The sequence below is a fragment of the Vibrio sp. J502 genome, from assembly GCF_025397955.1.
In the GTDB taxonomy this organism is placed as follows: domain Bacteria; phylum Pseudomonadota; class Gammaproteobacteria; order Enterobacterales; family Vibrionaceae; genus Vibrio; species Vibrio anguillarum.
Map to the genome: position 1 here is coordinate 3,114,261 of NZ_CP104554.1, position 230,686 is coordinate 3,344,946.

Consider the following 230,686-nt stretch of genomic DNA (forward strand, 5'->3'; position numbering starts at 1 on the left):
GTCTATATATCTTTGCTTGTGGCGGTAAATCCCGCTAAAATCCAACTTTCAAATTTTTAACGACCAATTACGATAACGAAGGTGCGCAATGGCAGACTGGAATGGGGAATACATTAGCCCATATGCTGAACATGGGAAGAAGAGTGAGCAAGTCAAAAAAATCACCGTTTCAATCCCATTGAAAGTGTTGAAAGTATTAACTGATGAGCGCACTCGCCGTCAAATCAATAACTTACGCCACGCAACGAACAGTGAGCTGCTGTGTGAAGCCTTCTTGCATGCTTATACTGGTCAACCTTTACCGACCGACGAAGATTTGAGAAAAGATCGTCCAGACGATATTCCGACGGAAGCAAAAGCATTAATGACCGCCATGGGCATTGAATTTGAAGCGTATGATGATGAAGAAGTGTAGCGCGTAATTGCGGTACAACGAGATAAAATAGAGAGGATACTGGGTAAGTTGCCATTGTGACTTTGGCTCTGTGTCTCAGAATATAAAAAAACCGCTGAAAGTCAGCGGTTTTTTTTCGAGCGAGGCATTTAGCCGCTCAAGCTTGTGATTATTCTTGCATGTAATTGACAGGCATCTCGATTCGAGCGACGCCAGAGTCAACCGCTGCTTGAGCAACCGCTTTAGCAACACGAGGCAGTAGGCGTGGGTCCATCGGTTTTGGAATGATGTATTCAGGGCCGAAACTTAACGCTTTTACGCCTGCAGCTTTCAACACTTCAGCCGGCACTTCTTCTTTAGCCAGTTCACGTATCGCCTCAACGGCGGCTAGCTTCATTTGGTCATTAATTTCACTAGCACGGACATCCAAAGCGCCACGGAAAATAAATGGGAAGCACAACACATTGTTGACTTGGTTTGGATAATCGCTACGACCTGTGCCGAGAATTAAATCGTCACGTACCGCGCGTGCGAGTTCCGGTTTAATTTCCGGATCCGGGTTTGAGCAAGCAAATACGATCGGTTTATCGGCCATTAATTTTAGCGCTTCGGCAGGCAGCAGGTTGGGGCCTGACACACCTAGGAATAAGTCAGCGCCTTCAATCACATCTTCCAGTGTGCGTTTGTCGGTGTTATTAGCGAACAACTGCTTATATTCATTAATGTCATCGCGACGAGTATGAATCACACCTTTGCGATCAAGCATGTAGATTTTTTCACGCATTGCGCCGCACTTAATCAGTAGTTCCATGCAAGCGGTGGCTGCTGCGCCAGCGCCAAGACAGACGATAGTGCATTCGTTGAGTTTCTTGCCTTGCAGTTCAATCGCATTGAGCATGCCAGCGGCGGTAACAATCGCAGTGCCGTGTTGATCGTCATGGAAAACAGGCACATTACAGCGCTCGATCAAGCGGCGTTCAATCTCAAAGCAATCTGGTGCTTTGATATCTTCTAAGTTGATGCCGCCAAAGGTGTCGGCGATGTTGGCAACCGTATCGACAAATTCATCGATTGTGCGGTGTTTTACTTCAATATCAATTGAATCAAGCCCAGCAAAGCGTTTAAACAGTAGCGCTTTTCCTTCCATGACGGGCTTGGAAGCCATCGGACCTAAGTTACCTAAACCAAGAATAGCCGTGCCGTTTGAGATCACAGCGACGGTGTTGCCTTTCGCAGTGTATTTATAAACGTTGTCGATGTTCTGTGCGATTTCACGAACCGGTTCAGCAACGCCCGGGCTGTAAGCTAAAGCAAGGTCTTCAGCCGAGTCGGCAGGCTTAGTTAGTGAAATGGCAATTTTACCCGCGGTTGGGTAAGCATGGTAATCGAGTGCGCGTTGGCGAAATTGTTCTTCTGCCGTTAATTCTTGGTGAGTGTCATCAGACATAGGTATAAGTGCTCGTGTTGGATTGGAAAAGGTCCATAATTCTAATGGATGTCGCTCAAACTTCCTAGGCGGGAACCTGACGTGCTTCATCAAAAAATGGAGAAAATGTCGCAGATAAGACCAGTGCGTACTGACAACTATACAAAAAATGCCAACAAAAAAGGATGCCGAAGCATCCTTTTTTAATTTTCTAGCAAAAAAGAGATTATTTGCTAGAAAGAGCACCGAAACGCTTGTTGAAGCGATCTACACGGCCGCCAGTATCAACGATACGTTGCTTACCAGTGTAGAATGGGTGACATTTGTCACACACGTCTAGGTGGATAGAATCTTTGCCTAGCGTTGAGCTGAACTCGAAAGAGTTGCCGCAAGAACAAGTCGCGCTAACTGCTTTGTACTCTGGATGGATACCAGCTTTCATGGGATAACCTCAAATTGGGCCGCGTCGCTATCCGAATCTATGCCGGACACCACACGTAGTTAATAAAAAAATGTTGATACCGCTGACTGCTTAACATCAAGCAAGAAGCCATATCATCAAGGCGCGATATATTAATGAATCCTCTTCAGTGGATCAAGCCATTTCGCCGCTATTTTCGCCACATTTTTGTCCAATGACGAAGCTCGAATTTCGGTGACGCATCCAGTAGACTGTCTTTTCACATTTTTTGTAGAACGAACGGTCGATTATGCGCCCCACCATTGCACGCGTTGCCTTACCTGTCCCATTGGATAAGCAGTTTGATTATCAGATCCCAAGTCATCTGTTTCCGATTGTTGGTGGACGAGTGTCGGTGCCATTTGGTCGGCAAACGCTGGTGGGTATCGTCACCGCTATAGTCAGTGAGTCTGAGTTTTCAGTCGATCAATTAAAGCCGCTAAAAGCGGTGCTCGATAGCCAGCCAGTCTGGCCAGAGAAACTCTATCAATTGCTGTTGTGGTGTAGCCAGTTTTATCAATACCCATTAGGCGACACGCTATTTAATGCATTGCCTGGCGCATTACGTAAAGGGAAAGCGGCCGATTTTTCGACTTTAGTGGAGTGGCAACTGACGCCCAGTGGGCGCGATCAACTCATGCAAGGATTCGGGCGAGCGGTAAAGCAAGCCAAAGTGATGGCGATGCTTGAGTCTGGCGCTGTGCCCCATCAACTGTTTATTGATGAAGAGGTAGGTAGCAGCGTACTCAAAACCTTACAAGAGAAAGGCTGGATAGAATCACTGGAAAAACGGCCGACACTGACGGCTTGGCCGCAAAATGTTGAAGCGGATGTGGAAAAGCCCAAGCTCAACCAAGAACAAGCGATCGCGATTGCTTCAATTAATAGCCATCACCATTTCGCATGCTATTTACTTGAAGGGGTCACCGGTTCAGGGAAAACCGAAGTTTATCTAAACTTAATCAAGCCCGTTTTAGAAAAAGGACGTCAGGCATTGGTACTGGTGCCTGAGATTGGTCTAACACCACAAACCATTAACCGCTTTCGTAAGCGATTTAATGTGCCAGTTGCCGTGGTCCACTCGGGGCTCAATGAAACCGAGCGCCTCAACGCGTGGTTAGCGGCGCGTGATAATATCGCGGGCATTATTATTGGTACTCGCTCAGCGCTGCTAACGCCTTTTGCAGACCTAGGTATCATCATTGTTGATGAAGAGCACGACGCTTCGTATAAACAGCAAGATAGCCTACGCTACCATGCAAGAGATGTCGCGGTAATGCGTGCAAACCTTGAGCAGATCCCGATTGTGCTCGGTTCCGCCACTCCAGCATTAGAAACGTTGCATAATGCATTGAGCGGCAAATATCATCACTTAAGCTTAACTCAGCGTGCGGGCGTAGCGGTTCCCACTAAAAACAAAGTGTTGGATGTGAAAGGCCTGTTTTTAGAGAGTGGGTTATCAGCGCCGCTGATTGCTGAGATGAGAAAACACCTCAGCGCAGGTAACCAAGTGATGCTGTTTCTCAATCGGCGCGGCTTCTCGCCCGCGCTGATGTGCCATGAATGCGGTTGGATTGCCGAGTGCAAACGTTGCGATGCGTACTATACCTTTCACCAATACAGCAGTGACATGCGTTGTCACCATTGCGGCTCGCAACGTCCGGTGGTTCATCAGTGTCAAGGTTGTGGTTCAACTCAGTTGGTCACGGTTGGGGTAGGTACCGAGCAACTTGAAGCGCAACTGGCGCAGCTTTTCCCCGAATATAAAACGGTGCGTATTGATCGCGATAGTACGCGTCGTAAAGGCAGTTTAGAAAGTACGTTATCATCGATTCGACAAGGTGAGTATCAGATTTTAATTGGCACGCAGATGCTTGCTAAAGGGCACCATTTTCCCGATGTGACTTTAGTGGCGTTATTGGATGTGGATGGTTCGCTATACAGCAGTGATTTTCGCGCCGCCGAACGCTTGGCGCAGCTATTTACTCAAGTGGCAGGTCGAGCAGGGCGCGCTAGTAAACCCGGCGAAGTCATTTTACAAACGCATCACCCAGAACACAGTTTGCTGCAAGCACTGTTGCAAAAGGATTATCGTCATTTTGCAGAAACCGCGTTAGAAGAGCGGAAAATAGCGATGTTGCCGCCTTACACCTATCTCACACTGTTTAAAGCGGAATCCAATCAAGCTTCGATGGTGGAAGAGTTTTTACGCCAAATTAGGCATACGTTAGAAGCGCATCCGTTATTTGATGATTCGTGCTTAGTCTTAGGGCCAACCCCAGCACCATTAGCGAAAAGAGCGGGCAAATATCGCTGGCAGTTATTACTGCAAACTCAACATCGCTCCAAAATGCAAAAACTATTGATGAGTGCTAAGCCTGCGATTGGACTGTTACCATTAGCCAAGAAAATTCGCTGGTCGTTAGATATTGAACCGCAAGATCTCAGTTAAACCTCAGTAGCGTTTTCGATGAAATGAGATGTAACATATTGAAGCAATCGAATGCTAAAAAGGTTACTGTTACTTTTGTCAGCCAATTTAATTCTCTCTAATGTGAGTGGCTTCACGCTTATTATGTAAAATTTGTTAATCTGACCGTAACTTTCTGGGTGGAAATGAATAGACTATCACTCATATATCCGCTGTGAATAACAGCTCAGCGTTCAAAATGGATAACCAGATTTTACAACCGGATTTTATAAACATAACAACGGGTGATTTCAGCCCAGTAACAACTTTTAAAGAGGTTAATTTCTATGGCGACAATGAAGGATGTTGCCCAGCTTGCAGGTGTATCAACCGCCACGGTATCTAGGGCGTTGATGAACCCTGAAAAAGTATCATCTTCAACGCGAAAGCGTGTCGAAGATGCTGTTTTGGAAGCTGGTTACTCACCAAATTCTCTCGCTCGCAACTTACGCCGTAATGAATCTAAAACCATTGTCGCTATCGTGCCTGATATTTGTGACCCTTACTTCACAGAGATCATTCGTGGTATCGAAGATGCGGCGATGGAACATGGTTATTTAGTACTGTTGGGTGATAGTGGTCAGCAGAAAAAGCGAGAAAGTTCGTTAGTTAACCTCGTATTTACTAAGCAGGCCGATGGCATGTTGTTGCTGGGAACGGATTTGCCGTTTGATGTTAGTAAGCCGGAGCAAAAAAACCTGCCACCTATGGTCATGGCATGTGAATTTGCGCCAGAACTTGAGTTGCCGACGGTACATATTGATAACCTTACTTCAGCGTTTGAAGCGGTGAACTATTTGACGCAGCTCGGGCACAAACGCATCGCGCAAATATCGGGGCCAGCAGAGGCCACGCTGTGTAAGTTCCGCCATCAAGGTTATCAACAAGCTTTACGCCGCGCAGGAATTACCATGAACCCTAATTATTGCACTTATGGTGATTTTACTTTTGAAGCTGGGGCTAAAGCACTGCGCCAATTATTGGCGTTATCTGAGCCACCCACAGCCATTTTTAGTCATAATGACAGTATGGCGATCGGTGTCATTAAGGAAGCCAAAAAATTGGGCTTGCGCGTTCCACAAGATATTTCAGTGGTGGGATTTGATGATATTCAATTTGCGCTCTACTGCGATCCACCGTTAACGACCATCTCACAGCCGCGCTATGAGATAGGGCGTCAAGCGATGCTCATGATGCTCGATCTTCTTCGCGGTCAAGAGGTTGGCGCAGGTTCTCGACTATTAGAAACCAAGTTAGTGATTCGAGAAAGCGCAGCGCCTCCTCGCTTGAGCTAACCACATGCAGCGCATTTTTGATGCGCTGCAACTCTTTCAGCACTATTAAGTCGTTGGAAACTGCATTAACATTGGCACAAACCATCAACTTTTGAATTCTCTGTGGCTAATAAAGATTATGTAAGGCGCGGTCGTAGTCCGAAAAAGCCGACCCCGAAAAAAACAGCTCCACGTCGTAAACCTTGGCGTAGTGGCTTATTGGCACTGTTGCTCGTTTCCGGTTTTGGTTATGGGCTGTTCTTACTCAGCCGTGATCCTGAGCCGCCTCAAGCGGTTGTGGTTCCTACAAAACCAGTCGCAAAGCCTAAGCCAGAGAAAGTGATCCCACCGCCCCCAGAGGAAAAATGGGATTACGTGGATAGCTTGCCGAAACGTGAAGTGGAAGTGGTAGCCAAAGAACAGAAAGTGTCTGAAATCCCTTACATTATGCAGTGTGGGGCGTACAAAACTTCGGCACAAGCTGAAAGCCGTAAACTTGATATCGCGTTTCAGGGTTTAAAAAGTGAAATCCGAAAAACGGAAGGCAGCAGTTGGTATCGCGTGGTATTAGGGCCATACAAATATAAGCGTGATGCGCAGCGTGACGAGCATAAATTACAACGCGCTAAAATTGAGCCGTGCGCCATTTGGACTGAACCACAATAAGAGCGATCACTCACCGCATCCAATCGATTCGCGGTGAGTGTTTTTTGTGACTTGAAATCTTCCCCAACCATCCTCATATATTTGCTAACTCCATCGTGAAAACAAATAAGAGGTCCTGTCGTGACTACCATCGTCTCTGTACGTCGTAATAATAAAGTTGTCATCGCCGGTGACGGACAAGTATCGCTCGGTAATACCGTAATGAAAGGCAACGCGCGCAAGGTTCGCCGTCTGTACAATAATCAAGTCTTGGCAGGGTTTGCAGGTGGCACAGCCGATGCGTTTACCTTGTTTGAGCGCTTTGAAAGTAAGCTGCAAATGCATCAAGGTCATCTTACTAAGGCCGCGGTTGAGCTGGCAAAAGATTGGCGTAGTGACCGAGCACTGCGTAAGCTAGAAGCGATTTTAGCGGTGGCTGATGAAACGGCATCGCTCATTATTACGGGCAATGGTGACGTCGTTCAACCAGAAAACGACCTGATTGCTATCGGTTCGGGTGGTAATTTTGCTCAAGCTGCGGCGACTGCATTATTAGAAAATACCGATTTAGATGCACGTGAAATCGCTGAAAAAGCACTGAAAATTGCGGGCGACATTTGCGTGTTTACCAACCATTTCCACACTATCGAAGAACTAGAAATACCGGCGGAATTGCTACTGCAACAAACAGTGATCACCGAAAAATAAAGACAGTGTTAGGGTAAAGAATTAAGGAAAATCTGATGTCTGAAATGACTCCACGTGAAATTGTTCACGAATTAAATCGCCATATTATTGGTCAAGATAAAGCCAAACGTTCGGTAGCGATTGCGCTGCGTAACCGCTGGCGTCGCATGCAGCTCGAAGAGAGTTTGCGCGCCGAAGTAACGCCGAAAAACATTTTGATGATTGGTCCAACTGGGGTGGGAAAAACAGAAATTGCTCGTCGTCTCGCCAAGCTTGCCAACGCACCATTTATTAAAGTGGAAGCGACCAAATTTACCGAAGTGGGTTATGTTGGTAAAGAAGTGGAAACCATTATTCGCGATTTAACCGATGTCGCGGTAAAAATGACTCACCAGCAAGCGATGGAAAAAGTGCAATTTCGCGCGCAAGAGCAAGCAGAAGAGCGTATTTTAGATGCTTTATTGCCGCCAGCTCGTGATGCTTGGGGAGAGAATGAAAAGGGCGAAGAGAGCTCGAACACTCGCCAAATCTTCCGTAAAAAGTTGCGTGAAGGAAAGCTCGACGACAAAGAGATTGAAATCAATGTCGCTGTCCCTCAAATGGGGGTTGAAATTATGGCACCTCCGGGCATGGAAGAGATGACCAATCAGCTGCAAGGTTTGTTTCAGAACCTTGCAGGGGATACCAAGAAAAAACGCAAACTCAAAATCAAAGAGGCCTTCAAAGCTTTGACTGAGGAAGAAGCGGCAAAATTGGTCAATCAGGAAGAGCTGAAAGATCAAGCTATTTTTAATGTTGAAAATAACGGCATTGTCTTTATTGATGAGATTGACAAAATCTGTAAACGCGGCGAAAGCTCAGGTCCAGATGTGTCGCGTGAAGGGGTACAACGTGATTTGCTACCTTTGATTGAGGGCAGTACTGTCTCGACTAAGCACGGCATGGTTAAAACTGATCATATCCTCTTTATTACGTCGGGTGCATTCCAAGTGGCGAAGCCCTCTGATTTAATCCCCGAGTTGCAAGGCCGCTTGCCGATTCGCGTCGAACTTGAAGCATTATCGAGCCATGACTTTAAACGTATTTTGACTGAGCCGAAAGCCTCTCTGACCGAGCAGTATATTGCGCTGATGAAGACGGAAGAGGTGCACATTGAATTCACTGAAGATGGCATCACTCAAATTGCGGAAGCCGCGTGGAAAGTGAATGAAACCACGGAAAATATCGGCGCACGTCGCCTGCATACCGTGATGGAGCGTTTGATGGATGAAATCTCATTTGATGCAACAGAAAAGCCTGGCTCCTCAATGATTATCGATGCCGCCTACGTCAAGCAGCGCCTAGGTGAGTTAGTCGAGAATGAAGATTTGAGCCGCTTTATTCTTTAGCGGATCGAATGGCCAGTACACTGTTTGTAGCCCGTCCAAAGTGACGGGCTTTTTATTGCCGTGTTATACTCGCCAGCAGAACAGTATATACTGACCCCTTTTTTGAACGGCAGTGACCTTGCATGAAGAATTCGCTCCATATCTGGCTTGATGCGGCCAGGCCTAAAACGCTCCCTCTCGCGCTAGTTTCTATTTTAACGGGCAGCGCGTTAGCTTTCTCATCGGGCCATTTTTCGTTGCCAGTAGCGCTGCTTGCTCTGCTTACCGCAACTTTATTACAAATCTTATCCAACCTTGCAAATGATTATGGTGATGCGGTCAAGGGTACGGATAATGAGGCTCGCTTAGGGCCAATCAGAGCGATTCAATCCGGTGCGGTGACGCTCGATGATATGAAGCAAGCGATGTTGATTAACATCACATTGACGGTTATCTCGGGTTTGGTGTTGATTTTTTATGCACTGGATAGCGTGCAAAGTATTCTGGCTTTTGTCGGGTTGGGCGTGCTCGCCATTGTGGCCGCGATTGCTTACACGGTCGGTAACAAACCCTACGGCTATGTCGGCTTAGGTGATTTATCCGTATTCATTTTCTTTGGTTTACTTGGGGTGTCTGGAACCTATTTCTTGCATACCGGCCATGTGGAACCGAGCCTGTTCTTACCCGCGTTAGGCTGTGGCTTATTGGCGGTCGCTGTGCTCAATGTCAACAATATGCGTGATATTGAAAATGATGCAGTTTGCGGAAAAAAAACCGTTGCCGTACGTCTTGGGCAAACGCGCGCCAAGCAATATCACTTTATGCTATTGGCGGGTGCGGTGGTCGCTTTTGCTTGGTATTTAGTGATGCAAAGCAGCCCAGCGTGGATAAGTTTGCCCTTTTTGTTGAGCATTGTGGTAGTGGTAAAACACAGTAAAGCGGTGTGGGTGAGTGATCAACCTGCGCAGATAGCACCTATGATGCCCGCTATCGTCAAATGTTCACTGATCACCAACTTGTTGTTTGTTGGAATTGTTATAGCTCAAACTCTGACGAGTTAATTGTCGCTTGTCATTGCAATGACTTAATGACCCTATATACTCGGTGAAGATAATTTTCGGCAAGAGAAGAACCATTATGGAATACAACACCTCTGCGTTATGTGATATTTATCTCGACCAAGTCGATGTGGTGGAGCCAATGTTTAGTAACTTTGGTGGAAGCGCATCCTTTGCTGGCCAGCTTACGACGATTAAATGTTTTGAAGATAATGGCTTAATCCGTGAAGTATTAGAGCAAGATGGGCTAGGACGGGTGCTGTTAATTGATGGTGGTGGTTCACTGCGCCGTGCGCTGATTGATGCAGAATTGGCCGCTCTTGCTGAAGAAAATGAGTGGGAAGGCATCGTTGTTTACGGTTGTGTCCGTGAAGTGGATGAACTCGAAGAGATGAGCATCGGCATTCAAGCGCTCGCCTCTATTCCTGTTGGAGCATCCAATCAAGGTATCGGTGAAGTGGATGTGCCTGTCAATTTTGGTGGCGTCACTTTCCTACCTGAAGATTATTTGTACGCTGATAATACGGGTATTATTTTATCTCCTGAGCCTTTAAATGTGGATATGGACTTAGATGATGACCTTGACGAGATTGAAGAGTAGTTTCTCGCGCTGAAAGGCGATGTTTCTAAGTGATAAAGCCAGCATGAATGCTGGCTTTTATACAGAAATCCCTCACATGATGTGAGGGATTTTTTGTATCGAGAAAACCCCCAGCTAGGCTAGGGGTTCCGTAAAGCTTACAGCTATAAGTCAGTTATATAACCCCTTTCAATTTGATAAAAACGTCTTGTGGTCAGGCAACTGCAAGAGTTAATTAAGAATTGAAAGGGGGTCTGTAGTGGTATAGTGAATTTGGTCACTTAGTTAGAGGTGATATCATCACCTCATAAGTTAACAGGTGACACTATGACAAAACGTACAAGACGACTATTTAGCGCAGAATTTAAGTTAGAAGCAGCGCAACCAGTCTTAGACCAAAATTACTCAGTGACTGAAGCAGCCCAAGCCATGAATGTGGGCAAGTCCACGATGGATAAATGGGTTCGCCAGCTTAGAGAAGAACGCCAAGGGAAAACACCGAAAGCTTCACCTATGACCCCTGAGCAAATAGAAATTCGGGAATTGAAAAAGAAGCTGGCTCGCCTTGAAGAGCATAATGAAATACTAAAAAAAGCCACGGCTCTCTTGATGTCGGACTCACTGAACAATTCTTGACAATCAAGAAACTCAAGCAGAGCCACAGCGTAAAAATATTATGCGAAGTCTTCAATGTTCATCGAAGTAGTTATCACTATTGGCTTAAACGCCCAGCGTTAATTAATGCGGAAACAATAAAACTGCGCAGCTTGGTCAGTGAGGCTCATGCCGCAAGCAATGGCTCTGCGGGAGCGAGAACCATTGCAGATATAGTCACAAATCAGGGTGTAAAGCTGAGCCGATACCGAGCAACAAAGCTTATGAGAACGCTTGGTTTAGTGAGCTGCCAAGAGCCAAAGCATCGCTACAGAAAGGCTTCACAAGAACATATTGACGTTCCAAATCACTTAGGTCGTCAGTTTGCGGTTACCGCCCCAAATGAGGTCTGGGCTGGTGATGTTACGTATATTTGGACAGGTAATCGGTGGATGTATTTAGCAGTTGTTATCGATCTTTTTGCCCGAAAAGTGATTGGTTGGTCGATGTCTTTGTCGCCTGATAGTCAGTTGACAGGCAAAGCTCTTTCGATGGCTTATGAGTCTCGTGGTAAGCCTAAAGGTGTTATGTTCCATAGCGATCAAGGCAGTCATTATACTAGCCGTAAATACCGTCAATTGCTGTGGCGTTTTCAAATAAAACAGAGTTTATCTCGCCGAGGAAATTGTTGGGATAATGCGCCGATGGAGCGCTTCTTTAGAAGTCTGAAAACGGAATGGGTGCCAACTGTGGGTTACCGTAGCTTCGCTGAGGCTCAACAAGAGGTTACCCGTTACATTATCGGATATTACTGCCAACTCAGACCACATCAGTATAACGGTGGTTTAACTCCCAATGAATCAGAACGATTATATTGGGAAAACTCTAAAACCGTGGCCAATTTTAGTTGACCACTACAAGTACACCTAAGCACAGCGACACTCCATAAAGTTTTGTCCGAAGCATCAGTCAAACCCATCGTAACTTACCGACGCAGAAAAGATTTCCAAAGATACGAACGCCCAATCCCTGGTGATAGAGTCCAGATGGACACCTGTAAAATAGCACCTGGAGTCTACCAGTACACAGCTATCGATGACTGCTCTCGCTATCGGGTGAGCTTAAATGTAGCAATTTTTTCTAGTTCAAAAAACTGTTCAATACCAATATCTAGGTCTTCTAACTTGTTCAAAAGCTGAGAGATCGTAAGAGACTGGTTTTACAATAAATATCACAAATCCAACAAATTTGTTATACGACCTTCCCCAGCCACTAGGAAGCAGCTTTATAACCTTATATAGATAAGCTTCCCAATTTTCTGGGAAAGCCTCGATGAGTTTTTCGATTCTGGTCTCAATGCTTTCTATCTATTTTTTGATCATTGTCAGTAGGGAGTTAATTGATGAAGTAATAAATTCGGGCATGATTTGACAACGACTTTCCCCTACAGAATGCAATCGATTGATTATAGGCGATAAGAACTACATCTAAGCGATCGTTTTTAGCTCTATGGCCAAGAGCGCCGAAGAACTTTTTGATGTGCAATGAATTGATTTTGCTGTGAAGCGACTTTGGCTATGGCGACGTCGTATAGGATGTATCACCTGAATTCCAATGCAACATATTGCCATTTGAGCAAGTTTTTGCCCCTGATTTTAGTGTGTTATCATTGCCAGAATCCGCGCCATACCTTTAATCGGATAGGGGAGGTATGGCCTTCCTTTTCCTGAACTACTTATGGAAGCGGACGATTTCAACGCTTTCTAACTGCATGAATTTAGTCAATATTGCCACTATGAAATGGCAAAACGAGAATAAGCGAGCAAAAAATGAACACAAGAATGTTTGGCATACTAATGAGCCTTATCCTGTCGACGAGTACGGTGGCGGCCGAAACTGAGCCTTCGATTAACGCTTTGGTGGGGATAAAACAAGCGCCTAAACTGGGTGAGCGCTTCCGTGTGGATACGGCCGGTTATAATGCGGCTCCTGTGACGCTTGTTTGTATGGAAGCAAGCCCTTACACGGCATTTTCATATTGTGAGCTCAATTCGAATGCACGTGGGTTATATCTCGAAATTGGTGAGACTAACTTTACGGGAAAAAATGTTTCTGGGGAGTTAATTGAGTTTATTGGTATCCAGCACGGTCAGTTATTTTTCAAATTAGTGAAAGAGTGATCGACAGTGTGAAACGAATCCACCGTTTGGAGCCTAAGGTCGGTCTCATTTCACAACCTATTAAATACTTATTACATAGAGCACATACATATTTCAGGAATAACGATGATTAAAGAACAAGCAAAAGAATACATAGAAGAAAAAATGAATAAAGATGATCAATTAATTGGCTTTTTTCAGGCCGTTAGTCCTCCCCAATTCTGGTTGTTTCTTCTAGTGGGACCACTTTTTGTTCTTAGTATGAGAACATACTTCCTAGCTGTTACCGAAAAAGGTATCTCTTTTCACAAACTCAGTTTGCTCGGAAAATTTAAAGAACATGATTTCTTTGAATTTTCCGAAATTGAGAGCGTAAAAATAGGGAAGGGACTGTTACAAAGACCAATGAAGTTTACTTTTCAAAATAACCGAAAAATAACGGTGAGAGCGCAGTTAAAAGGCGTTGGTAAGGTTGCGAAACTACTGCCAGAAGTACAGCAATATATTGAAAGTAGAATGACCTTGTCCCAATGATTCTATTTTTTATTGCCGTTACGGCGTATGTTGGTTCATTGATTCTTGTTAAGCCTGCACCAAGCAGCCTGAAATCAGCATCAATTAGTTATATTGAAAATTTAAAGCTTGTTTGGGCGTCGATATGCTCAGGGGTGTTCATCCTTTTCATTTTTCTGTTCATCACAAACTTTAGTTTCGTTAATGTCGATGAAAGCCTGTACAGAACTTTTGTCCTGAGTAATGACGGTGAGAAGGTTATGAGCAGGCCATTACAGCTTGTCTCCCATCTGTTTGTCCATGGTAATCTGCTGCATCTTGCCACGAACGTTATTGGCTTAGGTATAGCTTCTACTTATGAACGTAGAGTTGGGGCTAAGAGATATCTATCAGTGCTTGTTGTGGGAGCGTTGTCCTCGATACCTTCGGTATTATTCTATTCCGACAACACTACAGTTTGTGGAATATCTGGTGGGGTTTTCGGACTGGCTGCAGCCTATTTTACCGATGAAAAAGAGTTAACGACTAAGGAGTGCTTTGATCCGCACCACCAGTTTTGGACACCTAATTAAGTGAGTACAATCACTAATGAGGTGAACCATGACAAACAAGAAAAAACGTATTCTCCATTCTGCTGAATTTAAAGCAGAAGCACTGAAGCTAGCAGAAAAGCTGGGAGTAGCTACGGCAGCGCAGCATCTCTCGTTACACGAATCCCAGATCTACGGTTGGCGTAAAGCAGCCAAGAAAGATACTAGCACCAGTCAGCGGGAAAAAGATCTAGCCGCTGAAGTCGCAAAGCTCAAAAGGCAATTGGCCGAGCAAGCTGAAGAGCTAGATATCGTAAAAAAGGCCGCCACCTACTTCGCGAAAAATCTAAAGTAGATAGCTACGAATTTATGCTCGAACACCTGCTGTGCTTCAGTGCTGTCCGCATGGCTAAGGTGTTCGGGGTTTCACGAAGTGGGTTTTATTACTGGATTAAGCATCGCCACAAGGCCACTCAGCGCGAGGTAACTCGCCAAGAGCTTGATACGAAGGTCAAAAAGGCTTTTGACAACAGCAAAGGCCGTGATGGTTCAAGGCGTATCCAGAAAGAGCTGGCAGAGAACGGTGATAGCCGTAATGTTAAAACCATTGCCGCTAGTATGAAGCGTCAGGATTTAACGCCGAAAGCGGCACGTAAGTTTAGGTGCACTACGGATAGCAAACATAAAATGCCAGTTGCTCCGAACCTGCTAGCTCAGGATTTTAACGCGGAGGCTCCGAATCAAAAGTGGGCGGGAGACATCACCTATGTTGCGACAAGTGAAGGCTGGCTGTATTTGGCGGTAATTATTGACCTTTATTCAAGGCAAGTAGTCGGCTGGTCTATGGATACCAGAATGACCGCAACACTGGTCTGCGATGCATTATCAATGGCCTTGTTCCGTCGTGGGTTCCCTGAGCAGGTGATCGTTCATAGTGACCGAGGTAGTCAGTACTGCTCAAAAGATTATCGAGACATCATAACCGCTTATAATCTAAAGCAAAGTATGAGTAGGAAAGGAAACTGCTGGGATAATGCTTGTGTTGAGAGCTTCTTCCATTCAATGAAGGTTGAAGCGATCCAATATGAGCCGATCATGACGCGAGACGAGATGCGTCAAACGCTCTTTGAATACATCGAGGTTGATTATAATCGGACAAGAAGGCACAGTGCTCTTGGGTATCTAAGTCCAGTTAACTTTGAAAATAAAAATGTCGCTTAATGAAGTGTCCAGTCTGGCTGGAGCAGATCAGTTAACTGCCATTTTTCTATTCACGTTTTTAGTAATACTGCTAATACTAGAAGGGGAAATCAGGGGACAAGATGACTATATGTTTGATATTAAAGTTGACCATATTGGCCACTTTTTAGGAGCACTTGGCGTAATTCTTTACTGTCGTTTAATTCCTCAGCGTTGTAACAGTGATCATTATCTAAATGCTAGAACATGAAGAAAATTATGAATAAAACAATATTCGAATGTGCAGTACTCAATCGTTTCTTAGTCGAGAAGAATTTTTCCTTGTTGATCGATGCAGATCAGAATGACTTGGATCTACCCAATGAAGAGGATTGGCAGCGCCGCCTTGAACAAAGTGAACCGGATAGTTGGGAGCCGAATTTTTTGGCCTATCTTAATGAGCGAGAACAGCATCTTGAAAGTCTTCCTATTGTGGGTGGCGAGTTAACACAGTCAGTGATTCAGCGTGGGGAAGAGATCATTTGGTCACCGGATAAAATCGCTATTCCAGCACTGCGAGAACTACAGCAATACGCTAAACGTATATTGGTCAAAATTGACGGATTAAACACCCAAATTATACTAATCACCGACGCGAATTATCCACGGCCCAATAAAGTATTACTGATCCAGTATGCGAACGCCGTAAGACAAAAAGTCGTCGCAAGTTTTGAGTTAGGTAAAAACAACTTGCACAGTGTGAGCATCACCGTACTTATGCTCGGTGAAACCGACAATGATGTGCGCCATTTTGCTAAACAAAACACTAAGCGTATGGGTATGGATAGGAATTTCATTCATTACGTCTGCGTTGACGCTCTGCATGAGCATATCTGGACTCCGACTCCTATTCGAAGTAGCAGTATAAAGCAGGTTATTAAAGCGACATTTTCTTCACTCGATCATCGCTTAGAAACGTTATTTAATCACTATAATGCTGTGACTGTGACTGTGACTGTGAGTTGGCCAAGAATCGTATTGTCCGGTCTTGGTGCATTTCTTATCACTACCGCCATGAATGTCATGGTGGCGAGTTTCGATATTGGATTTCTCTCGATGTTGAGCCGCATTTTAGTCCCGACATTGGTGTTCGTTATTGCTTTTGCTACGATGAAGAATCGCACTCAAGCTTACAAGCAGATTATGTTTTCCTTGTTAATATACCTCACTTTGTTGCTTGCAATGTTGTTCTATTTCAGTCCACCAGGCAATTTTGGCGAATGGTTAAATTTGGCACAGTTGCTATTCTTGACCAGTATGCCAGCGTTAATCATCGGGCGGGTGTTGGAGATTACTCGCTAAGAGGGTCATATACCGTCGCAACAGTGCTGCAACGCCAAGTTGTTTCGGTATATATGCCGGTTTTCCAGTCTAACAGCGAAGTTAGAGACAGATTACATAGTTACTCGCAATACACTTATTGGCTAACGTTTTTGCTTGGTTTAATTGTGATGGAGTTAAAACCGTATCAGGAATTATTAAGTAGTTGAACCGTTCTAATCCAGGACGAACCCTGATGTGACCGATGATGGTCAGAAACGAGCTGCAACATTTTTCCCGTAACCAAATTTTTCTCGACGTTTTCGCCCAGAGCATAATTTAACTACAGATTCCACATTGCGGGGCCAAAGCCTTGTTGAGCGGCTTTGGTGTACCACTCGAATGATAGCTCTGGATCACTGGAAGAATAATGAAAACCGAGTTGATTTTGAGCCGGTGCATAACCTTGAAGTGCCGATTTTTCATACCATGTAAAAGGCTGAAAGATATCTGGCATGGTTTGGCCACTACGGGTTCGTTGTCGCAAGGTTTTGTTAAGTTGCTGGCCATAATAGAATTGATTTTCCGCGTCTCCTTGCTCAGCAAGTAGCTGCACTAGATAATTTTTAGCTGTCTGATGTCCCAAACGCGTACCTTCTCGCAGATGAAATTCCGCTTGTTTGATGTCTTTATCGATACCGGTTCCATTAAAATAGATAAAGCCAAGTTTTGCATGTGCGGACGCAAATTGTTGTTCCGCTGACCTTTGGTAGTAGTTTATCGCCTCTTGTATTTGTCCCGACTGCTCAGCGTAAGACCCAAGAACGAACTCCGCATAGGCATGTTTTTGCTGCGCTGCTTTTTGCATCCATTCCAAGGCGTCGTCGTGATTTTTCATGACCCCCTTGCCTTCAAAGTACAAACGCCCAAGCTGATATTGTGCATCGGCATTGCCCGCTTGTCGATAGAGATCAGCCCGTTTGTCACCCTTTTGAACTAGGTTAGGATTCGCTTCTAGCAAACGTGCCAGTTCATAACGTGCATCGTTATTGTCTTGCTCAATGGCTTGTCGAAATAGTTGTTCAGCGGCTTCAACATCAACCCACACAATCCAATCTTCTGTATATAGGCCATTGATATACCAGCGTCCCAATTCTGTTTGTGCTGCGCTACTGCCACCATTCGCTGCCTTTTTGAGCCATTGTAAGGCCGGCTTGGCGTCCGCCACCATCTGAGTGGACTCATAGTCGCGTTGGAATTGTCGTGCTATCTGATATTGTGCTTGCGGATCTCCCTGTTGTGCAGCCTGATGAAACCAGCCCAATGCTTTGGTTGGAGCGGCTTCAACTCCTTGTCCCTCAAGCAACATGAGACCTAGTTGATATTGCGCGTTTCGATCGCCTTGCTCAGCGTTGCGCTTGACTTGCTGATAGTCTAAAGGCGCATCCTCTGGGACAGATACCTGCGAGTAGATAAGACAGGATAGGCTGAATATGATGTCAATAAGGAGCAAGGAGCAAAATTCGAGTTATCATAACAAGATTAAAAATAAAGGCGTCGTGGATGCTATCGCAGTTGAGTAGAGCACCGTAGATAATCAGTAGGAGCTCGTACACATATCACTTATTTTGGCTCTTGAAAAGCCTTTTCCGCTAGAAAATGCTCACCTTACGTAAACCGTAAACACGTCATAAACCCCGCATTCTAATCAACCTCAGCACGCAATACGATCAAATCTCCAATCTCAAGGAGATTTGAAATGGCAAAACGACGCACCAACCAAGAATGGCAAAACCTGTTTGAAAAATACCAATCTAGTCATCTATCCCAGCGGGTCTTTGGTGAACGTAACGGGCTAAGTATGTCTACCTTTTATACCAAACGCCAGCAGTTACAGACTACTGAGTCAGCCAATATCGGCGGCTTTGTTAAAACAGAAGTTATCGAAAAAACGACTCGCTACCAAGTAGCTCAAGCGCCCGTCGCCAACATAACATTATTTATTAATGATGTTGAACTCAGTACTCCATAAGGTACACCTGCCTCGTATCTGGCAGAGTTAATCGGAGCACTATCATGAAACGAATGTTGAGCGCCCCTAATGTTTATCTGTATCGGGAGTACGTGGATGTTAGAAAGTCTATCAATGCCCTGGCGGCGATTGTCGAGTCCGAAACCGATTTGCCGCTCGGCACGGGCGCACTGTTCCTGTTTAGCAATAAACAACGCGACAAAGTCAAAGTGTTGTACTGGGATAAAACGGGCTTCGCCCTGTGGTACAAACGGTTGGAAAAAGCCAAATTTAAATTGCCCAATCAAGAGAAAAAACAGGTGTACACCCTGACTCAATTTGACTTGGATAGACTATTATCTGGCTTCACGACAATCAGCTATAAACCGATAAAAATAGACAGCGTTACAATGAGTTAATGACGATAAAAATCAGTTATACCAAGCCTTGGTGTGGTGTTTTTAGTATAATCAATGCCATGAAAAAGGCGCCCAATAATTAACCCTGACAGCCAAGACATCGCCGAGCTTCAAACTATGGTGACAGCGTTGATGTCGGAGAAAAATGAGCTGCAAAAGAAGGAAGCGCAATGGCAGCAAGAGCGCCAATCCTTAATCGAACAGTTCCAACTCGCCCTTGACCGCCAGTTAGCCAAACGCTCGGAAGCGTTAAAGCATTATAATGGAGCACTGGGCGACCTCTTTAATGAGGTGGAATGTGAAGCGGCGAAGACCGCAGTGAAAAGCTGGAGTTCACGCCCGCCGTCTTAAAAGTATGGGAATATGTTAGCCCCAAATACGCGTGTCGTCGATGTGAACAGCATGCTGAAAAAAGCCACATTTACCAACAACCCACACCAGAAAGAATCATTCCCAAAAGCTTCGCTACCGAAAGTCTGCTTGCCAACATTATTTTAGGCAAATATCAGCATGAGCCAAAATCCAAAAGCTGTATTCACTGGAATCGCGATTAAAACTCGCTTCGACTGGAGAGTGTTGATCTGAAAGACAATCCCGTGCCAAACCCTTGCTGGATGACCTCTATGACTGGTTAACGTCGCAGAAAGTCATTGAATCGAGTCCTCTTGGAGAAGCCATTAAGTACACCTTTAGTCAGTGGTCTAAGCTGATACGCTATGTGGAAGATGGGCATTTATCTACCGGCAACAACCGAGCGGAACGCGCAATCAAATCGCTGGTCATTGGCTGAAAAAAATTGGTTATTCTCGACGAATCCACTTGGTGCTGATGCGAGTGCTTTGCTGTAGCATCATCTAGACGGCGAAAGTGAACGGACTGATACTTTACGATTACATGGTCAAATTGTGTGATTCATAGAGATGGTTTCAATTTTCTTAGCTGGAGATCGAGCTTGTAATTCTGCTCTTGAAACCTCTCTTTTCTGATCTGGTAGTGCTGAGATACCTCTTCAGACAGAGGTGTTTGATCAGAGGTCTCAGTAATCCTGTCTATCGGTGTTAGACCCTTTAACGAGCTGCGAGGCCGTTCCCTGTTGTAGTAGTGTTAGTAGCAGATCCAGCTCTTCCAGCCCCACAGAAACATCTATAGTTGGATAGAACTCACTTTTATCTGTTTTCTGTGAGCGTTCAACTTTGCCATTCAAGTGAGGCGAACCAGGCTTGTTGGGGTGAAACTTGATTCCAGTTGAAGAGCTTCGAGTACAGAGTAAAGACGACTTAGATAGATTGACGACCATTTATGCTTTTTAGCCGTAAGGATCTTCCAGTTGAAACTTGCCAATGAGCAAGTTGAAGATATTAGTTGTGAGGAAATCCTGTCCCCAAGAGCTTGGAAGTTGCTTTGGGTGAAGAGAATCAAGACACCGCTCCCAGAGGGAATACCTACTGCAAAATGGGCTTATGCACATCTCGCACGATTTGGAGGCTGGAAAGAAAGATAGCAAAAGAAATGGAAGAGCGTCAGTTAAGACGCTCTGGGAAGGATGGCTTAAATTATAAGCTATCCTCGAAGGCTACGAACTCGCCCTGTCTCTTGAACAAGACTTGTGATCAAGAGACAGGCATGAATGCTGGCTTTTTTATATTTAGTTCACCACGACGTGCTTAACCAGATAAATGGTAGCATTAGCGAAACAGGTAAGTTCGTTTTAGACACAGGGCGTAGTAATAACCCAGCAGCCCACCTAAGGTATTGCCTGCGGCAATCCCGATAAACAGCCCTTCGACATCATAGAGATACGAACCTAACCACGCGGCAGGAAGAGTGAACACAAACAGCCGCATAACGCTCCACTGAAAGGCGCGCATGGGTTGATGCAATGCATTCAATCCAGAGACAAGCATCATCACAATGCCTTGAAAGCCATAGCTCAGTGGCACCACCAGCAAATAGTGCCACAATAGATCGCGCACCGAGGGCTCTTGAGAAAATAGGGCTGACAAAGGGATGCTCAGCGGTACCATCATCGCAAAAATCATCAATTGAAATACGATAGAAAAACGCATGCTGAGGAACAGGCCAGCAAAGCTACGCTCAATATTTTTTGCGCCGATGTTTTGTGCCATAAAGGGAGTCAGTGCTGAGGTTAGTGACATCAAGACCAAAATGAGTATCGACTCAATACGCTGCGCGGCGCCGTAAGCGGCCACGGCAGCCGTGCCATGGCTTGCCAGCATTATCATTAATAGCGCGCCAGAGAGTGGATTCATTGCATTGGAGAGTGCCGCTGGTGTGCCCACTTTTAAGATCTGCTGCCAATCATGCCATAAAGTAGGAAAATACGGCCATGCCAATAATTTTTCTCTTTTGATTAAGACATATAGTGATCCACACAGTGCACCTAACCAACTGAATGCACTGGCAATAGCAGCACCTTGGATTCCTAATTCAGGGAAAGGGCCATAACCAAAAATCAGCAGCGGATCGAGCAGACCGTTAATACAACCTGCGAGCATCATAATTTTAGCCGGCGTTTTAGTATCACCTGTGGCTCGAATTGCGCTGTTACCAGCCATGGGAATAACGAGCAAAGGAATGGTCAAATACCAAACCTGCATGTATTGCTCAATCAAAGGGATTAAATCGTCAGTGGCACCAAGCAGTAGGAAGAGTGGCTTAATGGTCAGTAAACCCAGAATTGAAGCGAATGTCACCAGCACCACAGCCAGCAACACGCCGTGACTAGAAAAACGCGCCGCATTTTTAGCGTCACCTTGAGCGAGTAAGCGGCCAATACTCGTCGAAAGTCCAATACCAATTCCCATGGTAATGCAGTTGACCGCAAAGGTGACGGGAAAGGTAAAACTGATGGCGGCAAGAGATTCGGTGCCCAGTAGTGAGATAAAAAAGGTGTCGACCAAGTTAAACATCAAAATCGCGATCAAACCAAAAATCATTGGGATCGTCATTTGACTGAGCACATTTGGAATTGGGGCGGTTAATAGGCCGTGTTTATCGTGCATTACTGGCAACGTAGGTTAAGCAAAACGTTAGGATACTTGATTCTGGCGATCGCGACTATAGCTGCTAGGATGGGAAGTGTGACGAGAGTGAAGAAACAAAAAAGGCCAGCAAATGCTGACCTTCTTAACGATAATTAGTGTGAATAATTACGCTTTTTTCGCTTCAGCTGCTGCTTTTGCGATAGCTGCAAAGCTTTTCGCATCAAGTGCCGCGCCGCCAACTAGAGCACCATCAATGTCTGGTTGTGCGAAGTAAGCTGCTGCATTTTCAGGTTTTACAGAACCGCCGTATTGGATAACGACATTCTTCGCGACTGCTTCTGATTTTGCAGCAATGTGCGCGCGAATGGCAGCGTGAATACGTTGAGCATCATCTGCTGTTGCTGCTTTACCTGTGCCGATCGCCCAGATTGGTTCGTAAGCGATGATCGCACCTTCTAGCGCTTCAACACCTTGAGTGTTGATCACAGCGTCAAGTTGACGTGCACATACGGCTACTGTTTCGCCAGCTTCGTTTTGTGCTTCAGATTCACCGATACAAAGTACTGGTGTTAGGCCATTTTCTTTTAGGAATGCAAATTTTTGCGCCACAAATTCATCGGATTCATTGTGGTATTCACGACGCTCTGAGTGACCAATGATGATGTGTGTTGCACCGAATTCTTTCAGCATTGCTGGAGACATATCGCCAGTGAATGCGCCACTGTTGTGTACGTCGCTGTTTTGGGCACCCAGAATGATCGCGCTACCCGCATCGGTCAGAGTGCGCTCTGCTAGGTCAATAAAAAGTGCTGGTGGAGCAACGGCTACGTCAACACCCGTTACGCCTTCAAGCTCTGCATTCAGACCATTTAGCAGCTCAACAACCATCTCTTTGCTGCCGTTTAGTTTCCAGTTACCCATAACTACAGGATGACGCATAGGAATATCTCCATTATCTATCAAAGTTAAAATGAATGAATGTCAAAAATAAACGTGATTGCGAAAGAATATAACAGATAAAATCGGTCAGATCATGATTCGAGTCATGACTTTATGGGATCTTAAGCAATGCGTGACACCCCTTATCAGTGATCAGATAGACAGAATAGTCGATAATGGCTCGGATTTTACGAGATTAATTGCTATTAGTGGCTGTTAAAAGAAAAGCTAGTGATACCAATAAGACTCACCAGTGTTGAAATTTGATCATGAATGAAGAAAAGGAATTCGTATGCCCAACCTTGTTATGGAATACTCGAACTCTGTGGATGAACGTGTGAATGTTCAAGGGTTATTGGAAGATCTTCACCAAGTCGCACTTCGCTGCGGATTATTTGACGCTGACTCAGTGAAATCACGGGCGCTACGCTGCCACCATTGGTGTATTGGTGAAGAGGGCGACAGTGTTGATTTTATTCACCTCAGCTTTGATTTGCTGTCAGGGCGGACACCTGAACAAAAAAGAGAGTTGTCACGTCAATTAATGGCGGTATTGCAACAGCAAGCTAGTCAAGTCAGGAGTCTGACCGTGAATGTGCGTGATATGGATAAAGATTGCTTCCAAAAGGTTGTAAATTAACCATTTTAGGTAACAAGATGTCAATTAAAGAACTGCTATTTTCATTTCAAGGACGCATCGGGCGCAAAGTATTTTGGATGTGGAATCTCTGTTATTACGCGTCCATTATGGGCTTCGCACTCGCTGCAAACCAAATGTTTCCTGCCTATACGCACCTGATCTTGCCGCTGTTTTTGCTAGTGGTGTTACTGCCTGATTTGGCCATCACGGTAAAACGTTGGCATGACAGAGATAAGTCTGCTTGGTGGTTATTGCTTAATGTCCCTTTGGTGATAGGCCGTATGAGTATGCCTTTTGCCAGTGCCGAGATTGCCACTCAAGCCAGTATGACAGAGTCATTGGTATCGCTGGTCGCACTGGTTTGTGGCTCATGGATTTTAGTCGAATGTGGTTTTATGAAGGGAACGCAAAGCCGCAACCGCTACGGACCTGAACCTGAGTAAACTTGATAGAAAACAAATTGATAAAACAACAGGAGGCCAATGCCTCCTGTTGTTTTAAAAAGCTTCAAATAGCGAGGTTAACGCCAGTCGCTGTGGCGCGGCACAAATGGAATGATGGTCGCGCTCGGTTGAGTGCGCGCCGATTCGCCATCTAAGGCATTTCTAAATTTCATCATCTGTTCGCCGAGCTCACGCATCAGCATAACATTAGCATGGACAGGGTTTTTGCATTGGCTCACCACCAAGTCAATGTGACTTTGCTGAGCCCATAACCTGTCTTGCATGTTGTTGGAAGAGGAGAGGATCATCTCTTCACAGATATCTTTTTTCAGTTGCGTAAAGGCATCTGGATTATGTTTGGCAAGTTCAACCAACTCATCAAAAGAAGGTAAGGCCTGTTTTTGAGGGGGCTCCATATCTTTCTCCTTTACACTATTTCTCTGTTGATTATTTTATCAACACAATGAAAGCATAACCGATCAATGAGGTAGGAGTTGGAACGAAATCGCCATTTCTTACTAATGAGACGATCTTAGCGTGGTGTGATTTGATAACGGCAGCGACGCTCACCCATAATGATGTGTTCGCTCCGCTCAACTACATATTGCTCACCGATCAACGTTTGGAAAATATTAAGTTCAGATTGGCACAGATTAGGGCAGCGTGCCGCAGCTTTACAGATAGGGCAATGGTTCTCAATTAAAGTGTAACCGTTCGTTGATGGTATGAGCTCTGCCATATAGCCTTCTTGCTCACGAAGCGTCACTAGCTTAGCTAGTTTTTCTTCTAAACTGTGGCAATCAATTAATGCTTGTTGATACTGTGCTAATGTGTGAGCTTCACGCTCTGCCGCCACTTTGGCTAGTCCTTCTTTACCAAAAAGGTGCTCAACAGCATCAATCACTTGGATGATTAACTCGCCATGCCGATCAGCAAATTGGTCGTGGCCTTGTTGTGTCAAAGACCAGTGTCGAGTAGGGCGTCCGACTTTTACTTTGACATCATGAAACGCCACAATGCCATCATCTTCCAAACTTTGTAGGTGCTGGCGAGCCCCCATGGTGGTAATACCTAGGTCGTCGGCCAGTCGTTTAGCGGTTACCGCTCCATCGCGTTTGATGGTTTGAAGTATTCGGTCAATGGTTTTCATCGCATTCCTCTGTTTGCCTTATCTATTATGAAGAAGCAGCTTAATAAAGCAAATTATTGACTATACAGGATGAGCCGCTAGTAACTTTTGTCAGCACAGAACCAAGATTCGCTATCAATTCGTTAAATAGATCACAAAATTTTCGCTTTCCCCCCTTGGGATCCCTTGCTTGCTCCCCCACATATCACTCACGAGCTGAGTAATCAGCCTTTTCATAAACCTAACGGAAAATCTAATCAGGAGAGACGACCGATGAACATTCGTCCATTACACGACCGAGTTATCGTTGAACGCCAAGAAGTTGAATCTAAATCTGCTGGTGGCATTGTTCTAACAGGTTCCGCTGCAGAGAAATCGACTCGCGGCGTCATCTTAGCAGTAGGCAAAGGCCGAATCCTTGAAAATGGTTCGGTACAACCGCTGGATGTCAAAGTAGGTGATACGGTTATTTTTGCAGAAAGCTACGGTACTAAAACGGAAAAGATCGACGGTAAAGAAGTGCTCATTATGTCTGAAAACGACATCATGGCGATTGTCGAGTAAGCATTGAGTAATTTTTGCTCTGATTCAAAAACGATTGATTAAAACAGAATTTAGAAAAGGAAATTAAAGATGGCTGCTAAAGACGTTAAATTTGGTAACGATGCACGTATTAAAATGCTAGAAGGCGTTAATATTCTAGCCGATGCAGTAAAAGTCACCCTTGGCCCTAAAGGCCGTAACGTTGTGATAGATAAATCGTTTGGTTCACCTATTATCACCAAAGATGGTGTCACTGTTGCGCGTGAAATTGAACTGGAAGACAAATTCCAGAACATGGGTGCACAAATGGTGAAAGAAGTTGCTTCTCAAGCTAACGATGCAGCGGGTGACGGAACGACAACCGCAACGGTATTAGCGCAAGCGATCATCACTGAAGGCTTGAAAGCTGTAGCAGCGGGTATGAACCCAATGGATCTTAAGCGTGGCATCGACAAAGCTGTCGTGGCGGCGGTTGAAGCGTTGAAAGAGCTTTCAGTACCTTGTTCAGACACTAAAGCGATTGCGCAAGTGGGTACTATTTCTGCGAACTCGGATTCAAGCGTGGGTAACATCATTGCTGAAGCGATGGAAAAAGTGGGCCGAGATGGCGTTATCACTGTTGAAGAAGGCCAAGCACTGCAAGATGAACTCGATGTAGTGGAAGGCATGCAGTTTGATCGTGGTTACCTATCTCCTTACTTCATTAATAACCAAGAAGCGGGCAGTGTTGATCTAGATAGCCCATTCATCCTATTGGTTGATAAGAAAATTTCTAACATTCGCGAACTGCTTCCTGCACTTGAAGCGGTAGCAAAAGCTTCTCGTCCACTACTGATTGTGGCGGAAGATGTTGAAGGTGAAGCATTGGCGACGCTAGTTGTGAACAATATGCGTGGTATTGTAAAAGTTGCTGCCGTGAAAGCACCTGGTTTTGGTGATCGCCGTAAAGCGATGCTACAAGACATTGCTACCCTAACGGGCGGTACTGTGATTTCTGAAGAGATCGGTCTTGAGCTTGAAAAAGTGACCTTGGAAGATCTAGGCCAAGCGAAGCGCATCTCTATCACTAAAGAAAACACCACCATCATTGATGGTGCAGGTGAAGAGCAAGCCATTAAAGGTCGCGTTGCACAAATTCGTCAACAAATTGAAGACGCAACTTCAGATTACGACAAAGAAAAACTACAAGAACGCGTGGCCAAACTGGCAGGTGGCGTTGCAGTGATCAAAGTCGGTGCAACCACTGAAGTTGAAATGAAAGAGAAGAAAGATCGCGTAGAAGATGCACTGCATGCAACTCGCGCAGCCGTTGAAGAAGGCGTGGTTGCGGGTGGTGGTGTTGCACTGATCCGTGCGGCTGCTAAAGTTGCGGGCCTTGAAGGTGACAACGAAGAGCAAAACGTAGGTATTCGTGTTGCACTACGTGCGATGGAAGCACCAATTCGTCAAATCGTGAAAAACGCGGGCGAAGAGGATTCTGTTGTAGCTAACAATGTTCGCGCTGGTGAAGGTAACTATGGTTACAACGCTGCGACGGGTGAATATGGCGATATGATCGACATGGGTATTTTGGATCCAACCAAAGTGACTCGTAGTGCTCTACAGTTCGCAGCTTCAGTCGCGGGCCTCATGATCACCACAGAAGCTATGGTGACTGAGCTACCGAAGAAAGAAGCGGCAATGCCTGATATGGGCGGCATGGGCGGTATGGGAGGGATGATGTAGTGCGACGAGAGTCGCGTAGGTAGCTAGCCGAGCGGGCTACGTCCATAGTAACCACTAACTTTATGTTGTGGTTACTATCCCACCCGCCAAAATAGCAAATAAATAAAACCCGATATTCGGGCTTAACCCAAGCCCGAATATCGGTCCTCGTAAGAGGTCCGATTTTAGGCATGGGCGAAAGTTTGTGTCCCTCGCTTTAGGCGAATGATATACGTTGAAGCAGCGCTATCAGTGTCTGTGAAGTAACAGGAATATTCGTGTCTTATTTAAGCTTGAGCCACCTGCACGGTGCGAAGCTGTTTTCATTATTGTCTTAGCCAATTTCTTACTCGGACGGGTAGGTTATTGGATAGTAAGACCTGTTGTTCAGCCAATAGTAGCCTAGGGATAGTGCATCTGCGGTAACGCGGTGTGCGGAGCTTCCTGATAATGTACCCCCACGCAAGTGGTTAACCCTTGCTGCGAAGTGAAGGTTAAGACAATCGCTAATAGCAGGCGGTTTAGGGGCTAGGCTGGGTTATATGGTTAACGTAAGTGAACTACTGATAAACACCGTCAGCCTCGACGAGCGTAACGCTATTGTCGTGTCGATTAATTATCCCTTTGGGAAGATTAGTCGTCACTAACGCTCCGACCAAAAGGTATATGGCCGGTTATCTCTTTTACATCTGGGGATACGCTGACTCATGCGCCATCGGTGGATAGGTAGAACCTAAGTAACTTATGTAATGAAAACGGAACTCGGAAACCCCGTATCCTCGCCTATCAATAGGCAGGTAACTCACAAGAGAAACTGTCGAGGGTGCGGGCATAGGAGAGCAGAAAAAGCGAAAGCCAGGTTGTAATGAGCTGGATAGAAAGACAACGTGCTTTCACCGGAAACGGAGCCCACGTCTGCTTGGTCTTTAATTGTGTGAAAATCAGTAAAGCCGTTAAGTTCTACGGTAATTGAAACTGTCAGAGTCCAATCGTGGACATTACCTTTCCTATTTGAGGATTTCGAGTACTGACAGCAACAAACTCAAGCCTCATAGGGTAAATCTCTGCCCTATAGGGTACAGATGCGCCTTGTGTTGTTTGATTAACTTATCGTTAATGGAGGAAAGCAAGGTGCATACATCAATGCAAATTGACGTATCTGCATCCTCCCACCAGACACAGCAATGGCACAGCATCGACTGGTCACTAATGTATCGTACGGTGAGAGGGCTACAGGTCCGGATCGCAAAAGCAACGAAAAAATCTGACTGGCGACAAGTCAAACGACTGCAACGCATGTTAACTCGTTCGTTTGCTGCCAAGGTGATAGCCATTCGGCGTGTCACCGAAAACAGAGGGAAAAACACTCCGGGTGTTGATGGAGAAATTTGGAACACTCCGGTTTTGAAGTGGGGAGGCATAGATCAGCTGACGCGTAAAGGTTATAAGCCTAGGCCGTTGAGGCGAGTCTATATTCCTAAAGCTAATGGCAAGCGTAGGCCGCTGGGAATACCAACCATGCGTGATAGAGCAATGCAGGCACTATACCTGTTAGCTCTTGAACCCATATCGGAAACCACGGCGGATCGAAACAGCTATGGCTTTCGCCCGAATCGCTCGTGTGCTGATGCTATCGAACAATGCTTCGTGAATCTCAGTCGCAAGGCTAGTGCTCGTTGGGTGCTGGAGGGTGATATCAAAGGGTGTTTTGACTTTATCAGCCATGATTGGCTTATCACCAATATTCCTATTGATAAGGTGATACTCAAGAAGTGGCTGAAAGCCGGATTCATGGAATCTGGGACGTTTTACTCGACGGAGGCGGGTACACCGCAAGGTGGGATTATCTCACCTGTACTCGCTAATATGGCCCTAGATGGACTGGAAACGGTGCTTGAAACCCACTTCGGGAAGAAGAACACAAAAGCCAGCTACAAAACTAAGGTCAACTATGTGCGTTATGCAGATGACTTTATCATCACTGGGATCTCGAAAGAGCTACTAGAAGATAAGGTCTTACCAATAGTTGAAGCCTTTATGGCAGAACGTGGGTTGCAATTGTCAGCAGAAAAAACGCTGATCACGCACATAGACGACGGGTTCGACTTTCTCGGGCAGAATTTGCGTAAATACGATGGCAAGATGTTGATTAAGCCGTCAAAGAAAAACGTGAAGAATTTTCTGCGCGGTATACGAGATTATCTCAACAGCCATAAAACGGTGCCAGCTTCAGCGGTGATAGCGAAGTTAAATCCGATGATCAGAGGATGGTGCGATTATCACCGCTGGGTATGTGCGAGTGAGACATTCAAGTATACCGATTACCGGATCTGGAAAATGTTGTGGCAGTGGTGCCGCCGAATACATTTGAATCGCCGTAAGCGCTGGATTAAAGACAAATACTTTAAAACAGTGGGTGATAGAAACTGGGTATTCAGTGCACCGAAACCGAAAGGGGAAGACGGTCACTACCGCTTGCTGAGTGCAGCGAGAGTGAAAGTCGATAAACATGTGAAAATTCGGGCAACAGCGAATTGTTACCTACCAGAGGACGAACAATACTTTGAACGTCTGAAGATGCAAAGATTAAAGAAATCTTTGTCGGGTAACTGGAAGCTGTGGAAGATTGTCGAGAGGCAAGATTACAAATGTGTTGTATGTAATCAGCAATTTCACTCGGAGGACGAATGGGATATTCACCATATCGTCAGAAGAGTGGATGGCGGCTCGGACATCAGCTCGAATTTGATGATGTTGCATATTAACTGTCATAAACAAATTCACAGCAAAGAGTGAACTTTGTGAGCCATTAGGTTGCATCTGATTTATAGATTTCGTATAAGAAAGTGTTTTGTATAAAACAAGTTGCAATTTGCTTTCACTAACTATTTTGGATACTAAAATGGATAAATGGGAATTTTATAAAGACGGTTCAGACCTATGGCGTTGGAGACGTACTGCTTCTAATGGTCGTATTGTCGGAGCCTCAAGTCAGGGCTATGTAAATAAATCTGATTGCGAAGACAATGCACGTCGCAACGGTTGGAATGGTTAAGTTGCTGACCTACGTCTAGATGTAGGTTTATAAAGGCTTGAGCCGTATGCGGGGAAACTCGCACGTACGGTTCTTAGGGGGCGGTGGCGCAGTAATGTGTCGCTGCTACCCGACATCATCCTCTCTCAATAAGAAACCGGAGCTTGCCTCCGGTTTTTTTCGCATAATTAGCTCAATCCTGACGTTTGAGTGATCCGACTCTTCTAGACTTCGTCTCTTCACTGATCACAATTTGGTGATGATGTGAGTGAAATAGCGTGAACAAACCAAATATTAACGGTTTCATTGGTCAATGGAGATCTTTATGAAAAAAGTACTTTCAGCACTAGCCGTAGTGGCTGCGTTATCTTCTTCTGTTGCGATGGCTGGCACTCCAGTTATGTTTTCTTCCATCAATAACTTCAATGCGCCGGATGAAAATGCGGTATCAGGCGTTCGTGTTGCGGCTCTTTACGGTAAAGTGAATGAGGTTAAAGGCTTAGATCTCGCCGTTGTTGGATTATCTGAAACTGACTCTACGACGGGTGTAAATTTAGGTCTTTTAGGGGCATCGAAAGTCAATCAAGAGATGACCGGTGCTTCACTCGGTTTGTTAAACTGGAATACAGGGCAAACCGTGGGTGCTAACGTGGGTATAGTGAATCTGACCAACAATGTACAAGGTGCTAACGTCAGTCTAGTGAACTACTCTGAAGGTAATACCATGGTTGATGTTGGTGCAGCAAACTTCTCAGATACATCGAAAGTGCAAGTGGGTTTGTTCAACAAAACCACAGAAATTGAAGGTATTCAGGTTGGTCTAATTAACTGTGCGGATAATGGTTTCTTTAAGTGTTTTCCTATCATCAACTTTGCTAAATAGCCGATGAATTGAAATCGAAAGAGCAGCATCAAGCTGCTCTTTTTTTCACCTTATGTACGACGACGAAAGCGTTGATGAACACCACGGCGCAAACTTTGAAAGCTATTTTCTACCTTATCCACGCCATACAACACACACAATGCCAATACCGTGATAATGATGGATTGCTGTAAGTAACCAAGACCGATCATCAATCCCAGTGATGCCAGTACCCAAATAACAGCGGCTGAGGTGACGCCATGGATTTTCCCATCTTGAGTCATCATCACGCCTGCGCCTAAAAAACCAACCCCAGTAATAATTTGTCCAAGCACGCGAGCTTGATCTAAGGTGTTAGGGGACAGTGATACGGCCATCGCTAGAAAGAGATAAGTCCCTGAGATGATTAATATTGATGTGCGAATGCCCACAGGTTTACCACGGGTTTGGCGTTCAACACCAATCAGTAACCCATTGATAGCACAGCACAATAATGCAGACCAACTGAATGGACTAAGATCAAGAAATTGTCCGAGAGATTGCATGATGGTTTTCCCAAAAGTATGAAGGTAAGAGTTCGTTGATTGACACCGAACCGCTCTTTTGAAGTTCTGTAATTACTCAAGATGCAGATCGAGTGGCGTTTTACTGGCTCTGCCACCGATTTCTCGAGTTAGCTTAGCAACAAGATAGCCCGAGACTCGCTCAATGACACCTGCCATTATTTCTTTTGCTTTTTGATCACTAACAAAAAAGTGCGCTGCGCCTTGCACTTTATCCAGCACATGCAAGTAGTAAGGCAAAATTCCTGCATCAAATAAGGTTTCGCTGAGCGCGACTTGCGCGTCAACGCTATCATTGACACCTTTTAACAATACACCTTGGTTGAGTAAGGTAACATTGATGGCGCGCAGACGACTCATCTGCTGTTTGAATTCTAGATTGATTTCATTGGCATGGTTAATGTGCGTCACCAAAATGACTTGTAAGCGAGTTTCACGCAGCAGATCACACAATGCATCGGTGATTCGAGCGGGGATCACCACGGGCAAGCGCGAGTGAATACGCAATCGTTTAATATGAGGCACGCTGCTGATTGCATCGATGAGCCAACGCAGTTCTTCATCTTTCGCCATTAACGGATCACCGCCCGATAAAATGACCTCATTGAGCTCGGGATGCGCGGCAATATAGTCGACGCTTTGCTGCCACACCTGCTTTGAGCCTTTATTCTCTTGGTAGGGAAAATGACGACGAAAGCAATAACGGCAGTTAATCGCACAACCACCTTTGACTATCATTAGCACTCGGTTGCGGTATTTATGCAGCAATCCCGGAATGGCATTGTTTTGCTCATCAAGCGGGTCATTTGAGTACCCATCATGCCATTCAAACTCTTCATTGAGTGGCAAAACTTGACGCAACAGGGGATCGTAAGGGTTTCCTTTCTCCATGCGATCGACAAAACTTTGTGGCACCCGTAGTGCGAAGAGTTTGCGTGCGGCAAACCCGTTTTGCCAAAGGGCAGGATCAATCTCTAACTGCTGGAGAAGCTCGGCAGGGTTTGAGATCGCATTCGTTAATTGTTGAAGCCAGTTTTGCTCAACAGAATCAAGTTTTCGGGTTATTATATGCGGCATTGAATTTAACTCGAAGAATGGTAAGAGGAAAAAATGGCTACTGTTAGCACGAATGAATTTAAAGGCGGTCTCAAAATTATGCTTGATAATGAGCCTTGTGTCATTCTCGAAAATGAATATGTGAAACCAGGTAAAGGCCAAGCCTTCAACCGTGTCAAAATCCGTAAACTTCTTTCTGGCAAAGTGTTGGAAAAAACATTTAAGTCAGGTGATTCAGTAGAAACGGCTGACGTAATGGATATCGACCTTGATTATCTCTATAACGACGGCGAATTCTACCACTTTATGAATAATGAAACATTCGAGCAAATTGCGGCGGATAATAAAGCGGTGGGTGAAAGCGCAAAATGGCTAGTGGAAAACAACACTTGCATGTTGACGCTTTGGAACGGCAACCCAATTGCGGTAACGCCACCAAACTTTGTTGAACTTGAAGTGGCTGAAACGGATCCAGGCTTGAAAGGCGATACGCAAGGTACGGGTGGTAAACCCGCTACGTTGGTCACAGGTGCTGTGGTACGTGTGCCACTGTTCATCTCTATCGGTGAAGTGATCAAAGTGGATACCCGCTCTGGTGAATACGTAGGTCGAGTCAAATAATCACCTAAAAGTAAGTAAGACGGTCGCTCGGTAAGCGGCCTTTTTTATTGCTCCAAAGCTGAGTGAGTGCCGTAATAAAAAAGAGCTGCCGAGGCAGCTCTTTGATGTCATCACTTTTCTATCTTTAAATCATAAAGATAAAAACGACTGCGAGCGCGGAAATCAGCCCAGCAAACGCATAACAAGCGATTTTACCCACTAAACCGGTGTGGAATTTTAGGTCATGCATACCGTGATGGACACGGTGCATGGCATGCCACATCGGTAAGGCTAATGTGCCAATGATAAACAGTGCGCCGATGATGCTAGTCGCAAAACTCGAAACGCGTTCATAACTCATTGCTTCAGCATCGATAATGCCTAATGGTGCTAAAATACCCAACACGAGAATGGTGATCGGGGTAATCATCGCAAACCATGTTCCACCGGCACCAAACAGCCCCCACCAGATAGGTTCATCAGAACGTTTTGGCGTGCGATTTACCTTATAATTGTTGTTCATGACTATAAGCTCCTACACCACGATGAGAACAATCAGTGAGATAAACGCAACCGCTGCCCACTGAGTTAAGACGATGATTTTCTTGTCGATTAGCTTACCTTTCAAGCGGATTGGCATCACTTGCGGCATCATGCTAAAGAAGGTTTGTGCATGCAGCAAACTCCCCGCTAACGCGACAATATTGATTGCGACCACAATTGGGTTTGCCATAAAGCTTAGCCAGCCTTCCCATGCTTCAGGGCCTTTAACCAAGCAGCCCAAGCCAAAGGTAAGGAATAAGGTAAAGAATATCAGTGGCAGTACCGTGGCTTCACGCAACATGTAGAAGCGGTAGAATGGGTGATCTTTCCACCAAGTACGTGTCATTTCACGAACGTAAGGTTTACGGTTACTCATCCTTATCCCTCCACTTTCTTTGGTGAACCGTCAGGTTTTAGCATGGCAATCACGAAGTCCATTGAAGACTCAACTTTGCCTTGGTTGACGGCTGCTGCTGGATCAACGTGTTTTGGACACACTTCAGAGCAGTAACCAACAAAGGTACAACCCCAAGCACCGTTATCACCATTGATAAGCTTCATACGCTCGGCTTTACCATGGTCACGGCTATCTAAGTTGTAGCGATGAGCAAGGGTTAATGCTGCGGGGCCAATAAACTCAGGGTTCAAACCGAACTGAGGGCAGGCCGCGTAGCAAAGACCGCAGTTAATACAACCAGCAAATTGTTTGTATTTGGCCATTTGCTCTGGCGTCTGTAAGTTGGTGCCATCTTCAGGTTTGCGATCGTTGCCAATGATGTAGGGTTTAATGGCTTCAAGACGCTCGATAAACGAAGTCATATCCACGATCAAATCTTTTTCAATTGGGAAGTTGGCTAAAGGTTCAATCTTCACGCCATTGGGGTAATCGCGCAGGAAGCTTTTACAAGCCAATTTAGGTACGCCATTGACCATCACACCACACGAACCGCAGATCGCCATACGGCAAGACCAGCGATAAGAGAGATCCTTATCGAGGTTATCTTTGATGTAGCCAATCGCGTCGAGCACTGACATGGTGTCATCAAAGGGAACTTCAAAAGCTTGCAGGCGTGGCTTAGCATCTTTTTCTGGGTCGTAGCGCAAAATGTCTACTTTTTGAATGCGATTTGCTGACATTATTTTTGCTCCTCTGCGCTTTTCTCTTCTGCCGCTTTTTCCGCGGCGGCAGCCTGTTCTGCCGCTTCACCATAGAGACGAGCTTTCGGCTGAGATTTCGTGATCTTAACCGCACTATAGTCGATACTTGGAGCGGCATCAGGTTGATAGAAAGCTAAAGAGTGCTTGAGGTAGTTCACATCATCACGCTCAGTACAACCTTCGTCTAAACGCTGATGCGCACCGCGAGATTCTTTACGCAAGATAGCTGAGTGAACCATAGCTTCAGCCACTTCAAGGCCATAACCGACTTCGATAGCGTACAGAAGGTCGGTGTTGAACACTTTGCCTTTATCTTTAATGCTAATGTTCTTGTAGCGTGCTTTTAGCTCGGTGATTTTATCAATCGTCGCTTGCATTAAATCTTCTTGGCGGTAGATACCACAACCCGCTTCCATGGTGTGACCCATCTCAGTGCGAATGGTGGCCCAGTTTTCATCACCTTCTTGGTTCATTAACGCTGCAATACGCTCTTCTACGGCTTTGACTTGTTTGGCGATAGATTCATCGTTCCAACCTTTGAATTCCGCTGCGCGTTTCACTGCACTTTCACCCGCAACGCGGCCAAAGACCACAAATTCAGCTAACGAGTTAGAACCCAAACGGTTTGCACCATGCAAGCCAACCGAGGCACATTCGCCGACAGCAAACAGACCTTTGATGCGCGTTTCACACTGACCGTCCGTTTCGATACCACCCATGGTGTAGTGTACGGTTGGGCGAATTGGGATCGGCTCTTTTGCTGGATCAACGTTGACGTAAGCTTTCGCTAGTTCACATATGAACGGCAAACGCTCTTGTAAGTACTCTTCACCGAGGTGGCGAAGATCAAGCAGCACCACATCACCAAGCGGATGTTTGATGGTGTTGCCTTTCTGTTGTTCATGCCAGAAAGCTTGAGAAACTTTGTCGCGAGGACCGAGTTCCATGTATTTGTTTTTAGGCTGACCCACTGGAGTTTCTGGGCCCATACCGTAATCTTGCAGATAACGATAGCCATTTTTATTGACGATGATACCACCTTCACCGCGGCAGCCTTCCGTCATCAAAATACCCGTGCCAGGTAGGCCAGTTGGGTGGTATTGCACGAACTCCATATCGCGTAGAGGGACGCCATGACGATAAGCCATCGCCATACCATCGCCAGTTACAATGCCGCCGTTGGTGTTGCAGTGGTACACACGGCCCGCGCCACCAGTGGCTAATACCACAGATTTTGCTTTGATGGTTACTAGCTCACCTTCGGACATATGAATCGCGATAAGCCCTTGAACTTCGCCATCTTCAACAAGTAGATCCACCACGAAATACTCATCAAATCGATTGATTTGTGGGTACTTCATTGAAGTTTGGAAGAGGGTGTGCAGCATGTGGAAGCCTGTTTTGTCAGCCGCAAACCAAGTACGCTCGACTTTCATGCCACCAAAACGGCGTACGTTGACTTCGCCATTTTCTTTACGGCTCCATGGGCAACCCCACTGTTCCATTTGCACCATCTCGCGGGTCGAGTTGGCCACAAAATATTCAACAACATCCTGTTCACATAGCCAATCTCCACCACCAACGGTATCGTTGAAGTGGTTGTCAAGGCTATCTTCTTCCTTGATAACTGCTGCTGAGCCTCCTTCCGCTGCAACCGTATGAGATCGCATAGGATAAACTTTAGAAATCAGAGCAACTTCTAAATCAGGGTTTGCTTCAGCGGCTGCAATTGCAGTGCGAAGACCAGCGCCGCCTGCGCCGATGACTGCGATATCTGTGGTGATAATTTGCACAGTTATCCTCCGGTGTGTGATGCGGAAAATCCGCTTGTTATAGTTAAAGGTTCGTAAGCCTTAAGTGGTACGGGTAGTGTAGAAGAGCTGTGTAAGGAAAAAATTGATTCTGTTAGGTTTTTGCTTCGGAAGTGCAAGCGCGAGCATACTTATTTTTCTTTGTGTGATAATAATCACGTTAGAATTTGGAATTGCGCTTTAAGTCAGTAAAATTCATATCATCCAAACTTATGTGTGCCAGAACATGAATAGAAAAAACTGGATGCCAACCGCATCAATACCACAACTCAAACAGCGTGCTCAGTTACTCAAGCAGATCCGCCATTTCTTTGAACTACGAGATGTATTGGAAGTCGATACACCAGCCATGAGTCATGCCACGGTAACCGACATTCATTTGCAAACCTTCCAAACCCAATTTGTTGGCCCAGGGTATGCTGATGGCCGTCAACTCTATTTAATGACCAGCCCAGAGTTTCATATGAAACGACTTTTGGCGGCGGGGAGTGGTTCGATTTATCAGATCAATAAAGCGTTTCGCAACGAGGAAAATGGCCGCTATCACAACCCAGAATTTACGATGTTAGAGTGGTATCGGGTTGGTTTTACTCACCATGATTTAATGGATGAGATGGATCAATTGCTGCAACTTATTTTGCAGTGTGGAGCGGCGCAGAAAATGAGCTACCAACAAGCATTTTTGCAGGTACTTGGGGTTTGTCCGTTAGAAGGCTCAATGGACGAGTTAAAAGCGGCTGCGAGCCGATTAGGTCTAAGTGACATTGCTGAGCCAGAAGAGGATAGAGATATCTTACTGCAACTGCTATTTAGTGTCGGTGTTGAGGCGGAAATTGGTCAACAGGTACCCGTTTTTGTTTACGATTTTCCTGCATCACAAGCGGCACTAGCTAAGATTAACCCGCAAGATCATCGTGTTGCGGATCGCTTTGAGGTCTATTTCAAAGGGATTGAACTTGCGAATGGTTTTCATGAGCTGGACAACCCACAAGAGCAACTGGCTCGTTTTGAAGCGGATAACCAAAAGCGTAAAACGATGGGGCTGGTCGAACAGCCGATTGACTACCACTTGATAGCGGCGTTAGAGGCTGGCTTACCTGAATGTTCAGGAGTGGCGCTTGGTATTGATCGCTTGATTATGCTGGCGTTAGGCCAAGATCATATTGATAACGTGATGGCTTTTCCTTTTCCGATAGCTTAAGCTTTTAAGCTGATGTGGATTGCGCGCTTGTAGTGCGATGAGCGCGCTGAAAAACGGCAACAGTTTCTTATTATGCAATGTAAGCCCTCGCGTCTGGCTGACAACCTCGTTATACTCCTTGTTTGATTTTAAGCCCACATTGCAAGAGCACAGAATATGCAAGAGTACATCGAATTTTTCCAACACAATATGATTCTATCTTTGGCATGGGTAGGTATTCTCGTCGCCTTAATCATGAGCATCGTGAAATCAACCACGGCAGCCTATAAAGAGATCACCGCTTCACAAACGACGCTTTTAATGAATCGTGAAAACGGTGTTGTTGTCGATATCCGCACGAAAGATGAATTTAAAAAAGGCCATATTACCGATGCGGTTCACATTTTACCGTCAGATATTAAATCCGGTAACTTGGCTAGCCTTGAAAAGCACAAGTCTGACCCAATCATTGTGGTATGTAAAACGGGTCAAACCGCGCAAGAGAGTGCCAACCTGCTTGCTAAAGCTGGGTTTGAGAATGTGAATTTACTGAAAAATGGTCTTGTAGCTTGGAATGAAGCGAACTTGCCATTGGTTCGTGGCAATAAATAATTCACTGATCGCGGTTATCTTGAACTGAGTGTGCTGGCTGAAAAGCCAGCATTTGATGCTAAGAGTTGTGATGTTTTCCACGTAATCGTGAGCTCATCTAGTCATTCGAAATCAGCTCGGTTAGTCTAAAAGCAACACTGAATTTGTAAGTATTTAAGGATTTAATCATGGCTGAAGCCGCACAACAAACAGCACAACAAAATTTCGCAATTCAACGTATCTTTCTAAAAGATGTCTCTTTTGAAGCGCCAAACTCACCTGTTATGTTCCAAAAAGAGTGGAATCCAGATGTGAAGTTGGATCTTGACACTCAAAGTCGTGATCTGGGTGAAGGTGTGTATGAAGTCGTATTACGCCTAACGGTGACAGTGAAAAACGCGGAAGAAATCGCGTTCTTATGCGAAGTGCAACAAGGTGGTATTTTTACTGCTGAAAAAATGGAAGCGGGTCAACTTGCTCATTGTTTAGGTGCATTCTGCCCGAACATTCTGTTCCCATATGCACGTGAAACAATTTCTAGCTTAGTTGTTAAAGGGACATTCCCACAACTTAACCTTGCACCAGTGAACTTTGATGCATTGTTTATGAACTACCTACAACAACAAGCGACTCAAGGCGAGCAAGCAGAAGCTTAATCGTTAATGACGTGAGATCATTAACGTTGGCGTTCCATGTCAGACTTTGATGATAAAAAATGCACAAAGCATCCCAGATAATGATGGTGCGTTGTGCATTTTTTGTTTATTTCGAATGCCAATACCTCCGTTCCTTGCTACTCCGTATTGAAAGCTGTATCGGAAGGAATTTAGGTATAACATGACAACACGAATAGCAATGGACGAAACAATGACAGATCCTAACAGTATTTACGGTAAAGCGATCACCATGACAGTAGTTGGTGCGGGTTCTTACGGCACATCTCTGGCGATTTCTTTAGCACGTAACGGTGCTAATGTTGTCCTTTGGGGACACGATGCTAAGCATATGGCTCGTCTTGACGCTGATCGTGCTAACCAAGAATTTTTACCCGGTATTGATTTTCCCGATTCGCTGATTGTGGAAACCGATTTGAAAAAAGCGGTACAAGCGAGCCGCGATTTGTTGGTTGTAGTTCCGAGCCACGTATTTGGCCTTGTTATGAAGAGTTTAAAGCCTCACTTACGTGATGATTCCCGTATTTGTTGGGCAACCAAAGGGCTTGAACCTGAAACGGGCCGGTTACTGATGGATGTGGCCTATGACACCATTGGCGAGCGCTATTCATTGGCAGTGTTATCTGGGCCGACTTTTGCTAAAGAGTTGGCGATGGGAATGCCTACCGCAATTTCTGTTGCTTCGCCTGACGCGCAGTTTGTCGAAGATCTGCAAGGCAAAATTCACTGCAGCAAAACTTTCCGCGTTTACGCCAATAGTGATTTTATTGGCATGCAGCTAGGTGGTGCGGTTAAAAACGTGATTGCGATTGGCGCTGGCATGTCCGATGGGATTGGCTTTGGTGCGAATGCGCGTACTGCATTGATTACGCGCGGTCTGGCCGAAATGTGCCGTTTGGGTGCAGCGTTAGGTGCTCAGCCTGAAACCTTTATGGGGATGGCCGGATTGGGTGACTTAGTACTCACTTGCACCGATAACCAATCACGTAACCGCCGCTTTGGTTTGGCGCTGGGACAAGGAAAAGATGTGGATACGGCGCAGCAAGAAATTGGCCAAGTGGTTGAAGGTTATCGCAACACCAAAGAGGTGTGGTTATTAGCGGCGCGCATGGAGGTTGAAATGCCAATAGTTGATCAAATCTATCAAGTGCTGTATCAAGGAAAAGATGCGCGTGTTGCAGCACAAGATTTGCTGGCTCGTGATAAAAAAGCAGAACGCTAATTCATTGCTCATGATTAGGCACAAAGCCTATTAGCAATCTACATTGACGCTCTAGAGATTGGATGAGGAAGGGTGATCAACCAACGATGAAACATTGCGAAAAACTCAAAGTGTGGCAAGCCATAGTCAAAGAGGCGCGCGAGCAGTCAGAGCAAGAACCGATGCTGGCTAGTTTTTATCATGCCACTATTATTAAGCATGATAGTTTAAGCTCGGCCTTGAGCTACATTCTTGCCAATAAGCTGAATACGGCCTCAATGCCAGCGATGGCGGTGCGTGAAGTGGTCGAAGAGGCATTTGCCGCAGACCCCAGCATTATGGAAGCGGCGGCGTGTGACATCTGCGCGACTGTCAATCGTGACCCCGCGGTATCTATGTTTTCAATGCCTCTACTTTATCTCAAGGGCTACCATGCCTTACAAGGCTATCGCGTCGCGAACTGGTTATGGAAGCAAGGTCGAGTGGCGTTGGCTACCTATTTTCAAAACCAAATCTCGGTAGCTTGCCAAGTGGACATCCATCCTGCAGCACGTATTGGTCGCGGCATCATGCTTGACCATGCTACGGGCATTGTGATCGGTGAAACCGCGGTGGTGGAGAATGATGTCTCTATTTTACAAGATGTAACGCTAGGCGGAACGGGTAAAGAGTGCGGCGATCGCCACCCGAAAATTCGTGAAGGCGTGATGATTGGCGCGGGTGCCAAAATTCTCGGTAATATTGAAGTGGGCGAAGGGGCGAAAATTGGTTCTTGTTCGGTGGTATTGCAAGCGGTGCCTCCGCACACTACCGTCGCTGGAGTGCCAGCCAAAATTGTCGGTCGTCCGCAAACCGATAAGCCTTCGTTAGATATGGACCAACAATTTAATGGCCGTTCTCAAAGTTTCATTGCCGGTGATGGTATTTGATTTGGTCGCGGAAAACAAAAAGGGTGATGCTCACAGAGCATCACCCTTTTTTATGGTTGGCATTAAGCCATTGCATCGAGTTCAGCAAGCACCTCTTCAGCCCAATCAACCCACGCTTGGCGAACCAGTAGGTTGCGGCGTAGTGTTAGACGCTCAAGGCGCTGTAGCTTATCGAGGGTAGCTGGTGTTGCATAGTACGCAGACTCAATCTCTTTGTAGTGAGCAACCAGTTTTTTCGATTCTTCAACCAATTCACCCAGTTGAATTCGGTAAGGTGTTGCTGGTTGTACCGCGCAAGCGATCAATTTAGCGCTAAATTCATCACGTACGGTTGGGTGAGCTGTAGGTTGGTCAAACCATTCACCTAAAGCGCTGCGACCTGCATCGGTGATGGAGTAAACTTTACGATCTGGCTTGCCATCTTGCGGTTCTAATACACAAGTGACTAGGCCTTGTTGACCCATTTTATTCAGTTCGCGGTAAACTTGTTGGTGGCTGGCTTTCCAAAAATAGCCAATGCTTGAAGAGAACTCTTTTGTGATGTCGTACCCTGTGGCATCGCGAGTGCTCAAAACAGTGAGGATAACGTGTGGTAATGACATGTCTTTAATCCAAATGGTTAATAAACTCAAAAACAACTTGCTCAAACTCGTGTTGTGCTTCTGATGGCATCAATCATGAATGAGTTTAAGCAACACCCACCGTTCTATTGACGGAGTGGGTTGTGTCACCTTAAAAAGCCGTTTATCACCTAGGATTATATGCGTGACGCATATCGACCTGCGATTTGTTATGTTTGTATGCTACCGCAGAGGAGCAGTAGTATATCTAAATAATAAGCATAAAGTAGAATACTTTGTTAGTTTAGCTTAAAAAAACTGATAATATGCTCAATAATTTTTGTGATTTAAAATAAAAAGCCGCACAGAGGCGGCCTTTTAGCTAGTTTGTGAAATAAAATGCTGTTACTTAGCCTGTGTTACGCATTCCTGCTGCAATACCCGCGATAGTCACCATTAAGGCTTCTTCTAACTCTGCTGGTGCGGTTTCGGTTTGGCGGGTGCGGTACAACAGCTCTGCTTGCAGCATATTTAATGGCTCAACATAGATATTGCGCAAACGGATTGACTCTTGACCCCAAGGATCGCTTTGCATCAAGTTCTCATTGTTTTCTACATTTAACACCGCTTTGATGTCTTTCTGTAATTGAGAACGCAAACGCTCACCGAGCGGGCGTAACGATTCATCGACTAAGCGTTCATCGTAATAGCGTGAGATTTCAATGTTGCACTTGGAGTAAACCATCTCTAGCATGCCTAAACGCGTTGAGAAAAATGGCCATTCACGGCACATCTCTTCCAGCAGTGCTTGGTGTCCTTTATCGATAGAAAACTGAATTGCTTCTCCCGCACCTAGCCAGGCTGGTAGCACGAGGCGGTTTTGGCTCCAAGAGAAGATCCACGGGATTGCACGTAAGCTTTCGACCCCACCATTAGGGTTGCGTTTAGCCGGACGTGAACCGAGCGGCAATTTACCCAGCTCTAGCTCTGGCGTTGCTTGGCGGAAGTACGGGACAAAGTCCGGCTCGCCGCGAACAATATGGCGATACGCTTCGCAAGAGACTTCAGACAATACCTCCATTAAGTCGCGCCAATCTTGTTTTGGCTCTGGTGGTGGCAGCAGGTTCGCTTCTAAAATGGCGCTGGCGTACATCGTAAAACTATTGACCGCTACTTCTGGTAGACCAAGTTTAAAACGGATCATTTCGCCTTGCTCCGTCACACGCAAGCCACCTTTTAAGCTTTTGGGTGGTTGTGAAAGCAGTGCCGCATGTGCTGGAGCGCCCCCGCGACCAATGGTGCCGCCGCGTCCATGGAATAGTGTCAGTTCAATTCCGGCCTTTTCACTGACATTAACCAAAGCTTCCATCGCGCTGTATTGCGCCCAACCAGCGGACATTACACCTGCATCTTTAGCGGAATCAGAGTAACCAATCATCACCATCTGGTGGTTTTGAATAAAGCCCCGATAGAGATCAATGCCCATTAGCTGGCGGATCACCGTTTCTGCGTTGTTTAAATCATCCAAAGTTTCGAACAGTGGACAAACGTCCATGCGATAAGGGCAGCCACACTCTTGCAACAATAGATGTACGGCAAGTACATCTGATGCGGTACGAGCCATCGAAATCACATAAGCACCAAAGGCTTCGCGAGGCTGAGAAGCAACGATTTTACAGGTGTCGATCACCTCTTGCACCGCTTCTGAAGGCTGCCAGTCACGAGGTAACAAAGGACGTTTTGAACTCAACTCATTGGTGAGAAACGCAATTTTGTCTTGCTCGCTCCACTGGTCATAATCACCAATGCCTAAATAACGGGTGAGCTCGGAGATCACATCAGAGTGACGAGTGCTCTCTTGGCGAATATCCAAACGTACAAGATGCACACCAAACGCTTTAATCCGGCGCAGAGTATCAAGCAGCGAGCCATCGGCAATTACGCCCATGCCGCATTGATGTAAAGATTGGTAGCAGGCATAAAGCGGTTCCCACAACTGTGCGATATTTTGCAGTGGTGCTTTGCGTGCCAGTTGTTGGCCATTGATCTTGGCATCCAACACTTCCAGTGTTTCGCTGAGCAGTTCACGCAGTCGTTTGAGAATGGCGCGATAAGGTTCGTGTTCATCTATGCCAGCCAGATCGCGTAGCGCGTCACTGCATTTGGTCATCGACAGTTCGCTGACCAGCTCATTGATATCACCTAGGTAGAGATCGGCCGCTTTCCATCGAGAAAGCAGCATTACTTCACGGGTGATTTTATGAGTCACAAAGGGGTTACCATCACGGTCGCCGCCCATCCACGAAGAGAAATGCACAGGGTGTGCATCAATTGGTAGCCCTTCACCTAAGTAGTTGGTGAGGTGCTCATCAAATTCACGAAGAAAATCAGGCACGGCTTGCCATAGAGAATTTTCCACCACCGCAAAGCCCCATTTTGCTTCATCCAGTGGCGTAGGGCGCTGCTTACGAATCACATCTGAATGCCAGCTTTGCGCGATCAACTGTTCTAAACGGCGTTCGGTTTTTTGGCGCTCTTTAAATGAAAGGTCACTGAGTTCAAGCTTGGAGAGACACTCGTTAATTTTCACCAGCTTGTTGATCATCGTGCGGCGTGTAATTTCGGTTGGGTGAGCCGTTAGCACTAACTCGATATTGAGATCGCGTACCGCTTGAGCAGCATCCAATTTACTGATTTTATTTTGATTCAGTTTAGTAAACAGTAAATTAATCGCATCAGGCTCACACACATGTTCTTCACAGTGACGTGAAATGGTGTGGTACTGCTCGGCCATGTTGGTTAAGTTAAGAAATTGGTTGAATGCCCGCGCTACTGGGGTGAGCTGTTCATTGGGAAGGTTTTTGATCTCTTCAACCAAGCTGTCTCGGTCGGCTTGATTGCCATTACGGGCTGATTTTGAAAGTTTTCGGATGGTTTCCACTTTCTCTAAGATAACGTCACCATGGGCGTCCTGAATGGTGTTGCCCAGCAAACGGCCAAGCATGCTCACGTTACTTTTGAGCGCAGCGTATTTTTCGTTCATTGTCATCCTGCCTTGTAAAAAAATTACATCCATTGTTCCTTGCTAAGTACACAATCTAGCGAAAAGATCCCTGTAGAGTCAAATAAAGCCGACTATTTTTACGATTATTGCTGAATGTTATTGAACGTGATCATTTGGTGAATAATTGGCGTAAATTACTGAAATTTTATTACAAAAATGCCCGACCGTAGAAACCCTGTCAGGCATTTATCGCTTGAGTAAGCTTGGTAGGCTAGAAGCAGTATTTATACATTGCTTTGGACAAAATCGAGATGGTTGGATCAATAAATTCAAACGCTAGGAATTCATCCGGTTGATGCGCTTGATCGATCGAACCTGGGCCGAGTACCAGTGTTGGGCATAATTGTTGTAAGAACGGTGCTTCAGTACAGTAATTCACGGTTTGTGAAGCGGTATTGCAAATCTCTTCAATGTTGCCAATAAAGGGGTGATCATGCTGACATTCATAACCCGGAATCGCATCATGCAGCGCGGTAATCTCAATGCGGCCGGGCCATTTTGCACTGACTTCATTCAGTGCATTGCGCAGCAAGTTATCGAGCCCATCTAGACTCATGCCGGGCAGCGGGCGCACATCGTAATGCAATTCGCAGCAGCCACAAATGCGGTTTGGACTATCGCCACCGTGGATATGGCCGAGGTTCAAAGTGGGGTGAGGAATGGCAAAGCCTGGGTGATGGTACTCTTTGATCAATTTGTCGCGCAGTTGCATTAACGCGAACAGCACTTCATGCATGATTTCGATGGCATTTACGCCCAGAGCAGGATCAGACGAGTGGCCCGATTTTCCTGTCACTCGAATAGCGTTGGCTACGTGGCCTTTATGGCCGCGGATGGGCACAAGGCTAGTCGGCTCACCAATAATGCAGTAATCCGGTTGAAATGGTGCATGTTCAGTGAAATGACGCGCGCCGAGCATAGTGGTTTCTTCATCACAGGTAGCCAACACATACAGCGGTTTACTCTGTTTACTCCAATCGACTTTTTTCACCGCTTCGTAGATAAAAGCAAAAAAGCCTTTCATGTCTGCCGTGCCTAAGCCATAGAAACGATCATTGGCTTGCGTTAACGCGTGTGGTTCAAAATTCCAACGTCCTTCGTCAAATGGAACGGTATCACTGTGCCCCGCGAGCAGTAGGCCACCTTCGCCGCACCCTTTCTTCGCCACTAAATTGTATTTTCCCGGCGCGACTTCAATGGTGTCGACTACAAACCCTAAGCTGGAAAACCAGCTTGCCAATTTATCAATCACATTCTGGTTACCTTCGTCCCAACGAGCATCTGTGGAGCTGATGGAAGAGGTTGAAATCAGACCTTGGTAAACCTCAAGAAAACTGGGTAATTGCATATTATCTTTGCTCCTAGTATTGACAGAGTAATTGCGAGAAGGTAAAACACATATTAAATCACTTTGTTTGAATAAAAAACCGATTTAAGTGTCTTTTTTGAAATTTATAGTCATTTTTAGATTGTCTTTTTTACCTTGAAATTGGATGTCACGAGATGTTGAAAACCACAATTATCGGAGCTAGCGGTTATACCGGCGCTGAGTTGGCGTATATGGTGCAAAAACACCCACAACTCACGCTATCAGGTTTATACGTTTCCGCCAATAGCCTAGATGTTGGAAAACCAATGGCTGAGCTGCATGGCAAACTCTCCGGTATTGTCGACATGCAGGTACAACCATTAGTGGATCCGGTGAGCGTTGCAAGCCAATGTGATGTGGTGTTTTTAGCTACGGCTCATGAGGTGAGCCATGATCTCGCGCCTATTTTTCTTGCGCAAAATTGTCAAGTTTTCGACCTTTCTGGTGCTTTTCGCGTCAAAGGTGATGATTTTTACCAAAATTACTATGGTTTTAAACATCAACACCCTAAATGGTTAGAAAACGCGGTTTATGGACTGGCGGAATGGAATTATGAGGCAATTAAGCAGAGCCAATTGATCGCCGTTGCAGGTTGCTATCCAACCGCATCGCAACTTGCGATAAAGCCTTTGGTTGAAGCGGGTTTGTTAGATACAACTCAATGGCCGGTGATTAATGCCACCAGCGGTGTCACCGGCGCGGGCAGAAAAGCGACATTAACCAACAGTTTTTGTGAAGTGAGCTTACAGCCATACGGCGTGTTTACTCATCGCCACCAACCTGAAATCGTCGCCCATTTAGGATGTGATGTGATTTTTACGCCTCACTTAGGGAATTTCAAACGCGGTATTTTGGCCACCGTGACGATGAAGCTTGCATCGGGTGTTTCAGAGCAACAAGTCAGCCATGCTTTTGAGAAGGCGTACGCTAACAAACCAGCGGTTCGGCTCAAATCAACCTTGCCGAGCATCAAAGATGTTGAATTTACGCCATTTTGCGACCTCGGTTGGCGAGTGCAAGGTGAGCATATTATCGTCGTGTCCGCGATCGATAATTTATTAAAGGGGGCATCGAGCCAAGCGATGCAGTGTTTAAATATTCATTACGGTTTTTCTGAGCTAACGGCTTTGGTGTAACGCACCAAGCGTAAGGGTTAAATATGACAGATACAAAGCAAAATCCATTAGTGATTAAGTTAGGCGGCGCGGCGCTGTCTTGTTCTGAAACGCTAAGCAAACTGTTTGGCGCAATCGCACTGTATCAAGCCCAAGCTCAGCGACGAATTGTCATCGTGCACGGGGGCGGTTATCTCGTCGATGACCTGATGGCGAAATTACAACTAAAAACCGTGAAGAAAGAAGGTTTGCGTGTCACGCCTTATGACCAAATTCCGCTGATTGCAGGCGCGCTGGCTGGGACAGCCAACAAAATGCTGCAAGGGCAAGCGATTAAAGATGGCTTAAATGCGGTTGGTTTATCACTCGCTGATGGCGGGTTATGCAAAGTCGAAGAGTTGGATCCAGAACTCGGCGCAGTGGGCAAGGCTTCTCCTGGTGATTCACAAATCGTGCAAGCGATTTTAGCCGCTGGTGGTTTGCCTATTATCAGCTCGATTGGCCTGACCGCTGATGGACAAATGATGAATGTCAACGCCGATCAAGCAGCCGTTGCAGTGGCTGGCGCATTGGATGCAGAACTCGTTCTGCTTTCCGATGTGAGCGGCGTGCTGGATGGCAAAGGCCATTTGTTGTCGAGCCTCAATGAGCAGCAGGCCAATGCGCTGATTAAAGGCAAAGTGATCACGGATGGCATGATTGTCAAAGTGAAAGCGGCGCTGGAAGCGGCAAATGATTTAGGTCGCCCGATTGAAGTGGCGACATGGCGTTACCCAGATAAGCTCAGCAAATTGTTTGCGGGCGAAAGTATCGGGACCCAATTTTTACCTCAATAAACGTATTTAATCAGTTGTTGATAACAGCTGTAAGTAATTAATCACCCAGAGCACTGACCGCCAAGCGCAGCGCCGGGAAATGGAGAAAGTAATATGAGCAAGGTTCAAGTCAATAAAGTCGTTGTCGCATACTCTGGCGGTCTAGATACCTCGGTAATCATTCCGTGGTTAAAAGAAAACTACGATTGTGAAGTGGTTGCCTTTGTTGCCGATGTCGGCCAAGGTGAAGAAGAATTGGTCGGCATTGAAGAGAAAGCGAAAGCGTCTGGCGCGTCAGAGTGTTATGTGGTCGATCTTAAAGAAGAGATGGTCGCTGAATACATCTACCCAACACTAAAAACAGGCGCTTATTACGAAGGTAAATACCTACTTGGGACGTCAATGGCTCGCCCAATCATTGCCAAAGCGCAAGTCGAAGTAGCGCGTAAAGTGGGTGCTGATGCGCTGTGTCACGGCTGTACGGGGAAAGGTAATGACCAAGTGCGTTTTGAAGGTGCGTTTGCAGCCCTAGCGCCTGATTTACATGTAATTGCTCCTTGGCGTGAGTGGGACATCGTGAGTCGTGAAGAGTGTCTTGATTTCCTTGCTGAGCGTAACATTCCTTGCGCCGCTTCATTGACGAAAATTTACTCGCGTGATGCGAACGCGTGGCACATTTCGACCGAAGGTGGCGTGCTTGAGAGTACTTGGAACGCCCCTAATGAGGATTGCTGGGTCTGGACAGTAGATCCAGAGCAAGCGCCAAATGAACCAGAGTTTGTCACACTGCAGGTCGCGAAAGGCGAAGTCGTTGGCGTCGATGGTGAACTGATGACGCCTTACAACGCACTCGTTTACCTTAATGAGAAAGGCTCTAAACACGGCGTTGGTCGTATCGACATCGTCGAAAACCGTTTGGTTGGTATGAAGTCTCGTGGTTGTTATGAAACCCCAGGAGGCACCATCATGATGGAAGCGTTGCGTGCTGTTGAGCAGTTAGTGCTCGATAAAGCCTCATTCGAATTTCGTGAAGAACTGGGTGTCAAAGCGTCGCATCTTGTATACGATGGCCGTTGGTTCACTCCGCTGCGTAAATCCATCATGGCTGCAGCCGATGAGCTGGCACAGGACGTTAATGGTGAAGTGGTTGTGAAGCTTTACAAAGGGCAAGCGACAGTGACGCAAAAACGTTCGGAAAACAGCTTGTACTCGGAAGAGTTTGCGACCTTTGGTGAAGATGTTGTGTATGACCAAAGCCACGCAGGCGGCTTCATTCGTCTCTATTCGTTGGCAAGCCGGATCAGAGCGTTGAACGAAGCGAAGAAGAATAAAGCCTAGGTTAACACCCAAGGTAGAGACACAAAAATAACAATAAAAGATCGCTCTAGTAGCGATCTTTATTATAAAAATGATTGAGCAATTTGATGTGGTCACGCTCAGTCGCGACCTAAGAGCAGGAGATACGCAATGGCATTATGGGGCGGTAGATTTACCCAAGCAGCAGACACGAGGTTCAAAGAGTTCAACGATTCACTTCGCTTTGATTACCGATTGGCTGAACAAGACATTGTGGGCTCTATAGCATGGTCAAAGGCGTTGGTGTCAGTGAATGTTTTGGGCGAAGAGGAGCAGCAAAAACTAGAACTTGCGCTCAACGAACTCAAACTGGAAGTGATGGAAGATCCTGAGCAGATCTTACGCTCTGATGCAGAAGATATTCACTCTTGGGTTGAGCAGCAGTTGATCAGTAAAGTGGGTGATTTAGGCAAAAAGCTGCACACTGGGCGCTCTCGTAATGACCAAGTCGCGACCGATTTAAAATTGTGGTGCCGCCAGCAGGGTCAGCAATTACTGTTGGGGTTAGATCGCCTGCAAACGAAATTAGTGTCGGTTGCTCAGCAGCACCAAGCGACGGTTTTGCCCGGTTATACCCACCTGCAACGTGCGCAACCAGTGACCTTTGCGCATTGGTGTTTGGCCTATGTTGAAATGTTTGAGCGTGATTACTCTCGTTTAAATGATGCGATTAAGCGCCTTGATACTTGCCCGCTTGGCTCCGGCGCGCTGGCAGGTACGGCCTATCCGATTGATCGTGAACAGCTTGCTCATCATTTAGGGTTTCGCCGTGCCACGCGTAACTCGCTCGATTCAGTATCCGACCGAGATCACGTGATGGAATTGATGTCGGTGGCGTCGATCTCGATGCTGCATTTATCGCGCTTGGCGGAAGATATGATCTTCTACAACTCGGGTGAGTCTGGTTTTATCGAACTGGCTGACACCGTGACTTCGGGTTCATCCTTGATGCCGCAAAAGAAAAACCCTGATGCATTAGAGCTGATCCGTGGCAAAACTGGCCGTGTTTATGGCTCGCTTGCGGGCATGATGATGACGGTCAAAGCCTTACCATTGGCTTATAACAAAGATATGCAAGAAGACAAAGAAGGGCTGTTTGACGCGCTGGATACTTGGAACGACTGCATGGAAATGGCTGCGCTTTGCTTTGATGGCATCAAAATTAAAACCGAACGGACTTTAGAAGCGGCCAAACAAGGCTATGCCAATGCTACCGAATTAGCTGATTATTTAGTCGCCAAAGGGATCCCTTTCCGTGAAGCGCACCATATTGTGGGCGTAGCGGTGGTTGGCGCGATCGCGAAAGGGTGTGCGCTTGAAGAACTGACCCTTGCCGAGCTTAAAGAGTTTTCGTCGGTCATTGAAGATGATGTTTATGCGATCCTCACTATTGAATCTTGCTTAGAAAAACGCAGCGCTTTAGGTGGCGTTTCGCCAAAACAAGTGGCCTATGCGGTTGATCAAGCCAAAGCGCGTTTAGACAAACGTGACACCACGGCGGTGAAAGTTCGTCCTGCCCGTTTGACGGATATTGAAACGCTAGAAAGTATGGTCACTTATTGGGCGAATATGGGAGAAAATCTGCCTCGTTCACGCAATGAGTTGGTGCGCGATATTGGTTCATTTGCCGTGGCGGAACACCATGGTGAAGTGACGGGATGCGCCTCGTTATATGTCTATGACTCTGGGTTGGCTGAAATTCGTTCGCTTGGTGTAGAAGCAGGTTGGCAAGGTCAAGGACAAGGAAAAGCGATCGTCTCGTATTTGGTGAATAAAGCGCGGCAAATGGCGATTAAGAAAGTGTTTGTTCTGACTCGAACGCCAGAGTTTTTCATGAAGCATGATTTTATTCCAACCTCAAAAAGCTTACTGCCAGAGAAAGTGCTCAAAGATTGTGAACAATGCCTACGGCAGCACGCTTGTGATGAAGTGGCGCTTGAGATCAATTTGGTTGAGCAGATCATCAAGCGAGTCAACGTCGCTTAATGCGTTGATTACCAACGCGATCATTGCCGTTAATGAGGCCTTGGAAAAAGATCTCAAAAAGATCGAATGATCACGGAACAATTTAAGAAAAGCGTGGTCTATAACTGTACCACTGCTTTTTCTTAGAAGAATCTAAGAAGGCCCCAAACCTACTATTGGTTCTGGGGCTTTTTCTTTTGTGCTCTTTAGCTTTTTATTTGTCGCGCCCTTGCCGCTTACGCCAAGGGAGTACCACAAACTTCATCCACAGATGTAAAAACAGCAAACCGTTAAAGGCAAAGCCCGCTATTAGCAAGCTGATCGATTCAATGGTTTTAGGGTTCTCCCTGTATAACCACCACCACACAAGCCAGCACCCAACTGACAAAACAATGAGCTGATCCATACAACGTTGGCAGCGGCCGATTTTTTTCCAAAACCACGAAGATTGGCAGTTATTGCAAGGCATAAGCGCGTTCATTAAAGAGAAAATAACGGCAGTATAACGTGCGTGAAGGTGTGAGTCTAAGGCGCGGCTGAAACTAAAGCGTATAAAAAACGGCCGCCCAAGGGCGACCGCATGAATGGATGTTGAAAATTAACAGCCCGGACCGCAGTCCATGCAATGCTTTATCATCTCAGGACCTAAATGCAGTTTAGCGTTTAGATCACGCAGCGCGGTGCGCACGCCTTCTTCAATTACGGGGTGATAAAAAGGCATATCCAACATCTGTGAAATCGTCATCTGATTTTGATGTGCCCACGCCAGTAAATGAGCCAAGTGCTCCGCATTCGGTCCCATCATTTCAGCGCCTAAAAATCGCCCTGTTCCTTGTTCGCCATACACATGCAATAACCCTTTATTGCGCAGCATGACGCGTGAACGGCCTTGATTTTCAAACGACACAGTACCGATAGCAAAACAGCCACAATTTCCTAAACGAGTGGTTAGCTGTTTGTAGGATTCACCGACCATCGCAATTTGTGGGTCTGAAAAAACCGCTGAGATAGAGGAACGACGAAGCCCGGCACGAATATCTGGGTAGCGGCCAGCGTTATCCCCTGCAATACGACCTTGATCGGCTGCTTCATGAAGCAGTGGCAGTTGATTACTGGCATCACCAGCAATGAAAATACTGTCTACAGAGGTTTGCAGCGTATAGTGATCGGCCGTTGGTACGCCGCGCGCATCAAGGGCTACATCGGTATTTTCAAGTGCCAATTTATCTACGTTCGGGCGACGACCAGTTGCCGCCAACACATAGTCAACGACAAATGTCTCGAGCTGCCCTTCACGGTTGATGAATTGGATTTCAACTTTGTCGTTTTGGCCTGTTGGAGAAGCAATGCGTTTCATGCTTTCCACTTTAACGTCAGCGTCTAAATAGAATTCTTCCTTAAACGTTTTATCAGCGTAAGCCATCACATCAGGGTCGGTTAATGGGCCAACTTGTCCACCAATGCCGAACAGCTTCACTTTCACCCCTAAACGATGCAAGGCTTGGCCTAGTTCTAAGCCAATAACTCCCGGGCCAAATACGGCAACAGATTCGGGTAAGTCGTCCCACTCAAATAGGTCATCATTAATGATTAAGCGATCGCCAAGTTCATGCCATACCGCGGGGTAGGCTGGGCGAGAACCGGTAGCAATCACGATCCGCTTGGCGCTGATTCGTGTATGGTTGTCGACCTGTAGGGTGTGGTTGTCGATAAATTGGGCGTAGCCTGAGATTTTGTCTTCAGCGGGGATCTCCTCAACGCCTTCAAGCACAAATCCGACAAAGCGGTCACGTTCACGTTTTACCCGCGCCATCACTTCACGTCCATTAATGACAATTTCACCTTGAGGATGAACACCAAAAGCAGGAGCTTTGTGGATGTGATGGACACTCTCTGCTGCGGCAATCAGTAATTTGGATGGCATGCAGCCGACGCGAGCACATGTGGTTCCGTACGGGCCACCTTCGATCATGACGACGCTGGTCGTATGTGCTTTTGCGGCACGATAAGCGCCGAGTCCTGCGGTCCCACCACCAATAATGGCTACATCAACGTTTAACTGTTTCATCATCGCTTTCTCTAAATTTGGAATGTGAATAGTCGATGGCAACATTTAATAATGCTGTCATTGAGTCTAAATGAGGAGGATGCCCTAGGAAGATTTTCCTAGGGCAGGCGTGATTAGCCCAGGTAAGCTTCTAGCTCTTCGCTGCCGCCGATGTGTTTACCACCAACGAAAACTTGCGGAACGGTGGTACGGCCTGTGATAGCTCGTAAGCTCACTGTGGTTGCATCTTTACCCAATACCACTTCTTCATATTGAAGACCGTGGTCAATCAAGAGTTGTTTTGCTTTAGTACAGAATGGGCAACCTGGTTTAGTAAATACGGTAACCGATTCTTGTGTTTTATAGTTAGGTGCAATGTATTTCAGCATAGTGTCAGCATCTGATACTTTGAACGGGTCACCCGGTTCATCAGCTTCGATAAACATTTTTTCGATGATGCCATCTTTGACTAGCATGCTGTAACGCCATGAACGTTTGCCAAAACCGATTTGGCTTTTATCAACTAACATACCCATACCGTCAGTAAATTCGCCATTGCCATCAGGAATGAAAGTAATATTCTCTGCTTCTTGGTCTGCTTTCCAAGCATTCATCACAAAGGTATCGTTCACCGAAACACATAGGATGTCATCAACGCCATGCTCTTTAAACACCGGGTACAGTTCGTTGTAACGCGGCAAGTGGCTTGATGAACAGGTTGGGGTGAAGGCACCTGGCAAGCTAAATACGATAACGGTTTTACCTTTGAATAATTGATCTGTTGTGAGATTAACCCAAGCATCACCTTGACGAGTAGGGAAAGTGACTTGTGGTACCGCTTGGCCTTCTTTAGATACTAACATTCTATTTTCCTTGTGATTTTCTAAGTTAGGTTATGATTTTAAGAGCCGCTGCTCTCATTTGTTGAAGCCATTATGGAAGAAAACCTTTGATAGCTCCAATCGTTTGATGCTATGGTTTTGATAGGTGGATTCTATTGAGATTGAAGATGAACATTCGTGATTTTGAGTACTTAGTATCATTAGCTGAACATAAACATTTTCGTAAAGCAGCAGAAGCTTGTTTTGTGAGCCAGCCAACACTCAGTGGCCAGATCCGCAAACTGGAGGATGAGCTGGGAACAGTATTATTAGAGCGCAGCAGTCGCCGAGTATTGTTCACCGATTCGGGCCTACAATTGGTCGATCAGGCCAAGCGTATTTTAAGTGAAATCAAAACCTTCAGAGATATGGCCAGCGGCCAAGGCGGCTCGATGAGTGGTCCTATCCATATTGGATTCATTCCCACTTTAGGTCCCTACCTTTTGCCGCGTATTGTGCCTTTTTTAAAAGAGCAATTTCCTGAACTGGAGCTCTATTTACACGAAGCGCAAACCCAACAGCTTGTGCGCCAGTTAGAAGATGGCAAACTCGATTGTTTAGTGTTGGCCTCCGTTGCGGAAACGGCTCATTTTAAAGAGATTGATCTGTATGACGAAGCATTGAGTATTGCCGTGCCTAGTGGGCATGAATGGGCTGCAAAAAGTGAAGTAAGTATGTTGGATTTGAAAGGGCGAACGGTATTGGCTTTAGGTGACGGTCATTGCTTACGCGATCAAGCCTTAGGTTTCTGTTTTGCGGCAGGCGCAAAAGATGACGAACGTTTTAAAGCGACCAGCTTAGAGACGCTGCGTAATATGGTCGCAGCGGGTGGGGGAATTACCCTGTTACCTGAGCTCTCTTTACCAGATGTCAAAGAGAAGGATGGCGTTTGTTACCTTAAAGCGGTCAACCCGCAGCCTTCACGCCGCTTAGTATTAGCTTATCGGCCGGGATCGCCGCTGAGGCAGCGTTTTGAGCAGTTGGCTCATGCAATCAAAACAAAGCTAAATGAGAAATAAAAAAAGAGGCTAAATTTAGCCTCTTTTTACTGAGCTTTAGAACAGCTCTTCACCTGTAGGTGAAGAGTAGATGTTGTCAGAGACACTCTCTGCGACATACTCGGTTGGCTCTGTGCCTTGAATGAAGTATTCAAACATCGAGCTTGAATCAAACTTATTGGTTAATAAGCCGGTATCGATATCGATTCTTACCCGCACAATATTGGCGGGAATGGGTTTGTCTTGCGCTGGCACATCGAGCAGTACTTGACGCATAAAATCAATCCAAGCCGGTTGTGCCGTTTTTGCTCCCGCTTCTGCACCGGATACACCATCGTCATCTACATTGCTGTTTTCGGTTGTCCTACCTAAGTTGCGGTTATGATCATCAAATCCGACCCAAGCAATAGCGACCATGCCCGGTGCATAGCCGTTGTACCACGCATCTTTGGAGTCATTGGTCGTTCCTGTTTTACCACCAATATCACGACGCCCCAGCTTTTGTGCACGCCAGCCTGTACCATTCCAACCCGTTCCTTCACGCCAATTTCCGCCACCCCAAATATTGCTGTACATCATCTCTCGGACAAGAAATGCGTTTTGTTCGGAAATTACTTGTGGAGCATAGTGCGATGCAACATCTTGCTCATCGAACTCATTTGTGTCTGGGGTGCATTGCTGTTGGCAAACGACTTTTGGTGTGGCTTGATACTCAAGTTTGCCAAAGGGATCTTCAACTTTGCTGATGTAATAGGGTTCAACATAATAGCCACCATTGGCAAACACGGAATAGCCTTGCGCCATCTTAACCGGCGTTAAGCTTCCCGCACCTAAGGCAATGGTTTCTGAGCGTGGTACTTGGTCAATATCAAAACCAAAGCGAGTGAGATATTCACGTGTTTCATCCAGCCCAACAGCGCGTAGCACTCTCACCGCCATCACGTTTTTGGATTGAGCCAAGCCAACGCGAAGACGAGTTGGGCCAATATAAGTCGGTGGTGAGTTTTTAGGACGCCATGCTGTACCTTGGCTTTGGTCCCACTGGTTAATCGGCGCATCATTAATGAGCGTCGCTAAGGTCATGCCTTTATCGATGGCGGCAGAGTAGATAAAGGGTTTAATACTTGAGCCGACCTGGCGCACCGATTGAGTCGCACGGTTAAATTTATTGTGCACAAAGTTAAAGCCGCCAACCAGCGCCAGTACCGCACCATTTTCTGGGTTCATGGCAACAAAGGCAGTGTTGGCATTGGGTACTTGGCTTAAGTACCACTGTGGTACTTCGTCGGTGGTATGCTCATCACTATATTCAGCACGATTACGTACCCAAATTTGTTCACCAGCGGCGATGATTTCCGTCGCTGTACTCGGAACTGGTCCTTGTCGAGAATCAGTTAAGAAACGGCGAGCCCAGTTCATGCCTTGCCATTCAATGGTCTGCAATCCTTGGTTCTTAACCCAAACCGTAGCCGATTGGTTGCTTACGTGGGTAACGACGGCTGGTAATAAATCTCCATAAGTCGGTTCATTATTTAAGTGCTCGGCCAGTTGCTGTTCATTCAATGGCGTTTGGCCTTCTTTCCAAACTACTTTTTCAGCACCGCGATAGCCATGACGCTCATCATAGGCGAGTAGGTTATTGATTGCAGCTTTACTCGCGGCTTGCTGCTGTTTGGAATCTACCGTTATGGTGACAATCATGCCAGAGGTATAGGCCGACTCTTCACCATAGCGCTCCACCATCCATGAACGGGCGATTTCTGCCACATAAGGTGCATTAAGTTCAATTTCAGCACCGTGGTATTTCGACATTAAGGGCTCAGAGCGGGCTTGCGCATATTGCGCTGGGGTTATGTATTTCTCATCAAGCATTCTCTGTAGTACCACGTTACGGCGGTTAGTCGCGCGATCTAGAGAATAGATAGGGTTCATGGTTGAAGGTGCTTTGGGAAGTCCTGCAATCAGGGCAATTTCACTCAGTGTTAAATCTTTGACTTCTTTTCCAAAATAAACTTGGGCTGCCGCTCCAATTCCATACGATCGGTAACCGAGATAAATTTTATTGAGATAAAGCTCTAGGATTTCTTTTTTCGTCAGCAATTGCTCGATATGAATAGCGATAAAAATCTCTTTGATTTTTCGCATGATCTTCTTCTCATTAGAGAGGTAGAAGTTACGAGCAAGCTGCTGAGTAATGGTACTTGCACCTTGTTTAGCGCTACCTGAGGCGATCACAGCCACCGCAGCACGAGTGATACCAATTGGGTCAAAACCATAGTGTTCGTAGAAGCGGCTATCTTCGGTGGCGATAATCGCTTCGATAAGTTCAGGCGGGATCTCTTCAATACGCAACGGAACTCGGCGCTTTTCTCCAAATTGGGCGATGAGCTTGCCATCTTGACTATAGACCTGCATCGGTGTCTGCAATTGTACATCACGTAAAGTCGCTACATCGGGGAGGTCTGGCTTCACGTAAAAATAGAAGCCAAATATCGTAGTGACTCCAAGAATAATGCAAATCAATGAAAGTAATAACAATCGCTTTATGAACTTCACCGGATAATCCCTGTTTAGTTAAGGCTGCCCTTATGCAAACCCTTGTACTCTAGGCTAAAAATTTAGCTCTAAAAATAAATTGTGGCTTATTTAACCTCAAAATAAGCAAATCGAGCTAAGCCTAAGCAGCGTTACTGGAGCTAAGCCGTATGGGTAAATCATTGGTTACGGGTATAGATATTGGCCACCATAGTATTAAAGCGGTGGTGTTAAAGCTAGCGGGTGATTCATATGCACTCGTCGGTTATAAAGAATTATTTATTACTGAGGACATATTCTCCGATAACCACACGCTGGATTATCAGAAAATTGTAAAGAAACTCAAAGAACTAAGAAAGGGTTTACCACTATTTAGTCGCAAAGTCGCCATATCGGTACCGGACAATGCGGTAATAAGTAAGGTATTACAGATAGATAGTGACCTGCAGGCGCGTGAAAAAGAGTTTGCTATTTATCAGGCATTTTCTCATCAGTCACCGTTCCCGATAGAAGAACTGAGTCTCGATTTCGTCAAAGTGATGGAAAAAAGCGTAAGTCGCAGTAGCACCGTAAGTTATCAAGTTTACGCCACTCGTAAAGACGTCGTGGAAAGCCGTGCGTTAGCGGCTCAAAAAGCGGGCTTTTTACCGATCGCGGTTGATGTGCAAATACACAGTTTGTTAAGCATCTGGCAGTTGGCGAGCAGGGCACAACATCGCAGCGATTGGATGCTCATGGATGTGGGCCATACCCAAACGGCGCTCTGTATTGATTTTACTGATAAAGCCCCTTTTCATAAAGAGATCCCTCTCGGTTGTCAGTGGTTGTCCCAAGACAGCGCGATGTCGGGCACCAATGCGGAATTAGCCGATAAAAACGAGCGCTTTGTGCATGAGTTGATCGAGCGACTTCAACGTCAGTTGCAGCTTTTCACCTCCGTCAATGGCGCGGGCAGTTTAGCAGGCATTTGGCTCTCAGGTGGTGGCGCAGATACTCCGATGTTGGCGCAAGAGATCTCGCGGCGTCTCAAGCTTGAGTGCGAGATTCTCGATCCCTTCCTTCTGTTTAACAATAAGTTAGCGAAACGCCAGCGAGATAAGCAGTCTGGGCAGAGTTTTAGCACCGCGGCTGGCCTTGCACTGCGTGGTATCGAGTGGTTGGAGTCTTCTCATGTTGCATAGTATTAACTTACTGCCTTGGCGAGAGGAACAAAGAGCGGCGCATAAGCGTCGTTTTATGGGCTTGGTCGTCTTAGGTGTGATGAGCGCTGTTGGTATTCAATGGGGTATCGGTTTGTATTTCTCTGGGCAAGCGCAGCAGCAAGAGTCTCGTCTGGCTTATTTGAATCAATACATTCAGCAGCTTGATAAACAGATCAATGCATTAAAAATGACGGAACAAGAACACAAGGCACTATTAACTCGCTTATCGGTTGTTGAGTCATTGCAAAGCCAACGCAATAAAACCACCGAGTTGATGAACCTGATGCCACAGCTTATGCCTGAAGGAGTCTACGTCGATAAGATCAAAATGAATGGTGAAGAAATTGAAATTACGGGCATCAGTGACAGCACTGCGCGTCTTGCGACCATGCTCGATAATTTTGAAAAATCAGCCTTACTTTCCGATGTCAACATGCACTCTATCGTGCACGGTAATAAGCGATTTGGTAAGGAGTTTCAGACGTTTAAAGTGTCATTTATGTTTCATTCCCCGACACCGCAGGGCTCTGTGCTAACCAAGATTCGGCCTACAGGAGCTGTCCATGACTAGTTTTCAAGATCTTGATATGGATGAAATGGCTGAGTGGCCGTTGCTGCCTCAACTGCTGGTTATTTTGGTGTTGATGCTGATTATTCAAGGCGTTGGCGCGTGGTTCTATCTTATGCCTCAAAATGAGCAATTGCAGAACTTAAAACAGCAAGAAGAGGTGCTGAAATCGACCTTACGGATTAAGGCCAGCAAAGCCGCCACCTTACCCCAGTTGCAAGCTCAACTGGATGAATTAACTGAACGTTATGATTTTTTATTACGCCAATTACCCGTGCAAAAAGAGCTCGCAAGCATGCTGGCGTCGGTCAATGAACTAGGGCTAGATAACGCGTTAACCTTTACACGTATTGATTGGGGAGAAAAACAGAATAAAGAGTTTCTGTATCGTTTGCCGCTCAATATCGAATTAACTGGTAATTACCACGACATTGGTGATTTCTCAGAGGCGATCGCGAAATTGCCCCGCATTATTAATTTCGATGATGTTGATTGGCAACGGGTTAGCCAGGAAAGCAGCACGTTGCATTTTAGGGTGCGCGCTTATACCTATCAATTCAAGCAAGAGGTGGACGATGAAAAACAATAATCTGCTGCTGATGGTGCTGTTTAGTACCAGTGTATTGGTTGGTTGTAAAGCTAATCAAGATTCATTGAAGGTTTATGTGGAGCAGGTTGAGGGGCAAGCACGCAAAGAAGTCTCCAAATTAAAACCCATTATTCAATTTGAAGTTGCTCATTATGCGCAACATGAATCCCGCGAACCTTTTGTGCTGCCTAAAGAAGCGATTGTACAAAATCAGCCTGTAGTGAAGGCAGACTGCTGGCAACCTCCGGCTCGCAGTAAAAATGGCCAGCTAGAGCGCTATCCGCTTAATCAACTGCGATTAAAAGGCGTGATGAGTAGCGGGGGCGCGGTATCGGCATTAGTGCAAACGCCCCAAGGCAAGGTCGTCAACGTGAAAGCGGGACAATATTTAGGTTTGAATCACGGCAAAGTTACTCGAGTTAATTCCAATTACCTGCTGATCAATGAAACCTTGCCAGACGGCTTAGGTTGTTGGAATCAACGTAACGTCAAATTGGCTCTGAAATAGAATTTGAATTTAGAGAAATCACTATGATTAAAGGACTACAGACACAAATGACTATGGTATTTCGGAGCCTCTTATTTGGCTTATTATTGAGTGTGGCAGGGCTAAGTGTGGCGGCAGAAACGGCGCAGACCAACGAGCTTAAAGGCATTGATTTTCGAGTCAATAAAAACAAAGACGCTGTATTGATTGTTGAACTCGCATCACCTTCGACAGTAGTTAATGTGCAGAAAGTGGCTGACGGTTTACAAATTGAACTGCTTAAGACGGATGTCTCCAATGAGAAACTCTATGTCTTAGACGTCAAAGATTTTGCAACCGTTGTTGAGAGTATCGAGGTATTGCGCAAAGAGCCAAGTACACAGTTACTGGCGACCATTCATGGCGAGTTTAAGTATGATTACAGCTTGAAAGGGAAATACCTTGAGGTGGTGATTGGCAAACTGAAAGAACAAGAAAAACCTAAGCCGAAGAGCATTCTTGAGAAAGAGGGCAAGCTTATCTCGATTAACTTTCAAGATATTCCTGTGCGAAATGTTTTGCAGCTTATCGCAGATTATAACGCGTTTAACCTAGTCGTCTCAGATTCGGTCACTGGTAACCTGACGCTACGGCTTGATGGCGTGCCTTGGCAGCAAGTGCTCGATATCATTTTGCAAGTCAAGGGATTAGATAAGCGTGTTGACGGCAATGTGATTTTAGTTGCACCTAAAGAAGAGTTGGATTTACGTGAAAAGCAGCAGCTTGAAAAGGCACGTTTGGCTGAAGAGTTGGGCGATCTGCGTTCTGAAATCATCAAAATTAATTTTGCTAAGGCGTCTGATATTGCGCAGATGATTGGCGGTGAAGGGGCGGTCAGCATGTTGTCTGAGCGAGGTTCCATCAGTATCGACGAGCGAACCAACTCACTGCTGATCCGCGAATTGGCTGAGAATATTGTGGTGATACGCCAAATTGTTGAATCGCTCGATATCCCGGTCAAACAGGTACAGATTGAAGCGCGCATTGTTACGGTCAACGAAGGTAATTTGGATGAACTTGGCGTACGCTGGGGCTTTACTTCGACCAATGGCAACAACACCGCAGGCGGAAGTATTGAAAGTAATTTATTCCAAGTGGGCAAGTTGGGGGAAAGCACATTGCCCGTTGATGACTTCCTTAACGTAAACTTAGCGGCGACCTCCGCTAACGCCTCAAGTATTGCCTTCCAAGTGGCTAAGTTGGGGTCGGATATGTTGTTGGATTTAGAGCTTTCAGCGCTACAACGTGAGTCGAAAGCGGAGATCATTTCCAGCCCTCGTTTGATCACGACCAACAAGAAACCCGCTTATATCGAGCAGGGTACGGAGATCCCTTATTTGGAGTCTTCTTCCAGCGGGGCAACGACAGTCGCCTTCAAAAAAGCAGTGCTGAGTTTAAAAGTGACGCCACAGATAACGCCGGATAATCGTTTAGTGTTAGATCTCAGTGTCACTCAAGACCGGCCTGGGGATATTGTAAAAACAGGGACGGGAGAAGCGGTTGCAATTAATACTCAGCGTATTGGCACTCAAGTATTGGTCAATAATGGAGAAACCGTGGTCCTTGGTGGAATATTCCAACATAGCGTCAACAATACGGTAGATAAGGTGCCATTACTTGGTGATTTGCCATTACTTGGTGCATTGTTCCGCCGTTCCTATGAGCAAGTGGGCAAAAGTGAGCTGCTGATTTTCGTGACACCGAAAGTCGTCATTCAATAACTTACGGCTGATATTGCGATTGGTTAAAAAATAAAGTTGCATTAGTGGCACCATATCTAGATAATTTCGGGTCTTATCACGAATCATCTGTGAGGAATAGGTGCCACGAGCGTCTTAACGGTCAGTATTATACTGGCTAATCTTGTGGCGATGTCATTGAATTAACGTTGTAAATTACTGCTAAACATGGCTGAGAAACGCAATATTTTCCTTGTTGGCCCAATGGGCGCCGGCAAAAGTACAATTGGTAGACATCTTGCTCAACAACTGCATATGGAGTTTTTAGACTCAGATACAGTCATTGAAGAGCGTACAGGCGCAGATATCGCATGGGTATTTGACGTCGAAGGTGAAGAGGGCTTCCGTAAACGTGAGGAAGCTGTAATTAATGACCTAACCGAGAAACAAGGTATTGTACTCGCAACAGGCGGTGGTTCTGTTAAGAGTAAAGAAAACCGTAATCGTTTATCTGCTCGTGGTATTGTGGTCTACCTTGAAACGACGATTGAAAAACAACTTGCACGCACGAACCGTGACAAAAAACGGCCATTGCTTCAAACAGACAATCCACGTGAAGTCTTAGAATGCTTGGCTGATGAACGTAACGATCTTTACGCTGAGATCGCTGATTTTACGGTTCGTACTGACGATCAAGGTGCAAAAGTGGTAGCCAACGAGATCGTAAAAATGCTAGAAGAACATTCCTAAGTTCTTTATTTGGAGTGCAAACCATGGAACGGATTACGGTCAGTTTAGATGAGCGTAGCTACCCAATCTCAATTGGCGCCGGATTATTTAATGATCCGGCCCTCCTTTCTTTCTTATCGGCCAAACAAAAAGTCGTCGTCATCAGTAATGTGACGGTCGCGCCTTTGTACGCGGATAAAATCTTCGCCCTTCTTGCACCGCATGGTTGTAACGTCTCCTTGCTTGAACTGCCAGATGGCGAGCAGTACAAAACTTTAGATACATTTAACACGGTGATGAGTTACCTGCTGGAAGGTAATTACAGTCGTGATGTGGTGATCATCGCTTTAGGTGGTGGCGTGATTGGTGATTTAGTTGGATTCGCCGCAGCCTGTTATCAGCGCGGAGTCGATTTTATCCAAATACCGACCACGCTGCTTTCGCAAGTGGACTCCTCCGTTGGCGGTAAAACCGCGGTCAATCATGCTTTAGGTAAAAACATGATTGGTGCATTTTATCAGCCGAAAGCCGTCATTATTGATACTGAATGTTTGGCGACTTTACCTGCGCGAGAATTTGCCGCTGGTATGGCGGAAGTGATCAAATATGGCATCATTTACGATCATGATTTCTTTGTCTGGTTGGAAGAGAATCTCGATAAACTCTATGCCTTAGATGAGCAAGCGCTAAGTTATGCCATCGCTCGCTGCTGTCAAATTAAAGCCGATGTGGTCGCTCAAGATGAAAAAGAGTCGGGAATTCGCGCGTTGTTGAACCTAGGTCATACATTTGGTCATGCGATTGAAGCGCAGCTCGGGTATGGTAATTGGCTACACGGTGAAGCGGTTTCTACCGGAACTGTGATGGCCGCTAAAACGGCGCAGTTACAAGGTTTAATTAACGATCAGCAAGTTGAGCGGATTGTTTCTATACTCAAAAGAGCAAATTTACCGATTCATACGCCCGAAAGCATGTCGTTTTCTGACTTTATGCAACACATGATGCGTGATAAAAAAGTGCTTTCAGGCGAACTACGTTTGGTGCTACCAACCAGTATTGGTACATCACAAGTAGTGAAAGGTGTACCCGAAGCGGTCATTGAACAAGCGATTGACTTCTGCCGCACCCTGTAAATCTTCATTGATACTAATTTGACAGTTGTCTGTCAGTAGGACGGCCTAATGAGTTTGGCGAATGAATTACGTATATTGGAATTAGATTCGCAAGTCGAGCTACTTGAGCGTTTGCAATTATTGACCAATTTTGGCTCAAATGTCATTACCGTTGGTGGTGGATTAGGTTTTGGTAAATCTTGGTTAGCGCAGCGTTATTTAGAAGCGTGGGCCGAAGATAAAAACCAATCGCTGTTGCTGTGCCATCCCAATCAAGATGACCAGCAGCGTCGAGCGACCATTCTTACCCAAATCGTTTCAGGCCCGTTATTTAATCCTCACGATACACTTTCTGACAGCTTAGCTCGCCTGCTTGATGGTGGCGGTTGTGATGTGGTGATTGTTGTCGATGACGCTCATCTACTCTCTGAAACCTTAGTGTCTGAGCTATGGATGCTGGTGTTAGAAGCACAAGCCAATCCATTGTGGACCATCAATGTCGTATTATTTGCACAAGCCAATAGCCTTGATGCTTTGCTGACTCGTTTAAGCTACGGACAAGAGCATAAACCCGTAGAGCTTGAGATTGAAGCCCTAAGCAATGAAGAAGCGGACCGCTTTTTTGAAAATCTGGTCATGCGTTATGTACCCGATGAGATGGAGCGCCGCGTACGCAACGCTTACAAAAAGGTGAAACGCGTGCCTGGGGAAATCATGGCATTAGGAGAGCAGAAAATGGAAAAAAGGATCATCATCCGTTCGATTATCGGTTCTCCTGTGCAGATCGCTGCCTTGGTTTTACTGCTTCTGCTCATCATTGGTGGTGGTTACTGGTGGCTATTTACCCAACCCTCACCCGATGAGCAAGCGTCGCAAATTACAGGCACACTCGAGCAGACGGTGATTCCGACGCTCGGGGATGCTGCTGCACCAACAGTCAATACGCTTAACGATGATTCAGCAACTGACGCCGCCAATAATGGGAAGGAGCTTGCGAAAAGTGACCCGAGTTATTTAGATGCTGAAGATGATTCCAGTTCGTTACCACCCGATGTGATGGAGAATTCAGAGAGCGTGGGCATAATTGACAGCGATCAGCAACGAGTGGTGATTGAGTCTGATGTTGTGGATGCGCTTTTGGAAGGCAATTCGACCAAAGCCGATACGTCAGTGATTAATAATGCACTTGCTGATGCACAAAGCCGCACGGCGCAAACTGTGCCAGTAAGTGAGTCTGCCACTGCTGCTGCGCCAACGAAAATCACCTTCTCCTTTGCGAGAGAAGAACTTAAAGCCTTCTCGCCACGCAGTTATACTTTGCAATTAGCGGCAGTCAGTTCGCTTGCTGAAGCACAAAACTTTATTAACACCTACGCGCTGCAAGAAAAGGTGCGTATTTATCCGACAGCACGCAATGATGTGGAGTGGTACATCATCACCTATGGTAATTACCCAACCATCCAGTTTGCGCGTGATGCCGTTGAAACCTTACCGAAAGCGTTGCAATTGCAAGGCCCTTGGGCCAAATCACTCAGCCAAGTACAGCGAGAGATTGATCGTGCGAAATAACGCTGAGCTTGACGCAAAAATATGTTACATTCCGCAGCCTTATTTCGTGGTTGAAAGATAGAGCAGTAAATGAAGAAGCAGCGTGCCTTTCTTAAATGGGCTGGTGGTAAGTATGGCCTAGTCGAAGAGATTCAACGTCACCTGCCGCCAGCGCGTAAACTGGTTGAACCCTTTGTTGGTGCTGGCTCTGTGTTCCTCAATACTGATTTTGAACAGTATTTGTTGGCCGATATCAATCCTGATCTCATCAACTTGTACAACCTGATTAAAGATCAACCTGAACTGTACATCACCGAATCTAAGCGTTGGTTCACGGCCGATAACAACCGTAAAGAAGCGTATCTCGATATTCGTAAAGAGTTCAATAAAACCGATGATGTACTGTATCGATCATTGGCGTTTTTATACATGAACCGTTTTGGTTTTAATGGTTTATGTCGCTACAACAAAAAAGGCGGTTTCAATGTGCCTTTTGGTTCCTACAAAAAGCCTTATTTCCCGCAAGCAGAATTGGAGTTTTTTGCCGAGAAAGCCAAGAAAGCGACCTTTATTTGCGAAGGATACGAAGAGACGTTTCGTCGTGCTCGCAAGGGCTGTGTTGTCTATTGCGATCCGCCATACGCGCCACTCTCTACTACCGCCAATTTTACTTCTTATTCTGGTAATGGCTTTTCATTGGATGATCAAGCCTCATTGGCCGATGTCGCTGAAAAAGCCGCCAATGATCGTGGCATACCGGTACTGATTTCCAATCATGACACTAAGTTAACGCGCCGTTTATATAATGGTGCAGAACTTAACGTGGTCAAGGTTAAGCGCACCATTAGCCGTAATGGAGCAGGGCGCAACAAAGTTGATGAGTTGTTGGCACTGTTCAATACAGCGGAATGCGAAGATTAACATTTCTCCGTTAAATCGGGTGTCGCGCTAGGATATCTTGGTCAGCTTAGGTAGAATTGCGGGCGAATTTTGCTCATCACGCATTTGCGCCCACTAGCCTAAGAGGTCAGGTATGAAAGATTTCCTAATTGCCCCATCTATACTCTCAGCAGATTTTGCTCGTCTTGGCGAAGATGTTGAGAAAGTGCTTGCCGCTGGGGCAGACGTTGTCCATTTTGATGTAATGGATAACCACTACGTTCCCAACTTGACCTTTGGTGCTCCGATTTGTAAGGCGCTACGTGACTATGGTGTTACGGCACCGATTGATGTCCACTTAATGGTTAAACCGGTTGATCGCATCATTCCTGATTTTGCCAAAGCAGGGGCTTCGATGATCACTTTTCATGTGGAAGCTTCTGATCACGTTGATCGCACATTGCAATTGATCAAAGAGCACGGATGCCAAGCGGGTGTAGTGCTCAACCCAGCTACGCCACTTGCGCATCTCGAATTTATCATGGATAAAGTGGACCTCATTTTGCTGATGTCGGTTAACCCTGGTTTTGGTGGCCAATCTTTTATTCCGCATACGTTGGATAAACTGCGCGCGGTGCGTCAATTGATTGAGCAATCGGGTCGTGATATCCGCCTTGAAATTGATGGTGGAGTCAAAGTCGATAACATTCGTGAAATTGCACAAGCGGGCGCAGATATGTTTGTCGCAGGCTCGGCTATTTTTGGTCAACCTAATTACCAAACTGTGATTGATGAGATGCGCGCAGAATTAGCCAAAGTGGCGCGCTAAGTCATAATACTGACTACACCTCAATAATCACTACGCAACATACTTATAACGCAACAAGGGGCTTTGTGCCCCTTGTCTATTATTCGGAAGTTAAGATGTCTTTAAGCTCAATTAAATTAATCGCCTTTGATCTCGATGGTACCTTGCTCGACAGCGTGCCAGATTTAGCCGTAGCCGCCGACCAAGCGGTACAATCGTTAGGCTATTCATCAGTATCAGAAATGCAAGTGCGTGATTACGTCGGCAATGGTGCAGATGTGCTGATCGCTCGCTCACTTAGCCAAAGTTTAACCATCAACCCTGATCTTAGCGATGAGATCAAAGCCACCGCTCGTGAGCGTTTTGATGAATTTTATGCCCAAACGGGCCATAAACTGAGCCATTTATATCCCCAAGTGAAAGAAACCTTAGCGCAGCTACACAGCGCTGGGTTCAGATTAGCTTTGGTGACCAATAAACCGTCTAAGTTTGTACCTGACGTATTGGTACAACATGGTATTGAGCACTTTTTTAGTGATGTGATTGGTGGTGATACCTTCCCGATCAAAAAACCTGATCCAATGGCGCTTAACTGGCTATTGGATAAACATCAACTAACGGCCAAGGAAATGTTGATGGTTGGGGATTCGAAAAACGATATTTTAGCGGCTAAAAATGCGGGTTGTTATTCGTTTGGTTTGACTTATGGCTACAATCACGGTGAGCCCATTTCAGCTTCCAACCCTGATTACGTGGCGGACTGTATCGACCAATTGCTTGATGTGTTGCGAGTTTCAGCATAAAAGTTCACACAATGCGCTAGTAAAATACTCGTCAATGAGTACACTGCATAAACCGCGTTATCGCTAAATCAAGTATCACTTAGCGAATAAGCGCGGTTTTTTTCACAGACATTTTCAGTCTTATCTCATTTTAAGTAGCAAGGAAATCATCCCTATGAGCAAACCCATTGTATTGAGTGGTGTTCAACCGTCAGGTGAACTAAGTATCGGTAACTATTTGGGTGCTCTACGTCAATGGCAACAGATGCAAGATGACTATGATTGTCAATACTGCGTGGTTGACCTGCATGCGATCACGGTTCGTCAAGATCCGAAAGCACTGCATGAAGCCACGTTAGATGCATTGTCAATCTGTCTTGCAGTTGGTGTTGACCCTAAAAAGAGCACGCTATTTGTTCAGTCTCACGTACCAGAGCATGCTCAATTGGGTTGGCTTCTCAACTGCTACACGCAGATGGGTGAATTGAGCCGCATGACTCAGTTCAAAGACAAATCAGCACGTTATGCGAACGATGTGAATGCGGGCTTATTTGGTTATCCTGTGTTGATGGCGGCCGATATTTTACTTTATGGCGCGCACCAAGTACCCGTGGGCAGTGACCAAAAGCAGCACTTAGAACTTGCGCGAGATATCGCGACTCGTTTTAACAACATCTATAGTCCTGAAAAGCCGATCTTCACCATTCCAGAGCCTTACATTCCTCAAGTGAACGCGCGAGTAATGAGCCTGCAAGATGCGATGAAAAAGATGTCTAAGTCAGATGATAACCGTAAGAATGTCATCACTTTGCTGGAAGATCCAAAGTCGATTATCAAGAAGGTTAATAAGGCTCAGACAGATACTGAAACACCACCGCGCATCGCTTTTGATACCGAAAATAAAGCGGGTATCTCCAACTTGATGAGTTTGTACTCTGCAGCGACAGGCAAAAGCTTTGCTGAGATCGAAGCGCAATATCAAGGTGTTGAGATGTACGGTCCTTTCAAGAAAGATGTTGGCGAAGCGCTGGTTGCCATGCTGGAGCCTGTACAAGCTGAATACGCGCGCATTCGAGAAGATCGCGCGTATCTTGATTCAGTAATGAAAGCGGGTGCAGAAAAAGCCTCGGCCCGCGCTGCGATCACCTTGAAAAAAGCATTTAAAGCGGTAGGGTTTGTCGAGCGTCCTTAGTTTTTCCTGCGACAATCTAACTCTTTTCGCATTAAATAAAGCTAGGTTTTCCTAGCTTTATTTTTTACTTCTGCTTAATAAAATTTGATCTTTCTCTTTGTATTGTAGGCTTAGGTCTACACTTTAAATCATAACCATGATGATGAGTTTTGAACATGAGACGACTGCTATTATTAGGATTGATGTTCATCTGTAGTGCCGCCGCCGCAGAGCCAGTTCGTATTTGTGTTGGTGATGTGAATGTTTGGCCCCCGTTCACCTATTGGCAGGGGAGCTCGTATCAAGAAAAAGCCGATTCCTTGACTGGCTCAGCGACAACGCTGGTGTTGGACGCATTAAAATCTCACAACATCGATTACCAGTTTTATTTTATGCCTTGGGCGCGAGTCCAACATGAACTGACGCAAGAGCGCGGTCGCTGCGATCTGACATGGGATGCAAGTTATCGCGCAGAAAGGGCTGAGTACAGCTATTTTTCGGTCCCACTTTATACGATTCAACTCGGTTATTTTACGCTGCCAGACAACCATGAAGATTTAAAAGACCCATCCGTTGATGGCGTATTATGCGGAGTTAATGGCTTTAATTATGAGAATTTTGCACTGTCTAGAGAACCCTCTCTCTATTTAAATTCCGTACAGCAAGCGCTGAATATGCTGCAAAAAGAGCGGTGTGATTGGTTTGTGAGTGAAATTGAACCCATTTATGGTGGAATTCAGTTGGGTCTATATAAAATTGATCGGCCAATCGTTCATCATTTTCTCGCTAGAAACAAGCCGTACCACGTGCAAGTTCGCCGTAGCTTAGAAAATTCGATGCCGCTGTTAAATCAGCTTAATGACTATTTTCTCGATGCGCAGCAAACTGGTCGCGCGCAGGCGGTCTTTGATCGCTACCTCTCTTTTAGCCAGCCACAATAATCAAACTAAGGTGTTTGCCGTGTACGGAGCACCTTGTTTGCCTTTCTTTTTAGAAAAATAAGACTGTTCACCTCACTGCAATATCACTGTCGAAAACCCCCTTTACCTTCTTTGTTGAAAGTTTGCGCTTAGTTCAAGTATTTGCTCTAGCTATGCGATGTTGATCTCGATATGAGTGGTGAATGTTTTTATCTTTCATTTAAAAACACAACACTGTACGCGCAAATGGAACCAATCCCCTTTATAAAACGTGATTTACAACACCTTGCTTACCACTTCGGTTACAGAGCAGGGAAAGAGGTGAACAATGGAATCGACACGAATTAAACCCTTTGGCCGAACATTACTCGCTGCGGCGATAAGCTCCACATTGGCTGTATCAGCTCAAGCTGAGATTATTATTTCTCAGTATGTAGAAGGCAGCAGCTTCAATAAGGCCATCGAAATTGCTAACACTAGCAATGCATCCGTCAGTTTAGACAATTTCATTTTAGCGAAATCAAGCAATGGCGGTGGGAACTGGGATACACAGTTGCCCCTGACTGGGCGAGTAATTGCCGCGAACGATGTGTTAGTGATTTCTCATGCCAGCGCCAATAGTGCTATCCAAGCGGTGAGTGATGAAAATGATGGCTCGGTGATTAATTTTAACGGTGATGATCCGGTGGCGCTGCTAAACAGTGATGGTAGCGTACATGATGTGTTGGGAGTGATGGGCGGCATTAACTGGGGCAAGGACACCACTTTAGTGCGTAATAGCGATAGCCTCACGCCCTCAGCGGCTTATCAAGCTGCGCAGTGGAGCGCGTTAGGCAAGGATAATATTGAAGGGTTAGGCGCACTCGATGCCGTTGAGCCACCGGCTGAATTTACCTGTACTCAAGAGGGATCTGAGCCCGCCTTTACTTCTATTCAAGCCATTCAAGGCGAAGGGCAAACCTCTCCTTTTATTAGTGGCTACCCTTATATCACCGACCAAGAATATTTTGTCAAAGGTGTCGTGAGTGCCATTACCACAGGGTTGACTAAAGGTTTTTATCTGCAAGCGTTGGAAGATGATTACAACTTAAATACCTCTGAAGGTTTGTTTGTTTTTACCGATCAATCAAGCTCAAGTTTAAAACCGGGGGATGTGGTTTGTGTGAAAGGTAAAGTACAGGAGTATTACAACCTCACACAGCTTAAAGTCGAAAACAACCAATGGCTAAAGCAAGGTGAGCAAGAGGCTCCACAAGCGACCGCGATAGAGATTTTGCCCACCGATGAGAACTTTGAGCACACATTAGAGCGTTATGAAGGCATGTTGGTAAAAACCACACCAGAGCTGGATATGCGTGTGACGCGCACCTTTGGTTATGACTATGCTTCTCGTCGCAATAACATGGTGTTAGCGCAAGGTCGTATTAACATGCAGCCGAACCAGCTATTCGCTGCGGGCTCTGAGCAAGCCAAACAGCAGAGCATCGAAAACGCGCAGCGCCGCTTGTTTATTGAATCAGATGCGAAAGCTGCCGATGGCCAAATTCCGTACTACCCAGAGTTTGGTCGCAGTGATATTGATCAAAATGGTTCGACGGAAGATTACATCCGCATTGATGACAGCATCATAGGTTTAGAAGGTGTGCTCTCATACGGTTACAACGAATATCGTCTGATTGTGACCAATTCGCTCAACCAAGAGAATTTCGTGCACAATGATCCTCGCAGCGAGAAACCGGATATTGATGAAGGCGATCTGCGTATTGCCACATTCAACGTGCTTAACTATTTCAACTCGCCGTTTGGCGGTGATGCAAATCAGCATGGTGATAATCGTGGTGCTAATAACCTTGCAGAATTTGAATTGCAGCAAGCGAAGATCGTCAATGCGATTGTACGTTTGGATGCCGATATTGTCGGTTTGATGGAAATTGAGAATAACGGTTTCGGTGCAGGGTCGGCAATTGCGCAATTGGTCAATCAGATCAATAGCCAGATCTCGGATAAGAAAAAGCATTACCGTTTTGTCGCGATTGACTCAAATAATGATGGTGTGACCGATGAACTTGATTCTATTGGCACGGATGTTATCACCACAGGAGTGATTTATCGTGAAAAAGTGGTGAAGTTGACAGAAAATCGTGTAATTCCAATGCCAAGCCAGCAAGCACCAGAAGTGTTGGATGACAAAGGCAAAGTGATTGAAGATGGTAAAAATTACCAGCGTGACACGCTGGCACCGACCTTCAAAGTTAAAGGTGGCAATGAGAAAATTACCGTCGCGGTTAACCATCTAAAATCCAAAGGTTCGGCATGTTGGGAAGATGCCGCACCAGTTGAACAAGGTGGGCAAGGCGGCAAAGATCTTGATTTTCAAGGTGCATGTGAACAATTCCGTGTCGCAGCTGCAGTTGCTTTAGGTGAAGCGTTACAAAAAATAAAAGGGCATAAAGTCATTTTGGGTGATATGAACTCTTACGGTATGGAAGACCCGATGCTTGTATTGACCGACTACAGCCCAGAGAAGTATGGCAAAACCATTCGTGCGGCACGTAACACTTACATTGCAGGTACTCCTCAGTTTGGTGATGATGGCGCGTTGATTACTCACAATTATGGGTACCTTAACGCCGTGGCGATAAAACACCCAGAGAGCTGGAGTTACTCATTTAATGATGAAGTTGGCGCACTGGATCATTTGCTGGTCAGCAAAAGTTTGAAAGGCAAAGTGGTGGATGCGACCGATTGGCATATCAACGGCGGTGAATCGACACTGTTTGATTACAACAGTGAATTCAAAGGTGATTTACCTAAATATCAAGATCATTTCCGCGCATCTGATCATGATCCTGCCGTGTTAGAACTGAACATCTATGGCGGTTCATTCGGCCTAGGAGCACTCTTCTCATTACTCGGCTTTGGTATGTGGCGACGTCGTCGTTAAGGCTTAAAGTGCGCCCCGTTAACTGACGGGGCGTTTTTGTTTTGCTCACGCTCGGATTTTTTCAATTAAATAATCAATAAATAGCCTTACTCGTGGCGCAAGGTGGTGACGGCTCGGGTAGAGAATGTTCATGGTGTTATCTGATAGATAATAATCTGGAAAAAGCCTGACGAGGTTAGGATCATTGATTTCGTCAGCGAGAAAATTAGCAATCAAGCCGATTCCCATGCCTTGTTGTACCATTGACATCGCACCAAGCGGCGCATTGCAGATATGTTTAGGGCGGGTTTTGATGTCGCATCTCACTCCCTTTGGATTGATTAGCGTGACTTTATCTTGAGGAAGATTCAATAAAGTTAGCGCAACCCATGGGTGCTGCTCTAAATCTCGTAGTTTCCTTAATAAAGGTGCACTAGCTAAGTATTTTTTACTGGCGTATATCCCTATTTTAAAAGGCATTAATTCGCGGCCAACCATTGAGCAAGATGTCAGTTCACCCATTCTGATCAGCACATCTAATTGTGTGGCTACTGGATCTTGTAAACCATCGTCGAGTTGAATATCAAACAGCACATTGGGGTAACTCTCAGAAAATGTTGAAATCAGCGGACTTAAAATATAGCTGCCGACATCAATGGTTGTACCGATCCTAATCACGCCTGCCACATCGGTAGACAAATGCTGGACGGCCCGTAGCGCGTCTTCTGCCAGCGGTAAGAGGCCATTGGTATGTTGATAAAATGCGTGCCCTTCAGTCGTTAGGCTAACTTTACGGGTAGAGCGATGCAGTAAACGTACGTTAAGATGTGATTCTAGCAAGCTAACTTGCTCGCTCACTTTCGATTTTGCTATGCCTAACGATTCACCAGCCGAGGTAAACGAACCGTATTCAACCACTTTATTAAAAATGGCAATACGTTTTAACTCACTCAACATAATTGTTCCCTTATTGGTAACCTTTCGTTCTTGTTTTGTTATCTAGCCAACCTTTGTCATTCATCAAATAATGACAGCTCTAATTAGAGAGATATAAACCATTTTGGTTTCCTTTAAATACGGGCAAATAATAAATTTCTTCTGAATGATGGCACTATTGAGATATCTATTCCTAAATAAACTGGGATTAATAATTAAATTAGCAATGTCAATCTTATAAATATCAATGTTGTGTGAATATTTTCAATATTATCCAACCGAAATTTCGAAAATGATGGATACAATATTTTTATTTCTAACGTTTTATTAAAAATTAATTTAAAGGAACGGGTGATGAATTATCAGGTCACGAAGCTCCATCCTTTTGGAGTAAAAATAGAAGCAAATGGATTAAAAATTCCCATTAGCGAAGTACCAATAGCACTACTGCGTAAACTATTTATTGAGCATCAGTTGGTATTGATACGTGGATTTAAAGCCTTTGAACAGGCCGAGCAATTTGCGGAATATTGCGAGCAATGGGGAGAGATCAGTATTTGGCCATTTGGCAAAGTGTTAGATTTAATTCAAAAAGATCAGCCAAAGGACCATATTTTTGATAGTAGCTATATGCCGCTGCATTGGGATGGCATGTTCCGCCCTCAAGTGCCTGAATATCAGATATTTCAATGTGTTCAGGCGCCATTGCCAGCACAAGGCGGCCGGACGACCTTCACTCATACAACCAAGGCGCTACAGAACGCAACCGAACAGCAGCGCTCATTGTGGCGAAAAGTCACGGGGCACTACCAGCGAGAGATGGAGTTCTATTGCAGTCACACCATTTCCCCGATTATTGCTCAACATCCCTATCTCTCACACGAGGTCATTCGTTACGCCGAACCGCATTTCGCTGAACGTGGCGAGCTGCTAAACCCACCAAATGTGACCTTTAGTGGCATTGGTAGTGAGCAAATAGCTGAGTTCCACCGTAGCTTACGTGACGCACTGTATGACCCTCGTCATTTTTATGCTCACGAGTGGCAAAATGATGATGTGGTCATTACGGATAACTTTAACTTACTGCATGGTCGAGAAAGCTTTTTATCGCATACCCCACGTCATATCCGTCGAGTTCAGGTGCTAAGCGATCCACCGTTTGATAACCCAAGTTTGGAGTCTTACCGATGAGTGATTACCATACTGATATTATGATCGTTGGGGCAGGCCCTATCGGGCTTATGTGCCACTATTTAGCGCAGCGCTGCGGTCTGAACTCACAAATTATTGATAAATCTAATGGACCACTGGTGGTCGGACGGGCCGATGCGCTTAATGCTAGAACTCTGCAGTTACTTGATATCGTTGACTTATTTGAACCACTTTACGTGCAAGGCAAACCCTGTAATACCAGTTCGGTATGGGCTGATGGTCAATTTTTGTCACGCCAGTCTCATTGGTGGACAGCGCTGCAAGGCTGCTTCTATCCTCACTTTCTGATGTTGGGGCAAGCACATATAGAAAAAGCGCTAGATAGTGCAGTCAAAGCGCAGAACGCGGCCGTGCGCCGTGGTTTATCTGTGGTCGATATCACTGTTGATGAGCAAGGCTGCGTGACGGAAATGAGCAGTGGCGAGCGAGTTCGTTCACGTTACGTGATTGGTGCAGACGGTGGGCGTTCTTTTGTACGTCAGCATTTTTCGATTCCATTTGAAATAGAGAGACCAGAAATTATCTGGGCGGTGATTGATGGTGTTATTGAGTCAGATTTTCCGAAAGTGCCAGAAATCATCGTATTTCAGGCTGAGACGTCAGATGTTGCCTGGATTCCACGTGAAGGTGATTTGGATCGTTTTTATATCCGTATGGACACCGAAGAATTTACTCAGCAAGAGGTTATTACGCGTATTAACCGAGCAATGTCGCCGCATTCACTGACGTTTAAGCAGGTTGAGTGGTTTTCTTATTTCTCGGTTAAGGAGTCTGTTGCAGAACGGTATGACCACCAGCAACGGGTCTTTCTAGCAGGAGATGCCTGCCATATACATTCGGTCAATGGCGGGCAAGGGCTCAATACCGGAGTTGCTGACGCGTTCAATTTGATCTGGAAGCTCAACATGGTGTTGCGTGGTCAGGCATCAACTACGCTGCTGGACAGTTATCAGGCTGAGCGCCAACCAGTGGCTCGCAGCGTGATTGAAAGCTCTGGTGCATTGGTGCGTGCAACTAAATATTCTGCGCGAGGAACCCATGCGGAGGACTATGTACAAATCGTTGAACAGCGAGCTGGTAATATCACAGGTATGGGCATTGGGTATGGCAATGGTGGCTTAAACGGTTCTCGAGTGTATGACTTTGAGATGCATAGCGATCAGCAGAGTTGCCGCTTTTACCAATGGCTAGATTACCGCTCCTTTACGCTTCTGTTGACTGGCGATGCGGAGTTACCACCAGAAATTCCTCCGTTTGTGCGTTGCCTTCATCTGTACGATCAAGCGAAGCCTGGGCAGTATTGGAGTGAGAGTTCATTCTACCAGGGGCAGGCTTTACTGATCCGCCCTGATGGTTATATTGCGGCTTTCGCGTCGCTTGCGCACGCGGCTGAACTGTTGGCTGGCCTATAAACTTTTTAACCGAGAGTGAAGGCCGAGGGTTCTGCATCATTCCGTCAATGGTCTTCGCCTTTAATAAGGAAACACTATGCTTGATCATCAACAGCAGCAATGTGTGGATAATATTGCTTTTATTTTATTAGACCAATTATTAGCACAAACAGACGCCACTTTTAGTGGGTATCAGAAGTTAAAAAAACAGATAGCTCAGTGTGTCATTGAAAACAAAGTCATTACATTATTACTACCTGCCTTTCCATGTAAAACGAATAACCTAGATAAGGTATTAGGTTATAAGCCTGATTTGGGTGAATATCGAGTTTTACAAAAATTTGTTAATGCCATTCGTGATATTCAATCTGTCTATTCTCCAGGAGTGATGTTTTACATTTTTTCTGATTATCATACATTTTCTGATTATATTAATGTCGATTTAGAACATCATTACACTTATTCTGATGAATTACGGAATATGGTGGAAAATATGAACGCCAGTGATTGTCTAAAAATTATAAACTTTGAGCACTTCTCTGCGTTTGATGACTTAAATGAATATCAATATTTCAATGGATTAAAGCAGCGCTTTGGTGATGCGGAATATGAGCGTGATTTTGCACGTCTTAAACAGCATGATAATGCAATGCATCATACCTATCTGGGCTTGAAAAAATTCATGCATCAGGATCAGAAATATGCGCTTGCTCCACTGAGTTATAAGAAGCGACGTGAGCGCCTAGCCCTTATGGCTAAGGGAATGATGGTGCAAGGACGTGCACTCGATAATTTCCTCAATACTCATTTGAGCCACGCTATTCGTCTCAGCATTCATGAACACCCAATGCAAGGCAAAAAATATTCGCTGTTTCTTTTTGATGAGCGATCGTTTAAGACGCCTTGGCATACTTGTGTTTTATTTGATGCTTGCCGCGGAGAATTTATTATTGATACGCAGGCCAATCACAAACAACGTGAAGGCGTGATTATTCCCGTAATGCATCAAGGAACGCTGTGGTGTTTACTGCGTTTCAATATCGAAGACGCTAACGAGGCACAGTTGATGCGTGAGGTAAAAGCCACTCTACAAACAGAGCAGTTTGGCCTGACGTTAGAGTCACACCATGGATGCTCACTGACCGCGCTACCGCAGGCTCAAGTGAGCCAATTGGTGAAGGCGTTCTCTGCTGTCTGTTTAAAAGGCTTTGGCCCGTTGCCTCAAGCTTCATTTTGGTCTTCGTGGTTTGCCGGAAATCATGCTCTGCTTCCGGAAGAATATGTTCGGAGTAGTACATTAGCAGAGCCCAGTTGGTACGGGCTCAAAACACCGTCAACGAGCATAGCGCGTCGCTATTCTTATACTGACATGACTCCTGATGAATGGGCGATTTACTGTTCATCTGCTCCGCTGAAGGTTAACTTACTGGATGTCTCACTGGCTGCCTTGTGTCTTAATGGTCAAGCAAGTGGTTGGCTGAAAAATACCATTGTGCAGTACGATGATATGGCTGCTTATCCTGTGATTATGTCGGGGGATTGGGGAATGAATTTACGCTGGAGCCCATCATTGGCGAAGCATATATCGTCGTCGACTGAAATTGACAATATCAATCAAGTAGCCAATGTTTTAACTCCTATTCTTGAACGTTCACAAGTACAGCATGTGTTTGATTTACAACTTGGCGATATATTACTGGTGAATAACCACACCGTACTTCGTTATGGCGTGTTATCCGAAACAGAATTAGCGGTGCGTCAGCCTTATTCGGTAAATTCCCCTTGGCAGCCTCATAACAAACAACCAAGTAGTGAGCATTTACAAGAAAGCCCAGCTTAAATAAACGACATTTTTAGGAAATAAGCATGAAGAGCCAAGTAAGCGGATTACTTGGCTTTATTTTTATCGATCATTAACTATGGGATAGATTTATTTTATCGTTGTTTCCGCTCTCTTATTCGACCATACGATGAGAAGTGTTACTTTCAAATGAGAGCAAGTAAAATAATGATCACAACCGAACTGGTTACATAATGAACGAATGTGCAAATAGTGTATTTAGCACAGAATCGATAACTTCTTGCCTTTCCAAACCAGTATTGCACAATAGCGCCTCTCGCTGACTTTTACCCAGAGCGTTTTAATTCACATGCTACTTATCATCGATAACTACGATTCGTTTACCTACAACTTGTACCAATACTTCTGTGAGCTGGGAGTTCAAGTGACGGTGGTGCGTAATGATGAAATCGATATCGCTGGCATTGAAGCGCTCAGCCCAACGCATCTGGTGATTTCCCCTGGGCCTTGCACGCCGAATGAGGCGGGGATTTCACTGGCCGCGATTGAACATTTTGCGGGTAAACTTCCGATTTTGGGAGTCTGCCTTGGGCATCAAGCCATTGCGCAAGTGTTTGGCGGGCAAGTGGTGCGAGCCAAAAAGGTGATGCATGGTAAAACCTCACCGATCCAACACACCAACCGTGGCCTCTTTCTAGGGCTCAATAACCCGTTAACCGTTACTCGCTACCACTCGTTGGTGGTCAAAGCTGATTCTCTTGCGGACTGTTTTGAGCTCACCGCTTGGACTCAACAGGCTGATGGTTCGATGGACGAAATCATGGGTTACCAACATAAAACACTGCCAATTGATGCCGTGCAGTTTCATCCTGAATCAATTAAAACAGAACAGGGCCATCAACTGCTCGCAAATTTTTTGCGCCGTTGAACCATTCTCAACCGGACTGCGATCACCTTTCTTAACATTTTCTTCATCATTTCTGCTGTTTTTTATCTTTGCAATATTATGCACCATACATCCTGTTGGAATGAGGGATGGCTTGTCGTCTCAAGGCCTTGTTGTGCTTATTCATATTATTTATAAAAAAGTGCTTCATAAAAGAGGTGACTTAATGCATAAATAATCATAAGTAGTGACGATTATCGGTACTTCTGCCGATCTAAAAGAATAAATCACTATTGAAATGGTTAATAATTTGTAAATACAATGCTGCATTAGCTAAAAAGCAAAACAATATCTTCCACTCAAGCGTTTAATAGGAAGATCGCAATCTGCTTGGCATGCGGTATCAAGAGGGAATGTGTAATGACAGTGGAAAATAGTGTAGAGCGCAGTCTGTTTGATGAGGTGATGGTCCCTTGTTATAACCCGATGGAAATGATTCCAGTTAAAGGGCAGGGCTCTCGAGTGTGGGATCAACAAGGTCATGAATACATCGACTTTGCTGGCGGTATTGCGGTGAGTTGTTTGGGCCATTGCCATCCGGCGATGGTTGATGCGATTACCAAGCAAGCCAATAAGTTGTGGCATCTCAGTAACGTGATGACTAATGAGCCTGCTTTGCGCTTGGCGAAAAAATTAACGCAAGTCAGTTTTGCTGAAAAGGTGTTTTTTGCTAACTCCGGCGCGGAAGCTAATGAAGCGGCGCTCAAACTGGCGCGTCGCTGGGCCGCTGATGTCCATGGCGAACAGAAATCAGAAATTATCGCCTTTAACCAAGGCTTCCACGGCCGTACTTTCTTTACAGTGACGGTCGGGGGGCAAGCGACTTATTCCGATGGATTTGGTCCTAAACCTGCGGATGTTACCCACCTACCGTATAACGATATTGAAGCGTTGCAAGCACACATCTCTGATCGCACTTGTGCGGTAATTATGGAACCCTTGCAAGGCGAGGGTGGCATTGTGTCGCCTTCGGCTGAGTTTGTCCAAGCCGTGCGTGAATTGTGCAATAAGCACAACGCCCTGTTGATCTTTGATGAAGTGCAAACCGGTAATGGCCGCACTGGTGAGTTCTATGCTTATCAAGGATTGGGCGTCACGCCGGATATTTTAAGTACCGCGAAATCACTCGGTGGCGGCTTCCCTATTGGCGCTATGCTCACCACAAACGAATTAGCCGCGCATTTTAAAGTGGGCACTCACGGTTCGACTTATGGTGGCAACCCACTGGCTTGCGCGGTAGCAGAAGCGGTAGTTAATGTGGTTAGCCAGCCAGAAACCTTGGCTGGCGTGAAAGAGCGTGAAGCGCTCTTTCGTGAAGGATTGGCTAACATTAATGAGAAGTACCACATTTTTAGTGAAATCCGTGGTAAAGGTCTACTGCTTGGCGCGGTATTAAATGAGCAGTGGCAAGGTCGCGCTCGCGATATCCTACAAGCCGCGGGCAAGCAAGGTTTACTGGTGTTGGTTGCGGGTATGAACGTGGTTCGTATGACGCCTTCATTAGTGATCACCAAACAAGAAATAGAAGAAGGCTTAGCAAGATTAGATAAAGCTATTGCATCACTCATGTAGTGAAAAAGCCTAGCAGCCCAAGGTAGGATGCCTTGGGCCACTTCAAGCATCTGGAGGGAAGTATTGATGCTAGTTGTTCGCCCTATCGCAATGTCGGACTACGATGCGCTACACACATGCGCTATTGAATCCGGTCACGGGTTTACATCACTACCCGTGAATGAAAAGCTCTTAACCAACCGTATTACTCATTCTGAATACAGCTTCGCTAAACCCGACGTCTCAGAGCCAGGAGATGAAGGTTACCTGATGGTCGGTTTTGATTCTGAAACCGGTGAGGTCGCAGGGACGACTGGCGTTGAAGCATCGATTGGCCATGACGTACCATTTTATTCTTATCACATCAGCACGATAGTGCATTCGTCGCCTAAGCTGAAGGTCAACAATACCGTCAAGTTGCTTACTTTTGGCAATAACTACACTGGATGCAGTGAAATTTGTACGCTTTTTTTACGTCCAGATTTTCGTCAAGGGTTGAATGGGCGTTTGATGTCGAAATGCCGTTTTCTGATGATGGCGGAACACCCACATCGTTTTTCTAAAACCATCTTTGCTGAAATGCGTGGTGTGTCTGATGCTGAAGGCAACTCGCCCTTTTGGCAATGGCTGCAAGAGCATTTTTTCTCGATTGATTTCACTATGGCTGATTATTTAACCGGCATTGGTAAAAAAGGGTTTATTGCTGATCTGATGCCCAAACTGCCGATTTACGTCAACTTATTGAGTAAAGAGGCACAGGCGGTGATTGGTCAAGTACATGACAATACCCGTCCAGCGTTAACGTTACTGGAACGTGAAGGATTCACCTGCCGTAACTATGTGGACATTTTTGATGCAGGTCCAACGGTTGAGTGTGATTTGCGCAATATCGAATCCGTACGTCACTCGGTGCGAGCGAAAGTGGAACTGGCCGAGCATTCAAGCTCGCAAGATTATCTTATCTGCAATAGCTCGTTTGAAAACTTTCGTGCTACTGCTGCAAAAGGTGCTTATAACCGCGAAACGGAAACGGTGATCATCTCACCTAAAGTGGCGCAAGCTCTATCGGTTGATAGTGGTGATTTTGTTCGAATTTTGGCGCAGTAAAATAGGTACATTGGAAGGTAAGGATTAACAGATGACTCAGTGGATTGCAGGTGAATGGTTAGCTGGACAAGGCGAGGCAATGCTTTCGCTTAGTCCCTATAACAATGAGACGATTTGGCAGGGCGATAGCGCCACACCCGAGCAAGTAGAAGCGGCGGTTACGGCGGCAAGAGTCGCATTTATAGAGTGGAAAAAACGCCCTTTTGTTGAGCGTGAGCAATATGTCTTAGCTTTTGCTGAAAAAGTGAAACAGCGCAGTGAAGAGCTTGCGCAGATCATCGCTAAAGAGACAGGGAAGCCACTCTGGGAAACGCGTACTGAAGCGGCAGCAGTAGCGGGTAAAATCGCTATATCCATTCGAGCTTATCATGATCGCACTGGTGAAAACACACGCGAAGCGGCGGGTAATCAACTGGTATTACGTCATCGTCCATTGGGTGTTCTTGCGGTTTTTGGTCCGTATAATTTTCCTGCCCACCTGCCGAATGGTCATATTGTGCCTGCACTTTTAGCGGGTAATACGGTTGTGTTTAAACCTTCAGAGCAGACTCCGTGGACGGGTGAGTTTGTGATGAAGTTGTGGCAAGAAGCAGGCCTACCTGCGGGTGTACTTAACCTAGTGCAGGGCGCGAAGGAAACGGGTATTGCGCTTGCTCAGGCCAAAGGTATTGATGGCCTTCTTTTTACTGGCAGCGCAAATACAGGTCATTTACTCCATCGCCAGTTTGCTGGGCAGCCGGGGAAAATGCTGGCTTTAGAAATGGGCGGCAACAACCCAATGGTCATCTCTAAGCAGTATGGCGAGCTTGATGCGGCAGTGTATACCATTATTCAATCCGCATTTTTAAGTGCAGGCCAGCGCTGTACCTGCGCACGGCGTCTTTACGTTCCTGAAGGGAATGAAGGTGATCTGTTACTTGAAAAGCTGGTCAGTGCCACTCAAAAATTGCGTATTGATCATCCCTTTGCTGAGCCAGCACCTTTTATGGGGCCACAAATATCACAAGCGGCGGCGCAGTTCATTCTTGCTGCTCAGGATAATTTACGCACCTTAGGTGGCGTCAGCTTGCTGGCCGCGACACCTTTGCAGGCGGCGTTTGTCACTCCGGGCATTATTGATGTCACCGCAGTTAGTCAATTGCCTGATGAAGAGTATTTCGGGCCATTGTTACAAGTCGTGCGTTACCAAAGCTTAGATCGAGCGGTGCAACTGGCTAATGAAACTCGCTTTGGTTTATCGGCAGGCTTAGTGTCGACCAATGATGCCGAATGGGATTACTTTGTCGATCATATCCGCGCTGGCATTGTAAATCGTAATCGACAATTAACCGGAGCCAGTGGTGATGCACCGTTTGGTGGGCCGGGAGCATCGGGAAATTTAAGACCAAGCGCCTATTACGCGGCCGATTACTGCGCATACCCAATGGCATCAATGGAAGGTTGTTCGACTGAACTGCCTGCCACGCTCAGCCCAGGGGTTGAGCTATAGCAGTAAACTTTATCTAAAACCCCATGCCTACTAGCATGGTTTAAACCGAGCACAGACAAGGAGGCGTTATGACGCCAACCGTTTTATTTCAATCATTATGGAATGACTACATTCAGCGCCTTTGCCCTTCTGCCGACAAAGTCCATCACTTGCTTCAAGAAGACGAAGCCTTGATTAATGACCATATTGCGTTGCGAACCTTCAATGTTGCGCCATTAGGTATTGAAACGCTGGCTAAGCCTTTTCTTGCCTTAGGCTACCTTGCCTGTGGTGATTATGTGTTTGAAAGTAAGAAGCTGGTAGCGAAGCACTATGAACACCCTGATCCGACCCAGCCTAAAGTATTCATAAGCGAGCTGAAAGTGGAAGAGTGCTCACCTGTGCTCCAAGCCATTGTGGAGAAACTGCTACATCAAGTCGATAGCAATAAATTAAACAGCAGTGACTTTTTATATGGCGGTCGCCTGTGGCAACTAAGCTACAGCGATTATTTGCAGCTTGCCAACGAAAGTGAATACGCCGCTTGGTTGGCGGCGCATGGTTATGGCGCAAACCATTTCACTGTTAGTGTTAATCAACTGCAGGCGTTTAATGAAGTGAAAGTGGTCAATGATCATCTACGCCAAGCGGGTTTTACCATCAATGAAAATGGTGGAGAAGTGAAAGGTACACCTGATGTGCTGCTTGAGCAGTCGTCGACCATGGCCGATAAAGTATCAGTGCAATTTACGGAAGGGGTGGAGGTGATTCCCGGTGGATTCTATGAATTTGCCAAACGCTATCCAATGGCCAACGGTGAACTCTATAGCGGTTTTGTGGCGGCCTCTGCAGATAAAATATTTGAAAGCACAGACATGCAATAGCCTCTCATCTTTTTACTTTCGTACTGAAATATCGCCAAAGAAAAAGCCACCTGAGTTCCCCAAGGTGGCTTTATGCATTCAATCTCAATCATTTTGATTGAAATTAACGAGTTCCGTACACCACGATAGTTTTACCGTGGGCAGAAATTAAATTCTGCTCTTCGAGCATCTTCAAAATACGTCCCACAGTTTCACGAGAACAGCCTACAATTTGGCCGATCTCTTGACGGGTGATTTTGATTTGCATGCCATCTGGGTGCGTCATTGCATCAGGTTGTTTCGCTAGGTTGAGTAGCGTTTGTGCAATACGACCCGTCACGTCTAGGAAGGCTAAATCGCCTACTTTTTGACTGGTGACTTGCAGGCGTCGAGAAATTTGTGCAGACAGACGCATTAAGATGTCTGGGTTCACTTGGATAAGCTGACGGAATTTCTTAAATGAAATTTCCGCAACTTCACAAGGAGATTTTGCACGAACCCAAGCAGTACGCTCTTGGTCTTCTTCGAATAGACCAAGCTCACCGATAAAGTCACCTTGGTTGAGGTAAGAGAGGATCATCTCTTTACCTTCTTCGTCTTTAATCAATACCGCTACCGAGCCTTTGACGATGTAGTACAGCGTCTCTGCTTTTTCGCCCGCATGAATCAACGTGCTTTTCGATGGGTATTTATGAATATGACAGTGTGAAAGAAACCACTCTAGTGTTGGATCGGTTTGAGGTTTACCTAGAACCATAATATCTCACTTCCTCTGCAGGGTACGCTTGCCGCTTTCCATATTGTAGCTAAGCCTAAAATAAGCTTACTAGGATAAGAGCACTTTCCAAATGCTGCAAGCTAACTTGTGTTTCGGTTAAGGATAGTATCCTTTTTCAGAAACGATTTCTTGATTTTAATCGTGTCAGTGGCATGATTTTTTACGCAAAACTGTGCACATGATCACGGTATGAAAAGTAACCGTCAACTTGTCCGATCACTTAGCCAATTTTACCTGTTTCAATCAATTGCTGCAGGATCGGTCTGACGATCAATTCCATCGCAAAACTCATCTTGCCACCCGGTACCACAATGGTGTTGTGGCGCGACATAAAAGAGCCATCAATCATGGCGAGCAGATAGGGGAAATCAACATTCTTTATACCGCGCAGGCGTATCACGACGAAGCTTTCATCCAAACTAGGGATGCCCTTGGCGTTAAGTGGGTTTGAAGTATCAACCGTCGGTACCCGTTGGAAGTTGATGTGAGTTCGCGAGAATTGGGGGGTGATGTAATTGAGGTAATCGTCCATTGAACGGACGATGGAATCCATCACCGCTTCACGTGAATGGCCTCTATCACGTGTATCACGCACGTATTTTTGTATCCACTCAAGGTTAACGATTGGCACCATGCCTATCAAAAAATCGACATGCTGCGCGACGTTTACATCGCCATCGACTACACCGCCATGCAGACCTTCGTAAAACATCACATCCGAGTTTTCTGGTAAATCTTGCCAAGGTGTAAAGGTGCCGGGCATTTGATTGTAGGGCACAGCTTCGTCAAAAGAGTGCAGATAACGACGAACTTGGCCTGTGCCTAATTTCCCATATTGGCGGAAAAATTCTTCCAATGCAGGAAAATCATTGGCTTGTGGACCAAAGTAGCTGATGTGCTTCCCTTGTTCGCGCGATTTACGAATTTCCACATCCATTTCTGGCCGGGTAAAGCGGTGGAAGCTATCCCCTTCAACCCATGCTGGTTTAATGTTCATCATATTGAACATTTTGCGAAAGGCTTCTGAGGTCGTAGTTGTACCGGCACCGGACGAGCCGGTGACAGCGATAATTGGATGTTTTGCTGACATGACAAACCCTGTCTGTATGTAACGTACTTGTTATCGATGGCTGCAATATAGCACGAAAAGAGTAGATTGTTTTGAGCTGAAATTATTTACGCAATTGAATATCCACACTTTCATGCAACTCAGAATAGACGATGATCGCTTCCCCTGTTGCGAGCTGTTTCTTTATTTGCTCGATTTTTTGCTGCAATGGTACTTCCTGCTCTCCGTAATCAGTACCTTCGCGTAATACAAACGTTTCAATCAAATTATCCAGTGTTTCAGGCGCAATGTGCTGCCAAGGAATAAGCATGACGACCTCTTAAACTGTCATGGAGAAAAGGGTATCGATTTAAAGCGATATGTGATTAATCATGCGTTGCATTGATGGTCAATAGGGTTGCCGTGACGCAGGTTTTCGTAATAGGTTGGAAGTGCTTCTTCGAGCCAAAATTTAGGCTTAAGCGCGCTACCGCTGAGAAAACCGACATGGCCACCTTGGGTAAATAAGCGGTAATGGATATTCTCTGGTAAGGAAAATTTGGGGATCACGGCATCCGTCATAAAGGGATCATCTTGCGCTTGAATGATTTGTAGCGGCACGCGAATTTGTGTCAGCTTTGAAAGGCCTGAGCACTGCTGGTAGTAATCCTGCGCATCTTGAAAACCATGCAAAGGCGCGGTGATGAGATCGTCAAATTCGTAAAGTTTTTTGATGTGTTTAATTTGATGGTGAGAAATACCTAACTCATTATGTAAAAGATGCTGTTTCTTTAGTGCATTTTTTTTCAATGATGTCAGTAAGTAAGCGCGATAAACCTTTGAAAATCCCTGTTCAATGCGTGTGGAACACGCTGCCAGATCGAGCGGAGCGGAGACAACGGTTGCCGCACTAACGATCGGGTCGTGATTATATTGCGCTAAGTAATTAACCAACATATTGCCGCCAAGAGAAATGCCCACTGCCACGATAGGTCGATTTGGGCATTGCTTGCGTATGTATTCGAGCACAAAGCGTGCATCTTCAACTTCACCAGAATGGTAAGCACGTGCCAGATGGTTCGGTTTGCCGCTACAGCCGCGAAAATGCATCATGACCGATAACCATCCCTGCTGTGCGAAGGCGTACATTAAGCCATTGGCATACGGGCTATGAAAACTGCCTTCTAAGCCATGAAACAAGATAAATAGGGGTTTATTTTGTACTCGCTCTGAGCGCCAATCATCACTCCAAGCAAGGTCTAAAAAATCACCATCAGGTGTAAACAGCGTTTGCCACAGCGGCTCAAAACGTGCGCGTTTGCGCAACAAACGAGGAAGCAGAGTCTGAAGGTGTGGATTTGTTAGTCCAGTAGCAGCGATAAATGAAGTCATAACCATAGCGTATTATTTTTATGAATTGCGACCAGTATACACCGAGCGAGCAATTGATGTAGTTACGGTTTTTGAGAATGAGGCGCCGGGGTTTTAAAAGCGAGATGCAAATGCTCACAGCCAAGCTGGCGACAGTAACGCAGCGTTAATTGTTCACCATGGTTATTCTGCAATGCCAATGCGTTGATACATTCCACGAGGTCAGCTTGCTGCTGCTTTTCAAGCTGCAGCTCAAATTGCAGCGCCTCGCGGTACAGCGTATCTGGCACCATGCTTTTCAAACGTCGTCTTAACTCTCGGTAACTGTGCAGCAGCGCTTCTGAACGGCCGATACATTGAGTGACATTTTGCCAGTCAGCATCGGCAACCGTCACTTGTTGCTCATCAAGCCATTTGAGTAGCAGCAATAAGTTGACGTTGCCGTGGAAGTTATTTTGTAAACTTAAGCACGCCTCTTTCACTTCTCGCACGCTGTAGTATTGCAAACTGAATTGCCATAAGCGTTCTAAGGTCAGTGATAATCGTACGTGCTCTTGGCTCATCTTAGCGACTGAATTCCTGCTCTAGTTGCTCGAGTGTCTCTTGTTCCGACATCCATTCCATTTCGATCGCTTCAAGTGCCGATTTACTGCGAGCTTGAAGCGCAATCACTTCGGTAAGTTTAGCTTTGTTTTCGGCTTCATACAGCGAAGTATCAGACAATTGCTCTTCAGTTTGCGCCAGTGCCGCGTTCAATGTGTCCATTTTCGCTTCGAGTTGTGTCAGTTTTTTGCGAATTGGTGCAGTTTGGATGCGAAATTCCGCTTCTCGGCGCTTTTGATCTTTTTTGGCTGCGGCACTGTTGCTGCTGTCTTTGGCAGGTTGCTGAGATTGAACTTCTCTACGTTCCGCTTTCTGTTGTTCTGTCAGCCACTTGTAGTAGTCGGTCAAATCCCCATCGAAAGGCGCGACTTGACGATCGTGCACCAAGTACAAGTCATCGGTGGTTGCGCGCAGTAGATAGCGATCATGGCTGACGATGACCATCGCACCTTCAAAGGTTTGCAGGGCAAACGTTAGGGCTTGACGCATATCCAAGTCTAAGTGGTTGGTGGGTTCATCAAGCAGCAGCAAGTTCGGTTTTTGCCACACAATTAGCGCAAGCACTAAGCGAGCCTTTTCACCCCCGGAAAACGGAGCGATTTTCTCTAGCGCTTTGTCGCCTTGGAAACCAAAACTACCCAGATAATTACGCAGCTCAAGTTCGTTTTTATCTGGGGCGATTTGCATCATGTGCTGCAGAGGGGTCTCTTCTGGATGCAGTGTTTCTAACTGATGCTGGGCAAAGTAACCAATTTTTACACCTTGCGAATAAGTGAGATCGCCGCCTTGCGGTTTTAACTCACCGGAGAGCAATTTAATTAATGTTGATTTACCCGCACCGTTACGCCCGAGTAATCCAATACGGCTTCCCGGTACAAGGTTGAGGCGAATTTTTTCTAAAATTAAACGTTCACCATACCCGGCGTAGACTTCGTCCATCATCATGATTGGGTTAGGCAGTGCTGAAGGCTCTCGAAATTCGAAATTAAATGGGTTATCAAATTGAGCTGGCAGCACTTTCTCCATTCGTTCCAACGCTTTGATACGGCTTTGTGCTTGGCGAGCTTTGGAGGCCTTGTAGCGGAAACGGTCGATGTAGCTTTGCATGTGCACCATCTGCTTTTGCTGCTTCTGGTACATGGCTTGCTGCAAGATCAGTTTTTGCGCCCGTTGATTTTCAAACGATGAGTAGTTTCCGGTGTATTCATTCATGGTTTGATTTTCGATATGGATGATGCGTCCGACGATCGGATCAAGAAAATCGCGGTCATGGGAAATCAAGATCAAGGTGCCGGGATAGTTTTGTAACCAACGTTCAAGCCACATGACGGCGTCCAAATCCAAGTGGTTGGTTGGTTCATCAAGCAGCAGTAAATCCGAGCGGCACAACAGCGCTTGCGCTAAGTTTAAGCGCATCCGCCAACCACCCGAAAATTGCGTTAAACTCCATCCCATCTGTTCTTGGCTAAACCCCAAACCATCAAGCAGTTCAGAAGCACGGGCACGAATACTGTATCCGCCGATGGTTTCAATTTTTCCATGCAGCTCTGCAACCAAGGTTCCTTGGTCTGCCTCTTCAGCAACGCTGAGGCGCCGTTCTAATTCACGATATTCACGATCGCCATCGATGACATATTCAATCGCATTGCGATCAAGAGCCGGAGTTTCTTGGGCAACCCAAGCCAGTTCCCAATGAGCTGGTTTACTGAAGGAGCCAGCGTCAATAGATAGCTCATCTTTGAGTAGGGCAAAGAGCGTTGATTTGCCACACCCATTTTTGCCTACTAGGCCAACTTTATCGCCCGGCTGGATAGTTGCAGAGGCCTTTTCAAGGAGCGGTTTACCGCCGCGCAGTAATTGAATATCAGAGAAGGTAATCATAAAAATCTATTTTTCATATCGAGACGTTATCACGTGGAATAGTAGGGGCAATAAGGATAAATGTCGATCATTATGCAAATTGCGTTATTATGCTTAATAACATATTGATAACTATTGGGAGCGCAGACAAAAATGTCCACTACCGTCATGCCTGACCAAACTACACCTAAAATATTGGTGATTTATGCGCATCCTGAGCCATTAAACTCCATCGCCAATCAAACCATGCTGCTCAATATTGCGTCACTTCCCCACGTCACAGTGCATGACTTGTATGCAACCTATCCCGATTTTTTTATCGATGTGCACGCAGAGCAGCAAAAACTACTTGAGCATGATGTGATTGTGTTTCAACACCCTCTTTATATGTATTCCTGCCCAGCGCTACTCAAAGAGTGGTTTGATCGCGTGCTTGCCAAAGGGTTTGCCTTCGGCGGACAGACGGCGTTGCATGGTAAATACTGGCGTAGCGTCATCACCACGGGCGGAAAAAAAGAAGCGTTTGATGAGCGGGGCTACAACAAATACCCACTGGATCAAATTCTCCAACCATTTGAATTAACCGCGGCTCTGTGTTGTATGAACTGGATGGAACCGTTAGTTCTCTACTGGTCACGTAATGTGAGTGATATGGAGCGCTATCAACACGCTGAGCATTATCGACACTGGTTGCAACACCCACTGGCCACACAAGGAGAGCTTGATGGCGTTAAGCGGTGATTTTTTACAAAGCAGCGTGGTGTTTTTAACCGCGGCTGTGGTGGCCGTACCGATTGCTCAGCGTGCAGGGCTGGGTTCGGTGCTCGGCTATTTATTGGCAGGCGTAGCGATAGGGCCTTGGGGGCTAGGCTTAATCAGTGATGTGCAAGCCATATTACACTTTGCTGAGTTTGGCGTGGTGCTGCTGTTGTTTCTGATTGGGCTGGAATTAAACCCCAAAAAATTGTGGCAGATGCGTGGGCCGATCCTTGGTTTGGGCGGTGCTCAGGTGATGGTAAGTACCTTAGTCATCGCCAGTATTGCTTATCTATTAGGCGTTAACTGGCAGAGTAGTTTAGTGATTGGTATGGGCCTTGCTTTATCGTCGACCGCAATCGCGTTACGCGTGATTGAAGAACAAGGGCTTACGCGCAGTGAAACAGGCCAGTCTGGCTTTGCGGTACTGCTTTTTCAAGATATTGCCGTCATCCCGATGTTGGCTTTTTTGCCTTTGCTGGCAGGCAACGCGGGGGGAAGCTGGTTAGATGTGGTTTGGATGTTGGGTGGCATTGCCGCTTTGCTAGTGGGGGGCCATTTCCTCTTGAGCCCGCTGTTTCGTTATATTGTGACCAGTGGTGTGCGTGAACTTTTTACCGTTGCTGCCTTGCTGTTGGTGATTGGGATTGCACTGTTAATGCAGCAACTTGGCTTGTCAATGGCGCTCGGTACTTTCCTTGCTGGCGTGTTGCTGGCTGAAAGTGAATTTCGCCATGAACTTGAGATCGCGATTGAACCGTTTAAAGGGTTATTGCTCGGGCTATTTTTTATTGCCGTTGGAATGGCGGTTAATTTGGGCTTATTGGCGCAAGCGCCGCTGCAAGTGTTGGCGGCTGTATTAGGTTTAGTTATGGTGAAAGGAGGAATCCTTTATCTCCTCGCGCGTTTATCGGGTACACGTTCCAAAGCGCGCAGCAAAATGGCGGCGATCCTCAGCCAAGGCGGCGAGTTCGCGTTCGTGATTTTCACTGCGGCAAGCGCACAGGGTGTGCTATCACAGGATCAAGTGGCCTTTTTGCTCGTTGTGGTCAGTCTGTCGATGGTCACCACACCTTTATTACTGACGATTCAGGACAAATGGTTTGCGCGAAAATTGAACCTCAGCAGTGACGATGAGATGCATTCCGATGTCGTCAATAAACAGCCGCAAATCATCATTGCGGGTTTTGGCCGTTTTGGGCAAATTGTAGGGCGTTTGATGTACGCCAATAAGATTAAAATTACCGTATTAGAAAGCGATGCCAGTCAAATTAAATTATTGAGAGAGTACGGTTATAACGTTTTTTATGGTGATGCAACTCAACTTGAACTGTTGCGCGCCGCGGGTGCAGAAGAAGCTGAGGCGATCGTCATCTGTACTGATGCGCCCGATGAAGTGATGAAAATTGTCGAGCTTTGTCAGCACCATTTCCCGCAGTTAAAGATCTTAGCTCGCGCTCGTAGCCGGGTAGAGGCGTATCAGTTACTCAGCCATGGGGTCGATAAATACTCGCGGGAAACTTTCTTAGGCGCTTTGGACCTCGGCCGACAAGTACTGGTCGAATTGGGCATGCACCCTTACCAAGCCAAGCGCGCCGAAGCACATTTTAGAAAACTCGATAATGCGATGCTCAAAGAGCTGCTACCGCAACATAACCAAGACAAACAACTCGCACTGCGCGCCAAAGAGGCACGTAAAGAGCTGGAAGAAATATTTGGGCGTGAAATGGATAATGATCGCCAATCTCGTCATTATTGGGAAAAATAACGCCAATCAATATTCAGTTGTAGGATGTAACGTGAAACAGAAAAAACGCTTTATTGCCGGTGCAAAGTGCCCAAGTTGTCAGTCACAAGATACTCTGCGCTGGTGGGTTGAAAACAACATAGAGCTCGTTGAGTGTGTCGAGTGCGACTACCATGAACAGCGAAAGCCCAAATCTGTAGAAAAAAGTGAACATGCTCGGCAAGAGATGATCGGGATTTTTAAACCAGAATAATTGAGTTTCTGGAATAGATCTTCATAATACGTCCCATACCGATCGATTTCTTAGGTTTGAAGATGACAACCTAGGAACAAACCTCCTTGGAGTTGTTATGAAAATTGAAAAGAACGTGGTTGTAAGCCTAGCCTACCAATTAGTATTGGAAGATGGTGCAGTCGTAGACCAATCAACAGTTGATGCACCACTAGATTACCTTCACGGTCACAACAATCTAATCACTGGCCTTGAAAATGAGTTAGAAGGAAAAGTTGTGGGCGATAAGTTCACAGCAACTATCGCTCCTGAAGAAGCGTACGGTGAATACAACGATGAGCTTGTACAACGTGTACCTGCTGAAGTTTTCCAAGGCGTTGATGAAATTGAAGTGGGTATGCGTTTTCTAGCGGATACTGACCAAGGCCAAATTCCAGTTGAAATCACGGAAGTGGATGGTGACGAAGTAGTAGTTGATGGTAACCACATGTTGGCTGGCCAAACATTAACGTTTGATGTAGAAGTCGTTGCGATTCGCGCTGCAACTGAAGAAGAGATCCAACATGGTCACATTCACCAAGCTGGTGGCTGTGGACATGGCCACGACCACGACCATGACCACGATCATGAAGGTGGTTGCTGTGGTGGTGAAGGCCATGACCATGGTGAGAAAAAAGAAGGTTGTTGCGGTGGCGGCAGCTGCGGTTCACATTAATCATTTTTTGGTTGGTAGTGCCAAAGTAGGCAGTAATAACCGACTGATACAATGAAATGGAAAGCGTTAATCGTCATGCGATTAGCGCTTTTTTGTTGCTTGTTAATTATTACAGTACTCACTTGCCGTCTACCTGCAACTTCAAGTTATTTGGGTATAGTTAATGTGTAGAACAGAAGTGTATTGCCTCTCAATTTATTAAGTTAAGGAATTCTCATGTCACAACCTTTTGCTATAGCAATTCATGGCGGCGCTGGAACCATCATTCGTCAACAAATGAGCGAATCATTAAAGCGCGATATTTTGAACACGCTAGAAAGTGCTGTCCGAGCGGGGCATCAAGTACTGACACAAGGTGGTGATGCACTGGATGCGGTGGTTGAGGCAGTGAAAATACTTGAGGACTCTCCGTTGTTTAACGCAGGAAAAGGTTCGGTGTTAACGCATCAAGAGATGGTGGAGATGGACGCCTCTGTCATGCATGGCAAAATGATGGACGCAGGCGCGGTCGCTGGGGTACGGCACATTAAAAACCCAGTGCAGCTCGCGCGTGATGTAATGAAGCAAAGTGATCATGTGTTGTTGATTGGTGAGGGCGCAGAAGCGTTTGCTTTTACTCAAGGGCATCAATATACAGAACAAGATTACTTTTTTACTGAGCGTCGTTATGAACAGTTGCTAGCGATGAAAAGCAGCAATCAATTTGCTTTGTCGGAATCAAAATTCCCAGATGACAAGAAATTTGGCACTGTTGGCGCAGTTGCATTAGATAAACAAGGCAACCTTGCGTCTGCTACTAGTACCGGTGGCATCACGAATAAAAAATTTGGTCGCGTCGGCGATTCTCCCATCATCGGTGCAGGAACGGTGGCTGAAAATGGTAATGTGGCGGTATCGACAACGGGCATGGGGGAATATTTCATTCGTAAAATGGTTGCTAGTGACGTTGCCGCTCGCATGCGTTATTTAAAAGAAGATGTTCATACCGCATGTGAAACCATTATTCAGGGTGAACTTAAAACGCTCGGTGGTGAGGGTGGATTGATCGCCATTGATGCGCAAGGCGACATTCATTTTGCAATGAACAGTTCCGGTATGTACCGTGCTTGTGTTGATCGTCAAGGAGAGCTGATCGTAAAAATATATTCGGATGAGTAACTTACGTGCCTAATAACTGAATCATTTATTAAGTTATATTTTTATGACATTTTCGTGTTTAAAAAAGGACTGCAAGGAAAAGGATTCGGTGCTAGAATCCTTTTTTAACTAGCAATCAGACTTGGAAAGATGGGAAATAACGTAGTCGTTCTAGGCACCCAATGGGGTGACGAAGGCAAAGGTAAAATCGTAGACCTTTTAACTGAAGATGCAAAATACGTGGTTCGCTACCAAGGCGGCCATAATGCAGGCCACACTTTGGTCATTGACGGTGAAAAAACCGTTCTTCATTTAATTCCATCCGGCATTCTTCGCAATAAAGTGAAATGCATCATCGGTAACGGTGTTGTGCTTTCACCTGACGCACTAATCAATGAAATGAAGCCTCTAGAAGAGCGTGGTATTCCAGTCCGCGAACGTCTTTTCATTTCTGAAGCTTGCCCACTTATTCTTCCTTACCACATTGCGCTTGACCAAGCTCGTGAAACGGCTCGTGGTAAAAAAGCAATTGGTACGACAGGTCGTGGTATCGGTCCTGCTTATGAAGACAAAGTGGCTCGTCGTGGTTTACGCGTTGGTGACTTGTTCGATATGGCTTCATTTGCAGAAAAGCTAAAAGAAGTGATGGAGTTCCATAACTTCCAACTTGAGCATTTCTACAAAGCTGAACCAGTAAGCTACGAATCTGTACTTGAGCAAGCACAAGGCTATGCTGATTTGCTGACTTCGATGGTGATCGACGTGACCGATGAACTTGATGCAGCGCGTAAGCGTGGCGACAAAATCATGTTCGAAGGTGCGCAAGGTACTATGCTTGATATTGACCACGGTACATACCCATACGTAACGTCTTCTAACACGACTGCTGGTGGTGTTGCTGCCGGTTCTGGTTTCGGCCCTCGTCATCTAGGCTATATCCTAGGTATCGCGAAAGCTTACTGTACTCGCGTTGGTGCAGGTCCATTCCCAACCGAATTGGATGATGAAATCGGTAATCACCTAGGCACTAAAGGCCATGAGTTTGGTGCGACAACAGGCCGTAAGCGTCGTTGTGGTTGGTTTGATGCGGTAGCGATGCGTCGCGCCATTCAAATTAACTCAGTCACAGGCTTCTGCTTGACTAAACTTGACGTACTTGATGGTCTAGAAGAGCTAAAAATCTGTACGGGTTACCAAATGCCAGATGGCTCAATTGCTCAAGTATCACCAATGGCAGCTGACGCTTTTGAAGCGGTAACACCTATTTACGAAACTATGCCTGGTTGGTCTGAAAATACTTTCGGTGCTAAATCAATTGATGCCCTGCCACAAGCGGCGCTTGATTACATCAAACGTATTGAAGAGTTGACTGGTGTACCTGTTGACATCGTTTCTACAGGTCCAGATCGTAACGAAACCATTATCAAGGTTCACCCATTTTCAGTTTAATGGTTGATTGATAAATGTTTTTAAAACCGGCTTTCAGAGCCGGTTTTTTTATACCTGTATTGATGATATTTTGTCCTTGGTGTGGCAATAAATGGCCGAATAACGGCAAATTTTGTCTAAAGAGTTTGCCGCACTGGTCGATAAAGTTATCAAGCCCAGCCCTAGATGAAACTGAGGCTATAATTTTAAGGCTATCGATAGACATAAAGAGTGCAGGTATGAAGCTACGAACGGTAGCAGCTTCATTGTTTTTAGCGCTGACCTCATCCTTGAGTCATGCCAACGTGGCGGAAGTGGGTGAGCCAGTCCCTATTTACACCGAAGCTGAACTAATCAAGTTAATTGAGCAAAATAAACATTTAGAGCAAGTCAAGGCCGACAACTGCCAATTGGTAGAAGATATTGTTGCGCGTGCTACTCGCATCAGCCTGCCTTCCTACGAGTTTTTGTATGGAGATATGCTAGCGTGGGGGGTCTGTGTAGATCAAGATGTCGAACTTGGCTTGTACTATATGGAAAATGCAGCTCATCAAGGTTTACCCGCTGCGTTAGAGCAGCTTGGGCGTTATTATTCGCGTGGTACTTTAGTACAGCAGGATAAAGAGCGAGCTATTCCCTATCTGCGTGAAGCCGCTGCGATGGGTAATATTAATGCTCGTATCCATCTAGCTGAGCTTCTGCTGCGTGATTATGGCAGCCCGCTTGATTATGAAGATGCTTATCGCTGGCTTTATAATTCGGTGACTATCGATCAAAGAATACATTCTCGGATCTCTATGCTCCGGCAGGGGTTAGAGCAGAGAATGCCACAAAATGTGGTTGCGCGAGCTAAGCGCAGAGATACGTTTTGGTAGCCTTCATTATTGCTTTTTTTATTTCGCCCACACGGTTGGGCGAAGTCATTTCTACGCTTTTCCTCTAACGCATTAGCCTATAATAATCAATACGCTGCTGTAGCTTCTGCCGTGAGTCAGTTATACTCTGGCTATCTCTCCTTGCTTTAGCAGGTCTGCCTATGTCTGAAATTATCAATAACGATCCTTTTGCGGATCGAGAATCTAGCAATTACGAAAATCCAATTCCAAGCCGAGAATTCATCCTCGAATTTCTAACCGAAGCCAATGTACCGATGAATCGTAATGATCTTTTTGAGGCATTGGGTTTGTCTGGTGAAGAGCAATACGAAGGGCTACGCCGTCGTTTGCGTGCGATGGAGCGAGATGGCCAATTGGTATTTACTCGTCGCCAATGCTATGCATTGCCAGAAAAACTGGAAATGATCAAAGGTCACGTAATCGGACATAAAGATGGTCATGGGTGGGTTCGTCCTGATGGCAGCGTTGGCAAAGATAACGATGTTTTGCTACCTCATCACCAAATGCGTACCATTATTCATGGCGACTACGTGCTGGTACAACCGACAGGCACGGATAAAAGAGGCCGTAAAGAAGGACGTTTGGTCCGAGTTTTGGAAGAACGTAAAACCCAACTTGTTGGACGTTTCTTCCTCGAAAATGGCTACTCTTATGTCGTGCCCGATGATTCACGCATCACTCAAGACATCTTGATCCCTAATGAGCACAAAGGCGGAGCTCGCATGGGGAACGTGGTGGTGATTGAAATTACCGATCGTGGTGCCAGAGCAAGAGGAATGACAGGCAGAGTTGTTGAGGTACTTGGGGAAAATATGGCTCCCGGTATGGAGACACAAATAGCGATTCGCACTCACCAGATCCCTCATGAGTGGCCGCAAGAAGTATTAAAGCAAGTCGAAAACCTGAGAGAAGAAGTTCCAGAAGAGGCGAAGCAAGGGCGCGTGGATTTGCGTCAATTACCTTTAGTGACTATTGATGGTGAAGACGCGCGTGACTTTGATGACGCGGTTTATTGCGAAGCCAAAAAAGGTGGTGGCTGGCGTCTCTGGGTTGCGATTGCTGACGTAAGTTATTATGTACGCCCCGATACGGCTTTGGATAAAGAAGCGATCAACCGTGGTAACTCAGTTTACTTCCCATCGCAAGTCGTCCCTATGCTACCGGAAGTACTGTCGAACGGTCTTTGTTCACTTAATCCACAAGTCGACCGTCTATGCATGGTGTGCGAGATGACAGTCTCTGCAACGGGCAAAATTTCGGGTTACAAACATTACGAAGCCGTGATGAACTCTCATGCCCGTTTAACTTACAACAAAGTACACGCCATTCTTGAAGGGGATGAAGAGCTACGCGAACGTTATCAAGCCGTGGTTCCTCATCTTGAAGAACTCTATTCGATGTATAAGGTGCTAAAAGCAGCGCGTGATGAGCGTGGCGGTATCGAATTTGAAACGATTGAAACTAAGTTTATCTTTAATGCTGAGCGTAAAATCGACAGCATTGAACCTGTTGTCCGTAATGATGCGCACAAAATAATCGAAGAGTGCATGATCCTCGCTAATATTGCTTCAGCATCGCTGGTGGAAAAAGCGAAAGAGCCCGCTCTGTACCGTATCCATGAATCACCGGGAGAAGAGCGTTTGACCGGCTTTAGGGATTTCTTAGGCGAGCTTGGCTTGAACTTAGCGGGTGGGCTAGAGCCTTCGCCAACCGATTACGCTAACTTAATGAAACAGATTGGTGAGCGCCAAGACAAAGAGTTGATCCAAACCATGTTACTGCGTTCCATGAAGCAGGCTGTGTATAACGCGGATAACTGTGGTCACTTTGGTTTAGCGCTCAAACGCTATGCGCACTTTACTTCACCTATTCGTCGCTACCCTGATCTCCTATTGCACCGCGCAATTAAATATTTGATTGCCAAAGAATCGGGTAATCACACCGACCGTTGGACAACCACAGGTGGTTATCACTACTCTTTTGATGACATGGACTTCTATGGTCAGCAATGTTCAATGACAGAACGCCGTGCTGATGATGCGACGCGTGAAGTATCCGATTGGCTCAAGTGTGAATACATGCAAGATCATGTAGGCGAAGAGCTTGATGGAGTCATAGCCAACGTGACAGGTTTCGGTTTCTTCGTTCGTTTAACTGAGTTGCACATTGATGGATTGGTCCATATTTCAACGCTAGCGAATGACTACTATCAATTTGATCCCGTTGGGCAACGATTGATCGGCGAAAGTTTTGGCAACATTTATCGCTTAGGTGACGCCGTTAAAGTCAAAGTGTTATCCGTCAACTTGGATGATCGTCAAATTGACTTTGAAATCGTGGGCACTAGCCGTAAGCTGCGCGGAGAAGGCAAGACAGCGAAGAAACGTGCAACGGATGCACGAGAGAAAGCACGTGGCAAGAAGGTGACGTCAAGTAAAGGAAAGGCAACTCCTTTAGTTGAAGCGACTAAACGCCCAGATGAAAAAAGCAGTGCAGGCTCAAAACCTGAACGAAAAAAAAGCAAAACAACAAAAGCACGCAAAAAGAAACCCGCGGCCAAAGCAAATAAAGCGCGTGCTAGTAAATAACGATCAATGGGTAAATCATGAGTAACGAATGTATTTATGGTATTCACGCGGTCAGCGCTGTACTTGAAAAAGATCCAGCGCGATTGATTGAAGCGTTTGTACTGAAAGGGCGGCAAGATGATCGCCTGCTTCCACTGTTAAATGAACTGCAACATTGCGGTGTCTCTATTCAACAGATGGGACGTAAAACATTGGATGATAAGGCTCAAGGGGCGAATCATCAGGGCATCATTGCTCGTGTAAAACCAGCAAAACAGCTTAATGAACATGATTTAGAAGCAATCATCGCACAGCATGAACAACCGCTATTACTGGTTTTGGATGGTGTTACCGACCCGCATAATCTCGGCGCATGCTTGCGTAACGCTGATGCTGCCGGGGTCGCTGCTGTGATCGTACCGAAAGATAAGTCAGCACCAATGACAGCAACGGTCAGCAAAGTCGCTTGTGGCGCGGCTGAAACTGTGCCTTTAGTACGAGTGACGAATCTTGCACGTACCATGCGCGCCCTTCAAGAACAAGGCGTATGGTTTGTTGGCACTGCGGGTGAGGCGACGCATGACATTTACCAAGCCAAACTGACAGGGCCCCTTGCGATTGTTATGGGCGCAGAAGGGGATGGTATGCGCCGTTTAACGCGCGAAACCTGCGATGATCTGATCAAAATACCGATGGCGGGCACCGTTTCTAGCCTAAACGTATCAGTAGCGGCTGGGATCTGTCTGTTTGAAGCAGTGAGACAGCGCCAAGCGGTATAATTGTGCATCAGGGATAAAAGGATAGGTAGTGAGTGCTCACCTCATCTTTCTATCCCTTCTATTACTTCTTCAGTAGAAGAAATAGATAGTTTATAAGTTTAATTTCTACACAGCGCTTGCATGTGTAATGGTGATCTGTATAATGCACCGCACTGGTTAAATCCAGTTGTGAACCAATGAGCAGTGAGGAGTAAACTGACCTAGCTGTTAGTTTAGTAACGTATACTCAGCTTATGTTCGCAGTTAATACAATTAGCTCTGTTGCGTTTAGTAATAGATTAAAGTTAATCGAAAATTAACTGACAATGTGCCTAATTTTGGCACTACGGTTTCACATAAATCAATTGGCATTCTCTCGTTTTAACGAGTTTGAGTGGCGATATTGTTTGTGTAATTTTTAATTATTGGAGCTCTGTCTCATGCAGAACCAACGTATCCGTATCCGCCTTAAAGCGTTCGATTACAAACTAATCGATGCTTCTACAGCGGAAATCGTTGAAACAGCTAAGCGTACCGGCGCACAGGTTCGTGGTCCTATTCCACTTCCTACTCGTAAAGAGCGTTTCACTGTTCTTATCTCTCCACACGTCAACAAAGATGCTCGTGATCAGTACGAAATTCGTACTCACAAACGTCTAATCGACATCGTTGAGCCAACAGATAAAACTGTTGATGCACTGATGCGCCTAGATCTAGCTGCTGGCGTTGACGTACAAATCAGCCTAGGTTAAGGGAGATTAGAAGAATGATTGGTCTAGTCGGACGTAAAGTGGGTATGACCCGCGTATTTACTGAAGAAGGCGTTTCTATCCCAGTAACTGTTGTTGAGGTTGAAGCAAACCGTATTTCTCAAGTGAAAACTCTTGAGACTGACGGCTATGCAGCAATCCAGGTAACTACTGGTACTAAGAAAGCCAACCGTGTAACTAAACCAGAAGCTGGTCACTTTGCGAAAGCAGGTGTAGAAGCTGGTCGCGGTCTTTGGGAATTCCGTTTAGAAAACGGCGAAGAGTTTGAAGTTGGCACTGAGCTAAATGTAGAACTTTTCAACGAAGTTAAAAAAGTAGACGTTACTGGTACATCTAAAGGTAAAGGTTTCCAAGGTGCTGTTAAGCGCTGGAATTTCCGTACCCAAGATATGACTCACGGTAACTCTTTGTCTCACCGTGCACCGGGTTCAATTGGCCAATGTCAAACTCCAGGTCGCGTGTTCAAAGGCAAAAAAATGGCAGGTCACATGGGTGCTGAGCGTGTAACGACTCAAAACCTAGAGATCGTACGTGTTGACGCTGAGCGCAATCTGCTTCTTATTAAAGGTGCAGTACCAGGTGCAACTGGCGCTAACGTGATCGTCAAACCAGCTATTAAAGCATAACGTCTAGGAGTAAGTAATGGAATTGATGGTTAAAGGTGCTAACGCACTAACTGTTTCCGAAACTACTTTCGGACGTGAGTTCAACGAAGCCCTTGTACACCAAGTAGTTGTTGCGTATGCAGCAGGTGCTCGTCAAGGTACTCGTGCTCAAAAGACACGTTCAGAAGTTTCTGGCGGTGGCGCTAAGCCATGGCGTCAAAAAGGTACTGGCCGTGCACGTGCTGGTACAATTCGTAGCCCAATCTGGCGTACAGGTGGTGTTACTTTTGCTGCGAAACCACAAGATCACAGCCAAAAAGTAAACAAAAAAATGTACCGCGGTGCTATGAAGAGCATTCTTTCTGAACTAGTTCGTCAAGAGCGTTTAATCGTTGTTGATAACTTCTCAGTAGAAGCACCAAAAACTAAAGAGCTATTAGCTAAGCTTAAAGAACTTGAGCTTAACGATGTACTCATCGTTACTGGCGAAGTAGACGAGAATCTATTCTTAGCTGCTCGCAACCTATATAAAGTTGACGCACGTGACGTAGCGGGTCTTGACCCAGTTAGCCTAATTGCGTTTGACAAGGTTCTAATGACTGCAGAAGCAGTTAAGCAAGTTGAGGAGATGCTGGCATGATCAGTGAAGAGCGTCTACTAAAAGTTCTACGTGCACCGCACATCTCTGAAAAAGCAACTATGACTGCTGAGAAAGCGAACACTATCGTTTTCAAAGTAGCAAAAGATGCAACTAAGAAAGAGATCAAAGCAGCTGTAGAAAAGCTATTTGAAGTTGAAGTTAAGTCTGTAAATACTCTTATCACTAAGGGTAAGACCAAACGTCAAGGTCTACGCCAAGGTCGCCGCAGCGACGTTAAAAAAGCGTATGTGACTTTGAAAGAAGGTCAAGATCTTGACTTTGTTGGCGGCGCGGAATAACAGGAGTAGTTGAATAATGGCTATTGTTAAATGTAAGCCGACTTCCCCTGGTCGTCGTCACGTCGTTAAAGTTGTTAACGCTGACCTACACAAGGGTAAGCCATACGCACCTCTTCTAGAGAAAAACTCTAAGAATGGTGGTCGTAACAACAACGGTCGTATCACAGTACGTCATATCGGTGGTGGTCATAAGCAACACTATCGTTTGGTTGACTTCAAACGTACTAAAGATGGCATCCCAGCGAAAGTTGAGCGTCTAGAATACGATCCAAACCGTAGCGCAAATATCGCTCTAGTTCTGTACGCAGACGGCGAGCGTCGTTACATTATCGCACCTAAAGGTGTTCAAGCTGGTGATACAATCCAGTCTGGTGTTGATGCGCCAATTAAAGCAGGTAACACTCTGCCAATGCGCAACATCCCAGTGGGTTCTACTATTCACTGTGTTGAACTTAAGCCTGGTAAAGGTGCACAGCTAGCTCGTTCGGCTGGTGCATATGCTCAACTTGTCGCTCGCGACGGTACTTATGCAACTATCCGCCTACGTTCTGGTGAAATGCGCAAAGTACTTTCTGAAGGCCGTGCAACAATCGGTGAAGTTGGTAACTCTGAGCACATGCTACGTGAACTAGGTAAAGCTGGTGCTTCACGCTGGCGCGGCGTACGTCCAACTGTACGTGGTGTCGTAATGAACCCGGTTGACCACCCACACGGTGGTGGTGAAGGCCGCACTTCTGGTGGTCGTCACCCAGTATCTCCTTGGGGTATGCCTACTAAGGGCTTCAAGACTCGTAGCAACAAACGCACCGACAAGTACATCGTACGTCGTCGTAATAAGTAATCTATATAAGAGGATAAGCCATGCCACGTTCTCTCAAGAAAGGTCCATTTATTGACCTACACTTGCTGAAGAAGGTAGAGAAAGCGGTGGAAAGCGGAGACAAAAAGCCTATTAAGACTTGGTCCCGTCGTTCAATGATCATTCCATCAATGATTGGTTTGACCATCGCTGTCCATAATGGTCGTCAGCACGTTCCAGTATTTGTCACTGATGAAATGATCGGTCACAAACTGGGCGAATTCGCACCAACTCGTACTTACCGTGGTCACGCTGCGGATAAGAAAGCTAAGAAGCGCTAAGGAGTAAATGATGGAAGCTATTGCTAAACATAACTTTGCTCGCATTTCTCCTCAGAAAGCTCGCTTAGTTGCAGATCTAATCCGTGGTAAATCTGTGGATCAGGCTCTTGAAATCCTAACTTTCAGCAACAAAAAAGCGGCTGTATTAGTTAAGAAAGTTCTAGAGTCAGCTATCGCTAACGCAGAACACAACGAAGGTGCAGATATCGACGATCTTAATGTCGCTAAAATCTTCGTAGATGAGGGCCCGGTCATGAAGCGTATTATGCCTCGTGCAAAAGGCCGTGCGGATCGTATCTTGAAGCGTTCAAGCCACATCACTGTTGTTGTAGCAGACCGCTAAGAGACTAGGAGAGTAAGCAATGGGTCAGAAAGTACATCCTAATGGTATTCGTCTTGGCATCGTTAAGCCTTGGAATGCTACATGGTTTGCTAACACCAAAGATTTCGCTGACAACCTAGACGGCGACTTCAAGGTACGTCAGTTCCTTACTAAGGAACTTTCAAAAGCGTCTCTATCACGCATCGTTATCGAGCGTCCTGCTAAGAGCATTCGTGTGACTATCCACACTGCTCGCCCAGGCGTTGTTATCGGTAAAAAAGGTGAAGACGTTGAGAAGCTACGCGCAGCTGTAGCTAAAATTGCAGGTGTACCAGCGCAAATTAACATCGCTGAAGTACGTAAGCCTGAGCTAGACGGCCAATTAGTGGCTGATAGCATCGCGTCTCAACTAGAGCGTCGCGTTATGTTCCGTCGTGCTATGAAGCGTGCGGTACAAAATGCTATGCGTCTAGGCGCTAAAGGTATCAAAGTGGAAGTAAGCGGTCGTCTTGGCGGCGCTGAAATTGCACGTTCTGAGTGGTACCGTGAAGGCCGTGTGCCTCTACACACTCTACGTGCTGACATTGATTACGCAACTTCTTCGGCTCACACTCAATACGGTGTGATCGGCGTTAAAGTTTGGATCTTCAAGGGTGAAATCCTTGGTGGTATGCCAGCTGCAAACGCTGTTGAGCCAAAGGCTGACAAGCCTAAGAAGCAGCGTAAAGGCCGTAAGTAAGGAGTCGACTGATGCTACAACCTAAACGCACTAAGTTCCGTAAGGTTCATACTGGTCGCAACCGCGGTCTAGCTAAAGGTACTGACGTAAGCTTCGGTACATTTGGTCTTAAAGCCGTTGGACGTGGTCGTCTAACTGCTCGTCAGATCGAAGCGGCACGTCGTGCAATGACACGTCACGTTAAGCGTCAAGGTAAAATCTGGATCCGTGTGTTCCCAGATAAGCCAATCACTGAAAAACCACTAGAAGTTCGTCAAGGTAAGGGTAAAGGTAACGTTGAGTACTGGGTAGCCCAAATCCAACCTGGTAAGGTTATGTACGAAATGGACGGTGTACCTGAAGAATTGGCACGTGAAGCGTTCCGCCTAGCGGCTCGTAAACTGCCATTCAAAACTACATTCGTAATTAAACAGGTGATGTGATGAAAGCACTAGATCTACGCGCAAAAAGCGCTGAAGAGCTTAACGCTGAGCTACTGAATTTGCTACGTGAACAGTTCAACTTGCGCATGCAAGCTGCAACTGGTCAACTACAGCAAACTCATACTTTGAAAGCTGTACGCCGTGATATCGCACGCGTTAAAACTGTTTTGACTGAGAAGGCAGGCGAATAATGAGCGACAAAATTCGTACTCAACTAGGTCGTGTTATTAGTGACAAGATGGATAAATCTATCACTGTTGCTATCGAGCGCATGGTGAAACACCCAATTTACGGTAAATTCGTAAAGCGTACGACTAAAGTACACGCACATGACGAAAACAACGAGTGTGGCCTAGGCGATACCGTTGAGATTCGTGAGTGTCGTCCTCTGTCTAAGACTAAGTCTTGGACATTGGTTAAAGTTATAGAAAAAGCGAAGATGTAATCATCGTTATTCTATGATTTTAAACGGCTCCAAAGTTTTTTTGGAGCCGTTTATTTTTTGTCTACCCAATCTTAGGAAAGGGTGGTACAATTCGCGTCCCTTTTAAAGAGGCAGCCCGACCCGAGAGGGTCTAGTTTTAATATTTAGCGGAGCACTAACAATGATCCAAATGCAAAGTACACTTGATGCAGCTGATAACTCAGGCGCGCGCAAGGTAATGTGTATTAAGGTTCTGGGTGGCTCTCACCGCCGTTATGCACATATCGGTGACATCATCAAAGTTACAGTGAAGGAAGCAATTCCTCGCGGTAAAGTTAAAAAAGGTGATGTACTGAAGGCGGTGGTAGTTCGCACCCGTAAAGGCGTACGTCGTCCAGACGGTTCTGTCATTCGCTTCGACCGTAATGCTTGCGTATTGTTGAACAATAATACAGAGCAACCTATCGGTACACGTATCTTTGGTCCAGTGACTCGTGAACTTCGCAATGCGAAATTTATGAAAATCGTGTCACTAGCACCTGAAGTTCTGTAAGGAGCGGCACACATGGCAGCTAAAATCCGTCGTAATGACGAAGTAATCGTTCTTGCTGGTAAAGATAAAGGCAAGAAAGGTAAAGTAACTAAGGTTCTCGTAACTGGTAAAGTTATCGTTGAAGGTATCAACCTTGTTAAGAAACACCAAAAGCCGGTTCCGGCTCTAGGTCAACAAGGTGGCATCGTTGAACAAGAAGCAGCTATTGATGCTTCTAACGTTGCAATCTTTAACGCAGCAACTGGTAAAGCGGACCGTATCGGTTTCCGTTTTGAAGACGGCAAAAAAGTTCGTTTCTTCAAATCTAACGGTGAAATCGTTTCTAACTAATTAGAAGTAATTTGGAGTTCTACTATGGCGAAACTGCATGATTACTACAAGTCGTCTGTAGTGACTGAACTGACCAAACAGTTCGGTTACACAAGCGTCATGCAAGTCCCTAGGATTGATAAAATCACCCTAAACATGGGCGTTGGTGAAGCTATCAACGATAAGAAACTATTAGAAAATGCAGCAGCTGATATGGCTACGATCTCTGGTCAAAAACCACTGATCACTAAAGCTCGTAAATCTGTTGCAGGTTTCAAAATTCGTGAAGGCTACCCAATTGGTTGTAAAGTAACCTTGCGTGGCGAACGTATGTGGGATTTTTTAGAGCGTTTAATCTCTATTGCACTTCCACGTGTACGTGACTTCCGTGGTGTTAGCGCTAAGTCTTTTGACGGACGCGGTAACTACAGCATGGGCGTTCGCGAGCAAATCATCTTCCCAGAAATCGACTACGATAAAGTCGATCGTGTACGCGGTCTTGATATCACTATCACGACTTCTGCTGGTACCGATGAGGAAGGCCGTGCTCTGCTGGCTGCCTTTAACTTCCCATTCCGTAAGTAAGGTGAAGGGTTACTGTTATGGCTAAACAATCAATGAAAGCACGTGAAGTAAAACGTGCAAAGCTAGTAGCTAAGTTCGCAGAAAAGCGTGCAATGCTAAAAGCTACCATCAGCGATGTAAACGCATCTGAAGAAGATCGTTGGAACGCAGTTCTTAAACTGCAAGCTCTTCCACGTGATTCAAGTGCTTCACGTCAGCGCAACCGTTGCAACCAAACTGGTCGTCCACACGGTTTCCTACGTAAGTTCGGTCTAAGCCGCATCAAAGTTCGCGAAGCTTGCATGAAAGGCGAGATTCCTGGACTTCGTAAGGCTAGCTGGTAATTGCCACTTAATCATTTGGAGTAAATATTATGAGCATGCAAGATCCGATTTCGGATATGCTGACCCGCATTCGTAACGGTCAGGCAGCAAATAAAGTTGCTGTAAAAATGCCTTCTTCAAAGCTTAAAGTTGCAATTGCTGCACTGCTAAAAGCTGAAGGTTATATCGCAGATTTCGCTGTTGAAGGCGAAGTAAAACCTGAGCTAGAAGTTACTCTTAAGTACTTCCAAGCTAAACCAGTAATCGAGCAAATCCAACGTGTTTCACGTCCTGGTCTACGCGTTTATAAGAAAAAAGACGCGTTACCAACAGTGATGGGCGGTATGGGTGTTGCTGTGGTGTCCACTTCCAAGGGTCTGATGTCTGACCGTGCTGCTCGCAAAGCAGGTCTTGGCGGTGAAATCATTTGCTACGTAGCGTAAGGAGTAGGATATGTCTCGTGTTGCTAAAGCACCTGTCGCTATTCCAGCTGGCGTAGAGGTGAAACTAAACGGCCAAGAAATCACTGTAAAAGGTGGTAAAGGTGAGCTGACTCGCGTCCTGAATAAAGGCGTAGTTATTGCACAGGAAGAAAACAACCTTACTTTCGGTCCTCGTGAAGGTGTTGCTAACGCTTGGGCACAAGCAGGTACTGCTCGTGCGCTAGTAAACAACATGGTTGTTGGTGTTACTGCAGGCTTTACTAAGAAGCTTGTTCTTAAAGGTGTTGGTTACCGTGCTGCTATTAAAGGCAACTCAGTAAGTCTTACTTTAGGCTTCTCACACCCTGTAGAGCATGAACTACCAGCGGGTATCAATGCTGAATGTCCTAGCCAAACTGAAATTGTCCTAACTGGTTGCGATAAGCAAGTAGTGGGTCAAGTTGCGGCTGACATCCGTTCTTACCGTGAGCCAGAACCTTATAAAGGTAAAGGCGTCCGTTACGCAGATGAAAATGTGCGTAGTAAAGAAGCTAAGAAGAAGTAAGGTAACACTATGGATAAGAAAGCATCTCGCATCCGTCGTGCTACACGCGCACGTCGTAAGATTGCTGAACTGGGTGCAACTCGCCTAGTAGTACACCGTACTCCTCGTCACGTGTACGCTCAGGTTATCGCATCAAACGGCTCTGAGGTTATCGCAGCAGCTTCTACTGTAGAAAAAGCGATCCGTGAGCTAGTTAAGAACACCGGTAACGTAGACGCAGCTAAAGCGGTAGGTAAAGCTATTGCAGAACGCGCTCTTGAAAAAGGCGTATCAGCTGTTGCGTTTGATCGTTCGGGTTTCCAATACCACGGTCGAGTAGCGGCGCTAGCAGAATCTGCTCGCGAAGCTGGTCTGAAATTCTAAGGTAGGGTTGGAAGATGGCTAAAGAACAACAACAAGCTAGTGATTTGCAAGAAAAATTAATCGCAGTTAACCGTGTTTCTAAAACGGTTAAAGGTGGTCGAATCATGAGCTTTACTGCACTAACTGTAGTTGGTGACGGTAATGGTCGCGTAGGTTTCGGATACGGCAAAGCTCGTGAAGTACCTGCAGCGATTCAAAAAGCAATGGAAAAAGCGCGTCGTAACATGGTTACTATCGCTCTTAACGAAGGCACTCTTCACCACGCGGTGAAAGGTCGTCACTCGGGCTCTAAAGTTTACATGCAGCCAGCTGCAGAAGGTACAGGTGTTATCGCCGGTGGTGCGATGCGTGCTGTACTAGAAGTTGCCGGTGTACATAACGTACTTGCGAAAGCGTACGGTTCTACTAACCCAATCAACGTTGTTCGTGCAACAGTTGCTGGTCTAGTAGATGTGAAGTCACCAGAAATGGTTGCAGCTAAACGTGGTCTCACTGTTGAAGCGATTTCGGAGTAAGCACCATGGCAACTATTAAAGTAACTCAAACTAAAAGCTCAATTGGTCGTCTACCAAAGCACAAAGCTACTTTGCGTGGTCTAGGCCTTCGTCGTATCAACCATACAGTAGAACTTGAAGATACACCGTGTGTACGCGGTATGATCAACAAGGTTTACTACATGGTTAAAGTTGAGGAGTAATCAGAATGCGTTTGAATACTCTATCACCGGCTGCTGGTTCTAAGCACGCTCCTAAGCGTCTAGGCCGTGGTATCGGTTCTGGCCTTGGTAAAACAGGTGGCCGCGGTCACAAAGGTCAAAAGTCACGTTCTGGCGGTACAGTTCGTCCAGGTTTTGAAGGCGGTCAAATGCCTCTAAAACAACGTCTACCTAAATTCGGTTTCACTTCTCGTAAGAGCCTAGTGTCTGCTGAAATTCGTCTAGCTGAGCTAGCGAAAGTTACGGGTGACGTGGTCGATCTAAACAGCTTGAAAGCAGCTAACCTAATCACTAAGAACATCGAAAATGTTAAAGTTGTTCTTTCTGGTGAGATTAGCAAAGCAGTGACTGTGAAAGGTCTTCGCGTGACTAAAGGCGCTAAAGCTGCAATCGAAGCTGCAGGCGGTAAAATCGAGGAATAATCTCGAGGAACGAGGTACAGATGGCTAAGAAACCAGGACAAGATTTTCGTAGTGCTCAGAGCGGCTTAAGTGAGCTAAAGTCGCGCTTATTATTCGTAATTGGTGCACTTTTAGTATTCCGAGCCGGTTCTTTTGTGCCGATTCCTGGTATTGACGCAGCTGTACTTGCCGATTTGTTCGAACAGCAAAAAGGTACCATCGTTGAAATGTTTAACATGTTCTCCGGTGGTGCTCTTTCGCGTGCATCTATCTTAGCATTGGGCATCATGCCGTATATTTCGGCATCAATTGTTGTCCAATTGCTAACTGTAGTTCATCCAGCGTTAGCCGAACTCAAGAAAGAGGGTGAGGCAGGGCGTCGTAAGATTAGCCAATATACGCGTTATGGCACGCTTGTACTTGCAATATTCCAAGCTATTGGTATCGCAACAGGCTTACCAAACATGGTCAACAATCTGGTTGTTATCGACCAAACCATGTTTACCCTGATTGCTACCGTGAGTTTAGTAACTGGTACCATGTTCTTAATGTGGTTAGGTGAACAAATTACTGAGCGTGGAATAGGAAATGGTATTTCCATTTTGATTTTTGCAGGTATTGTTGCTGGATTGCCTTCGGCAATCGGACAAACGATTGAGCAAGCGCGTCAAGGTGAATTGCATGTGCTTCTTCTGTTGTTAATTGCGGTACTTTCTTTTGCTGTAATTTATTTCGTTGTTTTCATGGAGCGTGGTCAGCGTCGTATTGTCGTTAACTATGCAAAGCGTCAACAAGGTCGTAAAGTGTTTGCAGCGCAAAGTACTCACTTGCCATTGAAAATTAATATGGCGGGTGTAATACCTGCAATTTTTGCATCGAGTATTATTTTGTTCCCAGGAACATTAGCTCAGTGGTTTGGTCAAAATGGTGAGAGCAGCACATTCGGTTGGTTAACTGATGTGTCTTTGGCTCTTAGCCCTGGTCAACCTCTGTACGTTATGCTTTATGCAGCAGCGATTATTTTCTTCTGTTTCTTTTACACAGCGTTGGTGTTTAACCCTCGTGAAACAGCGGATAACTTGAAGAAGTCCGGTGCGTTCGTACCCGGCATCCGCCCAGGTGAGCAGACAGCGAGATACATTGATAAAGTAATGACCAGACTAACCTTAGCGGGTGCTCTCTACATTACCTTTATCTGTCTGATTCCCGAGTTCATGATGGTCGCGTGGAACGTACGTTTCTACTTCGGCGGCACATCACTACTTATCGTAGTGGTTGTGATTATGGACTTTATGGCACAGGTACAGACTCATATGATGTCCCAACAGTATGATTCTGTGTTGAAAAAAGCAAATCTGAAGGGCTACGGCCGTTAATTCAGATTTCACTTACGGAGTTTAGCAATGAAAGTTCGTGCTTCCGTTAAAAAAATCTGTCGTAACTGTAAAGTAATCAAGCGTAACGGCGTCGTTCGCGTGATTTGCAGTGAGCCAAAGCACAAGCAGCGCCAAGGCTAATTAGCAGAAATTTTTACTTGAAATATAAAGGTCGGTCGAGTATATTCCTCGGCCTACCTTTTGTGTGCAAAAGAAGTAGTATGCCGCAGCGTATCCTCGACGGGCTTTGCTGCGGATAATTTCTTATATAAGTACTAGGAGTGAATAGTGGCCCGTATAGCAGGCATTAACATTCCTGATCAGAAGCATGCTGTAATTGCATTAACTGCAATCTACGGCATCGGCAAGACCCGTTCGAAAGCTATCTTAGCTGATTTGGGTATTGCTGAAAGTGTTAAGATCAGTGAACTAACTGAAGAGCAGATCGATCTACTGCGTGATGGTGTAGCTAAATACACTGTAGAGGGTGATCTTCGTCGTGAAGTTTCCATGAACATCAAGCGTCTTATGGACCTTGGCTGTTACCGTGGTCTTCGTCATCGTCGCAGTCTACCACTACGTGGACAGCGTACTAAAACCAACGCTCGTACCCGTAAGGGTCCGCGTAAACCGATCAAGAAATAGTCGGAAGGGTATAGAGTACAATGGCAAAACAACCAACTCGCGCACGTAAGCGTGTACGCAAGCAAGTTGCTGATGGCGTAGCGCACATCCATGCATCTTTCAATAACACAATCGTAACTATCACAGACCGTCAAGGTAATGCTCTAGCTTGGGCAACTGCTGGTGGTTCTGGTTTCCGCGGTTCTCGTAAGTCTACTCCGTTCGCTGCACAGGTTGCTGCTGAGCGTTGTGCTGAAATGGCTAAAGAATACGGCCTTAAGAACCTAGAGGTTATGGTTAAGGGTCCAGGTCCAGGTCGTGAATCAACTGTTCGCGCACTGAACGCTGCTGGTTTCCGTATCACTAACATTGTTGATGCGACACCAATCCCTCATAACGGTTGTCGTCCACCTAAGAAACGCCGCGTATAACGTTTCTAGGAAGATTGGAGAAAGATCATGGCAAGATATTTGGGTCCTAAGCTGAAGCTTAGCCGCCGCGAAGGTACTGACTTGTTCCTTAAGTCAGGCATTCGTGCGATTGATACCAAGTGTAAAATTGACAACGCACCAGGTGTACACGGCGCTCGTCGCGGTCGTCTATCTGAGTACGGTGTTCAGCTTCGTGAGAAGCAAAAAGTTCGTCGTATTTATGGCGTTCTAGAAAAACAATTCCGTAACTACTACAAAGAAGCTGCACGTCTTAAAGGCAATACTGGTGAAAACCTACTTCAGCTTCTTGAAGGTCGTCTTGATAACGTAGTTTACCGCATGGGCTTTGGCGCTACTCGCGCAGAAGCACGTCAGCTAGTAAGCCACAAAGCTATCCTAGTTAACGGTAAAGTTGTAAACGTTCCTTCTTTCAATGTTGCGGTTAACGACGTTGTTGCAATCCGTGAGAAAGCTAAAAAGCAATCTCGCATTAAAGCAGCTCTAGAAGTTGCTGAACAACGCGAAAAACCAACTTGGATTGAAGTAGATGGCGGCCAAATGGAAGGTACATTCAAGCGTATGCCTGAGCGTTCTGACCTGTCAGCTGACATCAACGAACAATTGATCGTCGAGCTTTACTCTAAGTAAGGTTAAACTAAAGAGAGGACACAATGCAGGGTTCTGTAACAGAATTTCTTAAGCCACGTCTTGTTGATATCGAACAGATTAGCACGACACACGCAAAAGTAACTCTTGAGCCGTTAGAGCGTGGTTTCGGCCATACTCTGGGTAATGCACTTCGCCGTATTCTTCTATCTTCAATGCCAGGTTGTGCTGTAACTGAAGTGGAGATTGAAGGCGTACTACACGAGTACAGCACCAAAGAAGGCATTCAAGAAGATATCCTTGAGATCCTTCTGAACCTAAAAGGTTTGGCTGTTCGCGTTGCCGAAGGCAAAGATGAAGTGTTCATTACGCTGAACAAATCAGGCTCGGGCCCTGTTGTTGCAGGTGACATCACCCATGATGGTGATGTAGAGATCACTAACCCTGAGCACGTGATTTGTCATCTAACGGATGACAACGCTGAGATCGCTATGCGTATCAAAGTAGAACGTGGTCGTGGTTATGTTCCAGCTTCAGCTCGTATCCATACTGAAGAAGATGAGCGTCCAATCGGTCGTCTACTTGTAGATGCTACTTACAGCCCAGTAGACAAAATTGCCTACTCTGTGGAAGCCGCTCGCGTAGAACAACGTACTGATTTAGATAAGCTCGTTATCGATATGGAAACGAACGGTACTCTAGAACCTGAGGAAGCAATCCGTCGTGCAGCAACTATTCTTGCTGAACAATTGGATGCGTTCGTAGATCTTCGTGATGTACGTGTACCTGAGGAGAAGGAAGAGAAGCCAGAATTCGATCCAATCCTACTGCGTCCTGTAGACGATCTTGAACTAACAGTTCGCTCTGCTAACTGTTTGAAAGCAGAAGCGATTCACTACATCGGTGATCTAGTACAGCGCACTGAGGTTGAGCTACTTAAAACGCCAAACCTTGGTAAGAAATCTCTTACAGAGATTAAAGACGTGCTTGCATCACGTGGTCTATCTTTGGGCATGCGCCTAGAGAACTGGCCGCCAGCGTCTATCGCTGAAGATTAATCGATACTAGTTAGAAGGATTAGGTCATGCGCCATCGTAAGAGTGGTCGTCAACTCAACCGCAACAGCAGTCATCGCAAAGCGATGTTCAGCAACATGGCTAGCTCTCTAGTACGTCATGAAGTTATCAAGACTACTTTGCCAAAAGCAAAAGAGCTACGTCGCGTCGTTGAGCCTTTGATTACACTAGCTAAGACTGACAGTGTTGCAAACCGTCGTCTAGCATTTGCTCGCACTCGTGATAACGAAGTTGTGGCAAAACTATTTAACGAACTAGGTCCACGTTTTGCAGCTCGCCAAGGCGGCTACACACGTATCCTAAAGTGCGGTTTCCGTACTGGTGATAAAGCTCCAATGGCATACATTGAGCTTGTCGATCGCCCAGAAGTAGCTGTAGAAGCTGCTGCTGAGTAATCAGTTCGTATAATTAAAAAAGCCGAGTAGTAATACTCGGCTTTTTTGTACGCGTAGATTTTATCTTTGAACACGGGCTAACCAGATAAGTATGCGTAGTGTCGTTTTTGATAGATGCTAAGTAAGAAATACTAATAAAAAAAGGTCAGCGAATGCCAACCTTCTCATTATCAATTCTATTTATAGAATGTCGAGTAGCTCTACTTCAAATACTAGAGCTGCAAAAGGAGGAATTGCAGCGCCAGCGCCACGCTCACCGTAGGCAAGATCTTGTGGAATATAGAGTTTCCATTTTGAACCCACAGGCATCAGTTGTAGTGCTTCTACCCAACCTTTGATTACACCTGTTACTGGGAATTCAGCTGGTTGACCGCGAGATACAGAGCTATCAAATACTGTACCGTCAGTCAATTCACCGTGGTAATGAACACGTACTTGCTTGTCAGATGTCGGGATATCCCCCGTACCTTCTGTAAGAATTTCGTACTGTAGACCAGATTCAAGCATGGTCACTTCAGGGCGTAGTGCGTTATCTGTTAAGAATACTTCACCGTCGGCGGCGGCTGCTTTGGCAGCTTCTTGGCGTAGAGATTCTGCACGCATGTGCAACTCTTGCAGTGCATTATTGATTTCATCAATTTCAATTGATGGCATGTCGCCTACTAATGCGGTTGCGATACCTGCGGCGATGGCGTCAACGTTAAGTCCTTCTAGACCACTACCCGCAAGTTGTTGGCCCATTTGTAGACCGATACCGTAGCTTGCTTTTTGCTCTACAGTGTCAAATTTTACTTCAGACATAAACAGTCACTCTTTTTATGTAAATAAACAAGTGCCAAAGGATATCAGTTTCAAGCATGGGATGAAATGCTAATGGGAAATATCCAATATTGAACCTTCAGGTTGTGACAAATCGCAGATCCCAAAGAAAAATGTTCAAGATTGTGTCAACGTTTACGTTATCGCCACCTTGGCTCTATACTGATCCCTCTTGAGTTTTTATACTGTAGCTCGACAGAAAAGGAGACGGGTTAAGATGAATCGTCGTCACAAGAAGAAACCGCAAACTGATTATTTAGCGTTTATCCAACAGAAGTGGCATGCATTCGATTGGCGTGGCCTTATTTTACGTGTTCGCACAGTTTGGCTGGCGCTGCCTAAGCTTCACCAGCGCGCTTTATTAGCGATCGTTCCAGTAGTGTGTTTGCTCATTATTATTCCTTTTCCTGAGCGAACAGAGCAGGCCGCTCTACCGAAAAGTAATGAGCGTGTGGAAATCAGCATTAATACGGTTGGGTTGAGTGAACAAAAAACGCCTCAACAAACCGATCGTAAATCTGAGTTCTGGCGAGAGTACACGGTTAAAAACGGGGACACTTTGTCGCAGGTTTTTCGGGCAAATGATCTGCCGATGTCTGATCTTAATGCCTTAGTCAAAATTGAAGGCAGTGACAAACCGCTCAGCCAAATTACCCAAGGCCAATTAGTTCGCTTCAAACTCGCGGCTGATGGGCAACTCGATATCCTGCAACTTGAGAAAAACGATCAATCAGTGATGTTTTTCAGGCGCTCAGATGGCGGATTTGGCCGTAGTAAATAACACGCTTTGATCAAGGGGGCTATTTACTTGCTGAGCTGCATGTCGATATGCGGGATATCATCTTCTAGATACATCGCCGACGTTTGTTGAAAACCATAACTTTGATAGAAGCTAGCAAGATAGTGCTGTGCACCAATTTCAATATCTTGATTGGGCCACAGCTTCTGGCATTCGGCTAATGCTTGCTGCATTAATTGGTGTCCAAGGCCATTTCCTCTCGCTTCTTTTTGGGTTGCAATGCGACCAATACTGACACTTGGGTAGCTAATCCCCGCAGGGAGTAAGCGCGCGCAGGCAACAATCTGCTGATCCTGTTCACCAATTAAATGAAAAACACCCGGCTGAATATCCTTATTATCCAATTCAGGGTAAGGACAGGTTTGTTCGACCACAAAGACATCGACGCGCAGTTTAAGTAGCGCATAAAGTTGATGAGTGGTTAATTGTGAGAATGAAAGACAGTGCCAAGTAATCATCGTAGTGCCCCTTTAAAAATGGATGTTGTTACTCTATCAAGCTTAAGTGCATGATTCATTAACAAAGGTTAAGAGTGAGCTACAAACTTGATGAATGATAAATAAAGATTCACTAGCCACACGAGGTTAAATAACGATAATAGGCGTTTAATTTTCGTCTAACGAAAGGACGGTCTCTTGAGTAATCTCTCTTTTTCAACGGTAAATCTACAACCAGAACTTCTTTCTAACCTCGATACTTTGGGATACACCAAGATGACGCCGATTCAGGCGTTAAGCTTGCCAACCATTTTGGCGGGTAAGGATGTGATTGGCCAAGGAAAAACAGGCTCAGGAAAAACAGCAGCGTTTGGTTTAGGCGTATTATCTAACCTCAACGTTAAGCGTTTTCGTGTTCAAGCTTTGGTGCTATGCCCAACGCGGGAGTTAGCCGATCAAGTCGCAACGGATATTCGTACACTCGGCCGCGCCATTCATAATATTAAAGTGCTCACCTTGTGTGGCGGCATGCCAATGGGTCCACAAATTGGTTCGTTAGAGCACGGTGCACATATTTTGGTTGGTACTCCGGGGCGTATTCTTGACCATTTAGACAAAGGTCGTATCGATCTCTCTGAACTCAATACGTTAGTGCTTGATGAAGCGGACCGAATGCTCGAAATGGGTTTCCAAGAAGCGTTGGATGCGATCATCAATGAAACGCCAACCAGCCGTCAAACATTGCTGTTTAGTGCTACGTTCCCAAATCAAATCAAACAAATTGCGCAGCGGATTATGCGTGAGCCTGAAATGGTCAAAGTTGAATCCACCCATGATACGTCCAGCATTCAGCAATATTTTTATAAAGTAGAGGGTACAGAGGCGCGTGATCGCGCGTTAGAACTGCTGCTTTTACACCATCAGCCTGAATCTGCCGTGGTGTTCTGTAATACAAAGAAAGAAGTACAAAGTGTTGCTGAAGATCTACATCACAAGGGCTTTAGTGTGGTGGAACTGCATGGTGATTTAGAGCAGCGTGACCGTGACCAAGCTTTGGTGCAGTTTGCTAATAAAAGTATCTCCATTTTAGTCGCAACCGATGTGGCGGCACGTGGCCTTGATGTCGATAACTTAGATGCGGTATTTAACTTTGAGTTATCACGTGATCCTGAAGTGCACGTGCACCGCATTGGGCGTACTGGCCGAGCGGGCAGTAAAGGTTTAGCTTTTAGCTTCTTCAGTGACAGTGAAATGCACCGAGTGGCGATGATTGATGAATATATGGATATGCCCATCGAACCCGCTAAATTGCCTGATGCCAGTGCGCTAAACAACGCGCCTTATCAAGCCAATATGGTCACTATCCAGATTGATGGCGGTAAAAAGCAGAAAGTGCGCCCGGGGGATATTCTAGGGGCGTTGACCAGTAACGACGGTATTGACGGTCAATATGTCGGTAAAATTAACATGTTACCGATGCGCAGCTACGTTGCAGTCCATAAATCGGTGGCGAAAAAAGCACTGAAGAAAATGGAAAGCGGTAAGATGAAAGGACGCCAATTTAGAGCACGCCTTCTAAAATAAGCCCCTTCATTTAGAATTAAAGCCAGCGAATAACTCGCTGGCTTTTGCGTTTATGAGGGCTTTGAACTGACGGGTGTCGAATCCAAATAAGCGCTGGCTTGCTCCTTACCCATATATTTTGCCAGTGTATGCAGCGGAACTTGTTTCAAGTTCACCACAATTAAGCCATCTAACGCATTGTTAAACGCGGGGTCGACATTAAAACAGACGAGCTTGCCATTCATCCCTAAATATTGGCGCAGCAATACAGGAAGGCCCTTGCCATTTTCCATTTTTGCTAACACTTTCGACAGCAGAGAAATGCTTGCCAAAGAGGAGAGCAAGTTGGTTTGCCAAAATGTGTTCCCATTGCTCCGTAGTGGAGTGGAAGGTGAAACCAAGGTTGCCTTTTCATGATCATAATGATGAATAGAGAGTGTTGCGGCCATTAATTGTCGCGCGGTGTGGCTGTAATCGTTGCTAATGCTTACTGGGCCAAACAAGTGCGTGTATTGTGGATGACGCGCGACAAACGCAGCAATACCTTTCCACAGCATTAACAGTGAGTTGAGGTTGCGCTGGTATTTCGAGGAAACCACCGAGCGACCTAGCTCAATACTGGTATCGAGTGTGTTGATGAAGGCTTCATCGTACTGAAATAAGCTACGGGAATAGAGCCCTGCTAACCCTTGCTTCGCTATCAGTTCATCCACTAACCCCAATCGATAAGCTCCAACAATTTGACGGTCTTTCTTGTGCCAAACAAAGAGTTGGTAGTAATGACGATCATACTCATCAAGATCACAAGCTAAGCCGCTTCCTTCACCTACGGCGCGAAAACTCTCTTCACGAATTCGACCAATCTCTTGCAGTATGTGGGGTAACTGCTCGCTTGCGGCGCAATAGACAATCCAATCACCTTGCTCTAAGAGCTTGCTTTCGCTTGGCAGCGCGGCGAGATCTTGCTCAAGCTTCTCTACAATAAGCGCATCAATAATAGGAAGGGGCGATGTCACTAACTCTGGTGAGGATGGCGTTGCGGAAGGTGCTGCACTCATTAAATAGGTATTGAGACGCAGATAATGAACAATGTCTCGTTCCTGTTCAAATGCTTTTACTTCGGAATAGGGGATGGGATTGCCGATGGAAATTTCAATGTTGTGCGCCTGCTTATTCAGTAGCTCGCGGCCGAGCAATGCCGTTCGCAGTAGTGGATGAATTCGCCCCGCTTGATAAAACAGAGTGCTATTTTTACCATTAATAAAGATCGGGACGGTGGTGGCTTGGGCGCGTTTAACAAATTTGGCGACGGATTGACTCCATTCGATATCCGACAGTGTTTGCGATCCTTTGGGGTAAGTAGATACCTCACCTGCGGGGAAGATAATCAATAAGCCACCTTGAGCCAAATGAAGGTTCGCATCTCGAATGGCTTGCGCATTGGTGCTGCGAGCACTTTTGCTATTGAACACATCGACACCGATAAAGAGTTCACTAATTTCAGGCAGGCGCTTTAGCAACTGATTCGCCAGCACTTTAATATCGGTGCGTACTGAACCAATTAAATCGGCTAATATCACCCCTTCAATTGCGCCCAGCGGGTGGTTAGCGACGATCACCACTGGGCCTGTTTGTGGAATGTTATCGATGCTGCCTAAAGCAAGGCGATATTCGATATTGAGTGCCGCTAGCGTGTAGCGCATAAACTCAAAGCAAGAGGGTTTGGCAGGACGCTGCTGATACAGTTTATCCAGTGTTGCAAGACCAGAGGCCCATTCAACAATCGATTCTGCGACGCCAAATGGAGTGTGTCGTGGTAAACGAAAAGGACTGGCTAGCATATAATTACACTCCTTTATTCAGCCACTGGTGCAATAAACCATCACCGTTTTTGAGATCTCGTCGCACCAAAAAAGCCGCACACAACCAAACAAGGCAAGCCATCGCAAATAGCAGGCCGCTATCATTGCCGACCACTTCTCCTACTTGGTTAAACTCTGGCATCACAATGCCAAGAGGCGTAAATAAATGAAAGAAAATCGCACCACTCATAATGCCGACGCTCATCAGTGCACCAAGGCCATGCCAGCGGCTAAACAGCAAAATAGAGGCTATCAGTTCAGCCGTTCCGATTAAATATCCGCCATACACAGCAAACCAACCGAGGCCAGACCACGCACCTAAGGTGCCAAAAATATAGTTGGTTTCGTAAGAGCCGGAAAACTTAAAGACAAGCGATTGAATAAAAACAAACGCAATCAAGAGTGAGGGAAGATGCTGGCTAGCTTTAAACGTCATGGTGTAGCTCCTACTTAATTAAATTGGGCCAATTTTTATCGGCTTGTTGGATGTGCACCGCTTGGTTGGCATCCCATAATGTTTTGATCTTTTTGTCGTAATTGAGATAGAGCTTGCCGTCGACAATCGCCCATTGATTGGGATCTCCCGGAGCAAAATCGTTCTTTTCAGAGACGGCCCAAGCGCAGTAGCCGCCATACTGCGGCGCATATTGGTTAGGGTTATTCAGAAACAGTTCAAGGTTCTCTTTTGAAGAAAAATACCACTGCGCATTTTTATAAAGGGTCGAAAAATCGGAGGAGCCTTTTACTGGCTCTCCTTTGGTGAAGTAGGCGACGGTGTCATAGCCACTCAGCGCTTTATTGCTCAGAAAGCTGGTGTAAATTTCATCCTCAGCGAGGCTCACGCTGCTGACAAACAGCAGTAATAGTCCTAGTAAACGTTTCATTGTTGATTCCTCATAAATTGGCGACCCAAGGCGTGGTTTTGTCGATCTCATCGCGCTGCTGGTGGAGTGATGTCTCACTGAGCTGTAAGCAAGGTGAACCTGAGATATAGGTCATATACTGCTGCTGTTGTGTGACGCGTAAATAGGTAAAGCTAACGGTGTGCGCATCTTGACGATGCATACAGGGTGCCCAATGTGGATGGGCGACATGGTGGTGGGTGTGAAACTTTAGTCGCTGTTGCACACTATCTTCCTCAGCGATTAAAGCTTGATAGAGCTGTGAGCGGTAGTGTTTCACCTGTTCTGAATCGGCACTGGATGAAAATAGAGGCGATTGCGTCACCGCAATTTGGCTCTGTTCACCATTCCACGCCAGAGCCATTACATTGCCTTGTATACCGAATCAACTTGAAGATGCAGGCTTGAGAACCTGAAAATGATCATTAATTCGAGATGTCAAAGAGCCTGCGATCTCTGGAAGAGTCACAGAAAAAAATTGGTCTATTGCCGCCTTGAAGTCCCGTTTTCTTTTGAAGTAAACGTTGTTCCTCGACTTCTCATTCATTACTTTCCATAGCCGCTCTATTGGGTTGAGGTTTGGACTGTAAGGTGGAAGATAATGCAGTTTAATATTCAGGACAAACGCCGCATCTTTGACTAAGTCACTGCGGTGATATCCCGCACCATCTAATATGATATGAAGCTTATGGGCTAACGAATAACTCTCTCTTAACTTACAGAAAAAACGAACAATCGATTCACTGTTAATGCTCTCATAGTCGTGAACAATGGTTGCACCAATATCCGACAGGTTCAGTGCGCCAATAATGTTCAATCGGCTACGATTACCCGTTGTTTCAATCACTTTATCCTGACCAGTACGTATCCAGCCATGCGATATCTTTGTTGATAGTGTTGGGTGAACTGCATCGATAAAGACTATCGATTCATCCTCGCCACAGCTTGCCTTTAGCGCTTCATACGCCTCTATGAATGCTTGCTGTTTTGCTTCATCAAACTTGTGTGGTATGCCTTTCGGTTGCTTGTAGCTAAAACCATTATGGTGAAGCCATTTGTTCATACCAGAAACAGTATAATCAAGCCCAAACGTCTCTTTAACATAGGCGACAATTTGATGAGTATGAGAATAGGTTTTCTCAGTCAAATGCTCGATTAGGTGCATGGTTTGAATAGCAGAAAGCTTGCTTTGGCTTCCTCCATTCTCAGGCTTAAGTTTTTCAGAAAGTACGTAGTCACTGAGGTGACGTGCAACGGTCGATTCATGAATACGAAGAGCTTGTGAAATCATAGTCTGACTCCAGCCTTCAGAAGCCAGCAAAACAGCCTTAATACGGTCGCAAACTCGACTATCACGCTCAATGTCGTGCATCTGTTCGAGTTGCAGTTTCTGTTGAGGAGTCAGTGTGATTTTCATGGTTTGTAGCATGATCCTGATTCTATTGAAAATCAAGCATCTTCAATGATCACGGGTATACATCAGTTAAATTAGGGTCGAAAGCAAGCAAAGTGAATGATGCAAATTGCTGAAGATTAAGCTGTGTAAACGCTTGGATAACCTTCTCGACACTGACTTGACTGGATAAATGCTTAAGCAATTGACCGCGGCTCACTAAGCGTTCGGCATCGGCTCCTTGGGGGATTTTACCTTGGTAATTATTGAGCAAGCACAAAGCCAAACCGCATTCATTAAGGCTGATCCAACTGCCTCCACCGGCAGGATCAATCGGCATCAACACTTCAACACCAGCTTGCGTGTATTGTTTAGGCGGCAACGCTAATGGGCGGTTTTTTTGTTCATCACGGTTAAAAAACAGATGATAGCCGTGTTTGTCGAGTAACCAAGAAACTGAGCACATGTTATTGCCCCCGAATGAAGGAGGCCGTGGCTGGCGCTAAGCCGAAAGCGGCATCGGTTTCTACATGCAGCAAATGAGCGACCACTTTAGCCATCGCAAAATGGTGCTGTGCATGCAAAGTGGCGAAGCTTAACTCTCGCTCCCATGTTGATGAGAGAGAGCACACTTGCGTTTCCTGCAATGAGGTTTCAACAAGTACCGTAACGGATTTTTGGAGTGAGGCCGAGCACTGCGTTAACCATTGAATTAAATACTCAATTTCGGCCAAGGCCGCAGCGCGGGACGTCTCAACGAGGTGGCCCCGACGGCGTTGGTTGTAATCAATAGTGCTAGTTGAGTTAGCCAGCGCATGAAACAGATCCAACCAATGACGAAAATGTTGCCCCACTGAACTGGCGACAATTGGCGTGGCTAAGTGGGTGTAGTGCCTATCTTCTAACTGTTCGAGAAACTGGTGCGCTTATTCCAGTGTTTCAATGCCGCCTTGGATCACGGGGGCATGATTAGGCTGTGGTGCACTTTGTTGTGAACTTGTGGTGATTGCAAACATATTTCTATCCCTATGATTGTTCTTATGGATAAGGTTAATCCGTGCTTGGGTAGTGTTCGGTTAAGGCCTTTTCTTTGCGCCAAGCGTTCAGCAGTTCAGCCATTTTGGGTGTTTGATGGCCTAACTTTCGCTGCTGCGCGCCAATGTCGAATAAGATTCGGTACTGTCTGAGTAAGGTTGAGAAGATCTCACGCAGCGGTGTTTCTCTATCCCAAATATGAGCGGCTTCACTGCTTGCGCCATTGATTTCCAAAATCGTGAACTGTTCTCCAGCCATCAATTGGTGAATATTGGCAAACTTGATATCGAGCCGCCCATAGTGAAACCCGTCAACATTGTTAAAAATCTCATCTAACTTGTTGGTGAGAGCGAGTGTGATATAGCGGTTACCATTGCGGAAAATCGATCCGCGACTATGGCTGCCCGCAAAGGCGAGTTGAAACTCCTGCCCTGCTTCAAGAACCTGATCGAGCTTCTCAAGGTGGCGAGGAAAATAGAGGTGAGGGAGTTGCCCTGCGCGTGGGCAGCGTTCAATTAACTGCTTTAAAGTGTGAATGCCATCCCCAGTGACAAACGGGGCGTACTTGAGCGTGATGGAAATAATGTTGCCTTGAGCTTCACCGGGATAGCGCACATAAAACACGCCAGCTTCAGCTTGATACGGCGCTTTTTGTTGCAGTAAAAAACGGGCGTTAATCGGGAATGATTGGATGTAGTCACTCAGTTGTTGTTCATTTTGCAGCAGTTTTACGCCAACGCCGCGGCAGCCTAAATCTGGTTTAGCGACAAGAGGGAAATCCAACGATGCTTGTTGCATTGCAGACAGAGCCTGTGCTGTTTGCTGCTGAGCGGTTTGATGGCTTTTCGTTCGGGTGATAAAGGGCGATATCCACTGCTGAGCGTATTCACCGGCTAGATTAAGAATGTCGTGTTTTGACTCTCCAACCATGCCGCTGAGCTTGATGCCGGGGTTTGCAATTAAGGGTAAGCCCCAGTTGCCATAACGCAGCCCTTGCAGCAGGCTTTGAATCACCACCGGAGTGTAGAAAAACCAACTGGGCAGAAATTCATAAGGAGAAATGCTGCGTTTGGTGTCTTGCTCTAAAAGCGGCATACCCGCGTTGATTTTGCCATGTGCAATGCAAGGTATTTCTAATTTGGCGTTCATGACAATCCTTTAGAAAATGATTTGTTGAGAAGACGATTGGTGAGCATTAATAGCCCAACCGCGATAGGAATAATGCTCCATTGATAATGAGAGGACTGCTGCCAAACCTGACTCCCTAGGTAATAAAGCGTTGAAAAAACGATCAGTGTCCACAGTGCTGTGGCCGTCAGTACGGAGCACAGAAATAGCGCCAACGGAATAGAAAAAAAGCCGCTCAAAGTAAAGCCCACCGTTCTTAGGCCGGGGACAAAGCGAATAATAAACAGATTTAAAAAAGTATGATGGTGCAGTTTGCGACGGACGGTTCGAAAATGTTTATTGGTCAGCGCTTGATAACGAAGCGGACGAACGCGTTGTGCCACTTGGCCTAAGTAATACAAACCGAGATCGCCACTAACAATGCCGACAAAAATAGCCAACAACGCCAAGCCGGGGGACATGAGATTTTGCAAAGCCAGTGTGGCGGCGGTGACAATAGCGACATCCTCTAACAAATAGGAAAGCAAAATTACGCCGATGAATAGTAAAGTCAGTGAATGACTTTCGGCTGTTAGAAAGGTTTGAATGTCGATAGCAAGCGCCACACTTCCTCCTTAGCAAATTATGATCAAGTATAGAATAAGGCGCTGATTGCGCTTTTATTCTCATTACGAGGACAAAGACCTGCCAAAGAATAGAAAAATTGCATATTTGATGATTTTTTATAATTAAATTTAATCAAACTAATGTTTGAAAATTAAACCGAGGTTGTAACGAACCTTAAATGAAGCGTGGATAGCCAAGAACCATCAAGATCAGAGTTAGGGTTGCCGAGCGGGAAATAAAAAACGCAGCGAAAGGCTGCGTTTGTGGGGTGAAAGCGCCTTAATTCATTGGCCTCTTTCAATCGATTTGAGTGGGGAGTTATTGTGTAAGGTCAATCCTGTAAACCGCAAAACCAACCTCATCGTTTTCCACCAAAGTCATTGGGTATTGGCCTTTCTCTTTGATGAACTGTGCTGCTTTCTCGCTTGGAGAGGTTTCAAAACGAATATCTAACGCGGTATTAGTTTTAATCGGAGCAAACGACCAGTTGTTATCAGCACTTGGCGTGACTTGACCTTTTTCTTTACTCACGCGCGAAATGTAGTTTGCAACGGCCGTGCGGTTTTCGTCGGGTGAGTCAAAGGCAACAAATTGTGCGCCCGTGCCTGCAAATTTATTACTATAAGCGCGGTAGTTATTGGTGGCGACAATAAAGGTCTGTTTTACATCGATAGGTTTACCTTGATAAGTTAAGCCTACAATGCGCTCAGCATCTTTATGCGCCACTTTACAATCACCATCGTATTTGGCGGGTTGAGTCACATCGATTTGATAATTCACCCCATCCATCACATCAAAGTTATACGTGCGGAAATCAGCCCAATTGATCAAGGATTGTGGTTGAGTGCTGTGCGGATCAATCTGATTAAACTGCCCCGCGCTGCATTCCAACCATTCCTTCACTTCTTTACCCGTCATTTTCAGCGCTACTAATGTATTAGGGTAAAGATAGAGATCTGCTGCGTTACGAAATGTCAGTTGGCCAGCTTCGACTTCGGTGAAACCGGCAGGATCATCTTTACGGCCACCGACTTTAAAAGGTGCCGCGGCGGATAACACCGGCAAACCATCAAGATCAGGGTCGCCTTGAATAAAGCGTTCCACATAATCTTTTTGTGCAAGGTTAACGATTTGCACGGTTGGGTCATCTTGTACCAAGGCTAAAAAGCTGTACATCACATCATTCGCTTGGCCAATCGGTTGATTCACGAAATCTCGCGTGCCTTTATGGTCCGACTCTAAGGCTTTCACTATGCCTGTATCGGCTGCTGCCAATGATTTCTTATTGGCTTTATCGAAGATTGGGCGAGCTTGGGATTGACCATTCACGACTGACCATTGGCCATCTTTGCTTTGCAAAGTCAGATCCATCACACCAACATGGCTACCCCAGCGCCCCGGCATGACAGCGGTTACGCCATTAATGGTGCCTTTAGTTACATCTGCTCCTGGCAGTTTGGCAAAATCTTGGCTAGGGAATACCGCGTGAGAGTGACCAAAAGCAATTGCGTCAATGCCTTCTACTTGGGTGAGGTAGTAAACCGAGTTTTCTGCACCAACGGAATATGGGTTAGCTGAGACACCAGAGTGCGGGATTGCCACGATCACATCGGCACCCTCTTTTTTCATCTGCGGGATCAGCTCCTCGGCTGTTTGTTTGATGTCTTTGGCAAACACTTTGCCATCAAGGTTTTTCTTATCCCACACCATGATTTGTGGTGGGACAAAACCAATGTAACCCACTTTAATTTGGTGCTCTTTGCCATCGGTATCTTTGAACGTGTGCGTTTTAATGAGATAGGGATTGAAGAGGTGTTTGCCCGTTTGTTGGTCATAGACGTTGGCATTGACATACGGGAATGCGGCGTCGTTAATACTCTCCTTTAAAAAGGACAAACCGTAGTTAAATTAATGGTTACCAATGTTACCTACATCGTAGCCGAGCTGATTCATCGCTTTGTAAACTGGGTGAACCTCACCAACCTTGATGCCTTTGGCGGCCATATAGTCGCCCATTGGGCTACCTTGGAGTAAATCACCGTTATCGACCAAAATGCTGTTTTCGACTTCGCTGCGCGCTTGCTTCACTAACGTCGCCGCACGGGATAAACCAATCTGGTTCGATGGCTTGTCTTTGTAGTAATCGTAATCCATCACATTGGTGTGAATATCGGTCGTTTCGACGATACGCAGTTTAATGGTGTCCGCCATTGCTGGGCCAGCCATTGCTAACATACCGCTCAAAATCGCGATGGAGAGAGGTTTCACTGCCACTTTCATTGTGTACTCCAGTTAGGGGTAGGGAACAAATAACTCGTCTAATGTAACAAAATCTTATGAAACGATGATTTCAATGAATATCAATTTGTGATGTTACGCGTTAACTCACCGGCATTCTGTCGACAAGATCTCATCATTGATTGGCTTTTAATCAGAGAGATAGTCACTTCTTATTCGGAATTATCCATTCCCTTATCAGCTTTTGATATAAAAAATGAAATTTTAGAATTTCAGGTAATATGAAGAGCCCGCCATAATGCATCCATGAATTAAGTTATGGATAACAACAATGAGTACGACGGAAACCATTTCTCAGTTGCCAATCAAAGGGCCGCGCTTAGTTGCGGTCAACAATGATGCTTTGGCAAGTAGCGCTCCATCGTACGTCAAAAGCCAATTGACCTGCGGTGAAGTGGCTTTGATTGGTGCAGGGCCGGGCGACCCAGAACTGCTGACGCTCAAAGCGTTGAGCTTTCTACAACAAGCCGACGTGGTGTTGTACGACTACCTAGTGTCTGATGAAATTATGGCGCTGGTGCCGAGCGATACCATCTTAGTCTGCGTGGGTAAGCGCGCTGGACACCACAGTGTTCCTCAAGAAAAAACCAATCAATTGCTGATCGATTTTGCGCAGCAAGGTTACAAAGTCGTGCGTATTAAAGGCGGTGATCCGTTTATGTTTGGCCGCGGTGGTGAAGAGTTGGAAGTGCTGTTTGATGCGGGGGTGAAATTTCAGGTGATCCCCGGTATTACAGCGGCGGCAGGCGCAACGGCCTATGCGGGAATTCCACTGACTCATCGTGATTATGCGCAATCCGCTCTGTTTGTCACCGGTCACCTTAAAGCGGAAAACGATGACATGGATTGGTCAACACTGGCGCGTGGTAATCAAACCTTAGTCATTTACATGGGCTTGATGAAGTCGAGTTATATCCAGCAGCAGTTGATTGAACATGGACGCCAAGCCAACACACCAATCGCGATTATTGAACGCGGTACTCAGCGTTCGCAAAAAGTCTTCAAAGGGCAGCTCAGTGACTTATCACAACTGGCGGCGCAGGCACAGGCTCCGGCCTTGATTGTGGTGGGCGAAGTGGTTGCGCTGTCGGAAAAACTGCATTGGTTTGGTGAACAACCCGCGCAGCAAAACCAAGTGAATTACGCCTGATTGCAAGGCTAGTCAGTTAGTTCCAACTCAATACTCAAACCAATTTCTCATTGCACAAGGCTCGCAATGCGAGCGAAAAGGAAGCATGCAGATGGATCAACAACGCTTAACCCATTTACAACAGCTCGAAGCCGAAAGTATTCATATTTTACGTGAAGTGGCTGCTGAATTTGATAACCCAGTAATGATGTATTCGATTGGTAAAGACTCTTCGGTGATGCTGCATTTAGCGCGCAAGGCTTTTTATCCGGGGAAAATTCCGTTTCCTTTGCTGCATGTCGATACTGACTGGAAGTTTCGCGAGATGATTGAATTTCGTGATCGTATGGCGCACAAGTATGGTTTTGAGCTTTTGGTACACAAAAACCCAGAAGGGATCGCGATGGGGATCAGCCCTTTTGAGCATGGTTCTTCAAAGCATACCGACATCATGAAAACCCAAGGTTTAAAACAAGCGTTGAACCAATATGGTTTTGATGCTGCTTTTGGTGGTGCGCGTCGTGATGAAGAGAAATCACGCGCGAAAGAGCGTGTTTATTCTTTTCGTGATAAGAACCACACGTGGGATCCGAAGAACCAGCGTCCGGAGCTATGGAAAACCTACAACGGCCAAATCAATAAAGGTGAGAGCATTCGTGTTTTCCCGTTGTCGAACTGGACTGAATTGGATATTTGGCAATACATCTATTTGGAAAACATCGAGATCGTACCGCTGTATTTATCGGACATTCGCCCAGTTGTCGAACGCGATGGGATGCTGATCATGGTCGATGACGAGCGGATGAAGCTGCAACCTGGAGAAGAAGTTCAGCACAAGAGTGTGCGTTTTCGCACGTTAGGTTGTTATCCACTTACTGGCGCAATTGAATCAGAGGCCAGTACGCTAACGGGCATCATTGAAGAGATGCTGGTGGCCACTTCCAGTGAACGACAAGGCCGCGCGATCGACCACGATCAATCAGGATCGATGGAATTGAAAAAACGCCAAGGTTATTTCTAAGCCTCTAAGGAAAGATTATGAATAGTGCAGTTCAGGCTCAGCTTTCTGAGATCGGTATTGAAGCTTATCTCACGCAACACCAGCACAAATCGTTACTGAGATTTCTGACTTGTGGCTCAGTTGATGATGGAAAAAGTACCTTGATTGGTCGTTTGCTTCATGACACAAAACAGATTTATGAAGATCAACTGGCCGCCGTCCATTCCGATAGCCAGCGTGTTGGCACGACGGGCGAGCGCCCCGATTTAGCTCTGTTAGTTGATGGCCTGCAAGCGGAACGTGAGCAAGGGATCACCATTGACGTGGCGTATCGCTATTTCTCTACTCAAAAGCGCAAATTCATCATTGCCGATACTCCGGGGCATGAGCAGTACACGCGCAATATGGCGACGGGCGCATCCACTTGCGATCTCGCGGTGATTTTGATCGATGCCCGTAAAGGCATTTTGGATCAAACGCGTCGCCACTCATTCATTGCCAATCTGTTAGGTTTGAAGCATTTTGTGGTGGCGGTGAATAAGATGGATCTGGTCGATTACTCACAAGATCGTTTTGAGCAGATCCGTCAAGACTACGTGGAATTTTCAAAGCATCTGCAAGGTGATACTGATATTCAGATCATCCCGCTTTCTGCTCTGGAAGGGGACAACGTGGTCGAAGCAAGTCAACATATGCGTTGGTATCAAGGCCCATCACTGCTGGAGCTGCTTGAAACGGTGGACGTAGATCAGCAAAAAGGAGCTGGTGAGTTTCGTTTTCCAGTGCAGTATGTGAACCGACCGAATCTCGATTTTCGCGGTTTTGCTGGCACGATTGCAGCGGGCAGCATCAGCGTTGGAGATGCAATCACTGCACTTCCGTCTGGAAAAACATCCACCGTGGCACGTATTGTTACTTTCGATGGAGATTTGCCGCAAGCGCAAGCAGGCCAAGCGGTGACGTTAACGCTCAGCGATGAAATTGACATCAGCCGTGGTGATCTTATTGTGCTGCAAGGAGCGCAGGTTGAATCAACTAACCATCTATTAGCCGATGTGGTCTGGATGACAGAACAACCACTCAAAGCCGGGCGTGAATACAACATCAAAATTGCAGGTAAGAAAACCGTCGGCCAGTTGCAAGCAGTGCGTCACCAGTACGATATTAATAATTTATCGACTTATCACAGTGAAGAGTTGCCGCTCAATGGCATTGGCTTGTGTGAATGGTCGCTAACAGAGTCGATCGCGCTGGATAAATACTTAGACAGTGCCAATACTGGTGGTTTTATCATCATCGATCGCCTGACGAATGTGACGGTGGGGGCGGGCTTGGTTCGAGATAGTTTGCAAAACATCGCTCATGCTCAAAGTGCCCATTCTGCGTTTGAAGTTGAATTGAATGCCTTGATCCGCAAGCACTTTCCACACTGGGAAGCCAAAGATCTTCGTCAGTTACTCAAGGCTTAACTGTGGTGATTCGGTGGGAGGGATTGCCGCTTACAGCGTCCCTCTATTGGCTAGTTTGAGACAACAAAGGATTGAGTAATGAGTACGAATTTGGCCAATAAAGATGAAAATGTTGTCTGGCATCAGCATACGGTGAATAAGTCGTTCCGCGCCAACTTAAAACAACAACAGCCAGCAGTATTGTGGTTTACGGGGCTGTCAGGGGCGGGAAAATCAACCATTGCTGGTGCGTTGGAACAGCGTTTAGCTCAACTCGGGTATCACACCTATTTGCTCGATGGGGATAATGTACGCCACGGCTTGTGCAGCGACCTTGGGTTCTCAGAGCAAGATCGGCGAGAAAATATTCGCCGTATTGGTGAACTCGCGAAGCTGATGGCCGATGCTGGGTTAATCGTGTTATCAGCATTCATTTCACCGCATCGCGCTGAGCGTCAATTAGTGCGCGATATGCTGCCACAAGGTGAATTCATCGAAGTGTTTGTCAATACCAAGTTGGACGTGTGCGAGCAGCGCGACCCGAAGGGGCTGTATAAAAAAGCGCGCGCTGGTGAAATCAGTAATTTTACGGGCATTGACTCTGAGTATGAGTCGCCGCAAAACCCTGAGATCGATCTTGCGGCTGGCGAAAAAAGCATTGATGAGCTGGTGGAAATTTGCCTAACAGCGCTGCAAGTGCGAGCGATTATCGCCTAATGTAGAAGAGGGCTCATCAGCTTGAGCCCTTTATTTTTGAGGCTAGACGGCGTGATGAAAAGAGCTGCTGGCAACTTCGGTGTGGACAGTGAATTTCTGGCTAAGCACCGCCAACATCTGATCGTAGTACTGCATATTCGGTTTATTACCCAGTAGCTTACACAGCTCATTGCCAGTGGGACTGAAACGGTAATAGAGCAGCCTGACTCCTTTACTCATCGATTGCAGTGACAGATTCTTGCCTTGATAGGTCAACAGCAGTGCCGGTTCAAGTTCAATTTCTCCAGATTCCAGTTCAGTGGCGTGCAGTAAGCCAAGCTCGATCAGTACTAACAGGCTCGAATAGGGTAATTGGAAACTACCCATATTGATGACAAATGTGCTGATGCGTTTTCCTAAACTAAAAATGCCGTTAGTAGCACGAATGCCGACCAACAGCTTGCGGCTATTATCGCTACCAAAACAGCAGGCTAACGCTGAGGCTTTTTGGAGTATCTGCGCCTCTTTTGGTGTCATGTCTTGTAATACTTGCAGTGCTTTCATTGAGGTTGAACCGGGGTTGGTCACCTCGCGTTTGAGTACTTGCGCCCAAAGTCGCTGCATCGAAGAGTTGTGGATGTCTTGCGCCATATCGAAAAAACGGTGTAACCAATCTTGATCAGGCTCTCCCGCGGTCTCATTTTTACAAGAGATATGCGCCAGTTTGACGATCTGCTCTAGGTTTTTTTGTCGCTGCTCTTTACGTTGCTGTTCTCTAAATAAGGCGCGATCAAGCGAGGTTTTTTCTGGCGGATCCGTTTGTAGCAGCGCATCTAAGCCGTGATATTGAGCAATATTCAAAATGCGACTACCACTGTCTTTGATGTAGCTCGATTTTTTTTCGTGGCTTTGACCTGAGTTGGCTTGATGTTCAATCACTACAGGGTTGTTGGTATCTGCCATTTTATGTCCGCTTCAATCACCCATTTCATTCATGGATTAAAATGTAACGTGTAACGCATTTTCCATCTAGGAAAAACATTCGTTCTAGATCATAAATTTGCGCTATCCCTAATGATAATAACTTGTTAAAATTGTTATCGGAATTTGTGGGGCGCTTATGCAGTGTTGGAAAGAAAATAGACTGAAAAAGCACCTATCGATTACTTTACTATTGTTGATATATGTCGCTTTGCTAGCGTATTTATCTAAATATATCGTTTAGTTTAGATGAATCAATAGGTTGCTATTTTGTTAACTACATGTCGTCGTATTCTTCGATCGCAGTGCCTTCGATCACATACGCTGTTTCGGCCAGATCGTGGCTAACACTTTCGGTTTTCAGTGTCCCAATCAGATAAATTACATCCCAGAGCTGCTGGATTGGAGCACCTTGCGGATATTTCACATAAATAATTTGGTTTGGTGGCGGTGGCGGCACGTGAATGCATGCGCCAAAGTAGGGCACCAGTAGAAACTCAGTAACGTTGTTGGCGTCACCTTCCAGTGGGATCACAAAGCCGGGTATTTTGACCACGCTGCCATTGAGCTCTTTTCTAACTCCGCCGATTTTTGATTGTGCAGCCGTCATTTCGCCATCATGGTTCAATGCTGGCATGCCATCGGCGTTGAATTGGTTACGTTCGTTCTCGGGGATCAGATCGATCCAATCGAGCGTCAGTACTTGTTCATTACTCTGTGCGTACATCGGTAACAAGCCTGATAGCAGCAGCGTGCTGATAAGCAGTAGTTTTTTCATCGTTAAGTCCTAAATTCGAATGGTCATTCCATCGCTAAGTGATTGTCTATAGGCGCGTAGAGCTGGGATAACACCAATAATAATGCCAGCCAGTTGTACATAAGCTAATAATTGCCACTCATAGCTGCTTAAGGTGCTGAGTGTGATTTGAATTCCATAATGCTGCGCAATAAAAGGTTGCGCCAGTGCGAGCAGTGAATATAACCCCGCTAATCCAACGCAGATGCCAATAAAGGTCAGCGTCGTCGCTTCGCTGATAAGCAGAGCAAAAATATGTTTAGGTTGTGCGCCCATGGCGCGCAGAATCGCCATTTCACGGCGTCTTTCCTGCAAGCTTGTCAGTAAGCTGCTGAGCATACCAAGTAACCCGGCTGCCACCACAAATACCGACACCGCCATTAAAGCTTGTTCTGCTATCGACATCATACCCCACAGTTCTTGCAGAGCGACGCCGGGCATAATGGCGCTCAAGGGTTCTTGGCGATAGTTATTGATTTCACGTTGCAGTGCAAAGGTTTGAATTCTCGATTTTAAACCGATCAACATGGCGGTGATCTGCTTGGGTTGGAAGTTGTGTTGTTCAAGCTGCTCTTTGGATGGTGAATTGCCTAAATGCGCACCCGATTCCCAACCCACGTGAATGGCTTCAATCGCTTCTAATGAGACATGCACCGTTTTGTCTACGGGCGTTCCCGTTGGCGCTAAAATGCCCACCACTTTAAAGGGGAGGTTGTCGTGGCGGCTAAAACCCACATCGCTGATCCCATGCGCAATAATGATGTCACTGCCAATATGGTAACCTAAGGTTTCGGCGACATCTGAACCCAATACCGTTTCAAATAAACCATGAAAATCAGTGCCTTGAGAGAAGGTGAGTGGTTGCTTACTTCCATATTTGAAATGCTCGAAATAATGGTGATTGGTGCCCATAACGCGAAACCCTTGGTGTGAGTCACCCAAGGAAATGGGGATCGCCCACTTGACGCTGCGATGCTCACTGAAGGCTTGGTAGCTTTTCCAGTCGATATTATTGGTGGCATTACCAATTCTAAATACCGAATAGAGCAGCAAGTTGACTTGTCCAGAGCGGCCGCCGACGATTAGATCCGTCCCTGAAATGGTGTTGGCGAAGCTCTCTTTGGCTTGAGTTCGAATGCGTTCAACCCCCATTAACAGAATGACTGAAATGGCAACCGTCAGAATGGAGAGTAGCGCTGTGGTTTTGCGGTTAAGTACGCTTTTCCACGCCAGATTGGTAATTACATTCATGCTGTCACTCCTGCCTGATTCAATTGAGGGAGATAAACTGCGCGGTCAAATAAAGCTTCTAAGGTGGGATCGTGGCTCACAAACACCAGTGTTGAACCTGCCCGATTCGTCTCTTCCAATAGCAGTTCGATAAACGCGAGTCGATTGTCGTGATCCAGCGCCGAGGTTGGCTCATCGGCGATGATCAGCTTGGGTTCGCCAATCAGTGCTCTCGCCGCCGCGACACGCTGCTGCTGGCCAATACTCAGTTCGATAACCGGTTTGGCCAATAGTTCTGGTGCAAGATGTAATCGAGTGAGTAGCTGCTGTGCTTTCTCAATCAGATCGCCTGCCACATTCTGCTGGCGAGTGCTGGAAAAGTGGCAAGGTAGCGTAACGTTTTCAATCACTGAGAGATAAGGCAATAAATTAAATTGTTGAAAAATGTAGCCAATGTGATCGGCTCGAAAACGATCCCGCTGACGAGAAGTTAGCGTCGACAGGTTGGTGCCTAAAATAGAGACCTCCCCTCGTTGTGCTTGGTTGATCCCGGTCAGTAAGCTCAGCAAGGTCGATTTGCCACAACCACTTGGCCCTTTAATAAAAAGGTGCTCTCCACGTTTTACACAAAGATCTTGGATAGATAAGGCTGGTTGTGAGCTATTCGGCCAACGAAATTCGACCTCTTTCAATTCAATGACAGACGTCAGCGATAGAATATGCAAATCACTCATTGTGAATTCCTTTAACGACAGTGAACCTAGAGTAAGTATGTGCTTACTCTAGGTTGTTGCTTATACGCCTTAAAACGTAATGCGAGTGCTGTTTGTTTTCAACTCAGAGGCAGATTGTGCTTTGTCTGTCAGTACATTGGCAGAGATAGTTTGGGTATTTGGGAACAAGTTAAACCATTGCGTGTCGAGGTACTGCAATTGCGGCATGTTATCGCAGTGATATTGGTACTGAACCGTGAATTCACCGTGACCACTGTGCTCGCCTTCATCATGCACATCTTTTTTATGGTCATGGTGTGCGTGTTGAGCATCTTTATCTTGATGTTTATCATTATGTTTTTCATGATGGTCGTGGTCGTGGTCGTGGTCGTGGTCGTGGTCGTGGTCGTGGTCGTGGTCGTGGTCGTGGTCGTGGTCGTGGTGCTCACCATTTAACGTATGCGCGATACGACTTTCTTCTAAATGACACTTGGCCGGAGCGGGCAGTTGGAAAATGCCATCGGCGTGGCTGAACTGCTCAAGGACTTTATTTAAGCGCTGTTGTTGTTCATCATTTTGTGGTGCATGTTCAAAGCCGACTACATCAGCGCCGGGGGCGGTGATTTCAATCAGTAAATCTTGCCCATCTTGAGCAATATTGAACTCGACGTGGCCATGTACATGAGCCTCATGTTGGCGAAACTCTTCATTTGCCAGTGCTGGCATGCTTAAAATTAGGCCGATAGAGAGAGCGAGTTTACGTTGGATAAACATTGGGTGATTCCTTTTAAACATCAAAATAGCCCTTAGCGCGTTGGCTTTGGGTAACAAATCATAAATAACTAGATAAGACGTCTAAAAGTGAGGAGGCGAGCGAGCAAGATAAGCGTAATGAACTGACGGGCGACGCTGAGTTTTCTCTACTGATGATCGAATTTCGCTGCCACTAATGACAGGAAGGATAGGCAGCGCACTGCTTAGACCATTTTGAAAGCCAGAAAAAAGTTGGCAATGATGCTGCGCGTGATGCGCAGGATTAGTATCGAGGTGATGATCTACATAAGCGACATTCAACCATAGCATCAGCAGCATGGCACATAATGCAATGCTTTGAGCTCGGTAATGGGGGCAATGTAGACGGGTAAACATCAAACCAATACAGTAGTAAAATGATAATTGTTATAATATAACAATATTGTGAGAATAAAGCGTACTCTTATTTTTATAAAAGCACCTTTCACCACGATATGTTTAGCAAAGGCAGCCGTGTTATCGGCCACCTAAGGTTATTATAAATTCTGTTTGATCAAGCCTAAAACCGTTTGAATTTCCTCATCACTCAATGCACCTTCCTTAACAAACAGTACCTTACCTTGCTTGTCTTGAACGATGATCGCTGATGATTCCTCTTTTAAATCCCACGCTTTGGCTACATTTCCCGCTGCATCTAGCACCATGGAAGACCACGGAAACTCTTTCTTGCTGTCTTGAGCGGAAGATTTGACAAACGATCCTGTGCCCCAAATCGCATCATCTTGGTTGATGATCGAGGTGGTTTGATAACCTTCTGCGGGAAATTGTGCGGCCGTAATGGCAGCCATCAATGGTGCATTTAACGCTTTAGCACTGCTGCGACCAGCAATGGCTTGAATGACGCGCACTTTGCCTAGCAGTTGGCTGGTATCCCAAGTTTGAAAGGCCGTTTTATCATCTTGTAGGATGATTTCACCATATTTTTCCACTGAAACATCAGCAACTTGCTGACCTTGGGTAATGTTGTGTGCCATGGCAAGCGCTGGACAGCAGGCCATAAGAATGGCGATCACTCGTTTACTTTTCATTGTAGGGGTCCCTTTTAGTTGAGCAACAAAGGTATAGCATAGAATCAATAAAACCACGAAAAGAGGCCATTAAGCGGTTAACAAAATGCTAACAAAGCCTCAATTCTACACGCTTTATTCGCTGAGCTGGGGTGGGAAGCAGATGCCTGTTCCTCCTAACCCACAATAACCATTCGGATTTTTAGCTAAATATTGTTGATGATAGCTTTCGGCGTAGTAGTAAGGACCAGCGGGTGCAATTTCGGTGGTAATTAAGGCTCGTTGACTGGCTGACAACGCCTGCTGGTATCGCTGCTTTGAGGCTTGTGCTATTTGCTGTTGTTGTTCTGAATAGGTATAGATGGCGGAGCGATACTGAGTGCCTTTATCGTTACCTTGACGCATGCCTTGGGTCGGATCGTGCTTTTCCCAAAAATGACTTAATAGCTTTTCTAATGGCAAGCGCAGTGGATCAAAGATTACGCGTACCACTTCAGTATGGCCAGTTTCACCACTGCATACTTCTTCGTAAGTTGGGTTTGGGGCATAGCCTACTGAAGTCGACACCACACCATCGAGTTGCCAAAATAAGCGTTCAGCGCCCCAAAAACAGCCCATACCAATCACTATTTGTTGCTGATGCTCATTAGGCTGCTCAGTGATGTTGCTGTGGTTAACGTAATGAATTTCCTCCACTGACATAGGGGTTTCTCGTCCTTTCAGTGCTGTTTGTGCGCTGACCATTGTTTGTTTATTGAGCATGAGCTTTCCTTTTGTGTACCGATTTTTGGCTTTATTTATTGTTGTTGAGCCACTGTTTCACATTCAGCCCGAATAATTGACTGATTTCATACAGACGGAGCTTGCTATTGGCGGTATGATTTCCATCTATTAACGATCTGTTTACTCAACTGTTCCTTTAATTAAGCATGAGACGAAAATCATTACCAGTTCTATTCACGATGCTACTTATTTCCACTTCGGCGTACGCCAAGGTGGCGTTAACCATTAATGGTTTAGAGGGTGAATTAGAAAACAACGTTGAAGCCTATTTATCGTCGATTCCAGAGAGCGACTATTCAACGCATCTTCGTTTTCAATCTCGTTTAGAGAAAAGCATGACGGAAGCGCTTGTCGCGCTGGGTTACTACCATCCTCAATTTGAGTTTGTGGTGGTGAGCGATGAGCAAGAGCTGATGGTCAATATCAATCCTGGACCGCTAACAACCATTAAAGAGATGGATGTGGTGATCAGCGGGGAAGCTGAATCTGATGCTGATTTTGCCAATCTCATTAACCGCAATGCCCTTAAAGTGGGCGCGGCGGTTAATCATGGCCAGTACGATGCTTTGAAATCGGGTATCCGTAACTTAGCGTTGCAAAAAGGTTATTTTAACGGGAATTTTGAATTAAGCCGTTTGGAAGTTGCGCCAGAGTTGAATGAAGCTTTCGTACGCCTTCATTTTAACAGTGGTATTCGTTACCATTTTGGTCCTTCGCTCATTACTGGCAGCCAAATTGAAGATCAGCGAGTTCGCTCGCTTCAGCCCTATAAAACCAATGATCCTTACCTTGTTTCCAAGGTAGGGGAATATAACCAAAACTTATCCAATACCGATTGGTTTTCCTCTGTTTTTGTTGAACCCGATCTTAGCCAACTGGAGAACGGTCGCGAACTGCCGATGAAGGTTTCCCTTGCACCGCAAGCTCGAAATCAGCTTGAAACCGGTTTAGGTTACTCAACGGATGTGGGAGTGCGTGGTTCATTCAAGTGGAAGAAACCTTGGGTTAACAGCCTCGGCCACAGTTTTGATAGCAGCTTCTCCCTTTCTGCCCCAGAGCAGACCATTACCGCTGGCTACAAAATACCGCTAGAAGATGTGCGGCGTGAATATTATCGAATTCAGTATGGAATGAAGAATGTCGATAACCGTGATACGAAGAGTTTGGAGTCTAACTTATCGTTTGAACGCCACTGGCTGCGTGATGGTGGTTGGCATCGAACCCTATTCGTTCGTTATTTGATAGAAAACTACGAACAAGGTTTGCAAAGCGATGTCGGCCAGTTTGTATTACCGGGAGCGACCTATTCTCGTACGCGTGTTCGTGGTGGTTCAATGCCGATGTGGGGCGATAAACAGAGCATCACACTTGAGTATGGCGATCCAAATTTCGTCTCTGAAACGCGTGTGGTGCGGTTGTTGGCGGGCACGGCTTGGATACGCAGCGCTGGGCAAAACCATCGTGGTTTATTGCGTTTAGACGGTGGCGCAAACTTCAGTGAAGAGTTTGACAAACTCTCGCCTTCTCTGCGCTTCTTTGCTGGTGGCGATAACAATTTACGGGGGTATAGCTATCAATCTATCTCACCTAAAGATGCCAGCGGCGCACTGACTGGGGCCAAATACATCGCCACCAGTTCGTTGGAGTATCAATATCGCTTGGTTGGAAATTGGTGGGGCGCACTGTTTGTCGATTACGGCGATGCCTTTAATAACTCGCCGGATTGGAAAACTGGTGTGGGAGCCGGGATTCGCTGGGCTTCTCCGGTTGGACCGATCCGCTTAGATTTTGCATGGGGGCTTGACGCTAATCCCGGCGATGAATTTCAGCTGCATTTCACCTTGGGGCCTGAACTATGACCAAAGTGATGTTGAAGATAACCAAATGGGCATCGGCGATTTTATTCACCTTGTTGGGCGCGGTATTTATTGCACTCGCAGCCTTGTTGTTTACCAATACAGGGCTTAACGGTCTGTTGTGGGGAGCGCAAAAAGCGCTGCCACAACTGCAGGTTGCCAGCGCTCAAGGTGCAATTTTTCCACGTTTCACGCTCAACCAAGTCACCTTTTCCGATGAAGCATTAAAGCTCGATCTCGATGTACAGCGAGTGACATTAGCCATAAGTGCTAGCTGCTTATTGGAGCCTTCAATTTGCTTAAATGAACTGGCGATCAGTGGATTAAGGCTGGCACTGCCAGAGCTTCCCCTTCGACGCAAGGTGAGCCTTCGTCTGCCTCTGATCCCATTACGTCAATCTCTACACCGGTGCCAATTAAGGTTGGCCGTGTGGAGCTCAATGATATTCAGCTGGATATTTTGGGTAATACGCTGGCATGGAAGCAATTTTCTACTCATGCCTCATTTCAAGGTAATCGCTTACGGATTGGCAAAACCAGTTGGAGCGATATTCAACTGAAGCTTGCGACCAATGAAGATGTCGATTCAGCCTCAAGCGCACAATCTAAATCCACTCCATCCACAACCGTATCATCGACGGCGGCACCTACGGTGAAAACGCCCATCACCTTGCCAGAAGTGATCATTCCGCTGCAATTGGAAGTGGAGCGTTTTGATATCAATCAGTTTACTCTTCAGCAAGCTGAGCCTTTGGTTGTCAAGCATCTTGGTTTGGTCGCCAATGCTTATCAGAGCAGTGTTTCATTAAAATCACTGAGCTTGAGCTGCCACAATTGATTGCCAACCTAAAAGCTGATGCGCAGTTGAAGGGAGACTATCCGCTCAATCTCTCTTTAAAAAGCACGCTCAAAATGGCCGAAGCTCAGGGGCAAACACTGGCGCTAGAGGCTTCGGGTAGCTTGGGTGATTTAACGCTAAACGCGAAATTGGGCGGGCTTGCGCAAGCAAACTTAAATGCGCAATTGGCGCTACTGCAACCTGAGATCCCGTTTGATATTTCGTTGGATGATGTTCAAGCACAGTGGCCATTGATTGGGCAAGGAGACTATTTTGTTCGCGTGCCGAGTTTAAAAACTCAAGGCTCACTCGACGGATATAGCGTGGCGCTCAATGGCCAATTGCAAGGTAAAGATCTGCCCGATGTGACGCTGGATGTTGCTGGTAAAGGCACTTTACAGCAAATCAACTTAGATTCTTTGCTCATCGATACCTTAGGGGGGCAAATTGCTGGCCAAGTGATGGCCAACTGGCAAGCCCCAATTCACTGGCAAGCGGCGCTGAATTTAGAACAGATTCAGCCGGGATTACAGTGGCCGCAAGCCGAAGGCGTGATCAGCGGTAAGCTCGAAACCACGGGTGAGCTGACCGAGCAGGGCGGTTGGAACGTTGCGCTGCCTATTTTGGATATTGAGGGTGTGTTGCGTGGCTACCCACTGAATATTGAAGGTCAATTAAACGCATCAGATATGACAGGGAAAGGCGCTTTTACTGTGTCGACCAGCGGCTTAACGTTAGCCCATGGACCCAACCAGATTACGGCCAAAGGTGAGCTGGATAAAGAGTGGCGTATGGGCTTATCGGTTGATTTTGCGGATCTGGTGAAAAGTGTTCCTGATTTGCACGGCAAAGTGATTGGCGATATTTATCTGCGTGGTGATTTACAGCAGCCACAAATTAAGCTGCGCCTCAATGCAAATGATCTTGCTTGGCAGCAACAAGCGACCCTAAAGCAGGTGACTTTAACTGGTGATGTTACGCCACTTCCTGTACCACAAGCCGAAGTGAAATTGCAGGCGAGCCAGTTGAGCTACCAGCAGCAGTTAGTTGATAGTGTGGACTTGCGTTTTTCAGGCACGCAGGCGCAGCATCAACTGAGCTTAGACGTCATTTCAAATCTGATTTCAACCAGCTTGGCAATCAGCGGATCTTTGAAGATAAGCCGACGATGCAGTGGCAAGGTGCGCTGGAACGAGTACAACTGTCCACAGAACAAGGGCCGTGGCTATTAAACCAAGCGACACCTGTTGCGGTTAATATCGATAAACAACAAGCTACGATTGCCGCGCATTGTTGGCAGCAAGAGGGAGCATCGCTCTGCTTAGATAAAGACGCGACTGTGGGGCAAAGTGGCGCGGCCGAGCTCTCTCTCAACCATTTTGATTTTCAGCAAATCGCAATGTTTTTACCGCAAGAGACTCAACTTAAAGGCCAAGCCGATGTCAGTCTCACAGCTCAATGGGCGCCCAATACTGCGCCTCAAGCGAAAGTGTCACTCAGCTTAAGCCAAGGTGCAGTCACGCAGCACATCGACCAAGCCATTACTTTAGGTTGGGATAGCGTCACTATTGAAAGTACGCTTGAACAGAACAAGCTGTTTGCTCGTTGGCTAGTGGATGTGACCGATAATGGCGATCTGTCGGGGCAAATCACCATTGCGGATCTAATGGCAAAAGAAAAAATGATGGATGGCGCATTAACGCTTTCCACTTTTAATATTGATTTTCTACAGCCGCTGCTTGGGGATTATAGCCAAGCGAAATCGAAGATTAGCAGTCAACTTGCCTTCAGTGGGCCGATGTTGCACCCGAAAGTGATGGGCAGCGTGGTGGTGGATGACATTGTCGTCAAAGGCGATATTTCGCCGCTGGATGTTACCTCGGGCCGAGTGGCGATGGACTTTAATGGTTACCAAGCCTTGCTCAATGCAGCGATTCAAACTGCGGATGGTGAGTTGAGTATCAAGGGGGATGCCGACTGGCAGAAAATGGAGCAGTGGCGCGCCAACCTACGTGTGCTAGCCGATGAGCTGTTGGTGGATCTGCCGCCTATCGTCAAGATTAAAGTTATCCCAGACATGAGCATCACACTAGAACCTCAACTGGCCACTGTGACAGGGAATATTAACCTACCTTGGGGACGTATCGTGGTAGAAGAGTTGCCTCCGAGCGCGATTGGTGTCTCCAAAGATCAAGTGATATTGGACGCTGCTTTACAGCCTGTGAGCGAGCAAAGCGCCATGCCATTTAACGTTGAAACGAATGTAAACATCTCGATTGGTGATGATTTCCGGCTCAGTGCCTTTGGTTTGCAAGGCGGCTTGATTGGCCGCCTCAATGTGGCGCAAAAGGATAAAGGCCCTTTTATTACTGGAGAAGTAAATATCCAAAATGGTTCGTATCGATCCTTTGGACAAGATTTGCTGATCCAAGAAGGCAAAATTTTAATGAATGGACCGGTTGATCAACCTTATGTTTCGATTAAAGCGGTGCGCAACCCAGATAACACTCAAGATGGCGTGATTGCAGGGGTAAAAGTGACCGGCTCTGCCGATGAACCCGCAGTCTCCATTTTTCAGAACCCGCGATGCCACAAGCTAATGCACTTTCTTACCTACTTCGTGGTCAGAATATTGATGGCGAGGCGGGTGGCAATGCGATGACCACTGCACTGATTGGTTTGAGCTTGGCACAAAGCGGTAAGGTGGTGGGCGAAATTGGTCAAGCCTTCGGTGTGCAAGATCTGCAATTGGATACGGCCGGTTCCGGTGATGATTCACAAGTGACGGTAAGCGGCTATATTTTACCGGGGCTACAAGTGAAATATGGTGTTGGTATTTTCAGCTCGGTGGGCGAATTACCGTGCGTTACCGCTTGATGAGGGATTTGTACGTTGAAGCGGTATCCGGTTTAGATAGCGCGGTGGATCTTTTGTATCAGTTTGAATTTAACTAGGGACAGTCATATGCAACATCTGGTTTTTGTCTACGGCACATTACGCCGTGGTGAAAGTAATGCGCATCTGCTTGAGACAAGCGAAATATTAGGATCGTTCTACACGCCAGCTGACTATGCGCTGTATGATCTAGGTCCATATCCTGGCTTGGCTCAGGGACAGCAATCGATAGTCGGTGAGGTATATCGAGTGGATGAGCAGACACTAGCAAACTCGATCTTTTAGAAGATATTCCCATCGAATATCGCCGTGAAACGATCGAAACCCCATTTGGCCGTGCGTGGATTTATCTCTATCAAGATCACAGCCGTCTTACTGCTGTGATTGATTCTGGAGACTGGTGCCAACGGGTGTAACCGAACGGCGTTGAAAATGGAAATAAAAAAGCCACACAGCGTATTAGCAGGATGTGGCTTTTTATTATAACGACACTTATACCCTTCCTACTTGAAGCTGCAGCAGTGTTGGCTACGTTCGTTCACCCCAATCACATAGTTTGCCTATGCTCATGGGGACTCACTCACTTGCGCCTACCTGCATCTCCAAGTTGTTTGGGTATATAACTATCGTGACTGTTTAATGATGGTGACTACTTTTGAGCACGTTCAAATGAAGTCAGATTTCATGCTCGCGCGGCAGCGGCATCTTCCCATCCATCGACTTTGACCCATTTGCCCGCTTCAAGCTCTTTATAGCGTTCAAAGAACTGTGTAATTTGCGCCTTCAGTAGTGCTGGCAGGTCATTTACGTCTTGAATGTGGTCGTACTCTTTGGTGAGCTTGGAGTGAGGAACCGCCACCACTTTGGCATCTTCACCAGACTCATCGGTCATCTTCAATACGCCAACTGGGCGGCAGCGAATCACCGAGCCTGGCATGAGCGGATAAGGCGTGGGCACCAACACATCGACAGGATCGCCATCGAGCGATAAGGTGTGATTCACATAACCGTAGTTGCATGGGTAGAACATAGGTGAAGACATGAAACGGTCCACAAATACCGCGCCAGATTCTTTGTCGACTTCGTATTTGATTGGGTCGGCGTTGGCTGGAATTTCAATCACCACGTAAATATCATCAGGCAGTGATTTTCCTGCCGGAACGTTGTTTAAGCTCATTTAGCATTTCCTTTTTCGTCGCTGGACTTGAATTGTTTTGGGTTGATTAACAGAACGTAAACGCTTGTGTTGCAACTTTAGCGGTAAATAGGAAACGGTGTAAACCGTAAAAAGAGAGTCTTGCCTCATATTTATCGATAAAAAAAGCGCCTAGAGTTAGGCGCTCATTGAGCTGATTTAATCGCGATTGAGTTCCAAGAACTCTTCCAATTTATGGACCATATTTTTTGAACCGCAGAAGAATGGCACACGTTGATGCAGTTCTGTCGGCTTAATATCCAACACGCGATTGACACCGTCAGAAGCAATACCGCCTGCTTGTTCAATCAAAAACGCCATAGGATTGCATTCATACAATAGACGCAGTTTGCCGTTTGGATGGCTTTGCGTGCTTGGGTATAGATAGATGCCACCTTTGAGCAGATTACGGTGAAAATCCGCCACTAGTGAACCAATGTAACGTGACGTGTAAGGGCGATTATCTTCAGGCACATTCTCTTGGCAGTATTTAATGTATTTTTTGACGCCGGTTGGGAAGCGGATGTAGTTACCTTCATTGATGGAGTAAATTTTACCATCATCGAAGGTCATCATATTGGGGTGTGAAAGATAGAAAGTGCCGAGTGACGGATCATAAGTAAAGCCATTCACGCCGTTGCCAGTGGTATACACCAACATGGTTGAAGAGCCGTAAATAACATAACCAGCCGCAACCTGTTTATTACCGGGTTGTAAGAAGTCTTCTTGTGTTGGTGGCGTGCCGACTGGCGATACGCGGCGATAAATAGAAAAAATCGTGCCGACAGAGACATTGACATCGATGTTGGATGAGCCGTCCAGCGGGTCCATCAACACCACGTATTTTGCATTTTTGTTGAGCTCTTTGCTGAACGCAACCGCTTCATCTTCTTCTTCACTGGCGACACCACACACTTGATCGCGCGCTTCAAGCGCCGCTTTAAATTTTTCGTTGGCGTACACATCGAGTTTTTGTTGTTCTTCGCCTTGAATATTATCCGTACCAACTGCACCGGTAATATCAGCAAGGCCTGCTTTGTTGATTTCTCTATTAACAATTTTTGCCGCAAGACGAATAGAGGACAACAGAGATGAAAGATCACCGCTTGCGTGGGGGAAGTCATGTTGTTTCTCAACAATAAACTCGCCAAGAGTGCGAATCTCAGACATGTTATTTCCTTAACATAGCTATATAGGGGGGAGTGATTGTTTCACAACGCATCCTCTTGTTGGGATGTCGGCCGAAACGAGGCACCCATTTGATAACGTTTGGGTAACACTGCGATTTTAGGGCTTAGATCTTTTTAATGGTAATGAAGTAACAGATTGAGATCTCAATTTGTTTGTCGACTTTTTAGAAGTTGCAAACATGCTCGCTTTTCTTAAATGGATGGTGATAATGGAGACAATCACTCACAACGCCATGTGCGAGGCTAGGATTTATGCATATTCACATTCTTGGGATTTGCGGTACGTTTATGGGCGGTGTTGCCGTTTTAGCGCGGCAATTAGGTCATAAAGTTACCGGCAGCGACGCCAACGTTTACCCTCCGATGAGTACGTTATTGGAGTCTCAAGGGATCGAGATTATCGAAGGCTTTGACCCTGCCCAATTAGAGTCCAAGCCTGATTTGGTGGTGATTGGCAACGCCATGAGTCGCGGCAATCCGTGTGTTGAATATGTGCTGAACCACAACTTGCGTTACACTTCTGGCCCGCAATGGTTGCAAGAGTTCCTGTTGCATGACCGCTGGGTCCTTGCGGTGGCTGGTACACACGGTAAAACCACCACGTCGAGCATGTTGGCGTGGATCTTAGAAGATTGCGGTTACCAACCGGGCTTTTTGGTGGGAGGCGTACTTGGCAACTTTGGTATTTCTGCGCGTTTGGGCGAAAGCATGTTTTTTGTGGTTGAAGCCGATGAATATGACAGCGCTTTTTTCGATAAGCGTTCTAAGTTTGTCCATTATCACCCACGCACTTTAGTGTTGAACAACTTAGAGTTTGATCATGCGGACATTTTTGACGATCTTGAAGCGATTAAGCGCCAATTTCATCATCTAGTGCGTACTGTTCCGGGCAATGGTCGTATTTTTGCTCCGCAAAAAGAGCGCGCATTAGCGGATGTTCTCGCACGTGGCTGCTGGAGCGAAACTGAGTTTACCGGTGAGCAAGCGCAGTGGAAAGCTGAAAAAATTACGCGTGATGGTTCGCAATTTGATGTGTTCTTTGACAATGAACGCGTGGGGCGCGTGACTTGGGATTTGGTTGGCGATCATAATGTCGATAACGCCTTAATGGCGATTGGCGCGGCGCGTCACGTGGGTGTCACTCCGGATTTAGCCTGTCAAGCTTTGGGCAAATTTATCAATACCAAACGTCGTTTAGAGCTCAAAGGCGAAGTGAACGGTATTACGTTGTATGACGATTTTGCTCATCATCCAACGGCCATTGAACTTACTTTGGGCGGTTTACGTAACAAGGTAGGCGATCAGAAAATTATCGCGGTTTTAGAGCCTCGTTCTGCTACGATGAAGTTGGGCGTACATAAGCAAACTTTAGCGGCGTCATTACAGCAAGCCGATTCAGTTTATCTCTATCAGCCGAACAATCTTGCTTGGTCGGTGCAGGATGTGGCTGACCAATGCTCACAACCAGCGCAAGTGAATGATGATATTGATGCTTTCGTCGCGCAAATTGCGCAGGAAGCCCAGCCGGGCGATCACATTTTGGTGATGAGCAATGGTGGCTTTGAAGGTATTCATAACAAGCTCCTACTTGCATTAAATCAAGCCATGTAATGCCAGCGACACAAACGAAATAGAGAGTTATGACAACACAACAGAAAGCCATCACTTTAGCCTTTACTGGCGCTTCAGGTGCTCCTTACGGACTTCGTCTGTTGGAGTGTTTATTGGCTGCAGATTACCGAGTGTATCTTTTGATCTCTTCGGCCGCGCGCGTTGTGCTTGCAACCGAGCACGGTTTGAAGTTGCCCAGTGGGAGTGAGGCAGCCAAAGCAGCGTTGGTGGAACATTTACACTGCGATGCCTCACAGCTTGTCGTGTGCGGCAAAGAAGAGTGGTTTTCACCAGTGGCTTCGGGCTCTGCCGCGCCAAAACAGATGGTGGTGTGCCCATGTTCGGCAGGCAGCGTTGCGGCGATTGCCCATGGCATGTCCGATAATTTGATCGAACGTGCTGCCGATGTCGTGATGAAAGAGCGTGGCCAATTGGTGTTAGTGGTGCGCGAAACTCCGTTTTCCACCTTACATTTAGAAAACATGTTCAAGTTGTCGCAAATGGGCGTCACCATTATGCCCGCTGCCCCGGTTTTTATCATCAGCCGCAGTCAATTGAAGACTTGGTCGATTTTATGGTGGCGCGTATTTTGGACCATTTAGGCGTTGAACAAGGGCTTGTGCCACGTTGGGGATATGACTCACGCCCAACGGTGTAGCTTATTGCGTTAATTCCAATTACAATCCACCTCACTCAACGGGGAGCAAATCATTCATCTCAATGAATGCTGCTGAGATCAAGCGTGAGCTTGGGACCCGTAAACCTGAACCAGATAATGCTGGCGTAGGAATTGGGTTAGGATCTCAGAATAGGAATAATGGAATATTCTCATCCTCCTCAAGCCTGTGCCGCTCAACCAAGGAGAGCGACCAGTTGAACACCACTCTTAATACCATTGCACTTGCCACCATCACCTCTTTTTCAGCGCATGCCGCTGACAATATCCTTACCGTTTATACCTATGACTCGTTCGCATCAGAATGGGGCCCGGGACCGGCGATTGAAAAAGCATTCGAAGCACAATGCGCTTGCGATCTTCAGTTTGTGGCACTCGATGATGGGGTATCGATCCTAAACCGTTTGCGTCTTGAAGGTAATAACAGTAAAGCAGACATCGTACTCGGTTTAGATAACAACTTAATGGCCGAGGCAAAACAGACTGGCTTATTGGCAAATCATAATGTCGAGACGGGCCAAGTCACGCTACCCGGTGGTTGGAGTGATGAAACATTTGTTCCTTATGATTACGGCTATTTTGCCTTTGTTTACAATAAAGAGAAATTAGCAAACCCACCCCAAAGCTTAAAAGAGTTGGTAGAAAAGCGCGATGATCTTAAAGTGATTTATCAAGATCCACGCACTTCAACACCCGGTCAAGGTTTGCTGCTGTGGATGAAATCTGTCTATGGTGAGAAAGCCAATTTAGCATGGCAACAGCTCGCCAATAAGACGGTGACAGTCACCAAAGGTTGGTCAGAAGCCTATGCGATGTTTCTAAAAGGTGAGTCCGATCTGGTGCTCTCTTACACCACCTCTCCAGCCTATCATTTGATTGCGGAAAATGACGCCAAGTACGCGGCTGCCGATTTTGCCGAAGGACACTACATGCAAATGGAAGTCGCTGCGAAAGTAAAACACAGTGATAACGGCAAATTGGCCGATGAGTTCATGCACTTTATTTTAAGTGATCAATTTCAGTCGGTGATGCCAACCGGAAACTGGATGTATCCTGTGACGTCTGTCGCGCTACCGAAAGGTTTTGAAACGCTGGCTGTGCCACCAAAGGCGCTTACCTTTAGCGCACAAGAGGTGTCTGAGATGCGTAAAGCGTGGATCCGTGAGTGGCAAACCGCCTTAACGTTTTAAGGTGCGATAAAGTTTGAATGCTATTCCTAAAATAGGCATTGGGGTCGCGATGCTTGTCGCGACCTTTGTCATCAGTGCTTTGGCGGCGTTGCTGTTACAAGCACCCAGCTTAAATGTGATGCACGTATGGCAAGACCCGTATTATCGCCATGTCACTCAATTTAGTTTTTACCAAGCCAGCTTGTCGATGCTGCTCAGTGTTGGTTTCGCGGTTCCTGTTGCTCACGCACTTTACCGTCGTCGATTTTGGGGACGTGCGCTGCTGATCAAATTGTTTGCAACGACCTTAGTGCTTCCGGTGCTGGTGGGCGTATTTGGTTTGTTGGCCATTTATGGTAATAGCGGTCTGCTCGCCTCGCTGCTCGCGTGGTTTGATAGCAAACTGCCGTTTTCCATTTACGGATTAAACGGTATTTTACTGGCGCATCTGTTTTTTAATCTCCCGTATGCCAGCCGTTTATTGCTGCAAGCGTTAGAGTCGATTCCGGCAGAACAACATAAGTTATGCGCGCATCTTGGCATGAGTCATTGGCACAAATTTCGTTGGGTTGAATGGCCGCGTTTGCGTCAGCAGCTTCCTCATGTCTGTGGTTTGGTGTTCATGCTCTGTTTTACCAGTTTTGCCACTGTGATGGCACTTGGCGGCGGGCCTAAATCAACCACGATTGAGCTGGCGATTTATCAGGCGATCAAATTTGATTTTGATTTACAAGCTGGTGCGCTGCTTGCGCTGTGGCAGATGCTGTTATGCGGGCTGCTGTCTCTATCCATTTCACGTCTAGCGAAGCCATTAGCCATCACCACAGGGCGTCAAGCGAGTGATTATGTGGTTAGTCGAGACAATCGAAAAGCACAATGCTGGGACGGCGCATGGATCTTCCTTGCGTTGCTGTTAGTACTTCCGCCGCTGGTGATGGTCATCTTGAGTGGTTTAAATTCGCAGCTTTTTCACGTCTTGAGTGATGAGCAATTCTGGCGTGCGCTTTGGGCTTCACTACAAGTGGCGTTATTGGCAAGCGTGGTTGCTGTTTCGGCTGGGGTTGCCATACTCATCACGACTCGCGCTTTGCGCCTGCAGCAGCACAACCGTAAGGCGGACCAACTAGAGTTGATTGGCGCGATTATTTTGGTCACGCCAGGGCTTGTTATCAGCACCGGGCTTTTTCTGTTGCTGCGTATCTGGACCGATGCATTTAGCCTAGCGTATTGGGTGGTTTTTTTCGTCAATGGCTTAATGGCATTGCCGTATGTGTTGAAAACATTGGCGCAACCTATGCTGCATATCGCGCAGCAATATCAATGGTTATGTGCCAGCCTTGGCATTAAAGGGTGGCAGCGTTTGCAAGTGATTGAGCTGCGTGCGTTGCGTAAACCCTTAGCGCATGCCTTTGCGATCAGCTTTTTGCTCTCAATGGGGGATTTAAGTGCGATTGCTCTATTTGGTAGCCAAGAGTTTAGAACCTTACCGCTTTACCTGTTCCAACTGCTGGGCAGTTACCAAATGCAGGCGGCGGCGGTGGTTTCTCTTACGCTGTTGCTACTCAGTGTGGGGTGTTTTGCCCTCATTGAGCGGTTATTTCATTCACATTCAAAGGTAAAGCAATGTTAGAACTCAAGGCCGTGCACTATGAGTATCAACAGGAGTGGTTTGAATTTTCGCTTTCTGTACCGCGAGGGGCGATTCTCTCTTTGATGGGGCCAAGCGGAGCGGGCAAGTCGACTTTACTGAGCTTAGTTGCGGGCTTTATTGCACCGAAAAGCGGCGATATCCAAGTACAAGGGCAATCCTTACTTGGGCAAGAGCCACACTTGCGTCCTTTTTCGATGCTGTTTCAAGAGCACAATCTTTTTGCCCATCTCACTGTGCGTGAAAATATTAGCCTTGGGTTACATCCGGGGCTGAAATTAACCACTTCGCAAAAGGCGTTAGTTGAGTGCGCCGCGCAGCAAGTGGGTTTGGCAGCGCTACTTGATCGCTTGCCTGAGCAGCTCTCAGGGGGGCAGCGTCAACGAGTTGCTCTGGCGCGCTGTTTTGTACAACCACATCCTATCTGGCTGCTGGATGAGCCCTTTTCCGCCTTGGATCCGCTACTCAGAGAAGAGATGCTGCTTTTGGTTAAGCAGTTAGCCGCAGAAAGAGCGATCACTGTTGTGATGGTGACGCACCATATTAGTGATGCCAAAGCGATTGCGAGCCATTTTGCGTTTATGGCTCAAGGACATGTGTTAGTGAGTGATCGCATTGAGGCACTTTCCGCGCAACACGCAGACGCGCAGCTCAGTGATTTTGTGCGTGCAGGGGAATAAAAAAAACCTCACACGTTTAGGTGAGGTTTTTGCGTCTAATCAGCACTATGACAGGTTAAACTGACTTATCGTTATGCTCTCTGAGCACTTGGAAAATCTCTCGTGATGCTCTTGGTGGTTTGCTGTTGGCTTTCTCTTTATTTGCTTGACGCGCTAATTGGCGCAGACGTTGACGATCCATCTCTGGATAGAGTGCCATCGCATCTTCAATCGCGCTGTCACCTTTCTCCACAATACGATCACGCATCTGTTCGAGTTTGTGCAGCATAGCGGTATTTTGTGAGTGCTTGTTACGCAGTTTATCCAATGCCGCTTGAATCGGTTCGGCATCGATGGTACGCATCATTTTACCAATGTATTGCAGTTGGCGGCGTCTGGCTTCCATGCTAAAACGTTGAGCATCTTTGATGGCATCCATCAAGTCTTCAGACATCGGAATTTTTGCTAACTGAGACGGCTTCAGAGCAACCAGCTCTTCACCCAGTTTTTGTAGCTCAGTCATGTCGTTTTTCATTTCGGTTTTGCTAACCCAAATGATCTCCTCTTCTTCTTCCCAAGGAGCTTTTTGATTCTTACGCGCCATTTTCTTCATCTATTGAGTTATGTATGTCAGCTATTTTAGCAAGAATCGTGGGGAGAAAGCGAAATTCTTGTTATCCTAATGACATTGTTTGCTAATAATTGATGAGATATGGACGTAAAACAACAAGTTGCTCAGCAGCGCATCGAACTTGAAGCGGCGGTTGCTAAGGCATTAGAGATGGCTGCGCTCAGTTCTGATGCTGCCGAAGTGGCGATCACCAAAAGTACCGGCCTGAGTGTTTCGACGCGAATGTGTGAAGTTGAAAACGTAGAATTTAACAGTGATGGGGCGTTAGGCATCACCGTGTATCGTGGGCAGCGTAAAGGCAGTGCGTCGACGTCAGATCTCAGTGAAAAAGCAATTGCGCAGACGGTCGCTGCAGCGCTTGATATTGCGCTTTACACTTCTGAAGATCCTTATGCAGGCCCTGCACCTAAAGAGTTAATGGTGCGAAATATTCCTGATTTAGATCTCTTCCATCCGGATGAACCTAACCCGGACATGGCCGCTAAAATTGCCATTGCTGCAGAAGAGAAAGCGTTAGCTTACAGCAACAAGATCAAACAAAGTGATGGCGCAAGTTATGACAGCCATTACGGTGTGAAAGTGTATGGTAATAGCCATGGTTTGCTCGCGAGTTATGCCTCTAGCCGTCATAGCATTAGCTGCTGCGTGATCGGTGAGGGTAAAAATGGTGAGATGGAGCGTGATTATAGCTATACCGTTGCACGTCACCGCGACGATTTATGGTCGCCAGAGCTGGTCGGGCAACAAGCTGCAGAAAAAACCATCAGCCGTTTAGATGCAAAAAAATTGAAGACGGGCAAAGTTCCGGTGATGTTTGCCGCGGATGTAGCGACAGGTTTGATTGGTCATTTGGTGATGGCGATCAGTGGTGGCAGCTTGTATCGTAAATCTTCCTTTTTACTTGATAAGTTAGGCGAGAAAATTTTACCCGATTGGTTCAATATTGCCGAAAAACCCCATGTATTGCGTGCGTTGGCATCAAGCCCATTTGATAGCGAAGGGGTGTTTACGCAAGACCGCCAAATCATTACCGATGGCGTGCTCTCGACTTATCTTCTGAGCAGCTATGCCGCTCGTAAAATGAAGATGACTCCAACTGGTCACGCGGGTGGCATCCATAACTGGTATGTTCAATCCACAGGGCAAAATTTTGAGCAGATGCTCAAAGCGTTGGGTACAGGCTTGTTAGTCACTGAAGTGATGGGCCAAGGTGTTAATGCAGTGACAGGTGATTATTCGCGTGGCGCCGCTGGTTTCTGGGTTGAAAACGGTGTGATTCAATACCCTGTATCTGAGATTACTATCGCGGGCAATTTGAAAGATATGTTCCAGCAAATGGTTGCGGTAGGGAGTGATGTCGAAACACGCTCGCAAATCCAAACTGGGTCTATTTTACTTGAATCGATGAAAATTGCGGGCGAATAATCGCTTAATCTGAATATAAAAAAGCTTGGTATAACAACCAAGCTTTTTTTTATGGGTGGTTTGGGTATGTATCACTATAGGGTTACATCAAAATATGGCTACATCAAAATGGTCGCCAAGCCGAGAAAGACAGAAAGCCCAACCACATCGGTGACGGTTGTTAACGCCATTCCGCCAGCAAGAGCCGGGTCGATTTTCATTTTTTTCAGTAAAATTGGGATGGTGACGCCGGCGATCCCTGCAATGAGTAGGTTGGCCATCATTGCTGCGAAAATGATGCCGCCAAGCATCCAATTGCCTTTCCATGCCACCACAATGCCACCAATGATGGTGGCCCACATGATGCCATTTAAAAAACCGATTGCCGCTTCTTTGAATAGCAATTCGCGTTGGTTACTGTCACCGATATGTCCCAATGCTAAACCACGAATGACCAAGGCCACGGTTTGGTTACCTGCGACACCACCCATTGAGGGAACAATGGTCATTAGCACGGCAATGGCAGCCATTTGATCCAGTGTCGCTTCAAACATGTTGGAAACAGAGGCGGCGGCTAGGGCGGCCAAAACATTTGCCCCAAGCCAGATGGTCCGTTTACGAGCGGATTTGACTACCGGAGCAAAGGTATCTTCGTCATCGTTCATACCAGCCATACTCATCATTGAGTGTTCGGCATCTTCACGAATGATGTCAACGACGTCATCAATGGTGATCCGACCGACCAAGTGTTGGTTTTCATCCACCACAGGCGCGGACACCCAGTTGCGACGTTCAAACAGGCTGGCAACATCGGAGTCGCTGGTGGTGACCAAAATCGCCTCATCGGCATCATCCATGACTTCACTTACTGGAATATCCGGTTGCGTGGTCAGCAAGGTGGTGAGTGAGAGATGCCCAATCAGCTTACTTTCATCGTCAATCACGTAAAGTGCATCGGTTGCTTCGGGCAGATCGCCGCGCATGCGTAAATAGCGTAAAACCACGTCAATATCAACATCACCACGAATGGTGATCACGTCGGTATTCATGATCCCGCCGGCTGTTTCCTCTGAATAGGAGAGTGCGGTTTCAACGCGCTGGCGATCAGCGCTGTCCATCTGCGAAAGCACTTCGCGTGACACGTCATCTGGCAAGCTACGCAGTACATAGGCCACGTCATCGGTGTCCATGCCTTCGGTCGCTTCTGCAAGTTTTTCGGGTGCCATTTTGGAAACTAGGGCATCTTTGACGTCTTCGTTGAGCTCATCAAGGATTTCACCGTAGTCTTCTGGGTCGGTGAGTTGCCATAACACCTCCCGGCTTTTACGTGGAGAGGCTTCTAAGAGGTGAGCAATATCTTCTGGCTCCATGTCCTGCAATTGGCGACGGACATGGACAAAACGACCATTTTCTAAAGCTTCGCTGACTTCTTGGAGGGTTAGGTGAGCTTGATCAAATTCAATTTGCTCGGCCATGGTTTCCCCCTACTTAGGATTCTTACAATGTGTTGAATAGTAACTTAATTCTAGGCCTTATTTAATAAGTTCTTATTAAGCACTGAATTTATTTTGACTATCAGGGGCGCGCATGCGCTGTCTGTGGGAGAGTGGAGTGTAAGCCTTGTGCTTACTCGTCTTCATCGAATTTATGTTCAATCAGCGAACTAACCGCTTGCAAAGCAGGCTCTGCTTGTGAGCCTTCAACATTGATGGTGATGTATTGACCTTGTGCGGATTCGAGCATCAATAAACCCATCACACTGTCTGCAGTGGCTTCTTTTCCTTCTTCACTTTGAATGGTGACCACCGCATCAAAAGATTGCGACAGTTCAACCAGCTTAACGGCTGCACGAGCATGAAGGCCCAAGCGATTTTGGATTAAAACCGTTTTACTTAATAGTGGCATACCATCGCTCCTATTGCTGTTTTTCTAATGATGTATGGCGTATCTGTACTTGGTGACCCAATTGAGCAAAGTACTCGCCAAGCTGTTGAGTCAGGTAAACGGAGCGGTGCTTACCACCGGTGCAACCAATCGCAATTGTGAGATAACTGCGGTTGTTTTTTTCGAGCATCGGCAGCCAGTATTCAACAAACTTTTGAATTTGTTGTTTAAGTTCAATTACTTCACTATGGCGTTCAAGAAACGACTTAATTGGCGCATCCAGGCCAGTTAATGGGCGAAGATCGGGTTCCCAATGTGGGTTGGGTAAAAAACGCACATCAAACACGTAGTCTGCATCGTTGGGTAGTCCATATTTGAAGCCAAAAGACTGAAACACCATCACCAGATCTTTGCGCTCACGTCCTTCAATTCGCATGCGTACGGTTTCGCTCAACTCATGCAACGATTGATTACTGCTATCGAGCACTAAATCGGCTTGCTCTTTGAGCGGTGCAAGCAGCGACTTTTCCAATTCAATCGCTTGCGCAAGTGAAGGTTTATCGGCGTTTAATGAGAGAGGATGGATACGACGCGTTTCGCTGTAGCGCTTGAGTAGTGTCTCTTTACTGGCATCGAGAAACAGCACACTAACGTCGTTATTCTGTTTTAGCTGCTCTAAAACATCCGCAACCAAACTAGGCTCTTGGGGCAAGTTACGGATATCAATACTCACCGCGACATTTTGTTTACTGCCTTGGACTGATTGAATAAACGCATCCAACAAGTTGACGGGAAGGTTATCGACACAATAGTAGCCGAGATCCTCCAGTACTCGTAAAGCAACGCTTTTCCCTGCGCCTGATTGACCACTCACAACGATTAAACGCATAGTTTCGGCTCGGTGGTTATTGGTTAGTCATGATGTCGTACAGCTCTTGATCGCTTTGTGCACTTCGAAGCTGTTTTAAAACTTGTTTGTCATTGAGGCGCTCGGCCATACAAGCGAGCGTTTTTAAATGCTCTTTGCACTGCTCTTCAGGAACGAGCAACGCAAACAGTAGATCGACAGGTCGATTATCAATAGCATCAAACTCAATCGGTTCTTCACACTGCAGCAAAACGGCAATGGCACGATCACTGTTGGTCATTCTTGCATGAGGAATGGCGATGCCATTACCAATACCAGTACTGCCCATTTTTTCTCGGCTGAGCATACATTCAAACAGCTCGGTGGAATTTTGACCTGAATACTCAGCAGCGATTTCGCTAATGATTTCTAGGGCTCTTTTTTTACTGGTGCATTGGACCGCACTTTTCGTGCAGTCCAATGAGAGTACTTCGCTTAATTGCATGATTAATGACTACTTAGCTTTTCTTTATGCTTGTTGAGTTGTCTTACGAGTTTATCCACTAAACTGTCAATGGCAGCATACATATTTTCATTGTCGGCCACGGCGTGGATATCACCTTGATTTATGTGGAGCGTAGCTTCAGCGATCTGTTGTACTTTTTCAACACGTAAAACAACCTGTACGTTATTGATATGGTCAAAAAATCGCTCAAGTTTTTGAAACTTCGAGTTTACATAGTCTTGCATTGAATCGGTCAGATCAATGTGATGGGCATTAATATTGATTTGCATAGACTTTCCTTCTCTGTTTTGTGCCTTACAGTAGGCGTTTGCGCTGACTCGATGGAGCAATGCCCAACGATTCACGGTATTTAGCTATCGTCCGTCTAGCTACCTGAATCCCTTGGTCAGCCAGTAGATCTGCAATTTTACTGTCACTTAATGGTTTGGCTGTATTTTCAGCGGCCACCAGTTTTTTAATCAGTGCTCGTATTGCAGTCGATGAACACTCTCCCCCGCTGTCGGTACTGACATGGCTGGAGAAGAAGTATTTCAATTCGAAAATACCACGCGGAGTATGCATGTACTTCTGCGTTGTCACCCTTGATATGGTGGATTCATGCATTTCTACCGCTAAAGCAACGTCATTGAGTACCATTGGCTTCATCGCCTCTTCACCATACTCAAAGAAATCACGTTGATGTTCAACAATACACTTGGCAACTTTGAGCAGTGTCTCGTTTCTACTTTCTAAACTCTTAATAAGCCATTTTGCTTCTTGCAAATTGCTGCGAATGTAGTTGCTATCGGCACTGTTACCTTTGCCTAATGCTGCATATTGTTGATTTATCTTAAGTTTTGGTACGCTATCTGGGTTTATTGTGACCACCCATTTGCCGTGATCTTTGTAAACAGACACGTCAGGCACAACGTATTCGGCGTGCTCGGTTGAAATGTTATTTCCCGGTCTTGGGTCAAGTTGTTGAATGAGCTGCAATACCTCTCGCAGATCTTCTTCTTTTAACTTGGTTTCTTTGATGATCAACTTGTAGTCACGGTTGCCGAGCAGATCAATGTGTTGGATCAGCAGCTGTTTAGCTTCTTCTAACCAAGGGGTACTGGCAGGGTAGGTCGCTAATTGTAAAAGCAGGCAGTCTTGAAGGTTGACTGAAGCCACACCGAGGGGATCAAACTGCTGAACACGTTTACGAACGGCTTCAATTTCATCAAGCTCAATATTTTCATCGGCAAAGCTTTCTAAAATATCATCCAAAGAAACGGTGAGATAACCGTAGTCATCGATGGCGTCAATCAAGGCAAGAGCAATGCTGCGGTCGGTGTCGCTAAACGGTGTGAGATCTAATTGCCACAGTAGATAATCTTGCAGGGTTTGCGTTGTTTCACCTTGGTACACGGGCATGTCATCATCAAGGGCGATCCCTGTGCTGCCTGTGTTCGCGCTGTAGACATCATCCCATGTGGTGTCGATCTCAAGCTCGCTGCTGATTTCGGATTTTTCAATTAAGTCAGAGCTGTCTTGTGGCTCAATATCTAACACCTCAGCACTGGTTTCTTTCTCCTCATTGATGCTATGAACATCGGCGGTGGCATTCTCTTCATAGGCCTCTTCAACATCCAATAATGGATTAGACTCTAGAGCCTCTTGGATCTCTTGCTGGAGTTCCAATGTGGAGAGTTGCAACAAACGAATGGCTTGTTGTAACTGCGGTGTCATCGCTAATTGTTGGCCGAGCTTCAGTTGTAATGAGGGTTTCATTCAGTGCCAGTTACCTTATTATTTTTAGAATTGATGTCACTCTCTACTTAATCATAGACGGAATTGTTCACCGAGATAAACTTGTTTTACCTCTTCATTATTGAGCACGTCATGTGGTGTACCTTCTGCGATCAAACGACCCTGGCTTACAATATAGGCTTTTTCACAGACGTCCAATGTTTCTCGAACGTTGTGGTCTGTGATTAAAACGCCTAAGCCACGATCTCGCAGGTGTTGGATGATCTTTTTAATGTCGATAACGGAAATGGGGTCGACCCCTGCAAAGGGTTCATCAAGCAAAATAAATTGTGGGTTTGCGGCAAGAGCGCGGGCAATTTCAACTCGGCGACGTTCACCACCCGATAGCGCCATCCCCGCACTATGGCGGATATGTTGAATGTGAAATTCTTCTAGTAGATCTTCGAGTTTATCTTGGCGCTCTTCACGGGTCATCGATTCACGGGTTTCAAGTACCGCCATGATGTTATCTTCGACCGATAATTTTCGAAAAATAGACGCTTCTTGAGGTAAGTAGCCGATCCCTAAGCGTGAGCGACTGTGCATAGGTAAAATGCTGATGTCGTGATCATCAATGCTGATCTTACCTTCATCACGAGCGACAAGGCCGACGATCATGTAAAACGATGTGGTTTTTCCTGCGCCGTTAGGGCCGAGTAATCCAACAATCTGCCCCGATTCTACTTGCAAGCTGACGTCAGAGACGACTTTGCGCTTTTTATAGCTTTTCGCTAAATGTTCTGCTTTAAGTATGGCCATAATTATTCTTGTGTCGTAGTGGCTTGCGGCTGAAGCACGGTCGATACTCGCTCGTTAGAGTTACCATCAGCCATCAGTTTCTGTGACGAAATTTTGTAACGAATTTTCGTACCACGGATGATGCTATCGTCTTGTGACAACATGGCTTGATCGATCATCGTCAACTGATCTTCGGCCAATTTGTAATAGAGCTCTTTCGCCTCACCATACAAGGTTTTGCCATCGTCGGTTAATTGCGAAAAAGTGGCGAGGTTGCCATATCCTTCAATTTCTTGAATGGAGCCATCTTTCGCATCACGGGTTACAATCACTTTGTCGGCGTTGATATTGATACTGCCTTGTTTGAGATTGACATTACCAAGGAGTGTCATTTGGTTGCTTTTCATGTCGAGCAGTTGGCTGTCTGCATTCAGATAAATCTGCTGAGCACTGTCGGTAGACAACGCGGATACGTGACCAGAAATCGCTAAACAAGCAATAAGACTAAGGTGTGAGAGTTTCATATCTACCTTGTACATGGTTATAAAGAATAGCGGTATTGTCGGCAAAGTTGCCTTTCATCGCTTGTCCTTGTGTTTCGAATTGTGGCCCAACCAAATCGACCTGATTATCGGCCCAAAAATCGCGATTATTGAGTTGAATGCTCATCTTAATGGTTGAAAGCGTATCAAAACTAGAATCTGCTAATAGGTTTTTTGCCAGTACGTCGTCATACAGTGTGAGTACTTGCTCTTCATCGAGTACGCCGCGTTTAGCGGTAATCTCCCACTCTTGCAAAATACCATCACGGAAGACTTTGAGTATCGGGTACTCGAAAATGGTGTCGCCACTTTTTGCGTAATGATCCAGATGCGTCGATTGAATGATGTAGCTGCGGATACCTTGCTCGTTATAGGTGGTGTTGTCGAGATTTTTTCCACTAAACGACGGTAACTCCAAGTTCGGAGCAACTTGTATATCGGTACTTTGTTCTTTATCGAACAAGTAATAGGCTGACCACGATGCGATAAAAATCAGTATCACATAGAGGACACGAGATAAACTCATACACTTAAGCCTTTGTGCACATCTAACTCACCGCGAGCTTGCAAAATCAAATCACACACTTCGCGTACAGCGCCATGCCCACCTTTTATATGGGTCACGTAGTTTGCGCGTTTAACTAATAGCGGGTGACCATCCGCGACACAGACTTTCAGCGCGACTTTTTCCATTACCGGCCAATCAATCAAGTCATCACCGATATACCCTGTGTGTTCTGGGGCAATATTGAGCTGGCGACAAATATCGTTATAGGCTTTGACCTTGTCATCCTGACCTTGATAAACCAGTGTAATGCCTAATACGGCCATACGGTTTTCGACAATTTTTGACTGCCTACCTGTGATGATCGCCACTTCAATGCCAGCATTCATCAATGATTTTATGCCGTAGCCATCTCGAGTGTGGAAGGTTTTTAGCTCTTCGCCTTGATTGCCCATATAAACTAAGCCATCAGAGAAGACGCCATCCACATCGCAGATCAGAAGTTTTATCTGCTTAGCTATATCGAGAATAGGCGGTGAGACCGGGCCGTAGAGTGTATCAATCATGGTCATCACATCACTCCTGCTTTGAGCAAATCGTGCATGTTTAATGCACCGACCAATGTGCCATTTTCGCACAGCATCAAGCCATTGATTCGTTTATCTTGCATTAGGTTTAACCCTTCGACCGCGAGCATGTTAGGGCTTGCTACCGTTGGGTTTTGCGTCATCACCTCGCTGATTGCCGCGCTGTGAATATCGATTCGTTTGTCTAAGATGCGGCGTAAATCGCCATCAGTAAAGATGCCAATAAGCTGCATGTTGCTGTCTACTACCGCGGTCATCCCCAAGCCTTTTTGACTGATCTCAAGTAAGGCATCGCGGATCAATGCATTTGGTTGCACTGTTGGTAGTGCATCGCCAATGTGCATGATATCAGAGAGCTTGAGCAACAATTTTCGACCTAAAGCCCCACCGGGATGAGACAGCGCAAAATCTTCAGCGGTAAAACCGCGTGCTTGCAAGAGTGCGACGGCTAACGCATCGCCCATCACTAGCGTTGCGGTGGTGCTGGAGGTTGGCGCAAGACCAAGCGGGCATGCTTCTTGTGGGACAGTGATTTGCAAATGAAGATCGGCCAACTTTGCCATATTCGATGACGGGTTGCCTGTCATGCTAATGATGCGAATATTGAGCCGTTTTAGCACAGTAAACAGTGATAAAATTTCCGAGGATTCGCCAGAGTTTGAAATAGCAATTACGATGTCGCCACGCTCGATCATACCAAGGTCACCGTGCGCCGCTTCTCCTGGGTGTACGAAAAATGCCGAAGTGCCAGTACTGGCTAAGGTCGCGGCAATTTTCTTACCGATATGGCCTGATTTACCCATACCCATCACCACCACTTTGCCGTGTTCATTGGCAATGATCATTTCACACGCTTGGCAAAATGAATCGTCAAAGTATTGCTCTAGCTGTTGTAAAGCCGCCATTTCGGTGGCGAGAACTTGCTGTGCAACACTGCGATAATCAAACTGATTCGACATTCGATACTCCGAGTTTGGGTTAAGCGGTCATATTCATAAGTAGATAAGCTTGGTATCCGATAAAAGCGAGGAAGAGCACGCCTCCCTCAATGCGGTTAATACTACGCGATTTCCCTAAAGCCATGGCAACCAGTAGCAGAGATACGCCAAGCATCACCCAAAAATCGCGTCCCATCGCATGCTCACTGAGTATCGATGGATTAAGAATGCCGGGTAAGCCCATCACGGCAAGAATATTGAATTAGAATACGTTCGAGCCAATAATGTTGCCCACAGCCATATCATCTTCGCCTTTCAACACACTTGTGAGTGAGGCGGCCAATTCTGGCAAGCTGGTTCCAACAGCGATGATCGTCAGGCCAATGAAGTCGCTCATGCCAAAAAACTTAGCGATTATGACGGCGTTATCGACTAACACGCTGGCAGCAATCGGCAGAATGATAAGCCCAATTACTACCCAAATAGCCGCTTTTGCGTTGCTCACGCCTTGCGGTATTTTCAGATTCCTGCTCGGCAAGTAGCGCGTCACCATTTTTTTGTTCGTTACGGCTAATGCGTAGCATCGCGATGATAAACACGGCGAAAAGTGCAAACAGCAACACACCTTCATAGAATCCTAAGTGGTTATCCCACAATAACGCACCGCAAGTAATGTGACCGCAATCATCAGCGGCAGTTCACGGCGGAGCACCGCAGAACTAACTGACAGCGGTTTGATGAGTGCCGTAATACCCAAGATCAAAGCAATATTAGCGATGTTAGAACCGAGTACGTTACGACGGCAGTATCGGTTTTCCATCCAAAGCGGCCGTTGCCGATACATCATCTCTGGTGCTGACGATCCCATTGCTAAAATAGTCATGCGATCACTAATGGCGAGATGCCGAAGTTGCGAGCAAGCGCGCAGAACCAAAGACTAACTTGTCAGCGCTCCAGACTAAAACACCAACCTACAATGAGAAAACGCTACCGCTTCGATCATGATGATACCTAATTAATGAAATGAGTGAAAAATGATGCAATTAACCGCTAATTTTGACGTGTTGGTTGCGAAAAGGGAAGCTGAAGATCAATTAATTACGTTCAATTCATGGTTTAGTTAGCTATCCATCAATAAATGACCGGAAGATTGTTTTGGCGAAAGATGATGCTTTACTTTAGGATGTAATTGAACAGTGCTTTTAATTTTAGAACGTTATGCTTATGATTGCCCATCATTTTGGGGCGGAACAACAATAGTGAAACACTCATGATGCCAATCAACGATCTTGTCACAATCAAGATTTAACCTTCTCCCGTTCAGGACGGAAGATTTTCGATGACGTGAGTCTCAGCGTTCCGCAAGGAAAAATTACCGCCATTATGGGGCCATCGGGTATTGGTAAAACCACTTTGCTACGTCTTATTGGCGGACAACTGTTTCCTGAACAAGGTGAGATTTGGTTCGACAAACAAAACATCCCGATGCTCAGTCGCAAAAAGCTGTATCAAGCTCGTAAAAAAAATGAGCATGTTGTTTCAGTCGGGCGCGTTATTTACCGATTTAAATGTGTTCGATAATGTGGCTTTCCCTTTACGTGAACACACTCAATTAGATGAATCGTGATTAAGACATTAGTTTTACTAAAATTAGAAGCGGTTGGTCTGCGCGGTGCCGCCTTGCTCATGCCGAGCGAATTATCCGGTGCATGGCAAGAAGGGCTGCATTAGCGCGCGCGATTGCGCTGGATCCGGAACTGATCATGTATGATGAGCCGTTTGTGGGCAAGACCCGATCACCATGGGCGTGCTGGTGGAATTGATCCGCAATTTGAATCAAGCTTTAGGGTGACCTCGATAGTGGTCTTCATGATGTTCCTGAGTGATGAGCATTGCCGATTGGGTTTATTTGCTGGCTGACGGCAAAGTGATTGCCAAGGAACGCCAAACGATCTTTACCAAAATAGCGATCCTCGCGTACAACAATTTTTACAAGGCGAGGCTGATGGCCTGTACCATTTCGCTTTCCAGCGCAAAGCCTAGAAAAGGATCTATTCTCATGATGTTACATTGACTGACTGGATTGAAGGGCTCGGTCGCCGTACGCTCGAATTTTGCCAAGCCTTTGGCAAAGCGAGCTTGATGCTGTTTGGCGCATTAGTGAGCCGCCCACGGCCTATTCAGAATTTTCCATTGTTAGTGAAGCAGCTCTACAGTGTTGGTGTTCAGTCGCTGGCGATTATTGTCGTTTCTGGCTTGTTCATTGGCATGGTGTTGAGCCTGCAAGGCTATGTGATTTTGGTCGATTACGGCGCGGAAGGTAGCTTGGGCAGATGGTCGCGCTCTCTTTATTGCGTGAACTTGGCCCGTGGTGACTGCGCTGCTGTTTGCTGGGCGTGCTGGTTCTGCACTTACCGCTGAGATCGGCCTGATGAAAGCCACCGAGCAGCTTCCAGTTTAGAGATGATGGCGGTTGATCCGCTCAAACGTATTATCGCTCCTCGCTTTTGGGCTGGGCTAATATCAATGCCGTTGCTAGCGATGATTTTTATGGCGGTCGGCATTTGGGGAGGCCAGCTTGTTGGCGTGGATTGGAAAAGGGATTGATCACGGCAGTTTTTGGTCTGCGATGCAGTCATCGGTAGGCTAGGCAAGATATTGGCAACAGTATGACAAGTGCGTGATGTTTGCCATCACAGTGACTTGGATTGCACTGTTTAACGGTTACGATGCTATTCCAACCTCGGAAGGTATTAGCCGTGCCACCACAAGAACCGTAGTGCATTCGTCTTTTAGCTGTATTAGGGTAGACTTTGTACTCACCGCATGATGTTTGGGAATTAATCATGCAGCAAACACGAAAAATAGAACTTTGGGTCGGTAGCTTTGTCCTTGCTGGAATTTGCGCAATTCTGGTGATGATTTTTCAGGTCGCTGACGTTAAAAGGGTTGGGTTCCAACCATACTTACCAATTGAAAGCTGAATTTGACAATATCGGTAGTTTTAAAAGTGCGCTCGCCAGTCAAAGTGGGTGGTGTAGTCGTTGGGCGAGTGGCCGAGATTAAACTCGATAGAAAGAGCTTGCTTCCGGTGGTCACTATGGCTATTAACAGTCAATATGATCAATTTCCAGAAACGTCGAGTGTGCAAATTCTAACTTCTGGATTGATCGGCGAGCAGTACATTGGGCTTGTGCCCGGTTTTGTCTTTGAAGATGAACAGATGTTAAAAGAGGGCGACTTAATTGAAGACACAAAATCCGCCTCGTATTAGAAGATTTGATTGGTCAAGTGCTGTATAGCGTCGGTTGGTGGCTCACAAAAAAAAGGTAAGGAGTAACACACAGTGTTTATAACAACAGAGTTTATAAAAACAGTGTTTAAACGGACGTTGATTTTTGTATTTACCCTCTTTGCCTCCATGTTTGTGCAAGCGGCCAATGTGGATAAAACCCAGCCCTATACCATGATGAAGCAGGTGTCTGAAACGGCATTTACTCGTTTGAAAGCCGAACAAGAAGCGATTCACCACCATCCTGAATATTTGAAAGAAATTGTGGAACAGGAGCTGATGCCTTACGTCAATGAGCAGTATGCGGCACTGAAGTTATTGGGCCCAAACTTAAAAGGGGCCAAGCGTGAAGATGTCGCCACTTTCATCACCGCATTTCGTGCCTATCTTGTCAGTGCATATGCGCAAGTATTGACTCAGTACAGTAACCAAATTATTGAGTTCGAGCCTGAACAGGCGGTGTCGGATGATAAACGCATTACCAGCGTGAAGGTGGATATTATTGATACGCCACGACCGAACATCAAACTTGAGTTTAAATTGCGCAAAGAGAAAAATGGCGAATGGCAAGCCTTTGATATGATTGCAGAAGGAGTGAGTTTGCTCTCCAGTAAGCAATCTGAATGGAGCGGTAAAATTCGCCAAGATGGCATCTTAGCGGTTGCCAATGAACTGCAACAATTGGCGGATCAGCCGATCCGTTTTGAAGGTAAAGCGCAATGATTCATCCGCAGTGGCATCAAACTGATATGCCGATTGCGGCTTTGTCGGGCGCATTAGACAGAGAGCATTTGCCTGATTTATGGGCGTTTATCCAAAAATGGAACCCGGTGAGTACACAGTTTGAGATTGAACTGAAAAACGTTGAACGCATAGACTCTGCTGGAATGGTGATGTTAATCCACCTAATAGAGCATGCAAAAAAACGAAACTGTCATATAATGCTCAGTTTCGTGCCAGAGCAACTGCGCACACTATTCCAATTGAGCAACGTTGATCGTTTAATGGCTCAACATATAAAGAATTAAGCAGGGGAACATTGTGGATAGCGCAAAAGTACAACAGTTATTAGAACAAGCACTAAACCTTGAAGAGATCCACGTCAAAGGTGAAGGTAGCCACTATGAAGTTATCGCTGTTGATGCTTGTTTTGCAGGGATGAGTCGCGTTAAAAAACAACAACTAATTTATGCTCCACTGATGGAGTACATTCAAAGAAACGACATTCATGCTCTTTCTATTAAAGCGTTCACACCAACAGAGTGGGCTCGTGATAAAAAGTTGATGTCGCTGTAAGGTTTATTGATGGAAAAGTTTCGAGTTATTGGGTCAACACAACCTCTTCAAGGTGAAGTGACCATTTCCGGTGCCAAAAACGCTGCACTGCCTATTTTATTTGCGTCTATTTTGGCCTCTGAGCCAGTAGAAGTGGCCAATGTGCCACACCTTCGTGATATTGATACCACAATGGAACTGCTCAAACGTTTAGGCGCTAAAGTCGAACGTAATGGCTCAGTTCATGTCGATCCTAGTCAAATTGATGAATATTGCGCGCCGTATGATTTAGTCAAAACCATGCGTGCTTCTATTTGGGCTCTCGGTCCATTAGTGGCTCGTTTTGGTTATGGACAAGTCTCATTGCCTGGAGGCTGTGCCATTGGCGCCCGCCCTGTCGATCTGCATATTCACGGTTTAGAGCAGCTTGGTGCCACCATCACCTTAGAAGATGGCTACGTGAAAGCCAGTGTCGAAGGTCGTCTACAAGGTGCACACATCGTCATGGATAAAGTGAGCGTGGGGGCCACGATTACTATTATGTGCGCTGCAACCCTTGCCGAAGGCACAACCGTGCTCGACAACGCTGCGCGTGAGCCTGAAATTGTCGATACCGCACTGTTTTTGAATAAGCTGGGTGCAAAAGTGTCCGGTGCAGGCACCGATACCATTACCATTGAAGGTGTTGAACGTTTGGGTGGTGGTAAACACGCTGTTGTGGCTGATCGCATTGAAACGGGCACGTTTTTAGTCGCGGCGGCTGTTTCTCGCGGAAAAATTGTTTGCCACAACACTCACTCGCATTTGTTAGAGGCCGTGCTAGCAAAACTGGAAGAAGCGGGCGCTGAGATTGAAACGGGCGAGGGCTGGATAAGCCTTGATATGACCGGAAAAGAGCTTAAAGCGGTTTCGATTCGCACTGCGCCTCATCCTGGCTTTCCAACCGATATGCAAGCACAATTTACCCTACTCAATATGATGGCAAAAGGTGGTGGCAAGATCACTGAAACCATCTTTGAAAACCGTTTTATGCACGTTCCTGAACTGATGCGTATGGGAGCAAAAGCGGAGATTGAAGGGAATACAGTGATTTGTGGTGATGTGGAATCGTTGAGTGGCGCGCAGGTGATGGCGACCGATCTACGTGCCTCAGCCAGCCTAGTGATTGCCGGTTGTATCGCAAAAGGTGAAACCATCGTCGATCGCATCTACCATATCGATCGCGGTTACGAAAGAATTGAAGATAAACTGTCGGCTCTTGGCGCTAATATTGAGCGCATTCAAGTCAGCAGTTAAACTCTCGCTCATGCAATGGAGCCGAAATCTCTGGGTTTCGGCTTTTTTATCTTTGCTCATTTTTTATCTTTGTTCCATGGAGAACTGAAATGATTGCTCTTTTGCGTCTATTGGCAGTCGCACTGTTTGCCATTGTGATGTTTGTTTTTGGATGTGGTTACTGCTTACTTAGCCCACGCAATCCCAAACATGTATTTACGTTTGGGCGTTTATTTGCCCGTATGTCAAAATTGATGGGCATTAAATTAGAACTGCGTATCCCAGAAGATGCTTATCAACGCGGCCAGCACATCTACATTGCGAATCATCAAAATAACTGGGATCTGTGTACTGTTGCTGCGGCTGTGACGCCGAAAGTCGTGACAGTAGGAAAAAAAAGCTTAGTTTGGACACCTGTATTTGGTCAGTTGTATTGGTTAACAGGAAATATTTTAATTGATAGAGCCAATCGCAACAAAGCCAAAGGCACCATTGATCAAGTTGTCGATAGCATCAAAACCAGTGATGTGTCTGTGTGGATGTTTCCAGAAGGTACTCGCTCGCGTGGCCGTGGCATGCTGCCCTTTAAAATGGGGGCGTTTCATGCGGCAATTGGCGCAGGTGTACCGATTATCCCCATCGTTTGTAGCTCAACTAATGATATTAAGCTGAACCGTTGGGACAATGGTCATGTGATTGTTGAGATGCTGCCACCGATCAGTATTGAAGGATATGGGAAAGAAAACTTACGGGAATTAGCGACATTATGCCGTGAGCAGATGGTGGCCAAATTAGCGCAACTGGATGAAGAGGTCGCGATGCTTGATGGTAAGAAAGTCACATCACGCAGCCAGTAACCGCTTTACCGAATGGTGGGGAAAAGAAGTATGAAGGTGGTGCCTTGTCCCACTTCAGATTCGACCTGCATTTTCCCACCATGCTTTTCAACAATACTGTATGAAATCGATAAACCCAAACCCGTCCCTACGCCGACAGGTTTGGTGGTGAAGAAAGGATCAAACACCTTGTTGATGATGTCTTGATTCATGCCATGCCCATTATCCGCCACAGTGACCCTCACCCAGCGTTTCCCTTTTTCGACCACAGAATCGGTGCTAATCGTTAACTTTCCTTGTGCTTCGCAAGCGTGAGAGGCGTTAATAAATAGGTTCATAAACACTTGTTGTAGCTCTGCTGATATCCCATTGATTTTCGGCAAAGCCTCATCCAATCGCTGCTCGACTTCCATCGTATATTTAAATTGGTTCCAGACCATGTGTAGTGTCGATTCAATACACGAATTTAACTCACACTCGACAAATCGGCCATCACTGGAGTGAGAAACGCTTTGTAGGCTAGTGACAATGTCTTTTACGCGGAGCAATCCACCCGAAGTCTCTTGAAGCATGTCAGTTAAATCACTTTCGACAAAACCAATATCATGTCGTTGATAATAATCTTGATAATTGCGGTAGAAATCTGTGTTAGCAATTTCGGCTTTGTGCTGTGCTACCAAAGCGACAATTCCTATATAGGCGTGAGAGTAATCACGCAGCGTATTTAAATTACTCAGACAAAAACCGATTGGGTTATTGATCTCGTGAGCAACGCCAGCCGCCAGCAGACCGACAGAGGCCATTTTTTCTGATTGTACAAGCTGTGCTTGCGCGCTATGAAGTTGATCTAGAGTCTCTTGCAGCTCTAAAATTTTATCGTAGAGCTCGCGGCTTTTTTCTTGCAGTAACCGCTCTGCCAGCAAACGAGCCTGACGCTCACGCTCATAAATGCGTTGGTATTGCTCTATTTCACTCATGTTTGCCCTTAAAGGTGACAACAATTTCACAAAATGAAGCACCATGATGCATGCATTGGGGCTGCTCGATTTCGACTTCTTCACCAAATTGTTCTGAAGCGCCGATGATGAGTCCTTCCGCCGCAGCGCATAATTTTCTTTTCGAGGTGTAATACATGGTTAATCGATCGCCCTCGCTTTTATATTGAAATTGCGGCAAATAGGCATCAGGGTAGAGCCGCTTCACTTCTTTATGGATCACTTGATCGACCGAAATCAAAAACTCTAATAAGTTGTTTTTATTTGGGTAATTTTCAGGAAGGCTGTTGTACAGGCGAGAAAATAGGTATTGTCCATAAAGCCGGACTAAATCATCGGTGGGGATGTTTTTCTTCTCGCTCAAATAAGCCACCATTGCAAGCAGTTCGTCATCGGAGTATTGCTCTCCAGCGGTGTATATACCTTGAGAGCTAGGTTTTAAATCCTCGAGCATTTGATCCCAAAACAGTGCGCCAAATTTTTCGATGACTAAATCAGAAAGAACGGTATAGATAATCCCTTGCATTTCACTACCTCGAACGGTTCAAAGTATGATAAGTGTTGGTGACTAACCCTAAAGTAGCAAGTGTGAGGTGTAAAAATTGATTTTTTGGATTAAACAAAAACCTCGAACGGGGTTCGAGGTTTGAAAAAGCACATTCACGTCAGAGTGGTATGCTGGTGGTGCTTACACTGTGCTGATTATGAGCAATACTTATTTACGTACCGCAATCGCTTCAATTTCAATACCCACATCTTTGGGTAAGCGAGCGACTTCTACGCATGAACGCGCTGGGTAGTTTGCCACGTTATGTTCATCAAAAAACTTACCGTAGACTTCATTCACCGTGCCAAAATCATTCAGATCTTTAACAAATACAGTCATTTTTACGATGTCAGAAACTGTTAAGCCAGAAGATTCGACCACGGCTTTTACGTTGTCGAGAGATTGACGAGCCTGCACTGCGATATCTGCTGACACTTCACCGGTGACTGGGTTGACTGGAATTTGCCCTGAAGTTAGCACCATATTGCCAAGATCGACACCTTGTACATAAGGGCCAATTGCGGCAGGAGCGGATTCGGTATGAAGTACTTTAGTCATGATTGTGTTCCATCTGTTTTTATGGGAAGGGTAGGCGTCAGTTTGCCTTTAAAGAAACGGCAGGTAAAGTGCAAAATGCCCCACTAAAGTGAGGCATCGATAGACTTAAACGGGGTTAATTATGACTCGCGTTCGGTCACAATCTCACGTGAGTAAACTTTCTCACAATACTTACATTTCAAACGAATATCGTTTTTCTTTTCGAAAACCTTAAAGCTGCTTTCGACTGGTTCATTGTGGGAAATACAGTTGCTGTTTGGGCAGGCAAAAACATCATTGATCTGCTCAGGCAGTGTCAACGCTAGCTTTTTCACCACTTGGTAGTTTTCGATTTGGTTGACAGTCGCATGCGGTGCATAAAGTGCTAATTTATTGGCTTGGGCTTCATTAATGAACACATTTTCAATCTTCAGCAGATCTTTTGCGCCCAGCGCGGAAGAGGGTAAATTTAAGCCAATCGTGACACGTTGATGAGAATTGTGCATATCGAATAACTTTAATACTTTAATACCGATTTGCGCAGGAATGTGGTCGATAACCGTGCCGTTTTTAATTGCTTCAACCTGCAATTGAGTCTCTTTAGTCATGGTTGGGGCTCCTTTATTACAGGGTTTCGTTTAACACAAGCGCCAGCAAAGCTTCACGGGCGTAGACCCCGTTTTCTGCTTGTTGGAAGAAGTAAGCGTGCTTCGTTTTGTCCACATCAACGGTGATTTCATCCACGCGCGGAAGCGGATGCAGCACTTTTAAGTTATCACGCGCACCTTCAAGCATGGCGGCTGTTAAAATATACGCCGATTTAATGTGCGCGTACTCTGATTCATCAAAGCGCTCTTTTTGGACGCGCGTCATATACAGAATATCTAACTGTGGAATAACGCTTTCCATATCGGTGTGCAGGCTGTACTCAATGCCTGCATCATCTAACTCTTCGCAAATATAGTCAGGCATAGCCAGCGCATCCGGCGCAACAAAGAAGAAGCGAATGTGGTTAAATTTAGCCAAAGCTTGGGTTAAAGAATGGACGGTACGGCCATATTTCAAGTCGCCAACAAAGGCGATATTAATGTTATCTAAACGGCCTTGTGTTTCGGCAATGGTGAACAAATCAAGCAGTGTTTGGGTTGGGTGCTGGTTAGCACCGTCGCCAGCGTTAATCACAGGAACGCCGTTTGAAAATTCAGAGGCTAAACGTGCTGCGCCTTCTTGGGGGTGGCGCATCACAAACGCATCCACATAAGAGGAGATCACTTGTACAGAATCGGCCAATGTTTCGCCTTTTTTCGCCAGTGACGTATTGCCACCATTATCAAAGCCAATCACGCTGCCGCCGATGCGTTGAATAGCGGTTTCAAAAGACAAACGAGTACGAGTCGACGGCTCAAAAAAGCAGCTTGCTACCACTTTGTGCTTGATCAGCTCTGGTTTTGGTTCCGCTTTGAGTTGGCCTGCGGTTTTCACAATCAATTCCAGCTCGTCACGAGAGAGCTCCGGAATCGAAATAATGTGCTTTTGATAAAGCGAATTCACCATGGTCGTCTTCCCTATAATTTTCTAGTAGCCATAAAAAAGCCCCCCAATAGGGAGGCTTTAAAAATCAAGAGAGGGGAAAAATAACGCGCCCAGTAAGTCAGCACGCTGACCTACATTGAATCGAATTGCGTTGTAGATGTGAATAACAACGTCCGTTTTCATAGCTACCCCTCAGACAAATTGCTGGGAATTATACGCTTTCGTTGTGTGAGCGCAAGCGATTACCTCGCAATCCTCTTCATCATTGGCACTGTCGCTGCGTTAGCTGCTTTCACTCACCCGAATCACTTACTCATGTAAGTTCATCGGGCTTCGTTCTCTTGCTGCCTTGCGACAGCACCAATGATTTTGAGGATTAAAAGTCGCTTTGGCACTGTCGCGGCGTTAGCTGTTTTCACTCACCCGAATCACTTACTCATGTAAGTTCATCGGGCTTCGATCCATTGTTGCCTTGTTTTTTTTAAGCGCCGAGAGTCGCGACCATCACAGCTTTGATGGTGTGCATGCGGTTTTCAGCTTCATCAAACACAATCGAATATTCAGACTCAAACACCTCTTCGGTGACTTCCAAACCTTTCATACCATATTTTTCCGCCACCTCTTTACCTACAGTGGTTTCGTCGTTATGAAACGCAGGCAAGCAGTGCATAAATTTTACCTGTGGATTATCAGTTTGCTTAATCACATTCATATTGATTTGGTAAGGTGTCATTAAGGCCACGCGTTCATCCCATGCATCGGCTGATTCGCCCATGGAAACCCAAACGTCGGTATAGAGAAAATCGCATCCTTGCACGCCTTCTTGTACATTTTCAGTGAGCGTGATTTTGGCTCCCGTCTGCTTGGCAATTTCTTGGCAAGTGGTGACGAGTGATGCTTCTGGCCAAAACTGTTTGGGTGCCACAAGGCGAATATCCATGCCCATTTTTGCTGCGCCCACCATCAGGGAATTGCCCATGTTATTGCGCGCATCGCCTAGATAAGCCAGTGACACTTGGTGCAACTGCTTACCACGGCCATGCTCAATCATGGTTAAAAAGTCAGCTAAAATCTGTGTTGGGTGGAACTCGTTGGTGAGCCCGTTCCATACAGGAACGCCAGCATGTGCGCCAAGCTCTTCGACAATTTCTTGTCCAAAACCGCGATATTGGATGCCATCGTACATTCTTCCGAGTACGCGAGCGGTGTCTTTCATCGACTCTTTATGACCAATTTGCGACCCTGATGGCCCGATGTAAGAGACTTGAGCGCCTTGATCAAACGCGGCCACTTCAAATGCACATCGTGTTCGTGTTGAGGCTTTCTCAAAAATCAGCGCAATATTTTTACCCGCTAATCTTTTCTGTTCTGATCCGGCGTATTTCGCTTTTTTGAGATCAGCAGAGAGATTGAGCAGAAATTGGATCTCTTTCGGCGTGAAATCGAGCAGTTTTAGAAAGTTGCGGTTGCGTAAATTGAAAGCCATATCCCAGTCCTAAACGGTGAATGATGAATGGCCTTAGTAAAACATATAAATGCTAAATTTGTGAATAATTATTTTAAAATAAAGGCGAGATATTAATAATATCTCGCCTAATGTGATTATAAATTCTCTTCAGCGAATTCGGCCAAGCGGCTGCGCACGACGCCATTTAAGTGAATGTTGGCGCTGCCTTCAAAGTTTTTAAAGCGCTCAACCATGTAGGTCAAACCTGAGGTCACCGGGGTTAAGTAGTGGGAGTCAATCTGCGCTAAGTTACCAGAGCAGACAATTTTAGTGCCCTCACCACAGCGCGTGATGATGGTTTTGATTTGAGAAGCGGTTAAATTTTGACACTCATCGAGTAACACAAAGGCATTTTGGATTGAGCGCCCACGCATAAAGTTGATCGATTTAAACTGGATATTGGCTTTATCGCAGATGTATTTGAGTGAACCTTCGGTGCAGTGATCGTTTTTGTGCAAGGCTTCCAGTGTATCCGTTACCGCGCCAGCCACGCATCATTTTCTCTTCCTCTGTTCCGGGTAAGAAGCCGATCGACTCTCGATATCTGGCGTGTTACGGTGACGATGATCTTATCGAACATCTTCTTCTCAATGGTTTGTTCAAGAGCGGCGGCCATCGCGAGCAGCGTTTTCCGCTACCAGCGGCTCCAGTTAAAATCACCAAATCAATGCTTGGATCAAGCAAAGCATCAAGTGCATCGCTTGGTAGATATTTTTCGGGGTGATGTCCCACGCTTTGCGGTGCATCATTCTCTCGCGACCAATATCAAGCAGCGTGATTTTGTCTGTGTTGATTTCATGCACGCGCGCCGAAAATCGCTTTCTTCATCAATGACATATTGATTAATAAAGGTCGATCAAATGGCGCCTTATCTAGCGTATGAAAGGCTTTTCCGCGACGGTTCTGCTCTCAACTTCATCGACGTTGCCTCCAAAAGTTGCCTTCACGAACTTGGAAGCCTTTGGTCAGGTACTGAACATCATCAATCAATTGGTCAGTGCGGTAATCCTCAACATAGCGCACGCCTGCACCTTTAGCGCGCAATCGCATGTTGATGTCTTTGGTGATGAGAACCACAGCGCGTGGCGCTCGTTTCGCTTGCAGGTAAAGAACAGCATTGAGGATACGGTTATCGCCGGCTTTGTCAGCAAAGGCTTTGACGGTTTCTTGCAACTCAAAGTCGGCGAGAATCGAGATAGTTCCCGTCTTGCTGGCCTCTTTAGAGAATGGAATACCTTCGGTAATTTCGTCTGGGGTGGCATCGTGAAATAAGTGTTCTAAAGCACGAATTGCGACCCGCGCATCTCGTGCAACATCGCGTTTGCTGTCTTTGATCCGGTCAAGTTCTTCAAGAACGGTCCATCGGAATGACGACGTCATGCTCTTGAAGGAGTAAATGGCTAAAGGTTCATGAAGCAGGATGTTGGTATCAAGTACAAACAGTTTCCGATCGGTATCGCCCATAAGCGTCTCCTTGCTGCTACGCAGCGTGCTTAACAAAAGATGCCAGCAAGTAGGAGGTTATCGATCAATGGATGCCGGTAGTGACTCGATCGCTCGATGACTTACTGCAAGCCTGTGTTGATACTCATTGTCTGTTTGGTTCTGCATGCTTCGTGCCAGAGTCATCCTTTTGGCTGGGCAAAGCAAGCATCGTTACAACAAGTATAGCAACCTTGTTTACTACAAATGCCACCGATTTCTTACAGTTTGATGTCAACCAAAAGTTGAAGAAAAAAATCTTGGTTATCCTTCGCTTTACACGTGACCTGTATCACGCCATCAAGTAAGATTAGCGACCTTTTCTGCACCACACTCCAACAACAATCATAATTAGGGTTGCCTTCACGTGTAGCAGATCGATACAATCATTCCAAATAAATAAGGTAGTCGATTCATGAGTTTTGCTTTGGGGCAACGCTGGATAAGCGATACAGAAAGTGATCTTGGTTTAGGTACTGTGGTAGCGCTTGATGCGCGTACTGTGACCTTGATGTTTGCTGCATCAGAAGAAAACCGCGTTTATGCACGCAGTGACGCCCCGGTAACACGAGTGACGTTCAACAGCGGCGATGTGGTTGAAAGCCAAGAAGGCTGGTCGCTACGCGTTGAGCAAGTTGTTGAAGAACAAGGACTACTCACTTATCTCGGTACGCGCGAAGACAACGATGAAAGCGGCGTGGCGCTACGTGAAATTTTCTTAAGTCACCAAATCCGTTTCAACAAACCGCAAGATAAATTGTTCGCAGGTCAAATTGATCGCATGGATAATTTTGTGTTGCGTTATCGCGCCCTGACTAACCAATATCAACAACACAAAAGCCCAATGCGTGGTTTATGTGGCATGCGCGCGGGCCTGATTCCTCATCAGCTTTATATCGCACATGAGGTTGGCCGTCGCCATGCGCCCCGCGTGTTATTAGCCGATGAAGTCGGGTTAGGTAAAACCATTGAAGCGGGGATGATCATTCATCAACAAGTGCTTTCTGGCCGCGCGGAACGTATTTTAATTGTGGTGCCGGAAACCTTGCAGCACCAATGGTTGGTGGAGATGATGCGTCGCTTTAATCTTCATTTCTCCATTTTTGATGAGGAGCGCTGTGTTGAAGCGTTCGCTGAAGCACATAACCCTTTTGATACTCAGCAATATGTGCTTTGTTCGCTCGATTTTCTGCGTAAAAGTCGTCAACGTTTTGAACAAGCACTTGAGGCGGAGTGGGATCTATTGGTGGTGGATGAAGCGCACCATCTAGAATGGAGCCAAGATAAACCAAGCCGCGAATACCAAGTGGTCGAAGGGCTAGCGCAAAACACCCCAGCGGTACTGCTGCTAACGGCAACGCCGGAGCAATTGGGCCGTGAAAGCCACTTTGCGCGTTTGCGTTTGCTCGATCCCGATCGTTTTTACGATTATGAGGCGTTCGTTGAAGAAGAAGAGCAATATGCGCCCGTAGCCGATTCAGTCAGTGCCCTGTTTTCGGGTGAGAAGTTGCAAAACGAAGCCAAAAACCAAATCACCGAGCTACTTTCAGAGCAAGACGTTGAGCCGCTGTTTCGCATTATTGAAAGCGATGCCGATGAAGAGAGCAAAGCCTCTGCTCGCCAAGAGCTGATTGATAATCTGATGGATCGCCATGGCACAGGCCGCGTGCTGTTAGAAACACCCGCGCTGCGATTAAAGGATTCCCTGTGCGTAATGTGCACTTGATGCCGATGGAAATCCCCACGCAATACACGACTTCGATGCGAGTGGCTGGCATGATCGGCGGTAAGCTCAGTGCTCAGGCTCGCGCGATGAAAATGCTCTATCCCGAAGAGATTTTCAAGAGTTTGAAGGCGATGATGCAAGCTGGTGGCAGTTCGATTCTCGCGTGAATTGGCTGCTTGAAAAAGTGAAAGAGAACGCAGCGAAAAGATTTTAGTGATCGCTTCTCGCGCTAGCACCGCGTTACAACTGGAGCAAGCGCTGCGTGAGCGTGAAGGCATTCGCGCTACGGTTTTTCATGAAGGTATGTCGATTTTAGAACGTGATAAAGCCGCCGCTTATTTCGCACAAGAAGAGGGTGGCGCGCAAGTGCTTATCTGTAGTGAAATCGGCTCTGAAGGGCGTAACTTCCAATTTGCTAACCAGTTGGTGATGTTTGATCTGCCGTTTAACCCAGATCTTTTAGAGCAACGCATTGGCCGTTTGGATCGTATTGGTCAACACCGTGATATCGATATCCATGTGCCGTACCTTAAAGGCACATCGCAAGCGATTTTGGCGCGTTGGTTTGATGAAGGCTTGAATGCATTTGCTGAAACCTGCCCAACAGGCCGCGCTGTGTATGATAAATATACCGATGATCTGATTGACATGCTGGCTTCGGGAAATATCGATACGCTGGATGAGATCATTGAACAGTCAGCAACGCTCAACAAAACGTTGAAGGCTCAGCTTGAACAAGGGCGTGACCGACTGCTTGAAATGCATTCAAACGGTGGCGAAAAAGCATTGAAAATCGTCGAAAGTATAGCATCAACGGATGGCGATACTAACTTGGTTACTTTCGCTTTGAGCTTATTTGATGCGATCGGTTTAAACCAAGATGATCGGGGTGAAAACGCGCTGGTGGTCACACCATCAGAGCACATGATGGTGCCAAGCTACCCCGGTTTGCCGTATGAAGGAGCGACCATCACTTTTGATCGTGATACGGCATTATCGCGTGAAGATATGAATTTCATCAGTTGGGAACACCCGATGATTCAAGGCGGGATCGACCTACTGATGAGCGAAGGCGTGGGAACATCAGCGGTTTCTCTGCTGAAAAATAAAGCTCTGCCTGTTGGGACTTTGCTGCTTGAGTTGATCTATGTGGTGGATGCACAAGCGCCAAAACGCAGTGGCATCAGCCGCTTCCTTCCTCAAACACCAATCCGTTTGATGATGGATGCGCGTGGTAATGATCTCTCCGCGCAAGTTGAGTTTGAAAGCTTCAACCGCCAATTAAGCCCTGTGAATCGTCATTTGGCCAGCAAGCTTGTTACGTCGGTACAAAATGATGTGCATAGCTTAATTGCTGCCAGTGAAAGCCAAGTTGTGAGCCGTGTTGAAGCGATTCGTGAACAAGCGCAAAAAGAGATGCAGTCGAGCTTAAACGGTGAACTGGAGCGCTTATTGGCGCTTAAAGCAGTCAACCCGAACATTCGTGATGAAGAGATCAGCGCGATTGAAGAGCAGATTAACGAGTTAAGCGGTTACATCGGTAAAGCGCAATTCCAACTGGATTCGTTGCGTTTAATCGTTGTGACGCATAACTGATCCCTTTACTTGGCCCTTGTGGCGTTACATTAAAAATAACAAAGGCCTTTTCGATAAGGCCTTTGTTTTGTCTGCTGTTACATAATCCACTTCCACCAAATAAATAGCGCTAAAAAGCCAAACAGATAAACAAGCCCTACGATAGACAGCGCTTTGAGTTTTTTTCCTACTGCGAGTTCAGCTGGTAAAGGTGTTTTAGTCACCAGTATATAGTTGAGCAGCGCAAAAATTGGCGTGGTCATAAACGCCATGATCATCGCAAAATTCAGCATTGGCATCAGTGCTGAAGCCCAAAAGGCAATGATGGCCAGCGCTAAAGCCGATACCACGATGACCCAAGCTTGGTAGCAACGTGGGCTTTGGCTCTCTTTGTTTTGCAAAAGACGTTGTGATTCTGCAATCACTCGTGAATAGCCATCAATAACGGTGATGGTGCTACCAAAAATACAGAAAAAGGCGATCACTGCAATCAAATAACGTGACCACTCACCTATGGTTGAAGCGTACAATCCGACCAATTGATGCGAAAAGCCGACGCCAGATTTCGAGAGCTCAACGCCTGTTCCGTGTAGTACTAAGGCACCAAGCGCCAAAAATACAATCGCCAAGATTGCAGTACCGATATAGCCCACATTGAAATCAAATAGTGCGGATTGCGGCGTCACTTGCTGCTCTTGGCATTGACGTTTGAGCCACACTGAAGTGATGCTCGAAATCTCAATGGGTGCGGGCATCCAGCCCATAGTTACTACCAAAAAACCGATCGCGGCGAGTGTCCAAGGTGAAGGTGAAATAGTTTCCACTACTATCTGCGCTGGGTTTGCGACGGCAATCACCACGGCGAGTAAGGTGGCGATTGTCAGTACTGCCATAATCATTTTAGAAAGTGAGTCGAGCGCGCGAAAGTGGCCTGCAAAAAGGATCAGCAAACAAGTGGTCAGCACAATCACGGAAAGAACAATATTGCCCAGCTCAAAAGGGACAAAATAGGCCAGTAAGCTGGCGCTAAACAGCAGTAACGCGGCGGTGTTTATAATGGCCGATACCACGCTTAAGAGGGCAAAAACCCATAAGTAAGCACGCCCGAGATGAGCATAGCCTTGTACTAAACTTTTGCCTGTCCCCATGGTGTATTGAATGCCAGCCTTAAAAAAGGGGTATTTTAATAAGTTGACCAGCAAAATGAGGCCTGCGAGTTGCCAGCCATAAATTGCGCCTGCTTGAGTTGACGCGACGAGATGAGAGCCGCCGACGGCTGCTGCTGCCATCATAATGCCCGGCCCGAGTGAACGAAGCAGTTGTGATAGGGTTAAACGTTTGGCCGATTGATAAGGGACGCTGTGTTCCATTCTTGTTCCTTAGACTTGATGTTGTGTTATTTATAATTTTTGCTTTTGAAGCTGACTTTAATGTCAAGCTCATCAATCAATATCACACCCAGTTAATCTGTCAATTTTAAGTTACATTTCAAGTGATATTTCTAAGCAAGGCTAACTTACTGACGATTTCGTGATTTAACGAAACTAAGATGACTCTTCTCTATTGGCTTGGCGGAGAGGTTGTTATAATGCGCCGATTTTTTTAGGAGAAACCTTCGATGGCTATGCTTGAATACACGCCGCCCACAGATCCTTGGATTGATATTGTCTATGAAGATGAGCAGATTCTCGCGGTGAATAAACCTTCAGGTCTGCTGTCGGTTCCAGGACGCTTGCCTGAGCATCACGACAGTATGTGGAGTCGTTTGGCTGAGCAATATCCAGAGATCCAAGTTGTGCATCGTTTGGATATGTCGACTTCTGGCTTGATGGTGCTGGCAAAAAATAAATACGCGGAAGGGGCATTGAAAAAGCAGTTTCAATACCGTTTAACGCATAAAATTTATTACGCTCGCGTGTGGGGCGTAATGGGGCTTGACGAGGGGGTGGTTGAGTTACCCCTGATTTGCGATTGGCCAAATCGGCCTAAACAGAAAGTCTGCTTTGAAGATGGAAAACCATCAAAAACTTTATATCAAGTAGCGAAAAGAGAAGAAAAAACGACAATTGTACGTCTTCTTCCCGTAACTGGCCGTTCGCACCAATTACGTGTTCACATGCAAGCTTTGGGTTATCCGATTGTGGGTGATGAGTTTTATGCCCCGCAAGAAGCGCAAGATTTTTCTGATCGCTTAGCATTGCATGCCGCAGAGCTCAGTTTTTATCACCCAAAGAGTCATTGGTTGCGTAACCTTTTTGTTGCTTGTGACTTTTATCCCGAAGCACAAGAGCAAATTTTGCAACACTTTGATCCTGAGCGAAAATTACCAGATTACAAAACGTTGCCACGACCTTAGTGTGATGTGGGTGGCGACAAGGAGCTGATATGTCACTACCCACGGTTGTCTTTCTCGATAGGGCCACAATCCCTGCTTATATTCGATTGCCAAGCTTACCTTTTGCTCATCATTGGCTTGAGTTTGACTTTACTTCTGCCGAACAAGCGCTCGATCGCCTATCTCAAGCCGATATCGTAATCACCAATAAAGTGGTGCTGGATAGGGTGCTACTCTCACAATGTCCGAAATTGCGCTTGATTGCTGTGTCGGCCACAGGCGTCAATAACGTCGATGTCGATTACTGTCGTGAAGCAGGCATCGCACTGGTGAATGTTCAAGGCTACGCCACCCGTTCTGTTCCGGAACATGTAGTTGGGATGATTTATGCCTTAAGGCGTAACCTGTTTGCTTATCATCAAGATATTGCCAATGGCGAGTGGCAGCGCAATCAACAATTTTGCTTTTTTACTCATCCGATAGGGGATGTTGCAGGTTCAACGCTTGGTGTAGTCGGGAGTGGCGCGCTCGGACAGGCAACCGCAACGTTGGCACGAGCGATAGGCATGCAGGTGATATTTGCTGAACGAAAGGGGGCCAAGTTATGCGGCAAGGTTTTATGCCCTTTGAACAAATGTTAGCGGAGGCGGATGTTGTGAGTTTACATTGCCCATTGAGCGAACAAACCCGAAATCTGATAGGTGAGAACGAATTAAAGATGATGAAGCCTAATACATTGTTGATTAACGCAGGCCGTGGTGGTTTGGTTGATGAGCAAGCACTTGTGACAGCATTGAAATCTGGGCAAATTGCTGGCGCTGGAGTGGATGTATTCAGTCGAGAACCAGCGGATAAAACAAATCCCTTACTAGCCAATATGGATTTGCCAAATTTGTTGCTTACACCACACGTGGCATGGGGTAGTGACTCAGCTATTTCACAATTGGCAACGATTTTGATGGATAACATTGCCGCGTTTGAGCGCGGAGAGCACAAAAATCGCGTCTGCTGATGGCGTGAATAAACAAAAAAGGTCGGTATTTTCACACCGACCTTTTTAATGGTAACGCAATCGCGATTATAGCGCGGCTATGGTCGCTTTCTGTTCTTCCAGTTTAACCAAGGTATCTTGATAGCCATTCAGCTTTTGACGCTCGATAGCGACAACGGCTTCGGGTGCTTTAGCGACGAACCCTTGGTTATTGAGTTTGCCTTCAATGCGTTTGATTTCGCCTTGAGTTTTAGCAATCTCTTTTGCTAAGCGCTCTAGCTCCGCATCTTTATCAATCAAACCAGCCATTGGGATCATCAGTTCAGATTGACCAACCAGCGCCGTTGCACAAGCGGGAGTCTCTTCACCCTCTTCAAGAACGCGTAGAGCCTCCAGTTTAGCCAGTGACAACAGTACCGCTTTGTTCGCTTCTAAACGTGCCACTTCTTGCTTGTTGGCGGCTTTTAGCATCACGTTAAGAGGTTTGCCTGGGTTGATATCGTACTCGGCACGTAGGTTGCGAATGCTAGTAATAAAGGCTTTCACCCATTCGATATCATCCAGCGCCGCTTGGTTGAAGTTCGCTTCATCGTACTGAGGCAGCGCTTGCAGCATGATGGTATCCCCTTCAACGCCGTCCACTAATGGCTTAATGCTTTGCCAAATGGTTTCAGTGATATACGGGATCACTGGGTGCGCGAGGCGTAATGTTTTCTCTAATACCGTAATTAATGTACGGCGTGTTGCACGTTGCTGCGCTTCACTGCCTTTCCATAATACGGGCTTAGTCAGCTCTAAGTACCAGTCGCAGAATTGGTTCCAGATGAATTCGTAAAGGGTATTTGCCGCCATATCTAAACGGAAGTTGTTGATATGGTTGTTGAACTCTTTAGCCGCCAATTCAAATTGAGACTCGATCCATTTATCGGCTAACGAATACTCAAGCTCGCTACCTGCGTTAAAGCCACAATCGAGATCTTCGGTATTCATCAACACGTAACGGCTCGCGTTCCAGAGTTTGTTACAGAAGTTGCGGTAACCTTCTAGGCGTTTCATGTCCCAGTTGATATCACGACCGGTTGAAGCCATCGCTGCTAGCGTGAAACGCAGTGCGTCGGTTCCATAAGATTCGATACCATTTTCAAAGGTTTTACGTGTATTTTTCTCGATCTTGGCTGCAAGCTGTGGCTGCATCATGTTGCCACAACGTTTTTCAACCAGAGATTCAAGATCAATACCATCGACCATGTCGATAGGATCAAGCACGTTGCCTTTAGATTTTGACATTTTGTCGCCGTTTTCATCACGGATAAGGCCTGTGACATAAACAGTTTTAAATGGCACTTGTGGTTTACCATTCTCATCTTTACAGAAGTGCATGGTCATCATGATCATGCGTGCAACCCAGAAGAAGATGATGTCAAAACCAGTAACAAGAACGTCAGACGGGTGGAATGTTTTTAGTGCCTCAGTATTTTCTGGCCAGCCTTGTGTACCAAAAGTCCAAAGAGCAGAGGAGAACCAAGTGTCCAATACATCATCATCTTGGCGCAGTACCACCACTGGTGCTAGGTTGTTTTGTTCGCGCACTTCTTCTTCGTTACGGCCGACATAAACGTTGCCGTCGTTGTCATACCAAGCAGGAATACGATGACCCCACCAAAGTTGGCGTGAGATACACCAATCTTGCACGTCACGCATCCATGAGAAGTACATGTTTTCGTACTGCTTAGGCACAAATTGAATCTCGCCATCTTCAACGGCTTTGGTTGCGACTTCCGCTAGTGGCGCTGTGCGTACGTACCATTGGTCGGTCAGCATCGGTTCGATAACCACACCACCACGGTCACCGTAAGGAATGGTGAGGTCGTGATCTTTGATTTCTTCAAGCAGGCCGAGAGCTTCAAATTCAGCTACGATGGCTTTACGTGCCGCAAAGCGCTCCATGCCTTGGTATTTAGCAGGAAGATCGCTGCTGTAAGCGTCACTTGGTTCACCATTGGTGTTGAACACTTCGGCGGCGTCACGAATGTTGGCATCAAAGGTGAAAATGTTGATCATCGGCAGTTGGTGGCGCTTACCGACTTCATAGTCATTGAAGTCGTGAGCAGGGGTGATCTTCACACAACCTGTGCCTTTTTCCATGTCTGCGTGCTCATCGCCCACGATAGAAATGCGACGATTGACGATTGGCAGCATGATCTCTTTGCCGATCAGAGCTTGGTAGCGTGGATCTTCAGGGTTAACCGCTACGCCTGTGTCACCCAGCATGGTTTCAGGACGAGTGGTCGCAACAACAATGTAGTCTTTACCGTCTGCTGTTTTTACGCCGTCAGCCAGTGGGTAACGGAAGTGCCACATGTGACCTTTGACGTCTTTGTTTTCTACTTCTAGATCAGAAATTGCAGTGTGCAGTTTTGGATCCCAGTTCACAAGACGTTTACCACGGTAGAGTAAATCTTCTTGGTAAAGGCGAACAAACACTTCTTGAACGGCATTTGATAGGCCCGCATCCATAGTGAATCGTTCACGATCCCAGTCTACCGATGCGCCAAGGCGGCGAAGCTGTTTAGTGATGGTGCCACCTGATTCGTCTTTCCATTCCCAAATTTTGTCAATGAAGGCATCACGACCGTAATCGTGTTTGGTTTTGCCTTCTTCTGCGGCAATTTTACGTTCAACCACCATTTGGGTAGCAATACCGGCGTGGTCTGTACCCACTTGCCATAAGGTATTTTTGCCTTTCATGCGTTCGCAGCGGATCAAAGTATCCATAATGGTGTTTTGGAATGCGTGACCCATATGAAGGCTACCAGTGACGTTCGGCGGTGGGATCATGATGCTGTACGCATCTTTTGATGTATCACCGTGAGGCTTAAAGTAGCCGTTCTCTTCCCAAGTCTGATACAGAGCTTGTTCGATTGCTGTTGGGTTATATGTCTTTTCCATAGTGCTCTTAAATGGATACTGTGAATGGTTAATCTTAGTCAAACTTCATAAGTGAAGGATCTTGTTAAAGATCGCCTTAACTATAAGGTTTGACCTATGGATGTTGGATCTCGATTGTTTGTAATTGGTAGCCAGCTTGACGGTAGATTTTATACCTTTCGCGTGCTCGTTGCTTTGCTTTTTCTTCGCAGGGGACGAAGTCTACCACCTCAGCAAAGGCGTTCGCAAAGGTTGTATGATTATCCGCCACATTTATTACCAGTTGACGATTCCAATTGGGTTTGACGTTGGGGTAGCCAATCTCGATATGAGTTGAGTATTTCGGGCCTTCACCCACCAGATTGTGCGCGACAAACTGTTCTGCAGGCACTTGCCATAAATGTTCGGCAAACTGTTCAGCGTGAGTTTTATCATCACAATGCAGATAAATTTTTGCCCCTTGTTTGGCGAAGTGATGAGCCAGAAATAGGACATATTGCTCAAAGCCTGCCAGCGTTGCCTGAGGGCTTTCTTCGTTCACAATGTAAAAGGTGGCTCGCTGCATGTTGTCACCTACTATCTAATCGCTCATCAACAAAAAAGGGCCTTGCGGCCCTTTTCACATTTTGAGGTTATTCCTCAGACTCTTGGCCGCTGCGGTTCAATAAGAACTGGACGAGCAATGAGACGGGACGACCTGTTGATCCTTTTGCTGCACCTGACTTCCACGCGGTGCCAGCAATATCCAAATGCGCCCAGTTATATTTCTTAGCAAATTTAGATAAGAAGCAGCCAGCGGTAATCGTACCACCAGGGCGACCACCGATATTTGCCATATCAGCAAATGGGCTCTTTAGCTGCTCGTGGTACTCGTCGGCCATTGGTAGACGCCATGCGCGATCGCTTGCTTGTTCGGAAGCATTAACCAATTCATGCGCCAATGGGTTGTGGTTTGAAACCACGCCACTGATGTGGTGACCTAATGCAATCACACAAGCGCCAGTTAGTGTCGCCACATCTACCACGCAATCGGGTTCAAAACGCTCAACGTAAGTGAGTGCATCACATAGCACTAAGCGACCTTCGGCATCGGTATTGAGTACTTCAACCGTTTGGCCAGACATAGTCGTGAGAATGTCACCAGGGCGATAGGCATTGCTGCCTGGCATGTTTTCACAGCCGGCTAAGATACCCACGACATTTAATGGCAATTTCAATTTAGCCAATGCTTTCATTGCGCCAAAGACTGACGCCGCACCGCACATGTCATACTTCATTTCATCCATGCCTTCGCCTGGTTTTAATGAAATACCGCCGGAATCAAACGTTAGGCCTTTACCCACCAACACAATTGGTTTTGCATCTGGATCTGGGTTGCCTTTGTACTCAATGACCGACATCATCGACTCATTTTTTGAACCACGACCGACAGCGAGGTAAGAGGTCATGCCCAACTTTTCCATCTCTTCTTCACCAATGATTTTGGTGGTGACGCTCTCGTAGTCGTCCGCTAAGCGGCGCGCTTGAGATGCAAGATAAGCTGGGTTGGGCAATGTTGGGTGGCATATTGCCGAGATCTTTCGACGCTTTCACACCGGATGCAATCGCAAGGCCGTGTGTAATCGCGCGCTCACCTAAGTTAAGCTCACGGCGAGTCGGTACGTTAAAGACAAGTTTGCGCAGTGGGCGGCGAGTCTCAGGTTTCACGCTCTTGAATTGATCAAAGGTGTACAGACCATCTTTCGTTGCTTCAACCGCTTGGCGTACTTTCCAATAAGTATCGCGACCTTTAACGTGTAGTTCAGTCAGAAAACATACGGCTTCCATTGAACCCGTTTCGTTCAGTGTGCTGATGGTTTTTTGAATGATTTCTTTGTACTGACGTTCGCCTAATTCGCGCTCTTTACCACAACCTACCAGTAAAACGCGTTCAGACAGAACACCAGGGACTTGATGCAGCAGTAGCATCTGGCCGGGTTTACCCTCGAGATCCCCACGGCGAAGTAGTGAACTAATATAGCCGTCGCTGATTTTATCAAGCTGCTCTGCTACTGGAGAAAGGCGGCGTGGTTCGAACACTCCAACAACGATACATGCGCTACGTTGTTTCTCTGACTGCCACTTTTTACACTGAACTCCATGCGTACTCCTACATCCTGAAGACAAATAGAACTAAATGTTAGATAATGTGCTCTTAGTGGTTGAATCCGAGTTTGGATTCTACTTTTAATTGAACGTCTAACAGTTAGTGAAAATTTTAAAAATAAAAGGTTCAACGGGAAATTATAGTGATTCAATCAAAAAAACAAGTTTTGTATAGGTAATTTCAGTGATTATTGTTAGATATTTGATCCGCGAGACACTCAAGAGCCAATTTCGATCTTTTTCGTACTGTTTCTCGTGTTTCTTAGCCAACCGATTTATTCGCGTTTTGGCTGAAGCTTCCGATGGTGACATTCCAGCACGAATGATCTTATCTATTGTGAGTTTAAATATGCCCGCAATGGGGTTATTAATGCTGCCTTTGAGTTTGTATATCGGCATCTTACTGACTTTTGGGCGTTTGTACGCAGAAAGCGAAATTACGGTGATGATGCCACTGGCATCGGCAATAAATTTTTGATCCGTGCTGCACTCTATTTGGCTTTGATCACTTCAGGTGCTGCAGCATTTAACGCATTCTGGTTGGCGCCTTGGAGCCAAGACAAAGAAGCACAATTAATGGAGCAGCTCGCAGCAGAAAATAGTGTTGATTTGCTACAGAAAGGACAATTCAACGCACACCAGATGGTTTCCCTCAGTAGTTTTCATCGAAAATATTGAAAACAAAAAACTGCATAATGTGTTTGTTGCGCAGCTTGCACCAAAGGATTCGATACTCCCGAGTGTGATGTTCTCTAATTCTGGTGATGTTTAAAGAGCTCAGTGATGGCCGTCAGATGATCACCATGTATGACGGGATTCGCTATGAAGGCGTGCCAACACGCGTTGATTATATGATCACAAAATTTGACGAATACGAAGGTTTAATTGGGCAGCGTGAAGTTAAACCGAAAGGACGTGATTGGGAGGCGTTTACCGACATCCAATCTGCTTTCCAACCCGGATCGAAGAGCGAAAGCTGAGTTGCAATGGCGAATTCTCTGGTGATTTGTATTCATTACTCACCATGCTGGTGGTCCCTTTGTCGGCGGTTAACCCCGGCAAGGACGCTTTGCGAAAAGGGGACCTGCAATCTTAATTTATTTGGCCTATTTTATGGCCATCAGCGCAACCAAGTCCGCCATTGAAGATGCTCACTTGCTACGGTGATCGGTATGTGGCCAATCAATGCTGCGTTACTTTTGGCGGCGATTTCAGTGATATCATGGACAGTGTGCCAGTGCGGCGCTTCAAGATAAACTAAGACTAAAGAAGGCAGCATAACGCGTGTTTAAGATTTTAGATTTATACGTCGGCCGACTATTGTTGCGACAACCTCGCTAGTGCTGGCGACCTTTGTTGGTTTGTCCGGCATTATCAAATATGTTGAGCAATTGAGGAAGTCGGGGAAGGAAGCTACGATTTACTGCAAGCTTTACTGTTTGTGGTGTTGAGCATTCCTCGTGATATCGAGATGTTTTTTCCTAGGGCCGCCTTACTCGGTGCGTTGATTGGGTTAGGTATGTTGGCATCAGTTCTGAGCTCGTTGTCATGCAAGCTGCGGGGTTTTCTAAGCTTAATATCGGTATGTCGGTATTAAAAACCGCAGTGCCATTAATGATCATTGTCACCTTGCTTGGCCAATGGGGAGCACCCCAAGCGCAGAAGATGGCGCGAGATCTGCGAGCTTTTTCTCTCTCTGGCGGTAGTATTGTTTCAGTGCGCAGCGGTGTGTGGGCGCGCGATGTGAATGATTTTATCTTTATTGGTAAAATTGATGACAACAAACTCTATGGCTTAAATATGTGGCGCTTTGATAACAATAAGAGTTTGCAAAACATCCTTTTTGCCGAAGAGGTGGATTACGATAAAGACAATCAATGGGTAATGAAAAATGTTCAAATCACCGACATGCGCGATGATGTATTGATAACAAAGCAAACATTACCTGAATACCGTTGGACGACCTCATTAGCTCCAGACAAACTGGCGGTTGTCACGGTCAAGCCTGAAGAGTTGTCACTGAGTGGCTTGTATGATTATGTCAGCTATTTAAAAACGTCGGAGCAAGATGCTTCACGGTACGATCTGGCGTTGTGGCGTAAAATTACTCAACCTTTTTCTATTGCTGTGATGATGCTAATGGCACTGTCGTTTATTTTTGGGCCATTGCGCAGCGTTACTATGGGCGCAAGGATTTTGTCAGGCGTGATTGCAGGCTTTACATTTTATATTTCCAGTGAGTTTTTCGGCCCACTGAGTCTTGTTTATGGTATCCCACCAGTGTTTGGTGCCGTCGCACCCAGTTTGGTGTTTCTCAGCGTTGCCGTAATGTTGTTAAGACGAAAACTCTAAAAATGACAGGTAAGAACTATTAACAAAAAGGAAGGGCAAACTTTCCTTTTTGTTATTCCGACTCAATTAACTTTAGGAAGTACCACTACTTTCGTTTTGGCCCAAATATCTTGGAACCCTCTTTTTTGTTGATCAAAGGGTACGGTGAGGTTTGCCAAGCCAAAGCCTGAGGTGAACAAACGTATTAAAGCTTGCGTGGCGCTGATTGAATTTCCATCTTGTTCGTTAATTATCAAAAGTCGCCAAGCACGCATCCCTAATGTCTGGCCTGCTCTTGTCCAGAAAAAGACGAAGAAGTAGACCCAGACAGCGGCAAGGTAAAATGTGTAAACATAGCTCCAAATGGGATGACGAGTGAGAAAGTCGCTGACATCTGCATACGAGCCATAGCTCATCACATTCAACGCAACGAGAGCTTCTAATATAGCAACGACAACACCAGCAGCCATCATCTCAAGAGCAATGATGATTAATGCATCGTAAATGAGCGCACCAAATCGGCGTAGTAATCCGGCAGGCGGTAGAGAAATAGAGTTACTCATCATATCTAAACATCTTTTGTATTCGCGAAATTGCAGCAGCATATAGCCTCGAAGAGGATCTGAAAAGAGAAGAGACGCACAGCTTGAAGGTTTGTGGCGAAAATATCGGCAAACGATTTGTATTTCAATATTTTGTTATTGCGCCAATAACTTTCTTACGTATAATGCCAACCATCAAAGGGCAATGCCCAAGATGCCGGTGTGGTGAAATTGGTAGACACGACGGATTCAAAATCCGTTTCCTTCGGGAGTGGCGGTTCAAGTCCGCCCACCGGTACCATAATTTAAACAACAAAGCCTCGACGAAAGTCGGGGCTTTGTTGTTTTTGTCCTCGAAATAATAGTCCACTATCTTAGATGAATGGGACTCTTTTGATAGCCTTCACATACTTCTATATTGAACAGCGCACATTTCTTGCTTCTAGCCATACACATTTATATCAACACTACTAATATGTAGTTGATGAACTTTTGAGTGACTTCTTTTAAACTCATTAACTACTTAGTACTTAAGGTGTTATATAAATTGTGGCAAGCATAAAAATCACAGTAGATAGATTGCAGCCTGGCCTGCACATTAAGTTGCCCGTAAAGTGGAACGAACACCCCTTTCTTTTTAATAGCTTTAAGATTAAATCCCAAGAACAGATTCAATTGATAAAACACTTGGGGATTCAACATGTTTATATCAATCCTGCGCAAAGCGATACTCAACCCTTACCTGTCAATACGCAGCCGGAAGCCATAGAAAAATCTTCAGAGATGGAGAGTGAGGCTGAAAAATTGTGGGAAGAGAAGCAGAAACGGATTGAAAAGTTGAACGCATATCGTAGGCGAGTTCTAAACTGTGAAAAAGAGTTTGAGCGTTCTCTATCCCGCATGCGTGCGGTAATGAACAAGATACGCAATCGGCCAGAGGATGCGATAGATGAAGCTTCAATTTTGGTTGAAGATATCGTCGATAAGCTACTGAGTGAAGATAGCGTTACGCTGCATTTAATGAATGGCAAAAGTGAGTTTGAAGGCATCTACTTTCATTCACTCAACGTTTCGGTCATTGCAATGATGATAGGAAAAGCGAAAGGGTATGATGCTCAAAAAATCAAAGAACTTGCTTTTGCTGCGCTGTTTCATGATATAGGCAAAATTAAGGTTCCCACCGCGATTGTTAGAAAGAAAACAACACTGACAGAGCCCGAACAAAATTATCTCAAATTACATACTAAGTATGGTTTGGATATTGCGAGTCATATCGATAGCTTTCCAGAAAGTGCAAAGAGAGTAATAGAACAGCATCATGAACTCAATGACGGCAGTGGGTATCCGCTTGGTTTAAAGGAATCGGCTATTGATGAGCTTTCACAGGTCATTACGGGAGGGCGTTCAGAATTCTGTGTCAGCTAATTTTGGCTAAATATCTAAGACGTCATCCAAGCGACCTTCAAAATGAATCGCCAGTTGAGACAATGTCATATTCCAATTCTGTATTGGCATTGTCCATTTCTTAGAAGCATTCAATATCCCAGCATACAGTAGCTTAAGCAAGCTATTTTCATTTGGGAACCCACCCTTAGTTTTGGTCAGTTTACGGAATTGGCGATGTACGGCTTCAATAGCATTTGTCGTGTAAATAGCCTTTCGGACGTATTCTGGATATTTAAAGTAAACCGATAAATTTGCCCATTTGTTCCGCCAGGAACGAATCACTATTGGGTATTGCTGTCCCCATTTGGCTTCCAAACGATCCAACTCCATCTCGGCCGCTTCTTTGCTGACAGCCCGATAGACTGGCTTCAAGTCGGCCATAAACGCCTTCTGATGCTTAGAGGCAACATATTTCATAGAGTTACGGATTTGGTGAATGATGCATTGCTGAACTTCTGTATCAGGATAGATGGTTGCTATCGCTTCTGGGAAGCCTGTTAGCCCATCTACGCAGGCGATCAAGATATCTTCAACGCCGCGGTTATACAGATCTGTTAGCACGGAGAGCCAGTAATTAGCGCCTTCCGACTCTGACAGATAAAGACCGAGTAGCTCCTTTTTCCCCTCAACATCTAAGCCCAATATTGTGTATATCGCTTTGCTAACGTAGCGTCCGTCTTCTTTGATTTTATAGTGGATGGCATCAAGCCAGACAAAGGGATAAAGTGCATCGAGCGGACGTTGCTGCCACTCCTTCAGCTCAGGTATCAAACGGTCGGTAACACCTGTGATGGTGGCCTCAGAGACATCAATGCCATACATATCTTCTACGTGACCACGGATATCACGGTAGCTCATACCGAGCGAGAACATGGATAGGATCTTACGGTCGATCTCATCGGTCAATTTAGTCTGGTTCTTCTTAACTAACTGGGGTTCAAATGTTCCAGAGCGGTCGCGTGGGGTATCCAGTTCAAACGTGCCGACAGAAGACTTAATCGTTTTCTTGCTTGAGCCGTTCTTACGGTTAGGTTGCTCATCACCTTCAAGGTGCTGTTCGAGTTCTGCTTTCAAAGCAGCTTCTGTGATTTGTTTAATGAGCGGAGTTAAGAAGCCATCTTTACCTGTCAGGTCTTGGCCTGACTGAAGGGCTTTAATAGCTTGTTCTAGATCGAAGTCTTTGTTCATGTGTCATTCCTGTTTTGTATATCATACTGAAATGACACAGATTTCTAAACACTACCCATTACGGTCGCGAATGTATTTGATAATTTGTGTCATCCCAATATCGTTGCAGAGCAGAAGATTCCTTATATTGCACTTTCCTATATGTATAAGCATTGTAATCATTTATATAGTAACGAAAACTTAAACGTATTGGTTAAATTTATGGGCGTTTTCCCTCCGGGAACCGTTGTTCAGCTTTCTAACAATATGGTTGGGTTAGTCATCTCCGTAAACGCCAGCCACTTACTATATCCTAATGTATTGATTTACGACCCTTAGGTTCCGCGAACCCAAGCGCCCATTATTGATTTAGCTGATCGAGATTTGAAAATTGTTAATGCTATTCTTCCGCATAAACTTCCGGATAAAATCCGAGACTATCTTAACCCACGCTCTAGAATCTCTTATTTCTTCGATAGTGATGAGTAATATGCTTCTTTGTACTGCCTCAGTGCGAGCTTTCATTGACGAAGAAAAGCACGCAATATGAAGTGTGTCACCTCAATGCTCTGGTGATAACAAGGAGATTTAGAGAGGGAAATAGGTCGCTAATTAATCGATATTTAACGCTTTGGCGTCTTTTTGTTCACTTGAGCTATCAGAAGGTACTTTTTTCTAAAAACCGCTTGCACTCATCTTCGTTCTCCCTATAATGCCGCCTCACTGACACGGCACAGCCAGTAAGGGTTCAAGCCCAACCAGCAGCCAATCAGTAGGTCAAATCAATAAGACGAAATAATTTAATAAAGTGTTTGACACTTTCCATTATCTCGCTAGAATGGCCGCCTCTTCAAAGGAAGCCTCGGCAACCCAGCGAAGAACGCTCTTTAACAATATAAACCTATCAATCTGTGTGGGCACTCATTGATGATAATCAAAAAAGATTTATCAATGAACTGAGTGACCAATCAGAATCAAGTTTACTTGATTTTGGCACAGTCAATTCATTGTTGTTCTGTTGGAACAACAATAGCTTTAAAATTACTTTTTACTTTCGAGTAAAAACAGTTTTGAAGTCAGTATTCATTGAGCCGGTCTTAGGACCAACAAAACTTTAATTGAAGAGTTTGATCATGGCTCAGATTGAACGCTGGCGGCAGGCCTAACACATGCAAGTCGAGCGGCAGCACAGAGGAACTTGTTCCTTGGGTGGCGAGCGGCGGACGGGTGAGTAATGCCTAGGAAATTGCCCTGATGTGGGGGATAACCATTGGAAACGATGGCTAATACCGCATGATGCCTACGGGCCAAAGAGGGGGACCTTCGGGCCTCTCGCGTCAGGATATGCCTAGGTGGGATTAGCTAGTTGGTGAGGTAATGGCTCACCAAGGCGACGATCCCTAGCTGGTCTGAGAGGATGATCAGCCACACTGGAACTGAGACACGGTCCAGACTCCTACGGGAGGCAGCAGTGGGGAATATTGCACAATGGGCGCAAGCCTGATGCAGCCATGCCGCGTGTATGAAGAAGGCCTTCGGGTTGTAAAGTACTTTCAGTCGTGAGGAAGGTGGTGTTGTTAATAGCAGCATCATTTGACGTTAGCGACAGAAGAAGCACCGGCTAACTCCGTGCCAGCAGCCGCGGTAATACGGAGGGTGCGAGCGTTAATCGGAATTACTGGGCGTAAAGCGCATGCAGGTGGTGGATTAAGTCAGATGTGAAAGCCCGGGGCTCAACCTCGGAACCGCATTTGAAACTGGTTCACTAGAGTACTGTAGAGGGGGGTAGAATTTCAGGTGTAGCGGTGAAATGCGTAGAGATCTGAAGGAATACCGGTGGCGAAGGCGGCCCCCTGGACAGATACTGACACTCAGATGCGAAAGCGTGGGGAGCAAACAGGATTAGATACCCTGGTAGTCCACGCCGTAAACGATGTCTACTTGGAGGTTGTGGCCTTGAGCCGTGGCTTTCGGAGCTAACGCGTTAAGTAGACCGCCTGGGGAGTACGGTCGCAAGATTAAAACTCAAATGAATTGACGGGGGCCCGCACAAGCGGTGGAGCATGTGGTTTAATTCGATGCAACGCGAAGAACCTTACCTACTCTTGACATCCAGAGAAGCCAGCGGAGACGCAGGTGTGCCTTCGGGAACTCTGAGACAGGTGCTGCATGGCTGTCGTCAGCTCGTGTTGTGAAATGTTGGGTTAAGTCCCGCAACGAGCGCAACCCTTATCCTTGTTTGCCAGCGAGTAATGTCGGGAACTCCAGGGAGACTGCCGGTGATAAACCGGAGGAAGGTGGGGACGACGTCAAGTCATCATGGCCCTTACGAGTAGGGCTACACACGTGCTACAATGGCGCATACAGAGGGCAGCAAGCTAGCGATAGTGAGCGAATCCCAAAAAGTGCGTCGTAGTCCGGATTGGAGTCTGCAACTCGACTCCATGAAGTCGGAATCGCTAGTAATCGTAGATCAGAATGCTACGGTGAATACGTTCCCGGGCCTTGTACACACCGCCCGTCACACCATGGGAGTGGGCTGCAAAAGAAGTGGGTAGTTTAACCTTTCGGGGAGGACGCTCACCACTTTGTGGTTCATGACTGGGGTGAAGTCGTAACAAGGTAGCGCTAGGGGAACCTGGCGCTGGATCACCTCCTTATACGAAGATTACACTGATGAGTGTCCACACAGATTGATGGTTTATACAGTTTAAGAGACGATGCTGGGTCTGTAGCTCAGGTGGTTAGAGCGTTCGCCTGATAAGCGAGAGGTCGGTGGTTCAAGTCCACTCAGACCCACCAATTCTTCATCCCAGAAGATTGGCACACAGTATCACACACCTGATGGGGTTATAGCTCAGCTGGGAGAGCGCCTGCCTTGCACGCAGGAGGTCTGCGGTTCGATCCCGCATAGCTCCACCATCTTTAAGTGCACTAGCAATAGTGTTTTTAAAAATGGTTTTCATTAGAAAATCGTGCTCTTTAACAATTTGGAAAGCTGACTGATAACAACGAACGTGTTTGTTGTTATCAAATAAAAGTTCTCAACATCAATGCGTTTAACGTATTGATACCAAACACATTCAAGTGTTCTTGGGAAAGCTTACTTCGGTAAGTTTTCAAAATTGAGTCCGGCAAAATCAAACGTCTCTCGCTCATTCAAATAATGAGAGACAACCTTGGTGACTTGTCTACAACACGAAACTTCTTCGGGTTGTATGGTTAAGTGACTAAGCGTACACGGTGGATGCCTTGGCAGTCAGAGGCGATGAAGGACGTAGTAACTTGCGATAAGCGTAGATTAGGCAGTAACAGCCACTTGAGTCTACGATTTCCGAATGGGGAAACCCACGTGCATAAGTACGTATCCTTACCTGAATACATAGGGTAAGGAGGCAAACCGGGGGAACTGAAACATCTAAGTACCCCGAGGAGAAGAAATCAACAGAGATTCCGAAAGTAGCGGCGAGCGAAATTGGACTAGCCCTTAAGCTTTTAATGATGCAGGTGAAGCCTCTGGAAAGTGGCGCAATAAAGGGTGATAGCCCCGTAACTGTTCCATCATTATAAGTGAAATCGAGTAAGGCGGGACACGTGTTATCCTGTCTGAACATGGGGGGACCATCCTCCAAGGCTAAATACTACTGACTGACCGATAGTGAACCAGTACCGTGAGGGAAAGGCGAAAAGAACCCCTGTGAGGGGAGTGAAATAGAACCTGAAACCGTGTACGTACAAGCAGTAGGAGCACCTTCGTGGTGTGACTGCGTACCTTTTGTATAATGGGTCAGCGACTTATATTCAGTGGCAAGGTTAACCGAATAGGGGAGCCGTAGGGAAACCGAGTCTTAACTGGGCGCTTCAGTCTCTGGATATAGACCCGAAACCGGGTGATCTAGCCATGGGCAGGTTGAAGGTTGAGTAACATCAACTGGAGGACCGAACCGACTAATGTTGAAAAATTAGCGGATGACTTGTGGCTAGGGGTGAAAGGCCAATCAAACTCGGAGATAGCTGGTTCTCCCCGAAAGCTATTTAGGTAGCGCCTCGGACGAATACTACTGGGGGTAGAGCACTGTTAAGGCTAGGGGGTCATCCCGACTTACCAACCCTTTGCAAACTCCGAATACCAGTAAGTACTATCCGGGAGACACACGGCGGGTGCTAACGTCCGTCGTGGAGAGGGAAACAACCCAGACCGCCAGCTAAGGTCCCAAATTACTACTAAGTGGGAAACGATGTGGGAAGGCTCAGACAGCCAGGATGTTGGCTTAGAAGCAGCCATCATTTAAAGAAAGCGTAATAGCTCACTGGTCGAGTCGGCCTGCGCGGAAGATGTAACGGGGCTAAGTAGTAAACCGAAGCTGCGGCAATACAGTTTACTGTATTGGGTAGGGGAGCGTTCTGTAAGCCGTTGAGGTGTGTTGTAAAGCATGCTGGAGGTATCAGAAGTGCGAATGCTGACATGAGTAACGATAAGGGGGGTGAAAAACCTCCCCGCCGGAAGACCAAGGGTTCCTGTCCAACGTTAATCGGGGCAGGGTAAGTCGACCCCTAAGGCGAGGCTGAAAAGCGTAGTCGATGGGAAACGGGTTAATATTCCCGTACTGCTTATAATTGCGATGGGGGGACGGAGAAGGCTAGGTGGGCCAGGCGACGGTTGTCCTGGTTCAAGTGCGTAGGCTAAGAGACTAGGTAAATCCGGTTTCTTGTTAGGCTGAGACACGACGTCGAGCTGCTACGGCAGTGAAGTCATTGATGCCCTGCTTCCAGGAAAAGCCTCTAAGCTTCAGATTATAAGCAATCGTACCCCAAACCGACACAGGTGGTCGGGTAGAGAATACCAAGGCGCTTGAGAGAACTCGGGTGAAGGAACTAGGCAAAATGGTACCGTAACTTCGGGAGAAGGTACGCTCTTATTGGTGAAGTCCCTCGCGGATGGAGCTGACGAGAGTCGCAGATACCAGGTGGCTGCAACTGTTTATTAAAAACACAGCACTGTGCAAAATCGCAAGATGACGTATACGGTGTGACGCCTGCCCGGTGCCGGAAGGTTAATTGATGGGGTTAGACTTAGGTCGAAGCTCTTGATCGAAGCCCCGGTAAACGGCGGCCGTAACTATAACGGTCCTAAGGTAGCGAAATTCCTTGTCGGGTAAGTTCCGACCTGCACGAATGGCGTAATGATGGCCACGCTGTCTCCACCCGAGACTCAGTGAAATTGAAATCGCTGTGAAGATGCAGTGTACCCGCGGCTAGACGGAAAGACCCCGTGAACCTTTACTACAGCTTGGCACTGAACATTGAACCTACATGTGTAGGATAGGTGGGAGACTTAGAAGCGCAGTCGCTAGATTGCGTGGAGTCGACCTTGAAATACCACCTTGTCGTTTTGATGTTCTAACGTAGGCCCCTCATCGGGGTTGCGGACAGTGCCTGGTGGGTAGTTTGACTGGGGCGGTCTCCTCCCAAAGAGTAACGGAGGAGCACGAAGGTGGGCTAATCACGGTTGGACATCGTGAGGTTAGTGCAATGGCATAAGCCCGCTTAACTGCGAGAATGACGGTTCGAGCAGCAGGTACGAAAGTAGGTCATAGTGATCCGGTGGTTCTGAATGGAAGGGCCATCGCTCAACGGATAAAAGGTACTCCGGGGATAACAGGCTGATACCGCCCAAGAGTTCATATCGACGGCGGTGTTTGGCACCTCGATGTCGGCTCATCACATCCTGGGGCTGAAGTCGGTCCCAAGGGTATGGCTGTTCGCCATTTAAAGTGGTACGCGAGCTGGGTTTAGAACGTCGTGAGACAGTTCGGTCCCTATCTGCCGTGGGCGTTGGAAGATTGAAGGGGGCTGCTCCTAGTACGAGAGGACCGGAGTGGACGAACCGCTGGTGTTCGGGTTGTCATGCCAATGGCATTGCCCGGTAGCTAAGTTCGGAATTGATAAGCGCTGAAAGCATCTAAGCGCGAAGCGAGCCCTGAGATGAGTCTTCCCTGGCACTTTAAGTGTCCTAAAGGGTTGTTCGAGACTAGAACGTTGATAGGTTGGGTGTGTAAGCGCTGCGAGGCGTTGAGCTAACCAATACTAATTGCCCGTGAGGCTTAACCATACAACACCGAAGGGGTTTTGTGGGCTCAATGGAAGAACATTGAATGTGTGAATGAGAACGAAACAGCTTTCCGAATTAAGAAATTTGCTTGGCGACCATAGCGTTGTGGACCCACCTGATTCCATGCCGAACTCAGAAGTGAAACACAACAGCGCCGATGGTAGTGTGGGGTCTCCCCATGTGAGAGTAGGACATCGCCAGGCTTTGAATTTATAAGAGCCCGTTTGTAAGAGCGGGCTTTTTAGTCACTTGTGACACAAGATACAGTGTGCTGATATGGCTCAGTCGGTAGAGCGCATCCTTGGTAAGGATGAGGTCCCCAGTTCGATTCTGGTATCAGCACCAGTTTTATAGCTCTGTAAGCTAAAAGAATTTGCTTGGCGACCATAGCGTTGTGGACCCACCTGAACCCATGCCGAACTCAGAAGTGAAACACAACAGCGCCGATGGTAGTGTGGGGTCTCCCCATGTGAGAGTAGGACATCGCCAGGTTTGAATTACGAAACCTCAGCAGAAATGCTGAGGTTTTTTTCTATCTATTCGTATCATTCAATGTCCAATCATAGTGATAGCTGATACTCTTTTTCTCGCTTTTTAGTGCCTTGTTGTACTGCACTAAGTGCTCAAATAATTGCTGTTTCGTTCCAAAATCTTCAGCAAACCAGTCATAAATAGAAGACAGAACCCATTTATCATTGGTGACCTTTACTCCTTTTTCGCTATTGATAAACTCAGTGGCTGATTTCTCCAGTAATAATTCAGTATTTTCTGCTGTGAAAGCCTGCTTTTGTAAGTTTGGGCAGCCAAGGCTTGCGCAGTTGACCGCATAATGGGTTCGAGGATCTTTCCAAATGGGTCTTAAAATTCGATGTTCAATATCATTGAGAGTCAGCTCTTTTTGATTGATGGTAATGATCTTTTGTTCCCAAGGGCCAAATGAGAAAAATCCTCCCAGTTTAGTGATGGATGGTATTGGATAATGATCGACGATTAAGTTAACTGTTAAGGCATTATATAAGTTGACCCAGTAAGCATATTGTTCCAGCTTTGCATACTCTCTTGGATCAAGGGCTGATAATTGTGAAATATAGAGCTCTAATTGCTCTTTATCTTTTGAGTTGACCCTTTGATAATCGAAGAGGTTGTTGTGATTTTCTTGGATTAGATAAGTATCAAGTGTTGTCTGCCAAATTTGATGTGAAATGGCTTGTGTATTTTCTTCATTACTAGAGTTCCAATAATCCCATAGTTGTGATTTAGGAGCAGAAAATACATTCGTTGACCCGAGTGTCAAACATAGCGTTAATAGATATTTCATCATTTACCTCTCATCTCATAGGTTATATGACCTAGGTAGGGATTGATAAATTTCAGATAAAATAAAAGGTTGGTGCATCTACACCAACCTCTGGAAATTAAATCGATACTCGCTATTTCAAAAAGCTAGGAATTTTTGTTTCATAATCAGCGATTTTATCTTCGTGCTGTAGCGTCAAACCGATATTGTCTAATCCATTAAGTAAGCAATGGCGACGAAATTCATCAATTTCAAATGAGTATGTTTTTCCATTGGCTTTAACTTCCATTCGTTCAAGATCTACAGTTAGTTGAGCACCTTCATTTCCTTCAACAAATTGGAATATTTCATCAACTTCTTGCTCTGTAAGGCGGACTGGAACCATTTGGTTATTGATTGAGTTACCATAAAAAATATCCGCAAAACTGGGTGCAATCATGGCTTTGATGCCGTAATCCGCTAAAGCCCAAGGGGCATGTTCTCGTGAAGAACCACACCCAAAGTTTTCACGAGCAAGTAGAATGCTCGCTCCTTCATAGCGAGGTTTATTCATGACAAAATTTGGATTAGGTTGTTGACCTGCATCATCTAGAAAACGCCAATCATGAAAAAGGTGTTTGCAAAACCAGTGCGATTTACTTTCTGTAAAAATTGCTTAGGGATAATGGCATCTGTATCGACGTTCGCTGCATCAAGAGGAACGACCAAACCTGTGTGCTGTTTAAAACCTGACATTGGTGATCCCCTGTTTAGTTGAGTGTTGAAGAATGAATATTACGGATATCGACAAAGTGTCCAGCGATGGCGGCGGCGGCGGCCATTGCAGGACTGACTAAATGTGTGCGGCCATCTCGACCTTGGCGGCCTTCAAAATTGCGGTTGGATGTTGATGCACAGCGTTCACCTGCACCGAGCCTGTCATTGTTCATAGCCAAGCACATTGAACAGCCCGGCAAGCGCCATTCAAAACCCGCTTCAATAAATATTTTATCCAAGCCTTCCGCTTCCGCTTGCGCTTTAACTTGCTCTGAACCTGGAACAATCAATGCTTGAACGTGTGGTGCGACTTTTTTACCTTTCGCGACTTGAGCTGCTGCTCGCATATCTTCAATGCGAGAGTTTGTGCAAGAACCGACAAAAACTTTATCCACTTTGTAGTCTGATAAGGATTTACCCGCTTCCAGTCCCATATACGCTAATGCTTTTTCTGCTGATGCTTTTTCGACAGGATCACTAAAGCTATCGGGAGATGGAATGGTTTCATCGACAGCAATTACTTGGCCTGGGTTTGTGCCCCACGTTACTTGTGGTTTGATGTCCGCGGCATTTAGGGTAACGACTGCATCGAATTTGGCATTATCATCGGTTTTTAGCGTTGCCCAGTACTCAATGGCAGCTTCTAAATCGTTTCCTTGAGGAGAAAACTTGCGACCTTTAATGTAGTCGAAAGTAGTCTGATCAGGGGCGATAAGACCGGCTTTTGCTCCAAGCTCAATCGCCATATTGCACACCGTCATACGACCTTCCATTGAAAGATCGGTAATCGCTTCACCACAAAATTCAACGACATAGCCTGTACCACCGGCCGCCGTTGTTTTACCTATAATGGCTAGCACGATATCTTTAGCGGTGATGCCTGGAGCGACTTTGCCTGTCACCTCAATTTTCATCGTTTTCGCGCGAGCTTGTTTCAATGTTTGGGTTGCAAGTACGTGCTCAACTTCTGATGTACCGATGCCAAACGCTAACGAGCCAAATGCGCCATGTGTTGCTGTGTGTGAGTCACCGCAGACAATGGTCATACCGGGAAGAGTAATACCTAATTCTGGCCCCATGACATGAACGATGCCTTGGTATTTATGATTTAAGTCGTAGAGTGTTACGCCAAACTCAGCACAGTTCTTGGACAATGTTTCCATTTGGATTCGAGCCATCTCACCCGAGGCATTAATGTCTTTTGTGGTGGTTGAAACGTTATGGTCCATGGTAGCGAATGTTTTACTCGTCTGACGAACTTTACGTCCCTTTTCGCGTAAACTATCAAATGCTTGCGGTGATGTCACTTCATGAACGAGATGACGATCGATATAAAGGATGGGGGTTTCCCCTTCAGCTGATACCGCAATGTGGGCATCATAAATTTTTTCGTATAAGGTTTTTGCTTGCGACATTGCTTCTTCCTTGAGCTCTTTGAGCTTTATAAAGGACTAGGCGAGCCTAGTCCTACTAATTATGAATTTAAAATATAGCTGGCAATTTTATCGCCCATTTCAGAGGTTGAAAGTGCCGCTTTACCACTGGCAAGATCTGCGGTGAGTTCTCCTGCGGTAAGCGCCTTTGATACGGCATTTTCGATAGCTTGAGCGGCACTTTCTTCGCCCAAGCTATAACGTAGCATTAAAGCGGCGGAAAGAATTTGTGCTACTGGGTTAGCGATGTTCTTTCCTGCGATATCAGGTGCAGAGCCACCTGCTGGCTCATAGAGACCGAAATTGCTTTCATTAAGGCTAGCGGAAGGTAGCATACCCATTGAGCCTGTGATCATGGCGCATTCATCGGAAATGATGTCACCAAAAATATTAGAGCACAGCATGACATCAAATTGAGAGGGATCTTTAATGAGCTGCATAGTGGCATTATCGATATAAATGTGTGAAAGCTCGACGTCCGGATAATCTTTTGCGATCTCTTCCACGACCTCACGCCATAAGATAGAGCTTTGTAATACATTCGCTTTATCGACTGAGCATACTTTTTTACGACGTAATCGTGCGGACTCAAACGCTATTTTTGCAATGCGTTCGATTTCGTAGCGGTGGTAAACTTCGGTATCAAATGCTTTTTCATTTGCCCCTTCTCCTTCGCGTCCTTTGGGTTGGCCAAAATAAATACCACCAGTCAATTCTCGAACAACCACAATATCGAAGCCACGATCGGAGATATCGGATCGTAAAGGAGAAAAGCTTTCTAAGCCTGAGTGAATTTGAGCAGGACGCAAGTTACAAAACAGTTGAAAATGTTTGCGAAGCGGTAGGAGTGCACCGCGCTCTGGTTGGTCGTTGGGTGGTAAATGCTCCCATTTAGGACCGCCTACGGAACCAAACAATACGGCGTCTGCCTCTTCACATCCTTTAATGGTGCTTTCAGGTAGCGGGCAACCGTGGTTATCAATCGCAATCCCGCCGACATCATGTTCTTCTCTGGCAAACCGGATAGCATGTTTTTTTTCAATCGCATCCAATACCTTGTGTGCTTGTTGCATTACTTCTGGGCCGATACCATCACCTGCAAGAACGGCAATTTTGTATGTTTTGTCTGTCATGTTAGTCCTTTACTATTTTTATATTTGCTTGCCCCAGTGAGCTCTAAAGATTGAAAACTCTAATCTAGGTACGTTAAACGGTTGCCACTTTCTTTTGTTTAATTTCTGCAATTTGATCGGCACGATGAATGCTATTGATCACGTGCAATAAGGCTTGCCCTGATGCTTCGACAATATCCGTAGAGACGCCTGTACCGTGATATTTTCGCCCTTTGTAGTTGGCAATAATATCGGCTTGCCCGAGTCCATCTTCACCTTCGCCCTTGGCGGTAAGGTCAAATTTATCCAATACGATCTCATAGCCAGTTAGACGGTAAATACATTGGTAAAGCGCATCGACAGGGGCCATTACCAACGGCAGCTTCACATTTTTCTTCATCACCAACAAAGCAATTTAATACTGGTGGTTGCCATGACACTACCAGATTGGACACTCAAATAATTTAACTTATAGAATCATCTTCATCACGCAGATTAGAGAAGTGCATCAACGCTTCTAAATCGTAGCAAATACCTGTCCTTTTCGGTCGGCTACTTCAAGAATCTCATACAATGCGTTCAAATTGTATTCGTTCTCGTTGTAACCCATGCTGTCCATATGGCTTTTTACTGCGGCGCGGCCACTGCGCTCGTTAAGTTCAGCGCTTGGGTTTTTTAGGGCCAATTGACTCTGGAGTCATGATTTCATATGTATTTTTTATTTTTTAGGCATACCATCTTGGTGAATACCCGAGGAGTGGCTAAATGCGTTTGGCACCGACAATCGCTTTGAGTTACTTTGAATCGGCATATTGCACAGTTGGCTAACCAACTTACTGGTGCGGTGGAGTCTCACATGCTTTAAGCCAGTATGTACGCCGAGGAATTCTTGACGAGTTTTGATGATCATCGCGATCTCTTCCAGTGAACAGTTACCAGCGCGCTCACCAATACCGTTGATGGTGCCTTCTATTTGCCTTGCGCCAGGGCCTGTACAGCGCAATCGAGTTTGCGACTGACATTCCCAAGTCATCATGGCAATGAACGGAAATAATGGCTTTATCTATGTTTAGGGACTCGCTCAAAACAGCATCTGAATAATGCCACCAATTCGCTAGGAACAGTATAACCGACCGTGTCTGGAATATTGATGTCTTAGCTCCGGCATTAATTTGCGGCTTCGACCATTCTACAGAGATTATCAATGGGCGTTCGGCCCGCATCTTCACAGGAAAATTCGACGTCATCAGTGTAGTTACGGCGTGTTTCACCGCAGCTGACTGCCATCTCGAGCACATCATCATAACTGCGGCGCAATTTATCTTGCACATGAATGGTTGAGTTGAAATAAACGTATGGATACGAAAAGCATCGGCGACTTTCAGAGCTTCGGCTGCTGCATCAATATCTTTTGCTACCGCGCGAGAAAGCGCGCAGACGCGGCTGTTTTTAATGTGTTTGGCAATCGTTTTGACCGATTCAAAATCACCTGGGGGAGGAAACTGGAAAACCTGCTTCAATAACATCAACACCAAGGCGCTCTAATGCGTAAGCAATCTGCAGTTTTTCTTTAACGGTTAAGCTTGCTGACAAAGCTTGCTCGCCATCACGTAGTGTGGTGTCGAATATAATGACTTGATTATTCATGTTGCTCCCTTGCACCGATGGTTAATCGTTTACTTCCTAAATGTAGTTATAAAAAAACCCGCATCTCAGTGCGGGCTCTTGTCATCTGTGTTGTGTTTTTCTTCCACAACCTACCCGCGCGAATGGTTCACGATAAGGAGCAGGCCCAGCAGGATAGAAAAACGGATAGTCATTCGTACATTCCACAAGATTAAGTTAACAAATTAGTACCGTACTCGACTTAACTCGTCAACCATTAAGTTTTTTTTTATTCATATCGGATCAGTTTTAGTCAAAAGCGGTAAAAATGAGCAGAATTGGTAGAGAGGATCACTTTTTGTAGCACGGAATGTTTTCACGCAAGAACGTTTGTCATCGGTTAAATTCATTCATTATCCAACAAACAGTCACGTATTTGTCATTTTAAACTTCTACGTTTAGAGCGTAAGAGGTTATGGAATGACAGGAGTCGCTCATGCGTGCCATCGGACAAATTGTTAAGTTTGACGTAGCGTTTTCGCTATTTTGTTTACAGCATCGTTTTAATCAGCCTGTAGCGCAGATCAGCAAAGCTATTTCCCATACTGGGGATGGGCATTTGTACGCGTTGATTGGTGCTTTAGCTTGGTTATTTAGACCCGCTTAATGGCCAGCTATTCTTAATGGCTGGACTGGCCGCTTTCGCGATTGAACTCCCTATTTATTGGGGATTGAAAAATAGCTTTCAGCGTCGTCGCCCTGAAGAGTTTTCTCCTTCATTCATTGCCTTTATACCCCTTCGGATCGCTACAGTTTTGCCCTCTGGTCATACGGCTGCAGGGTTTGTTATGGCGACATTAATTGGCCACTTCTATCCTCATAGCGATGCTTTTGTCTTGGTTTGGGCTGGCTTAATTGGCGTATCTCGCATCCTACTTGGGGTTCACTTCTTGACGGATATCGTGATTGGCGCGCTGCTTGTGTAAGCAGCGCAAGATTTGCTTTGTGGTTGGTGGAGAGAGGCTTTTGAAAATTCTGTATGGTGTCCAAGGCACCGGAAATGCCATATTGCTCGTTCACGAGTGATGAGTGAAGCGTTGAGAGAAGCCAAAATTGATGTGCAATTTCTCTTTTCTGGACGTGAAAAAGAGAAATACTTTTCGATGGAAAGTTTCGGTGATTACCAAACTCGGCGCGGTTTTTACTTTTGAAACTGAACAGGACACGTAAATTACGTTAAAACGGCGCTGAATAATAATTTGCTGACTTTCGTGAGTGAGACAAAAAACCTCGATTTGTCTCCGTATGATCTGGTCATTAATGACTTTGAACCAGTATCGCAGTGGGCGGCTAAACAGCAAGGTATTCCGTGTATTGGATAAGTCATCAAAATGGCATTCGTTATAATGTGCCTTGAAAGGGGCAAGTTGGCTGGATAAACAGATTATTCAACAGTTTTGCGCCTGCCAACTACCACGTCGGTTTACAGTGGTATCATTTTGATCAACCGAATCCTTCCTCCGATTATCTATCGTTCAGAGCAGCATACGTCTAGCGAGCATTTCATTTTGGTCTATCTTCCATTTGAGCATGTTGATGATATTCTTGAGTTGCTTTTTCGTTTTTCAATCAAGCATTTATTTGTTATCACCTTCTTAATGGAAGCGCAATCCGTTGAAAATGTTGAGTTGCGTCCCTTATGTCATACCCATTTTCAATATCACTTGCATTGCTGCGATGGCGTAATTGCTAATGGTGGCTTTGAATTACCATCAGAAGCACTTTCATTGGTAAAAAGCTGCTACTTAAGCCACTATCGGTCAATTTGAGCAGCAAAGTAACGTTGCCACTCTTGAGAATCTCGGGCTTGCTGCATCTATGAGTTTTTGGACCCGTCGGAGTTACGCCGTTTGGTTGGATTGAAAAACAGGTCGAGCGCGTTGTCTATCCTAATGTAGCGAAAGCCTTGGTTGAATGGGTACAAAATGCAAATGGGATAATCATAGAAGAGCTGAGCCAGTCTTTATGGCGGCAGGTTGATTTCCCTAGTTATGTGTCATTTAACTAATATTGACGAAACGCTTTGAATTTTGACGTAATTAATTTATTTGGTGAATGTATCAAGGTAAAGGCTTGTTATTCATCACTTGATTCAATGTTTTGAATAAAATGCATAAATTTTTCTGTTTTATGGTTTTTTATAAAAATACATCGTACTGATAAATAAGGACAATCTTTTTGTTTGGATAAAAAAAAACTGATATTTTATCAATCTTGTTGCCAATCGATAAATGCTTAGCAGATAGTAGCCTCCACCCAGTTGTGTCTGGGTAAATATAATAAATGGCAGTTATCTATTCTATACCGAATCAACTTGAAGATGCAGGCTTGAGAACCTGAAAATGATCATTAATTCGAGATGTCAAAGAGCCTGCGATCTCTGGAAGAGTCACAGAAAAAAATTGGTCTATTGCCGCCTTGAAGTCCCGTTTTCTTTTGAAGTAAACGTGTTCCTCGACTTCTCATTCATTACTTTCCATAGCCGCTCTATTGGGTGAGGTTTGGACTGTAAGGTGGAAGAAATGCAGTTTAATATTCAGGACAAACGCCGCATCTTTGACTAAGTCACTGCGTGTGATATCCCGCACCATCTAATATGATATAAGCTTATGGGCTAACGAATAACTCTCTCTTAACTTACAGAAAAAACGAACAATCGATTCACTGTTAATGCTCTCATAGTCGTGAACAATGGTTGCACCAATATCCGACAGGTTCAGTGCGCCAATAATGTTCAATCGGCTACGATTACCCTTGTTGTGTTCAATCACTTTATCCTGACCAGTACGTATCCAGCCATGCGATATCTTTGTTGATAGTGTTGGGTGAACTGCATCGATAAAGACTATCGATTCATCCTCGCCACAGCTTGCCTTTAGCCTTCATACGCCTCTATGAATGCTTGCTGTTTTGCTTCATCAAACTTGTGTGGTATGCCTTTCGGTTGCTTGTAGCTAAAACCATTATGGTGAAGCCATTTGTTCATACCAGAAACAGTATAATCAAGCCCAAACGTCTCTTTAACATAGGCGACAATTTGATGAGTATGAGAATAGGTTTTCTCAGTCAAATGCTCGATTAGGTGCATGGTTTGAATAGCAGAAAGCTTGCTTTGGCTTCCTCCATTCTCAGGCTTAAGTTTTTCAGAAAGTACGTAGTCACTGAGGTGACGTGCAACGGTCGATTCATGAATACGAAGAGCTTGTGAAATCATAGTCTGACTCCAGCCTTCAGAAGCCAGCAAAACAGCCTTAATACGGTCGCAAACTCGACTATCACGCTCAATGTCGTGCATCTGTTCGAGTTGCAGTTTCTGTTGAGGAGTCAGTGTGATTTTCATGGTTTGTAGCATGATCCTGATTCTATTGAAAATCAAGCATCTTCAATGATCACGGGTATACATCAGTTAAATTAGGGTCGAAAGCAAGCAAAGTGAATGATGCAAATTGCTGAAGATTAAGCTGTGTAAACGCTTGGATAACCTTCTCGACACTGACTTGACTGGATAAATGCTTAAGCAATTGACCGCGGCTCACTAAGCGTTCGGCATCGGCTCCTTGGGGGATTTTACCTTGGTAATTATTGAGCAAGCACAAAGCCAAACCGCATTCATTAAGGCTGATCCAACTGCCTCCACCGGCAGGATCAATCGGCATCAACACTTCAACACCAGCTTGCGTGTATTGTTTAGGCGGCAACGCTAATGGGCGGTTTTTTTGTTCATCACGGTTAAAAAACAGATGATAGCCGTGTTTGTCGAGTAACCAAGAAACTGAGCACATGTTATTGCCCCCGAATGAAGGAGGCCGTGGCTGGCGCTAAGCCGAAAGCGGCATCGGTTTCTACATGCAGCAAATGAGCGACCACTTTAGCCATCGCAAAATGGTGCTGTGCATGCAAAGTGGCGAAGCTTAACTCTCGCTCCCATGTTGATGAGAGAGAGCACACTTGCGTTTCCTGCAATGAGGTTTCAACAAGTACCGTAACGGATTTTTGGAGTGAGGCCGAGCACTGCGTTAACCATTGAATTAAATACTCAATTTCGGCCAAGGCCGCAGCGCGGGACGTCTCAACGAGGTGGCCCCGACGGCGTTGGTTGTAATCAATAGTGCTAGTTGAGTTAGCCAGCGCATGAAACAGATCCAACCAATGACGAAAATGTTGCCCCACTGAACTGGCGACAATTGGCGTGGCTAAGTGGGTGTAGTGCCTATCTTCTAACTGTTCGAGAAACTGGTGCGCTTATTCCAGTGTTTCAATGCCGCCTTGGATCACGGGGGCATGATTAGGCTGTGGTGCACTTTGTTGTGAACATTGTGGTGATTGCAAACATATTTCTATCCCTATGATTGTTCTTATGGATAAGGTTAATCCGTGCTTGGGTAGTGTTCGGTTAGGCCTTTTCTTTGCGCCAAGCGTTCAGCAGTTCAGCCATTTTGGGTGTTTGATGGCCTAACTTTCGCTGCTGCGCGCCTATGTCGAATAAGATTCGGTACTGTCTGAGTAAGGTTGAGAAGATCTCACGCAGCGGTGTTTCTCTATCCCAAATATGAGCGGCTTCACTGCTTGCGCCATTGATTTCCAAAATCGTGAACTGTTCTCCAGCATCAATTGGTGAATATTGGCAAACTTGATATCGAGCCGCCCATAGTGAAACCCGTCAACATTGTTAAAAATCTCATCTAACTTGTTGGTGAGAGCGAGGTGTGATATAGCGGTTACCATTGCGGAAAATCGATCCGGCGACTATGGCTGCCCGCAAAGGCGAGTTGAAACTCCTGCCCTGCTTCAAGACCTGATCGAGCTTCTCAAGGTGGCGAGGAAAATAGAGGTGAGGGGAGTTGCCTGCGCGTGGGCAGCGTTCAATTACTGCTTTAAAGTGTGAATGCATCCCAGTGACAAACGGGGCGTACTTGAGCGTGATGAAATAATGTTGCCTTGAGCTTCACCGGATAGCGCACATAAAACACGCCAGCTTCAGCTTGATACGGCGCTTTTTGTTGCAGTAAAAAACGGCGTTAATCGGAATGATTGGATGTAGTCACTCAGTTGTTGTTCATTTTGCAGCAGTTTTACGCCAACGCCGCGGCTGCCTAAATCTGGTTTAGCGACAAGAGGGAAATCCAACGATGCTTGTTGCATTGCAGACAGAGCCTGTGCTGTTGCTGCTGACGGGTTTGATGGCTTTTCGTTCGGGTGATAAAGGGCGATATCCACTGCTGAGCGTATTCACCGGCTAGATTTAAGAATGTCGTGTTTTGACTCTCCAACCATGCCGCTGAGCTTGATGCCGGGGTTTGCAATTAAGGGTAAGCCCAGTTGCCATAACGCAGCCTTGCAGCAGGCTTTGAATCACCACGAGTGTAGAAAAACCAACTGGCAGAAATTCATAAGGAGAAATGCTGCGTTTGGTGTCTTGCTCTAAAAGCGGCATACCCGCGTTGATTTGGCCATGTGCAATGCAAGGTATTTCTAATTGGCGTTCATGACAATCCTTTAGAAAATGATTTGTTGAGAAGACGATTGGTGAGCATTAATAGGCCCAACCGCGATAGGAATAATGCTCCATTGATAATGAGAGGACTGCTGCAAAACCTGACTCCCTAGGTAATAAAGCGTTGAAAAACGATCAGTGTCACAGTGCTGTGGCCGTCAGTACGGAGCACAGAAATAGCGCCAACGGAATAGAAAAAAAGCCGCTCAAGTAAAGCCCACCGTTCTTAGGCCGGGGACAAAGCGAATAATAAACAGATTTAAAAAGTATGATGGTGCAGTTTGCGACGGACGGTTCGAAAATGTTTATTGTCAGCGCTTGATAACGAAGCGGACGAACGCGTTGTGCCACTTGGCCTAAGTAATACAAACCGAGATCGCCACTAACAATGCCGACAAAAATAGCCAACAACGCCAAGCCGGGGGACATGAGATTTTGCAAAGCCAGTGTGGCGGCGGTGACAATAGCGACATCCTCTAACAAATAGGGAAAGCAAAATTACGCCGATGAATAGTAAAGTCAGTGAATGACTTTCGGCTGTTAGAAAGGTTTGAATGTCGATAGCAAGCGCCACACTTCCTCCTAGCAAATTATGATCAAGTATAGAATAAGGCGCTGATTGCGCTTTTATTCTCATTACGAGGACAAAGACCTGCCAAAGAATAGAAAAATTGCATATTTGATGATTTTTTATAATTAAATTTAATCAAACTAATGTTTGAAAATTAAACCGAGGTTGTAACGAACCTTAAATGAAGCGTGGATAGCCAAGAACCATCAAGATCAGAGTTAGGGTTGCCGAGCGGGAAATAAAAAACGCAGCGAAAGGCTGCGTTTGTGGGTGAAAGCGCCTTAATTCATTGGCCTCTTTCAATCGATTTGAGTGGGGAGTTATTGTGTAAGGTCAATCCTGTAAACCGCAAAACCAACCTCATCGTTTTCCACCAAGTCATTGGGTATTGGCCTTTCTCTTTGATGAACTGTGCTGCTTTCTCGCTTGGAGAGGTTTCAAACGAATATCTAACGCGTATTAGTTTTAATCGGAGCAAACGACCAGTTGTTATCAGCACTTGGCGTGACTTGACCTTTTTCTTTACTCACGCGCGAAATGTAGTTTGCAACGGCCGTGCGGTTTTCGTCGGGTGAGTCAAAGGCAACAAATTGTGCGCCGTGCCTGCAAATTTATTACTATAAGCGCGGTAGTTATTGGTGGCGACAATAATGGTCTGTTTTACATCGATAGGTTTACCTTGATAAGTTAAGCCTACAATGCGCTCAGCATCTTTATGCGCCACTTTACAATCACCATCGTATTTGGCGGGTTGAGTCACATCGATTTGATAATTCACCCCATCCATCACATCAAAGTTATACGTGCGGAAATCAGCCCAATTGATCAAGGATTGTGGTTGAGTGCTGTGCGGATCAATCTGATTAAACTGCCCCGCGCTGCATTCCAACCATTCCTTCACTTCTTTACCCGTCATTTCAGCGCTACTAATGTATTAGGGTAAAGATAGAGATCTGCTGCGTTACGAAATGTCAGTTGGCCAGCTTCGACTTCGGTGAAACCGGCAGGAATCATCTTTACGGCCACCGACTTTAAAAGGTGCCGCGGCGGATAACACCGGCAAACCATCAAGATCAGGGTCGCCTTGAATAAAGCGTTCCACATAATCTTTTTGTGCAAGGTTAACGATTTGCACGGTTGGGTCATCTTGTACCAAGGCTAAAAAGCTGTACATCACATCATTCGCTTGGCAATCGTTGATTCACGAAATCTCGCGTGCCTTTATGGTCCGACTCTAAGGCTTTCACTATGCCTGTATCGGCTGCTGCCAATGATTTCTTATTGGCTTTATCGAAGATTGGGCGAGCTTGGGATTGACCATTCACGACTGACCATTGGCCATCTTTGCTTTGCAAAGTCAGATCCATCACACCAACATGGCTACCCCAGCGCCCCGGCATGACAGCGGTTACGCCATTAATGGTGCCTTTAGTTACATCTGCTCCTGGCAGTTTGGCAAAATCTTGGCTAGGGAATACCGCGTGAGAGTGACCAAAAGCAATTGCGTCAATGCCTTCTACTTGGGTGAGGTAGTAAACCGAGTTTTCTGCACCAACGGAATATGGGTTAGCTGAGACACCAGAGTGCGGATTGCCACGATCACATCGGCACCCTCTTTTTTCATCTGCGGGATCAGCTCCTCGGCTGTTTGTTTGATGTCTTTGGCAAACACTTTGCCATCAAGGTTTTTCTTATCCCACACCATGATTTGTGGTGGGACAAAACCAATGTAACCCACTTTAATTTGGTGCTCTTTGCCATCGGTATCTTGAACGTGTGCGTTTTAATGAGATAGGGATTGAAGAGGTGTTTGCCCGTTTGTTGGTCATAGACGTTGGCATTGACATACGGGAATGCGGCGTCGTTAATACTCTCCTTTAAAAAGGACAAACCGTAGTTAAATTAATGGTTACCAATGTTACCTACATCGTAGCCGAGCTGATTCATCGCTTTGTAAACTGGGTGAACCTCACCAACCTTGATGCCTTTGGCGGCCATATAGTCGCCCATTGGGCTACCTTGGAGTAAATCACCGTTATCGACCAAAATGCTGTTTTCGACTTCGCTGCGCGCTTGCTTCACTAACGTCGCCGCACGGGATAAACCAATCTGGTTCGATGGCTTGTCTTTGTAGTAATCGTAATCCATCACATTGGTGTGAATATCGGTCGTTTCGACGATACGCAGTTTAATGGTGTCCGCCATTGCTGGGCCAGCCATTGCTAACATACCGCTCAAAATCGCGATGGAGAGAGGTTCACTGCCACTTTCATTGTGTACTCCAGTTAGGGGTAGGGAACAAATAACTCGTCTAATGTAACAAAATCTTATGAAACGATGATTTCAATGAATATCAATTTGTGATGTTACGCGTTAACTCACCGGCATTCTGTCGACAAGATCTCATCATTGATTGGCTTTTAATCAGAGAGATAGTCACTTCTTATTCGGAATTATCCATTCCCTTATCAGCTTTTGATATAAAAAATGAAATTTTAGAATTTCAGGTAATATGAAGAGCCCGCCATAATGCATCCATGAATTAAGTTATGGATAACAACAATGAGTACGACGGAAACCATTTCTCAGTTGCCAATCAAAGGGCCGCGCTTAGTTGCGGTCAACAATGATGCTTTGGCAAGTAGCGCTCCATCGTACGTCAAAAGCCAATTGACCTGCGGTGAAGTGGCTTTGATTGGTGCAGGGCCGGGCGACCCAGAACTGCTGACGCTCAAAGCGTTGAGCTTTCTACAACAAGCCGACGTGGTGTTGTACGACTACCTAGTGTCTGATGAAATTATGGCGCTGGTGCCGAGCGATACCATCTTAGTCTGCGTGGGTAAGCGCGCTGGACACCACAGTGTTCCTCAAGAAAAAACCAATCAATTGCTGATCGATTTTGCGCAGCAAGGTTACAAAGTCGTGCGTATTAAAGGCGGTGATCCGTTTATGTTTGGCCGCGGTGGTGAAGAGTTGGAAGTGCTGTTTGATGCGGGGGTGAAATTTCAGGTGATCCCCGGTATTACAGCGGCGGCAGGCGCAACGGCCTATGCGGGAATTCCACTGACTCATCGTGATTATGCGCAATCCGCTCTGTTTGTCACCGGTCACCTTAAAGCGGAAAACGATGACATGGATTGGTCAACACTGGCGCGTGGTAATCAAACCTTAGTCATTTACATGGGCTTGATGAAGTCGAGTTATATCCAGCAGCAGTTGATTGAACATGGACGCCAAGCCAACACACCAATCGCGATTATTGAACGCGGTACTCAGCGTTCGCAAAAAGTCTTCAAAGGGCAGCTCAGTGACTTATCACAACTGGCGGCGCAGGCACAGGCTCCGGCCTTGATTGTGGTGGGCGAAGTGGTTGCGCTGTCGGAAAAACTGCATTGGTTTGGTGAACAACCCGCGCAGCAAAACCAAGTGAATTACGCCTGATTGCAAGGCTAGTCAGTTAGTTCCAACTCAATACTCAAACCAATTTCTCATTGCACAAGGCTCGCAATGCGAGCGAAAAGGAAGCATGCAGATGGATCAACAACGCTTAACCCATTTACAAACAGCTCGAAGCCGAAAGTATTCATATTTTACGTGAAGTGGCTGCTGAATTTGATAACCCAGTAATGATGTATTCGATTGGTAAAGACTCTTCGGTGATGCTGCATTTAGCGCGCAAGGCTTTTTATCCGGGGAAAATTCCGTTTCCTTTGCTGCATGTCGATACTGACTGGAAGTTTCGCGAGATGATTGAATTTCGTGATCGTATGGCGCACAAGTATGGTTTTGAGCTTTTGGTACACAAAAACCCAGAAGGGATCGCGATGGGGATCAGCCCTTTTGAGCATGGTTCTTCAAAGCATACCGACATCATGAAAACCCAAGGTTTAAAACAAGCGTTGAACCAATATGGTTTTGATGCTGCTTTTGGTGGTGCGCGTCGTGATGAAGAGAAATCACGCGCGAAAGAGCGTGTTTATTCTTTCGTGATAAGAACCACACGTGGGATCCGAAGAACCAGCGTCCGGAGCTATGGAAAACCTACAACGGCCAAATCAATAAAGGTGAGAGCATTCGTGTTTTCCCGTTGTCGAACTGGACTGAATTGGATATTTGGCAATACATCTATTTGGAAAACATCGAGATCGTACCGCTGTATTTATCGGACATTCGCCCAGTTGTCGAACGCGATGGATGCTGATCATGGTCGATGACGAGCGGATGAAGCTGCAACCTGGAGAAGAAGTTCAGCACAAGAGTGTGCGTTTTCGCACGTTAGGTTGTTATCCACTTACTGGCGCAATTGAATCAGAGGCCAGTACGCTAACGGGCATCATTGAAGAGATGCTGGTGGCCACTTCCAGTGAACGACAAGGCCGCGCGATCGACCACGATCAATCAGGATCGATGGAATTGAAAAACGCCAAGGTTATTTCTAAGCCTCTAAGGAAAGATTATGAATAGTGCAGTTCAGGCTCAGCTTTCTGAGATCGGTATTGAAGCTTATCTCACGCAACACCAGCACAAATCGTTACTGAGATTTCTGACTTGTGGCTCAGTTGATGATGGAAAAAGTACCTTGATTGGTCGTTTGCTTCATGACACAAAACAGATTTATGAAGATCAACTGGCCGCCGTCCATTCCGATAGCCAGCGTGTTGGCACGACGGGCGAGCGCCCCGATTTAGCTCTGTTAGTTGATGGCCTGCAAGCGGAACGTGAGCAAGGATCACCATTGACGTGGCGTATCGCTATTTCTCTACTCAAAAGCGCAAATTCATCATTGCCGATACTCCGGGGCATGGAGCAGTACACGCGCAATATGGCGACGGGCGCATCCACTTGCGATCTCGCGGTGATTTTGATCGATGCCCGTAAAGGCATTTTGATCAAACGCGTCGCCACTCATTCATTGCCAATCTGTTAGGTTTGAAGGCATTTTGTGGTGGCGGTGAATAAGATGGAGTCTGTCGATTACTCACAAGATCGTTTTGAGCAGATCCGTCAAGACTACGTGGAATTTTCAAAGCATCTGCAAGGTGATACTGATATTCAGATCATCCCGCTTTCTGCTCTGGAAGGGGGACAACGTGGTCGAAGCAAGTCAACATATGCGTTGGTATCAAGGCCCATCACTGCTGGAGCTGCTTGAAACGGTGGGACGTAGATCAGCAAAAAGGAGCTGGTGAGTTTCGTTTTCCCAGTGCAGTATGTGAACCGACCGAATCTCGATTTTCGCGGTTTTGCTGGCACGATTGCAGCGGGCAGCATCAGCGTTGGAGATGCAATCACTGCTCTTCCGTCTGGAAAAACATCCACCGTGGCACGTATTGTTACTTTCGATGGAGATTTGCCGCAAGCGCAAGCAGGCCAAGCGGTGACGTTAACGCTCAGCGATGAAATTGACATCAGCCGTGGTGATCTTATTGTGCTGCAAGGAGCGCAGGTTGAATCAACTAACCATCTATTAGCCGATGTGGTCTGATGACAGAACAACCACTCAAAGCCGGGCGTGAATACAACATCAAAATTGCAGGTAAGAAAACCGTCGGCCAGTTGCAAGCAGTGCGTCACCAGTACGATATTAATAATTTATCGACTTATCACAGTGAAGAGTTGCCGCTCAATGGCATTGGCTTGTGTGAATGGTCGCTAACAGAGTCGATCGCGCTGGATAAATACTTAGACAGTGCCAATACTGGTGGTTTTATCATCATCGATCGCCTGACGAATGTGACGGTGGGGGCGGGCTTGGTTCGAGATAGTTTGCAAAACATCGCTCATGCTCAAAGTGCCCATTCTGCGTTTGAAGTTGAATTGAATGCCTTGATCCGCAAGCACTTTCCACACTGGGAAGCCAAAGATCTTCGTCAGTTACTCAAGGCTTAACTGTGGTGATTCGGTGGGAGGGATTGCCGCTTACAGCGTCCCTCTATTGGCTAGTTTGAGACAACAAAGGATTGAGTAATGAGTACGAATTTGGCCAATAAAGATGAAAATGTTGTCTGGCATCAGCATACGGTGAATAAGTCGTTCCGCGCCAACTTAAACAACAACAGCCAGCAGTATTGTGGTTTACGGGGCTGTCAGGGGCGGGAAAATCAACCATTGCTGGTGCGTTGGAACAGCGTTTAGCTCAACTCGGTATCACACCTATTTGCTCGATGGGGATAATGTACGCCACGGCTTGTGCAGCGACCTTGGGTTCTCAGAGCAAGATCGGCGAGAAATATTCGGCCGTATTGGTGAACTCGCGAAGCTGATGGCCGATGCTGGTTAATCGTGTTATCAGCATTCATTTCACCGCATCGCGCTGAGCGTCAATTAGTGCGCGATATGCTGCCACAAGGTGAATTCATCGAAGTGTTTGTCAATACCAAGTTGGACGTGTGCGAGCAGCGCGACCCGAAGGGGCTGTATAAAAAAGCGCGCGCTGGTGAAATCAGTAATTTTACGGGCATTGACTCTGAGTATGAGTCGCCGCAAAACCCTGAGATCGTATCTTGCGGCTGGCGAAAAAAGCATTGATGAGCTGGTGGAAATTTGCCTAACAGCGCTGCAAGTGCGAGCGATTATCGCCTAATGTAGAAGAGGGCTCATCAGCTTGAGCCTTTATTTTTGAGGCTAGACGGCGTGATGAAAAGAGCTGCTGGCAACTTCGGTGTGGACAGTGAATTTCTGGCTAAGCACCGCCAACATCTGATCGTAGTACTGGCATATTCGGTTTATTACCCAGTAGCTTACACAGCTCATTGCCAGTGGGACTGAAACGGTAATAGAGCAGCCTGACTCCTTTACTCATCGATTGCAGTGACAGATTCTTGCCTTGATAGGTCAACAGCAGTGCCGGTTCAAGTTCAATTTCTCCAGATTCCAGTTCAGTGGCGTGCAGTAAGCCAAGCTCGATCAGTACTAACAGGCTCGAATAGGTAATTGGAACTACCCATATTGATGACAAATGTGCTGATGCGTTTTCCTAAACTAAAATTGCCGTTAGTAGCACGAATGCCGACCAACAGCTTGCGGCTATTATCGCTACCAAAACAGCAGGCTAACGCTGAGGCTTTTTGGAGTATCTGCGCCTCTTTTGGTGTCATGTCTTGTAATACTTGCAGTGCTTTCATTGAGGTTGAACCGGGGTGGTCACCTCGCGTTTGAGTACTTGCGCCAAAGTCGCTGCATCGAAGAGTTGTGGATGTCTTGCGCCATATCGAAAAAACGGTGTAACCAATCTTGATCAGGCTCTCCCGCGGTCTCATTTTTACAAGAGATATGCGCCAGTTTGACGATCTGCTCTAGGTTTTTTTGTCGCTGCTCTTGTACGTTGCTGTTCTCTAAATAAGGCGCGATCAGCGAGCGTTTTTTCTGGCGGATCCGTTTGTAGCAGCGCATCTAAGCCGTGATATTGAGCAATATTCAAAATGCGACTACCACTGTCTTTGATGTAGCTCGATTTTGTTTCGTGCTTTGACCTGAGTTGGCTTGATGTTCAATCACTACAGGGTTGTTGTATCTGCCATTTTATGTCCGCTTCAATCACCCATTTCATTCATGGATTAAAATGTAACGTGTAACGCATTTTCCATCTAGGAAAAACATTCGTTCTAGATCAAAATTTGCAGCTATCCTCTAATGATTTTAAATATCTTGTTAAAATTTGTTATCGGAATTTGTGGGGCGCTTATGCAGGTGTTGGAAAGAAAATAGACTGAAAAAAGGCCACCCGCACTATCGATTACATTACTTATTGTTGATATATGTCGCTTTGCTAGCGTATTTATCTAAATTATCGTTTAGTTTTAGAGGAAGTCCAATAGGTTGCCTATTTTGTTAACTACATGTCGTCGTATTCTTCGGATCGCAGTGCACTTCGAACACATACGCTTGTAGTTTCGTCCAGATCGTGGCTAACACTTTCGGTTTTCAGTGTCCCAATCAGATAAATTACATCCCAGAGCTGCTGATTGGAGCACCTTGCGGGATATTTCACATAAAAATTTGGTTTGGTGGCGGTGGCGGCACGTGAATGCATGCGCAAAGTAGGGCACCAGTAGAAAATCAGTAACGTTGTTGGCGTCACCTTCCAGTGGGATCACAAAGCCGGGTATTTTGACCACGCTGCCATTGAGCTCTTTTCTAACTCCGCCGATTTTTGATTGTGCAGCCGTCATTTCGCCATCATGGTTCAATGCTGGCATGCCATCGGCGTTGAATTGGTTACGTTCGTTCTCGGGGATCAGATCGATCCAATCGAGCGTCAGTACTTGTTCATTACTCTGTGCGTACATCGGTAACAAGCCTGATAGCAGCAGCGTGCTGATAAGCAGTAGTTTTTTCATCGTTAAGTCCTAAATTCGAATGGTCATTCCATCGCTAAGTGATTGTCTATAGGCGCGTAGAGCTGGGATAACACCAATAATAATGCAGCCAGTTGTACATAAGCTAATAATTGCCACTCATAGCTGCTTAAGGTGCTGAGTGTGATTTGAATTCCATAATGCTGCGCAATAAAAGGTTGCGCCAGTGCGAGCAGTGAATATAACCCCGCTAATCCAACGCAGATGCCAATAAAGGTCAGCGTCGTCGCTTCGCTGATAAGCAGAGCAAAAATATGTTTAGGTTGTGCGCCCATGGCGCGCAGAATCGCCATTTCACGGCGTCTTTCCTGCAAGCTTGTCAGTAAGCTGCTGAGCATACCAAGTAACCCGGCTGCCACCACAAATACCGACACCGCCATTAAAGCTTGTTCTGCTATCGACATCATACCCCACAGTTCTTGCAGAGCGACGCCGGGCATAATGGCGCTCAAGGGTTCTTGGCGATAGTTATTGATTTCACGTTGCAGTGCAAAGGTTTGAATTCTCGATTTTAAACCGATCAACATGGCGGTGATCTGCTTGGGTTGGAAGTTGTGTTGTTCAAGCTGCTCTTTGGATGGTGAATTGCCTAAATGCGCACCCGATTCCCAACCCACGTGAATGGCTTCAATCGCTTCTAATGAGACATGCACCGTTTTGTCTACGGGCGTTCCCGTTGGCGCTAAAATGCCCACCACTTTAAAGGGGAGGTTGTCGTGGCGGCTAAAACCCACATCGCTGATCCCATGCGCAATAATGATGTCACTGCCAATATGGTAACCTAAGGTTTCGGCGACATCTGAACCCCAATACCGTTTCAAATAAACCATGAAAATCAGTGCCTTGAGAGAAGGTGAGTGGTTGCTTACTTCCATATTTGAAATGCTCGAAATAATGGTGATTGGTGCCCATAACGCGAAACCCTTGGTGTGAGTCACCCAAGAAATGGGGATCGCCCACTTGACGCTGCGATGCTCACTGAAGGCTTGGTAGCTTTTCCAGTCGATATTATTGGTGGCATTACCAATTCTAAATACCGAATAGAGCAGCAAGTTGACTTGTCCAGAGCGGCGCCGACGATTAGATCCGTCCCTGAAATGGTGTTGGCGAAGCTCTCTTTGGCTTGAGTTCGAATGCGTTCAACCCCCATTAACAGAATGACTGAAATGGCAACCGTCAGAATGAGAGTAGCGCTGTGGTTTTGCGGTTAAGTACGCTTTTCCACGCCAGATTGGTAATTACATTCATGCTGTCACTCCTGCCTGATTCAATTGAGGGAGATAAACTGCGCGGTCAAATAAAGCTTCTAAGGTGGGATCGTGGCTCACAAACACCAGTGTTGAACCTGCCCGATTCGTCTCTTCCAATAGCAGTTCGATAAACGCGAGTCGATTGTCGTGATCCAGCGCCGAGGTTGGCTCATCGGCGATGATCAGCTTGGGTTCGCCAATCAGTGCTCTCGCCGCCGCGACACGCTGCTGCTGGCCAATACTCAGTTCGATAACCGGTTTGGCCAATAGTTCTGGTGCAAGATGTAATCGAGTGAGTAGCTGCTGTGCTTTCTCAATCAGATCGCCTGCCACATTCTGCTGGCGAGTGCTGGAAAAGTGGCAAGGTAGCGTAACGTTTTCAATCACTGAGAGATAAGGCAATAAATTAAATTGTTGAAAAATGTAGCCAATGTGATCGGCTCGAAAACGATCCCGCTGACGAGAAGTTAGCGTCGACAGGTTGGTGCCTAAAATAGAGACCTCCCCTCGTTGTGCTTGGTTGATCCCGGTCAGTAAGCTCAGCAAGGTCGATTTGCCACAACCACTTGGCCCTTTAATAAAAAGGTGCTCTCCACGTTTTACACAAAGATCTTGGATAGATAAGGCTGGTTGTGAGCTATTCGGCCAACGAAATTCGACCTCTTTCAATTCAATGACAGACGTCAGCGATAGAATATGCAAATCACTCATTGTGAATTCCTTTAACGACAGTGAACCTAGAGTAAGTATGTGCTTACTCTAGGTTGTTGCTTATACGCCTTAAAACGTAATGCGAGTGCTGTTTGTTTTCAACTCAGAGGCAGATTGTGCTTTGTCTGTCAGTACATTGGCAGAGATAGTTTGGGTATTTGGGAACAAGTTAAACCATTGCGTGTCGAGGTACTGCAATTGCGGCATGTTATCGCAGTGATATTGGTACTGAACCGTGAATTCACCGTGACCACTGTGCTCGCCTTCATCATGCACATCTTTTTTATGGTCATGGTGTGCGTGTTGAGCATCTTTATCTTGATGTTTATCATTATGTTTTTCATGATGGTCGTGGTCGTGGTCGTGGTCGTGGTCGTGGTCGTGGTCGTGGTCGTGGTCGTGGTCGTGGTCGTGGTCGTGGTGCTCACCATTTAACGTATGCGCGATACGACTTTCTTCTAAATGACACTTGGCCGGAGCGGGCAGTTGGAAAATGCCATCGGCGTGGCTGAACTGCTCAAGGACTTTATTTAAGCGCTGTTGTTGTTCATCATTTTGTGGTGCATGTTCAAAGCCGACTACATCAGCGCCGGGGGCGGTGATTTCAATCAGTAAATCTTGCCCATCTTGAGCAATATTGAACTCGACGTGGCCATGTACATGAGCCTCATGTTGGCGAAACTCTTCATTTGCCAGTGCTGGCATGCTTAAAATTAGGCCGATAGAGAGAGCGAGTTTACGTTGGATAAACATTGGGTGATTCCTTTTAAACATCAAAATAGCCCTTAGCGCGTTGGCTTTGGGTAACAAATCATAAATAACTAGATAAGACGTCTAAAAGTGAGGAGGCGAGCGAGCAAGATAAGCGTAATGAACTGACGGGCGACGCTGAGTTTTCTCTACTGATGATCGAATTTCGCTGCCACTAATGACAGGAAGGATAGGCAGCGCACTGCTTAGACCATTTTGAAAGCCAGAAAAAAGTTGGCAATGATGCTGCGCGTGATGCGCAGGATTAGTATCGAGGTGATGATCTACATAAGCGACATTCAACCATAGCATCAGCAGCATGGCACATAATGCAATGCTTTGAGCTCGGTAATGGGGGCAATGTAGACGGGTAAACATCAAACCAATACAGTAGTAAAATGATAATTGTTATAATATAACAATATTGTGAGAATAAAGCGTACTCTTATTTTTATAAAAGCACCTTTCACCACGATATGTTTAGCAAAGGCAGCCGTGTTATCGGCCACCTAAGGTTATTATAAATTCTGTTTGATCAAGCCTAAAACCGTTTGAATTTCCTCATCACTCAATGCACCTTCCTTAACAAACAGTACCTTACCTTGCTTGTCTTGAACGATGATCGCTGATGATTCCTCTTTTAAATCCCACGCTTTGGCTACATTTCCCGCTGCATCTAGCACCATGGAAGACCACGGAAACTCTTTCTTGCTGTCTTGAGCGGAAGATTTGACAAACGATCCTGTGCCCCAAATCGCATCATCTTGGTTGATGATCGAGGTGGTTTGATAACCTTCTGCGGGAAATTGTGCGGCCGTAATGGCAGCCATCAATGGTGCATTTAACGCTTTAGCACTGCTGCGACCAGCAATGGCTTGAATGACGCGCACTTTGCCTAGCAGTTGGCTGGTATCCCAAGTTTGAAAGGCCGTTTTATCATCTTGTAGGATGATTTCACCATATTTTTCCACTGAAACATCAGCAACTTGCTGACCTTGGGTAATGTTGTGTGCCATGGCAAGCGCTGGACAGCAGGCCATAAGAATGGCGATCACTCGTTTACTTTTCATTGTAGGGGTCCCTTTTAGTTGAGCAACAAAGGTATAGCATAGAATCAATAAAACCACGAAAAGAGGCCATTAAGCGGTTAACAAAATGCTAACAAAGCCTCAATTCTACACGCTTTATTCGCTGAGCTGGGGTGGGAAGCAGATGCCTGTTCCTCCTAACCCACAATAACCATTCGGATTTTTAGCTAAATATTGTTGATGATAGCTTTCGGCGTAGTAGTAAGGACCAGCGGGTGCAATTTCGGTGGTAATTAAGGCTCGTTGACTGGCTGACAACGCCTGCTGGTATCGCTGCTTTGAGGCTTGTGCTATTTGCTGTTGTTGTTCTGAATAGGTATAGATGGCGGAGCGATACTGAGTGCCTTTATCGTTACCTTGACGCATGCCTTGGGTCGGATCGTGCTTTTCCCAAAAATGACTTAATAGCTTTTCTAATGGCAAGCGCAGTGGATCAAAGATTACGCGTACCACTTCAGTATGGCCAGTTTCACCACTGCATACTTCTTCGTAAGTTGGGTTTGGGGCATAGCCTACTGAAGTCGACACCACACCATCGAGTTGCCAAAATAAGCGTTCAGCGCCCCAAAAACAGCCCATACCAATCACTATTTGTTGCTGATGCTCATTAGGCTGCTCAGTGATGTTGCTGTGGTTAACGTAATGAATTTCCTCCACTGACATAGGGGTTTCTCGTCCTTTCAGTGCTGTTTGTGCGCTGACCATTGTTTGTTTATTGAGCATGAGCTTTCCTTTTGTGTACCGATTTTTGGCTTTATTTATTGTTGTTGAGCCACTGTTTCACATTCAGCCCGAATAATTGACTGATTTCATACAGACGGAGCTTGCTATTGGCGGTATGATTTCCATCTATTAACGATCTGTTTACTCAACTGTTCCTTTAATTAAGCATGAGACGAAAATCATTACCAGTTCTATTCACGATGCTACTTATTTCCACTTCGGCGTACGCCAAGGTGGCGTTAACCATTAATGGTTTAGAGGGTGAATTAGAAAACAACGTTGAAGCCTATTTATCGTCGATTCCAGAGAGCGACTATTCAACGCATCTTCGTTTTCAATCTCGTTTAGAGAAAAGCATGACGGAAGCGCTTGTCGCGCTGGGTTACTACCATCCTCAATTTGAGTTTGTGGTGGTGAGCGATGAGCAAGAGCTGATGGTCAATATCAATCCTGGACCGCTAACAACCATTAAAGAGATGGATGTGGTGATCAGCGGGGAAGCTGAATCTGATGCTGATTTTGCCAATCTCATTAACCGCAATGCCCTTAAAGTGGGCGCGGCGGTTAATCATGGCCAGTACGATGCTTTGAAATCGGGTATCCGTAACTTAGCGTTGCAAAAAGGTTATTTTAACGGGAATTTTGAATTAAGCCGTTTGGAAGTTGCGCCAGAGTTGAATGAAGCTTTCGTACGCCTTCATTTTAACAGTGGTATTCGTTACCATTTTGGTCCTTCGCTCATTACTGGCAGCCAAATTGAAGATCAGCGAGTTCGCTCGCTTCAGCCCTATAAAACCAATGATCCTTACCTTGTTTCCAAGGTAGGGGAATATAACCAAAACTTATCCAATACCGATTGGTTTTCCTCTGTTTTTGTTGAACCCGATCTTAGCCAACTGGAGAACGGTCGCGAACTGCCGATGAAGGTTTCCCTTGCACCGCAAGCTCGAAATCAGCTTGAAACCGGTTTAGGTTACTCAACGGATGTGGGAGTGCGTGGTTCATTCAAGTGGAAGAAACCTTGGGTTAACAGCCTCGGCCACAGTTTTGATAGCAGCTTCTCCCTTTCTGCCCCAGAGCAGACCATTACCGCTGGCTACAAAATACCGCTAGAAGATGTGCGGCGTGAATATTATCGAATTCAGTATGGAATGAAGAATGTCGATAACCGTGATACGAAGAGTTTGGAGTCTAACTTATCGTTTGAACGCCACTGGCTGCGTGATGGTGGTTGGCATCGAACCCTATTCGTTCGTTATTTGATAGAAAACTACGAACAAGGTTTGCAAAGCGATGTCGGCCAGTTTGTATTACCGGGAGCGACCTATTCTCGTACGCGTGTTCGTGGTGGTTCAATGCCGATGTGGGGCGATAAACAGAGCATCACACTTGAGTATGGCGATCCAAATTTCGTCTCTGAAACGCGTGTGGTGCGGTTGTTGGCGGGCACGGCTTGGATACGCAGCGCTGGGCAAAACCATCGTGGTTTATTGCGTTTAGACGGTGGCGCAAACTTCAGTGAAGAGTTTGACAAACTCTCGCCTTCTCTGCGCTTCTTTGCTGGTGGCGATAACAATTTACGGGGGTATAGCTATCAATCTATCTCACCTAAAGATGCCAGCGGCGCACTGACTGGGGCCAAATACATCGCCACCAGTTCGTTGGAGTATCAATATCGCTTGGTTGGAAATTGGTGGGGCGCACTGTTTGTCGATTACGGCGATGCCTTTAATAACTCGCCGGATTGGAAAACTGGTGTGGGAGCCGGGATTCGCTGGGCTTCTCCGGTTGGACCGATCCGCTTAGATTTTGCATGGGGGCTTGACGCTAATCCCGGCGATGAATTTCAGCTGCATTTCACCTTGGGGCCTGAACTATGACCAAAGTGATGTTGAAGATAACCAAATGGGCATCGGCGATTTTATTCACCTTGTTGGGCGCGGTATTTATTGCACTCGCAGCCTTGTTGTTTACCAATACAGGGCTTAACGGTCTGTTGTGGGGAGCGCAAAAAGCGCTGCCACAACTGCAGGTTGCCAGCGCTCAAGGTGCAATTTTTCCACGTTTCACGCTCAACCAAGTCACCTTTTCCGATGAAGCATTAAAGCTCGATCTCGATGTACAGCGAGTGACATTAGCCATAAGTGCTAGCTGCTTATTGGAGCCTTCAATTTGCTTAAATGAACTGGCGATCAGTGGATTAAGGCTGGCACTGCCAGAGCTTCCCCCTTCGACGCAAGGTGAGCCTTCGTCTGCCTCTGATCCCATTACGTCAATCTCTACACCGGTGCCAATTAAGGTTGGCCGTGTGGAGCTCAATGATATTCAGCTGGATATTTTGGGTAATACGCTGGCATGGAAGCAATTTTCTACTCATGCCTCATTTCAAGGTAATCGCTTACGGATTGGCAAAACCAGTTGGAGCGATATTCAACTGAAGCTTGCGACCAATGAAGATGTCGATTCAGCCTCAAGCGCACAATCTAAATCCACTCCATCCACAACCGTATCATCGACGGCGGCACCTACGGTGAAAACGCCCATCACCTTGCCAGAAGTGATCATTCCGCTGCAATTGGAAGTGGAGCGTTTTGATATCAATCAGTTTACTCTTCAGCAAGCTGAGCCTTTGGTTGTCAAGCATCTTGGTTTGGTCGCCAATGCTTATCAGAGCAGTGTTTCATTAAAATCACTTGAGCTTGAGCTGCCACAATTGATTGCCAACCTAAAAGCTGATGCGCAGTTGAAGGGAGACTATCCGCTCAATCTCTCTTTAAAAAGCACGCTCAAAATGGCCGAAGCTCAGGGGCAAACACTGGCGCTAGAGGCTTCGGGTAGCTTGGGTGATTTAACGCTAAACGCGAAATTGGGCGGGCTTGCGCAAGCAAACTTAAATGCGCAATTGGCGCTACTGCAACCTGAGATCCCGTTTGATATTTCGTTGGATGATGTTCAAGCACAGTGGCCATTGATTGGGCAAGGAGACTATTTTGTTCGCGTGCCGAGTTTAAAAACTCAAGGCTCACTCGACGGATATAGCGTGGCGCTCAATGGCCAATTGCAAGGTAAAGATCTGCCCGATGTGACGCTGGATGTTGCTGGTAAAGGCACTTTACAGCAAATCAACTTAGATTCTTTGCTCATCGATACCTTAGGGGGGCAAATTGCTGGCCAAGTGATGGCCAACTGGCAAGCCCCAATTCACTGGCAAGCGGCGCTGAATTTAGAACAGATTCAGCCGGGATTACAGTGGCCGCAAGCCGAAGGCGTGATCAGCGGTAAGCTCGAAACCACGGGTGAGCTGACCGAGCAGGGCGGTTGGAACGTTGCGCTGCCTATTTTGGATATTGAGGGTGTGTTGCGTGGCTACCCACTGAATATTGAAGGTCAATTAAACGCATCAGATATGACAGGGAAAGGCGCTTTTACTGTGTCGACCAGCGGCTTAACGTTAGCCCATGGACCCAACCAGATTACGGCCAAAGGTGAGCTGGATAAAGAGTGGCGTATGGGCTTATCGGTTGATTTTGCGGATCTGGTGAAAAGTGTTCCTGATTTGCACGGCAAAGTGATTGGCGATATTTATCTGCGTGGTGATTTACAGCAGCCACAAATTAAGCTGCGCCTCAATGCAAATGATCTTGCTTGGCAGCAACAAGCGACCCTAAAGCAGGTGACTTTAACTGGTGATGTTACGCCACTTCCTGTACCACAAGCCGAAGTGAAATTGCAGGCGAGCCAGTTGAGCTACCAGCAGCAGTTAGTTGATAGTGTGGACTTGCGTTTTTCAGGCACGCAGGCGCAGCATCAACTGAGCTTAGACGTCATTTCAAATCTGATTTCAACCAGCTTGGCAATCAGCGGATCTTTTGAAGATAAGCCGACGATGCAGTGGCAAGGTGCGCTGGAACGAGTACAACTGTCCACAGAACAAGGGCCGTGGCTATTAAACCAAGCGACACCTGTTGCGGTTAATATCGATAAACAACAAGCTACGATTGCCGCGCATTGTTGGCAGCAAGAGGGAGCATCGCTCTGCTTAGATAAAGACGCGACTGTGGGGCAAAGTGGCGCGGCCGAGCTCTCTCTCAACCATTTTGATTTTCAGCAAATCGCAATGTTTTTACCGCAAGAGACTCAACTTAAAGGCCAAGCCGATGTCAGTCTCACAGCTCAATGGGCGCCCAATACTGCGCCTCAAGCGAAAGTGTCACTCAGCTTAAGCCAAGGTGCAGTCACGCAGCACATCGACCAAGCCATTACTTTAGGTTGGGATAGCGTCACTATTGAAAGTACGCTTGAACAGAACAAGCTGTTTGCTCGTTGGCTAGTGGATGTGACCGATAATGGCGATCTGTCGGGGCAAATCACCATTGCGGATCTAATGGCAAAAGAAAAAATGATGGATGGCGCATTAACGCTTTCCACTTTTAATATTGATTTTCTACAGCCGCTGCTTGGGGATTATAGCCAAGCGAAATCGAAGATTAGCAGTCAACTTGCCTTCAGTGGGCCGATGTTGCACCCGAAAGTGATGGGCAGCGTGGTGGTGGATGACATTGTCGTCAAAGGCGATATTTCGCCGCTGGATGTTACCTCGGGCCGAGTGGCGATGGACTTTAATGGTTACCAAGCCTTGCTCAATGCAGCGATTCAAACTGCGGATGGTGAGTTGAGTATCAAGGGGGATGCCGACTGGCAGAAAATGGAGCAGTGGCGCGCCAACCTACGTGTGCTAGCCGATGAGCTGTTGGTGGATCTGCCGCCTATCGTCAAGATTAAAGTTATCCCAGACATGAGCATCACACTAGAACCTCAACTGGCCACTGTGACAGGGAATATTAACCTACCTTGGGGACGTATCGTGGTAGAAGAGTTGCCTCCGAGCGCGATTGGTGTCTCCAAAGATCAAGTGATATTGGACGCTGCTTTACAGCCTGTGAGCGAGCAAAGCGCCATGCCATTTAACGTTGAAACGAATGTAAACATCTCGATTGGTGATGATTTCCGGCTCAGTGCCTTTGGTTTGCAAGGCGGCTTGATTGGCCGCCTCAATGTGGCGCAAAAGGATAAAGGCCCTTTTATTACTGGAGAAGTAAATATCCAAAATGGTTCGTATCGATCCTTTGGACAAGATTTGCTGATCCAAGAAGGCAAAATTTTAATGAATGGACCGGTTGATCAACCTTATGTTTCGATTAAAGCGGTGCGCAACCCAGATAACACTCAAGATGGCGTGATTGCAGGGGTAAAAGTGACCGGCTCTGCCGATGAACCCGCAGTCTCCATTTTTTCAGAACCCGCGATGCCACAAGCTAATGCACTTTCTTACCTACTTCGTGGTCAGAATATTGATGGCGAGGCGGGTGGCAATGCGATGACCACTGCACTGATTGGTTTGAGCTTGGCACAAAGCGGTAAGGTGGTGGGCGAAATTGGTCAAGCCTTCGGTGTGCAAGATCTGCAATTGGATACGGCCGGTTCCGGTGATGATTCACAAGTGACGGTAAGCGGCTATATTTTACCGGGGCTACAAGTGAAATATGGTGTTGGTATTTTCAGCTCGGTGGGCGAATTTACCGTGCGTTACCGCTTGATGAGGGATTTGTACGTTGAAGCGGTATCCGGTTTAGATAGCGCGGTGGATCTTTTGTATCAGTTTGAATTTAACTAGGGACAGTCATATGCAACATCTGGTTTTTGTCTACGGCACATTACGCCGTGGTGAAAGTAATGCGCATCTGCTTGAGACAAGCGAAATATTAGGATCGTTCTACACGCCAGCTGACTATGCGCTGTATGATCTAGGTCCATATCCTGGCTTGGCTCAGGGACAGCAATCGATAGTCGGTGAGGTATATCGAGTGGATGAGCAGACACTAGCAAAACTCGATCTTTTAGAAGATATTCCCATCGAATATCGCCGTGAAACGATCGAAACCCCATTTGGCCGTGCGTGGATTTATCTCTATCAAGATCACAGCCGTCTTACTGCTGTGATTGATTCTGGAGACTGGTGCCAACGGGTGTAACGAACGGCGTTGAAAATGGAAATAAAAAAGCCACACAGCGTATTAGCAGGATGTGGCTTTTTATTTATAACGACACTTATACCCTTCCTACTTGAAGCTGCAGCAGTGTTGGCTACGTTCGTTCACCCCAATCACATAGTTTGCCTATGCTCATGGGGACTCACTCACTTGCCGCCTACCTGCAACTCCAAGTTGTTTGGGTATATAACTATCGTGACTGTTTAATGATGGTG

The 230,686-nt window shown here is 46.0% G+C and carries 205 protein-coding genes, 4 tRNA genes, 4 rRNA genes, 35 pseudogenes and 1 riboswitch; of the genes and pseudogenes, 149 read left to right on the forward strand and 99 right to left on the reverse strand.

Features of this window, described 5'->3' with window-relative positions; genetic code table 11:
* Nucleotides 1-88 precede the first annotated feature (88 nt).
* Complete coding sequence (gene metJ / locus N5E84_RS14490; protein WP_010318342.1) at nt 89-415, forward strand: met regulon transcriptional regulator MetJ; 327 nt, start codon at nt 89-91, stop codon at nt 413-415.
* A gap of 148 nt (nt 416-563) precedes the next feature.
* On the opposite strand, the gene N5E84_RS14495 is transcribed toward metJ, so the two are convergent.
* Entirely contained in the window at nt 564-1,841 is a 1,278-nt protein-coding gene (locus tag N5E84_RS14495; protein WP_026027888.1) for a malic enzyme-like NAD(P)-binding protein, read from the reverse strand.
* Nucleotides 1,842-2,046: 205 nt separating this feature from the next.
* Nucleotides 2,047-2,262: a 50S ribosomal protein L31 gene (rpmE, locus tag N5E84_RS14500; protein WP_010318344.1), complete on the reverse strand. Its 216-nt coding sequence runs from the start codon at nt 2,260-2,262 to the stop codon at nt 2,047-2,049.
* A 268-nt stretch (nt 2,263-2,530) separates the two neighbouring features.
* Here rpmE and priA point away from each other — a divergent pair, with 268 nt between their 5' ends.
* From priA to N5E84_RS14575, 14 genes and pseudogenes are all read left to right on the forward strand, one after another.
* The gene (gene priA, locus N5E84_RS14505; protein WP_019282912.1) at nt 2,531-4,732 is read left to right on the forward strand and encodes a primosomal protein N'; all 2,202 of its coding nucleotides are present in this window, start codon (nt 2,531-2,533) and stop codon (nt 4,730-4,732) included.
* A gap of 305 nt (nt 4,733-5,037) precedes the next feature.
* Nucleotides 5,038-6,045: a DNA-binding transcriptional regulator CytR gene (cytR, locus tag N5E84_RS14510; protein ID WP_017043195.1), complete on the forward strand. Its 1,008-nt coding sequence runs from the start codon at nt 5,038-5,040 to the stop codon at nt 6,043-6,045.
* Nucleotides 6,046-6,147: 102 nt separating this feature from the next.
* On the forward strand, nt 6,148-6,690 hold the full coding sequence (locus N5E84_RS14515; RefSeq protein ID WP_013855850.1) for an SPOR domain-containing protein: 543 nt from the start codon (nt 6,148-6,150) through the stop codon (nt 6,688-6,690).
* A 120-nt stretch (nt 6,691-6,810) separates the two neighbouring features.
* On the forward strand, nt 6,811-7,377 hold the full coding sequence (gene hslV, locus N5E84_RS14520; RefSeq protein ID WP_017046778.1) for an ATP-dependent protease subunit HslV: 567 nt from the start codon (nt 6,811-6,813) through the stop codon (nt 7,375-7,377).
* A 35-nt stretch (nt 7,378-7,412) separates the two neighbouring features.
* On the forward strand, nt 7,413-8,744 hold the full coding sequence (gene hslU, locus N5E84_RS14525; RefSeq protein ID WP_013855851.1) for an HslU--HslV peptidase ATPase subunit: 1,332 nt from the start codon (nt 7,413-7,415) through the stop codon (nt 8,742-8,744).
* Between the two features lie 122 nt (nt 8,745-8,866).
* Nucleotides 8,867-9,784: a 1,4-dihydroxy-2-naphthoate polyprenyltransferase gene (locus tag N5E84_RS14530; RefSeq protein ID WP_019282911.1), complete on the forward strand. Its 918-nt coding sequence runs from the start codon at nt 8,867-8,869 to the stop codon at nt 9,782-9,784.
* A 76-nt stretch (nt 9,785-9,860) separates the two neighbouring features.
* Entirely contained in the window at nt 9,861-10,382 is a 522-nt protein-coding gene (gene rraA / locus N5E84_RS14535) for a ribonuclease E activity regulator RraA (protein WP_026027418.1), read from the forward strand.
* A 306-nt stretch (nt 10,383-10,688) separates the two neighbouring features.
* A protein-coding gene (locus N5E84_RS14540; protein WP_095661325.1) for an IS3 family transposase occupies nt 10,689-11,866 on the forward strand; the annotation gives its coding sequence in 2 pieces (ribosomal slippage) (nt 10,689-10,947 and nt 10,947-11,866; 1,179 coding nt in all).
* Nucleotides 11,867-11,872: 6 nt separating this feature from the next.
* Nucleotides 11,873-12,073, forward strand: a pseudogene (locus tag N5E84_RS14545) (IS481 family transposase); the annotation flags it as partial.
* A gap of 711 nt (nt 12,074-12,784) precedes the next feature.
* Nucleotides 12,785-13,135, forward strand: a complete 351-nt coding sequence (locus tag N5E84_RS14555; RefSeq protein ID WP_103261254.1) for a LuxR family transcriptional regulator — start codon at nt 12,785-12,787, stop codon at nt 13,133-13,135.
* Nucleotides 13,136-13,240: 105 nt separating this feature from the next.
* On the forward strand, nt 13,241-13,648 hold the full coding sequence (locus N5E84_RS14560; RefSeq protein ID WP_019281739.1) for a hypothetical protein: 408 nt from the start codon (nt 13,241-13,243) through the stop codon (nt 13,646-13,648).
* On the forward strand, nt 13,645-14,199 hold the full coding sequence (locus N5E84_RS14565) for a rhomboid family intramembrane serine protease (RefSeq protein WP_095661324.1): 555 nt from the start codon (nt 13,645-13,647) through the stop codon (nt 14,197-14,199). Before N5E84_RS14560 ends, N5E84_RS14565 begins: the two co-directional genes overlap by 4 nt.
* Nucleotides 14,200-14,227: 28 nt before the next feature.
* A protein-coding gene (locus N5E84_RS14570; protein WP_095661212.1) for an IS3 family transposase occupies nt 14,228-15,378 on the forward strand; the annotation gives its coding sequence in 2 pieces (ribosomal slippage) (nt 14,228-14,471 and nt 14,471-15,378; 1,152 coding nt in all).
* Nucleotides 15,379-15,615: 237 nt separating this feature from the next.
* Entirely contained in the window at nt 15,616-16,698 is a 1,083-nt protein-coding gene (locus tag N5E84_RS14575; RefSeq protein ID WP_043004380.1) for a hypothetical protein, read from the forward strand.
* A 301-nt stretch (nt 16,699-16,999) separates the two neighbouring features.
* Here the strand turns inward: N5E84_RS14575 and N5E84_RS14580 are convergent, their stop codons facing one another.
* Nucleotides 17,000-18,169: a tetratricopeptide repeat protein gene (locus tag N5E84_RS14580; RefSeq protein WP_095661322.1), complete on the reverse strand. Its 1,170-nt coding sequence runs from the start codon at nt 18,167-18,169 to the stop codon at nt 17,000-17,002.
* A 246-nt stretch (nt 18,170-18,415) separates the two neighbouring features.
* Between N5E84_RS14580 and tnpA the strand changes: the two genes are divergently transcribed.
* The 3 genes and pseudogenes from tnpA to N5E84_RS14595 all read left to right on the forward strand — a co-directional run.
* The gene (tnpA, locus tag N5E84_RS14585) at nt 18,416-18,688 is read left to right on the forward strand and encodes an IS66 family insertion sequence element accessory protein TnpA (RefSeq protein WP_050934229.1); all 273 of its coding nucleotides are present in this window, start codon (nt 18,416-18,418) and stop codon (nt 18,686-18,688) included.
* A gap of 44 nt (nt 18,689-18,732) precedes the next feature.
* Nucleotides 18,733-19,086 carry an IS66 family insertion sequence element accessory protein TnpB gene (gene tnpB / locus N5E84_RS14590; RefSeq protein ID WP_019282201.1) on the forward strand — a complete coding sequence of 118 codons (354 nt, stop codon included), beginning with the start codon at nt 18,733-18,735 and terminating at the stop codon, nt 19,084-19,086.
* Nucleotides 19,087-19,203: 117 nt separating this feature from the next.
* Nucleotides 19,204-19,941 (forward strand): annotated as a pseudogene (locus N5E84_RS14595) (transposase); the annotation flags it as partial.
* A gap of 57 nt (nt 19,942-19,998) precedes the next feature.
* On the opposite strand, the pseudogene N5E84_RS14600 reads toward N5E84_RS14595, so the two are convergent.
* Nucleotides 19,999-20,329 (reverse strand): annotated as a pseudogene (locus tag N5E84_RS14600) (integrase core domain-containing protein); the annotation flags it as partial.
* Nucleotide 20,330: 1 nt separating this feature from the next.
* Between N5E84_RS14600 and N5E84_RS14605 the strand changes: the two are divergent.
* Nucleotides 20,331-20,645: pseudogene (locus N5E84_RS14605) on the forward strand (IS4 family transposase); the annotation flags it as partial.
* Between the two features lie 126 nt (nt 20,646-20,771).
* Here N5E84_RS14605 and N5E84_RS14610 read toward each other — a convergent pair.
* Together N5E84_RS14610 and tpiA are read right to left on the reverse strand one after the other, a co-directional pair.
* On the reverse strand, nt 20,772-22,109 hold the full coding sequence (locus N5E84_RS14610) for an MATE family efflux transporter (protein WP_095661321.1): 1,338 nt from the start codon (nt 22,107-22,109) through the stop codon (nt 20,772-20,774).
* A gap of 147 nt (nt 22,110-22,256) precedes the next feature.
* Complete coding sequence (gene tpiA / locus N5E84_RS14615) at nt 22,257-23,030, reverse strand: triose-phosphate isomerase (protein ID WP_026027419.1); 774 nt, start codon at nt 23,028-23,030, stop codon at nt 22,257-22,259.
* 292 nt (nt 23,031-23,322) lie between these two features.
* Between tpiA and N5E84_RS14620 the strand changes: the two genes are divergently transcribed.
* Both N5E84_RS14620 and N5E84_RS14625 read left to right on the forward strand, forming a co-directional pair.
* Complete coding sequence (locus N5E84_RS14620) at nt 23,323-23,670, forward strand: 5-carboxymethyl-2-hydroxymuconate Delta-isomerase (protein ID WP_017043199.1); 348 nt, start codon at nt 23,323-23,325, stop codon at nt 23,668-23,670.
* Between the two features lie 17 nt (nt 23,671-23,687).
* Nucleotides 23,688-24,113 carry a DUF805 domain-containing protein gene (locus tag N5E84_RS14625; RefSeq protein WP_029190043.1) on the forward strand — a complete coding sequence of 142 codons (426 nt, stop codon included), beginning with the start codon at nt 23,688-23,690 and terminating at the stop codon, nt 24,111-24,113.
* A 77-nt stretch (nt 24,114-24,190) separates the two neighbouring features.
* Here the strand turns inward: N5E84_RS14625 and N5E84_RS14630 are convergent, their stop codons facing one another.
* Together N5E84_RS14630 and N5E84_RS14635 are read right to left on the reverse strand one after the other, a co-directional pair.
* The gene (locus tag N5E84_RS14630) at nt 24,191-24,529 is read right to left on the reverse strand and encodes a DUF3135 domain-containing protein (RefSeq protein WP_013855858.1); all 339 of its coding nucleotides are present in this window, start codon (nt 24,527-24,529) and stop codon (nt 24,191-24,193) included.
* Between the two features lie 116 nt (nt 24,530-24,645).
* Complete coding sequence (locus N5E84_RS14635) at nt 24,646-25,263, reverse strand: helix-turn-helix transcriptional regulator (RefSeq protein WP_017043200.1); 618 nt, start codon at nt 25,261-25,263, stop codon at nt 24,646-24,648.
* A 252-nt stretch (nt 25,264-25,515) separates the two neighbouring features.
* Between N5E84_RS14635 and N5E84_RS14640 the strand changes: the two genes are divergently transcribed.
* The 5 genes from N5E84_RS14640 (at nt 25,516) to N5E84_RS14660 (ending at nt 31,406) form a co-directional block, all read left to right on the forward strand.
* Nucleotides 25,516-25,806: a co-chaperone GroES gene (locus tag N5E84_RS14640; RefSeq protein ID WP_010317634.1), complete on the forward strand. Its 291-nt coding sequence runs from the start codon at nt 25,516-25,518 to the stop codon at nt 25,804-25,806.
* Between the two features lie 69 nt (nt 25,807-25,875).
* Nucleotides 25,876-27,510, forward strand: a complete 1,635-nt coding sequence (groL, locus tag N5E84_RS14645; RefSeq protein WP_013855861.1) for a chaperonin GroEL — start codon at nt 25,876-25,878, stop codon at nt 27,508-27,510.
* A gap of 1,122 nt (nt 27,511-28,632) precedes the next feature.
* Entirely contained in the window at nt 28,633-30,285 is a 1,653-nt protein-coding gene (gene ltrA, locus N5E84_RS14650; RefSeq protein ID WP_019282866.1) for a group II intron reverse transcriptase/maturase, read from the forward strand.
* A gap of 106 nt (nt 30,286-30,391) precedes the next feature.
* Nucleotides 30,392-30,544: a YegP family protein gene (locus N5E84_RS14655; protein ID WP_019282865.1), complete on the forward strand. Its 153-nt coding sequence runs from the start codon at nt 30,392-30,394 to the stop codon at nt 30,542-30,544.
* A gap of 304 nt (nt 30,545-30,848) precedes the next feature.
* Nucleotides 30,849-31,406: a VC2662 family protein gene (locus N5E84_RS14660; RefSeq protein ID WP_029388369.1), complete on the forward strand. Its 558-nt coding sequence runs from the start codon at nt 30,849-30,851 to the stop codon at nt 31,404-31,406.
* Between the two features lie 50 nt (nt 31,407-31,456).
* Here N5E84_RS14660 and N5E84_RS14665 read toward each other — a convergent pair whose 3' ends face one another.
* Both N5E84_RS14665 and epmB read right to left on the reverse strand, forming a co-directional pair.
* Nucleotides 31,457-31,930, reverse strand: a complete 474-nt coding sequence (locus tag N5E84_RS14665) for an MgtC/SapB family protein (RefSeq protein ID WP_013855863.1) — start codon at nt 31,928-31,930, stop codon at nt 31,457-31,459.
* A gap of 72 nt (nt 31,931-32,002) precedes the next feature.
* Nucleotides 32,003-33,025 (reverse strand): EF-P beta-lysylation protein EpmB, encoded by a 1,023-nt coding sequence (epmB, locus tag N5E84_RS14670; RefSeq protein ID WP_019282863.1) that lies wholly within the window; start codon nt 33,023-33,025, stop codon nt 32,003-32,005.
* A gap of 33 nt (nt 33,026-33,058) precedes the next feature.
* Between epmB and efp the strand changes: the two genes are divergently transcribed.
* On the forward strand, nt 33,059-33,625 hold the full coding sequence (gene efp, locus N5E84_RS14675) for an elongation factor P (RefSeq protein ID WP_017043203.1): 567 nt from the start codon (nt 33,059-33,061) through the stop codon (nt 33,623-33,625).
* Nucleotides 33,626-33,749: 124 nt separating this feature from the next.
* On the opposite strand, the gene frdD is transcribed toward efp, so the two are convergent.
* From frdD to frdA, 4 genes are read right to left on the reverse strand one after another with little or no spacing between them, the layout of a single operon-like run.
* Entirely contained in the window at nt 33,750-34,127 is a 378-nt protein-coding gene (frdD, locus tag N5E84_RS14680; protein ID WP_010317640.1) for a fumarate reductase subunit FrdD, read from the reverse strand.
* A gap of 12 nt (nt 34,128-34,139) precedes the next feature.
* Complete coding sequence (gene frdC, locus N5E84_RS14685; protein WP_017043204.1) at nt 34,140-34,523, reverse strand: fumarate reductase subunit FrdC; 384 nt, start codon at nt 34,521-34,523, stop codon at nt 34,140-34,142.
* A gap of 2 nt (nt 34,524-34,525) precedes the next feature.
* The gene (locus N5E84_RS14690; protein ID WP_017046770.1) at nt 34,526-35,284 is read right to left on the reverse strand and encodes a succinate dehydrogenase/fumarate reductase iron-sulfur subunit; all 759 of its coding nucleotides are present in this window, start codon (nt 35,282-35,284) and stop codon (nt 34,526-34,528) included.
* Entirely contained in the window at nt 35,284-37,098 is a 1,815-nt protein-coding gene (gene frdA, locus N5E84_RS14695) for a fumarate reductase (quinol) flavoprotein subunit (RefSeq protein WP_013855868.1), read from the reverse strand. Before frdA ends, N5E84_RS14690 begins: the two co-directional genes overlap by 1 nt.
* 244 nt (nt 37,099-37,342) lie before the next feature.
* On the opposite strand from frdA, the gene epmA reads away from it, so the two are divergent.
* From epmA to cysE, 5 genes are all read left to right on the forward strand, one after another.
* Complete coding sequence (gene epmA, locus N5E84_RS14700; RefSeq protein ID WP_069211901.1) at nt 37,343-38,317, forward strand: elongation factor P--(R)-beta-lysine ligase; 975 nt, start codon at nt 37,343-37,345, stop codon at nt 38,315-38,317.
* Between the two features lie 156 nt (nt 38,318-38,473).
* Nucleotides 38,474-38,908: a rhodanese-like domain-containing protein gene (locus tag N5E84_RS14705; protein ID WP_010317649.1), complete on the forward strand. Its 435-nt coding sequence runs from the start codon at nt 38,474-38,476 to the stop codon at nt 38,906-38,908.
* A 167-nt stretch (nt 38,909-39,075) separates the two neighbouring features.
* A complete protein-coding gene (secB, locus tag N5E84_RS14710) occupies nt 39,076-39,543 on the forward strand; it encodes a protein-export chaperone SecB (RefSeq protein WP_013855870.1) in 468 nt (155 codons plus the stop codon).
* Between the two features lie 181 nt (nt 39,544-39,724).
* A complete protein-coding gene (gpsA, locus tag N5E84_RS14715; RefSeq protein WP_013855871.1) occupies nt 39,725-40,783 on the forward strand; it encodes an NAD(P)H-dependent glycerol-3-phosphate dehydrogenase in 1,059 nt (352 codons plus the stop codon).
* 86 nt (nt 40,784-40,869) lie between these two features.
* A complete protein-coding gene (gene cysE / locus N5E84_RS14720) occupies nt 40,870-41,691 on the forward strand; it encodes a serine O-acetyltransferase (RefSeq protein WP_010317654.1) in 822 nt (273 codons plus the stop codon).
* A gap of 62 nt (nt 41,692-41,753) precedes the next feature.
* Here the strand turns inward: cysE and N5E84_RS14725 are convergent, their stop codons facing one another.
* The 3 genes from N5E84_RS14725 to argE all read right to left on the reverse strand — a co-directional run bounded on the left by N5E84_RS14725 (nt 41,754) and on the right by argE (nt 46,663).
* On the reverse strand, nt 41,754-42,293 hold the full coding sequence (locus N5E84_RS14725; RefSeq protein ID WP_010317655.1) for a PadR family transcriptional regulator: 540 nt from the start codon (nt 42,291-42,293) through the stop codon (nt 41,754-41,756).
* Between the two features lie 367 nt (nt 42,294-42,660).
* On the reverse strand, nt 42,661-45,294 hold the full coding sequence (gene ppc, locus N5E84_RS14730; protein ID WP_029388274.1) for a phosphoenolpyruvate carboxylase: 2,634 nt from the start codon (nt 45,292-45,294) through the stop codon (nt 42,661-42,663).
* A gap of 232 nt (nt 45,295-45,526) precedes the next feature.
* A complete protein-coding gene (gene argE / locus N5E84_RS14735) occupies nt 45,527-46,663 on the reverse strand; it encodes an acetylornithine deacetylase (protein ID WP_010317659.1) in 1,137 nt (378 codons plus the stop codon).
* Between the two features lie 155 nt (nt 46,664-46,818).
* Between argE and argC the strand changes: the two genes are divergently transcribed.
* The 4 genes from argC to argH all read left to right on the forward strand — a co-directional run bounded on the left by argC (nt 46,819) and on the right by argH (nt 51,956).
* A complete protein-coding gene (gene argC, locus N5E84_RS14740) occupies nt 46,819-47,820 on the forward strand; it encodes an N-acetyl-gamma-glutamyl-phosphate reductase (protein ID WP_019282443.1) in 1,002 nt (333 codons plus the stop codon).
* Between the two features lie 23 nt (nt 47,821-47,843).
* Nucleotides 47,844-48,635 (forward strand): acetylglutamate kinase, encoded by a 792-nt coding sequence (argB, locus tag N5E84_RS14745; RefSeq protein ID WP_010317663.1) that lies wholly within the window; start codon nt 47,844-47,846, stop codon nt 48,633-48,635.
* Between the two features lie 93 nt (nt 48,636-48,728).
* A complete protein-coding gene (locus tag N5E84_RS14750) occupies nt 48,729-49,952 on the forward strand; it encodes an argininosuccinate synthase (RefSeq protein ID WP_017043213.1) in 1,224 nt (407 codons plus the stop codon).
* Nucleotides 49,953-50,081: 129 nt separating this feature from the next.
* On the forward strand, nt 50,082-51,956 hold the full coding sequence (gene argH, locus N5E84_RS14755) for an argininosuccinate lyase (protein ID WP_019282442.1): 1,875 nt from the start codon (nt 50,082-50,084) through the stop codon (nt 51,954-51,956).
* A 193-nt stretch (nt 51,957-52,149) separates the two neighbouring features.
* Here argH and N5E84_RS14760 read toward each other — a convergent pair whose 3' ends face one another.
* The 3 genes from N5E84_RS14760 to N5E84_RS14770 form a co-directional block, all read right to left on the reverse strand.
* Complete coding sequence (locus N5E84_RS14760; protein ID WP_019282441.1) at nt 52,150-52,404, reverse strand: DUF3624 domain-containing protein; 255 nt, start codon at nt 52,402-52,404, stop codon at nt 52,150-52,152.
* A 129-nt stretch (nt 52,405-52,533) separates the two neighbouring features.
* Nucleotides 52,534-54,003 carry a dihydrolipoyl dehydrogenase gene (locus N5E84_RS14765; protein WP_026027892.1) on the reverse strand — a complete coding sequence of 490 codons (1,470 nt, stop codon included), beginning with the start codon at nt 54,001-54,003 and terminating at the stop codon, nt 52,534-52,536.
* Between the two features lie 113 nt (nt 54,004-54,116).
* The gene (locus N5E84_RS14770; RefSeq protein ID WP_013855882.1) at nt 54,117-54,845 is read right to left on the reverse strand and encodes a redoxin family protein; all 729 of its coding nucleotides are present in this window, start codon (nt 54,843-54,845) and stop codon (nt 54,117-54,119) included.
* Between the two features lie 146 nt (nt 54,846-54,991).
* Between N5E84_RS14770 and oxyR the strand changes: the two genes are divergently transcribed.
* Nucleotides 54,992-55,882, forward strand: coding sequence for a DNA-binding transcriptional regulator OxyR (oxyR, locus tag N5E84_RS14775; RefSeq protein ID WP_026027425.1), 891 nt, complete (start codon nt 54,992-54,994; stop codon nt 55,880-55,882).
* Nucleotides 55,883-55,918: 36 nt separating this feature from the next.
* Here the strand turns inward: oxyR and N5E84_RS14780 are convergent, their stop codons facing one another.
* Complete coding sequence (locus tag N5E84_RS14780) at nt 55,919-58,417, reverse strand: penicillin-binding protein 1A (protein WP_019282439.1); 2,499 nt, start codon at nt 58,415-58,417, stop codon at nt 55,919-55,921.
* 149 nt (nt 58,418-58,566) lie between these two features.
* On the opposite strand from N5E84_RS14780, the gene pilM reads away from it, so the two are divergent.
* From pilM to N5E84_RS14850, 14 genes are all read left to right on the forward strand, one after another.
* Complete coding sequence (gene pilM / locus N5E84_RS14785; protein WP_019282438.1) at nt 58,567-59,577, forward strand: type IV pilus assembly protein PilM; 1,011 nt, start codon at nt 58,567-58,569, stop codon at nt 59,575-59,577.
* Complete coding sequence (locus tag N5E84_RS14790) at nt 59,567-60,169, forward strand: PilN domain-containing protein (RefSeq protein ID WP_017047271.1); 603 nt, start codon at nt 59,567-59,569, stop codon at nt 60,167-60,169. The genes pilM and N5E84_RS14790 overlap by 11 nt, the downstream gene beginning before the upstream one ends.
* Nucleotides 60,162-60,755 carry a type 4a pilus biogenesis protein PilO gene (locus N5E84_RS14795; RefSeq protein ID WP_013855887.1) on the forward strand — a complete coding sequence of 198 codons (594 nt, stop codon included), beginning with the start codon at nt 60,162-60,164 and terminating at the stop codon, nt 60,753-60,755. The genes N5E84_RS14790 and N5E84_RS14795 overlap by 8 nt, the downstream gene beginning before the upstream one ends.
* Nucleotides 60,742-61,263 carry a pilus assembly protein PilP gene (locus tag N5E84_RS14800; RefSeq protein ID WP_013855888.1) on the forward strand — a complete coding sequence of 174 codons (522 nt, stop codon included), beginning with the start codon at nt 60,742-60,744 and terminating at the stop codon, nt 61,261-61,263. The genes N5E84_RS14795 and N5E84_RS14800 overlap by 14 nt, the downstream gene beginning before the upstream one ends.
* Nucleotides 61,264-61,316: 53 nt before the next feature.
* A complete protein-coding gene (locus N5E84_RS14805) occupies nt 61,317-63,002 on the forward strand; it encodes a type IV pilus secretin PilQ (protein ID WP_370685857.1) in 1,686 nt (561 codons plus the stop codon).
* A gap of 186 nt (nt 63,003-63,188) precedes the next feature.
* Nucleotides 63,189-63,710 carry a shikimate kinase AroK gene (gene aroK / locus N5E84_RS14810; protein ID WP_010317691.1) on the forward strand — a complete coding sequence of 174 codons (522 nt, stop codon included), beginning with the start codon at nt 63,189-63,191 and terminating at the stop codon, nt 63,708-63,710.
* 23 nt (nt 63,711-63,733) lie between these two features.
* Nucleotides 63,734-64,822, forward strand: a complete 1,089-nt coding sequence (aroB, locus tag N5E84_RS14815; protein ID WP_029388273.1) for a 3-dehydroquinate synthase — start codon at nt 63,734-63,736, stop codon at nt 64,820-64,822.
* A 48-nt stretch (nt 64,823-64,870) separates the two neighbouring features.
* Nucleotides 64,871-66,370, forward strand: a complete 1,500-nt coding sequence (locus N5E84_RS14820) for an AAA family ATPase (RefSeq protein ID WP_069211900.1) — start codon at nt 64,871-64,873, stop codon at nt 66,368-66,370.
* A gap of 69 nt (nt 66,371-66,439) precedes the next feature.
* The gene (locus N5E84_RS14825; RefSeq protein WP_019282435.1) at nt 66,440-67,270 is read left to right on the forward strand and encodes a Dam family site-specific DNA-(adenine-N6)-methyltransferase; all 831 of its coding nucleotides are present in this window, start codon (nt 66,440-66,442) and stop codon (nt 67,268-67,270) included.
* 112 nt (nt 67,271-67,382) lie between these two features.
* Nucleotides 67,383-68,057, forward strand: a complete 675-nt coding sequence (gene rpe, locus N5E84_RS14830) for a ribulose-phosphate 3-epimerase (protein ID WP_019282434.1) — start codon at nt 67,383-67,385, stop codon at nt 68,055-68,057.
* A 95-nt stretch (nt 68,058-68,152) separates the two neighbouring features.
* On the forward strand, nt 68,153-68,839 hold the full coding sequence (locus tag N5E84_RS14835) for a phosphoglycolate phosphatase (RefSeq protein WP_029388272.1): 687 nt from the start codon (nt 68,153-68,155) through the stop codon (nt 68,837-68,839).
* Between the two features lie 154 nt (nt 68,840-68,993).
* Nucleotides 68,994-70,010 (forward strand): tryptophan--tRNA ligase, encoded by a 1,017-nt coding sequence (gene trpS, locus N5E84_RS14840; protein ID WP_019282432.1) that lies wholly within the window; start codon nt 68,994-68,996, stop codon nt 70,008-70,010.
* Between the two features lie 155 nt (nt 70,011-70,165).
* Nucleotides 70,166-70,930, forward strand: coding sequence for a substrate-binding periplasmic protein (locus N5E84_RS14845; protein WP_088718007.1), 765 nt, complete (start codon nt 70,166-70,168; stop codon nt 70,928-70,930).
* A gap of 307 nt (nt 70,931-71,237) precedes the next feature.
* Nucleotides 71,238-73,853, forward strand: coding sequence for an ExeM/NucH family extracellular endonuclease (locus N5E84_RS14850; RefSeq protein WP_019282431.1), 2,616 nt, complete (start codon nt 71,238-71,240; stop codon nt 73,851-73,853).
* Nucleotides 73,854-73,898: 45 nt separating this feature from the next.
* Here N5E84_RS14850 and N5E84_RS14855 read toward each other — a convergent pair whose 3' ends face one another.
* Complete coding sequence (locus N5E84_RS14855; protein ID WP_019282430.1) at nt 73,899-74,789, reverse strand: LysR family transcriptional regulator; 891 nt, start codon at nt 74,787-74,789, stop codon at nt 73,899-73,901.
* Nucleotides 74,790-75,122: 333 nt separating this feature from the next.
* On the opposite strand from N5E84_RS14855, the gene N5E84_RS14860 reads away from it, so the two are divergent.
* From N5E84_RS14860 to N5E84_RS14895, 8 genes are all read left to right on the forward strand, one after another.
* On the forward strand, nt 75,123-75,959 hold the full coding sequence (locus tag N5E84_RS14860) for a TauD/TfdA dioxygenase family protein (RefSeq protein ID WP_029388271.1): 837 nt from the start codon (nt 75,123-75,125) through the stop codon (nt 75,957-75,959).
* Nucleotides 75,956-77,392 carry an FAD-binding protein gene (locus tag N5E84_RS14865; protein WP_019282428.1) on the forward strand — a complete coding sequence of 479 codons (1,437 nt, stop codon included), beginning with the start codon at nt 75,956-75,958 and terminating at the stop codon, nt 77,390-77,392. Before N5E84_RS14860 ends, N5E84_RS14865 begins: the two co-directional genes overlap by 4 nt.
* A gap of 76 nt (nt 77,393-77,468) precedes the next feature.
* Nucleotides 77,469-79,211, forward strand: a complete 1,743-nt coding sequence (locus N5E84_RS14870) for an L-tyrosine/L-tryptophan isonitrile synthase family protein (RefSeq protein ID WP_019282427.1) — start codon at nt 77,469-77,471, stop codon at nt 79,209-79,211.
* 310 nt (nt 79,212-79,521) lie between these two features.
* Nucleotides 79,522-80,100 (forward strand): aminodeoxychorismate/anthranilate synthase component II, encoded by a 579-nt coding sequence (locus tag N5E84_RS14875; protein ID WP_010318736.1) that lies wholly within the window; start codon nt 79,522-79,524, stop codon nt 80,098-80,100.
* A 378-nt stretch (nt 80,101-80,478) separates the two neighbouring features.
* A complete protein-coding gene (locus N5E84_RS14880; RefSeq protein ID WP_029388270.1) occupies nt 80,479-81,690 on the forward strand; it encodes an aspartate aminotransferase family protein in 1,212 nt (403 codons plus the stop codon).
* A 66-nt stretch (nt 81,691-81,756) separates the two neighbouring features.
* Nucleotides 81,757-82,776 (forward strand): arginine N-succinyltransferase, encoded by a 1,020-nt coding sequence (astA, locus tag N5E84_RS14885; protein WP_029388269.1) that lies wholly within the window; start codon nt 81,757-81,759, stop codon nt 82,774-82,776.
* A 31-nt stretch (nt 82,777-82,807) separates the two neighbouring features.
* Nucleotides 82,808-84,265: a succinylglutamate-semialdehyde dehydrogenase gene (astD, locus tag N5E84_RS14890; protein ID WP_019282424.1), complete on the forward strand. Its 1,458-nt coding sequence runs from the start codon at nt 82,808-82,810 to the stop codon at nt 84,263-84,265.
* 68 nt (nt 84,266-84,333) lie between these two features.
* Entirely contained in the window at nt 84,334-85,128 is a 795-nt protein-coding gene (locus tag N5E84_RS14895; protein ID WP_019282423.1) for a DUF1338 domain-containing protein, read from the forward strand.
* 103 nt (nt 85,129-85,231) lie between these two features.
* Here N5E84_RS14895 and crp read toward each other — a convergent pair whose 3' ends face one another.
* The 6 genes from crp to N5E84_RS14925 all read right to left on the reverse strand — a co-directional run bounded on the left by crp (nt 85,232) and on the right by N5E84_RS14925 (nt 90,788).
* Nucleotides 85,232-85,864, reverse strand: coding sequence for a cAMP-activated global transcriptional regulator CRP (gene crp / locus N5E84_RS14900; protein ID WP_010318741.1), 633 nt, complete (start codon nt 85,862-85,864; stop codon nt 85,232-85,234).
* A gap of 241 nt (nt 85,865-86,105) precedes the next feature.
* Nucleotides 86,106-86,975: a phosphoribulokinase gene (locus N5E84_RS14905; RefSeq protein WP_019282422.1), complete on the reverse strand. Its 870-nt coding sequence runs from the start codon at nt 86,973-86,975 to the stop codon at nt 86,106-86,108.
* Between the two features lie 82 nt (nt 86,976-87,057).
* The gene (locus N5E84_RS14910) at nt 87,058-87,264 is read right to left on the reverse strand and encodes a YheU family protein (RefSeq protein WP_010318743.1); all 207 of its coding nucleotides are present in this window, start codon (nt 87,262-87,264) and stop codon (nt 87,058-87,060) included.
* 59 nt (nt 87,265-87,323) lie between these two features.
* The gene (locus N5E84_RS14915; protein WP_019282421.1) at nt 87,324-88,331 is read right to left on the reverse strand and encodes a hydrolase; all 1,008 of its coding nucleotides are present in this window, start codon (nt 88,329-88,331) and stop codon (nt 87,324-87,326) included.
* 56 nt (nt 88,332-88,387) lie between these two features.
* Nucleotides 88,388-88,867, reverse strand: a complete 480-nt coding sequence (locus N5E84_RS14920; protein ID WP_010318745.1) for a TIGR02444 family protein — start codon at nt 88,865-88,867, stop codon at nt 88,388-88,390.
* Between the two features lies 1 nt (nt 88,868).
* Nucleotides 88,869-90,788 (reverse strand): ABC transporter ATP-binding protein, encoded by a 1,920-nt coding sequence (locus tag N5E84_RS14925; protein WP_017049199.1) that lies wholly within the window; start codon nt 90,786-90,788, stop codon nt 88,869-88,871.
* A 132-nt stretch (nt 90,789-90,920) separates the two neighbouring features.
* Between N5E84_RS14925 and kefG the strand changes: the two genes are divergently transcribed.
* The 37 genes from kefG to rplQ all read left to right on the forward strand — a co-directional run bounded on the left by kefG (nt 90,921) and on the right by rplQ (nt 115,087).
* On the forward strand, nt 90,921-91,508 hold the full coding sequence (gene kefG / locus N5E84_RS14930; RefSeq protein WP_029190037.1) for a glutathione-regulated potassium-efflux system ancillary protein KefG: 588 nt from the start codon (nt 90,921-90,923) through the stop codon (nt 91,506-91,508).
* Nucleotides 91,492-93,291: a glutathione-regulated potassium-efflux system protein KefB gene (gene kefB, locus N5E84_RS14935; RefSeq protein WP_019282419.1), complete on the forward strand. Its 1,800-nt coding sequence runs from the start codon at nt 91,492-91,494 to the stop codon at nt 93,289-93,291. The genes kefG and kefB overlap by 17 nt, the downstream gene beginning before the upstream one ends.
* 31 nt (nt 93,292-93,322) lie before the next feature.
* The gene (locus N5E84_RS14940) at nt 93,323-93,523 is read left to right on the forward strand and encodes a YheV family putative zinc ribbon protein (protein WP_010318749.1); all 201 of its coding nucleotides are present in this window, start codon (nt 93,323-93,325) and stop codon (nt 93,521-93,523) included.
* Nucleotides 93,524-93,620: 97 nt separating this feature from the next.
* Complete coding sequence (gene slyD / locus N5E84_RS14945) at nt 93,621-94,217, forward strand: peptidylprolyl isomerase (RefSeq protein ID WP_013855912.1); 597 nt, start codon at nt 93,621-93,623, stop codon at nt 94,215-94,217.
* A 216-nt stretch (nt 94,218-94,433) separates the two neighbouring features.
* Complete coding sequence (locus N5E84_RS14950) at nt 94,434-95,375, forward strand: isoaspartyl peptidase/L-asparaginase family protein (protein ID WP_069211899.1); 942 nt, start codon at nt 94,434-94,436, stop codon at nt 95,373-95,375.
* A gap of 129 nt (nt 95,376-95,504) precedes the next feature.
* Nucleotides 95,505-96,803 carry an adenylosuccinate synthase gene (locus tag N5E84_RS14955; protein ID WP_013855915.1) on the forward strand — a complete coding sequence of 433 codons (1,299 nt, stop codon included), beginning with the start codon at nt 95,505-95,507 and terminating at the stop codon, nt 96,801-96,803.
* Nucleotides 96,804-97,021: 218 nt separating this feature from the next.
* Entirely contained in the window at nt 97,022-97,657 is a 636-nt protein-coding gene (gene motX, locus N5E84_RS14960) for a flagellar protein MotX (protein WP_013855917.1), read from the forward strand.
* A 161-nt stretch (nt 97,658-97,818) separates the two neighbouring features.
* Nucleotides 97,819-100,266 carry a ribonuclease R gene (gene rnr / locus N5E84_RS14965; protein WP_069211898.1) on the forward strand — a complete coding sequence of 816 codons (2,448 nt, stop codon included), beginning with the start codon at nt 97,819-97,821 and terminating at the stop codon, nt 100,264-100,266.
* A 17-nt stretch (nt 100,267-100,283) separates the two neighbouring features.
* Nucleotides 100,284-101,024, forward strand: a complete 741-nt coding sequence (rlmB, locus tag N5E84_RS14970) for a 23S rRNA (guanosine(2251)-2'-O)-methyltransferase RlmB (RefSeq protein ID WP_017042851.1) — start codon at nt 100,284-100,286, stop codon at nt 101,022-101,024.
* Between the two features lie 419 nt (nt 101,025-101,443).
* On the forward strand, nt 101,444-101,755 hold the full coding sequence (rpsJ, locus tag N5E84_RS14975) for a 30S ribosomal protein S10 (protein WP_001181007.1): 312 nt from the start codon (nt 101,444-101,446) through the stop codon (nt 101,753-101,755).
* A gap of 14 nt (nt 101,756-101,769) precedes the next feature.
* A complete protein-coding gene (gene rplC / locus N5E84_RS14980) occupies nt 101,770-102,399 on the forward strand; it encodes a 50S ribosomal protein L3 (RefSeq protein ID WP_013855921.1) in 630 nt (209 codons plus the stop codon).
* Nucleotides 102,400-102,415: 16 nt separating this feature from the next.
* Entirely contained in the window at nt 102,416-103,018 is a 603-nt protein-coding gene (rplD, locus tag N5E84_RS14985) for a 50S ribosomal protein L4 (RefSeq protein ID WP_010318759.1), read from the forward strand.
* Entirely contained in the window at nt 103,015-103,317 is a 303-nt protein-coding gene (gene rplW, locus N5E84_RS14990; protein WP_010318760.1) for a 50S ribosomal protein L23, read from the forward strand. Before rplD ends, rplW begins: the two co-directional genes overlap by 4 nt.
* Before the next feature lie 16 nt (nt 103,318-103,333).
* The gene (rplB, locus tag N5E84_RS14995) at nt 103,334-104,158 is read left to right on the forward strand and encodes a 50S ribosomal protein L2 (RefSeq protein WP_013855922.1); all 825 of its coding nucleotides are present in this window, start codon (nt 103,334-103,336) and stop codon (nt 104,156-104,158) included.
* Nucleotides 104,159-104,178: 20 nt separating this feature from the next.
* On the forward strand, nt 104,179-104,457 hold the full coding sequence (rpsS, locus tag N5E84_RS15000; protein ID WP_010318762.1) for a 30S ribosomal protein S19: 279 nt from the start codon (nt 104,179-104,181) through the stop codon (nt 104,455-104,457).
* Nucleotides 104,458-104,467: 10 nt separating this feature from the next.
* Nucleotides 104,468-104,800 (forward strand): 50S ribosomal protein L22, encoded by a 333-nt coding sequence (gene rplV / locus N5E84_RS15005; protein ID WP_026027327.1) that lies wholly within the window; start codon nt 104,468-104,470, stop codon nt 104,798-104,800.
* A 19-nt stretch (nt 104,801-104,819) separates the two neighbouring features.
* Entirely contained in the window at nt 104,820-105,518 is a 699-nt protein-coding gene (gene rpsC, locus N5E84_RS15010) for a 30S ribosomal protein S3 (protein ID WP_010318764.1), read from the forward strand.
* An 11-nt stretch (nt 105,519-105,529) separates the two neighbouring features.
* Nucleotides 105,530-105,940, forward strand: coding sequence for a 50S ribosomal protein L16 (gene rplP / locus N5E84_RS15015; RefSeq protein WP_010318765.1), 411 nt, complete (start codon nt 105,530-105,532; stop codon nt 105,938-105,940).
* The gene (gene rpmC / locus N5E84_RS15020; RefSeq protein ID WP_010318766.1) at nt 105,940-106,131 is read left to right on the forward strand and encodes a 50S ribosomal protein L29; all 192 of its coding nucleotides are present in this window, start codon (nt 105,940-105,942) and stop codon (nt 106,129-106,131) included. The genes rplP and rpmC overlap by 1 nt, the downstream gene beginning before the upstream one ends.
* Entirely contained in the window at nt 106,131-106,385 is a 255-nt protein-coding gene (gene rpsQ / locus N5E84_RS15025; protein WP_013855925.1) for a 30S ribosomal protein S17, read from the forward strand. Before rpmC ends, rpsQ begins: the two co-directional genes overlap by 1 nt.
* Nucleotides 106,386-106,545: 160 nt before the next feature.
* Nucleotides 106,546-106,917: a 50S ribosomal protein L14 gene (rplN, locus tag N5E84_RS15030; protein WP_010318768.1), complete on the forward strand. Its 372-nt coding sequence runs from the start codon at nt 106,546-106,548 to the stop codon at nt 106,915-106,917.
* A gap of 12 nt (nt 106,918-106,929) precedes the next feature.
* Entirely contained in the window at nt 106,930-107,247 is a 318-nt protein-coding gene (rplX, locus tag N5E84_RS15035; RefSeq protein ID WP_010318769.1) for a 50S ribosomal protein L24, read from the forward strand.
* Between the two features lie 24 nt (nt 107,248-107,271).
* The gene (gene rplE / locus N5E84_RS15040; RefSeq protein WP_010318770.1) at nt 107,272-107,811 is read left to right on the forward strand and encodes a 50S ribosomal protein L5; all 540 of its coding nucleotides are present in this window, start codon (nt 107,272-107,274) and stop codon (nt 107,809-107,811) included.
* A 17-nt stretch (nt 107,812-107,828) separates the two neighbouring features.
* Nucleotides 107,829-108,134 carry a 30S ribosomal protein S14 gene (gene rpsN, locus N5E84_RS15045; protein ID WP_010318771.1) on the forward strand — a complete coding sequence of 102 codons (306 nt, stop codon included), beginning with the start codon at nt 107,829-107,831 and terminating at the stop codon, nt 108,132-108,134.
* A 29-nt stretch (nt 108,135-108,163) separates the two neighbouring features.
* Entirely contained in the window at nt 108,164-108,556 is a 393-nt protein-coding gene (rpsH, locus tag N5E84_RS15050) for a 30S ribosomal protein S8 (RefSeq protein ID WP_010318772.1), read from the forward strand.
* 10 nt (nt 108,557-108,566) lie between these two features.
* Entirely contained in the window at nt 108,567-109,100 is a 534-nt protein-coding gene (gene rplF, locus N5E84_RS15055) for a 50S ribosomal protein L6 (protein WP_010318773.1), read from the forward strand.
* A gap of 9 nt (nt 109,101-109,109) precedes the next feature.
* Nucleotides 109,110-109,463 (forward strand): 50S ribosomal protein L18, encoded by a 354-nt coding sequence (rplR, locus tag N5E84_RS15060; protein WP_013855926.1) that lies wholly within the window; start codon nt 109,110-109,112, stop codon nt 109,461-109,463.
* Nucleotides 109,464-109,477: 14 nt separating this feature from the next.
* Nucleotides 109,478-109,978: a 30S ribosomal protein S5 gene (rpsE, locus tag N5E84_RS15065; RefSeq protein ID WP_010318775.1), complete on the forward strand. Its 501-nt coding sequence runs from the start codon at nt 109,478-109,480 to the stop codon at nt 109,976-109,978.
* Nucleotides 109,979-109,983: 5 nt separating this feature from the next.
* Nucleotides 109,984-110,160, forward strand: a complete 177-nt coding sequence (gene rpmD / locus N5E84_RS15070) for a 50S ribosomal protein L30 (RefSeq protein WP_004398455.1) — start codon at nt 109,984-109,986, stop codon at nt 110,158-110,160.
* 5 nt (nt 110,161-110,165) lie between these two features.
* Nucleotides 110,166-110,600: a 50S ribosomal protein L15 gene (gene rplO / locus N5E84_RS15075; protein ID WP_010318777.1), complete on the forward strand. Its 435-nt coding sequence runs from the start codon at nt 110,166-110,168 to the stop codon at nt 110,598-110,600.
* A gap of 20 nt (nt 110,601-110,620) precedes the next feature.
* Entirely contained in the window at nt 110,621-111,955 is a 1,335-nt protein-coding gene (gene secY, locus N5E84_RS15080; RefSeq protein WP_017046739.1) for a preprotein translocase subunit SecY, read from the forward strand.
* A gap of 27 nt (nt 111,956-111,982) precedes the next feature.
* Entirely contained in the window at nt 111,983-112,096 is a 114-nt protein-coding gene (gene rpmJ / locus N5E84_RS15085) for a 50S ribosomal protein L36 (protein WP_000868186.1), read from the forward strand.
* A 147-nt stretch (nt 112,097-112,243) separates the two neighbouring features.
* On the forward strand, nt 112,244-112,600 hold the full coding sequence (gene rpsM / locus N5E84_RS15090; protein WP_010318779.1) for a 30S ribosomal protein S13: 357 nt from the start codon (nt 112,244-112,246) through the stop codon (nt 112,598-112,600).
* A gap of 20 nt (nt 112,601-112,620) precedes the next feature.
* On the forward strand, nt 112,621-113,010 hold the full coding sequence (gene rpsK, locus N5E84_RS15095) for a 30S ribosomal protein S11 (protein WP_001118870.1): 390 nt from the start codon (nt 112,621-112,623) through the stop codon (nt 113,008-113,010).
* Between the two features lie 27 nt (nt 113,011-113,037).
* Nucleotides 113,038-113,658 carry a 30S ribosomal protein S4 gene (gene rpsD, locus N5E84_RS15100; RefSeq protein WP_013855928.1) on the forward strand — a complete coding sequence of 207 codons (621 nt, stop codon included), beginning with the start codon at nt 113,038-113,040 and terminating at the stop codon, nt 113,656-113,658.
* A gap of 23 nt (nt 113,659-113,681) precedes the next feature.
* The gene (locus tag N5E84_RS15105) at nt 113,682-114,674 is read left to right on the forward strand and encodes a DNA-directed RNA polymerase subunit alpha (protein WP_010318781.1); all 993 of its coding nucleotides are present in this window, start codon (nt 113,682-113,684) and stop codon (nt 114,672-114,674) included.
* A 26-nt stretch (nt 114,675-114,700) separates the two neighbouring features.
* Entirely contained in the window at nt 114,701-115,087 is a 387-nt protein-coding gene (gene rplQ / locus N5E84_RS15110; protein WP_017042856.1) for a 50S ribosomal protein L17, read from the forward strand.
* Nucleotides 115,088-115,267: 180 nt separating this feature from the next.
* On the opposite strand, the gene N5E84_RS15115 is transcribed toward rplQ, so the two are convergent.
* Complete coding sequence (locus tag N5E84_RS15115; RefSeq protein WP_019282418.1) at nt 115,268-115,888, reverse strand: FKBP-type peptidyl-prolyl cis-trans isomerase; 621 nt, start codon at nt 115,886-115,888, stop codon at nt 115,268-115,270.
* Nucleotides 115,889-116,123: 235 nt separating this feature from the next.
* On the opposite strand from N5E84_RS15115, the gene N5E84_RS15120 reads away from it, so the two are divergent.
* Entirely contained in the window at nt 116,124-116,687 is a 564-nt protein-coding gene (locus N5E84_RS15120) for a LysM-like peptidoglycan-binding domain-containing protein (RefSeq protein WP_029190036.1), read from the forward strand.
* A gap of 23 nt (nt 116,688-116,710) precedes the next feature.
* Here N5E84_RS15120 and N5E84_RS15125 read toward each other — a convergent pair whose 3' ends face one another.
* Nucleotides 116,711-117,163, reverse strand: a complete 453-nt coding sequence (locus N5E84_RS15125; RefSeq protein WP_013855931.1) for a GNAT family N-acetyltransferase — start codon at nt 117,161-117,163, stop codon at nt 116,711-116,713.
* 177 nt (nt 117,164-117,340) lie between these two features.
* Here N5E84_RS15125 and dbpA point away from each other — a divergent pair, with 177 nt between their 5' ends.
* Nucleotides 117,341-118,726, forward strand: a complete 1,386-nt coding sequence (gene dbpA / locus N5E84_RS15130; RefSeq protein ID WP_017042859.1) for an ATP-dependent RNA helicase DbpA — start codon at nt 117,341-117,343, stop codon at nt 118,724-118,726.
* 50 nt (nt 118,727-118,776) lie between these two features.
* Here dbpA and N5E84_RS15135 read toward each other — a convergent pair whose 3' ends face one another.
* The 10 genes and pseudogenes from N5E84_RS15135 to cpdB (N5E84_RS15180) form a co-directional block, all read right to left on the reverse strand.
* Nucleotides 118,777-120,546, reverse strand: a complete 1,770-nt coding sequence (locus tag N5E84_RS15135) for a lysophospholipid acyltransferase family protein (protein ID WP_019282417.1) — start codon at nt 120,544-120,546, stop codon at nt 118,777-118,779.
* Between the two features lie 4 nt (nt 120,547-120,550).
* Nucleotides 120,551-121,003, reverse strand: a complete 453-nt coding sequence (locus tag N5E84_RS15140) for a hypothetical protein (protein WP_013855934.1) — start codon at nt 121,001-121,003, stop codon at nt 120,551-120,553.
* A gap of 10 nt (nt 121,004-121,013) precedes the next feature.
* Nucleotides 121,014-121,451: a YHS domain-containing (seleno)protein gene (locus N5E84_RS15145; RefSeq protein ID WP_019282416.1), complete on the reverse strand. Its 438-nt coding sequence runs from the start codon at nt 121,449-121,451 to the stop codon at nt 121,014-121,016.
* Nucleotides 121,452-121,461: 10 nt separating this feature from the next.
* Complete coding sequence (locus N5E84_RS15150) at nt 121,462-121,833, reverse strand: hypothetical protein (RefSeq protein ID WP_232513654.1); 372 nt, start codon at nt 121,831-121,833, stop codon at nt 121,462-121,464.
* A gap of 21 nt (nt 121,834-121,854) precedes the next feature.
* Complete coding sequence (locus tag N5E84_RS15155) at nt 121,855-122,886, reverse strand: IS630-like element ISVa15 family transposase (protein ID WP_026027704.1); 1,032 nt, start codon at nt 122,884-122,886, stop codon at nt 121,855-121,857.
* Nucleotides 122,887-122,950: 64 nt separating this feature from the next.
* Nucleotides 122,951-123,328: pseudogene (locus tag N5E84_RS15160) on the reverse strand (NRDE family protein); the annotation flags it as partial.
* 1 nt (nt 123,329) lies between these two features.
* Nucleotides 123,330-123,878, reverse strand: a pseudogene (locus N5E84_RS15165) (hypothetical protein).
* Nucleotides 123,879-123,912: 34 nt separating this feature from the next.
* Nucleotides 123,913-125,046, reverse strand: coding sequence for a hypothetical protein (locus N5E84_RS15170; protein ID WP_019282542.1), 1,134 nt, complete (start codon nt 125,044-125,046; stop codon nt 123,913-123,915).
* On the reverse strand, nt 125,043-125,630 hold the full coding sequence (locus N5E84_RS15175) for a DedA family protein (RefSeq protein ID WP_019282541.1): 588 nt from the start codon (nt 125,628-125,630) through the stop codon (nt 125,043-125,045). Before N5E84_RS15175 ends, N5E84_RS15170 begins: the two co-directional genes overlap by 4 nt.
* A 319-nt stretch (nt 125,631-125,949) precedes the next feature.
* A pseudogene (gene cpdB, locus N5E84_RS15180) lies at nt 125,950-127,911 on the reverse strand (2',3'-cyclic-nucleotide 2'-phosphodiesterase).
* 289 nt (nt 127,912-128,200) lie between these two features.
* Here cpdB (N5E84_RS15180) and cobA (N5E84_RS15185) point away from each other — a divergent pair.
* From cobA (N5E84_RS15185) to cysC (N5E84_RS15200), 4 genes are all read left to right on the forward strand, one after another.
* Entirely contained in the window at nt 128,201-129,079 is an 879-nt protein-coding gene (gene cobA / locus N5E84_RS15185) for a uroporphyrinogen-III C-methyltransferase (protein WP_019282540.1), read from the forward strand.
* 91 nt (nt 129,080-129,170) lie between these two features.
* Nucleotides 129,171-130,079, forward strand: a complete 909-nt coding sequence (cysD, locus tag N5E84_RS15190; RefSeq protein ID WP_026027329.1) for a sulfate adenylyltransferase subunit CysD — start codon at nt 129,171-129,173, stop codon at nt 130,077-130,079.
* Nucleotides 130,080-130,096: 17 nt separating this feature from the next.
* A complete protein-coding gene (cysN, locus tag N5E84_RS15195; RefSeq protein WP_017049184.1) occupies nt 130,097-131,527 on the forward strand; it encodes a sulfate adenylyltransferase subunit CysN in 1,431 nt (476 codons plus the stop codon).
* A 78-nt stretch (nt 131,528-131,605) separates the two neighbouring features.
* Nucleotides 131,606-132,223, forward strand: a complete 618-nt coding sequence (cysC, locus tag N5E84_RS15200) for an adenylyl-sulfate kinase (RefSeq protein WP_019282539.1) — start codon at nt 131,606-131,608, stop codon at nt 132,221-132,223.
* A 42-nt stretch (nt 132,224-132,265) separates the two neighbouring features.
* Here cysC (N5E84_RS15200) and N5E84_RS15205 read toward each other — a convergent pair whose 3' ends face one another.
* The 8 genes from N5E84_RS15205 to msrA (N5E84_RS15240) all read right to left on the reverse strand — a co-directional run bounded on the left by N5E84_RS15205 (nt 132,266) and on the right by msrA (N5E84_RS15240) (nt 138,504).
* Nucleotides 132,266-133,165, reverse strand: a complete 900-nt coding sequence (locus N5E84_RS15205) for a TIGR03899 family protein (protein WP_013855945.1) — start codon at nt 133,163-133,165, stop codon at nt 132,266-132,268.
* Between the two features lie 295 nt (nt 133,166-133,460).
* Nucleotides 133,461-133,961 (reverse strand): DUF3299 domain-containing protein, encoded by a 501-nt coding sequence (locus N5E84_RS15210; RefSeq protein WP_013855946.1) that lies wholly within the window; start codon nt 133,959-133,961, stop codon nt 133,461-133,463.
* A gap of 9 nt (nt 133,962-133,970) precedes the next feature.
* Nucleotides 133,971-135,230: an ABC transporter permease gene (locus tag N5E84_RS15215; protein WP_019282537.1), complete on the reverse strand. Its 1,260-nt coding sequence runs from the start codon at nt 135,228-135,230 to the stop codon at nt 133,971-133,973.
* Nucleotides 135,227-135,943 carry an ABC transporter ATP-binding protein gene (locus tag N5E84_RS15220; protein WP_019282536.1) on the reverse strand — a complete coding sequence of 239 codons (717 nt, stop codon included), beginning with the start codon at nt 135,941-135,943 and terminating at the stop codon, nt 135,227-135,229. Before N5E84_RS15220 ends, N5E84_RS15215 begins: the two co-directional genes overlap by 4 nt.
* 69 nt (nt 135,944-136,012) lie before the next feature.
* Entirely contained in the window at nt 136,013-136,696 is a 684-nt protein-coding gene (locus tag N5E84_RS15225) for a DUF2796 domain-containing protein (RefSeq protein WP_069212111.1), read from the reverse strand.
* Nucleotides 136,697-136,777: 81 nt separating this feature from the next.
* A complete protein-coding gene (locus tag N5E84_RS15230) occupies nt 136,778-137,071 on the reverse strand; it encodes a DUF2607 family protein (RefSeq protein ID WP_081317718.1) in 294 nt (97 codons plus the stop codon).
* A gap of 140 nt (nt 137,072-137,211) precedes the next feature.
* On the reverse strand, nt 137,212-137,763 hold the full coding sequence (locus N5E84_RS15235) for a YtfJ family protein (protein WP_029388292.1): 552 nt from the start codon (nt 137,761-137,763) through the stop codon (nt 137,212-137,214).
* A 114-nt stretch (nt 137,764-137,877) separates the two neighbouring features.
* On the reverse strand, nt 137,878-138,504 hold the full coding sequence (msrA, locus tag N5E84_RS15240; protein WP_019282533.1) for a peptide-methionine (S)-S-oxide reductase MsrA: 627 nt from the start codon (nt 138,502-138,504) through the stop codon (nt 137,878-137,880).
* Nucleotides 138,505-138,671: 167 nt separating this feature from the next.
* Here msrA (N5E84_RS15240) and N5E84_RS15245 point away from each other — a divergent pair, with 167 nt between their 5' ends.
* The 3 genes and pseudogenes from N5E84_RS15245 to N5E84_RS15255 all read left to right on the forward strand — a co-directional run bounded on the left by N5E84_RS15245 (nt 138,672) and on the right by N5E84_RS15255 (nt 144,530).
* Nucleotides 138,672-140,384, forward strand: a complete 1,713-nt coding sequence (locus tag N5E84_RS15245; protein WP_019282532.1) for an autotransporter assembly complex protein TamA — start codon at nt 138,672-138,674, stop codon at nt 140,382-140,384.
* Nucleotides 140,381-144,173 (forward strand): annotated as a pseudogene (locus N5E84_RS15250) (translocation/assembly module TamB domain-containing protein). Before N5E84_RS15245 ends, N5E84_RS15250 begins: the two are co-directional and overlap by 4 nt.
* A gap of 10 nt (nt 144,174-144,183) precedes the next feature.
* A pseudogene (locus tag N5E84_RS15255) lies at nt 144,184-144,530 on the forward strand (gamma-glutamylcyclotransferase).
* 266 nt (nt 144,531-144,796) lie between these two features.
* Here N5E84_RS15255 and ppa read toward each other — a convergent pair.
* Together ppa and fbp are read right to left on the reverse strand one after the other, a co-directional pair.
* Complete coding sequence (ppa, locus tag N5E84_RS15260) at nt 144,797-145,291, reverse strand: inorganic diphosphatase (RefSeq protein WP_261676494.1); 495 nt, start codon at nt 145,289-145,291, stop codon at nt 144,797-144,799.
* 177 nt (nt 145,292-145,468) lie between these two features.
* Nucleotides 145,469-146,479 carry a class 1 fructose-bisphosphatase gene (gene fbp, locus N5E84_RS15265; protein ID WP_013855958.1) on the reverse strand — a complete coding sequence of 337 codons (1,011 nt, stop codon included), beginning with the start codon at nt 146,477-146,479 and terminating at the stop codon, nt 145,469-145,471.
* 272 nt (nt 146,480-146,751) lie between these two features.
* Between fbp and mpl the strand changes: the two genes are divergently transcribed.
* From mpl to thiQ, 5 genes and pseudogenes are all read left to right on the forward strand, one after another.
* Nucleotides 146,752-148,110, forward strand: a complete 1,359-nt coding sequence (gene mpl / locus N5E84_RS15270; RefSeq protein ID WP_019282528.1) for a UDP-N-acetylmuramate:L-alanyl-gamma-D-glutamyl-meso-diaminopimelate ligase — start codon at nt 146,752-146,754, stop codon at nt 148,108-148,110.
* Between the two features lie 29 nt (nt 148,111-148,139).
* Nucleotides 148,140-148,768, forward strand: a pseudogene (locus tag N5E84_RS15275) (flavin prenyltransferase UbiX).
* 29 nt (nt 148,769-148,797) lie between these two features.
* Nucleotides 148,798-148,917, forward strand: a riboswitch (TPP riboswitch).
* Nucleotides 148,918-148,983: 66 nt separating this feature from the next.
* Entirely contained in the window at nt 148,984-149,976 is a 993-nt protein-coding gene (gene thiB, locus N5E84_RS15280; protein ID WP_029388290.1) for a thiamine ABC transporter substrate binding subunit, read from the forward strand.
* Between the two features lie 13 nt (nt 149,977-149,989).
* Entirely contained in the window at nt 149,990-151,585 is a 1,596-nt protein-coding gene (gene thiP, locus N5E84_RS15285) for a thiamine/thiamine pyrophosphate ABC transporter permease ThiP (RefSeq protein ID WP_019282525.1), read from the forward strand.
* Nucleotides 151,579-152,283 (forward strand): thiamine ABC transporter ATP-binding protein, encoded by a 705-nt coding sequence (gene thiQ / locus N5E84_RS15290; protein ID WP_017046452.1) that lies wholly within the window; start codon nt 151,579-151,581, stop codon nt 152,281-152,283. The genes thiP and thiQ overlap by 7 nt, the downstream gene beginning before the upstream one ends.
* A 55-nt stretch (nt 152,284-152,338) precedes the next feature.
* Here thiQ and yjgA read toward each other — a convergent pair whose 3' ends face one another.
* Nucleotides 152,339-152,866: a ribosome biogenesis factor YjgA gene (gene yjgA, locus N5E84_RS15295; RefSeq protein ID WP_010318810.1), complete on the reverse strand. Its 528-nt coding sequence runs from the start codon at nt 152,864-152,866 to the stop codon at nt 152,339-152,341.
* A 108-nt stretch (nt 152,867-152,974) separates the two neighbouring features.
* Between yjgA and pmbA the strand changes: the two genes are divergently transcribed.
* Complete coding sequence (gene pmbA / locus N5E84_RS15300) at nt 152,975-154,318, forward strand: metalloprotease PmbA (RefSeq protein ID WP_010318811.1); 1,344 nt, start codon at nt 152,975-152,977, stop codon at nt 154,316-154,318.
* A 98-nt stretch (nt 154,319-154,416) separates the two neighbouring features.
* On the opposite strand, the gene mgtE is transcribed toward pmbA, so the two are convergent.
* From mgtE to N5E84_RS21415, 14 genes and pseudogenes are all read right to left on the reverse strand, one after another.
* On the reverse strand, nt 154,417-155,772 hold the full coding sequence (mgtE, locus tag N5E84_RS15305; RefSeq protein WP_019282524.1) for a magnesium transporter: 1,356 nt from the start codon (nt 155,770-155,772) through the stop codon (nt 154,417-154,419).
* 151 nt (nt 155,773-155,923) lie between these two features.
* Nucleotides 155,924-156,202: an HPr family phosphocarrier protein gene (locus N5E84_RS15310; protein WP_019282523.1), complete on the reverse strand. Its 279-nt coding sequence runs from the start codon at nt 156,200-156,202 to the stop codon at nt 155,924-155,926.
* Between the two features lie 10 nt (nt 156,203-156,212).
* A complete protein-coding gene (gene rapZ, locus N5E84_RS15315; protein WP_019282522.1) occupies nt 156,213-157,070 on the reverse strand; it encodes an RNase adapter RapZ in 858 nt (285 codons plus the stop codon).
* Between the two features lie 16 nt (nt 157,071-157,086).
* Nucleotides 157,087-157,533, reverse strand: a complete 447-nt coding sequence (ptsN, locus tag N5E84_RS15320) for a PTS IIA-like nitrogen regulatory protein PtsN (RefSeq protein WP_013855968.1) — start codon at nt 157,531-157,533, stop codon at nt 157,087-157,089.
* 2 nt (nt 157,534-157,535) lie between these two features.
* Nucleotides 157,536-157,823, reverse strand: a complete 288-nt coding sequence (hpf, locus tag N5E84_RS15325; protein WP_013855969.1) for a ribosome hibernation promoting factor — start codon at nt 157,821-157,823, stop codon at nt 157,536-157,538.
* A 25-nt stretch (nt 157,824-157,848) separates the two neighbouring features.
* Nucleotides 157,849-159,309 (reverse strand): RNA polymerase factor sigma-54, encoded by a 1,461-nt coding sequence (locus N5E84_RS15330; RefSeq protein ID WP_069212112.1) that lies wholly within the window; start codon nt 159,307-159,309, stop codon nt 157,849-157,851.
* 51 nt (nt 159,310-159,360) lie between these two features.
* Entirely contained in the window at nt 159,361-160,086 is a 726-nt protein-coding gene (lptB, locus tag N5E84_RS15335) for an LPS export ABC transporter ATP-binding protein (RefSeq protein WP_013855971.1), read from the reverse strand.
* A 2-nt stretch (nt 160,087-160,088) separates the two neighbouring features.
* Nucleotides 160,089-160,589 (reverse strand): lipopolysaccharide transport periplasmic protein LptA, encoded by a 501-nt coding sequence (lptA, locus tag N5E84_RS15340; RefSeq protein ID WP_017047032.1) that lies wholly within the window; start codon nt 160,587-160,589, stop codon nt 160,089-160,091.
* On the reverse strand, nt 160,570-161,133 hold the full coding sequence (gene lptC, locus N5E84_RS15345) for an LPS export ABC transporter periplasmic protein LptC (protein WP_019282521.1): 564 nt from the start codon (nt 161,131-161,133) through the stop codon (nt 160,570-160,572). The genes lptA and lptC overlap by 20 nt, the downstream gene beginning before the upstream one ends.
* Entirely contained in the window at nt 161,130-161,684 is a 555-nt protein-coding gene (gene kdsC / locus N5E84_RS15350; protein ID WP_202599046.1) for a 3-deoxy-manno-octulosonate-8-phosphatase KdsC, read from the reverse strand. The genes lptC and kdsC overlap by 4 nt, the downstream gene beginning before the upstream one ends.
* Nucleotides 161,684-162,658, reverse strand: coding sequence for an arabinose-5-phosphate isomerase KdsD (kdsD, locus tag N5E84_RS15355; protein WP_019282520.1), 975 nt, complete (start codon nt 162,656-162,658; stop codon nt 161,684-161,686). The genes kdsC and kdsD overlap by 1 nt, the downstream gene beginning before the upstream one ends.
* Before the next feature lie 19 nt (nt 162,659-162,677).
* A pseudogene (locus N5E84_RS21405) lies at nt 162,678-163,142 on the reverse strand (hypothetical protein).
* A complete protein-coding gene (locus N5E84_RS21410) occupies nt 163,063-163,293 on the reverse strand; it encodes a hypothetical protein (RefSeq protein WP_410001414.1) in 231 nt (76 codons plus the stop codon). Before N5E84_RS21410 ends, N5E84_RS21405 begins: the two are co-directional and overlap by 80 nt.
* Nucleotides 163,275-163,520, reverse strand: coding sequence for a hypothetical protein (locus N5E84_RS21415; RefSeq protein ID WP_410001415.1), 246 nt, complete (start codon nt 163,518-163,520; stop codon nt 163,275-163,277). The genes N5E84_RS21410 and N5E84_RS21415 overlap by 19 nt, the downstream gene beginning before the upstream one ends.
* Nucleotides 163,521-163,969: 449 nt before the next feature.
* On the opposite strand from N5E84_RS21415, the pseudogene N5E84_RS15365 reads away from it, so the two are divergent.
* The 8 genes and pseudogenes from N5E84_RS15365 to N5E84_RS15400 all read left to right on the forward strand — a co-directional run bounded on the left by N5E84_RS15365 (nt 163,970) and on the right by N5E84_RS15400 (nt 169,336).
* A pseudogene (locus N5E84_RS15365) lies at nt 163,970-164,700 on the forward strand (ATP-binding cassette domain-containing protein).
* A 7-nt stretch (nt 164,701-164,707) separates the two neighbouring features.
* Nucleotides 164,708-165,481: pseudogene (gene mlaE, locus N5E84_RS15370) on the forward strand (lipid asymmetry maintenance ABC transporter permease subunit MlaE).
* 2 nt (nt 165,482-165,483) lie between these two features.
* Nucleotides 165,484-165,970: pseudogene (mlaD, locus tag N5E84_RS15375) on the forward strand (outer membrane lipid asymmetry maintenance protein MlaD).
* Between the two features lie 43 nt (nt 165,971-166,013).
* The gene (gene mlaC / locus N5E84_RS15380) at nt 166,014-166,652 is read left to right on the forward strand and encodes a phospholipid-binding protein MlaC (RefSeq protein ID WP_029388289.1); all 639 of its coding nucleotides are present in this window, start codon (nt 166,014-166,016) and stop codon (nt 166,650-166,652) included.
* On the forward strand, nt 166,649-166,957 hold the full coding sequence (locus N5E84_RS15385) for a lipid asymmetry maintenance protein MlaB (RefSeq protein ID WP_019282516.1): 309 nt from the start codon (nt 166,649-166,651) through the stop codon (nt 166,955-166,957). The genes mlaC and N5E84_RS15385 overlap by 4 nt, the downstream gene beginning before the upstream one ends.
* Nucleotides 166,958-166,970: 13 nt before the next feature.
* The gene (gene ibaG / locus N5E84_RS15390) at nt 166,971-167,225 is read left to right on the forward strand and encodes a BolA family iron metabolism protein IbaG (RefSeq protein WP_013855981.1); all 255 of its coding nucleotides are present in this window, start codon (nt 166,971-166,973) and stop codon (nt 167,223-167,225) included.
* 9 nt (nt 167,226-167,234) lie between these two features.
* Nucleotides 167,235-168,500, forward strand: a complete 1,266-nt coding sequence (murA, locus tag N5E84_RS15395; protein ID WP_026029130.1) for a UDP-N-acetylglucosamine 1-carboxyvinyltransferase — start codon at nt 167,235-167,237, stop codon at nt 168,498-168,500.
* An 89-nt stretch (nt 168,501-168,589) separates the two neighbouring features.
* A complete protein-coding gene (locus N5E84_RS15400) occupies nt 168,590-169,336 on the forward strand; it encodes a 1-acylglycerol-3-phosphate O-acyltransferase (RefSeq protein ID WP_019282515.1) in 747 nt (248 codons plus the stop codon).
* Nucleotides 169,337-169,341: 5 nt separating this feature from the next.
* On the opposite strand, the gene N5E84_RS15405 is transcribed toward N5E84_RS15400, so the two are convergent.
* The 9 genes from N5E84_RS15405 to N5E84_RS21430 all read right to left on the reverse strand — a co-directional run bounded on the left by N5E84_RS15405 (nt 169,342) and on the right by N5E84_RS21430 (nt 175,898).
* The gene (locus N5E84_RS15405; protein WP_019282514.1) at nt 169,342-170,292 is read right to left on the reverse strand and encodes a sensor histidine kinase; all 951 of its coding nucleotides are present in this window, start codon (nt 170,290-170,292) and stop codon (nt 169,342-169,344) included.
* The gene (locus tag N5E84_RS15410; RefSeq protein ID WP_064625910.1) at nt 170,285-170,836 is read right to left on the reverse strand and encodes a heme NO-binding domain-containing protein; all 552 of its coding nucleotides are present in this window, start codon (nt 170,834-170,836) and stop codon (nt 170,285-170,287) included. Before N5E84_RS15410 ends, N5E84_RS15405 begins: the two co-directional genes overlap by 8 nt.
* Nucleotides 170,837-171,025: 189 nt before the next feature.
* Nucleotides 171,026-171,415 (reverse strand): RidA family protein, encoded by a 390-nt coding sequence (locus tag N5E84_RS15415; RefSeq protein ID WP_013855986.1) that lies wholly within the window; start codon nt 171,413-171,415, stop codon nt 171,026-171,028.
* A gap of 119 nt (nt 171,416-171,534) precedes the next feature.
* On the reverse strand, nt 171,535-172,002 hold the full coding sequence (gene pyrI / locus N5E84_RS15420; protein WP_010318833.1) for an aspartate carbamoyltransferase regulatory subunit: 468 nt from the start codon (nt 172,000-172,002) through the stop codon (nt 171,535-171,537).
* A 16-nt stretch (nt 172,003-172,018) separates the two neighbouring features.
* Nucleotides 172,019-172,948, reverse strand: a complete 930-nt coding sequence (pyrB, locus tag N5E84_RS15425; protein WP_013855987.1) for an aspartate carbamoyltransferase — start codon at nt 172,946-172,948, stop codon at nt 172,019-172,021.
* A gap of 460 nt (nt 172,949-173,408) precedes the next feature.
* On the reverse strand, nt 173,409-174,413 hold the full coding sequence (gene argF / locus N5E84_RS15430; RefSeq protein ID WP_069212113.1) for an ornithine carbamoyltransferase: 1,005 nt from the start codon (nt 174,411-174,413) through the stop codon (nt 173,409-173,411).
* A gap of 116 nt (nt 174,414-174,529) precedes the next feature.
* Entirely contained in the window at nt 174,530-174,925 is a 396-nt protein-coding gene (locus N5E84_RS21420; RefSeq protein WP_410001416.1) for a PhoH family protein, read from the reverse strand.
* A gap of 165 nt (nt 174,926-175,090) precedes the next feature.
* Nucleotides 175,091-175,237, reverse strand: coding sequence for a hypothetical protein (locus tag N5E84_RS21425; RefSeq protein ID WP_410001417.1), 147 nt, complete (start codon nt 175,235-175,237; stop codon nt 175,091-175,093).
* 112 nt (nt 175,238-175,349) lie between these two features.
* Nucleotides 175,350-175,898 (reverse strand): PIN domain-containing protein, encoded by a 549-nt coding sequence (locus N5E84_RS21430; protein WP_410001418.1) that lies wholly within the window; start codon nt 175,896-175,898, stop codon nt 175,350-175,352.
* Between the two features lie 80 nt (nt 175,899-175,978).
* Here N5E84_RS21430 and N5E84_RS15440 point away from each other — a divergent pair, with 80 nt between their 5' ends.
* Both N5E84_RS15440 and rapA read left to right on the forward strand, forming a co-directional pair.
* Nucleotides 175,979-176,224, forward strand: a complete 246-nt coding sequence (locus N5E84_RS15440; protein ID WP_261676495.1) for a hypothetical protein — start codon at nt 175,979-175,981, stop codon at nt 176,222-176,224.
* 107 nt (nt 176,225-176,331) lie between these two features.
* Nucleotides 176,332-179,238 (forward strand): annotated as a pseudogene (gene rapA / locus N5E84_RS15445) (RNA polymerase-associated protein RapA).
* Between the two features lie 77 nt (nt 179,239-179,315).
* On the opposite strand, the gene N5E84_RS15450 reads toward rapA, so the two are convergent.
* Nucleotides 179,316-180,587, reverse strand: coding sequence for an NRAMP family divalent metal transporter (locus N5E84_RS15450; RefSeq protein ID WP_019282509.1), 1,272 nt, complete (start codon nt 180,585-180,587; stop codon nt 179,316-179,318).
* A gap of 248 nt (nt 180,588-180,835) precedes the next feature.
* Here N5E84_RS15450 and N5E84_RS15455 point away from each other — a divergent pair, with 248 nt between their 5' ends.
* Entirely contained in the window at nt 180,836-181,573 is a 738-nt protein-coding gene (locus tag N5E84_RS15455; protein WP_019282508.1) for an RluA family pseudouridine synthase, read from the forward strand.
* 29 nt (nt 181,574-181,602) lie between these two features.
* Nucleotides 181,603-182,564, forward strand: a pseudogene (locus N5E84_RS15460) (D-2-hydroxyacid dehydrogenase).
* Between the two features lie 66 nt (nt 182,565-182,630).
* Here the strand turns inward: N5E84_RS15460 and N5E84_RS15465 are convergent.
* The 3 genes and pseudogenes from N5E84_RS15465 to pepA all read right to left on the reverse strand — a co-directional run bounded on the left by N5E84_RS15465 (nt 182,631) and on the right by pepA (nt 187,612).
* On the reverse strand, nt 182,631-185,492 hold the full coding sequence (locus N5E84_RS15465) for a valine--tRNA ligase (protein WP_069212114.1): 2,862 nt from the start codon (nt 185,490-185,492) through the stop codon (nt 182,631-182,633).
* A 94-nt stretch (nt 185,493-185,586) separates the two neighbouring features.
* Nucleotides 185,587-186,036: a DNA polymerase III subunit chi gene (locus N5E84_RS15470; RefSeq protein ID WP_017043380.1), complete on the reverse strand. Its 450-nt coding sequence runs from the start codon at nt 186,034-186,036 to the stop codon at nt 185,587-185,589.
* Nucleotides 186,037-186,103: 67 nt separating this feature from the next.
* Nucleotides 186,104-187,612 (reverse strand): annotated as a pseudogene (pepA, locus tag N5E84_RS15475) (leucyl aminopeptidase).
* Between the two features lie 188 nt (nt 187,613-187,800).
* Here pepA and N5E84_RS21435 point away from each other — a divergent pair.
* From N5E84_RS21435 to lptG, 3 genes and pseudogenes are all read left to right on the forward strand, one after another.
* A pseudogene (locus N5E84_RS21435) lies at nt 187,801-188,294 on the forward strand (LptF/LptG family permease).
* Between the two features lie 86 nt (nt 188,295-188,380).
* Nucleotides 188,381-188,596 (forward strand): hypothetical protein, encoded by a 216-nt coding sequence (locus N5E84_RS21440; RefSeq protein WP_410001419.1) that lies wholly within the window; start codon nt 188,381-188,383, stop codon nt 188,594-188,596.
* A gap of 304 nt (nt 188,597-188,900) precedes the next feature.
* A pseudogene (gene lptG, locus N5E84_RS15485) lies at nt 188,901-189,968 on the forward strand (LPS export ABC transporter permease LptG).
* Nucleotides 189,969-190,030: 62 nt separating this feature from the next.
* On the opposite strand, the gene N5E84_RS15490 reads toward lptG, so the two are convergent.
* Nucleotides 190,031-190,552, reverse strand: a complete 522-nt coding sequence (locus N5E84_RS15490; protein ID WP_019282505.1) for an RDD family protein — start codon at nt 190,550-190,552, stop codon at nt 190,031-190,033.
* 153 nt (nt 190,553-190,705) lie between these two features.
* Between N5E84_RS15490 and N5E84_RS15495 the strand changes: the two genes are divergently transcribed.
* Both N5E84_RS15495 and N5E84_RS15500 read left to right on the forward strand, forming a co-directional pair.
* A tRNA-Leu gene (locus tag N5E84_RS15495) sits at nt 190,706-190,790 on the forward strand.
* Between the two features lie 248 nt (nt 190,791-191,038).
* A pseudogene (locus tag N5E84_RS15500) lies at nt 191,039-191,881 on the forward strand (HD-GYP domain-containing protein); the annotation flags it as partial.
* 39 nt (nt 191,882-191,920) lie between these two features.
* Here the strand turns inward: N5E84_RS15500 and N5E84_RS15505 are convergent.
* A complete protein-coding gene (locus N5E84_RS15505; protein WP_095661319.1) occupies nt 191,921-193,123 on the reverse strand; it encodes an IS256 family transposase in 1,203 nt (400 codons plus the stop codon).
* Nucleotides 193,124-193,180: 57 nt separating this feature from the next.
* Here N5E84_RS15505 and N5E84_RS15510 point away from each other — a divergent pair.
* From N5E84_RS15510 to rrf (N5E84_RS15545), 8 genes and pseudogenes are all read left to right on the forward strand, one after another.
* Nucleotides 193,181-193,591 (forward strand): annotated as a pseudogene (locus N5E84_RS15510) (HD family phosphohydrolase); the annotation flags it as partial.
* A gap of 626 nt (nt 193,592-194,217) precedes the next feature.
* Nucleotides 194,218-195,762, forward strand: a 16S ribosomal RNA gene (locus tag N5E84_RS15515).
* Between the two features lie 65 nt (nt 195,763-195,827).
* Nucleotides 195,828-195,904 (forward strand) — tRNA-Ile (locus N5E84_RS15520).
* A gap of 44 nt (nt 195,905-195,948) precedes the next feature.
* Nucleotides 195,949-196,024, forward strand: a tRNA-Ala gene (locus tag N5E84_RS15525).
* 298 nt (nt 196,025-196,322) lie between these two features.
* Nucleotides 196,323-199,214 (forward strand): 23S ribosomal RNA (locus tag N5E84_RS15530).
* 87 nt (nt 199,215-199,301) lie between these two features.
* Nucleotides 199,302-199,417 (forward strand): 5S ribosomal RNA (rrf, locus tag N5E84_RS15535).
* A gap of 67 nt (nt 199,418-199,484) precedes the next feature.
* Nucleotides 199,485-199,559: transfer RNA gene (locus tag N5E84_RS15540), tRNA-Thr, on the forward strand.
* A 31-nt stretch (nt 199,560-199,590) separates the two neighbouring features.
* Nucleotides 199,591-199,706, forward strand: a 5S ribosomal RNA gene (gene rrf / locus N5E84_RS15545).
* Together the 16S, 23S and 5S rRNA genes with 3 tRNA genes alongside form the textbook arrangement of a ribosomal RNA operon.
* Nucleotides 199,707-199,746: 40 nt before the next feature.
* On the opposite strand, the gene N5E84_RS15550 is transcribed toward rrf (N5E84_RS15545), so the two are convergent.
* The 5 genes and pseudogenes from N5E84_RS15550 to leuA form a co-directional block, all read right to left on the reverse strand.
* The gene (locus N5E84_RS15550; protein ID WP_013856007.1) at nt 199,747-200,532 is read right to left on the reverse strand and encodes a DUF547 domain-containing protein; all 786 of its coding nucleotides are present in this window, start codon (nt 200,530-200,532) and stop codon (nt 199,747-199,749) included.
* A gap of 112 nt (nt 200,533-200,644) precedes the next feature.
* Nucleotides 200,645-201,246 (reverse strand): annotated as a pseudogene (gene leuD / locus N5E84_RS15555) (3-isopropylmalate dehydratase small subunit).
* Nucleotides 201,247-201,260: 14 nt separating this feature from the next.
* Entirely contained in the window at nt 201,261-202,682 is a 1,422-nt protein-coding gene (gene leuC / locus N5E84_RS15560) for a 3-isopropylmalate dehydratase large subunit (RefSeq protein ID WP_069212078.1), read from the reverse strand.
* Between the two features lie 59 nt (nt 202,683-202,741).
* Nucleotides 202,742-203,833, reverse strand: coding sequence for a 3-isopropylmalate dehydrogenase (leuB, locus tag N5E84_RS15565; RefSeq protein WP_019282467.1), 1,092 nt, complete (start codon nt 203,831-203,833; stop codon nt 202,742-202,744).
* A 73-nt stretch (nt 203,834-203,906) separates the two neighbouring features.
* Nucleotides 203,907-205,459 (reverse strand): annotated as a pseudogene (leuA, locus tag N5E84_RS21445) (2-isopropylmalate synthase).
* A 454-nt stretch (nt 205,460-205,913) separates the two neighbouring features.
* Here leuA and N5E84_RS21450 point away from each other — a divergent pair.
* The 3 genes and pseudogenes from N5E84_RS21450 to N5E84_RS15595 all read left to right on the forward strand — a co-directional run bounded on the left by N5E84_RS21450 (nt 205,914) and on the right by N5E84_RS15595 (nt 207,485).
* Nucleotides 205,914-206,084, forward strand: coding sequence for a hypothetical protein (locus N5E84_RS21450; RefSeq protein WP_410001420.1), 171 nt, complete (start codon nt 205,914-205,916; stop codon nt 206,082-206,084).
* Between the two features lie 16 nt (nt 206,085-206,100).
* Nucleotides 206,101-206,403 (forward strand): phosphatase PAP2 family protein, encoded by a 303-nt coding sequence (locus tag N5E84_RS21455; RefSeq protein ID WP_410001421.1) that lies wholly within the window; start codon nt 206,101-206,103, stop codon nt 206,401-206,403.
* A 40-nt stretch (nt 206,404-206,443) separates the two neighbouring features.
* Nucleotides 206,444-207,485: pseudogene (locus N5E84_RS15595) on the forward strand (MJ1255/VC2487 family glycosyltransferase).
* A 301-nt stretch (nt 207,486-207,786) separates the two neighbouring features.
* On the opposite strand, the pseudogene N5E84_RS15600 reads toward N5E84_RS15595, so the two are convergent.
* The 6 pseudogenes from N5E84_RS15600 to cpdB (N5E84_RS15625) form a co-directional block, all read right to left on the reverse strand.
* Nucleotides 207,787-208,829, reverse strand: a pseudogene (locus tag N5E84_RS15600) (IS630 family transposase).
* 52 nt (nt 208,830-208,881) lie between these two features.
* Nucleotides 208,882-209,259, reverse strand: a pseudogene (locus N5E84_RS15605) (NRDE family protein); the annotation flags it as partial.
* Between the two features lies 1 nt (nt 209,260).
* A pseudogene (locus N5E84_RS15610) lies at nt 209,261-209,810 on the reverse strand (hypothetical protein).
* Between the two features lie 34 nt (nt 209,811-209,844).
* Nucleotides 209,845-210,911: pseudogene (locus N5E84_RS15615) on the reverse strand (D-alanine--D-alanine ligase).
* A 49-nt stretch (nt 210,912-210,960) separates the two neighbouring features.
* Nucleotides 210,961-211,545: pseudogene (locus tag N5E84_RS15620) on the reverse strand (DedA family protein).
* A gap of 317 nt (nt 211,546-211,862) precedes the next feature.
* Nucleotides 211,863-213,815: pseudogene (gene cpdB / locus N5E84_RS15625) on the reverse strand (2',3'-cyclic-nucleotide 2'-phosphodiesterase).
* Nucleotides 213,816-214,104: 289 nt separating this feature from the next.
* On the opposite strand from cpdB (N5E84_RS15625), the gene cobA (N5E84_RS15630) reads away from it, so the two are divergent.
* The 7 genes and pseudogenes from cobA (N5E84_RS15630) (at nt 214,105) to cysC (N5E84_RS15660) (ending at nt 218,070) form a co-directional block, all read left to right on the forward strand.
* Complete coding sequence (gene cobA / locus N5E84_RS15630) at nt 214,105-214,983, forward strand: uroporphyrinogen-III C-methyltransferase (protein WP_019282540.1); 879 nt, start codon at nt 214,105-214,107, stop codon at nt 214,981-214,983.
* Nucleotides 214,984-215,074: 91 nt separating this feature from the next.
* Nucleotides 215,075-215,981 (forward strand): annotated as a pseudogene (gene cysD / locus N5E84_RS15635) (sulfate adenylyltransferase subunit CysD).
* 17 nt (nt 215,982-215,998) lie between these two features.
* Nucleotides 215,999-216,469: a GTP-binding protein gene (locus N5E84_RS15640; RefSeq protein ID WP_261676499.1), complete on the forward strand. Its 471-nt coding sequence runs from the start codon at nt 215,999-216,001 to the stop codon at nt 216,467-216,469.
* Nucleotides 216,470-216,502: 33 nt separating this feature from the next.
* Nucleotides 216,503-216,694 (forward strand): hypothetical protein, encoded by a 192-nt coding sequence (locus N5E84_RS15645; RefSeq protein WP_261676500.1) that lies wholly within the window; start codon nt 216,503-216,505, stop codon nt 216,692-216,694.
* 33 nt (nt 216,695-216,727) lie between these two features.
* Nucleotides 216,728-217,027, forward strand: a complete 300-nt coding sequence (locus tag N5E84_RS15650; protein WP_261676501.1) for a hypothetical protein — start codon at nt 216,728-216,730, stop codon at nt 217,025-217,027.
* The gene (locus N5E84_RS15655) at nt 217,027-217,431 is read left to right on the forward strand and encodes an elongation factor 1-alpha C-terminal domain-related protein (RefSeq protein ID WP_261676502.1); all 405 of its coding nucleotides are present in this window, start codon (nt 217,027-217,029) and stop codon (nt 217,429-217,431) included. Before N5E84_RS15650 ends, N5E84_RS15655 begins: the two co-directional genes overlap by 1 nt.
* Before the next feature lie 211 nt (nt 217,432-217,642).
* Nucleotides 217,643-218,070: pseudogene (gene cysC / locus N5E84_RS15660) on the forward strand (adenylyl-sulfate kinase).
* A 96-nt stretch (nt 218,071-218,166) separates the two neighbouring features.
* Here the strand turns inward: cysC (N5E84_RS15660) and N5E84_RS15665 are convergent.
* From N5E84_RS15665 to msrA (N5E84_RS15700), 8 genes and pseudogenes are all read right to left on the reverse strand, one after another.
* A pseudogene (locus N5E84_RS15665) lies at nt 218,167-219,062 on the reverse strand (TIGR03899 family protein).
* A 314-nt stretch (nt 219,063-219,376) separates the two neighbouring features.
* A pseudogene (locus N5E84_RS15670) lies at nt 219,377-219,881 on the reverse strand (DUF3299 domain-containing protein).
* 9 nt (nt 219,882-219,890) lie between these two features.
* Nucleotides 219,891-221,147: pseudogene (locus tag N5E84_RS15675) on the reverse strand (ABC transporter permease).
* Nucleotides 221,144-221,860, reverse strand: coding sequence for an ABC transporter ATP-binding protein (locus N5E84_RS15680; protein WP_019282536.1), 717 nt, complete (start codon nt 221,858-221,860; stop codon nt 221,144-221,146). The pseudogene N5E84_RS15675 and the gene N5E84_RS15680 overlap by 4 nt, the downstream one beginning before the upstream one ends.
* A gap of 69 nt (nt 221,861-221,929) precedes the next feature.
* On the reverse strand, nt 221,930-222,613 hold the full coding sequence (locus N5E84_RS15685; RefSeq protein ID WP_069212111.1) for a DUF2796 domain-containing protein: 684 nt from the start codon (nt 222,611-222,613) through the stop codon (nt 221,930-221,932).
* Nucleotides 222,614-222,694: 81 nt separating this feature from the next.
* Nucleotides 222,695-222,988, reverse strand: a complete 294-nt coding sequence (locus N5E84_RS15690; protein WP_081317718.1) for a DUF2607 family protein — start codon at nt 222,986-222,988, stop codon at nt 222,695-222,697.
* Between the two features lie 140 nt (nt 222,989-223,128).
* Complete coding sequence (locus N5E84_RS15695; RefSeq protein WP_029388292.1) at nt 223,129-223,680, reverse strand: YtfJ family protein; 552 nt, start codon at nt 223,678-223,680, stop codon at nt 223,129-223,131.
* A gap of 114 nt (nt 223,681-223,794) precedes the next feature.
* Nucleotides 223,795-224,421 (reverse strand): peptide-methionine (S)-S-oxide reductase MsrA, encoded by a 627-nt coding sequence (msrA, locus tag N5E84_RS15700; protein WP_019282533.1) that lies wholly within the window; start codon nt 224,419-224,421, stop codon nt 223,795-223,797.
* 167 nt (nt 224,422-224,588) lie between these two features.
* Here msrA (N5E84_RS15700) and N5E84_RS15705 point away from each other — a divergent pair, with 167 nt between their 5' ends.
* The 3 genes from N5E84_RS15705 to N5E84_RS15715 are packed head-to-tail and all read left to right on the forward strand — an operon-like array spanning nt 224,589 to nt 230,453.
* Entirely contained in the window at nt 224,589-226,301 is a 1,713-nt protein-coding gene (locus N5E84_RS15705) for an autotransporter assembly complex protein TamA (RefSeq protein ID WP_019282532.1), read from the forward strand.
* A complete protein-coding gene (locus tag N5E84_RS15710; RefSeq protein WP_019282531.1) occupies nt 226,298-230,095 on the forward strand; it encodes a translocation/assembly module TamB domain-containing protein in 3,798 nt (1,265 codons plus the stop codon). The genes N5E84_RS15705 and N5E84_RS15710 overlap by 4 nt, the downstream gene beginning before the upstream one ends.
* 10 nt (nt 230,096-230,105) lie before the next feature.
* Entirely contained in the window at nt 230,106-230,453 is a 348-nt protein-coding gene (locus tag N5E84_RS15715) for a gamma-glutamylcyclotransferase (protein WP_029388291.1), read from the forward strand.
* The last annotated feature ends 233 nt before the right edge of the window (nt 230,454-230,686 follow it).

Coding starts and splice junctions, on each gene's coding strand:
- argB (WP_010317663.1), top strand. CDS start 47,844: ATGACAGATACAAAGCAAAATCCATTAGTGATTAAGTTAGGCGGCGCG.
- msrA (WP_019282533.1), bottom strand. CDS start 138,504: ATGCTCAATAAACAAACAATGGTCAGCGCACAAACAGCACTGAAAGGA.
- leuB (WP_019282467.1), bottom strand. CDS start 203,833: ATGACAGACAAAACATACAAAATTGCCGTTCTTGCAGGTGATGGTATC.
- leuC (WP_069212078.1), bottom strand. CDS start 202,682: ATGTCGCAAGCAAAAACCTTATACGAAAAAATTTATGATGCCCACATT.
- oxyR (WP_026027425.1), top strand. CDS start 54,992: ATGAACATTCGTGATTTTGAGTACTTAGTATCATTAGCTGAACATAAA.
- rplQ (WP_017042856.1), top strand. CDS start 114,701: ATGCGCCATCGTAAGAGTGGTCGTCAACTCAACCGCAACAGCAGTCAT.
- ltrA (WP_019282866.1), top strand. CDS start 28,633: ATGCAAATTGACGTATCTGCATCCTCCCACCAGACACAGCAATGGCAC.
- N5E84_RS14565 (WP_095661324.1), top strand. CDS start 13,645: ATGATTCTATTTTTTATTGCCGTTACGGCGTATGTTGGTTCATTGATT.
- N5E84_RS15655 (WP_261676502.1), top strand. CDS start 217,027: ATGACAGAACAACCACTCAAAGCCGGGCGTGAATACAACATCAAAATT.
- N5E84_RS14610 (WP_095661321.1), bottom strand. CDS start 22,109: ATGCACGATAAACACGGCCTATTAACCGCCCCAATTCCAAATGTGCTC.
- rpsD (WP_013855928.1), top strand. CDS start 113,038: ATGGCAAGATATTTGGGTCCTAAGCTGAAGCTTAGCCGCCGCGAAGGT.
- pyrB (WP_013855987.1), bottom strand. CDS start 172,948: ATGGTGAATTCGCTTTATCAAAAGCACATTATTTCGATTCCGGAGCTC.
- gpsA (WP_013855871.1), top strand. CDS start 39,725: ATGACAACACGAATAGCAATGGACGAAACAATGACAGATCCTAACAGT.
- N5E84_RS15120 (WP_029190036.1), top strand. CDS start 116,124: ATGAATCGTCGTCACAAGAAGAAACCGCAAACTGATTATTTAGCGTTT.
- N5E84_RS15205 (WP_013855945.1), bottom strand. CDS start 133,165: ATGGCAGATACCAACAACCCTGTAGTGATTGAACATCAAGCCAACTCA.
- N5E84_RS15230 (WP_081317718.1), bottom strand. CDS start 137,071: ATGTTTACCCGTCTACATTGCCCCCATTACCGAGCTCAAAGCATTGCA.
- argC (WP_019282443.1), top strand. CDS start 46,819: ATGTTGAAAACCACAATTATCGGAGCTAGCGGTTATACCGGCGCTGAG.
- N5E84_RS15125 (WP_013855931.1), bottom strand. CDS start 117,163: ATGATTACTTGGCACTGTCTTTCATTCTCACAATTAACCACTCATCAA.
- rpmC (WP_010318766.1), top strand. CDS start 105,940: ATGAAAGCACTAGATCTACGCGCAAAAAGCGCTGAAGAGCTTAACGCT.
- N5E84_RS14760 (WP_019282441.1), bottom strand. CDS start 52,404: ATGCCTTGCAATAACTGCCAATCTTCGTGGTTTTGGAAAAAAATCGGC.
- rplX (WP_010318769.1), top strand. CDS start 106,930: ATGGCAGCTAAAATCCGTCGTAATGACGAAGTAATCGTTCTTGCTGGT.
- N5E84_RS14575 (WP_043004380.1), top strand. CDS start 15,616: ATGAATAAAACAATATTCGAATGTGCAGTACTCAATCGTTTCTTAGTC.
- mpl (WP_019282528.1), top strand. CDS start 146,752: ATGCATATTCACATTCTTGGGATTTGCGGTACGTTTATGGGCGGTGTT.
- tnpB (WP_019282201.1), top strand. CDS start 18,733: ATGAAACGAATGTTGAGCGCCCCTAATGTTTATCTGTATCGGGAGTAC.
- yjgA (WP_010318810.1), bottom strand. CDS start 152,866: ATGGCGCGTAAGAATCAAAAAGCTCCTTGGGAAGAAGAAGAGGAGATC.
- N5E84_RS14925 (WP_017049199.1), bottom strand. CDS start 90,788: ATGATTACCTTCTCTGATATTCAATTACTGCGCGGCGGTAAACCGCTC.
- rpsE (WP_010318775.1), top strand. CDS start 109,478: ATGGCTAAAGAACAACAACAAGCTAGTGATTTGCAAGAAAAATTAATC.
- tnpA (WP_050934229.1), top strand. CDS start 18,416: ATGGCAAAACGACGCACCAACCAAGAATGGCAAAACCTGTTTGAAAAA.
- N5E84_RS14845 (WP_088718007.1), top strand. CDS start 70,166: ATGAGACGACTGCTATTATTAGGATTGATGTTCATCTGTAGTGCCGCC.
- rlmB (WP_017042851.1), top strand. CDS start 100,284: ATGAGTAACGAATGTATTTATGGTATTCACGCGGTCAGCGCTGTACTT.
- rplE (WP_010318770.1), top strand. CDS start 107,272: ATGGCGAAACTGCATGATTACTACAAGTCGTCTGTAGTGACTGAACTG.
- argE (WP_010317659.1), bottom strand. CDS start 46,663: ATGCAATTACCCAGTTTTCTTGAGGTTTACCAAGGTCTGATTTCAACC.
- cysN (WP_017049184.1), top strand. CDS start 130,097: ATGAATAGTGCAGTTCAGGCTCAGCTTTCTGAGATCGGTATTGAAGCT.
- N5E84_RS14915 (WP_019282421.1), bottom strand. CDS start 88,331: ATGGTTATGACTTCATTTATCGCTGCTACTGGACTAACAAATCCACAC.
- N5E84_RS15640 (WP_261676499.1), top strand. CDS start 215,999: ATGAATAGTGCAGTTCAGGCTCAGCTTTCTGAGATCGGTATTGAAGCT.
- N5E84_RS15470 (WP_017043380.1), bottom strand. CDS start 186,036: ATGCAGCGAGCCACCTTTTACATTGTGAACGAAGAAAGCCCTCAGGCA.
- rplW (WP_010318760.1), top strand. CDS start 103,015: ATGATCAGTGAAGAGCGTCTACTAAAAGTTCTACGTGCACCGCACATC.
- cysE (WP_010317654.1), top strand. CDS start 40,870: ATGAAACATTGCGAAAAACTCAAAGTGTGGCAAGCCATAGTCAAAGAG.
- N5E84_RS14625 (WP_029190043.1), top strand. CDS start 23,688: ATGTCAATTAAAGAACTGCTATTTTCATTTCAAGGACGCATCGGGCGC.
- pmbA (WP_010318811.1), top strand. CDS start 152,975: ATGGACGTAAAACAACAAGTTGCTCAGCAGCGCATCGAACTTGAAGCG.
- rpsQ (WP_013855925.1), top strand. CDS start 106,131: ATGAGCGACAAAATTCGTACTCAACTAGGTCGTGTTATTAGTGACAAG.
- N5E84_RS14860 (WP_029388271.1), top strand. CDS start 75,123: ATGAATTATCAGGTCACGAAGCTCCATCCTTTTGGAGTAAAAATAGAA.
- N5E84_RS15385 (WP_019282516.1), top strand. CDS start 166,649: ATGATTCATCCGCAGTGGCATCAAACTGATATGCCGATTGCGGCTTTG.
- crp (WP_010318741.1), bottom strand. CDS start 85,864: ATGGTTCTAGGTAAACCTCAAACCGATCCAACACTAGAGTGGTTTCTT.
- N5E84_RS14495 (WP_026027888.1), bottom strand. CDS start 1,841: ATGTCTGATGACACTCACCAAGAATTAACGGCAGAAGAACAATTTCGC.
- N5E84_RS14655 (WP_019282865.1), top strand. CDS start 30,392: ATGGATAAATGGGAATTTTATAAAGACGGTTCAGACCTATGGCGTTGG.
- rplO (WP_010318777.1), top strand. CDS start 110,166: ATGCGTTTGAATACTCTATCACCGGCTGCTGGTTCTAAGCACGCTCCT.
- rplP (WP_010318765.1), top strand. CDS start 105,530: ATGCTACAACCTAAACGCACTAAGTTCCGTAAGGTTCATACTGGTCGC.
- rplF (WP_010318773.1), top strand. CDS start 108,567: ATGTCTCGTGTTGCTAAAGCACCTGTCGCTATTCCAGCTGGCGTAGAG.
- rpmE (WP_010318344.1), bottom strand. CDS start 2,262: ATGAAAGCTGGTATCCATCCAGAGTACAAAGCAGTTAGCGCGACTTGT.
- N5E84_RS14895 (WP_019282423.1), top strand. CDS start 84,334: ATGACGCCAACCGTTTTATTTCAATCATTATGGAATGACTACATTCAG.
- N5E84_RS15550 (WP_013856007.1), bottom strand. CDS start 200,532: ATGAAATATCTATTAACGCTATGTTTGACACTCGGGTCAACGAATGTA.
- N5E84_RS15170 (WP_019282542.1), bottom strand. CDS start 125,046: ATGAACGCCAAATTAGAAATACCTTGCATTGCACATGGCAAAATCAAC.
- rpmD (WP_004398455.1), top strand. CDS start 109,984: ATGGCAACTATTAAAGTAACTCAAACTAAAAGCTCAATTGGTCGTCTA.
- N5E84_RS15115 (WP_019282418.1), bottom strand. CDS start 115,888: ATGTCTGAAGTAAAATTTGACACTGTAGAGCAAAAAGCAAGCTACGGT.
- N5E84_RS14560 (WP_019281739.1), top strand. CDS start 13,241: ATGATTAAAGAACAAGCAAAAGAATACATAGAAGAAAAAATGAATAAA.
- N5E84_RS14530 (WP_019282911.1), top strand. CDS start 8,867: ATGAAGAATTCGCTCCATATCTGGCTTGATGCGGCCAGGCCTAAAACG.
- rplD (WP_010318759.1), top strand. CDS start 102,416: ATGGAATTGATGGTTAAAGGTGCTAACGCACTAACTGTTTCCGAAACT.
- frdD (WP_010317640.1), bottom strand. CDS start 34,127: ATGAACAACAATTATAAGGTAAATCGCACGCCAAAACGTTCTGATGAA.
- N5E84_RS14800 (WP_013855888.1), top strand. CDS start 60,742: ATGAAAAACAATAATCTGCTGCTGATGGTGCTGTTTAGTACCAGTGTA.
- N5E84_RS14620 (WP_017043199.1), top strand. CDS start 23,323: ATGCCCAACCTTGTTATGGAATACTCGAACTCTGTGGATGAACGTGTG.
- rpsH (WP_010318772.1), top strand. CDS start 108,164: ATGAGCATGCAAGATCCGATTTCGGATATGCTGACCCGCATTCGTAAC.
- rpe (WP_019282434.1), top strand. CDS start 67,383: ATGAAAGATTTCCTAATTGCCCCATCTATACTCTCAGCAGATTTTGCT.
- N5E84_RS14950 (WP_069211899.1), top strand. CDS start 94,434: ATGTCACAACCTTTTGCTATAGCAATTCATGGCGGCGCTGGAACCATC.
- cobA (WP_019282540.1), top strand. CDS start 128,201: ATGAGTACGACGGAAACCATTTCTCAGTTGCCAATCAAAGGGCCGCGC.
- ppc (WP_029388274.1), bottom strand. CDS start 45,294: ATGAACGAAAAATACGCTGCGCTCAAAAGTAACGTGAGCATGCTTGGC.
- N5E84_RS14660 (WP_029388369.1), top strand. CDS start 30,849: ATGAAAAAAGTACTTTCAGCACTAGCCGTAGTGGCTGCGTTATCTTCT.
- N5E84_RS14805 (WP_370685857.1), top strand. CDS start 61,317: ATGGTATTTCGGAGCCTCTTATTTGGCTTATTATTGAGTGTGGCAGGG.
- N5E84_RS14635 (WP_017043200.1), bottom strand. CDS start 25,263: ATGAAAACCATTGACCGAATACTTCAAACCATCAAACGCGATGGAGCG.
- trpS (WP_019282432.1), top strand. CDS start 68,994: ATGAGCAAACCCATTGTATTGAGTGGTGTTCAACCGTCAGGTGAACTA.
- cytR (WP_017043195.1), top strand. CDS start 5,038: ATGGCGACAATGAAGGATGTTGCCCAGCTTGCAGGTGTATCAACCGCC.
- aroK (WP_010317691.1), top strand. CDS start 63,189: ATGGCTGAGAAACGCAATATTTTCCTTGTTGGCCCAATGGGCGCCGGC.
- N5E84_RS14665 (WP_013855863.1), bottom strand. CDS start 31,930: ATGCAATCTCTCGGACAATTTCTTGATCTTAGTCCATTCAGTTGGTCT.
- rplC (WP_013855921.1), top strand. CDS start 101,770: ATGATTGGTCTAGTCGGACGTAAAGTGGGTATGACCCGCGTATTTACT.
- N5E84_RS15150 (WP_232513654.1), bottom strand. CDS start 121,833: ATGGCTCTGGCGTGGAATGGTGAACAGAGCCAAATTGCGGTGACGCAA.
- lptA (WP_017047032.1), bottom strand. CDS start 160,589: ATGAAACTCTCACACCTTAGTCTTATTGCTTGTTTAGCGATTTCTGGT.
- N5E84_RS14765 (WP_026027892.1), bottom strand. CDS start 54,003: ATGAAACAGTTAAACGTTGATGTAGCCATTATTGGTGGTGGGACCGCA.
- N5E84_RS15155 (WP_026027704.1), bottom strand. CDS start 122,886: ATGAAAATCACACTGACTCCTCAACAGAAACTGCAACTCGAACAGATG.
- N5E84_RS15405 (WP_019282514.1), bottom strand. CDS start 170,292: ATGAGTGAAATAGAGCAATACCAACGCATTTATGAGCGTGAGCGTCAG.
- N5E84_RS14920 (WP_010318745.1), bottom strand. CDS start 88,867: ATGAGCCAAGAGCACGTACGATTATCACTGACCTTAGAACGCTTATGG.
- tpiA (WP_026027419.1), bottom strand. CDS start 23,030: ATGCGTCATCCTGTAGTTATGGGTAACTGGAAACTAAACGGCAGCAAA.
- rplR (WP_013855926.1), top strand. CDS start 109,110: ATGGATAAGAAAGCATCTCGCATCCGTCGTGCTACACGCGCACGTCGT.
- N5E84_RS15490 (WP_019282505.1), bottom strand. CDS start 190,552: ATGCTGCTGCAATTTCGCGAATACAAAAGATGTTTAGATATGATGAGT.
- N5E84_RS14870 (WP_019282427.1), top strand. CDS start 77,469: ATGCTTGATCATCAACAGCAGCAATGTGTGGATAATATTGCTTTTATT.
- N5E84_RS15410 (WP_064625910.1), bottom strand. CDS start 170,836: ATGCAAGGGATTATCTATACCGTTCTTTCTGATTTAGTCATCGAAAAA.
- N5E84_RS15705 (WP_019282532.1), top strand. CDS start 224,589: ATGAGACGAAAATCATTACCAGTTCTATTCACGATGCTACTTATTTCC.
- rapZ (WP_019282522.1), bottom strand. CDS start 157,070: ATGCGTTTAATCGTTGTGAGTGGTCAATCAGGCGCAGGGAAAAGCGTT.
- N5E84_RS14705 (WP_010317649.1), top strand. CDS start 38,474: ATGCAAGAGTACATCGAATTTTTCCAACACAATATGATTCTATCTTTG.
- N5E84_RS15710 (WP_019282531.1), top strand. CDS start 226,298: ATGACCAAAGTGATGTTGAAGATAACCAAATGGGCATCGGCGATTTTA.
- N5E84_RS14690 (WP_017046770.1), bottom strand. CDS start 35,284: ATGTCAGCAAATCGCATTCAAAAAGTAGACATTTTGCGCTACGACCCA.
- N5E84_RS14905 (WP_019282422.1), bottom strand. CDS start 86,975: ATGTCAGCAAAACATCCAATTATCGCTGTCACCGGCTCGTCCGGTGCC.
- N5E84_RS15105 (WP_010318781.1), top strand. CDS start 113,682: ATGCAGGGTTCTGTAACAGAATTTCTTAAGCCACGTCTTGTTGATATC.
- N5E84_RS15690 (WP_081317718.1), bottom strand. CDS start 222,988: ATGTTTACCCGTCTACATTGCCCCCATTACCGAGCTCAAAGCATTGCA.
- kdsD (WP_019282520.1), bottom strand. CDS start 162,658: ATGTCGAATCAGTTTGATTATCGCAGTGTTGCACAGCAAGTTCTCGCC.
- N5E84_RS14865 (WP_019282428.1), top strand. CDS start 75,956: ATGAGTGATTACCATACTGATATTATGATCGTTGGGGCAGGCCCTATC.
- astA (WP_029388269.1), top strand. CDS start 81,757: ATGCTAGTTGTTCGCCCTATCGCAATGTCGGACTACGATGCGCTACAC.
- N5E84_RS14630 (WP_013855858.1), bottom strand. CDS start 24,529: ATGGAGCCCCCTCAAAAACAGGCCTTACCTTCTTTTGATGAGTTGGTT.
- N5E84_RS15505 (WP_095661319.1), bottom strand. CDS start 193,123: ATGAACAAAGACTTCGATCTAGAACAAGCTATTAAAGCCCTTCAGTCA.
- ptsN (WP_013855968.1), bottom strand. CDS start 157,533: ATGCAATTAAGCGAAGTACTCTCATTGGACTGCACGAAAAGTGCGGTC.
- N5E84_RS15140 (WP_013855934.1), bottom strand. CDS start 121,003: ATGACGTTTAAAGCTAGCCAGCATCTTCCCTCACTCTTGATTGCGTTT.
- pyrI (WP_010318833.1), bottom strand. CDS start 172,002: ATGACTAAAGAGACTCAATTGCAGGTTGAAGCAATTAAAAACGGCACG.
- N5E84_RS15465 (WP_069212114.1), bottom strand. CDS start 185,492: ATGGAAAAGACATATAACCCAACAGCAATCGAACAAGCTCTGTATCAG.
- metJ (WP_010318342.1), top strand. CDS start 89: ATGGCAGACTGGAATGGGGAATACATTAGCCCATATGCTGAACATGGG.
- N5E84_RS14795 (WP_013855887.1), top strand. CDS start 60,162: ATGACTAGTTTTCAAGATCTTGATATGGATGAAATGGCTGAGTGGCCG.
- aroB (WP_029388273.1), top strand. CDS start 63,734: ATGGAACGGATTACGGTCAGTTTAGATGAGCGTAGCTACCCAATCTCA.
- N5E84_RS15455 (WP_019282508.1), top strand. CDS start 180,836: ATGGCTATGCTTGAATACACGCCGCCCACAGATCCTTGGATTGATATT.
- argF (WP_069212113.1), bottom strand. CDS start 174,413: ATGGCTTTCAATTTACGCAACCGCAACTTTCTAAAACTGCTCGATTTC.
- N5E84_RS15330 (WP_069212112.1), bottom strand. CDS start 159,309: ATGAAACCCTCATTACAACTGAAGCTCGGCCAACAATTAGCGATGACA.
- efp (WP_017043203.1), top strand. CDS start 33,059: ATGGCTACTGTTAGCACGAATGAATTTAAAGGCGGTCTCAAAATTATG.
- epmA (WP_069211901.1), top strand. CDS start 37,343: ATGAATAGAAAAAACTGGATGCCAACCGCATCAATACCACAACTCAAA.
- N5E84_RS14555 (WP_103261254.1), top strand. CDS start 12,785: ATGAACACAAGAATGTTTGGCATACTAATGAGCCTTATCCTGTCGACG.
- N5E84_RS14825 (WP_019282435.1), top strand. CDS start 66,440: ATGAAGAAGCAGCGTGCCTTTCTTAAATGGGCTGGTGGTAAGTATGGC.
- N5E84_RS15245 (WP_019282532.1), top strand. CDS start 138,672: ATGAGACGAAAATCATTACCAGTTCTATTCACGATGCTACTTATTTCC.
- N5E84_RS21440 (WP_410001419.1), top strand. CDS start 188,381: ATGTTTAAAGAGCTCAGTGATGGCCGTCAGATGATCACCATGTATGAC.
- rpmJ (WP_000868186.1), top strand. CDS start 111,983: ATGAAAGTTCGTGCTTCCGTTAAAAAAATCTGTCGTAACTGTAAAGTA.
- N5E84_RS15680 (WP_019282536.1), bottom strand. CDS start 221,860: ATGAGTGATTTGCATATTCTATCGCTGACGTCTGTCATTGAATTGAAA.
- cysD (WP_026027329.1), top strand. CDS start 129,171: ATGGATCAACAACGCTTAACCCATTTACAACAGCTCGAAGCCGAAAGT.
- N5E84_RS15645 (WP_261676500.1), top strand. CDS start 216,503: ATGGAGTCTGTCGATTACTCACAAGATCGTTTTGAGCAGATCCGTCAA.
- N5E84_RS15215 (WP_019282537.1), bottom strand. CDS start 135,230: ATGAATGTAATTACCAATCTGGCGTGGAAAAGCGTACTTAACCGCAAA.
- kdsC (WP_202599046.1), bottom strand. CDS start 161,684: ATGACCATGATTGATACACTCTACGGCCCGGTCTCACCGCCTATTCTC.
- N5E84_RS14955 (WP_013855915.1), top strand. CDS start 95,505: ATGGGAAATAACGTAGTCGTTCTAGGCACCCAATGGGGTGACGAAGGC.
- rplB (WP_013855922.1), top strand. CDS start 103,334: ATGGCTATTGTTAAATGTAAGCCGACTTCCCCTGGTCGTCGTCACGTC.
- rplN (WP_010318768.1), top strand. CDS start 106,546: ATGATCCAAATGCAAAGTACACTTGATGCAGCTGATAACTCAGGCGCG.
- N5E84_RS14855 (WP_019282430.1), bottom strand. CDS start 74,789: ATGTTGAGTGAGTTAAAACGTATTGCCATTTTTAATAAAGTGGTTGAA.
- N5E84_RS15145 (WP_019282416.1), bottom strand. CDS start 121,451: ATGAAACGTTTACTAGGACTATTACTGCTGTTTGTCAGCAGCGTGAGC.
- rpsK (WP_001118870.1), top strand. CDS start 112,621: ATGGCAAAACAACCAACTCGCGCACGTAAGCGTGTACGCAAGCAAGTT.
- N5E84_RS15450 (WP_019282509.1), bottom strand. CDS start 180,587: ATGGAACACAGCGTCCCTTATCAATCGGCCAAACGTTTAACCCTATCA.
- rplV (WP_026027327.1), top strand. CDS start 104,468: ATGGAAGCTATTGCTAAACATAACTTTGCTCGCATTTCTCCTCAGAAA.
- N5E84_RS21430 (WP_410001418.1), bottom strand. CDS start 175,898: ATGGGCGATACCGATCGGAAACTGTTTGTACTTGATACCAACATCCTG.
- fbp (WP_013855958.1), bottom strand. CDS start 146,479: ATGTCTGAGATTCGCACTCTTGGCGAGTTTATTGTTGAGAAACAACAT.
- thiQ (WP_017046452.1), top strand. CDS start 151,579: ATGTTAGAACTCAAGGCCGTGCACTATGAGTATCAACAGGAGTGGTTT.
- hpf (WP_013855969.1), bottom strand. CDS start 157,823: ATGCAAATCAATATTAATGCCCATCACATTGATCTGACCGATTCAATG.
- N5E84_RS14850 (WP_019282431.1), top strand. CDS start 71,238: ATGGAATCGACACGAATTAAACCCTTTGGCCGAACATTACTCGCTGCG.
- kefB (WP_019282419.1), top strand. CDS start 91,492: ATGGCGTTAAGCGGTGATTTTTTACAAAGCAGCGTGGTGTTTTTAACC.
- epmB (WP_019282863.1), bottom strand. CDS start 33,025: ATGCCGCATATAATAACCCGAAAACTTGATTCTGTTGAGCAAAACTGG.
- pilM (WP_019282438.1), top strand. CDS start 58,567: ATGGGTAAATCATTGGTTACGGGTATAGATATTGGCCACCATAGTATT.
- hslU (WP_013855851.1), top strand. CDS start 7,413: ATGTCTGAAATGACTCCACGTGAAATTGTTCACGAATTAAATCGCCAT.
- N5E84_RS15135 (WP_019282417.1), bottom strand. CDS start 120,546: ATGCTAGCCAGTCCTTTTCGTTTACCACGACACACTCCATTTGGCGTC.
- groL (WP_013855861.1), top strand. CDS start 25,876: ATGGCTGCTAAAGACGTTAAATTTGGTAACGATGCACGTATTAAAATG.
- kefG (WP_029190037.1), top strand. CDS start 90,921: ATGTCCACTACCGTCATGCCTGACCAAACTACACCTAAAATATTGGTG.
- rpsN (WP_010318771.1), top strand. CDS start 107,829: ATGGCTAAACAATCAATGAAAGCACGTGAAGTAAAACGTGCAAAGCTA.
- N5E84_RS15415 (WP_013855986.1), bottom strand. CDS start 171,415: ATGACTAAAGTACTTCATACCGAATCCGCTCCTGCCGCAATTGGCCCT.
- N5E84_RS21415 (WP_410001415.1), bottom strand. CDS start 163,520: ATGACTATTTTAGCAATGGGATCGTCAGCACCAGAGATGATGTATCGG.
- N5E84_RS15235 (WP_029388292.1), bottom strand. CDS start 137,763: ATGAAAAGTAAACGAGTGATCGCCATTCTTATGGCCTGCTGTCCAGCG.
- frdC (WP_017043204.1), bottom strand. CDS start 34,523: ATGAGTAACCGTAAACCTTACGTTCGTGAAATGACACGTACTTGGTGG.
- N5E84_RS15715 (WP_029388291.1), top strand. CDS start 230,106: ATGCAACATCTGGTTTTTGTCTACGGCACATTACGCCGTGGTGAAAGT.
- cysC (WP_019282539.1), top strand. CDS start 131,606: ATGAGTACGAATTTGGCCAATAAAGATGAAAATGTTGTCTGGCATCAG.
- slyD (WP_013855912.1), top strand. CDS start 93,621: ATGAAAATTGAAAAGAACGTGGTTGTAAGCCTAGCCTACCAATTAGTA.
- N5E84_RS14880 (WP_029388270.1), top strand. CDS start 80,479: ATGACAGTGGAAAATAGTGTAGAGCGCAGTCTGTTTGATGAGGTGATG.
- N5E84_RS21450 (WP_410001420.1), top strand. CDS start 205,914: ATGCGTGCCATCGGACAAATTGTTAAGTTTGACGTAGCGTTTTCGCTA.
- cobA (WP_019282540.1), top strand. CDS start 214,105: ATGAGTACGACGGAAACCATTTCTCAGTTGCCAATCAAAGGGCCGCGC.
- motX (WP_013855917.1), top strand. CDS start 97,022: ATGAAGCTACGAACGGTAGCAGCTTCATTGTTTTTAGCGCTGACCTCA.
- N5E84_RS14910 (WP_010318743.1), bottom strand. CDS start 87,264: ATGCTTATTCCTTGGCAGCACATTGCGCCTGAAACACTGGATAATTTG.
- lptC (WP_019282521.1), bottom strand. CDS start 161,133: ATGAGTTTATCTCGTGTCCTCTATGTGATACTGATTTTTATCGCATCG.
- N5E84_RS14875 (WP_010318736.1), top strand. CDS start 79,522: ATGCTACTTATCATCGATAACTACGATTCGTTTACCTACAACTTGTAC.
- astD (WP_019282424.1), top strand. CDS start 82,808: ATGACTCAGTGGATTGCAGGTGAATGGTTAGCTGGACAAGGCGAGGCA.
- rnr (WP_069211898.1), top strand. CDS start 97,819: ATGTCTGAAATTATCAATAACGATCCTTTTGCGGATCGAGAATCTAGC.
- secY (WP_017046739.1), top strand. CDS start 110,621: ATGGCTAAGAAACCAGGACAAGATTTTCGTAGTGCTCAGAGCGGCTTA.
- N5E84_RS15210 (WP_013855946.1), bottom strand. CDS start 133,961: ATGAAAAAACTACTGCTTATCAGCACGCTGCTGCTATCAGGCTTGTTA.
- N5E84_RS14725 (WP_010317655.1), bottom strand. CDS start 42,293: ATGTCATTACCACACGTTATCCTCACTGTTTTGAGCACTCGCGATGCC.
- mgtE (WP_019282524.1), bottom strand. CDS start 155,772: ATGGCCGAGCAAATTGAATTTGATCAAGCTCACCTAACCCTCCAAGAA.
- N5E84_RS15695 (WP_029388292.1), bottom strand. CDS start 223,680: ATGAAAAGTAAACGAGTGATCGCCATTCTTATGGCCTGCTGTCCAGCG.
- N5E84_RS15685 (WP_069212111.1), bottom strand. CDS start 222,613: ATGTTTATCCAACGTAAACTCGCTCTCTCTATCGGCCTAATTTTAAGC.
- N5E84_RS15310 (WP_019282523.1), bottom strand. CDS start 156,202: ATGCCACTATTAAGTAAAACGGTTTTAATCCAAAATCGCTTGGGCCTT.
- N5E84_RS14790 (WP_017047271.1), top strand. CDS start 59,567: ATGTTGCATAGTATTAACTTACTGCCTTGGCGAGAGGAACAAAGAGCG.
- rraA (WP_026027418.1), top strand. CDS start 9,861: ATGGAATACAACACCTCTGCGTTATGTGATATTTATCTCGACCAAGTC.
- N5E84_RS14640 (WP_010317634.1), top strand. CDS start 25,516: ATGAACATTCGTCCATTACACGACCGAGTTATCGTTGAACGCCAAGAA.
- N5E84_RS14835 (WP_029388272.1), top strand. CDS start 68,153: ATGTCTTTAAGCTCAATTAAATTAATCGCCTTTGATCTCGATGGTACC.
- N5E84_RS15225 (WP_069212111.1), bottom strand. CDS start 136,696: ATGTTTATCCAACGTAAACTCGCTCTCTCTATCGGCCTAATTTTAAGC.
- secB (WP_013855870.1), top strand. CDS start 39,076: ATGGCTGAAGCCGCACAACAAACAGCACAACAAAATTTCGCAATTCAA.
- argH (WP_019282442.1), top strand. CDS start 50,082: ATGGCATTATGGGGCGGTAGATTTACCCAAGCAGCAGACACGAGGTTC.
- rpsC (WP_010318764.1), top strand. CDS start 104,820: ATGGGTCAGAAAGTACATCCTAATGGTATTCGTCTTGGCATCGTTAAG.
- rpsS (WP_010318762.1), top strand. CDS start 104,179: ATGCCACGTTCTCTCAAGAAAGGTCCATTTATTGACCTACACTTGCTG.
- N5E84_RS15400 (WP_019282515.1), top strand. CDS start 168,590: ATGATTGCTCTTTTGCGTCTATTGGCAGTCGCACTGTTTGCCATTGTG.
- rpsJ (WP_001181007.1), top strand. CDS start 101,444: ATGCAGAACCAACGTATCCGTATCCGCCTTAAAGCGTTCGATTACAAA.
- N5E84_RS21455 (WP_410001421.1), top strand. CDS start 206,101: ATGGCTGGACTGGCCGCTTTCGCGATTGAACTCCCTATTTATTGGGGA.
- N5E84_RS14820 (WP_069211900.1), top strand. CDS start 64,871: ATGAGTTTGGCGAATGAATTACGTATATTGGAATTAGATTCGCAAGTC.
- ppa (WP_261676494.1), bottom strand. CDS start 145,291: ATGAGCTTAAACAACGTTCCGGCAGGAAAATCACTGCCTGATGATATT.
- N5E84_RS14750 (WP_017043213.1), top strand. CDS start 48,729: ATGAGCAAGGTTCAAGTCAATAAAGTCGTTGTCGCATACTCTGGCGGT.
- priA (WP_019282912.1), top strand. CDS start 2,531: ATGCGCCCCACCATTGCACGCGTTGCCTTACCTGTCCCATTGGATAAG.
- murA (WP_026029130.1), top strand. CDS start 167,235: ATGGAAAAGTTTCGAGTTATTGGGTCAACACAACCTCTTCAAGGTGAA.
- N5E84_RS15220 (WP_019282536.1), bottom strand. CDS start 135,943: ATGAGTGATTTGCATATTCTATCGCTGACGTCTGTCATTGAATTGAAA.
- msrA (WP_019282533.1), bottom strand. CDS start 224,421: ATGCTCAATAAACAAACAATGGTCAGCGCACAAACAGCACTGAAAGGA.
- lptB (WP_013855971.1), bottom strand. CDS start 160,086: ATGGCCATACTTAAAGCAGAACATTTAGCGAAAAGCTATAAAAAGCGC.
- N5E84_RS14770 (WP_013855882.1), bottom strand. CDS start 54,845: ATGTTAGTATCTAAAGAAGGCCAAGCGGTACCACAAGTCACTTTCCCT.